The 226,150-nt window shown below is 69.0% G+C and carries 213 protein-coding genes, 6 tRNA genes and 1 pseudogene (2 of these 220 running past the window's edge); 125 read left to right on the top strand and 95 right to left on the bottom strand.

Translation table 11 applies throughout. The annotated features are described in order from the left end of the window. The 4 genes in view from ACIRG5_RS35740 to ACIRG5_RS35725 are tightly spaced (at most 13 nt apart) and all read right to left on the bottom strand, a layout consistent with a single transcriptional unit that may run on beyond the window. Positions 1-280, bottom strand: partial view of a hypothetical protein gene (locus tag ACIRG5_RS35740; RefSeq protein ID WP_402913208.1) — the beginning only. Its footprint begins 1,460 nt before the window's first position; only the first 280 of its 1,740 coding nucleotides appear in the window; it begins with the start codon at positions 278-280; its stop codon lies off the left edge, out of view. A gap of 13 nt (positions 281-293) precedes the next feature. Beyond that, entirely contained in the window at positions 294-578 is a 285-nt protein-coding gene (locus tag ACIRG5_RS35735; RefSeq protein ID WP_402913206.1) for a hypothetical protein, read from the bottom strand. Positions 579-582: 4 nt separating this feature from the next. Next, the gene (locus ACIRG5_RS35730) at positions 583-2,673 is read right to left on the bottom strand and encodes a hypothetical protein (protein WP_402913203.1); all 2,091 of its coding nucleotides are present in this window, start codon (positions 2,671-2,673) and stop codon (positions 583-585) included. Next, a complete protein-coding gene (locus ACIRG5_RS35725; RefSeq protein WP_402913201.1) occupies positions 2,670-6,059 on the bottom strand; it encodes a penicillin-binding transpeptidase domain-containing protein in 3,390 nt (1,129 codons plus the stop codon). The genes ACIRG5_RS35730 and ACIRG5_RS35725 overlap by 4 nt, the downstream gene beginning before the upstream one ends. An 810-nt stretch (positions 6,060-6,869) precedes the next feature. Here ACIRG5_RS35725 and ACIRG5_RS35720 point away from each other — a divergent pair. Continuing rightward, positions 6,870-8,717 (top strand): DUF1996 domain-containing protein, encoded by a 1,848-nt coding sequence (locus ACIRG5_RS35720; protein WP_402913199.1) that lies wholly within the window; start codon positions 6,870-6,872, stop codon positions 8,715-8,717. A gap of 194 nt (positions 8,718-8,911) precedes the next feature. Here the strand turns inward: ACIRG5_RS35720 and ACIRG5_RS35715 are convergent, their stop codons facing one another. Next, positions 8,912-10,324 (bottom strand): FG-GAP-like repeat-containing protein, encoded by a 1,413-nt coding sequence (locus tag ACIRG5_RS35715; RefSeq protein WP_402913197.1) that lies wholly within the window; start codon positions 10,322-10,324, stop codon positions 8,912-8,914. Between the two features lie 276 nt (positions 10,325-10,600). Here ACIRG5_RS35715 and ACIRG5_RS35710 point away from each other — a divergent pair, with 276 nt between their 5' ends. The 3 genes from ACIRG5_RS35710 (at position 10,601) to ACIRG5_RS35700 (ending at position 15,202) form a co-directional block, all read left to right on the top strand. Further along, on the top strand, positions 10,601-11,233 hold the full coding sequence (locus ACIRG5_RS35710; RefSeq protein WP_402913349.1) for a M15 family metallopeptidase: 633 nt from the start codon (positions 10,601-10,603) through the stop codon (positions 11,231-11,233). A 78-nt stretch (positions 11,234-11,311) separates the two neighbouring features. Further along, positions 11,312-14,314, top strand: coding sequence for a BTAD domain-containing putative transcriptional regulator (locus tag ACIRG5_RS35705; RefSeq protein ID WP_402913195.1), 3,003 nt, complete (start codon positions 11,312-11,314; stop codon positions 14,312-14,314). 225 nt (positions 14,315-14,539) lie between these two features. Continuing rightward, entirely contained in the window at positions 14,540-15,202 is a 663-nt protein-coding gene (locus ACIRG5_RS35700) for a response regulator (RefSeq protein ID WP_402913192.1), read from the top strand. Between the two features lie 136 nt (positions 15,203-15,338). Here the strand turns inward: ACIRG5_RS35700 and ACIRG5_RS35695 are convergent, their stop codons facing one another. Both ACIRG5_RS35695 and ACIRG5_RS35690 read right to left on the bottom strand, forming a co-directional pair. Then, the gene (locus ACIRG5_RS35695; RefSeq protein ID WP_402913189.1) at positions 15,339-16,292 is read right to left on the bottom strand and encodes a Rieske 2Fe-2S domain-containing protein; all 954 of its coding nucleotides are present in this window, start codon (positions 16,290-16,292) and stop codon (positions 15,339-15,341) included. Positions 16,293-16,311: 19 nt separating this feature from the next. After that, on the bottom strand, positions 16,312-17,517 hold the full coding sequence (locus tag ACIRG5_RS35690) for a hypothetical protein (RefSeq protein WP_402913186.1): 1,206 nt from the start codon (positions 17,515-17,517) through the stop codon (positions 16,312-16,314). 210 nt (positions 17,518-17,727) lie between these two features. Here ACIRG5_RS35690 and ACIRG5_RS35685 point away from each other — a divergent pair, with 210 nt between their 5' ends. Beyond that, positions 17,728-19,875: an MMPL family transporter gene (locus tag ACIRG5_RS35685; protein ID WP_402913184.1), complete on the top strand. Its 2,148-nt coding sequence runs from the start codon at positions 17,728-17,730 to the stop codon at positions 19,873-19,875. 50 nt (positions 19,876-19,925) lie between these two features. Here the strand turns inward: ACIRG5_RS35685 and ACIRG5_RS35680 are convergent, their stop codons facing one another. Both ACIRG5_RS35680 and ACIRG5_RS35675 read right to left on the bottom strand, forming a co-directional pair. Then, positions 19,926-21,362 (bottom strand): ATP-binding protein, encoded by a 1,437-nt coding sequence (locus tag ACIRG5_RS35680; protein ID WP_402913182.1) that lies wholly within the window; start codon positions 21,360-21,362, stop codon positions 19,926-19,928. Further along, entirely contained in the window at positions 21,359-22,042 is a 684-nt protein-coding gene (locus tag ACIRG5_RS35675; RefSeq protein WP_402913347.1) for a response regulator transcription factor, read from the bottom strand. Before ACIRG5_RS35675 ends, ACIRG5_RS35680 begins: the two co-directional genes overlap by 4 nt. 446 nt (positions 22,043-22,488) lie before the next feature. Between ACIRG5_RS35675 and ACIRG5_RS35670 the strand changes: the two genes are divergently transcribed. The 3 genes from ACIRG5_RS35670 (at position 22,489) to ACIRG5_RS35660 (ending at position 24,697) form a co-directional block, all read left to right on the top strand. Next, positions 22,489-23,094, top strand: coding sequence for a sigma-70 family RNA polymerase sigma factor (locus tag ACIRG5_RS35670; protein WP_402913180.1), 606 nt, complete (start codon positions 22,489-22,491; stop codon positions 23,092-23,094). Then, positions 23,091-23,828 carry an anti-sigma factor domain-containing protein gene (locus ACIRG5_RS35665; RefSeq protein ID WP_402913177.1) on the top strand — a complete coding sequence of 246 codons (738 nt, stop codon included), beginning with the start codon at positions 23,091-23,093 and terminating at the stop codon, positions 23,826-23,828. The genes ACIRG5_RS35670 and ACIRG5_RS35665 overlap by 4 nt, the downstream gene beginning before the upstream one ends. Positions 23,829-24,046: 218 nt before the next feature. Continuing rightward, positions 24,047-24,697, top strand: coding sequence for a fasciclin domain-containing protein (locus ACIRG5_RS35660; protein ID WP_402913175.1), 651 nt, complete (start codon positions 24,047-24,049; stop codon positions 24,695-24,697). A gap of 65 nt (positions 24,698-24,762) precedes the next feature. Here ACIRG5_RS35660 and ACIRG5_RS35655 read toward each other — a convergent pair whose 3' ends face one another. The 3 genes from ACIRG5_RS35655 to ACIRG5_RS35645 all read right to left on the bottom strand — a co-directional run bounded on the left by ACIRG5_RS35655 (position 24,763) and on the right by ACIRG5_RS35645 (position 26,873). Beyond that, a complete protein-coding gene (locus ACIRG5_RS35655) occupies positions 24,763-25,155 on the bottom strand; it encodes an NAD-binding protein (RefSeq protein WP_402913173.1) in 393 nt (130 codons plus the stop codon). Positions 25,156-25,199: 44 nt separating this feature from the next. Continuing rightward, on the bottom strand, positions 25,200-25,919 hold the full coding sequence (locus ACIRG5_RS35650; protein WP_402913171.1) for an anti-sigma factor domain-containing protein: 720 nt from the start codon (positions 25,917-25,919) through the stop codon (positions 25,200-25,202). A 180-nt stretch (positions 25,920-26,099) separates the two neighbouring features. Beyond that, complete coding sequence (locus ACIRG5_RS35645) at positions 26,100-26,873, bottom strand: IniB N-terminal domain-containing protein (RefSeq protein ID WP_402913169.1); 774 nt, start codon at positions 26,871-26,873, stop codon at positions 26,100-26,102. Between the two features lie 161 nt (positions 26,874-27,034). Between ACIRG5_RS35645 and ACIRG5_RS35640 the strand changes: the two genes are divergently transcribed. Both ACIRG5_RS35640 and ACIRG5_RS35635 read left to right on the top strand, forming a co-directional pair. Beyond that, a complete protein-coding gene (locus ACIRG5_RS35640; protein WP_402913167.1) occupies positions 27,035-29,395 on the top strand; it encodes a LuxR C-terminal-related transcriptional regulator in 2,361 nt (786 codons plus the stop codon). A 177-nt stretch (positions 29,396-29,572) separates the two neighbouring features. Continuing rightward, positions 29,573-31,030, top strand: coding sequence for a molybdopterin-dependent oxidoreductase (locus ACIRG5_RS35635; protein ID WP_402913164.1), 1,458 nt, complete (start codon positions 29,573-29,575; stop codon positions 31,028-31,030). Here ACIRG5_RS35635 and ACIRG5_RS35630 read toward each other — a convergent pair. From ACIRG5_RS35630 to ACIRG5_RS35620, 3 genes are read right to left on the bottom strand one after another with little or no spacing between them, the layout of a single operon-like run. Next, complete coding sequence (locus ACIRG5_RS35630) at positions 31,027-31,491, bottom strand: peroxiredoxin (RefSeq protein ID WP_402913162.1); 465 nt, start codon at positions 31,489-31,491, stop codon at positions 31,027-31,029. The genes ACIRG5_RS35635 and ACIRG5_RS35630 overlap by 4 nt on opposite strands. A gap of 58 nt (positions 31,492-31,549) precedes the next feature. Then, positions 31,550-32,182, bottom strand: coding sequence for an anti-sigma factor family protein (locus tag ACIRG5_RS35625; protein WP_402913160.1), 633 nt, complete (start codon positions 32,180-32,182; stop codon positions 31,550-31,552). Further along, positions 32,179-32,700, bottom strand: coding sequence for a sigma-70 family RNA polymerase sigma factor (locus ACIRG5_RS35620; RefSeq protein ID WP_402913157.1), 522 nt, complete (start codon positions 32,698-32,700; stop codon positions 32,179-32,181). The genes ACIRG5_RS35625 and ACIRG5_RS35620 overlap by 4 nt, the downstream gene beginning before the upstream one ends. Before the next feature lie 144 nt (positions 32,701-32,844). On the opposite strand from ACIRG5_RS35620, the gene ACIRG5_RS35615 reads away from it, so the two are divergent. Continuing rightward, positions 32,845-33,696 (top strand): DUF4394 domain-containing protein, encoded by an 852-nt coding sequence (locus ACIRG5_RS35615; RefSeq protein ID WP_402913155.1) that lies wholly within the window; start codon positions 32,845-32,847, stop codon positions 33,694-33,696. Positions 33,697-33,759: 63 nt separating this feature from the next. Here ACIRG5_RS35615 and ACIRG5_RS35610 read toward each other — a convergent pair whose 3' ends face one another. Further along, the gene (locus ACIRG5_RS35610; RefSeq protein WP_402913152.1) at positions 33,760-34,842 is read right to left on the bottom strand and encodes an alpha/beta hydrolase; all 1,083 of its coding nucleotides are present in this window, start codon (positions 34,840-34,842) and stop codon (positions 33,760-33,762) included. A 271-nt stretch (positions 34,843-35,113) separates the two neighbouring features. Here ACIRG5_RS35610 and ACIRG5_RS35605 point away from each other — a divergent pair, with 271 nt between their 5' ends. The 5 genes from ACIRG5_RS35605 (at position 35,114) to ACIRG5_RS35585 (ending at position 40,712) form a co-directional block, all read left to right on the top strand. Continuing rightward, positions 35,114-36,703 (top strand): DUF4331 domain-containing protein, encoded by a 1,590-nt coding sequence (locus tag ACIRG5_RS35605; RefSeq protein WP_402913150.1) that lies wholly within the window; start codon positions 35,114-35,116, stop codon positions 36,701-36,703. Positions 36,704-36,785: 82 nt separating this feature from the next. Beyond that, on the top strand, positions 36,786-38,081 hold the full coding sequence (locus ACIRG5_RS35600; RefSeq protein ID WP_402913147.1) for a tetratricopeptide repeat protein: 1,296 nt from the start codon (positions 36,786-36,788) through the stop codon (positions 38,079-38,081). Beyond that, positions 38,078-39,430, top strand: coding sequence for a nickel/cobalt transporter (locus tag ACIRG5_RS35595; protein WP_402913144.1), 1,353 nt, complete (start codon positions 38,078-38,080; stop codon positions 39,428-39,430). Before ACIRG5_RS35600 ends, ACIRG5_RS35595 begins: the two co-directional genes overlap by 4 nt. An 8-nt stretch (positions 39,431-39,438) precedes the next feature. Beyond that, positions 39,439-39,762 carry a hypothetical protein gene (locus tag ACIRG5_RS35590; RefSeq protein WP_402913142.1) on the top strand — a complete coding sequence of 108 codons (324 nt, stop codon included), beginning with the start codon at positions 39,439-39,441 and terminating at the stop codon, positions 39,760-39,762. Between the two features lie 80 nt (positions 39,763-39,842). Beyond that, entirely contained in the window at positions 39,843-40,712 is an 870-nt protein-coding gene (locus tag ACIRG5_RS35585; RefSeq protein ID WP_402913139.1) for an alpha/beta hydrolase, read from the top strand. Positions 40,713-41,006: 294 nt separating this feature from the next. On the opposite strand, the gene ACIRG5_RS35580 is transcribed toward ACIRG5_RS35585, so the two are convergent. Beyond that, positions 41,007-41,555 carry an HYR domain-containing protein gene (locus tag ACIRG5_RS35580; protein WP_402913345.1) on the bottom strand — a complete coding sequence of 183 codons (549 nt, stop codon included), beginning with the start codon at positions 41,553-41,555 and terminating at the stop codon, positions 41,007-41,009. A 58-nt stretch (positions 41,556-41,613) separates the two neighbouring features. Here ACIRG5_RS35580 and ACIRG5_RS35575 point away from each other — a divergent pair, with 58 nt between their 5' ends. The 4 genes from ACIRG5_RS35575 (at position 41,614) to ACIRG5_RS35560 (ending at position 44,066) form a co-directional block, all read left to right on the top strand. After that, complete coding sequence (locus ACIRG5_RS35575; protein WP_402913137.1) at positions 41,614-41,751, top strand: hypothetical protein; 138 nt, start codon at positions 41,614-41,616, stop codon at positions 41,749-41,751. Positions 41,752-42,267: 516 nt separating this feature from the next. Continuing rightward, positions 42,268-43,368, top strand: a complete 1,101-nt coding sequence (locus ACIRG5_RS35570) for a hypothetical protein (protein WP_402913135.1) — start codon at positions 42,268-42,270, stop codon at positions 43,366-43,368. Between the two features lie 32 nt (positions 43,369-43,400). After that, the gene (locus ACIRG5_RS35565; protein WP_402913133.1) at positions 43,401-43,754 is read left to right on the top strand and encodes a hypothetical protein; all 354 of its coding nucleotides are present in this window, start codon (positions 43,401-43,403) and stop codon (positions 43,752-43,754) included. Positions 43,755-43,856: 102 nt separating this feature from the next. Next, entirely contained in the window at positions 43,857-44,066 is a 210-nt protein-coding gene (locus ACIRG5_RS35560) for a hypothetical protein (protein ID WP_402913130.1), read from the top strand. A gap of 174 nt (positions 44,067-44,240) precedes the next feature. On the opposite strand, the gene ACIRG5_RS35555 is transcribed toward ACIRG5_RS35560, so the two are convergent. Continuing rightward, on the bottom strand, positions 44,241-45,635 hold the full coding sequence (locus ACIRG5_RS35555) for a hypothetical protein (RefSeq protein WP_402913128.1): 1,395 nt from the start codon (positions 45,633-45,635) through the stop codon (positions 44,241-44,243). 260 nt (positions 45,636-45,895) lie between these two features. Between ACIRG5_RS35555 and ACIRG5_RS35550 the strand changes: the two genes are divergently transcribed. Beyond that, on the top strand, positions 45,896-51,058 hold the full coding sequence (locus ACIRG5_RS35550; RefSeq protein ID WP_402913126.1) for an AAA domain-containing protein: 5,163 nt from the start codon (positions 45,896-45,898) through the stop codon (positions 51,056-51,058). A gap of 557 nt (positions 51,059-51,615) precedes the next feature. Here ACIRG5_RS35550 and ACIRG5_RS35545 read toward each other — a convergent pair. The 4 genes from ACIRG5_RS35545 to ACIRG5_RS35530 form a co-directional block, all read right to left on the bottom strand. Further along, positions 51,616-51,687 (bottom strand) — tRNA-Val (locus ACIRG5_RS35545). A 56-nt stretch (positions 51,688-51,743) separates the two neighbouring features. Continuing rightward, positions 51,744-52,166: a TIGR02611 family protein gene (locus tag ACIRG5_RS35540; RefSeq protein ID WP_402913124.1), complete on the bottom strand. Its 423-nt coding sequence runs from the start codon at positions 52,164-52,166 to the stop codon at positions 51,744-51,746. 22 nt (positions 52,167-52,188) lie between these two features. Then, a complete protein-coding gene (locus ACIRG5_RS35535; RefSeq protein WP_402913122.1) occupies positions 52,189-52,971 on the bottom strand; it encodes an anti-sigma factor domain-containing protein in 783 nt (260 codons plus the stop codon). Beyond that, positions 52,968-53,588 (bottom strand): RNA polymerase sigma factor, encoded by a 621-nt coding sequence (locus ACIRG5_RS35530; protein WP_402913120.1) that lies wholly within the window; start codon positions 53,586-53,588, stop codon positions 52,968-52,970. The genes ACIRG5_RS35535 and ACIRG5_RS35530 overlap by 4 nt, the downstream gene beginning before the upstream one ends. 256 nt (positions 53,589-53,844) lie before the next feature. Between ACIRG5_RS35530 and ACIRG5_RS35525 the strand changes: the two genes are divergently transcribed. From ACIRG5_RS35525 to ACIRG5_RS35480, 10 genes are all read left to right on the top strand, one after another. Then, positions 53,845-54,270, top strand: a complete 426-nt coding sequence (locus tag ACIRG5_RS35525; protein ID WP_030477975.1) for an SsgA family sporulation/cell division regulator — start codon at positions 53,845-53,847, stop codon at positions 54,268-54,270. Between the two features lie 107 nt (positions 54,271-54,377). Continuing rightward, a tRNA-Gly gene (locus tag ACIRG5_RS35520) sits at positions 54,378-54,450 on the top strand. Positions 54,451-54,490: 40 nt separating this feature from the next. Next, a tRNA-Cys gene (locus ACIRG5_RS35515) sits at positions 54,491-54,562 on the top strand. Between the two features lies 1 nt (position 54,563). Further along, positions 54,564-54,635: transfer RNA gene (locus ACIRG5_RS35510), tRNA-Val, on the top strand. A 172-nt stretch (positions 54,636-54,807) separates the two neighbouring features. Continuing rightward, positions 54,808-54,880: transfer RNA gene (locus tag ACIRG5_RS35505), tRNA-Gly, on the top strand. Position 54,881: 1 nt separating this feature from the next. Further along, positions 54,882-54,953: transfer RNA gene (locus tag ACIRG5_RS35500), tRNA-Val, on the top strand. Between the two features lie 163 nt (positions 54,954-55,116). Continuing rightward, positions 55,117-55,704, top strand: coding sequence for a TIR domain-containing protein (locus tag ACIRG5_RS35495; protein WP_319979051.1), 588 nt, complete (start codon positions 55,117-55,119; stop codon positions 55,702-55,704). A gap of 2 nt (positions 55,705-55,706) precedes the next feature. Then, positions 55,707-57,323, top strand: a complete 1,617-nt coding sequence (locus tag ACIRG5_RS35490) for a tyrosine-protein kinase family protein (RefSeq protein ID WP_402913117.1) — start codon at positions 55,707-55,709, stop codon at positions 57,321-57,323. An 11-nt stretch (positions 57,324-57,334) separates the two neighbouring features. Next, on the top strand, positions 57,335-57,934 hold the full coding sequence (locus ACIRG5_RS35485) for a hypothetical protein (RefSeq protein ID WP_319979053.1): 600 nt from the start codon (positions 57,335-57,337) through the stop codon (positions 57,932-57,934). Then, a complete protein-coding gene (locus tag ACIRG5_RS35480; protein ID WP_402913114.1) occupies positions 57,931-61,068 on the top strand; it encodes an ATP-binding protein in 3,138 nt (1,045 codons plus the stop codon). The genes ACIRG5_RS35485 and ACIRG5_RS35480 overlap by 4 nt, the downstream gene beginning before the upstream one ends. Before the next feature lie 43 nt (positions 61,069-61,111). On the opposite strand, the gene ACIRG5_RS35475 is transcribed toward ACIRG5_RS35480, so the two are convergent. Further along, entirely contained in the window at positions 61,112-61,738 is a 627-nt protein-coding gene (locus ACIRG5_RS35475) for a hypothetical protein (protein ID WP_402913111.1), read from the bottom strand. Between the two features lie 217 nt (positions 61,739-61,955). On the opposite strand from ACIRG5_RS35475, the gene ACIRG5_RS35470 reads away from it, so the two are divergent. Together ACIRG5_RS35470 and ACIRG5_RS35465 are read left to right on the top strand one after the other, a co-directional pair. Next, positions 61,956-62,132 carry a hypothetical protein gene (locus ACIRG5_RS35470; protein WP_402913108.1) on the top strand — a complete coding sequence of 59 codons (177 nt, stop codon included), beginning with the start codon at positions 61,956-61,958 and terminating at the stop codon, positions 62,130-62,132. 102 nt (positions 62,133-62,234) lie between these two features. Then, entirely contained in the window at positions 62,235-63,434 is a 1,200-nt protein-coding gene (locus tag ACIRG5_RS35465) for a helix-turn-helix domain-containing protein (protein WP_402913106.1), read from the top strand. Here the strand turns inward: ACIRG5_RS35465 and ACIRG5_RS35460 are convergent. Then, on the bottom strand, positions 63,425-66,316 hold the full coding sequence (locus ACIRG5_RS35460; RefSeq protein ID WP_402913103.1) for a tetratricopeptide repeat protein: 2,892 nt from the start codon (positions 66,314-66,316) through the stop codon (positions 63,425-63,427). The two genes, ACIRG5_RS35465 and ACIRG5_RS35460, sit on opposite strands and share 10 nt — an antisense overlap. Before the next feature lie 119 nt (positions 66,317-66,435). On the opposite strand from ACIRG5_RS35460, the gene ACIRG5_RS35455 reads away from it, so the two are divergent. Both ACIRG5_RS35455 and ACIRG5_RS35450 read left to right on the top strand, forming a co-directional pair. Next, positions 66,436-67,008 carry a hypothetical protein gene (locus tag ACIRG5_RS35455; protein WP_402913101.1) on the top strand — a complete coding sequence of 191 codons (573 nt, stop codon included), beginning with the start codon at positions 66,436-66,438 and terminating at the stop codon, positions 67,006-67,008. Positions 67,009-67,096: 88 nt separating this feature from the next. Then, complete coding sequence (locus ACIRG5_RS35450) at positions 67,097-68,032, top strand: hypothetical protein (RefSeq protein ID WP_402913099.1); 936 nt, start codon at positions 67,097-67,099, stop codon at positions 68,030-68,032. Here the strand turns inward: ACIRG5_RS35450 and ACIRG5_RS35445 are convergent. Beyond that, entirely contained in the window at positions 68,027-68,428 is a 402-nt protein-coding gene (locus ACIRG5_RS35445) for a PPOX class F420-dependent oxidoreductase (protein ID WP_402913097.1), read from the bottom strand. The genes ACIRG5_RS35450 and ACIRG5_RS35445 overlap by 6 nt on opposite strands. Before the next feature lie 68 nt (positions 68,429-68,496). On the opposite strand from ACIRG5_RS35445, the gene ACIRG5_RS35440 reads away from it, so the two are divergent. From ACIRG5_RS35440 to ACIRG5_RS35405, 8 genes are all read left to right on the top strand, one after another. Continuing rightward, positions 68,497-69,006 (top strand): HAD domain-containing protein, encoded by a 510-nt coding sequence (locus ACIRG5_RS35440; RefSeq protein WP_402913094.1) that lies wholly within the window; start codon positions 68,497-68,499, stop codon positions 69,004-69,006. A gap of 68 nt (positions 69,007-69,074) precedes the next feature. Then, positions 69,075-70,196, top strand: coding sequence for an extracellular solute-binding protein (locus tag ACIRG5_RS35435; RefSeq protein WP_330273955.1), 1,122 nt, complete (start codon positions 69,075-69,077; stop codon positions 70,194-70,196). Continuing rightward, on the top strand, positions 70,193-71,113 hold the full coding sequence (locus ACIRG5_RS35430; RefSeq protein ID WP_402913092.1) for an ABC transporter permease: 921 nt from the start codon (positions 70,193-70,195) through the stop codon (positions 71,111-71,113). Before ACIRG5_RS35435 ends, ACIRG5_RS35430 begins: the two co-directional genes overlap by 4 nt. Continuing rightward, complete coding sequence (locus ACIRG5_RS35425; RefSeq protein ID WP_402913090.1) at positions 71,101-71,883, top strand: ABC transporter permease; 783 nt, start codon at positions 71,101-71,103, stop codon at positions 71,881-71,883. Before ACIRG5_RS35430 ends, ACIRG5_RS35425 begins: the two co-directional genes overlap by 13 nt. A 4-nt stretch (positions 71,884-71,887) precedes the next feature. Further along, a complete protein-coding gene (locus tag ACIRG5_RS35420) occupies positions 71,888-72,919 on the top strand; it encodes an ABC transporter ATP-binding protein (RefSeq protein ID WP_402913088.1) in 1,032 nt (343 codons plus the stop codon). Continuing rightward, complete coding sequence (locus ACIRG5_RS35415; protein ID WP_402913086.1) at positions 72,916-74,046, top strand: low temperature requirement protein A; 1,131 nt, start codon at positions 72,916-72,918, stop codon at positions 74,044-74,046. The genes ACIRG5_RS35420 and ACIRG5_RS35415 overlap by 4 nt, the downstream gene beginning before the upstream one ends. A 54-nt stretch (positions 74,047-74,100) precedes the next feature. Further along, the gene (locus ACIRG5_RS35410; protein ID WP_402913084.1) at positions 74,101-74,496 is read left to right on the top strand and encodes a VOC family protein; all 396 of its coding nucleotides are present in this window, start codon (positions 74,101-74,103) and stop codon (positions 74,494-74,496) included. After that, positions 74,497-75,657, top strand: a complete 1,161-nt coding sequence (locus tag ACIRG5_RS35405; protein ID WP_402913082.1) for an MFS transporter — start codon at positions 74,497-74,499, stop codon at positions 75,655-75,657. Positions 75,658-75,673: 16 nt separating this feature from the next. Here the strand turns inward: ACIRG5_RS35405 and ACIRG5_RS35400 are convergent, their stop codons facing one another. Continuing rightward, the gene (locus ACIRG5_RS35400; protein WP_402913079.1) at positions 75,674-77,077 is read right to left on the bottom strand and encodes an LVIVD repeat-containing protein; all 1,404 of its coding nucleotides are present in this window, start codon (positions 77,075-77,077) and stop codon (positions 75,674-75,676) included. 170 nt (positions 77,078-77,247) lie between these two features. On the opposite strand from ACIRG5_RS35400, the gene ACIRG5_RS35395 reads away from it, so the two are divergent. Then, entirely contained in the window at positions 77,248-77,847 is a 600-nt protein-coding gene (locus ACIRG5_RS35395) for a DUF305 domain-containing protein (RefSeq protein ID WP_402913076.1), read from the top strand. An 18-nt stretch (positions 77,848-77,865) separates the two neighbouring features. Here the strand turns inward: ACIRG5_RS35395 and ACIRG5_RS35390 are convergent, their stop codons facing one another. Then, positions 77,866-78,192 (bottom strand): antibiotic biosynthesis monooxygenase family protein, encoded by a 327-nt coding sequence (locus ACIRG5_RS35390; RefSeq protein WP_402913074.1) that lies wholly within the window; start codon positions 78,190-78,192, stop codon positions 77,866-77,868. A gap of 80 nt (positions 78,193-78,272) precedes the next feature. Between ACIRG5_RS35390 and ACIRG5_RS35385 the strand changes: the two genes are divergently transcribed. Then, complete coding sequence (locus ACIRG5_RS35385; RefSeq protein WP_402913071.1) at positions 78,273-78,863, top strand: TetR/AcrR family transcriptional regulator; 591 nt, start codon at positions 78,273-78,275, stop codon at positions 78,861-78,863. On the opposite strand, the gene ACIRG5_RS35380 is transcribed toward ACIRG5_RS35385, so the two are convergent. Then, positions 78,856-79,680: an SDR family NAD(P)-dependent oxidoreductase gene (locus ACIRG5_RS35380; protein WP_402913069.1), complete on the bottom strand. Its 825-nt coding sequence runs from the start codon at positions 79,678-79,680 to the stop codon at positions 78,856-78,858. The genes ACIRG5_RS35385 and ACIRG5_RS35380 overlap by 8 nt on opposite strands. A 3-nt stretch (positions 79,681-79,683) precedes the next feature. After that, the gene (locus tag ACIRG5_RS35375; RefSeq protein WP_402913067.1) at positions 79,684-80,592 is read right to left on the bottom strand and encodes an SDR family NAD(P)-dependent oxidoreductase; all 909 of its coding nucleotides are present in this window, start codon (positions 80,590-80,592) and stop codon (positions 79,684-79,686) included. A 71-nt stretch (positions 80,593-80,663) separates the two neighbouring features. Here ACIRG5_RS35375 and ACIRG5_RS35370 point away from each other — a divergent pair, with 71 nt between their 5' ends. The 5 genes from ACIRG5_RS35370 to ACIRG5_RS35350 all read left to right on the top strand — a co-directional run bounded on the left by ACIRG5_RS35370 (position 80,664) and on the right by ACIRG5_RS35350 (position 85,040). Beyond that, complete coding sequence (locus ACIRG5_RS35370) at positions 80,664-81,572, top strand: LysR family transcriptional regulator (protein ID WP_402913065.1); 909 nt, start codon at positions 80,664-80,666, stop codon at positions 81,570-81,572. A 78-nt stretch (positions 81,573-81,650) separates the two neighbouring features. Further along, the gene (locus tag ACIRG5_RS35365) at positions 81,651-82,544 is read left to right on the top strand and encodes an ABC transporter ATP-binding protein (RefSeq protein WP_402913063.1); all 894 of its coding nucleotides are present in this window, start codon (positions 81,651-81,653) and stop codon (positions 82,542-82,544) included. Then, entirely contained in the window at positions 82,528-83,253 is a 726-nt protein-coding gene (locus tag ACIRG5_RS35360) for an ABC transporter permease (protein WP_402913061.1), read from the top strand. Before ACIRG5_RS35365 ends, ACIRG5_RS35360 begins: the two co-directional genes overlap by 17 nt. A gap of 9 nt (positions 83,254-83,262) precedes the next feature. Beyond that, complete coding sequence (locus ACIRG5_RS35355; protein WP_402913343.1) at positions 83,263-84,417, top strand: sensor histidine kinase; 1,155 nt, start codon at positions 83,263-83,265, stop codon at positions 84,415-84,417. After that, a complete protein-coding gene (locus tag ACIRG5_RS35350) occupies positions 84,414-85,040 on the top strand; it encodes a response regulator (protein ID WP_402913058.1) in 627 nt (208 codons plus the stop codon). The genes ACIRG5_RS35355 and ACIRG5_RS35350 overlap by 4 nt, the downstream gene beginning before the upstream one ends. A 90-nt stretch (positions 85,041-85,130) precedes the next feature. Here ACIRG5_RS35350 and ACIRG5_RS35345 read toward each other — a convergent pair whose 3' ends face one another. The 9 genes from ACIRG5_RS35345 to uraH all read right to left on the bottom strand — a co-directional run bounded on the left by ACIRG5_RS35345 (position 85,131) and on the right by uraH (position 93,642). Then, positions 85,131-85,460 (bottom strand): gamma-glutamylcyclotransferase, encoded by a 330-nt coding sequence (locus tag ACIRG5_RS35345; protein WP_402913341.1) that lies wholly within the window; start codon positions 85,458-85,460, stop codon positions 85,131-85,133. Beyond that, positions 85,345-86,427: an XdhC family protein gene (locus ACIRG5_RS35340; protein ID WP_402913056.1), complete on the bottom strand. Its 1,083-nt coding sequence runs from the start codon at positions 86,425-86,427 to the stop codon at positions 85,345-85,347. Before ACIRG5_RS35340 ends, ACIRG5_RS35345 begins: the two co-directional genes overlap by 116 nt. Before the next feature lie 59 nt (positions 86,428-86,486). Further along, entirely contained in the window at positions 86,487-87,893 is a 1,407-nt protein-coding gene (locus tag ACIRG5_RS35335) for an NCS2 family permease (protein WP_402913053.1), read from the bottom strand. Positions 87,894-87,999: 106 nt separating this feature from the next. Then, positions 88,000-88,461, bottom strand: a complete 462-nt coding sequence (locus ACIRG5_RS35330) for a nucleoside deaminase (protein ID WP_402913051.1) — start codon at positions 88,459-88,461, stop codon at positions 88,000-88,002. 19 nt (positions 88,462-88,480) lie between these two features. Then, complete coding sequence (locus ACIRG5_RS35325; RefSeq protein WP_402913049.1) at positions 88,481-90,667, bottom strand: molybdopterin cofactor-binding domain-containing protein; 2,187 nt, start codon at positions 90,665-90,667, stop codon at positions 88,481-88,483. Then, on the bottom strand, positions 90,664-92,016 hold the full coding sequence (locus ACIRG5_RS35320) for an 8-oxoguanine deaminase (protein WP_402913047.1): 1,353 nt from the start codon (positions 92,014-92,016) through the stop codon (positions 90,664-90,666). The genes ACIRG5_RS35325 and ACIRG5_RS35320 overlap by 4 nt, the downstream gene beginning before the upstream one ends. Further along, complete coding sequence (locus ACIRG5_RS35315; protein WP_093601091.1) at positions 92,013-92,474, bottom strand: (2Fe-2S)-binding protein; 462 nt, start codon at positions 92,472-92,474, stop codon at positions 92,013-92,015. Before ACIRG5_RS35315 ends, ACIRG5_RS35320 begins: the two co-directional genes overlap by 4 nt. After that, the gene (locus ACIRG5_RS35310; RefSeq protein WP_402913043.1) at positions 92,465-93,325 is read right to left on the bottom strand and encodes an FAD binding domain-containing protein; all 861 of its coding nucleotides are present in this window, start codon (positions 93,323-93,325) and stop codon (positions 92,465-92,467) included. Before ACIRG5_RS35310 ends, ACIRG5_RS35315 begins: the two co-directional genes overlap by 10 nt. 2 nt (positions 93,326-93,327) lie before the next feature. Next, a complete protein-coding gene (gene uraH, locus ACIRG5_RS35305) occupies positions 93,328-93,642 on the bottom strand; it encodes a hydroxyisourate hydrolase (protein ID WP_402913041.1) in 315 nt (104 codons plus the stop codon). 143 nt (positions 93,643-93,785) lie between these two features. Here uraH and ACIRG5_RS35300 point away from each other — a divergent pair, with 143 nt between their 5' ends. Next, complete coding sequence (locus ACIRG5_RS35300; RefSeq protein WP_319979087.1) at positions 93,786-95,225, top strand: PucR family transcriptional regulator; 1,440 nt, start codon at positions 93,786-93,788, stop codon at positions 95,223-95,225. Between the two features lie 9 nt (positions 95,226-95,234). Further along, on the top strand, positions 95,235-95,489 hold the full coding sequence (locus ACIRG5_RS35295) for a hypothetical protein (RefSeq protein WP_402913038.1): 255 nt from the start codon (positions 95,235-95,237) through the stop codon (positions 95,487-95,489). Between the two features lie 45 nt (positions 95,490-95,534). Here the strand turns inward: ACIRG5_RS35295 and ACIRG5_RS35290 are convergent, their stop codons facing one another. Continuing rightward, positions 95,535-96,074, bottom strand: a complete 540-nt coding sequence (locus ACIRG5_RS35290; RefSeq protein WP_402913036.1) for a hypothetical protein — start codon at positions 96,072-96,074, stop codon at positions 95,535-95,537. Positions 96,075-96,245: 171 nt separating this feature from the next. On the opposite strand from ACIRG5_RS35290, the gene ACIRG5_RS35285 reads away from it, so the two are divergent. The 8 genes from ACIRG5_RS35285 (at position 96,246) to ACIRG5_RS35250 (ending at position 103,269) form a co-directional block, all read left to right on the top strand. Next, on the top strand, positions 96,246-96,569 hold the full coding sequence (locus ACIRG5_RS35285; protein WP_402913033.1) for a hypothetical protein: 324 nt from the start codon (positions 96,246-96,248) through the stop codon (positions 96,567-96,569). Positions 96,570-96,620: 51 nt separating this feature from the next. Further along, positions 96,621-97,358: a hypothetical protein gene (locus tag ACIRG5_RS35280; protein ID WP_402913031.1), complete on the top strand. Its 738-nt coding sequence runs from the start codon at positions 96,621-96,623 to the stop codon at positions 97,356-97,358. A gap of 119 nt (positions 97,359-97,477) precedes the next feature. Next, complete coding sequence (locus ACIRG5_RS35275) at positions 97,478-98,320, top strand: helix-turn-helix domain-containing protein (RefSeq protein WP_402913028.1); 843 nt, start codon at positions 97,478-97,480, stop codon at positions 98,318-98,320. 99 nt (positions 98,321-98,419) lie between these two features. Continuing rightward, a complete protein-coding gene (locus ACIRG5_RS35270; protein WP_402913025.1) occupies positions 98,420-99,319 on the top strand; it encodes a superoxide dismutase in 900 nt (299 codons plus the stop codon). 222 nt (positions 99,320-99,541) lie between these two features. Beyond that, positions 99,542-101,911 carry a nitrate- and nitrite sensing domain-containing protein gene (locus tag ACIRG5_RS35265; protein WP_402913022.1) on the top strand — a complete coding sequence of 790 codons (2,370 nt, stop codon included), beginning with the start codon at positions 99,542-99,544 and terminating at the stop codon, positions 101,909-101,911. Continuing rightward, on the top strand, positions 101,908-102,342 hold the full coding sequence (locus ACIRG5_RS35260; RefSeq protein WP_093601109.1) for a roadblock/LC7 domain-containing protein: 435 nt from the start codon (positions 101,908-101,910) through the stop codon (positions 102,340-102,342). Before ACIRG5_RS35265 ends, ACIRG5_RS35260 begins: the two co-directional genes overlap by 4 nt. Further along, the gene (locus ACIRG5_RS35255; RefSeq protein ID WP_319979095.1) at positions 102,342-102,707 is read left to right on the top strand and encodes a DUF742 domain-containing protein; all 366 of its coding nucleotides are present in this window, start codon (positions 102,342-102,344) and stop codon (positions 102,705-102,707) included. Before ACIRG5_RS35260 ends, ACIRG5_RS35255 begins: the two co-directional genes overlap by 1 nt. Next, the gene (locus ACIRG5_RS35250) at positions 102,688-103,269 is read left to right on the top strand and encodes a GTP-binding protein (RefSeq protein ID WP_402913017.1); all 582 of its coding nucleotides are present in this window, start codon (positions 102,688-102,690) and stop codon (positions 103,267-103,269) included. The genes ACIRG5_RS35255 and ACIRG5_RS35250 overlap by 20 nt, the downstream gene beginning before the upstream one ends. A gap of 29 nt (positions 103,270-103,298) precedes the next feature. On the opposite strand, the gene ACIRG5_RS35245 is transcribed toward ACIRG5_RS35250, so the two are convergent. The 5 genes from ACIRG5_RS35245 to ACIRG5_RS35225 all read right to left on the bottom strand — a co-directional run bounded on the left by ACIRG5_RS35245 (position 103,299) and on the right by ACIRG5_RS35225 (position 107,976). Further along, the gene (locus ACIRG5_RS35245) at positions 103,299-103,634 is read right to left on the bottom strand and encodes a hypothetical protein (protein WP_402913014.1); all 336 of its coding nucleotides are present in this window, start codon (positions 103,632-103,634) and stop codon (positions 103,299-103,301) included. Next, positions 103,634-104,497, bottom strand: coding sequence for a 3-hydroxybutyryl-CoA dehydrogenase (locus tag ACIRG5_RS35240; RefSeq protein ID WP_319979098.1), 864 nt, complete (start codon positions 104,495-104,497; stop codon positions 103,634-103,636). The genes ACIRG5_RS35245 and ACIRG5_RS35240 overlap by 1 nt, the downstream gene beginning before the upstream one ends. Then, positions 104,490-105,383 (bottom strand): NAD-dependent epimerase/dehydratase family protein, encoded by an 894-nt coding sequence (locus ACIRG5_RS35235; protein ID WP_402913011.1) that lies wholly within the window; start codon positions 105,381-105,383, stop codon positions 104,490-104,492. The genes ACIRG5_RS35240 and ACIRG5_RS35235 overlap by 8 nt, the downstream gene beginning before the upstream one ends. A gap of 12 nt (positions 105,384-105,395) precedes the next feature. Beyond that, positions 105,396-106,205, bottom strand: coding sequence for an IniB N-terminal domain-containing protein (locus ACIRG5_RS35230; RefSeq protein ID WP_402913008.1), 810 nt, complete (start codon positions 106,203-106,205; stop codon positions 105,396-105,398). Between the two features lie 232 nt (positions 106,206-106,437). Then, on the bottom strand, positions 106,438-107,976 hold the full coding sequence (locus ACIRG5_RS35225) for an amino acid permease (RefSeq protein ID WP_402913005.1): 1,539 nt from the start codon (positions 107,974-107,976) through the stop codon (positions 106,438-106,440). A gap of 126 nt (positions 107,977-108,102) precedes the next feature. Here ACIRG5_RS35225 and ACIRG5_RS35220 point away from each other — a divergent pair, with 126 nt between their 5' ends. The 6 genes from ACIRG5_RS35220 (at position 108,103) to ACIRG5_RS35195 (ending at position 114,800) form a co-directional block, all read left to right on the top strand. After that, positions 108,103-109,443, top strand: a complete 1,341-nt coding sequence (locus tag ACIRG5_RS35220) for a glutamine synthetase family protein (RefSeq protein ID WP_402913002.1) — start codon at positions 108,103-108,105, stop codon at positions 109,441-109,443. Further along, complete coding sequence (locus ACIRG5_RS35215; RefSeq protein ID WP_402913000.1) at positions 109,430-110,125, top strand: gamma-glutamyl-gamma-aminobutyrate hydrolase family protein; 696 nt, start codon at positions 109,430-109,432, stop codon at positions 110,123-110,125. The genes ACIRG5_RS35220 and ACIRG5_RS35215 overlap by 14 nt, the downstream gene beginning before the upstream one ends. Beyond that, on the top strand, positions 110,122-111,474 hold the full coding sequence (locus ACIRG5_RS35210) for an aldehyde dehydrogenase family protein (protein WP_402912998.1): 1,353 nt from the start codon (positions 110,122-110,124) through the stop codon (positions 111,472-111,474). Before ACIRG5_RS35215 ends, ACIRG5_RS35210 begins: the two co-directional genes overlap by 4 nt. A gap of 28 nt (positions 111,475-111,502) precedes the next feature. Continuing rightward, on the top strand, positions 111,503-112,270 hold the full coding sequence (locus ACIRG5_RS35205; RefSeq protein WP_402912997.1) for a 3-oxoacyl-ACP reductase: 768 nt from the start codon (positions 111,503-111,505) through the stop codon (positions 112,268-112,270). A gap of 2 nt (positions 112,271-112,272) precedes the next feature. Continuing rightward, positions 112,273-112,971: a FadR/GntR family transcriptional regulator gene (locus ACIRG5_RS35200; RefSeq protein WP_402912995.1), complete on the top strand. Its 699-nt coding sequence runs from the start codon at positions 112,273-112,275 to the stop codon at positions 112,969-112,971. Between the two features lie 185 nt (positions 112,972-113,156). Beyond that, entirely contained in the window at positions 113,157-114,800 is a 1,644-nt protein-coding gene (locus ACIRG5_RS35195) for an AMP-binding protein (protein ID WP_402912992.1), read from the top strand. Positions 114,801-114,949: 149 nt separating this feature from the next. Here the strand turns inward: ACIRG5_RS35195 and ACIRG5_RS35190 are convergent, their stop codons facing one another. After that, positions 114,950-115,495, bottom strand: coding sequence for a hypothetical protein (locus tag ACIRG5_RS35190; RefSeq protein WP_402912990.1), 546 nt, complete (start codon positions 115,493-115,495; stop codon positions 114,950-114,952). Beyond that, positions 115,492-115,806, bottom strand: a complete 315-nt coding sequence (locus ACIRG5_RS35185; RefSeq protein WP_402912988.1) for a hypothetical protein — start codon at positions 115,804-115,806, stop codon at positions 115,492-115,494. Before ACIRG5_RS35185 ends, ACIRG5_RS35190 begins: the two co-directional genes overlap by 4 nt. A 140-nt stretch (positions 115,807-115,946) precedes the next feature. On the opposite strand from ACIRG5_RS35185, the gene ACIRG5_RS35180 reads away from it, so the two are divergent. The 9 genes from ACIRG5_RS35180 (at position 115,947) to ACIRG5_RS35140 (ending at position 124,420) form a co-directional block, all read left to right on the top strand. Continuing rightward, entirely contained in the window at positions 115,947-116,435 is a 489-nt protein-coding gene (locus tag ACIRG5_RS35180; protein ID WP_402912986.1) for a GNAT family N-acetyltransferase, read from the top strand. Between the two features lie 76 nt (positions 116,436-116,511). Then, positions 116,512-118,527 carry a threonine--tRNA ligase gene (thrS, locus tag ACIRG5_RS35175; RefSeq protein WP_402913338.1) on the top strand — a complete coding sequence of 672 codons (2,016 nt, stop codon included), beginning with the start codon at positions 116,512-116,514 and terminating at the stop codon, positions 118,525-118,527. After that, positions 118,524-119,072 (top strand): HIT family protein, encoded by a 549-nt coding sequence (locus ACIRG5_RS35170; protein WP_402912983.1) that lies wholly within the window; start codon positions 118,524-118,526, stop codon positions 119,070-119,072. Before thrS ends, ACIRG5_RS35170 begins: the two co-directional genes overlap by 4 nt. A 56-nt stretch (positions 119,073-119,128) precedes the next feature. Next, on the top strand, positions 119,129-119,308 hold the full coding sequence (locus tag ACIRG5_RS35165) for a hypothetical protein (RefSeq protein WP_402912981.1): 180 nt from the start codon (positions 119,129-119,131) through the stop codon (positions 119,306-119,308). A 277-nt stretch (positions 119,309-119,585) separates the two neighbouring features. Then, positions 119,586-120,425, top strand: a complete 840-nt coding sequence (locus tag ACIRG5_RS35160) for a helix-turn-helix domain-containing protein (RefSeq protein ID WP_402912979.1) — start codon at positions 119,586-119,588, stop codon at positions 120,423-120,425. Between the two features lie 348 nt (positions 120,426-120,773). Next, positions 120,774-121,376, top strand: coding sequence for a phosphatidylinositol phosphate synthase (gene pgsA / locus ACIRG5_RS35155; protein ID WP_402912978.1), 603 nt, complete (start codon positions 120,774-120,776; stop codon positions 121,374-121,376). After that, positions 121,373-122,275, top strand: coding sequence for a phosphatidylinositol mannoside acyltransferase (locus ACIRG5_RS35150; protein ID WP_402912975.1), 903 nt, complete (start codon positions 121,373-121,375; stop codon positions 122,273-122,275). Before pgsA ends, ACIRG5_RS35150 begins: the two co-directional genes overlap by 4 nt. Next, a complete protein-coding gene (locus ACIRG5_RS35145; RefSeq protein WP_319979115.1) occupies positions 122,272-123,384 on the top strand; it encodes a glycosyltransferase family 4 protein in 1,113 nt (370 codons plus the stop codon). The genes ACIRG5_RS35150 and ACIRG5_RS35145 overlap by 4 nt, the downstream gene beginning before the upstream one ends. An 88-nt stretch (positions 123,385-123,472) precedes the next feature. After that, a complete protein-coding gene (locus tag ACIRG5_RS35140) occupies positions 123,473-124,420 on the top strand; it encodes an NUDIX hydrolase (RefSeq protein WP_402912972.1) in 948 nt (315 codons plus the stop codon). Positions 124,421-124,609: 189 nt separating this feature from the next. Here ACIRG5_RS35140 and ACIRG5_RS35135 read toward each other — a convergent pair whose 3' ends face one another. From ACIRG5_RS35135 to ACIRG5_RS35110, 6 genes and pseudogenes are all read right to left on the bottom strand, one after another. Next, positions 124,610-125,011, bottom strand: coding sequence for a tetratricopeptide repeat protein (locus ACIRG5_RS35135; RefSeq protein WP_402912969.1), 402 nt, complete (start codon positions 125,009-125,011; stop codon positions 124,610-124,612). A 43-nt stretch (positions 125,012-125,054) separates the two neighbouring features. Then, positions 125,055-125,486 (bottom strand): annotated as a pseudogene (locus tag ACIRG5_RS35130) (NB-ARC domain-containing protein); the annotation flags it as partial. 240 nt (positions 125,487-125,726) lie between these two features. After that, on the bottom strand, positions 125,727-126,719 hold the full coding sequence (locus ACIRG5_RS35125) for a TIGR03842 family LLM class F420-dependent oxidoreductase (RefSeq protein WP_402912967.1): 993 nt from the start codon (positions 126,717-126,719) through the stop codon (positions 125,727-125,729). 15 nt (positions 126,720-126,734) lie between these two features. Further along, entirely contained in the window at positions 126,735-128,120 is a 1,386-nt protein-coding gene (hydA, locus tag ACIRG5_RS35120) for a dihydropyrimidinase (protein WP_402912965.1), read from the bottom strand. Then, positions 128,117-128,959 (bottom strand): nitrilase-related carbon-nitrogen hydrolase, encoded by an 843-nt coding sequence (locus tag ACIRG5_RS35115; RefSeq protein WP_402912963.1) that lies wholly within the window; start codon positions 128,957-128,959, stop codon positions 128,117-128,119. Before ACIRG5_RS35115 ends, hydA begins: the two co-directional genes overlap by 4 nt. Continuing rightward, on the bottom strand, positions 128,956-130,464 hold the full coding sequence (locus ACIRG5_RS35110) for an NCS1 family nucleobase:cation symporter-1 (protein ID WP_402912961.1): 1,509 nt from the start codon (positions 130,462-130,464) through the stop codon (positions 128,956-128,958). The genes ACIRG5_RS35115 and ACIRG5_RS35110 overlap by 4 nt, the downstream gene beginning before the upstream one ends. Before the next feature lie 144 nt (positions 130,465-130,608). On the opposite strand from ACIRG5_RS35110, the gene ACIRG5_RS35105 reads away from it, so the two are divergent. Then, entirely contained in the window at positions 130,609-131,310 is a 702-nt protein-coding gene (locus ACIRG5_RS35105; protein WP_402912958.1) for a hypothetical protein, read from the top strand. Here the strand turns inward: ACIRG5_RS35105 and ACIRG5_RS35100 are convergent. Genes ACIRG5_RS35100 through ACIRG5_RS35085 form a run of 4 tightly spaced genes read right to left on the bottom strand, consistent with a single transcriptional unit; the run spans position 131,291 to position 134,691 of the window. Continuing rightward, the gene (locus ACIRG5_RS35100) at positions 131,291-132,805 is read right to left on the bottom strand and encodes an AAA family ATPase (RefSeq protein ID WP_402912956.1); all 1,515 of its coding nucleotides are present in this window, start codon (positions 132,803-132,805) and stop codon (positions 131,291-131,293) included. The two genes, ACIRG5_RS35105 and ACIRG5_RS35100, sit on opposite strands and share 20 nt — an antisense overlap. Beyond that, a complete protein-coding gene (locus tag ACIRG5_RS35095; protein WP_319979124.1) occupies positions 132,802-133,311 on the bottom strand; it encodes a hypothetical protein in 510 nt (169 codons plus the stop codon). The genes ACIRG5_RS35100 and ACIRG5_RS35095 overlap by 4 nt, the downstream gene beginning before the upstream one ends. A 51-nt stretch (positions 133,312-133,362) precedes the next feature. After that, positions 133,363-133,965 carry a class I SAM-dependent methyltransferase gene (locus ACIRG5_RS35090; RefSeq protein ID WP_402912953.1) on the bottom strand — a complete coding sequence of 201 codons (603 nt, stop codon included), beginning with the start codon at positions 133,963-133,965 and terminating at the stop codon, positions 133,363-133,365. 18 nt (positions 133,966-133,983) lie between these two features. Next, entirely contained in the window at positions 133,984-134,691 is a 708-nt protein-coding gene (locus tag ACIRG5_RS35085) for a MerR family transcriptional regulator (protein WP_402912952.1), read from the bottom strand. A 127-nt stretch (positions 134,692-134,818) separates the two neighbouring features. On the opposite strand from ACIRG5_RS35085, the gene ACIRG5_RS35080 reads away from it, so the two are divergent. Next, positions 134,819-135,268 (top strand): hypothetical protein, encoded by a 450-nt coding sequence (locus ACIRG5_RS35080; protein ID WP_402912950.1) that lies wholly within the window; start codon positions 134,819-134,821, stop codon positions 135,266-135,268. A gap of 31 nt (positions 135,269-135,299) precedes the next feature. On the opposite strand, the gene ACIRG5_RS35075 is transcribed toward ACIRG5_RS35080, so the two are convergent. Continuing rightward, positions 135,300-136,892, bottom strand: coding sequence for a PucR family transcriptional regulator ligand-binding domain-containing protein (locus ACIRG5_RS35075; RefSeq protein ID WP_330274013.1), 1,593 nt, complete (start codon positions 136,890-136,892; stop codon positions 135,300-135,302). A 107-nt stretch (positions 136,893-136,999) separates the two neighbouring features. Here ACIRG5_RS35075 and ACIRG5_RS35070 point away from each other — a divergent pair, with 107 nt between their 5' ends. Together ACIRG5_RS35070 and ACIRG5_RS35065 are read left to right on the top strand one after the other, a co-directional pair. Next, on the top strand, positions 137,000-138,283 hold the full coding sequence (locus ACIRG5_RS35070) for an aspartate aminotransferase family protein (RefSeq protein WP_402912948.1): 1,284 nt from the start codon (positions 137,000-137,002) through the stop codon (positions 138,281-138,283). After that, entirely contained in the window at positions 138,280-139,761 is a 1,482-nt protein-coding gene (locus ACIRG5_RS35065; protein ID WP_402912946.1) for a CoA-acylating methylmalonate-semialdehyde dehydrogenase, read from the top strand. The genes ACIRG5_RS35070 and ACIRG5_RS35065 overlap by 4 nt, the downstream gene beginning before the upstream one ends. 99 nt (positions 139,762-139,860) lie before the next feature. Here ACIRG5_RS35065 and ACIRG5_RS35060 read toward each other — a convergent pair whose 3' ends face one another. Together ACIRG5_RS35060 and ACIRG5_RS35055 are read right to left on the bottom strand one after the other, a co-directional pair. After that, positions 139,861-140,136, bottom strand: a complete 276-nt coding sequence (locus ACIRG5_RS35060; protein ID WP_402912944.1) for a hypothetical protein — start codon at positions 140,134-140,136, stop codon at positions 139,861-139,863. 98 nt (positions 140,137-140,234) lie between these two features. Further along, positions 140,235-140,402 carry a hypothetical protein gene (locus tag ACIRG5_RS35055; RefSeq protein WP_402912942.1) on the bottom strand — a complete coding sequence of 56 codons (168 nt, stop codon included), beginning with the start codon at positions 140,400-140,402 and terminating at the stop codon, positions 140,235-140,237. Between the two features lie 96 nt (positions 140,403-140,498). Between ACIRG5_RS35055 and ACIRG5_RS35050 the strand changes: the two genes are divergently transcribed. Next, positions 140,499-141,203, top strand: coding sequence for a DUF6338 family protein (locus tag ACIRG5_RS35050; RefSeq protein WP_402912940.1), 705 nt, complete (start codon positions 140,499-140,501; stop codon positions 141,201-141,203). Beyond that, positions 141,203-144,190 carry a CHAT domain-containing protein gene (locus tag ACIRG5_RS35045; RefSeq protein WP_402912938.1) on the top strand — a complete coding sequence of 996 codons (2,988 nt, stop codon included), beginning with the start codon at positions 141,203-141,205 and terminating at the stop codon, positions 144,188-144,190. The genes ACIRG5_RS35050 and ACIRG5_RS35045 overlap by 1 nt, the downstream gene beginning before the upstream one ends. Here the strand turns inward: ACIRG5_RS35045 and ACIRG5_RS35040 are convergent. Both ACIRG5_RS35040 and ACIRG5_RS35035 read right to left on the bottom strand, forming a co-directional pair. Next, positions 144,175-144,561 carry a hypothetical protein gene (locus ACIRG5_RS35040; RefSeq protein WP_402912936.1) on the bottom strand — a complete coding sequence of 129 codons (387 nt, stop codon included), beginning with the start codon at positions 144,559-144,561 and terminating at the stop codon, positions 144,175-144,177. The genes ACIRG5_RS35045 and ACIRG5_RS35040 overlap by 16 nt on opposite strands. A gap of 139 nt (positions 144,562-144,700) precedes the next feature. Beyond that, positions 144,701-146,758, bottom strand: a complete 2,058-nt coding sequence (locus tag ACIRG5_RS35035) for an elongation factor G-like protein EF-G2 (protein ID WP_402912934.1) — start codon at positions 146,756-146,758, stop codon at positions 144,701-144,703. A 246-nt stretch (positions 146,759-147,004) separates the two neighbouring features. Here ACIRG5_RS35035 and pdxS point away from each other — a divergent pair, with 246 nt between their 5' ends. Beyond that, positions 147,005-147,898 (top strand): pyridoxal 5'-phosphate synthase lyase subunit PdxS, encoded by an 894-nt coding sequence (gene pdxS, locus ACIRG5_RS35030; RefSeq protein ID WP_090066984.1) that lies wholly within the window; start codon positions 147,005-147,007, stop codon positions 147,896-147,898. Between the two features lie 54 nt (positions 147,899-147,952). Here the strand turns inward: pdxS and ACIRG5_RS35025 are convergent, their stop codons facing one another. From ACIRG5_RS35025 to helR, 3 genes are all read right to left on the bottom strand, one after another. Continuing rightward, positions 147,953-148,591: a hypothetical protein gene (locus tag ACIRG5_RS35025; RefSeq protein ID WP_402912931.1), complete on the bottom strand. Its 639-nt coding sequence runs from the start codon at positions 148,589-148,591 to the stop codon at positions 147,953-147,955. Between the two features lie 127 nt (positions 148,592-148,718). Further along, the gene (locus ACIRG5_RS35020; protein WP_402912930.1) at positions 148,719-149,582 is read right to left on the bottom strand and encodes a hypothetical protein; all 864 of its coding nucleotides are present in this window, start codon (positions 149,580-149,582) and stop codon (positions 148,719-148,721) included. 42 nt (positions 149,583-149,624) lie between these two features. Then, positions 149,625-151,802, bottom strand: coding sequence for an RNA polymerase recycling motor ATPase HelR (helR, locus tag ACIRG5_RS35015; protein ID WP_402912928.1), 2,178 nt, complete (start codon positions 151,800-151,802; stop codon positions 149,625-149,627). Between the two features lie 186 nt (positions 151,803-151,988). Here helR and ACIRG5_RS35010 point away from each other — a divergent pair, with 186 nt between their 5' ends. Next, positions 151,989-152,816 carry a hypothetical protein gene (locus tag ACIRG5_RS35010; protein WP_402912926.1) on the top strand — a complete coding sequence of 276 codons (828 nt, stop codon included), beginning with the start codon at positions 151,989-151,991 and terminating at the stop codon, positions 152,814-152,816. Here the strand turns inward: ACIRG5_RS35010 and ACIRG5_RS35005 are convergent. Beyond that, positions 152,813-153,367: an XRE family transcriptional regulator gene (locus ACIRG5_RS35005; RefSeq protein ID WP_330274024.1), complete on the bottom strand. Its 555-nt coding sequence runs from the start codon at positions 153,365-153,367 to the stop codon at positions 152,813-152,815. The genes ACIRG5_RS35010 and ACIRG5_RS35005 overlap by 4 nt on opposite strands. A 55-nt stretch (positions 153,368-153,422) precedes the next feature. Here ACIRG5_RS35005 and ACIRG5_RS35000 point away from each other — a divergent pair, with 55 nt between their 5' ends. From ACIRG5_RS35000 to ACIRG5_RS34990, 3 genes are read left to right on the top strand one after another with little or no spacing between them, the layout of a single operon-like run. Then, the gene (locus ACIRG5_RS35000) at positions 153,423-154,127 is read left to right on the top strand and encodes an AzlC family ABC transporter permease (protein WP_402912922.1); all 705 of its coding nucleotides are present in this window, start codon (positions 153,423-153,425) and stop codon (positions 154,125-154,127) included. Continuing rightward, positions 154,106-154,414 carry an AzlD domain-containing protein gene (locus ACIRG5_RS34995; RefSeq protein ID WP_319979135.1) on the top strand — a complete coding sequence of 103 codons (309 nt, stop codon included), beginning with the start codon at positions 154,106-154,108 and terminating at the stop codon, positions 154,412-154,414. The genes ACIRG5_RS35000 and ACIRG5_RS34995 overlap by 22 nt, the downstream gene beginning before the upstream one ends. A gap of 53 nt (positions 154,415-154,467) precedes the next feature. After that, complete coding sequence (locus tag ACIRG5_RS34990; protein ID WP_402912920.1) at positions 154,468-156,864, top strand: BREX system ATP-binding domain-containing protein; 2,397 nt, start codon at positions 154,468-154,470, stop codon at positions 156,862-156,864. On the opposite strand, the gene ACIRG5_RS34985 is transcribed toward ACIRG5_RS34990, so the two are convergent. Further along, complete coding sequence (locus ACIRG5_RS34985; protein ID WP_030478062.1) at positions 156,861-157,301, bottom strand: Lrp/AsnC family transcriptional regulator; 441 nt, start codon at positions 157,299-157,301, stop codon at positions 156,861-156,863. The genes ACIRG5_RS34990 and ACIRG5_RS34985 overlap by 4 nt on opposite strands. Positions 157,302-157,375: 74 nt before the next feature. Here ACIRG5_RS34985 and ACIRG5_RS34980 point away from each other — a divergent pair, with 74 nt between their 5' ends. Next, positions 157,376-158,563 carry a trans-sulfuration enzyme family protein gene (locus ACIRG5_RS34980; protein ID WP_402912917.1) on the top strand — a complete coding sequence of 396 codons (1,188 nt, stop codon included), beginning with the start codon at positions 157,376-157,378 and terminating at the stop codon, positions 158,561-158,563. 138 nt (positions 158,564-158,701) lie between these two features. Next, positions 158,702-160,045, top strand: coding sequence for an amino acid permease (locus ACIRG5_RS34975; protein ID WP_402913336.1), 1,344 nt, complete (start codon positions 158,702-158,704; stop codon positions 160,043-160,045). A 13-nt stretch (positions 160,046-160,058) separates the two neighbouring features. Here the strand turns inward: ACIRG5_RS34975 and ACIRG5_RS34970 are convergent, their stop codons facing one another. After that, positions 160,059-160,961, bottom strand: a complete 903-nt coding sequence (locus tag ACIRG5_RS34970) for an aldo/keto reductase (RefSeq protein ID WP_402912915.1) — start codon at positions 160,959-160,961, stop codon at positions 160,059-160,061. Between the two features lie 87 nt (positions 160,962-161,048). Between ACIRG5_RS34970 and ACIRG5_RS34965 the strand changes: the two genes are divergently transcribed. The 4 genes from ACIRG5_RS34965 to ACIRG5_RS34950 all read left to right on the top strand — a co-directional run bounded on the left by ACIRG5_RS34965 (position 161,049) and on the right by ACIRG5_RS34950 (position 164,822). After that, positions 161,049-161,750: a TetR/AcrR family transcriptional regulator gene (locus ACIRG5_RS34965; RefSeq protein ID WP_402912913.1), complete on the top strand. Its 702-nt coding sequence runs from the start codon at positions 161,049-161,051 to the stop codon at positions 161,748-161,750. A 24-nt stretch (positions 161,751-161,774) separates the two neighbouring features. Further along, entirely contained in the window at positions 161,775-162,419 is a 645-nt protein-coding gene (pdxT, locus tag ACIRG5_RS34960; RefSeq protein ID WP_402912910.1) for a pyridoxal 5'-phosphate synthase glutaminase subunit PdxT, read from the top strand. After that, complete coding sequence (locus tag ACIRG5_RS34955; protein WP_402912908.1) at positions 162,416-163,165, top strand: YebC/PmpR family DNA-binding transcriptional regulator; 750 nt, start codon at positions 162,416-162,418, stop codon at positions 163,163-163,165. The genes pdxT and ACIRG5_RS34955 overlap by 4 nt, the downstream gene beginning before the upstream one ends. Before the next feature lie 157 nt (positions 163,166-163,322). Further along, positions 163,323-164,822, top strand: coding sequence for a carboxylesterase/lipase family protein (locus ACIRG5_RS34950; RefSeq protein ID WP_402912906.1), 1,500 nt, complete (start codon positions 163,323-163,325; stop codon positions 164,820-164,822). Here the strand turns inward: ACIRG5_RS34950 and ACIRG5_RS34945 are convergent. Further along, positions 164,810-164,977: a DUF397 domain-containing protein gene (locus ACIRG5_RS34945; protein WP_402912904.1), complete on the bottom strand. Its 168-nt coding sequence runs from the start codon at positions 164,975-164,977 to the stop codon at positions 164,810-164,812. The genes ACIRG5_RS34950 and ACIRG5_RS34945 overlap by 13 nt on opposite strands. Beyond that, on the bottom strand, positions 164,974-165,810 hold the full coding sequence (locus tag ACIRG5_RS34940; protein WP_402912902.1) for a helix-turn-helix domain-containing protein: 837 nt from the start codon (positions 165,808-165,810) through the stop codon (positions 164,974-164,976). Before ACIRG5_RS34940 ends, ACIRG5_RS34945 begins: the two co-directional genes overlap by 4 nt. Before the next feature lie 127 nt (positions 165,811-165,937). Here ACIRG5_RS34940 and ACIRG5_RS34935 point away from each other — a divergent pair, with 127 nt between their 5' ends. Next, positions 165,938-166,438 carry a DUF4262 domain-containing protein gene (locus ACIRG5_RS34935; RefSeq protein WP_402912899.1) on the top strand — a complete coding sequence of 167 codons (501 nt, stop codon included), beginning with the start codon at positions 165,938-165,940 and terminating at the stop codon, positions 166,436-166,438. Continuing rightward, positions 166,435-166,926 carry a GNAT family N-acetyltransferase gene (locus ACIRG5_RS34930; protein ID WP_402912897.1) on the top strand — a complete coding sequence of 164 codons (492 nt, stop codon included), beginning with the start codon at positions 166,435-166,437 and terminating at the stop codon, positions 166,924-166,926. Before ACIRG5_RS34935 ends, ACIRG5_RS34930 begins: the two co-directional genes overlap by 4 nt. A 158-nt stretch (positions 166,927-167,084) precedes the next feature. Here the strand turns inward: ACIRG5_RS34930 and ACIRG5_RS34925 are convergent, their stop codons facing one another. Then, the gene (locus tag ACIRG5_RS34925) at positions 167,085-167,747 is read right to left on the bottom strand and encodes a glycoside hydrolase family 75 protein (protein ID WP_402912895.1); all 663 of its coding nucleotides are present in this window, start codon (positions 167,745-167,747) and stop codon (positions 167,085-167,087) included. A gap of 85 nt (positions 167,748-167,832) precedes the next feature. Then, on the bottom strand, positions 167,833-168,396 hold the full coding sequence (locus ACIRG5_RS34920; RefSeq protein ID WP_402912893.1) for a TIGR03086 family metal-binding protein: 564 nt from the start codon (positions 168,394-168,396) through the stop codon (positions 167,833-167,835). 143 nt (positions 168,397-168,539) lie between these two features. Between ACIRG5_RS34920 and ACIRG5_RS34915 the strand changes: the two genes are divergently transcribed. After that, a complete protein-coding gene (locus ACIRG5_RS34915; protein WP_402912890.1) occupies positions 168,540-170,015 on the top strand; it encodes a peptide MFS transporter in 1,476 nt (491 codons plus the stop codon). A 158-nt stretch (positions 170,016-170,173) separates the two neighbouring features. Here the strand turns inward: ACIRG5_RS34915 and ACIRG5_RS34910 are convergent, their stop codons facing one another. Then, the gene (locus tag ACIRG5_RS34910) at positions 170,174-171,463 is read right to left on the bottom strand and encodes a cytochrome P450 (protein ID WP_402912888.1); all 1,290 of its coding nucleotides are present in this window, start codon (positions 171,461-171,463) and stop codon (positions 170,174-170,176) included. 31 nt (positions 171,464-171,494) lie between these two features. After that, the gene (locus ACIRG5_RS34905) at positions 171,495-172,088 is read right to left on the bottom strand and encodes a TetR/AcrR family transcriptional regulator (RefSeq protein WP_402912886.1); all 594 of its coding nucleotides are present in this window, start codon (positions 172,086-172,088) and stop codon (positions 171,495-171,497) included. 154 nt (positions 172,089-172,242) lie between these two features. Here ACIRG5_RS34905 and ACIRG5_RS34900 point away from each other — a divergent pair, with 154 nt between their 5' ends. From ACIRG5_RS34900 to ACIRG5_RS34865, 8 genes are all read left to right on the top strand, one after another. Continuing rightward, positions 172,243-172,395 (top strand): hypothetical protein, encoded by a 153-nt coding sequence (locus tag ACIRG5_RS34900; RefSeq protein ID WP_402912883.1) that lies wholly within the window; start codon positions 172,243-172,245, stop codon positions 172,393-172,395. Between the two features lie 204 nt (positions 172,396-172,599). Next, a complete protein-coding gene (locus tag ACIRG5_RS34895) occupies positions 172,600-175,509 on the top strand; it encodes a PQQ-dependent sugar dehydrogenase (RefSeq protein WP_402912881.1) in 2,910 nt (969 codons plus the stop codon). 146 nt (positions 175,510-175,655) lie between these two features. Next, positions 175,656-176,855 carry a glutamate-cysteine ligase family protein gene (locus tag ACIRG5_RS34890; RefSeq protein ID WP_402912879.1) on the top strand — a complete coding sequence of 400 codons (1,200 nt, stop codon included), beginning with the start codon at positions 175,656-175,658 and terminating at the stop codon, positions 176,853-176,855. Next, entirely contained in the window at positions 176,852-178,156 is a 1,305-nt protein-coding gene (egtB, locus tag ACIRG5_RS34885; RefSeq protein WP_402912877.1) for an ergothioneine biosynthesis protein EgtB, read from the top strand. The genes ACIRG5_RS34890 and egtB overlap by 4 nt, the downstream gene beginning before the upstream one ends. A gap of 4 nt (positions 178,157-178,160) precedes the next feature. Beyond that, complete coding sequence (egtC, locus tag ACIRG5_RS34880) at positions 178,161-178,886, top strand: ergothioneine biosynthesis protein EgtC (RefSeq protein ID WP_402912874.1); 726 nt, start codon at positions 178,161-178,163, stop codon at positions 178,884-178,886. Further along, the gene (gene egtD / locus ACIRG5_RS34875; RefSeq protein WP_402912872.1) at positions 178,883-179,854 is read left to right on the top strand and encodes an L-histidine N(alpha)-methyltransferase; all 972 of its coding nucleotides are present in this window, start codon (positions 178,883-178,885) and stop codon (positions 179,852-179,854) included. The genes egtC and egtD overlap by 4 nt, the downstream gene beginning before the upstream one ends. 63 nt (positions 179,855-179,917) lie before the next feature. Beyond that, on the top strand, positions 179,918-181,516 hold the full coding sequence (locus ACIRG5_RS34870; protein WP_402912869.1) for an alpha/beta hydrolase: 1,599 nt from the start codon (positions 179,918-179,920) through the stop codon (positions 181,514-181,516). A 114-nt stretch (positions 181,517-181,630) separates the two neighbouring features. After that, positions 181,631-183,214, top strand: a complete 1,584-nt coding sequence (locus ACIRG5_RS34865; RefSeq protein WP_402912866.1) for an alpha/beta hydrolase — start codon at positions 181,631-181,633, stop codon at positions 183,212-183,214. On the opposite strand, the gene ACIRG5_RS34860 is transcribed toward ACIRG5_RS34865, so the two are convergent. Both ACIRG5_RS34860 and ACIRG5_RS34855 read right to left on the bottom strand, forming a co-directional pair. After that, positions 183,199-183,606 (bottom strand): hypothetical protein, encoded by a 408-nt coding sequence (locus tag ACIRG5_RS34860; RefSeq protein ID WP_402912864.1) that lies wholly within the window; start codon positions 183,604-183,606, stop codon positions 183,199-183,201. The two genes, ACIRG5_RS34865 and ACIRG5_RS34860, sit on opposite strands and share 16 nt — an antisense overlap. Next, on the bottom strand, positions 183,603-184,322 hold the full coding sequence (locus ACIRG5_RS34855; RefSeq protein WP_402912861.1) for a TSUP family transporter: 720 nt from the start codon (positions 184,320-184,322) through the stop codon (positions 183,603-183,605). The genes ACIRG5_RS34860 and ACIRG5_RS34855 overlap by 4 nt, the downstream gene beginning before the upstream one ends. 63 nt (positions 184,323-184,385) lie before the next feature. Here ACIRG5_RS34855 and ACIRG5_RS34850 point away from each other — a divergent pair, with 63 nt between their 5' ends. After that, on the top strand, positions 184,386-186,152 hold the full coding sequence (locus tag ACIRG5_RS34850; protein ID WP_402912860.1) for a LamG-like jellyroll fold domain-containing protein: 1,767 nt from the start codon (positions 184,386-184,388) through the stop codon (positions 186,150-186,152). On the opposite strand, the gene ACIRG5_RS34845 is transcribed toward ACIRG5_RS34850, so the two are convergent. Next, positions 186,112-187,035: a sigma-70 family RNA polymerase sigma factor gene (locus ACIRG5_RS34845; protein WP_402912857.1), complete on the bottom strand. Its 924-nt coding sequence runs from the start codon at positions 187,033-187,035 to the stop codon at positions 186,112-186,114. The two genes, ACIRG5_RS34850 and ACIRG5_RS34845, sit on opposite strands and share 41 nt — an antisense overlap. Next, on the bottom strand, positions 187,032-187,994 hold the full coding sequence (locus ACIRG5_RS34840; RefSeq protein WP_402912854.1) for a helix-turn-helix transcriptional regulator: 963 nt from the start codon (positions 187,992-187,994) through the stop codon (positions 187,032-187,034). Before ACIRG5_RS34840 ends, ACIRG5_RS34845 begins: the two co-directional genes overlap by 4 nt. A 185-nt stretch (positions 187,995-188,179) precedes the next feature. On the opposite strand from ACIRG5_RS34840, the gene ACIRG5_RS34835 reads away from it, so the two are divergent. Beyond that, positions 188,180-188,371: a S1 RNA-binding domain-containing protein gene (locus ACIRG5_RS34835; RefSeq protein ID WP_402912852.1), complete on the top strand. Its 192-nt coding sequence runs from the start codon at positions 188,180-188,182 to the stop codon at positions 188,369-188,371. A 38-nt stretch (positions 188,372-188,409) separates the two neighbouring features. Here the strand turns inward: ACIRG5_RS34835 and ACIRG5_RS34830 are convergent, their stop codons facing one another. From ACIRG5_RS34830 to ACIRG5_RS34815, 4 genes are all read right to left on the bottom strand, one after another. Then, complete coding sequence (locus ACIRG5_RS34830; protein WP_402912849.1) at positions 188,410-189,267, bottom strand: hypothetical protein; 858 nt, start codon at positions 189,265-189,267, stop codon at positions 188,410-188,412. Next, complete coding sequence (locus ACIRG5_RS34825; RefSeq protein ID WP_402912846.1) at positions 189,264-189,725, bottom strand: hypothetical protein; 462 nt, start codon at positions 189,723-189,725, stop codon at positions 189,264-189,266. Before ACIRG5_RS34825 ends, ACIRG5_RS34830 begins: the two co-directional genes overlap by 4 nt. 104 nt (positions 189,726-189,829) lie before the next feature. Further along, positions 189,830-190,306 (bottom strand): hypothetical protein, encoded by a 477-nt coding sequence (locus ACIRG5_RS34820; protein WP_402912844.1) that lies wholly within the window; start codon positions 190,304-190,306, stop codon positions 189,830-189,832. After that, on the bottom strand, positions 190,306-191,739 hold the full coding sequence (locus ACIRG5_RS34815) for a helix-turn-helix domain-containing protein (protein ID WP_402912841.1): 1,434 nt from the start codon (positions 191,737-191,739) through the stop codon (positions 190,306-190,308). Before ACIRG5_RS34815 ends, ACIRG5_RS34820 begins: the two co-directional genes overlap by 1 nt. A 389-nt stretch (positions 191,740-192,128) precedes the next feature. Here ACIRG5_RS34815 and ACIRG5_RS34810 point away from each other — a divergent pair, with 389 nt between their 5' ends. The 4 genes from ACIRG5_RS34810 (at position 192,129) to uvrC (ending at position 195,549) form a co-directional block, all read left to right on the top strand. After that, positions 192,129-192,623, top strand: a complete 495-nt coding sequence (locus tag ACIRG5_RS34810; RefSeq protein ID WP_093601255.1) for a hypothetical protein — start codon at positions 192,129-192,131, stop codon at positions 192,621-192,623. 9 nt (positions 192,624-192,632) lie between these two features. After that, positions 192,633-193,031, top strand: coding sequence for a Rieske (2Fe-2S) protein (locus ACIRG5_RS34805; RefSeq protein ID WP_402912838.1), 399 nt, complete (start codon positions 192,633-192,635; stop codon positions 193,029-193,031). A gap of 106 nt (positions 193,032-193,137) precedes the next feature. Then, the gene (locus tag ACIRG5_RS34800; RefSeq protein WP_402912835.1) at positions 193,138-193,605 is read left to right on the top strand and encodes a Rieske (2Fe-2S) protein; all 468 of its coding nucleotides are present in this window, start codon (positions 193,138-193,140) and stop codon (positions 193,603-193,605) included. Between the two features lie 42 nt (positions 193,606-193,647). Further along, positions 193,648-195,549 (top strand): excinuclease ABC subunit UvrC, encoded by a 1,902-nt coding sequence (gene uvrC / locus ACIRG5_RS34795; RefSeq protein ID WP_402912832.1) that lies wholly within the window; start codon positions 193,648-193,650, stop codon positions 195,547-195,549. 76 nt (positions 195,550-195,625) lie between these two features. Here the strand turns inward: uvrC and ACIRG5_RS34790 are convergent, their stop codons facing one another. Then, the gene (locus ACIRG5_RS34790) at positions 195,626-195,979 is read right to left on the bottom strand and encodes a hypothetical protein (protein ID WP_402912829.1); all 354 of its coding nucleotides are present in this window, start codon (positions 195,977-195,979) and stop codon (positions 195,626-195,628) included. Between ACIRG5_RS34790 and ACIRG5_RS34785 the strand changes: the two genes are divergently transcribed. The 4 genes from ACIRG5_RS34785 to whiA all read left to right on the top strand — a co-directional run bounded on the left by ACIRG5_RS34785 (position 195,978) and on the right by whiA (position 199,612). Further along, positions 195,978-196,538 (top strand): HD domain-containing protein, encoded by a 561-nt coding sequence (locus ACIRG5_RS34785; RefSeq protein WP_402912826.1) that lies wholly within the window; start codon positions 195,978-195,980, stop codon positions 196,536-196,538. The two genes, ACIRG5_RS34790 and ACIRG5_RS34785, sit on opposite strands and share 2 nt — an antisense overlap. Positions 196,539-196,803: 265 nt before the next feature. Beyond that, on the top strand, positions 196,804-197,661 hold the full coding sequence (rapZ, locus tag ACIRG5_RS34780) for an RNase adapter RapZ (RefSeq protein ID WP_167971916.1): 858 nt from the start codon (positions 196,804-196,806) through the stop codon (positions 197,659-197,661). Positions 197,662-197,666: 5 nt separating this feature from the next. Further along, positions 197,667-198,635 carry a uridine diphosphate-N-acetylglucosamine-binding protein YvcK gene (gene yvcK / locus ACIRG5_RS34775; RefSeq protein WP_402913332.1) on the top strand — a complete coding sequence of 323 codons (969 nt, stop codon included), beginning with the start codon at positions 197,667-197,669 and terminating at the stop codon, positions 198,633-198,635. Continuing rightward, positions 198,626-199,612 (top strand): DNA-binding protein WhiA, encoded by a 987-nt coding sequence (gene whiA / locus ACIRG5_RS34770; RefSeq protein ID WP_402912825.1) that lies wholly within the window; start codon positions 198,626-198,628, stop codon positions 199,610-199,612. Before yvcK ends, whiA begins: the two co-directional genes overlap by 10 nt. Before the next feature lie 11 nt (positions 199,613-199,623). Here the strand turns inward: whiA and ACIRG5_RS34765 are convergent, their stop codons facing one another. Further along, the gene (locus tag ACIRG5_RS34765) at positions 199,624-201,972 is read right to left on the bottom strand and encodes an ATP-binding protein (RefSeq protein ID WP_402912823.1); all 2,349 of its coding nucleotides are present in this window, start codon (positions 201,970-201,972) and stop codon (positions 199,624-199,626) included. A 90-nt stretch (positions 201,973-202,062) separates the two neighbouring features. On the opposite strand from ACIRG5_RS34765, the gene ACIRG5_RS34760 reads away from it, so the two are divergent. From ACIRG5_RS34760 to ACIRG5_RS34735, 6 genes are all read left to right on the top strand, one after another. After that, positions 202,063-202,269 (top strand): hypothetical protein, encoded by a 207-nt coding sequence (locus tag ACIRG5_RS34760; RefSeq protein WP_402912821.1) that lies wholly within the window; start codon positions 202,063-202,065, stop codon positions 202,267-202,269. 115 nt (positions 202,270-202,384) lie between these two features. Further along, positions 202,385-203,389: a type I glyceraldehyde-3-phosphate dehydrogenase gene (gap, locus tag ACIRG5_RS34755; RefSeq protein WP_086667356.1), complete on the top strand. Its 1,005-nt coding sequence runs from the start codon at positions 202,385-202,387 to the stop codon at positions 203,387-203,389. A 17-nt stretch (positions 203,390-203,406) separates the two neighbouring features. Continuing rightward, the gene (locus ACIRG5_RS34750) at positions 203,407-204,600 is read left to right on the top strand and encodes a phosphoglycerate kinase (RefSeq protein WP_402912817.1); all 1,194 of its coding nucleotides are present in this window, start codon (positions 203,407-203,409) and stop codon (positions 204,598-204,600) included. Continuing rightward, positions 204,600-205,388 (top strand): triose-phosphate isomerase, encoded by a 789-nt coding sequence (gene tpiA, locus ACIRG5_RS34745; protein WP_319979185.1) that lies wholly within the window; start codon positions 204,600-204,602, stop codon positions 205,386-205,388. The genes ACIRG5_RS34750 and tpiA overlap by 1 nt, the downstream gene beginning before the upstream one ends. A gap of 94 nt (positions 205,389-205,482) precedes the next feature. Beyond that, positions 205,483-205,725, top strand: coding sequence for a preprotein translocase subunit SecG (gene secG, locus ACIRG5_RS34740; RefSeq protein ID WP_319979186.1), 243 nt, complete (start codon positions 205,483-205,485; stop codon positions 205,723-205,725). Between the two features lie 66 nt (positions 205,726-205,791). Then, entirely contained in the window at positions 205,792-206,136 is a 345-nt protein-coding gene (locus ACIRG5_RS34735) for an RNA polymerase-binding protein RbpA (protein WP_319979187.1), read from the top strand. A gap of 72 nt (positions 206,137-206,208) precedes the next feature. On the opposite strand, the gene ACIRG5_RS34730 is transcribed toward ACIRG5_RS34735, so the two are convergent. Beyond that, the gene (locus ACIRG5_RS34730) at positions 206,209-207,072 is read right to left on the bottom strand and encodes a hypothetical protein (protein WP_402912813.1); all 864 of its coding nucleotides are present in this window, start codon (positions 207,070-207,072) and stop codon (positions 206,209-206,211) included. 109 nt (positions 207,073-207,181) lie between these two features. On the opposite strand from ACIRG5_RS34730, the gene ACIRG5_RS34725 reads away from it, so the two are divergent. From ACIRG5_RS34725 to ACIRG5_RS34715, 3 genes are all read left to right on the top strand, one after another. Then, positions 207,182-207,898, top strand: a complete 717-nt coding sequence (locus ACIRG5_RS34725) for a hypothetical protein (RefSeq protein WP_402912810.1) — start codon at positions 207,182-207,184, stop codon at positions 207,896-207,898. Further along, entirely contained in the window at positions 207,895-209,505 is a 1,611-nt protein-coding gene (locus ACIRG5_RS34720) for a serine/threonine-protein kinase (RefSeq protein ID WP_402912808.1), read from the top strand. The genes ACIRG5_RS34725 and ACIRG5_RS34720 overlap by 4 nt, the downstream gene beginning before the upstream one ends. A 79-nt stretch (positions 209,506-209,584) precedes the next feature. Beyond that, the gene (locus tag ACIRG5_RS34715) at positions 209,585-210,682 is read left to right on the top strand and encodes a glycoside hydrolase family 113 (RefSeq protein WP_402912805.1); all 1,098 of its coding nucleotides are present in this window, start codon (positions 209,585-209,587) and stop codon (positions 210,680-210,682) included. Here the strand turns inward: ACIRG5_RS34715 and ACIRG5_RS34710 are convergent. The 3 genes from ACIRG5_RS34710 to ACIRG5_RS34700 all read right to left on the bottom strand — a co-directional run bounded on the left by ACIRG5_RS34710 (position 210,672) and on the right by ACIRG5_RS34700 (position 213,319). Continuing rightward, entirely contained in the window at positions 210,672-211,928 is a 1,257-nt protein-coding gene (locus tag ACIRG5_RS34710; RefSeq protein WP_402912803.1) for a sensor histidine kinase, read from the bottom strand. The two genes, ACIRG5_RS34715 and ACIRG5_RS34710, sit on opposite strands and share 11 nt — an antisense overlap. A gap of 143 nt (positions 211,929-212,071) precedes the next feature. Then, positions 212,072-212,701 (bottom strand): DUF4360 domain-containing protein, encoded by a 630-nt coding sequence (locus ACIRG5_RS34705; protein ID WP_402912800.1) that lies wholly within the window; start codon positions 212,699-212,701, stop codon positions 212,072-212,074. Positions 212,702-212,782: 81 nt separating this feature from the next. Continuing rightward, complete coding sequence (locus ACIRG5_RS34700) at positions 212,783-213,319, bottom strand: DUF4360 domain-containing protein (protein ID WP_402912798.1); 537 nt, start codon at positions 213,317-213,319, stop codon at positions 212,783-212,785. A 284-nt stretch (positions 213,320-213,603) separates the two neighbouring features. On the opposite strand from ACIRG5_RS34700, the gene ACIRG5_RS34695 reads away from it, so the two are divergent. Then, positions 213,604-213,993, top strand: coding sequence for a response regulator (locus tag ACIRG5_RS34695; protein ID WP_402912796.1), 390 nt, complete (start codon positions 213,604-213,606; stop codon positions 213,991-213,993). A 19-nt stretch (positions 213,994-214,012) separates the two neighbouring features. On the opposite strand, the gene ACIRG5_RS34690 is transcribed toward ACIRG5_RS34695, so the two are convergent. Beyond that, positions 214,013-216,841: a substrate-binding domain-containing protein gene (locus tag ACIRG5_RS34690; protein WP_402912793.1), complete on the bottom strand. Its 2,829-nt coding sequence runs from the start codon at positions 216,839-216,841 to the stop codon at positions 214,013-214,015. A gap of 117 nt (positions 216,842-216,958) precedes the next feature. Here ACIRG5_RS34690 and ACIRG5_RS34685 point away from each other — a divergent pair, with 117 nt between their 5' ends. Beyond that, positions 216,959-218,326, top strand: a complete 1,368-nt coding sequence (locus tag ACIRG5_RS34685; RefSeq protein WP_402912790.1) for a hypothetical protein — start codon at positions 216,959-216,961, stop codon at positions 218,324-218,326. 4 nt (positions 218,327-218,330) lie between these two features. Here ACIRG5_RS34685 and ACIRG5_RS34680 read toward each other — a convergent pair whose 3' ends face one another. Beyond that, positions 218,331-218,759: a GNAT family N-acetyltransferase gene (locus ACIRG5_RS34680; RefSeq protein WP_402912787.1), complete on the bottom strand. Its 429-nt coding sequence runs from the start codon at positions 218,757-218,759 to the stop codon at positions 218,331-218,333. A 107-nt stretch (positions 218,760-218,866) separates the two neighbouring features. Between ACIRG5_RS34680 and ACIRG5_RS34675 the strand changes: the two genes are divergently transcribed. Next, positions 218,867-219,766 carry a M48 family metalloprotease gene (locus ACIRG5_RS34675; protein WP_402912785.1) on the top strand — a complete coding sequence of 300 codons (900 nt, stop codon included), beginning with the start codon at positions 218,867-218,869 and terminating at the stop codon, positions 219,764-219,766. 4 nt (positions 219,767-219,770) lie between these two features. Here ACIRG5_RS34675 and pgl read toward each other — a convergent pair whose 3' ends face one another. The 6 genes in view from pgl to tkt are tightly spaced (at most 50 nt apart) and all read right to left on the bottom strand, a layout consistent with a single transcriptional unit that may run on beyond the window. Continuing rightward, positions 219,771-220,550 carry a 6-phosphogluconolactonase gene (gene pgl, locus ACIRG5_RS34670; protein ID WP_402912783.1) on the bottom strand — a complete coding sequence of 260 codons (780 nt, stop codon included), beginning with the start codon at positions 220,548-220,550 and terminating at the stop codon, positions 219,771-219,773. Continuing rightward, complete coding sequence (gene opcA / locus ACIRG5_RS34665) at positions 220,547-221,572, bottom strand: glucose-6-phosphate dehydrogenase assembly protein OpcA (RefSeq protein WP_402912780.1); 1,026 nt, start codon at positions 221,570-221,572, stop codon at positions 220,547-220,549. The genes pgl and opcA overlap by 4 nt, the downstream gene beginning before the upstream one ends. Beyond that, positions 221,569-223,056: a glucose-6-phosphate dehydrogenase gene (gene zwf, locus ACIRG5_RS34660; protein ID WP_402913329.1), complete on the bottom strand. Its 1,488-nt coding sequence runs from the start codon at positions 223,054-223,056 to the stop codon at positions 221,569-221,571. Before zwf ends, opcA begins: the two co-directional genes overlap by 4 nt. A 50-nt stretch (positions 223,057-223,106) precedes the next feature. Beyond that, complete coding sequence (locus ACIRG5_RS34655) at positions 223,107-224,693, bottom strand: glucose-6-phosphate isomerase (RefSeq protein WP_402912778.1); 1,587 nt, start codon at positions 224,691-224,693, stop codon at positions 223,107-223,109. A gap of 25 nt (positions 224,694-224,718) precedes the next feature. After that, a complete protein-coding gene (gene tal / locus ACIRG5_RS34650; RefSeq protein WP_402912776.1) occupies positions 224,719-225,831 on the bottom strand; it encodes a transaldolase in 1,113 nt (370 codons plus the stop codon). Positions 225,832-225,835: 4 nt separating this feature from the next. Continuing rightward, a protein-coding gene (gene tkt / locus ACIRG5_RS34645; RefSeq protein WP_402912773.1) for a transketolase crosses the window boundary here: on the bottom strand, positions 225,836-226,150 show its 3' end. It continues 1,770 nt past the right edge of the window; only the last 315 of its 2,085 coding nucleotides appear in the window; the start codon falls outside the window, past its right edge — the gene reads right to left on this strand; its stop codon occupies positions 225,836-225,838.

Raw genomic sequence — 226,150 nt, 5'->3', positions numbered from 1 at the left:
CGCCGGTCATCCTGATGTGGTCGAGGAAGACGTGGCCGTCACCGCACATCCGGTACACCCAGCCGGGCCGGGACCGGTGGTAGCCCTTCGACTGCGCCTCGACGGCCTTGTCGAACGAGCTGAGCCGCCACTCCATCGCGCCGCGCTCGGTGCCGCACACCTCCAGCAGGAGGCTCGGCCGTCGCCAGGAACCGTCCTCGGCGTGCGACGGCGGGACACCCAGGTCGTCGTCGCACGCGGGACATCGCCTGAGCTGGTTGAGGTTGTGGGACCACGTCATTCGCGTCTTCCGTTCACAGCAGGGCCAGCAGGACGAACAGCACCAGCAACAACGCCGTGACCGGCAGCAGGACGATCCGGGCGAACGCCCTGCCGCACGTCGCTCCCGCCGCGGCCGCCTGTTCGAGATAGCCGTGCACGTGCGGCTCGGCCTCCCGCCGCGCGACCGTCGCGGTCGGCTCCTCCCACAGCACCCAGTCGCCGATCACGTGCCGGATCGACTCGTCGAAGTCCGGCGGCGGGCACACCCGGCGCACCGCGTCGCGCAACGCACCGGGCAGCGTCTCCTCGTAGCGCACGACATCACCTCCCCATCCACAGGCCGAACAGCAGGATCAGCGGGACCGCCATCGGCAGCAGGCCGAGCACCGCGACCTCCCGCCAGTACGCGTGCCGCGCCACGGACAACTGGTGCCGCTGCACCGCCGCGACGACCGCGGGGACGCGGTTCTTGTGCCCCGGCGGTTGCGCCCGCACCTCCGCGCGGATCTCGTCCACGTGCCGCGCGTGCCTGCCGACCGGGGGCAGCGGCTCGTCCTCGCCTCGATCGTCCTGTGTGGACGGACGGGTCCGGATGAGCGACTGCAGCTCGTCGATCCACCTGGTCGCGCTCCACTCGTCGCCGCCCAGCGCGCTCGGCTGGAAGGGTGCCGCGAGCACCTTGGCGAACGGCCGCCAGTGCTCCGGCCAGTAGGCCGCGAGCGCGCCGGCCACGACGTCCGGCGAGTCGACCGTGCGCCGGCCGTCGTCGTCCTGCGTCAGCATCGGCGCGACCCGGTCCTCGCCGGCGACCGCGGTGAGCACGACCAGCGCGAAGCCGAACCGGTCGTGCTCGCGCAGGTCGATCTCCTGCCGTTCCCTTCCCGGCGCCCGCATGCGGTGCCGCTGGTAGAGCACCTCCGGTGAGGCGTAGGCGGCGCTGAACCTCAGCTCCGGCAACTGTGCGGTGGCACGCGCCACCGAGTCGCCGTCGATCAGCACGTACCCGCTGCGGTTGTTCGCGGTGAGGTAGCGGCAGACGTTCGCCGGCTTGATGTCGCAGTGCGCGATGTCCCGCTTGTGCATCGCGTCCAGGCCGATCGCGAGGGTGCGCAACTCCGGCAGCTGTTCCACGCCCGGCGCGACCGTGCGCATGTCCGCCCTGGGCCAGCCGACAGGCGTCAGCAGCGGCGACACGACGAGGACGAAGCAGGCGGGCTGAGGCCGGTCGGCGACGCCGAACCACGCCGACAGCCGGTTCTCCGGGTCGGACACCACCTCGTGTTCCGGCATCGAGAGATCCGTCGCCTGCGGTGGTCCGGTCAGACCGGTCCGGCCGGACAGCACGTGCACCGGCGTGATCACCCACGGCGGCGCCTGCGCGGTGCCTCCGACCGAGGCGTTGACCTGTTCGATGAGCACGGCCTGGGTGCGCAGGTACCGGCGCAGCTGGGCGGCGTGCTGCGGCGTCGCGCAGCGGTACATCTTGACGTGCCAGCGGTGTGCGGGCCGGTCCTGCTCGGCGGCCACGGAGTAGAGCACCTGCGTCACCAGGTGCCGCATCGGCCGGTCCGGGCTGCTCGACGGCACCGGGAAGAGCCTTTCCTCCGGCTTGTTCGCGGTGGACGGCGGTTCGATCAGAAGGATCCGGCCCGTCTCGTGCATGGTGGGGTGCGGCGAGCCGTCCAGGTGGTCGGGTTCGCCCGGCACGCTCGGCTGACCGACCAGCCAGTCCTGCAGCTCGTAGTCGAGCGTGCAGCCCAGACCGGTGTTCACGTCGGTGTAGGTGATGCGGCCCCGGCGGCCGACGACGTGCGGGCTCTGCTCGGCGATCAGCAGGTGGTCGTCGGCGGACACCGCGATGTGCGGGCCGTGCGGGAACCGGCGCAGCTCCAGCTGCCCGTTGTGGAAGCGGAAGTCCAGCAGCCTGCCGGACGGCACGGCGAGCATCGAGCGGGGGAGCACCACGCCCGGCCCGTAGTCGTCCCTGGCGTGCGGGCGGCCGAACGGCAACCACTTCGGGCTCGCCGACAGCACGAACTCGAACCGCAGGGCACCCCAGCTCAGCACCAGCAGCTCGGACTGGTCGTCGTCGAACTCCGGTGGCGGCTCGGAGACCTCCTCCCGGCCCGCCTCCGCCGCGTCGCAGCGCACCTCGCAGCCGCGCGGCACGGCCGGGTCGACGACGAACGTGACCCTGGTGCGGACGTCGCGGTGGCCGCCGCGCACGTCGAGGAGCGACTCGCGGATCTTCGCCCGTACCGGGTCGGACAGCGGGCGCGACGTCACGATCCGGATCTTGACCAGCCACACGCCGCTCGCCGGTGCCTTCTCGCGCACCAGGAACTCGTGGAACCTCGTGGTGGCCTCGATCCGCGCCGCCTCCTCGAAGCGGGGGTCGATGTCGGCGGTCATCCGCGCACCTCCGTGACCTTGTCGATCGCCTGCTGCGCCAGCAGGCGGACTCGCGCCGCGCCGGCCTGCTCGTCACTCGTCTCGACGGCGACCGCGAACGACACCGGTCCCTTCGGCGTCGGCACGGCGCCGACGAGCCACGCGATCTGCCGGACGAACTGTCCTGGCGGTGCCGCCGCGCCGTCCTCGACCAGCACGTGCGTGCCGGTCTTCACCCACAGCTCCCGTCCGTCCGCGGTGGACAGTCCGGTCGCGGTGCCCGCGGTGGTGGTGGCGGACAACGCCTGCCGCAACTGCTCGGCCTGCGCGGGTTCCAGCACCTTGCGCGTCTCACCGGCGACCGGGCGGCGCTGCCCGCCGTTCGGGTCGGTGACCGAGGTGACCAGCGACGGCTGGACCGTGGTGCCGTTGCCGGCGACCGCGGCCATCACCGCGGCCATCTGCAGCGGCGTGCCCTCGACCTCACCGCCGCCGAGCACCGGGTTGCCGATGTCGGACGCTGCGAGGCCGTGCGGCACAACGGAGTCCACTCCCGCGGTCACCCCGGCGAGCCACGCGGGCCCCGGCTCGGACCCGGCGAGCGAGAACCCGAACGCCTTCGCCGTCTCCTCGACGCTCTGCCAGCCGACCTTGCCCGCGAGCTGGACGAACGCGGTGTTGCAGGAGACCGCGAGCGCCTGGGTCAGCGAGATCTTCCCGTCGGGGGTCGTGCCGGGGCAGAGGACCTTGCCGTAGTTGTTGATCCGCTGGCCGCCGAGTTCCAGGAACAGCGGCGCGGGGATCAGGTCCTGGGCGGTCGTGCCCGGCTGGCGCAGGTACGCCGCCGCGACGACCACCTTGAACGTGGAGCCGAGCCCGTACCGCTTGCCGAGCGCCCGGTTGACCGTCGGACCCGGCAGCGTCACGCCCTCCAAGCCACCCACGTAGGCCCGCAGACCCGCCTGCACCTCGGCCGAACGAGGGCCGGGATCCGCGCGCAGACCCCAGCGAACGCAGCCTGCGCGTTCCTCGTCGGTCGGCTGGGCCGTGTTGCAGGGACGCGTCTCGTCCGGCGTGCCGTCCTGCTTGCGGTGGTAGTACTTCCGGTGCGCGGTGAGGAAGTTCTCCATCTCCGGCGTGACCGTGACGTCGGCGGTGGCGCGGGCGGTCTCGGTCGGCGCGCTGGCCGACGTGAGCACGTGCCCGGTGCGCGCGTCCAGCACGACCAGTCCGCCGGCGAGCGGGCCGGCGCTGGTCGAGGGCGTCCGCAGCGCCGTCGCCATGGCGGCCTGGAGCGTGGGGTCGACCGACAGCTCGACCGAACCCGGCGTCGTGGTCGCCGCCGGGCCGACGCGTTCCGCGAGCGACGTGCCGGATCCGCTCGACAGCGCGTCGTTCAACGCACTGCCGTCCACGATGCCGGCGAGATCGGCCAGCGCGACGGTGGGTTGCCCCACCGGCGTCCAGCTCGGGTCGGCGCCCTTGCGCACGTACTGCGCCTTGCCGCCGACGACGAGCTCGACCGACGTGCGGGCGTGCGCGATCCGGTCGGTCGAGCACCGCTCGGCGTCGACCACGGCCGACGTCGTGGCGCAGAAGGGCCGGTTCTCCGCGAGGCCGGTGTAGGGCCAGACCGTGACGCCCCACGCGAGCATCAGGCAGGTCAGGAAGGCCAGCAATGCGGGGGAGAAGCTCAGACTCAGCGCCTGCTTCGGTCTCGGTGACGGCTGGGGTCGCGGTTCCGCCCGGTAGTGCAGCGCGACCGCGATGATCACGCCGAGGCCGAGCGCGACCGTGGACTGCACGCCGTAGGACAGGAACGGCGCGGTGATGCCCGAGTGCGGCACGGCGTTGACCGTCGCGGCCAGCACGAAGAGGAACTGCACCAGCACCATGCCCGCGAACCCGCCGATGAACAGCCGTTCCGGCGACGCAGCCTGGCCCGTGGTGCGGGACAGCTTCGCGAGCGCCGCGGCGAGCAGCGCCAGCAACGCGCTGAGCAGCAGCACCACGAAGCCGCCGAGCTTGCTCCAGATCACCGCGAGAACGAGATCCGAGCTGCCGGCGGGCAATCCCCGGGAGGTCGTGTCGGCGAGTCCGCGGCCCCACACGCCGCCGTCGGCGATGGTGGCGAGCGACTGCGCGATCTGCGAGTTCGTGCTGGCGAAACCGCCGGCGAGAGTCTCCTGGCACGCCTCGGTTCCCGGGGGAGCCGCCGGTGGCGCCGCTGTCTCCGGAGCGTCCACACAGGACTGCGCCCAGTTGTAGACCCACGGGTTGCGCTGCGTCTCCCACCGCGTCGTGATGTACGAGGTGGTCACCATGACCAGAAGACCCAGTGCCGCCAGCGCGAGCAGCGGCACGACCGCAGGCTTGACGAACGTCCACGCGGTCCGCGTCGCGGCCATCGACCGCTTCGCGCCCCGCTGACCGCTCACGTACAGCGACTTCGACACCTCGGCGCGGACCACGAGCCACACCATGGTCACGGTCGCCGCGAACACCGGGATCAACGGCCCGATGTCGGACTTGAGCGTGCTGGCGACACCGACCACGCCGAACAACGCGAACGGGTACAGCAGGTGGCGCCGCGTCTTGATCGCGAGCTTCGGGTCGGTCCTCGCGTTCCGCAGCGGGTCGCGCTCGATCCGGAACCCGTACGCGTGGTCGGCCAGCATCATCGCGAGCACCGCGAGATAGATGATCTTCCCGTACTCCGGCGTCGCGATCCCGCCCAGCGTGAGCTGCCCGTCGCCCAGCAGCGGCGCCGCGAACAGCAGGAAGACCACGGCCAGCCCGCCGGCGTGCCACCGGTCGTGCCGCGGCCGCTCGAACCGGATCCGCCCAGGCCGCAGCTTCAGCGCCAGCAGCCCCAGCGCCCCTGCGAGCACCGCGGCGGGCAGGATCACCTTGGTCAGCGCCGCCGCCGGGGCATCCCCTTCGAGCGCACCGAGAAACCCGACACCTGGATCGCGCACGACCTCCAGCCGCACGGTGAGCAACAACCCGAAGAGAACGAGCACGCCCGTCGTCAGCAACACCGCCAACGCAGGCCCGGACACCACTTCTTCTCCGCGACGCGCGTGCGCCGCCCTCAGCAGATGCAGCCCGAACGCCACCGCGACCAGCACGAGCACCAGCACCGCGAGCGACCAGTGCGTGGTCCGGAACCCGGTGCCGAACCAGAATCCCAGCCACAGCAGCGCGAAGGGCCACCACAGACTCGGAATGCCACCTCGCACCAGCACGGCGGGCACGGTGAAGAACCGCCCCGGCTGCGGCGAGCCGAGCGCGCCGATCGCCACCGACGGCCTGCTGGTCAGGAACCGCAGCCCGTTGCCGACGGCCAGCGCCAGCCCGAGCAGAACGAACAGCCGGCTGAAACCTGCCGTCCCGCCGAAGAACATCGACAAGTATGCGGAGAGGCCGTTACTCATCGCCGCTGCAGCCCTCCGATTCCTGAACAGGGGTGAACGTCACTGATTGTTGAATGGGGAGACGCGGTGAGTCGCGCTCCGGTTGAACCACATTGCTGATCGGACCGTCATCGATCCGCGTTACGCGCGGCGGTGAACATTCTGGATATTCCCGGCGACGTAGACTCATCATTCTTCCGCGCGCCTGAAAAGGCCTTTGAGCGCCGTTGATTCGCGATTTCTATGGCACTGCGGTAGCGGCAGAGTCTGTTGTGCGGCAACGGATCGACGTCGTCACCGCAGAGTGTGCCCGTGCCGGCGAGCGACGGGGCGGGGTTTCGTTGCCAGAAAGTGGCCAATTACCTCCGGGGCGAAGTTCCTTGTGGGCGCGGCGCCGACTTCGGCTCCGCATGCTGCTGGAACGCACTATCGCCCCGTCTTGTTGCAGTCGAAGTTCAACTCATTCGGGCTGCGGAGCCGACGACGACAGAACGGCCGTTGCGGCGAGGAGCCGCCACGGCCGAATCGTGGTCGGGCTGGTGCCGCCCTGGCTCGTGACGGCGGAACGGCCGACGTAGTTGTCACCGGTGCCCGCCCGGTCGCTGACATCCGCCGAAGCGGCCTGCCGCTGACCACGATGCCGACGGTCTTGATCCGCGCCGCGGGTTGTCGTGCGACCTGCGGTCGAGCGGGTGCAGGGGTGGCCGCGTTCGGTCTTGTTTCGGCGGTAACAATTCGGTTGAGCCGATGAACTGTTCTGTACGTATTCCCGTTCATGCGCCGCACGAACGAGGAGTACGCATGACGCACCGCGTGACGGACAGACGGAAGTTTCGCCTGATCGCATCGTTGTCGGCGGTGGCCGTGGTCGCAGCGGGTACCGCCACCGTTGCGCTGGCCGCCAAAGACGGCGAGCCGGCACCGCTCGGCGCGTTCGTGCCCATCGAGAAGGTGAGCAAGAACGTCGTCGAACCGAAGGTCGGCAAGAACGGCGCCGGTGGCGTCTTCAGGGTCGACTGCGGCACGAACGAGACCGGCAAGTTCAGCGCCGACAACCCGGTCGCCCAGCCGGGTCTGAAGCACGGTGCGCAGCACGTTCACGACTTCGTGGGCAACCAGTCGATCAGCGCTGAGTCGACGGACGAGAGCCTGGTCGACGCGGAGACGACCTGCCGCAACGGCGACCGCTCGTCCTACTTCTGGCCGGTCGTGCGCATCAACACCAAGGCCAACCCGCAGGACGTCGGCTCCAACCCCGACAAGATCAAGGAGAACGGTCCGGGCGAGGTCGCGTGTCCGGGTGTCGCCCAGCGCCTGCCGGCCGTTCCGCAGCGGGTGCGCGACGAGATCATCCGGAACCTCCAGCAGCTCGCGCAGCAGCTCAGGGAGGCCAACGACCGGGTGGCGAGCGCCCAGAACCCCGGCGACCCGAACTTCGTCAACAACACCGTTCTCGGCCCGCTGCGCAGCAAGCGGGTCGCCACCCTCGAACGCATCGCGAACGCCCTGAGCCGGTCCGCGCGCAAGCCGAACCTGACGCCGCTCGCCGACTGCGACCTGCGGTGGGGCCACGGCGGCGGTCACGGCGGCGGCAACCACTCGTCGAAGCCGCACAAGTTCGCCGCGGACGGCGTTCTTCAGCAGGCTGGGCAGAACGGCGCCGAGCAGGACGCCGCCACGCCGACGATCAAGTGCCCGTCGGTGCGCGAGGCGCTGCCGGGTGTGCCGGACCAGGCTCTGGATGAGGTGGACAACAACCTCGACCAGTTGGACAAGCAGATCGCCGAGGCCAACCAGCGCCTGGTGAAGACCAAGGGCCAGGGCGGACCGAACTTCATCGACAACGCGATTCTCGGGCCGTTGAAGGACAAGCGGGTCGCGACCCTCGACCGGATCGCGATCGCGATCGGCCGCAACGCCGAGAAGCCGCAGGGGCTGGACCGCCTCGCGAAGTGCGGTCTCAACGAGGGCGACGAGGGCGGCAACGAGAACAACGGCGGCAACAACGGCAACAACAACAACGGCGGCAACAACAACGGTGGTGCGACGACCACCACCGCGCCGCCTCCGCCGCCCCTGGCCGCTCCCACCGGCAAGAACCTGGAACTCGTCGGCAACAACGGCAAGATCGTCCGGCCGGCCGAGGTGAAGATCGAGTACCGGGGCAACGCGACCAGCAAGGTCACGGCCATGCCGAAGTTCCTGAAGATGGTCGTCGGTGACGCCAAGCCGACCAGCCGCGGCCCCGCCAACGCCCGCGCCACGTGGACCTGCAGCGGGTCCGAGGACCGTCTGTCCGACAAGTACGTGATCTGCCCGAACGGCAGCAAGGTCATGCGGGTGCACGACTTCGCGGGCTGCTGGGACGGCAAGAACGCCGACAGCGCCAACCACCGCGACCACGTCCGGTTCGCCGACAAGCAGACCGGCGCGTGCCCGCAGGGGTTCAAGGCCATCCCGCAGCTGCGGATCAGCATCTCCTACGACATCTCCCGTGACATCCAGCAGAAGGGCCAGTACCAGCTCGACGCCTTCCCGGAGGAGAACCACAACCCGTTCTCCGACCACAACGACTTCGCCAACGTCAACTCCGACCAGACGATGGCGAAGATCGTGAAGTGCGTGAACGACGGGCGCAGGTGCTCCTGACCGTCACCTGAACCACCGCGGGGAGCCTGTCCAGGCCTGAGGCCCTGGCAGGCTCCCTTTGCGCTGCAGTCGACGTCGGCCGCTGTCGCTCTCACCACAGTGGACGCTCGTGTGGTGGCCGTCTCTTGTTCGTTCCGAGCACACGCCGAAGGCGCGCCCGGCAACCGCCGGGCGCGCCTTCCGAAGGAATCGCGTCACACGATGATGTTGAACATGTTCCAGCCGAAGCCGAGTTCCTCGCCCTGGCTGTAGGGCCGGCCGTTGTCGCGGCGGATGTTGTTGGAGTACATCCACAACGAGCCGTCGGGCTTGCGGGCGACGAGGTCGGAGAAGGCGTCACCGGTCACGTTCGCGCCGACGATCGTGTCGAACATGTTCCAGCCGCTGCCGATCTCCACGCCCTGGCTGTAGGGCCGGCCGTTGTCGCGCAGGATGTTGTTGGCGTACATCCACAACGTGCCGTCGGTCTTGCGTCCCAGCATCTCCGAGAAGCCGTCACCAGTGACGTCGGCCGCGACCAGCTTGTCGAACATGTTCCAGCCGAAGCCGAGTTCCTGGCCCTGGCTGTAGGGCTTGCCGTTGTCGCGGACGATGTTGTTGGAGTACATCCACAGCGAGCCGTCGGGCTTGCGGGCGAGGACCTCGGCGAAGCCGTCACCGGTCACGTCGGCCGCGACGATCGTGTCGAACATGTTCCAGCCGAGACCGATCTCGCGGCCGGAGGCGTAGGGCGTGCCGTCTTCCTTGCCGTCGTTGGCGTACAGCCACATCGAGCCGTCGGAGGGCTTGCGCGCCAACACGTCCGTGTAGCCGTCGCCGGTCACGTCGGCGGTCAGGACGATGTCGAAGCCGTTCCAGCCGTGGCCGATCTCCTGGCCGTCGTGGTACGGCTGGCCGTCGTCGCGGATGATGTTGTTGGCGTACATCCACAACGTGCCGTCGGGCTTGCGTCCCACCAGGTCGGTGAACGAGTCGCCGGTGATGCTGTGGTCGACGACCGGCTTCGGCGGAGTGGTGCCGCCACCGCCGTCGCCGATGCCCACGGGGGAGACGTAGCCGATGATGTCGCCGTTCGAGCGCTGGTAGCTCGACCGCCGGACCCGGCTCGGGTTGCCCTGGTTGCCGCCGATGGTGTTGACCCTGGTGCTGGAGGAGCTCGTCACGATGGCCACGTGGTCGATCGGGTGGTCGTCGCCCGAGCTGTGGTCCCAGTCGAACACGATGGCGTCACCTGGTTGTGGCGTGTACCCACTGGACCGCGAATGGTAGGTCCCGTTGTCCTGGCCGTAGGACTTGAACGACTGCGCCCAGCCGTCGAGGCCTTTGAGGTCCGAGACGCCGCCCTTCTTCCACACCCAGCGGGCGAACTCCGCGCACCACGCCATGCCGCAGCTGTTGTTGTAGCCGGGCGAACAGGCGGAGCCGCCGAGCTCGGCGGTGGCGGCGTCGACGATGCGGTCTCTCGACGGAGCCGCGTTGGCCGGCGTCGCCAGCATGACGGTGCCGGTCATCAAGGCCAGCGCGGCGGTCAGAACGGTGCGGGTGGCCTTGCGCAGGCCGGTGCCGGTGGGCTTGGGCTCGCTGTGGCGGATTGCGGATCGGAACACGTGGTTCTCCTCGGCTCTGGTGGGGGGATCCGGTCGGTGTGTCCGGCCGGTGATGGACCCAACATTCGCCAGGAGGGGTTTCAAGACGGTCCACGAAACCTTTAACCGCAGCACAGAACGTGTGCACATGGCGTTGTGCCACCCGAAGCGCGCCACCGGACGCGCCGGCCGCGTCCGGACGGACGTACGTGGCGTTAAAGAAAAATTCCAGTACGCGCGTGCACCGTCGTGCGACCGCGTGATCAGAACGGTGAACCAGGAGGAGAGTCGTTGGAGATGGTGTGGCTGTCGGATCCCGCTGTGGCGGCGGTTCCGGTGCGCGAGCGCGGCGAGCCCCTGGTCGACCTGCGCACCGTTGCCGCTCTTCGGCTCGACAGCCGGCTCGCCGACGAGGAGGGGCTGTACGCCCAGTTGCGGCTCGGCGTGGTGGACCGGCTGGTCACCGCGCAGACGTTGCTGCCACCGGAGCTGAAGTTGCTGATCGTCGAGGGGTACCGGCCGCAGGCGTTGCAGATCGCGTCGTTCGAGTCGGCCGTCGCGGAGTCCCGTGCGCGCTCACCCCAGGCCGGCGAGTCGGTGCTGCGACAGAGGGCGAGCATGCGCAGTTCCCCTCCGGAGGTGGCACCGCACGTCGCCGGGGCCGCGGTGGACCTGAGCCTGTGCACGGTGGACGAGATCGAGCTCGAGCTGGGCACCGCGGTCAACGACACCACGACGGAGCGGTCCCACACCGAGGATCCGGCGGTGGACGCCACCGCGCGCCGCCACCGCGCCGTTCTCGCGCAGGCGTTGCGCGGCGCCGGACTGGTCAACTACCCGAGTGCGTGGTGGCACTGGTCCTACGGCGATCGGTACTGGGCGTACCTGACGGGATCCGCCCAAGCCCTCTACGGTCCCATTCTTCCCTGATATATCCGCATTTTCCGGAACCACGACCCCCCGGCGGGTGTGATCTACTTGCACCGGTGACGCTGGGGAGGTCACGATTTGCTGGAGTTCCGACTACTCGGTCCGGTCGAAGCACTCGCGGGCGGCAGAGCCGTACCGCTCGGCGGTCTCAAGCCGCAGGTGCTGCTGGCCGCGCTGGTGCTGGAGCGCGGCCGGGTGGTGTCGGCGAGCCGTCTCGTCGAGCTGCTGTGGGGTGAGGAACCGCCCGTCAGCGCCCGATCACTCATCCAGACCTACGTTTCCAAGCTGCGCAAGGCTTTCGCCGACCTCGGTGCGCCCGACGTCATCGTGTCCAGGTCGCAGGGCTACCTGGTCCGGCTCGACGACGCCCGCGTCGACGCCGACGAGCTCGCCGTCCTGCTCGGCAAAGCCCGGCAGCAGGGACATGACCAGGCGGCGCGGCTGCTGGCGGAGGCTGTCGCGTTGTCGCGCGGTCCCTCGTTGTCCGGCCTGCAGGACACGCTCCTGAGCGGTCAGGCGCGACGGCTCGACGAACTGCTGGTGACCGTTGCGGAGGAACGCTTCGCGGCCGAGCTGAGCCTCGGCCGGTTCGGCCACCTCGCCGACCTGACCGCCGTGGTGGCTCGATACCCGGTGAACGAACGGCTGCGCGGGCAGCTGATGGTGACGCTGTACCGCCTGGGACGGCAGGCAGACGCCCTCGCGTGCTACCGGGAGGGCCGGGACGCGCTCGTCGGCGAGCTCGGCGTGGAACCCGGCTCCGAGCTCGGCGCGATCCACTCCGCGATCCTGCGCGGCACCCTGGAGCTGGTTGCGGTGGACGCGGCACCGGTCGCCAGGACCGCGCTGGCGACGGCACCCGCGCAGTTGCCCGCGACGCTCGCCGACTTCACCGGCCGGGCGCGGGAGCTCGGGGAACTGGCCGCCGCACTGTGCGAGGAGAGGTCCGCCGTGCAGATCGTGGCTGGACCGGGAGGGTGCGGGAAGTCCGCGCTGACCGTCCGCGCCGCGCACGTGGCGGCGGAGTCGTTCCCCGACGGCCAGCTCTACGCAGAACTCCGCGGCACGAGCGACCTGCCCGCGACCGCCGGCGAGGTCCTGGGCCGATTCCTGACCGCGCTCGGGATGGACCCCGGTCAACTGCCCGAGTCGGCGCAGGAACGCCAGGAGCTCTACCGGACGTTGCTCGCCGGCCGCCGGGTGCTCGTCGTGCTCGACGACGCCGCGTCCGAGGAACAGGTGCGGCCCCTGCTGCCGGGCGCCGCCTGCTGTGCCGTGCTCATCTCGTCGCGCGACCGCCTCGCCGGACTGGCCGGAGCGCTGTTCACCGAACTGGACCTCGTGACGCCCGGCGAGGCGTACGACATGCTCGCGCGGATCGTCGGCGAAGTGCGGCTGGCGGAGGACGTGGACTCGGCGCACCGGATCGTCGACGCGTGCGGACGCCTGCCGCTCGCGTTGCGGATCGCCGGCGCCCGCCTGGCCTCGCGGCGGCAGCTTCCGTTGCGCGTCCTCGCCGATCGTCTGACCGACGAACGCCGGCGTCTCAACGAACTCTCCGCGGGCGACCTGGCCGTGCGCGGCAGCATCGCGTTGAGCTGCCGGGCACTCGACGACCTGGCTCGCACGGCACTGGGCCGGATGGGACACCTCGGCCTGCCCGACTTCTCCACCTGGGTGGTGAGCTGGCTGCTCGAGACGTCCGAGGCGGACGCGGAGAAGGTCCTGGAGGTGCTCGTCGACGCGCAGCTGGCCACGTTGTCCGGTGCCGACGCGGCGGGAGTCCTGCGCTACCGGCTGCACGACCTGGTCCGGCTCTACGCCCGCGAACGAGCAGAGGCCGACGAGCCCGCCGAGCTGACCGCGTCGATCGCCCGCGTCCTGGACGGCTGGATCGCCCTGCTGAGCCGCACGGCCGCGAACAGCTCCTCGGCCGAGTCCACCTGGCGCCCGGCCACCGGGCACCGCGAACCCGACGGCGTCACCGCCATGGCCGAACGCCTGTCCGACGACCTCGACGCCTGGCTGCTGGGCGAGGAACCGGCGTTCGCGGTGGCGGTCGAACGCGCCGCCGCCACCGGCCTGCACCGGCACGTGTGCGACTTCGTCTCGGCCCACACCGCGATCGAGCAGGTGACCAACTGCTACGACCTCCGCGACCGGATCATCGGCGTCGCGATGACGTCGGCCCAGCACGTCGGCGACCCCGGCCTCGCCACGGACGTGCTGGCAGAACTCGCGCGCCTGCGGTTCTTCCAGGACCGTTTCGCCGAGGCCCGCCAGCTCTTCGGCGAGGCGCTGGGCTGCTACCGCGAGCTGCACGACGTGCGCGGCCAGGCCGCCTCGCTCACCGGGATGGGCCTCGCGTGCCGCGAACCAGGACACCTGACCGAGGCGGTGCACTTCCTGAGCCAGGCCGCCACCCTGTCCCAGGCGCTCGACGACCAGGTCGGCATCGGGCACGTGCTGCGGATCAGGGGTTCGGTCCACCTGGAACTGGGCGAGTACGACGAGGCGTGGGCGGACCTGGAGCAGTCACTGGCGGCGTACCGGCGGGCCGGCAGCAGACGAGGGGTCGCACTGTCGTTGCGCAGCACGGGTCTCTACCACCGGGCACGCGGGGACTACGAGACGTCCATGGCCGTGTGCGCCGACGCCGCCACGATCTTCGCCGAACTCGGCGACGACCTCATGCACTCCTACGCCGTGCGGGCACACGCCAAGGCGCAGATGCGGATGGGCCACTGCGCGGAGGCGTTGCCCCGGCTCGAAGCGGCGCTCGCCACCGTCCGCGCCAAGGACGACCGCTGGGGCCAGGCCATCACCCTGCGCGTCCTCGGCCAGCTGCACCTGGCGGAGGGACGGCTGGACCTCGCGCAGAACTACCTCGACGCGGCGATGTCGATCTGGGACGCCATGGAGACACCGCTGTGGCGGGCCCGCACCGAGCACGACCTCGCGCTGCTGCACCGGAGCCGGGGTGACGCGGAGGCGGCGGACGCGGCGTTCACGCACGCCCGTTCGGTGTTCCGCGCGCGAGGGGCACGGGAGTACACGGAGTACGTCGAGCTACCGGTGTAGCCGCCGGCACCTCGTCCAGGCACGCCTGCGTCTGCAACCGTGACGCCGCGGAGGCAGTGATTGGTCTTTCTTCCTCAGATTTCGCCTGTGTGCATTTGTTTTAACGGTCGTCTCAGGTCCGCTCGGTATGAACTAGGCATCGCCGGGCGACGCGGTGTCGGCCTCGGCGGCATGGCCGAACCCGCCGCGCTACGGCGTCCACGCGACCCTGAGAGGCAGCCGTTCATGATCTCCGTGCTCGTGGTGGACGCCCAGCCGTTGCAGCGCTTCGGGTTTCGCATGCTGCTGGAGAGCACCCCCGACACCGAGATCGTCGGCGAGGCCGAGAACGGCGCCGAAGCCGTTCGGCGGACCACCGAGCTGCATCCCGACGTGGTGCTGATGGACATCCGCATGCCGGGCGTCGACGGGATCGAGGCCACCCGGCGCATCGCCGCCGGTGGGCGTTCGCGAATCCTCGTGCTGACGACGTTCGACGTGGACCGGTACGCGTTCGCCGTGCTGCGGGCCGGGGCAAGCGGTTTCCTGCTCAAGGACACCCGCCCGGAGGAGCTGCTCGCCGGCATCCGGGCCGTCGCCGCCGGGGACGCGGTGATCGCGCCCGTGCTGACTCGGCGGCTGCTCGACACGGTCGCCGACCAGCTCGACGACGACCTCTGCGGGTCCGTGCGGAAGGATCCCCGGCTGGACTCCCTGACCGGCCGCGAGCGCGAGATCCTCGTCGCCATCGGCCACGGACTCACCAACGGCGAGATCGCGCAACGGTTCACGCTGTCGGAGTCGACGGTGAAGACCCACGTCGGGCGGGTCCTCGCCAAGATCGGCGCACGGAACCGGGTCCAGGCCGTCATCCTCGCCTACGACCTGAGACTCACCCGGCCGATCTAGCCCTTCGTCTCGCGCGTCCGTCGAGGCGTGACCGCGGTTCCCAGCCGCACCGCTCCGGGCCGAGCCGCTCCGCGTGGGAGACCGTCATGATGCCCGTGCACATCTCGTCGTCAGGGATCCGCAGGGACTCCGAAGATCAGGCGAGCACGACCTGGCCCTCAACGACCTTGATCGGGATCTTGGTCAGCGGTGCGGGTGCCGGCCCTCCGGTCACCTCTCCGTTCTCGTCGTAGGTGGCGCCGTGGCAGGGGCACCGGAATCCCGGGCCGGCGTAGGAGACCGGGCAGCCCTGATGACTGCAGGTGGCGTTGAACGCCAGGAAGGTGTCCTGCGCCGGGCGCAGGAGATGGGCGGGCGTCCCGTCCGGCATCGTGAAGCTCTTCGACGAGCCGACGACGACGTCGTCGACCGCGGCGATCACCGCGCCGTGGCTCACCGAGTCCGCAGGCGGGCCGGCAGGGTGCCGGGCGAGCGCCAGCACGCTGCCCGCGGTGACTCCGGCAGCGGTCGCCGCCCCTGCGATCAGACCGCCCCGCAGCACGGTGCGCCGCTCGACGTCGTCCCGCACCGTCCCGTCTTCGGCCGGCGTGGGGTGCACCGGCAGGCCGAGCCCGTGCCGCACCTTCGCACGCAGCCGGGCACTCAGTGACAACACCCCGGCGTCGCCCGCGATCAGCAACGGGGTCCAGGCGAAGGCGAACACGATGTCGGCCCCGAGGTAGTACGGCCGAGTCGTCCAGCTCACCGTCAGGAAGAAGCTGAGCGAGAGGAGGACACCGCCGAGTGCGGCGAGCCGGGTGAACAGCCCGAGCAGGGTGCCGAGCCCGACCGCGATCTCCCCGAAAGCGATCGCCAGCCCGGCGACGGTCGCGTGGTCGGCGGCCAGCGAGACCAGCGGGCCGATCGGGGAGGTCGCGGCGGCGTTCACCATCTGCGCGTGGACACCGAGTGGCGAGGTGCCGTCCAAGTAGTGCGTGTCGAGGAGCTTGGAGAAACCGGCGTAAAAGAAGGTGCCACCGAGAAAAGCACGCAACGGCAGCAGAACCCAGACCGGCGACCGCCTCGGGGAATCCCAACGCAACCGGATCATGTTGTGGCCGACCCTCCCTTCAGGACTTGCGGGGAGAGACCGTCATGATGCCCGTGCACATCTCGTCGCTGGTGCCGTCGCCCCACACCACGTAGCGCGGCGGCAGCTTGCTCAGCTGCGGCAGCTGTTTGCGCAACCCCGCGTCGTGCGTGCACGTCACCCGCAGCGTGTCCCCCGGACCGATCTCCACCGGCTCCGGCAGCTTCATCAGCCGCTGGTTGTCGAAGTCGAACTGCGGCACGTCCAGCACGACCTTGGCGTTCGGCTTGCCGGGGTTGAGTTCGACCTTGATGGCCCGCCCGAGCAGGTGCATGTGGCCGAACCCGGCGAACAGCGTCATGGGCGCCTCCACCTCGTGGTCGCAGGTCTGGGTGTTGCCGGGCTTCGGCGCGCTCTGGCCGCACTCCTCCACCTGTCGGTCCGCGGATTCGCCGACCTCCTGCCCGAACCGCTTCGTCACGTCCGCGATCGAGGCGGCCCGGTCGCAGAGCGGACCCGATTCGCCTGCGGCGCAGGGCAGGTCGGTCGGCGCGTCGAGCGGCAACGTGTCGAGTTCCCGGGTCTGCGGCGTGCCGTCCGTCAGCCGCAGCCGCACCGCCGAGCGGTCGGACCCGGCCGGCCTGCCGTCGGAGGCGAGCAGGTTGTAGTGCATCTGGAGGACGATCAGGCTGCCCGGCACCAGCTTGAAGCCGACGTCCTGGGTGAACAGGGTCTCCGAGGCACCCGGCGCCCAGGTGTCCACCCACGCCGCCTCGCCCTGCTCCACTTCGGCGCCCTCCACGCCGGTCCCGCCGAAACACTGCCAGCCGGCGCCGGGGGTCTTCGCGTCCCGCTCGCGCACCGCGGCAGCGCCGCCCGGCGGCACCGCGTACACGATCGCGTGGTGCGCGAGGGCGACGTTCTCCGGCGTGACCTGGGTCCCGGTCAGGAACTCCGCCTTGGTCAGGCCCGGATCGATCACCTGGCACCGGTACTCGTCCGTGCCACCACCCTCCGGCGGCTGGGGCGTGTAGGACTCGGCCATCTTCAGGTCGACGAACCGCTCGCCGGCGCGCAACGGCAGTTGTGCCGCCGGCGGCTGGCCCGAGTGCGCGTTGTGCGAGCCCGCGGAAGGAGGCGCCACGCCGTTGCCGGTGTTCGACCCGCAGGCGACGACGGTGAACGCCGTCGCCAGCGCCACGGCGGCCGCCCCTAGCCTCCACAGTGGACTGTCAGGTTTCGTCATAGTCCAGACGCTAGGCCGAAATCCGTCCCGTTTCGTCGTACCGCGGTCGTCATTTCGGCAGGGAGGCGGTACGACGGTACTACCCGTGAAGTCCTCTTAGCACTTTCGACGGGCCTGACCACCGCATTAACGGTCCTCTCACCTTCGCTCGGTAGGAAGTCGGCGTCAGACAGGCGATGTACACGTAGGCACGTAGGTAGGAGGCTGGAGATGGCAGTCGACACAGCACCGTCCGGGAAAGCACCGGCCGGTCGGTTGGCAGGCCGGTGGGTGCCGTGGTCGGTGATCGGCCTGTGGTTGGTGCTGACGGTGATCATGGGGCCGTTGAGCGGAAAGCTGAGCTCGGTCACCACCGACAAGGCCGCGGACACCCTGCCGGCCGGCGCAGAGTCCACCAAGGTCGCGGTGCTGGAGGACAGTCTCCCCGGCGGGAACGACAACACGTTCGTCTTCGTGTACCACCGCGACAGCGGCATCACCGACGCCGACCGCGCGACGGTCGAGCGCCACTACGACACCCTCGCCAAGCGGTACCCGCCCAAGGTGGTGACCCCGGAGGGCGAGGAGGACGAGGGCCCGCAGACGAGACCTTCCGCTGACGGCAAGGCGATGATGTTCACCCTCGACGTGAGCACGACCTACGGCGCACCGGAGGCCATCGTCGGCCCGTTGCGCGACGCCGCGAAGGACCGCCCCGCCGGCCTGGAACTCGACGTGACCGGCCCGGCCGCGATCGAGGGCGACATGGACGCCGTCTTCGACGGCATCGACCTGCAGGTCCTCCTCACGACCCTCGTCGTCGTCACGCTCCTGCTCATCATCACCTACCGCAGCCCGGTGTTGTGGATCATCCCGCTGGTGGCCGTGGGCGCGGCCGCACTGACCTCGATGGCGACCGTCTACCTGCTCGTCAAGGGCTTCGGCATCGTGATCAACGACCAGAACTCGGCGCTGCTGACGATCCTGGTGTTCGGCGTCGGCACGGACTACGCGCTGTTGCTCATCGCCCGATATCGGGAAGCGTTGCACCACCACGAGAACGTCCGGGTCGCGATGATCCACGCGCTGCGCGGCGCGGCACCGGCCATCGTCGCGTCCGCGGCCACCGTGATCGCCGGCCTGCTCTGCCTGCTCGTCGCGGATCTGAACAGCACCAGCGGGTTGGGCCCGATCGGTGCGGCCGGCATCCTGTGCGCGCTGGTGGCCATGCTGACGCTGTTCCCGGCGCTGCTGGTGGTGCTCGGCAGGCGGATCTTCTGGCCGGCCATCCCGCGGTTCAGCACGGCCGTGGAGGAGAAGCCGGGGCTGTGGGTGCGGCTCGGCGCCGCCATCAGCCGCCGCCGGTGGGTGGCGACGCTCGGCTCGCTCGGAGTCCTGGGCGTGCTCGCCCTCGGACTGACGGGCAACACCGGCGCCCTGCGGGAGCAGGACCAGTTCGTGTCCGCGCCGGAGTCGGTCACCGGCTTCACCGTTCTGCGCCAGCACTTCCCGGAGCTCGGCGGCCAGCCGATGACGATCTTCACGCGGCCGGCGCACCAGGAGCGGGTGCTCGACGTCGTCAAGGCCGTTCGCGGTGTGGCAGTGGCCGTCCCGGGCCAGACCAGCGGCGGCTGGGCCGACATCTCGGTGTTCCCGACGGACGCGCCGGACACCGCCGCGGAGTACGACACGATCAAGCGGGTGCGCACCGCCGTGCACGCGGTGAGCGGGGCGGAGGCGATCGTCGGCGGGCCGAGTGCGGAGCACCTCGACACCGAGCTGACCACCAGCCGCGACGAGAAGCTGGTGATCCCGTTGGTGCTCCTCGTCGTCCTGATCGTCCTCGGGCTGCTGCTGCGAGCGATCGTGGCCCCGCTGGTCCTGATGGCCACCGTGGTCGTCTCGTTCGCGGCGGCCTTCGGCGGCAGCGTGTTCGTCTTCGACACGATCCTCGGGTTCAAGGGCATCGACTACTCGGTGCCGTTGCTGGCGTTCCTGTTCCTGGTGGCGCTCGGCGTCGACTACAACATCTTCCTGGCCAGCCGGGCCCGGGAGGAGACCGCGCGTCTGGGCACCAGAGAGGGCATGCTCAAAGCCCTCTCCGCCACCGGCGGCGTCATCACCTCGGCAGGCCTGGTGCTGGCGGCCACGTTCGCGGTCCTCACCACGCTTCCGCTGGTGATGCTGATCGAGGTCGGGTTCCTGGTCGCGTTCGGCGTGCTGCTCGACGCCCTGCTGGTGCGGTCGGTCCTCGTGCCCGCCCTCACCCTGCTGATCGGCCGGCGGATGTGGTGGCCGAGCCGGCTGTCCCGGCCGGTGGAGCTGCCGGACGGTCGACGGTCGCTGGCCGACGATGCGGAGCCCGCGCTGCAGCGGTGAGTGCGGCACGGACGAGAGCCGGAACGGGCCCAGTCCCGTCCCGGCTCTTTTCACGGGCCCCGGCGGTCGCCGCCCTTCGGCCCCGCGATCGGGGCAGCCGGAAGGTCGACCCGGAGCAACGCGCCACCGCGTGGGGAGCGGCCCACGGTGGCCCGGCCGCCGTGGGCGTCGACGACCCGCTGCACGATCGACAGCCCCAGACCGGATCCTGGCAACGCCCGAGCGCTGTCGGCACGGTAGAACCGGTCGAACACCCGCGGTACGTCGGCGGCGTCGATGCCCGGCCCGGCGTCGTCGACCTCGAGCACCGCCGACGCGCCCCTGGCACGGAGCCGAACCTGGACCGGCTGGTCCGCGGGGGACCACTTGCCGGCGTTGTCGATGAGGTTGAGCACCGCCCGTTGGAGCGCGGCGGGACGCCCGCTCACCCACACGGAGGTCACGTCGAGCGCGACCTCGATGTCGGGCGTGCGGGAACACGCCTGCGCCGAGGCGGCCACCACCACGTCGGCGAGGTCGAGCAGTTCGGTGTTCTCGTCGGTGACGTCACCGCGCGCCAGGTCGGTCAGCTCGGCGGCAAGGGTGCTCAGCTCGGCCACCTGGGCGCCGAGGTCGTTGAGCAGCCGGGTGCGGCTCTCCGAGGGCAGTGCGCTGTCCAGGGTGCCGCGCCGATCGAGCCGGACCAGCAGTTCGATGTTGAGGCGCAGGCTGGTGAGCGGGGTCTTGAGCTCGTGGGCGGCGTCCTCGGCGAGCAGTCGCTGGGCCTGCCGGGAGTCCCGGAGCGCGGCGAGCATGTCGTTGATCGACTGGATCAGCCGCCGGATCTCCCCACCGCCCTCGTCCGGGATGTCGGCGTCGAGATCCCGGGTGTGCGCGACACGGACGGCGGCGGCGGTCAGCCGGTCGATCGGTGCCAGCCCGGTCCGCGCCACGGCCCGCCCGACCAGGGCGCCGCAGACCACGCAGAGCAGCCCGATCAGCAGCATGCCCAACCCGAACTGGTTGATCGGGGTGTCGTCGGCGGCGCGGGCCACCTGGACCGCGCCGCCGCCTGCCCGCAGCGTGTGGACGAGGTAGCCGTCGTCGTCGCTGTCGCCCGACTCCATCAGGTCGGTCGACGCGCCCCGCGCCACGCGCCCGGCGTCCTCGCTGACCGGGGGCAGCGCGGGTTGGCCGTCCGGCGTCCGGATCGAGCCGTCGGGCAGGATGACCCGCACCAGCCGGCCGGATCCGGGATACGGCGGTAGCTGGAGCTGCGCCAGACCGGCGTGCTCCGCGTTCGCCGCCAGGACGCGGGAGTCGGCGCGCAGCTGGTCCTCCGCGGTGTTCCGCAGCTCCCAGTCGAGCAGCTCGCTGGCCACCTGGAAGGCCAGGAACACGCTGGCCGCGATGGCCGTCGCCGCGATCACCGTCAGCCTGGTCCGCAGGGACCGCCGACGCCACCAGCGGGTCAGCCGCCGCGGGCCCCGGCCGGCGGGCCTGTTCACGGAGGAGTCTCCCGCAACGTGTATCCCAGGCCGCGCCGCGTGTAGATCAGTCGCGGCTCACCCTCGGCCTCCATCTTGCGGCGCAGGTAGCTCACGTACACCTGGAGGTTGTTGGAGGTGACGCTCATGTCGAAGCCCCAGATCGCCCCGAACAGCTCGCCCCGGGTCAACACCCTGGTCGCGTTGCGCACGAGGACCTCCAGCAGGAAGAACTCGGTCCGGGTCAGGCGGAGCGGCCGCCCGCCCCGCCACGCCTCGAACCTGTCCGGATCGACCCGCACGTCGGCGAACGTCAGGATCTGCGACTCGTCGTCGCCCGGCGCGCGGCGGCGCAGCAGGGCCCGGACCCTGGCCAGCAACTCCTCGGTGGCGAACGGCTTGGGCAGGTAGTCGTCGGCACCCGCGTCCAGCCCCGCGACCCGGTCGGAGACCTGATCCCGGGCGGTCAGCATCAGCACCGGCAGATCCCGGCCCGCTGTCCGCAACCGCCGGCAGGTCTCCACCCCGCCGAGGCGGGGCATCATCACGTCGAGGATCAGCAGATCCGGCTCGTCGTCGTCGATCCCGTCGAGCACGGCGAGACCGTTGGCGACGGTGCTGGTGTCGTAACCCTCGACCTGGAGCACCCGCTCCAGCGACTCACGGATGGCCGCCTCGTCATCCGCGATCATGATCCGCACGCCGGACCGCCCCCTCCAGTCGATGCTTTTGCCGCTCATGGTCCCCGATCAACCTGAGGCCAGGGTTAGAGCGTCACCGCTGTGGCCACGGCTGTGGTGGGCTGGACCAGCCAGGCTTGCCGCAGCCGTCGATCTTGGCGGGTGACACCGCAGCAGGCGACGCGCACACCGGGACAGCGCTACCGGGCTGGCCCCGGTGAGACACGACGCCAGCGTGTACAAACCGGATCTGGAGCGGTGTCGAGACCACGAATTCACTCGATGGTGTGGCCCTTCCACGGTTGGAGCCCGCGTGCGAAACCTCGTACAGTCACGATTTCCCACTGCTCTTCGACGCGCGATGCGGGCACCTCTCGGTAGTCCTCATCGGTGTGGCGTGCGCCCTGTCCATCCGGCTGGGCGGCGGCCCCGGAACGAAGTCGGACGGGCCGAGACTGAGGAGTTCTGTGCCGGAACGTGATCAGCCGCGATCGGTTGTCTCCCTCGAACGCGGAGATCCCGGGGCGGCGGCGAGTGCGGACGAACTCCTGTTGCGGGTGGCGCGTGGTGACGAGGCCGCGTTCGGGCAGTTGTACGACGCGGTGTCGGGTGCGGTTTTCGGGCTGGTGCGGCGGGTGTTGCGGGACCAGGCTCAGTCGGAGGAGGTGTTCCAGGAGGTCATGCTCGAGGTGTGGCGGACCGCGAGCCGGTTCGATCCTGAGCGGGGCAAGGCGATGACCTGGATCCTCACGATGACGCATCGGCGTGCGGTGGACCGGGTGCGGTCGGCGCAGGCTGCGGCCGACCGGGACGAGCGGGTCGCGGTGCTGGGCGCCATGACGCCGTTCGACGAGGTGGTCGAGCAGGTCACCGAACGTCTCGAGCAGCGCAAGGTCCGGCGGTGCCTGGGCTTCCTGACCGAGTTGCAGCGCGAGTCGGTGCAGCTGGCCTATTACCAGGGGTACAGCTATCCGGAGGTGGCGAGCCTGCTCGATGTTCCCCTGGGCACGGTGAAGACTCGGATGCGCGATGGTCTGATCAGGTTGCGCGACTGTCTGGGGGTGGCGGTGTGAGCGCGACTGTGGATCTGCACACGCTTGTGGGCGTCTACGCGGTGAACGCGCTGAGCGACACCGAACGCGCCGAGTTCGAGGCGCACCTGCACGGTTGCCCGTCGTGCGCCGAGGAGATCGCCGAACTGCAGGCCACCGCGGCCGTGCTGGGGACGGTGGCCGAGATCGCACCGCCCGCGCACCTGCGCACGCGGGTGCTGACCGATGTCACTGCCACACGCCAGTTGTCTCCGCAGGCGTCTGTGCCCGTGGAGCCGATGGCCGCGTTGCCGGCGCGCAATCGATGGTTGGTCCGTACCAGCGTGCTCGCGGCGGCGGCCAGTGTGCTGGTGGCCGTGGTCGTCGGTGCCCAGGGCGTGCGGGACCGTCGTGAGCTCGACACCCTGAGGCAGTCCGCGGCCGGCCACAGCCAGGTGTCGGACCTGCTGAGTGCTCCTGACGCGAAGGTTCTGAGCGAGCCCGGGGCTGACGGGGGCAAGGCGACGGTGGTGATCTCGCCCAGCCGCGGCAAGGCTGTTTTCCTCGCGAGCGGCTTGCCGTCCCTGTCCGCGGACCGCGACTACCAGTTGTGGGTGGTGGGAACCGGTGACCCGCGTCCCGCCGGGTTGCTGCGGGGCGAACCCGTGGTCGCCGACGGGCTTGCCGACGCGCGGGCGTTCGCGTTGACCGTCGAACCGAGTGGGGGCTCCCCGGCTCCCACGACGGTCCCTGTTCTCGCGATCGCGGTGGCCTGACCGCGGAGGCCGGTGCTCGGAAGTGATGAGAGCGAAGCGAAGTCGGCGCTGTTGATCGTCGACTGTGGACAGAGTCCCGGCTTTTCCGGCCTTGTGCTGGTCATGAGCGTTCTGCGGGAAGTCGGGTAACGGATCGGTAACCGCACCCATCCGTTCTCGTGGGGGTGGCGAATCACGAGCAGCAAGTCTCCCGTTCACTTCCTTGGAGATGTCCCGTCATGAACAAGACCGTCCGCAACACCGTCCTCGCCATCGGAGCCGCCTCGCTCGCCCTGTTCGGCGCGGCCTGCGGCTCGGGCGACATGGCCAGCAGCAGCTCCAGCACCGCACCCACCTCGGCGACCTCGACGGCGCCGTCGTCGGCGATGGCGGACCCGGCCGCGAACCTCGTCGGCCCGGGCTGTGCCGACTACGCGAAGCAGGTTCCGTCCGGCGCCGGTTCCGTGTCCGGTATGGCTGCCGACCCGGTTGCCGTGGCCGCGAGCAACAACCCGTTGCTCACGACGCTGGTCAGTGCCGTGTCGGGCAAGCTGAACCCGAAGGTCAACCTGGTCTCGACGCTGAACGGTGCGGAGTTCACCGTGTTCGCGCCGGTCGACTCGGCGTTCGCGAAGATCGACGCCGCGACGATCGAGAAGCTCAAGACCGACGACGCGCTGCTGACCAAGATCCTGACCTACCACGTCGTCCCCGGCCAGATCTCGCCCGACAAGATCGCCGGCGACCAGAAGACCGTGCAGACCGGCACCGTGAAGGTCACCGGTTCCAAGGACGCGCTGAAGGTCAATGACGCCAACGTGATCTGCGGTGGCGTGAAGACCGCGAACGCGACCGTCTACCTCATCGACTCGGTGCTGCTGCCTGCCTGACATCTCCAGGGGTAGCAGTACCGCGAACTCCGGGAACCGCGCTGTGTACGCGGTTCCCGGAGTTTTCACGTACGCGGATCTTGACCTGAACATCGCAAGTGGACGGTCACCGCGCCTTCGGAGACGAACAGCGCGTGGTTCTCCGGTTCGCGGATGAGTGCCACGATCACGGTGTCGGGGTTCAGGGGCCGGATCGCTCTGGCGATCAGGAAGGCGTTGAGGTCGTCCGGCACCGCGATGACGATCCGGTCGGCGAGGTCGGCGGCGGCTTTGTCGAGCGCGCATCCGTCCCTGCCGTCACCCTGGATCGCGGTGACACCGTTGGCGGTGGCCTCGGCGGCGGCGACGAAGTCGATGTCCAGCACCGTCAGCCGCGCGTCCGGTTGCGAGGCCAGGACCGAGTTGACGGCGTCGCGACCTGTGTCGCCGTACCCGATGACGAGGATGTGGTCTGTCACACCTCAGGATTCGGCGCGTCGCCCGAACCGGATTGGCCGTGTGCTCAGCGCAGGGTGATGGTGATGGTCGGAGCGCCTGTCGGGCTCGGTGAGCCTCCAGCGGGCTCGATGGTGAGGACTGCCTCGCCGACCCCGTCGATTCCGCGCACCAGCATCGAGGTCACGCCACCGGCGGGATGCGTGGTCCCTGCTGAACGCGGGCCGTGGTCGTCCACCAGCCACAGTTGGTAGGTGCGACCGGCGGGCAGGGCACGCAGACCGTCGGCGAGGAAGAGCATCTCGCTGCGGCTGTCCGACAGCGCCGCGCTTCCCGCTGGATCTCCCGCGCTGACCAGCCGCAGGTCCGGTGCCGCGAGCAGGTCGCCGATCGGGGTGTGTGCGGTGGCCGTCACCGGCGAGGTGGAGGCCGAGGTCAGTGCGCTGTGCACGCCGGCCACCGCACCGGCCACCAGGCAGGCGGCGGCGACGAGTGCGGCGGCGCGCTGGAGGCCTTGACGCCGCGAGGAGACGTTGACGTGCTCCGAACGCGGCGGCACCTGCCGTACGAACGTGACCGCGTTCAACACCTGCGGGCGAAGGGATCTCGGATGGAGGCGGTCCACCGCACCTCCGAGCAGGGCGGCGGTCTCCCGCAAGCCTGTCGTCTCGTCCGCACAGGCCTGACACCTGTCCAGGTGTGTCTCGAACTCCGCGCACTCGAAGTCCGGCAGCGCGTCGAGTGCGTGTGCACCGGTCGGCAGGTGCGGGTTGATCGCACGCGTCATTCCCGGTTTCACTTCGGTACTTCGGCGCGGTCCGGCGACCGGATTGCCGCGTTCCGCGGATCTTGTTCCCCGGATCTGCGAGAACACCGCCGCTGTCAGTCCGAAGTGGACTGTTCGTGCGGCGCTGACGCCGGAAGGCCGCCCCGGAGCGCGGTCGGGGCGGCCTTCAGCAGAGGTGTGTCAGAGGCTCAGGTCGAGGTCGTTGAGCACGCCGCCGACGTTGACGTCGCCGAGCTCGCCGGAGATGTCGCCGATCTTTCCGATGTCGCCGACGTGGCCGACGCCGGTCACGTCGCCGAGGTTGCCCACGTTGGACACGACGTCGGTGACGTTGCCGACGTGGTCGAGCGAGAGGTCGTTGTCGGTGACGTTGCCGATGGTGGAGGTGAGGTCGCCGCTCAGCACGTCCTGGACGCCCAGGTCGCCCGTGTGGAGGTTACTGGTGACGTCGCCGGCCACGTCGGTGATGTGGGCGGTGTCGAGGACGTCGGTGCCGTTGCTGATGTTGCCGACGGTGTCGGTGACGTCGAGGTCGGTGACGGTCCTGGTGACGTCGGTGATCTGGGTGTCGCCGACGGCGTCCAGCGCGCTGGAGGGGTCGCTGAGCACGTCGAAGCCGTTGGTGACGCCGTGCACGGCGGCGGTCAGGCCGGAGACCGAGCCCAGGACGGAGTTGTCGTCGACCTGCTGGCCGACGGTGTTCTGCAGCGTGCTCATCAGGTCGAGCTGCTGGTCGAGGTCGAGGCCGGAGATCGTCGAGCCGAAGTCGCCGACGGCGGTGGTCGGGGCGAAGTCCAGCACGAGGGGCAGCAGCTCCTGGATGTCCGCCGGGTGCACGTCACCGAGACCGGCCGCGTCGAGCGAGCCCTGCGGGTCGAGCTGGAAGGCCGACCGGGCGTCGGGGTCGCCGAGCAGGTTGAGGGTGAAGTCGTGCAGCGTCTGGGGCAGGTCCACGTCGAACTCCAGGTGCGTCGTTGTGCTTGTGCCACTGAAAGCTACGAAGAACGGCGCTCTCACCGCATCGGGTGACATGCCTGGTCTCATCGAGCGGCAACGGATCGGGGATTTGCTCGACTCCGAGTAGGGGGATAGGGGTATGTCCCGATCTTGGGGCGATGACCAAACCTGAACGGGTGACGCACCGAAGCACAGAGGTGGAGTCCGACCCGTTGGAGGTGCACGCGCCCATGTCCCCGTTGTCGGACACGCCCTTGTTGATCGACGACGGGTCCAGGCGAACGCTCGAACGCGCACGCGGTGCGGACCACGTCGTGCTGACCGGACCGGCCGGGTGCGGCAAGACCGCGCTGTTGTCCACCTTCGGCCAGCCGATCGTGGTCGACGACGGCCACTTTCTCGGTGATGACGAGGTCGATCGGCTGCTGGAGGAGGTCGACGCCGGAGGCCGGCTCGCCGTGGCCCACCGCACGTGGCCGGACAACCGGGCGCTCGCCCGTCTCGTCGGCAAGCTGCCCGGTTCGGTGGTCCGGGTGCAACTGCGACCTCTGTCGCGCGGACATGTGCGGTCTCTCGCCGCGCGCGTCCAGGGCACCGAGGTGAGCGAGGAGTTCGCGGAGTTGCTGCACGAGCGGACCGGTGGAACCCCGGGGTTCGTGCTCGACGAGCTCTCGCGGGATCCGCGTACGGCGTTCGCCCGCCACTTCGACGGGTTGTCCGTCGCCGCGCACGACGTCCTGCTCGCTCTGTCCGCCGGCGCTCCCTTCGACGTCGGCCTGCTCGCGGCGGTGCTCGCGCTGGACCTCGGCGTGGTGTCGGAGTCCGTCGAGGCCCTCAGGTCGGCGGGTCTGCTGCGGATCGACGGAACTCCGCTCGCCGTCGCGGCGGACGCGATCGAGGCGTACGCGCCGGCGGAACAACGAGCGGACATGCTGCGCAAACTCGCCCTCAACCAGGCTGACCGCGCCGAGCCGGTGGCCGGCTACGCGCGGTCCCTGCTGGACCTCGGTGTGGCGGATCCCGGGCTCGCTGACGTGTTCGTGGCCGCCGGCCAGGAGGTGATCGACGACGATCCGACGTTCGCGGCGCGCTTGTTCACCCTCGCCGGCACCGGATCCTCGGCACTTCTGGCGAGGGCCCGCGCTCTCAGCGGTGATCTCGACGGCGCGGTGAGCGTCCTGGACCTGGAACACGCCGACGCGGACGCGTTGCTGGTGGCTGCGACCGCGCTGACCCTGCGAGGGCAGGTCGGCCGCGGAGGCGAACTGCTCCAGCGCTCGGACAACGGTCTTGCGCTGGGCTTCGCGGTGACGGGCCTTCTCGGCGCGGGGCGGCTGGAGGACGCCCGGACCGTCCAGTCCGGCGCCCGGTCGCATCTCGCCAGGTCGTTGACCGACACGCTCGGGCACCGGCTGGCCGACGTGGTCCTCGGGACCGTCACCGGGTCGCCGATGGCCGCGGTCGCCGCCGCGGTGGCCACGGCCGGGGTGAACCAGGCCGGAGCCCGCGCGGTGGTGCAACCGGACAGTCCCACCGCGCTCGCCGCGTTGATCTGCGTCCACGCGGGGGAGCTGACAGTGGCGAGGTCGCTGCTCGCCAAGGCCGTCCAGGACGACGGCGGCAGGGGACTGCACGCGGACCGGCACCAGCTGTTGCTCGCCTGCGTGGAACTCCTCGGCGGTGACATCGAGGCGGCACGACGACTCTCGCGTCCGGGCCTCGCCAGGGAGCCACGCGAGGCCCTGCTCGCCGCTGCGCTGGAACTCGGCATCACCCGCCGCGGCGGAGACCTCCGCGCGCTGTCGGCGGCGTGGGAGCCCGCCCAGCAAGCCCTGGTCGTCCACCCGGTCGACCTCTACACCTTGATCCCGTTGACCGAGATCGCCGTCGCCGCGGCCAGAATCGGCCAGTACCACCGGGTCGAGACGCACCTGAACGAGGCGTGGACGCTGCTGGCCGATCTCGGCGACCCTCCACTGTGGTCGGTTCTCCCGCGCTGGAACGCCTTCCACACCGCGCTCCTGCTGGGCGACCACGGATCGGCGAAGGAACACCTCGCGATCCTGGACGATGCGGCGAACGCGTTGCCGTTCGCCCGTGCGCTCTCGCTCGCCGCGCACTGCTGGAGCCGGGCAGGCCTGGGGGACGTGGACCACGCACGCGTCGAGGCGGCGGCACAGGAACTGCACGCCCACGGCATGCGCGCGGACGCGGCGAGGCTCGCCGGGCACGCGGCCATGCACACCACCGACCGCAAGGCGATGACCCGGCTGCTCGACATCGCCCGTCAGTTCCACGGCAGCGGGGGACAGAGCAGCGGTGGCGCCGAAGTCCTGAGCGAACGCGAGCAGGAGGTGGCCGCGCTGGTCCGGGACGGGCTCACCTACCGAGAGGTCGGCGACGCGTTGTTCATCTCGGCCAAGACCGTCGAGCACCACGTCACCCGCATCCGCAACAAACTCGGTGCCAAGAACCGGCGCGAGCTCGAACGCGCCCTGGAGGACGTCGATCTGTCCTAGGGAAGTGCTGATTCGATCAGGCGGACTGGACCTCGGTGTCGATCGTCCTGCGCAGCCGGCACAGTCTCGGGCATCACTCCGCGGTGGTGAGTTCCGTCGCCGCCCAATCTGCCGGAGGGTTCGTCCCGAACCACTGGTGTGAAGGCAACGCGATCCATCCTCATCGGCCTCGTCTCCGTGACCGCGGCACTGGCGGCGGGCCATCTGGTCGCGGGACTGGTGAGTCCGTTGGCCTCTCCGTTCCTGGCGGTCGGCAACACCGCGATCGACCTGACCCCGCACCCTGTCAAGGACTTCGCGATCCGCACGTTCGGTGAGAACGACAAGCTGGTGCTGCTCGGCGGCATGGCGGTCGTGCTCGCCGGACTCGGCGTCGTGGCGGGCCTGCTGTCGCGGCGCAGCCCGTGGCCAGGCACAGCGCTCGCCGGCCTGCTCGGTCTGCTCGGGATCGCCGCGGTGCTGACCCGGCCGACGACGACCGGGTGGGCGGTGGTCGCGCCGCTCGCGAGCCTCGTGGTCGGAGTCGTCGCGTTCCGCTGGTTGTGGTCCCAGGCTCCCGCGGTGGCGCCGGGAAGGCGGAAGTTCCTGCTGTCGACGGCGGCGGTCGCGGCGGGAGCCGCGGTCGCGGGAGTGGGTGGGCAGTTGCTCGCGGGCCGGGTGGACGTGGAGGCGTCGCGGCGCGGGATCACGTTGCGGCCGGGGAGGAAGGCGCCGGAAATCCCGTTCGACGCGGACTTCTCCCGTGAAGGCACGCCGTCGTTCCTGACGCCGAACGAGAAGTTCTACCGCGTCGACACCGCGCTCTCCATCCCTCGCCTTCGGGCGGAGGACTGGCGGATGCGCGTGCACGGCATGGTGGACAACGAGATGGTGCTCACCTACGACGACCTGCTGCGCCGCCCGCTGGTGGAGAAGACGATCACGCTCGTGTGCGTGTCGAACGAGGTCGGCGGCCCGTACATCTCGACGTCGAACTTCATCGGCGTGGACCTGGCCGACCTGCTGCGCGACGCGGGTGTGCAGTCGGGTGCCGACCAGCTCGCGACCCGCAGCGTGGACGGCTGGACGTGCGGCACGCCGGTCTCCTCGATCATGGCGCCGGGCTCGAACGCCATGCTGGCCGTGGGCATGAACGGCGAGCCGTTGCCGCTGGAACGCGGTTTCCCGGTCCGCTTGGTCGTACCCGGTCTCTACGGGTACGTGTCGGCGACGAAGTGGTTGGTGGACATGGAACTCACCACCTTCGACGCGTTCGACCCGTACTGGGCGCAGCGCGGCTGGGCGAAGAAGGCCCCGGTGAAGGTGATGTCGCGGATCGACCGGCCGAAGTCGTTCGAACGGGCGCCCGCGGGCCGGTTCGTCGCGGCGGGCATCGCGTGGGCCCAGCACCTCGGCATCGACAAGGTCGAGGTCCGCGTCGACGGCGGGTCGTGGCAGCAGGCGAGCTTGAGCAAGGAGGTCAACGTCGACACCTGGCGGATGTGGCGGATCGAGCTCGACGTGGCGCCCGGCAACCACACGGTCGAGTGCCGCGCGACCGACCGGAAGGGCTACACGCAGACCAACGAGCGCGCGGCCCCCATCCCGGACGGCGCCACCGGCTGGCACTCGATGGTCTTCACCGCCGTCTCCTAGTGCCGCCCGGCCGCCTGTTCCTGCAGAACCGCGAGAGCCTGGTCGGCGTGGGCGTCGAACTTCAGCTCACTCTTGATCACTTCGAGAATCCGGCGGTCGGTGTCGATGACGAAGGTGCGCCTGCGGGTGTGCAGGGGCAGGAAGCGCCGCCAGGCACCGAACTGCTTCGCGACCGCACCGTCCACATCAGACAGAAGTGGGTAGTCGAAGCCGTGGGCGGTGGAGAACTCGCTCTGCTTGCTCACGGCGTCCGGGCTGATCCCGATCCGGTGTGCCCCGAACTCGCGGAACTCCCCGGCGAGATCGCGGAAGTGACAGCTCTCCTGGGTGCAGCCACCGGACAGCGCCGCGGGGTAGAAGAACAGCACGACCGGGCCGGTGGCCAGGAACTCCGACAGGGTGCGAGGCGTACCCGTGTCGTCGGGCAAGGTGAAGTCGGGGCAGGTGTCTCCGCGTTTCATGCTGGTGGTTCGGGCCAGTGGCCGACGCGGATTGGTGTCCGCGGGTGCCTTTGCCTGATCAGGACCGGGGAAACGTGGAGGACAGCGCGACCGCGCCCGTCTCGTCGCGCACGACGAAGCCCGCCGCGCTCGCGCGCAGGACCGAGCTGTTCAGGTTGCACCGCAGGAGGTTCTCGCCCGTCCCGATGAACGACCCTGCGGACACCTCGCCGCCGTCGGTGCTGGTGACGGCGACCCGGTAGGTCTGCCCGGACACGAATCCGCGGCCGTCGAGTTTGATCTCGACTCCCCAGGTGTGCGGGACGATCGCGGCCTCCGCGGTCACCCCGGGGGCCTGCCTCGCCAGTGCGACCGGTTCGAGCGGTGCGGAAGGGCGCAGCAACCACCAGCTCGTGCCGGCGACCACCAGTGCGGAGGCGGCGGTGAGCAGGATCCGCGTGCGGATCCTCTGCCGGCGCCGGCCGTCGAGCCGTCGCAGCACCGACTCTTCCAGGTGCGCGGGCGCGGTGACGTTGTCGGCGTTCACGCCGGCGAGCGCGCGTGCCACGGGGGTGAGTTCGGTGACGGTGTCCTGGCAGTCGCCACAACTGTCCAGGTGGTCGCGGACGGCCCGCAGTTCGGGTCCGGTGAGGTGACCGAGGACGTAGGCGCCGAGCAGTTCGGTCCGTCGTTCGTGCACGGAGTCGTTCACGGCCGCACCCCCATCTCCCGCATGGCCAGCCGCAGCGCCTTCAGGCCGAAGAAGACGCGGCTGCGCAGCGTCACCTGAGAGACACCCAGCTCGGCTGAGACGTCCTGGTAGGACCGGCCGCGCAGGTAAGTCTCCACCAGGGCCGTGCGGTGGTCGTCGCTGATCCTCAGCAGAGCCTGTTCCACGAGACGCTGGTCGAGCACCGCGTCCGCATGATCGGAAACGTTCCCGGTGGGCTCTGCCGCCACGGCGTCGAGCCGCCGGTGGTGCCGGGCACGTGCCCGTGCCTCGTCGATGACGACGTTGCGTGCGATCGCGAACAGCCACACACGCAGGCTCGCCAGCGCCGGGTCGAAGCGGTCCGCGGACCGCCACGCTCTGAGGAACACCTCCTGCACGGCCTCCTCCGCGGCTTGACCGTCTCCGAGTTGGCGGAGCGCGAAGCGGTACAGCTCGGGTCCGTGCGCGGCGTAGACGTCCCGGAGGTCCAGATCCGCCCGCTTGCCGATGATCGCCATGAGCTCCCCATCGCCGCACCTGAAAGCCAGTTCGTGGCGGAGCCCGGTGCGGATGGGTCTGATTTGTTCGGTTCGTCCTTCAACGCCGGGCGAGGACGCGTCGTAGACACCCGTGTTCCGCGTTCACGGCCTTTGGGAGAGACCATGCGCATCGTTCGCACGACCGTCATCGCCGCAGCCGCGGCACTGCTCGCCGGTGTGCTCGGCGCGGCGCCCGCCTCGGCGTCCGGCGACCAGCTCCGCGTGCACCTGCTCACCGACGACGGTGTGCTCAGCACCCGCACGTGGTCGTCCCCGCTGTTCGCCCAGCACCGCGTCCGCGTCACCGGCCTGAAGGCCCACGACCGGCTCGCCGGCATCGACGTGCGACCCGCCACCGGCGTCCTGTACGCGATCGGACGTTCGGGCCAGCTCTACACCCTCGACACCCGCACCGGCCGGGCCACCGCGGTCGGAGCGCCGATCACGCTCGACGGCACGGCGGTCGGGTTCGACTTCAACCCGACCGTGGACCGCATCCGACTGGTCACCTCGGCCGGTCAGAACCTCCGCCTCGTCCCCGACACGGGCGCGCTCGCCGCCACCGACGGCACGCTCGCCTACGCGCCGGGTGATCGCGCGGCGGGCTCCACGCCGAGGGTGTCGGCGGCCGGCTACACCAACAGCGTCGCCGGAGCGACCTCCACCACGCTCTACGACCTCGACAGCACCAAGGACACGCTGGTCACCCAGGGCACCGCGGCCGGTGTCACGCCGGTCGTCTCCCCGAACACCGGCCAGCTCTTCACCGTCGGCAAGCTCGGCATCGACGTCGACAAGGCCAACGGCTTCGACATCGCCACCGTCGACGGCCGTCACCACGCCCTTGCCGCCGTGCGGCCGGGGCTGTCGTTGCTGGGTGGCTCACTGCTGGTGAAGGTCGACCTGGGGACCGGCCGCGCCTCGGTCGTCGGACTCGCGGCCGGCGAGGTCGTCGGCGTGGCGTTCGCGAAGTAGTACGCAGTGGCCGTGACGCCGGTGCCGGAACGTCGCACCGGCGTCACGACCTCGGGCCGGTGGTCAGCGAGTCGCGAGCGCGTGGTTCAGGAACCGCAAGATGGCGAAACGTGCCGTCTGGGCGGGGATCGAGCCCCAGACCAGGTCGAAGCAGTGGTCCGCCTGCCTGAGCGCCACGAGCGTCGGCAGTTCGACCGCCATCACGTACGGCGTGATCGTGTCGAGCGGTACCCACTGGTCGCGTGCCCCGGTGATCACGCAGACGTGCGTGGGCGCGGTCTCGGCGTGGGCGATCGGCGAGCTCCACTCCCAGCGCTCCGCCACGTCGTGCGGCGTGCCGCCCAGGAAGTCCACCAGCGGTGACACCTCACGGTCGACCGGCGTGATCCGCTTGCCGCGCAACGAGTCGTACAGGGTCAGCAGGTCCACCGGCCCGTACACCGACACGACGGCACGGGGACGTGGGTGTTCGTTGAAACTCGCCGCGAGCAGCGCCAGGTGACCGCCCGCCGACGAGCCGAGCAACGCGATTCGGCCGGGATCGACGCCGAGTTCGTCCGAGTGGGTCTCGACCCAGCGCAGCGCGTCGACCACGTCGAACGGTGCGACGTCCCACCGGGCAGGTGGAGCCAGCCGGTAGCTGACGCAGATCGCGCGGTAGCCGTTGTCCGCCAACCAGTTCGCATAGGCGCGCAACTGCCGCCAGTTCCCGCCGGCCCACCCTCCACCGTGGACCAGCACGACCGCTGGGCCTGAGACCGCGCGATCGGCCGGGTGCCAGACCCCCAGCGGAAGCCGGGCACCGTCACGCGAGAGGAGTTCGTGTCGCTCCGGCGCGCGTGCGCGGAGAAAGCCCGTCAGGTCGAAGAAGACGGCGAGCGGGGATGGACGGGCACCCAGCGCGAGGGCCTGTCCCCACTGTGCTCCGGCCACGCAGATCTGCGCCCCCGCGGTGACCGCCGCCGCCACCGCGAAGACCAGGTTCCCGTTGGACACCGCCACCGCTGCCAGCGCGATCGCCGCCACGGCGAGCGGAGGCGCGAGGCTCAGCGTCAGCGCCCGGACCACCCACAGCGCCGGCGTGGGAGAGGGGAGCAACGACACCGCCGTGAGCACCGCGACCAGCACGATGACGGTCTGCAACAAGCCGATCAGCCTCTCCGGGTGCGTCCGACTGCCGAGCCGCGCTGTTCCGCGGCCCGCACGGTCGTGGTTCGTCGGCGCGAGCCCCGCGGATTGGGTCGTCGCGCCGAGAGCGTTCCGGGGGCTGACCGGGACCCGCATTTGATGCCAGCCGTTGGCAAGAGCGCGATCGGGTGAACCGGGCAAACCCGCACTTCATCGGTGGCGAATGAACGTCGTCCTGTCCGCGTGGCGGGTGTCGCTCCGGGCAGGCACGTATCCGAAGGGATGGAGCATGTCAGCACCCCCTCCCACGCGTCGTCGACGACGCGTGGCGGTAAGTCTGATAGCGGTCGGGAGCACGTTGCTCGCGGCTGGTTTGATCGGTGGGTCGGGTTCCGCCGGGGCGTCGAGCCACCGTGAAGCGCCGTTGATCGCAGGTGACCCGGCGGTGGACAACACCGACGTGTACGCGTTCGTGAGCCCGGACAAGCCGGACACGGTCACGCTGGTGGCGAGTTGGTCGCCGTTCCAGGAGCCGAACGGCGGGCCGAACTTCTACCCGTGGGCCACCGACGCCCGCTACGACATCAACATCGACAACGACGGTGACGCCAAGGCGGACCTGACGTATCGGTGGACGTTCCGCACCGAGGACCGTCGTGGCAAGTCGACGTTCCTGTACAACAACGGGCCGGTGACGTCGCTGGACGACGAGAACCTGTTGTTCCGGCAGACCTACGCGCTGGAGCTGATCGACCGCGACGGCCGTGAGCGCAAGCTGATCCGTTCGGGCAAGGTCGCGCCGTCCAACACCGGCCCGGCGTCCATGCCGGACTACGGCGCGCTGAGCGCTCAGGCGGTCACCGACGTTCCCGGTGGCGGCAAGAGCTTCGTCGGCCAGTCCGACGACGCGTTCTTCCTCGACCTGCGGGTGTTCGACCTGCTCTACGGCGGCAACCTGTCCGAGGTCGGTCAGGACACGCTGCGCGGCTACAACGTCAACACCATCGCCTTGCAGGTGCCCAAGTCGCAGTTGGCGCTCAAGGGTGACGCGACCCGCAACCCGGTCATCGGGGTGTGGAGCGACACCGAACGGCAGTCGATGGTGCTCACCCCTGGCGAGTCCCGGGCGGTGGGTCCGTTCGTACAGGTCTCACGTCTGGGCAACCCGCTGGTCAACGAGGTCGTCGTTCCGGCGGGGCTGAAGGACAAGTTCAACGCCCTCACGCCCGACCGCGACGGCAAGACGCCCGAGCTGGTCAACCGGGTCACCGACCCGGAGGTGCCGAAGCTGATCCAGGCGATCTACGGCCTGCCCGCACCGGCCACTCCGCGCAACGACCTGGTGGAGATCTTCCTGACCGGCATCACCACCAAGGCCGGCGGGCCGATCAAGGCCGACCTGAACTCGCAGCTCAACAACGCGGACGTGAACCCGAAGAAGTTCACGCCGTCGGAACAGCTGCGGCTCAACACGTCCATCCCGCCGGCGGCGTCGCCGAACCGGCTGGGCGTGCTCGCCGGTGACCTGCAGGGCTTCCCCAACGGACGCCGGCTCACAGACGACGTGCTCGACATCGGCGTGCAGGCACTGGAAGGCGCCGCGGTGAGCGGCATCGTGCCCGCGCTCGCGGCCGGGGACAAGGTCAACGCCAACGACAAGGCGTTCGGCACCGCGTTCCCGTACGTGGCGCTGCCCCACAACACCGCGGTCAACTCCGGTGCCGCCGGTGCCGTGGCACCCACGGGTGGTGGCAGCGGTGGTGGCGGTCTGCCGGACGGGCTGATCCTCAACGCCGTCCTCGCGGCGCTGCTGATCGGCTCCGGCGTGTGGCTGCTGGGCCGCCGTCCACTTCGGACCGCGGTTCCCGCAGTCGCATGACACCTGTTCCGGGGGACGGATCCGTTCGTCCCCCGGCACGGTCCCGCGTGACCTGACCCGGCAGCAACCCACGGAGCGCGCCATGAACCGCCGCAAGATCATCGCAGTGCTGGCGATCACCGCCGGCGCCGCGCTGCTCGCCACCACCGCGACCGCGCTGAGCCGCGGCGACGACCCCGCCCCCGCCGCATCGGGCGCCGCTGTCGTGCGCAGCGACGTGCAGCGCACCATCTCCGCGGCCCAGGACCGGCTCAAGCGCGTGCCCGGCGACGCCGCCACGTGGGCGCAGCTCGGCTCCGCCTACGTCGAACAGGCCAGGATCACCGGCGACCCCACCTACTACGCCAAGGCCCAAGGCGCGCTCGACACCTCCCTGCAACACAAACCCGAAAGCAACGGCCCCGCCCACCTCGGCCTAGGCGCCCTGGCCAACGCCCGGCACGACTTCGCCGCCGCCCGCGACCAAGCCGAACTCGCCCGCGACGCCCTTCCCGACACCGCCGAGGTCTACGGCGTGCTCGCCGACGCCCTCACCCAGCTCGGCGAGGCCGACGAAGCGCGGGCCGCCGTGCAGCGGATGCTCGACCTCGAACCCGGCGTGCCCGCGTTCACCCGCGCCGCCTACGACTTCGAGCAGCGCGGTGACGTCGACGCCGCCCGCCAGGCCCTCACCCGTGCCCTCGACGCCTCCCCCTCGCCCGCCGACTCGCTGTTCTGCCGCTACCACCTCGGCGAGCTGGCGTTCGACAACGGCGACCTCGACGAAGCCGCCGCCCAGTACGAGCAGGGCCTGCAGATCGATCCTCTCGACCCCGCACTGCTGCAGGGACGCGCCAAGATCGCCGCCGCCCGCGGCGACCTCGCGGACGCGCTCACCATCTACGCCGACCTCGTCACCCGCGTGCCCTCACCGCAGTACCTGCACGAAAACGCCGTCCTACTGGGTGTCGCAGGCCGCACCGAGGATGCCGCGCGCCAGTTCGACCTGCTCGCGCAACAGGAACGGCTGCTCGCCGCCGCGGGGAGCACCGACGAGCTGGCCACCTCGATCGTCGCCGCTGACCGAGGTGACCCCACCACCGCCCTGGCCGCGGCCGAGCGCGAGTGGAACCGCCGGCAGCACCCGCTGGTCGCGGACGCGCTCGCGTGGGCCCTGCACCTGGCCGGACGTGACGCCGAAGCCATCGGCCACGCCGACCGCGCCGCCGCCACCGGCTGGCGCAACGCGACGTTCGCCTTCCACCGCGGCATGATCCTGCGCGCCCTCGGCCGCACCGCGGAAGCCGCTGACGCACTCGGTTCGGCATTGAAGACCAACCCGCACTTCTCGCCCGTGGACGCTCCGGCCGCCCGCAGCGCACTGGACGGCCTGCGGTGAAAACGCTGGCAGTCCTCGTCCTCACCGTGCTGGCCGTGCTGGCGATCCCGACCAGTGCCGGAGCCCATCCGCTGGGCAACTTCACGATCAACCACCACCACGCCATCACCGTGCACCCCGACCGAGTCGACCTCGTCTCCGTCATCGACCTCGCCGAGATCCCGACCCTGCAGGAACAACCCGCCCGCCAGGCCGACTACGCCGCACGCGAGTGCGACACGGTGCGAGGCAGCCTGGAGGTGAACGTCGACAGCACGCGGACGGCCGTGGCGCTGCGCTCTGCCTCGGTCGAGTTCCCGTCAGGCGAGGCCGGACTGGCCACCACCCGCCTCACCTGCCTGCTCACCGCTCCCACCGACCTCAGCGCCGCCGGCACCGTCGAGGTGCGCGACAACTACCGGCCGGGCCGCGTCGGCTGGCACGAGATCACCGCCACCGGCGACGGCATCGCGCTGATCGATCCCCCCGTGCCGGCCACGAGCTCCAGTGACGAGCTCCGCGCCTACCCCGACGACCTGCTGGCCAACCCGCTCGACGTCCGCGCGGTGAGCCTGCGCGTGGAGCCGGGAACCAGCGCGACCTCAGGCGTCGCCGCGGCCCAAGGCGGCAGCACGGTGATCGGCATGGCCACCCGCGCCTTCACCGACCTCGTCGGCCACCAGGACCTCACCCCGCTGATCGGCGTCCTCGCCGTGCTGCTGTCACTGCTGCTCGGCGCCTCCCACGCCGCACTGCCAGGACACGGCAAGACCGTCATCGCGGCCTACCTCGCGGGCCGCGACGGCACCGCGCGTGACGCTGTGGTGGTCGGTGCCACGGTCACCCTCACCCACACCGTCGGCGTGCTGGTGATCGGCCTGGTGATCAGCGCCTCCAGTGCGCTGGCCGGCGAGTCCCTGCTGCGGCTGCTCGGCGTCGCCAGCGGTGTGCTCGTCATCGCCATCGGGGTGTTCCTGCTCCGTTCGGCGCTGCAGCGGCAACCCGTCGCCGTCGGACACGGCCACGGCCATGGGCACGGCCACGGCCATAGGCATGGGCACCGTGTGGGTCGTGGGGGTCTGATCGGCATGGGTGTGGCGGGCGGTCTGGTGCCCAGCCCGTCAGCACTGGTCGTGCTGCTCGGCGCGATCGCCCTGGGCCGCACCTGGTTCGGCGTGCTGCTCGTCCTGGGCTACGGCCTGGGCATGGCCACCACCCTCACCGCCGTCGGTCTCCTCCTGGTCCGCCTGCGCGACCGGCTCGCCGCCGTCGAACGCTTCCGAGACCGCTTCACCGCCCTGCCCGTCATCACCGCCGGGCTCGTCCTCGTCGTCGGCCTGGGGCTGACCGCCCGAGCCCTGTTCGAATAGGAGGCGCGATGCGCGCTCTCGTCACACTCCTGTGCGGCGCCACCGTTCTGACCGCCTGCAGCTCCCCACCCGAGCCCGGACCGGTCTTCGACAACGAGAACGGCACGGAGCTCACCTGCCTGACCCATCAACCCCAGCCACCGGGCCCCCGCTACACCGACGAATCGATGCGCAGCACCGGTGAAACCCTGGCGCTGCTGCGCTACTACACCGCACATGGCCGCAAACCCTTCTGCGACGGCAAAACCCCCACCGACGCCGACAAGCAGTGGGCCCAGGTCTACGTGACCCTCGGCGCCGACCGCGCCAACGTCACCGCACTGCTCGACTGAAGTCGCCACTCACTCGGGCCGGCAGAACGCGTCACCGAGAGGCTCGATCCGCTGAACCCCCAAGCGACGAAAGAACCAGTGTGAGACTCAGTGACTGGATGGCCGCGGCGACGACGCACGCCACCGCCCGCTGGACCGTGCGCTACGGCGAGGCGCTCCGTTTCGCGGGCTCTGACCTGCCACGGCCTCGGATGATCCGGGTGCCCACCCGGCACGGCCGCGTCCGTGTGCACGTCTACCAACCGCACGCCGAGCCGGTGCCCGGCGCCGCGCACGTCCACTTCCACGGCGGAGCGTTCCTGATGCGCTACCCGTTCATGGACGACTGGTGGTGCCGCTACCTCGCCGCGACGACCAACGTCCCCGTGCTCAACGTCGACTTCCGCGCAGCCCCCTACGTCGCCTATCCCGTCGCTCACCACCAGTGCCACGACGTCGCGGCGTGGGCAGCGGCGGGCGGCGGCGAACTGCGGCTCGACGGCGCGAAGATCTCGGTCGGCGGGTTCTCCTCCGGCGGCAACCTGGCGGCATCGGTCAGCCTGCAGGCCCGCGACGGCGGACACTGGCTTCCCGCCTTGCAGGTACTAGGGATTCCCGTGCTGGACTTCCACAACGAACCCGGGCACGAGCCCGGCATGATCACACCGCAGCTCCGCCGGCTAGTACGCCGGGTGTACTTCCCCGACCCCGCCGGCCAGCTGGACCCGTGGGCATCTCCTTTGCTGGCAACGAACCTGTCAGGCCTGCCGCCCGCCGTGGTGCTGACCGCCGAACGCGACGTGCTCCGCCACGACGGGCGACGTTACGCCGCACGTCTACGCGAGGCCGGCGTGCCGGTGCACCACGACGAAACGCCAGGCACCGACCACTACTTCCTCACCGAGGACCCCGTTCGCGCCCGCACCACGATGGCCATGGTCGCCGAGTCCATCGGCACGGCGGTGTCCTGACCATGGCCTAGGTGAGATCGTGCGCGGCATGCTCGTCGGCAACACGCCGGCGAAAGAACGCAAGAACGGTCCGGTAGGCCTCGCGCACGATCACCAGCGAGGCGGAAGGTGGGGACTCCCCGTCCGGACGCGTGGGCAACTCGTCCAGACCGGATGTCACGGTCGCGGCGCAACCGCAGCGCCCACTCTGCGCCGTCCGAGTCGCGGGCCGTGACGGTGGCATCGCGATCCCGATCTGCCAGCGTGGGCGCCAGGTCGGACACGCTGGCGCCGGGCTCGGCTGTGAGCGCGACCTCACGCCGGAAAACCACCACTGTCGCGGCCGAACTGCCGAGCCCGCGCGGGTAGCAGAGGCCCCGACCAGCTGTAGGTGACTACAACCTGGAACGAGGTGTCGCCGACGTTGCCAGCCGCGTCGGTGGCGGTGCACGTGACTTCGGTGGTTCCGAGGCCGAACTTCGTCGCGGGTGCAGGAGCGCAGCCGACCGACAGCCCGCCGCTCGCCAGGTCTGTTGCAGTAGGGGGCGGGTAGGAGATGACGTTGATGGTGAACGCGCCGTGAGCAACGTTGCCCGCATGATCGGACGCGGTGCAGGAGATCGTGGTCGTTCTGAGTGGATAGACGGTTCCGGATTGGTGGTCGCAGGCAACAGAGACCGGTCCGTCGACGGTGTCGACCGCTGTGGGGCGGGGAAGGCGACAGTGGCTCCGGACGGGTCTGTTGTGTTCGCAGTCTGATTGGCGGGCAGTGTCAGCCTGGGTGAGGTGCTGTCCAGGACGGTGACAGCGAAAGATCTGCTGCTCATGTTGGACGCTGCGAAAGTGAAGTTGATCCGACTGCACGACGTCTGACACAGCTACGCCACGATCTCGCTGAGGTCCGGCGTCCAGCCGAAGATCGATGAGCAGTCGGCTCGGTCGCGCCACCGTCGCGTTCACTCTCGACACCTACACCGAGGACATCCCTGATCTCGATGCTGATGCCGCAGAGAGCATCGGCGGTCTATTCCTGCCGACGCAGGACGGGGAGGACGACTGACCCTCTAGAACGCCGTTTGGCTACCGTTTCGGCTACCGCAGGGTGGGTTCCGGCCTAGTTGGCGTACGCGAAAAACCAGAAAGCCCCTGACCTATGCAGGTCAGGGGCTTTCTAATCGATATGGGCGATACTGGGATCGAACCAGTGACCTCTTCGGTGTGAACTATAGCGCCGATACTGCGCTGACCTGCGGAAACAAGACTCCCACAGGTCGGCGCGGTTCCGTTCAGGTCCATTGAGGATCGTTCCGGTGCGTTGAGGGCATGGAGTTGCTCCCAATCTGCTCCCAAACCGTGCTCCCAGTGCTTCGCCGCCGCACACCTCCAAGTCGAGGTGGAGGAGCCGGCAGAAGACCGATCGAACGGGCCGGACGAGCCCGGTGATGAGGTTGTGGATCACCTGATCGAGTTGTATGCCACTGCTGTGAGGTGTCGTGGTGATCGATATGGCTGCGACTCCCTATTGTCCGGATGGGTTGACTTGAGTTGTTGTCTGACGCTGGACGGAGGGGGTTCAATGAGCTTTGCGGTGAACACATTTCAGCTGAACTCCTATGCGGGTCTCGTGCGAAATCATCACGAGGACGCTATTCCGGCTGCCGGATACGCTGAGCGCAACCTCACCGCCGGCCCGTCCGCGGGCGAGGGCGTGATCAACCTCCTGACGTCGTCGCATGAGCAGGTGCGGTCGGATGTCGTTGCCGCGATGCAGCGACTGGCCGAGGTCTTGGGTTCCTGTGCGAGTGCCCTGGACGCGTCGGTGAAGATGTACGACTCGACCGATCGGGGTTCGGCCGAGCAGCTGGACTCGACCTACCCGAACCCAGGGGATCCGCCGAAACTTCCGCCACTGCCAGGTGGAATCGACCAAGGCGGCACCATAAGCGTCGTGTGGCAGGCACGGTTCCCCGCGGGGCGGCTGACCGAACCCGGAAAGCCGGTGGACTTCCAGAACCCCATTCAGATCATCAACGATCTCACGAACCTGCTCAGCCCCGGCTGGTGGATCGCCCAGATCCTGAAAGAGACGATCGGCGTCAACCCGGTGGAGGAGTTGGCGAAAGTCATCACCGGAGATTGGGAGGCGATCGCCAAGTGTGCGAGCACCTTCAACTCTCTTAGTTTCTTCTGCGAGGACGTTGCCTACGACCTTCGGATCAATCTGGGTGCCCTGCTGGAGACCTGGCACGGCAACGCCGCAAATGGAGCGTTCCAGTACTTCGGCGCTTTCGGCGCCACGATCGAAAGTCACCAGCAAGCACTGGGCGGCCTCCGGGACAAGTACCTGGAAGCCGCCAGAGGCGTGTGGGAGATGGCCGAGACGGCCGGCGACCTCATCCAGGGCATCTTTGACTGGGCATTCTGGGCCGCCGTGGAGGTGGCAGCTGGAGGTGTGCTGGTGGAGACCGGCGTTGGACCAGCGGTCCTGTGGTCACTGGCCGCCCTTCAGTGCGCGGCGATCGTACGCGACTGGAAGGCTGTCACCGACCTGATCATGAAGGTGCAGAACCTGGTCCGGGGCATTCACGGCGAGATCCTCAACCTGATCGGATCGAACGGTGCGTTCAAAGCCCACCCGTTCCCCGCTGACGGCTACCACAACCCCGGGGTGAGGTAGCAGTGGCCGACCCTCGACAACCACGGTTCTCCGTGGACCCGACCAACGACGCGGTTCGGCGAAAGCTGCTGCAGAAGCTCTCCATCAACAGCAAGAATCCAGCGTTGGCGGAAATGGCCAGAGAGCTGCTGGCCGGGCGAATCAGCCCGCGTGAGGTGATGACCTCCAGTAGCTACGCCTCCGCACTGGAACCGGGAGTGGCCCAGTTCCAGCACTGGTACGGAAGTCTTTCGGATGAGCAACGTGCCGAACAGGAAGAGCTCGGACGTGCCGCCCTTGATCGACTGGCGAACGAGCCCGAGACGCCTCCGGTGAGGGCTTGGCGGCAGAATCCGCCCGAAGGCCACGAGGACGAGGACTTCTCCGACCGCAGCTGGCTCACCTGAGAGGCGATCACCGTGACGTCGACCCCCCGGCCCCCGTTCGAATACGACCACAACATTCGCCGGTACCACTGGGCCGGATACGTCATCCCTGCCGTTCTGGTCGTGTCGTCGATCGCCGGAGCCGTGAAATATCCCAGCTGGCTTTGGCTGCCGCCCATCGCCTGTTCGCTGGGCACGGCGCTCGCGACGTTCCGCATTCGCAGCCGCACCAGCTACGCGCAAGTTTTCGTCTACGCGGCCACGGCCGTGGTGCTGATCATCATCGCCATCGTGGCGGTGAACCTGGCCATGAAGTCTGCTGTACCCCGGTAGCTCTGGTCGACAAAGGAGCTCGGCCGAGAGATGGCCGGGCGATTGGAGTTGGTCAGCTGGTAGCCAGGCCGAGCGCCATTCCCGCAGCCGTTCGTGGCGGAACTGGCACACCGGCCCTTCTTGACGATGTGTGTCCTCCAGGTCCCCAACGGGCTGGGGCCTTTGGCCGTGCTGTCAATGAGGACCGGTGTACTCCAGTTCTTGGCCCACGCCCATGGGTCGTAACCCGAGCACCGCACCGTCGGTATCCATTGCGATGACTCCGCCCCATTCCGCCTCCGCCTCTTGGCGCCGGTCCGCCCATACAGCCAGCACGCTGGGAAGCGCCGACTGGTAGCCCTGAAGATCCTTCTCCGCGAGCAGCTGACGTAGCCCGACCAGCACTCCCGAGAAAGCTTCCATCCGCTGCGAGCCGAACCGGAAGACGTGGTCAGTGCCGATGAACCGCATGCCGCCGAGCACGACGCCGGTGTCGAAGACCGTGTCGGTGCCGGGAAGCGCGTACTCGGATCCGACGCGGGCCTGCTGACGGGGAGTCAACAACTCTCGCGCGCCTTTTCTGTCTCCCACGAACGTGAGCAAGCTGGCGGCGGACGTCCGAGCGAGCACGCGAGAGAACCACTCCGAACGTTCCGGCGGAAGATAGAACCCCGGCCGTGTGTCGTCCGAGCCATCCGACGCCTTGACGGGAATGCCTGCGAAATCGTGGAGCTCCTCGATCGGCCCGTTCAGCGACAGGGCGCGTTCTCCTGGCACTGCGAGCACGCCGTCGCCGTCTGGATCGAGGATCAGCATCTCGATGCCGCCGCTGCCGGCCAGCGCAGTCGCCATCATCAGACTCGGTGGCGGCGCGGCGCTCCCGTCACCACCTCCCACCACCACCGCGTGGACCTGCGAGGACGCTTTGGCCAGCTGTTCGTGTTGCGCCACCGCCTTGCCGTGCGATCCCTTGCACTCCACGGTGACGAGGCGCGCCGGTTGATCTTCCTTGAGGCCGACGAGGAAGTAGTCGGGCCGCAGCAGGGTGTTCTCACGCGACCGGACCTCGGTGCCTCTGAGCGCCCACCCGGCTTCAAGCGCGACGTCGGCGTCGACGATCTGAAACTGGTAGTCAGGATGTCTCCGCTGGACGATGCGGAGTGAGGCGGCCAGGGCGAACGCAATCCCCAGGTCCTCGGCCTGAACCGACTTCCTGTGATAGCGAGGATCACGGCCGTCCTGCGACAACTCCATCCGTCCCTGGTAGTTGGCCTGCAACGTGGTGATGTATTTGAGGCAGCTCCAGTGTTGCGCTAACGCGCGCGACGACCCCTGACCGGACAGCACGGTCGCGCGGCCGAGGGTGTGGAGCAACTCCCACGGCATGATCGACATTCCGCCGTTGTGCTCGTTTTTGGCGACTGGAGTCAGCTGCGCCTTCCGCGCAGGAATGTCCTGCTGCTTCTCCTTGCGATCGAGGTCGATCTTGGCTGCCTTCTGGAGAACTTTCCCGACAAGTTGCGAATCCGACTGAAAGGGCACCCACGACGATTCGAACAGCCGCCGTAGGGCCTCGACCACATCCGCCAAGACTGCCCCCTCGTCTCCGACCCAGCCATCAAGTCATACCGCGCCAGCAGTTCAGGCGCCTGCCCGCAAATGAGTGAACGAGTGGAACGATCGAATGGCATAACCAGCCGTTCGAATTTGGTTGAGCGGCAAGGGCGCGGTGATCAAGTCCGCTACAGCATGGGAACCGCAGTTCGTAACGGTGTGGTTTCGGCTGTATCAACGCGCACTGGAGTGGCGATGAGCAGTTCGTCTGTCCGGTGGCGAGTAAGGAGAACGGCGTGGCTAACGGTGGGGCCGCTCGTGGTCAGCACGACAAGACGGTTGATCGAGCGGTGCGGCTGTTCCAGTTCCTCGCCCGCAGCCAGCAGCTCAAGTCCAATCCGGCACGGACGACCGACAGCTACGAGTCGGTGCTGTGGTTCGGGCGGTTGCCCGAGCACCCCGCGGTGCGCTCGGCGCACCACGACACGGTGTTCGAGGCCGGGGGTTCCTTGCTCACCGTGGAACGCGTCGCCCACCAGGACCCGCCGGAGCCGGACGCCGCGCTGAGGCCCTGGTTGGACGGTGACTGGGACGATCCCGGCACGCCACCTCGCCTGCGCGACGCGATCGGCGAGGAACCGCAGCGGGTCGCGATCGAGGACGCGCCTGAGGTCCAGGAGCTGCACGCCGACTGGGAAGCCCTCTGGACCGCCTGGGCCGAGCAGGAGAAGAACGACCGGCCGGCGCGCGAGGTCTACAACGAACTGTTCGCCGCCTATGTCACCGCCGCGGGCCACGCGGAGGAACTGGAGCTGGTGATCGGTGTCGGGTGCCTGTCGTGGTCGCCTCTCGGCCACTACGCGGTGCGCCGGCACCTTGCCACCGTGCCCGCGGTAATCCGCTTCGACGACGAGACCGGCCGGTTGACCGTCCACCACGCGGAGACCGCCGAGGGGTTGACCGTCGAGCTCGACATGGTCGATCCCGGTCGCGTCGCCAACCCACAGCACGTCGTGCAGATCAGGAACGAGGCCGGTGAGGTCACTGCGGCCGTGTTGTGCCGCGAAGAAGTGGGTGGCGTGCTGCGCAGGCTGGTGCATGCCCTCGACGCCGAAGCCATCTACCTCGACGAGGACCAACCGCAGAAGGCCGGAGCGCACGCGGTGGCGGCGTTCGCCCCCGCGGTGATCCTGCGCCGGCGGTCCCGGCAGGGGATCGTGGACATCCTCGACTCGGTGGCGGGCCAGATCGGCGAGTCCGGTGTCGTGCCGGACGGGCTGCTCCCGCTGGTGGACCCCGACCACCGGCCGGCCGCCGTGAGCTCACCCGAGGCGGGTGCGCTGGTCGACCTCGGCGACGAACCGTTCCTCCCATTGCCGGTCAACGACCGCCAGCTGCGTGTGCTGACCCAGGTGGACACGAAGGCGCAGGTCCTCGTCCAGGGTCCGCCGGGAACAGGCAAGACCCACACCGTCGCCGCCCTGCTCTCGCACCTGCTCGCACAGGGAAAGCGCGTGCTCGTGACCGCGCACACCGATCGCGCGCTGAAGGAGGTCCGGGCGAAGCTTCCCGAGGCCATCGCACCGCTCGCGGTCTCCGTCGTCGGTTCCTCGCGCTCCGACCTGGCAGACCTGAAGGTCGCGGTCGAGCGGATCAGCCACGTGGCCAGCGAGTACGACGCCGAAGCGGCTCGCCGCGCCGTCGACGAGCACACGGCGGCGATTGAGGAACTGCGCCTGCGTCGTGCTGGTCTGTACCGGTGTCTCCTCGACGCCCGCATGAAGGAGGTCACCGAGTTCGACGTGGCCGGATACCGCGGCACGCTCGCCGCGATCGCGCAGAGGCTCGAAGCCGAGCGGGAGCGGTTCGGCTGGCTGGCCGATCTCGTCGAGGTCGGAGAAGCTGCTCCGTCACCGTTGCTGTCGAAGGACGTCGTCGCGTGGCACCGAAGCGTCGTGGACGACGCACTGAACGCGGACGAGCCGGAGTCGCGGCTCAAACTGCTGGACCTCGCCCTGGTGCCCGGCCCGGAGGAGTTCTTCGGCCTGGTGACCGCCGAGCAGCGGGCCATCGTCGCCGAGGAGGGACACGGCAGCCTGACCCGGCACGACGCGTTCGACGGTGTGCGGCGCCTGGACCAGGCCACCCGGACCCTGCTCCGCCAGCGCCTCAACGGGTTCGCGCGGGAAGCCGAGGACCTCTCCCGGCGGCGCGAGGCGTGGATGAACGACGCGCTGGCGGAGGTGCTGTCGGGGCGCGCGAACCTGTGGAGGTCGCGCGGACACCAGGTCGCTCAGCTGATCGAGCGCATCCGTCCCCTGGTGGATCGGCTGGGGCCGCTCACCGACGTGCGGGTCGGCCCGGCCGACACGGGCGTCCTGGTCTCCCTCGCGGGTTCGCTCCGCGCGCACATCGGCGACGGCGGCACGCTCAAGGTGAATCCCGACGGGTCGCCCAAGACCGGCGCTTTCGCGCCCAAGGCCGTGAAGCAGGCACAGCCGTTGTTCCAGGCGGTGCGGGTCAACGGTGTTCCGCCCACCAGCGCGGACCAGTTAGACCTCTTCCTGATGTGGGCTGACGCCAGCCGCGTGCTGGAGGCGCTCGACCGGGCCTGGCCGGACTCGGTGCACGTTCCAGCGGAGGACACGCTGAGCGAGCGCCTCCAGTGGCACGTGACGGAACTGGAGCAGCTGCGTCGCGTTCTGGCTTTGGGAGAAGCGCTCGAGGCGGAGGAGCGCGGTCTCGCCGGACTCGGGCTCCCGCGGCCGAACTGGACCGACCTCGGTGCTGTGCAGATTTACGCGCGACTTGTAGACGCGGCTGCCGCTTCGGACGCGCGCACCGCCGCGACGTTGCCGTTGCTGGAGGTCGCGCGGACCATTTCGGACGTGGCGCAGTGGGCCGATGCCGCGCCGTGCGTCAAACACCTCGCGCAGGCGGCGGAGCAGCGGGACCACGAGTCGTACGCGGTCGCGCATCACCGGCTGGTGCGGCTGACCGAGGTCGCCGAGCTGACCCGGCGCCGTGACGACGTCGCGGCCGTTTTCGCGCAGTCGTTGCCGCAGGTCCACCACGCCATCTCCGACGATCCGCGCGCCCCGGCCTGGATCGGGAAGCTCGCCGACTGGGACGCTGCCTGGTCCTGGGCCGTCGCCAGGGCGTGGGTGATGAACCGCGGCGACGAGGACGTGAACGCACTGCAGACTGAGGTGCTGCACGTCGAGGAACAGGTGCGCCGCCGTGTCGAGCAGCTGGCGGCCGAACGCGCGTGGAGCCACGCCGTGTCGCCACAACGGTTGTCCGGCAAGGCCCGTGCCGACCTGCTCCAGTACGCCCAGCTGGTCAAACTGCTGGGCAAGGGCACCGGCGTCTACGCGAACCAGCGCCGCGCTGACATCAGGGCGGCCATGGGACGCTGCCGGCCGGCAGTGCCGGTGTGGATCATGCCGGTCTACCGGATCGCCGAACAGTTCCGCGTTCAGCCGGACATGTTCGACGTCGTCGTGGTGGACGAGGCGTCGCAGGCCGGTCTCGAAGCCACGTTCCTGCAGTACCTCGCACCGAAGATCGTGGTCATCGGCGACGACAAGCAGGTCTCGCCGTCGGCCGTCGGCACCGACCAGCAACAGCTGCGCGACCTCGCCCAGCAGTACCTCTGGGACGACCCGCACCGTGCCTCGTGGCAGGAGCCCAAGCGCAGTCTCTTCGACGAGGCGAAGATGAGGTTCGAGGGCATGATCACCCTCGTCGAGCACCGCCGGTGCGTGCCCGAGATAATCGGCTTCTCGAACCGGATCGCGTACGAGCCCGACGGCATCCGGCTGGTGCCTGTGCGCCAGTACGGAGCGGATCGGTTGGAGCCGATCAAGCCGGTGTTCGTGGACAACGGCCACGAGCGAGGGGTGACCGACAAGGTCAACCCCGCCGAGGCCGACGCGATCGTGGACCAGATCGAGAAGTGCATCGCGGATCCCCGCTACGACGGCCTGACGTTCGGGGTCGTGTCGCTGCTTGGTCGCGCGCAGGCCAAGCGGATCGAGAAGCGGTTGCTGGAGCGCATCCCACCGGAGGAGTGGAAGGCCCGCGACCTCAGGTGCGGTGACTCGGCCGACTTTCAGGGGTCCGAGCGCAACGTGATGTTCCTGTCGATGGTGAAGGCACCGGAACCCGGCGTCCGGATTTCCTCGCTGACGCAGGACATGTACGTCCAGCGCTTCAACGTGGCCGCGTCGCGCGCCAAGGACCAGATGTGGGTGTTCCACTCGCTGCGTCTGTCGGACCTCGGAAACCCGGAGGACATGCGGTTCCAGCTGCTGGACTACTGCTACGCCCTGTCCGGGCGCGCGGGTGACGCCGGTGAGGAGAGACGTTCGGTCGTGCCCGACGACCGACGGGTGGAGCCCTTCGACTCGCTGTTCGAGCAGCGGGTGTTCAACCGCCTCGTCGACCGCGGGTACAGCGTCGTGCCGCAGTTCCCGGCTGAGGGCTACCGCATCGACCTCGTGGTGGTAGGAGCGAAGGCACGGCTGGCGGTCGAGTGCGATGGCGACGCGTGGCACGGACCCGACGCTTATGAACGCGATCTCGCCCGGCAACGCGACCTGGAACGTTGCGGCTGGACGTTCTTCCGCATCCGTGAGTCCGAGTTCTACGTGGACCGGCCGGCCGTGCTGGCGCGGCTGTGGGACGCGCTGCACCAGCTGGACGTCCACCCGTCCGGTTGGACTCCGCACGCCGACCTCCCGACCGTCGTGGTGCCGGTGCCTCCGGCTGTCGCCGAGCCGGCGCCGCCCGCTGAGGTCCCGCAGACCGCGGAGGTCGTGGCCGTCGCCGAGCCGGTGCCGCAGGAGCTGGACCGGCCCGAGGTGTGGGAGGACCAGCCGACCGCTGTGGAACAGGTCGTGCACGAGCCGGTGACCGCGGTGCGGGAGGCGGTACCGGCAGCAGCAGGCGACCTCGTCCTGGCCGACTACCGGCAGTTCGACGGAACGGTCGTCCAGGTTGGTGACGCGTCCCGGAAGGAGATGGTCAGCGGCCTGATCCGGCTCGTCGAGGCCGAGGGACCGGTGCGCGGCAGCCGCCTGCACACCGCCTACGTCCGTGCCTCCGGCGCCGTCCGCGTCACGAAGACGGTCGCGGTCGAGTTGAACAAGGCGATCTCGCAGGCGGTGCGCAACGGACAGCTGATCGAGGACGATCCCCTCGGAGAGAGCGGCGTCAAGCCGCGCACCTACCGGGTGCCGGGGCAGCCGGAGGTGTGCCCGCGACGGCTCGGACCGCGTTCGCTCGACGAGGTGCCCCCGGCCGAGCTGGCGGCCTTGTTCGACCACGTCGTCGCGCGCGACGACGACCTCGGTGAGGAGGCGCTCCAGCGGGCGGTGCTGGAGCTGCTCGGGTTGAAGCGCCTCACCGACAACGTCAAGAGCCGGCTGACCGCCGTGCGCGCCCTGCAGTCCTGAACCCGAGTGGACCGCGGTGGTTCCGTCCGCTATTTGCTGGTCGTGACCACCGCCAGAGCCGACTCGCGCACGTCCGGGAGGGTCACAGGCGCAAGTGCTCAGCGGCTCCGAGAAAGGAGTGGATCTTCAGGACGGTGACCAACTGCGGTCAGCGTGCTGGAACTAGCCAACTGCGCTTAGTGGTGCAGAACGTCGTATTTCTACAGGTCAGGTGACCGTGAACTCATATCTGGGGGCAAGGGCTCGGTCAAGCATGTGTTGTGTGGGACGGGCATCGTCGAGACCGCTCGTGGGCGACTTGGTGCAATGCCTAAGACGGCGATGCAAAGTGAGGCGAGCTTGACGCCTGGTGACCTCTTAGGTGGCGGCGAAGAGGTCACCAGCAGTCCGATGAGCCTCAATTCGCTGACCTGCGGATTTGCAAATCTCGGTGACAAGACTTCGCGTAGATCTGGCGAGTTGGGGGAGGACTTCTGCTCCCAATCTGCTCCCACGCAACGCAAACGGGGTATCGATGAATATCATCGATACCCCGTTTGACCTGGTAAAACACACTGTGGGCGATACTGGGATCGAACCAGTGACCTCTTCGGTGTGAACGAAGCGCTCTCCCGCTGAGCTAAACGCCCGTGTTCTGTTGTGGTGCTGTCCCGCTCTCGCGGTGTGGCCATAGCCTACAACATCATCAACGAGAACCAAAAATCGGGCTCTGCAACCAGGTCCACTCCACGCCGAACCAGCCTCCCACCAGTGCGAACACGTTGAGGAGGTAGCAGGTGACGAGGACGATGGCGCAGACGCCCGCCATCACCAGGCCGCGGACCCAGCCCGGCTGGCGCTTGAGCCAGGCGACCCAACGGTCGTAGTAGCGCTTCGCGAACTTCAGGACTCGGCCTGCCCACTCGAATTCCGTGGCGAGGATGGCGAGGCCCGCGAAGACCACGAGCCAGCCCGGGCCGGGGTACGGGATCATGATGATGCCCGCGATCAGGACCAGGCCGCCGATCACGCCCACGCCGATTCGGTACGCCAGGTTCAGCGCCGGGTTCCGGTGGAACCAGTGGCGCCAGCCCTTGTGCTCGTCGGGCTTCACTTCGGGCTTCGTCATGTGTCGATCATCCTGTTGGGATTCAGGCGGGTGCAACCTGACCGCCTGCCAGCACCTCCGAGGGTTTCGGAGGGGCCTGGCGGCCTGGTTCGAGCGACACCGCGAAGGTCGTGTGCTTGTGCGCGTCGGCGGACCAGGCCAGCAGTTGCGGGTCTGTGGAGCCTGCGCGCACGTCGAACACCGCCAACGGTACCGGCGCTTTCGTGCTTGCACCCCAAACTACGTAAACGTGACCCGTGTCGTTCGGTTTGAGGTTCATCGGCATCACGGCGCCCGAGGTCGGGTTCGAGAGAACCACGGCCACTTCGTCGCCTGAGGTCGTGCGCAGGACCGCCCTGTTCGTGGACGGGTCCGCGGCCAGGGAGAGGGCCTTGTTCAGCTCGTCGGTGCGTGTCTGTGCGGCCGTGACCTCGCTCGAGAGTTGGTTCACGCGCACGCCCAGGTAGCCGCCGCCTACCAGCACGACCAACGCTGCCGCGGCGGCCAGCAGTACGCGGCCGGTGCGGCGGCGGTGTTGCGGGCGCAGCGGAATCGGGGCCGCGTGGCGCGGGGCGTGTTGTGCGGGCACTTCCTGGGGGATGTGCTCGATCTGTTCCATCAGCCTCGCGCGGAGGCGGGGTGGTGGTTGTTCCTGGCGGACCGCGCCGCCGATGCCCGCCAGGACCTCCTGCGTCGCCTGCACGGTGTGTTGGCACGTGGTGCAGGTCGGCAGGTGGTCGCGGACCACTGCTTCCTCGTCTGGCTCCAGGGAGTGCATCGCCCAGCCGACGGCGAGCTCCTCTTGAGCGCACAGGTCGCCGTTCACCGGTGAACTCCTGTCGTCTCGCCGGTCTCTCCGGCCCACAAGTTCCCCAACGTGCCTCTCAGGCGTCTGATCGCCGCGAACGTGCGCGATTTCACAGTGCCCAGGGGTACGCCTGTCAGCTTTGCCACTTCGCACTGCGTGTAGCCGCCCAGATAGGCGAGCGCTATTACCTGGCGCTGTTCTTCCGGCAACGTGTGCAGGGCCGCTCTGACCTCGGCGCTCACCACGCTGACCAACGCTGCGTGGTCGGAGCCTTCGGCAGGAGGGGAGACATCGTCGGTGAGGGGAACAGTCCGACGACGCTGAGTGTTCTCCTTACGTACGGCGTCCACCGCGCGGTGGTGAACCAAAGTCATCAACCAGGTGCCGAAACTTCCGCGGGCGGGGTCGAACCTGGCGGGGTGCCGCCAGAGCGCGAGGAAGGCTTCCTGGACGACGTCCTCGGCCAGATCCGGGTCCACGCAGATGCGCCTGGCCAGCGAATACGCTGGCGTGCCGTACCTGTCGTACAGCTCACCGAACGCCGGCCGATCGCCCTGTGCGAGTCTTTGCACGAGCTCGAAATCGGTCGGCCGGCCGTCGCTCGACGCAACGGTTGGGCCGGGTGAGTCAGCCACCAGAGATGTCCTCACGTCCAACATTCGCGCAACAGCCGGTACCGGGTTCAGGTTAGACCCAGCAAGATGGGAGTCGCTGAACTTCGGCTAACGAGCGAGGAGGACACGGAGCGCGTGCATACGGTCGCGTTGCGGAGTCAAGCTGACCCGATGGGGTGATCTGGGCCCGATTCGCGAGCGTTCCTCGCCACATGCACGTCACAACTAAGGTGCTCGGTCGTTTCATTGACCGGGAAGGGAGAAGAGGGTAACGACGATGCGCAACGATCACGTGACGCTCCGCTCGACAGCGGTCTTCGACCTGCTGGCACCGAGGACCCCTGCGGTCCCGGTTCAAGTGGAGCTGCGATACGACACAAAGGACCCGTACGCGGTCGTCGCCGCGTTCCGCACCGGCCGCGCCGGTTGGGTCGAGTGGGTTTACGCCCGCGACTTGCTCGCCGACGGTCTCATCGCCGACGCCGGTGACGGTGACGTCCGGATCCGCCCCGCCGCCGACGACCCCGAGGTCGTCGTGATCGAGCTGAGCTCACCTTCCGGGCACGCCATGTTCGAGGCGTCCGCCCAGGAACTCGCCGATTTCCTCGACCGGACCTACGACGTCGTCGTGCCGGGCAACGAGCACCTCTGGGTCAACGTCGACGAGGCGCTCACGCACCTCATCTCGAACGACCTCAGCTGAGTAATCCGAGGTAGGGGGCCCGCGATGGCGATGCGGGACCCCCCGGTGAAACCCGCTTGAACCCCTCGTATAAGCTTTGTTTCAACATCATGAAGTCAGTGATGAACGCGGATGTAGCGCAGTTGGTAGCGCATCACCTTGCCAAGGTGAGGGTCGCGAGTTCGAGTCTCGTCATCCGCTCTGTGGTTCCCCGGTGTCTTCACCGTGGATCCATGCTCCTGGCGGAGTGGCCGAGTGGCTTAGGCAAGGGCCTGCAAAGCCCTGTACACGGGTTCGATTCCCGTCTCCGCCTCGGACGATTAGCTCAGCGGGAGAGCACTACCTTGACACGGTAGGGGTCACAGGTTCAATCCCTGTATCGTCCACTTTGGATCATCAGCGGGGCCAGGTGCACAGCGCACCTGGCCCCGCTGTCGTTCACGCACCTTTCCCGCGGCCGGCTCGGCGCATCCCGGCAGGCTCAAGATCAGCCGATTTGGAACTTCGGGGGAGCGTCGGATAAAGTTCCTCTCGCACCACGGGAAACCGGCGGGGCACGCGGATGTAGCGCAGTTGGTAGCGCATCACCTTGCCAAGGTGAGGGTCGCGAGTTCGAGTCTCGTCATCCGCTCGGACGATTAGCTCAGCGGGAGAGCACTACCTTGACACGGTAGGGGTCACAGGTTCAATCCCTGTATCGTCCACTCATCACAGGAAGCCCTCGATCATCATGATCGGGGGCTTCCTGCTGTTCTGGGCTGGAGTGCGTCAGGTATCCAGTTTTTGTCCAATTGTGGGTGGAACAGCTGAAAATGCCCACTTTTTTGTCTTTTATCGACGTGGGTTGCGCACCTACCGTTGTGCGCTGTGTCCTACAAGTACGATTTCTTCATCAGCTACTGCCGATACGGCACTGTGCAGAAGTGGCTGATCAACCACTTCCTGGGCAAGCTCAAGGAATGTCTTGCTGATCAGTACGCGCCAACTCCGTCGGTGTACGTCGACCGCACGATGGAGCGCGGCGTGCACTGGCCGTCGAACCTGCAGGACGCGCTACGTCACAGCAAGATCATGGTCCAGCTCCTCACGCCGCAGTACTACGAGTCCCGCTGGTGCATGGCCGAGCAGAAGAGCATGCGGGCCAGGGAGGACATGCTAGGTGTCGCAAGCCTCGAGGTCTCCCAGGGGTTGATCTACCCGATCCTCTACTCCGACTCAGAGAACTTTCCCGTGGAGGAAAAGGAGAGGTCGTGGGTGGATTTCAAGGATGTCGCACACCCGGATCCCGTTTATCAGCAGAGTCGGAAATATCTTCGATTCCACACGCGGGTGAACGATCTCGCGGCTGATCTCGTCCGGCTCGCCAAGCAGGCACCGCCCTGGCAGTCGGACTGGCCTGACGTTGATCCGCCGGAACCCCCTCTCATTCAGCCGCCCCAGATACCGAGGTTCTGACCATGGCCGGGACCGTCATCACCTTCTACTCGTACAAGGGCGGTGTCGGGCGCAGTTTCACCATGGCCAACATCGCGGTGTTGCTCGCGCGCTGGGGTTATCGGGTTCTCACGATCGACTGGGACCTGGAAGCTCCTGGCCTGCACCACTACTTCGCGCCGGTATTGCGGGGAGCATCGAAAGGCGGCGTGATCGATCTCGCGCACGATTTCCTCGCGGGTGCGAACGAACCCGCTGCTCACGCGCTGAAGGTCGCCGTGGAAGGCAGCGGCTCGCTCGAGTTGCTGGCCGCAGGGAAGATGGACCGCTCCTACATGCGGCGGATGCAGGCGATCGACTGGGCGCAGCTGTACGAGAAGGGGTTCGCGCGCTTTCTCGAGGTGTGCCGTGACCGTTGGACCGCCAATCACGACTTCGTGCTGATCGACAGCAGGACCGGCATCTCCGACATCGCGGGCATCTGCACAGCTCATCTGCCGGACCGACTGGTCGTCGTCTTCACCGCCAACGACCAGAACCTCGACGAGGTCGTGGACATCACCCGGCGCGCCGACGACGCGAGAGACCGGATGCCCTACGACCGGCCTCGGCACACCGTGCTCCCCGTGCTGTCCCGACTGGACAACCGGGTCGAGTACGAACGTGCGGACAAGTGGCAGCGAAAGTGCGCCGCGGTGGTCGCCCCGCTGTTCGAGAACTGGCTCGTCAAGAGCGTGCCTGAAGATCTGATGCTGCGGCATCTCACGGTCCCGTACGTCTCCTACTGGAGTTTCGGCGAGCAGCTCCCGGTGCTGGATGAACCCATCCCCTCCCCCGACCAGATCTCGTACGCGCTGGAGACCATCGCCGCGGTGATCGCGCAGGGGTTCGACCGCACCGACGTGCTGGAGGACAACCGAGACGCCTACGTCGCGGCCGCGCGCAACCATCACCGGGACTTCGACCTCGACCTGCTGGTGTCCAGTCCCCGGACGTTGTTGAAGGCCACCGAGGACCTCATCGCAGAATTGAACGCACTCGGGCTGCGTGCCGAGCGTTCGGTGTCCGGCGACCCGGAGATCCTCGAGAAGACCGGTGAGCCGGCGGAGCACCTGTGCCTCCTGGTGGATGGAGAGGCGAGCCGGTGGCAGATCACCGAGGCGGAGCGCTTCCTGCGGCACACCATCGGCCCCGAAGGCGATCAGCGGCAGTTGTTCTGCGTGCTGACGAAGAACACGGATCGAGACGAGCTACCGGGCTTCCTGCGCAACCTGCGGCACCTGGAACTCGGCCCGCGCCCTGAACTGGTCGCGCGGCAGCTCCACGCCCTCATCCAGGGGACTCCCGACCACGAACCGAACCACGAGGCGCTGATGGCGGCCGCGACCGCGTTGCGCGGTCTTCCCGACGAGATGCCGTACGCCGGCCGGTTCGTGCTCGTCCAGGAAACCGTCCACGGCATGACGGCGGCGCTTGACAGCGATGACATGGAGCTGCTGCTCGACCTCTCGGCTGCGCTCGTGCTCACCAGTAAGACGCGTGGCAACGGCGCCGAGGCCCCGATGCCACCCGAACTGCGAACCGCGGTGGAGCAACTGCTCGCCCGGATCGATCGACGACTCAACGCGTTCACCGACTGAGAGGCGGCATGATGCCGGAGAAGTTTGGCGCCCCCGAACGTGCGGCGCTGACGGTGCTGATGCTGGAGAACCGGCCGGTGCTCAACACGGAGCTGGGCGACCAGGTCAAGCTCACGAAGCCCGGTCGCGAGAAGTTGAACAAGGCTGGTTTCATCCGGACGGACGAAACCGTGAAGCCGATGGTTCACGAGGTTACGAACGAAGGCATCGCCTGGTGCCTGCAGGACCTCGTCAAGGGAGAGTTGCCTCCGAGATCGACTTCGCACGCACGCGTCACGTTCGGGCTGCTGAAAAAGTTCATCCTCCACCACGAGGCGCACGGGACGCTCATCGAGGTGATCCGGTCCCGGGACCTGGAGTCGTTGATCCGGTCCGTCTACGAGGAACTGGCCGTCGAACCCCAGGACTGGATCCGGCTCGCCCGCATCCGGCCCCGGCTCAACGGCGCGGACAAGGGCGAGGTCGACGAGACGCTGGTGAAGATGATGAAGACCGGGACCGTCCATCTGGCGCCCGAGTCCAACACCAAGGTGCTCACCGCCGACGACCACGCCGCCGCACTGCGGGTCGGTAGCGAGGATCTGCACCTCGTGGCGATGGAGGAGTCGTGACCGCACAGCTGCGGGAAGCGTTGGCCGCGTTGCGGTTCAACTCCGCCGAGACTCCGGACGACGTCTGGCGCACTTCGCCGTCCCACGTCGACGGTCTGCACACGAGAGCGGAGCACCGCATCCGGACGGCGATCGCGGATGCGAGGGACAGTGCCGGTTCCAACCCCATCGGCCTGATCCTGCAGGGGCGCAAGGGGGTCGGGAAGACCCATCTGCTCGGCACGGTGCGCAGCATGGTGCAGGAGACCGGTGGTTACTTCTTCCTGATCGAGGTCAGCTCGGCGGCGATGTTCTGGGACGACGTCGCCGAAGCCATGCGCAGCGAACTGCTCAGGACCGATGACACCGGACAGCTTCAGCTCATCGTGCTGTTGCGGGAGTTGTGCCGTGGCGCTGATGTGCCCGAGGAGGTCACCAAGGCGATCGTGAACGAGGCACCGCTGAAGCCCGAGCACCTGGACGCCCTCGTCAACGGCCTGCGCAAGGTGGACGCCCGGATCGCGACCGACTGCAGCGCCGTGATCCGCGCACTCGTGTTGTACGCGTCTCCGCATTCGCTGACCGGCCAAAGCTATCTCGAAGGCCTGGACGACGATGCGGGCGAGTACCGCCGATGGGGCTTGGTGACCAAGGCGAAGGCAGCGCGGTACGTGGTGCGGGACATCTCGCGCGTCCTCGCCATGACGGGGCCCTGTGTGATCGCGATCGACCAGCTGGACACCGTGATCAACAAGGCCCAGGATCTCATCGAGGACGACCTCAGCCCTGAGGAAGCGAGCGAGCTCGCGCTCATTTCGGACGGATTGATGCAACTGCGCGAGATCACCCGGCGAACGCTGACGATCGTCGCGTGCCTGCCCACGACGTGGATCAAGCTGCGCCAGGCCGCCAGCGACACGGTCGGCGACCGGTTCACGCTGACGCCGATCCTGGGATCTGTCACTGATCCCTCGATCGCCAGAACGCTCGTGGAGAAGTGGCTCGCCGTGATCTATCAGAGCCAGGGGATCACGCCTCCTCACTCGACCTGGCCGGTGGCAGCGGAGGCGTTCGGTGACGACTGGAAGGAGGAGACTCCGCGCACGCTGCTCAAGCGGCTGCATTCCCATGCGGAGGCCTGCCTGCACGGTGAGATCCGGGAACTCCGCTCGTTCCAGGAGCCGGAACAGCAGGAGGCGCCCGTGCCGGCGGTCCCGTTCACGCCGAAGGCAGGGCCTGTACCGGACTACCTCGCCGAGCTCGACGCCAAGTTCGCGCGGTTGCGGGAGAAGGCCGCGCTCGCCGCCGCCGACGTCAGGTCGCAGAACGAGGACGACGTGATGCCGGCGTTGCTGCTGGCAGGGCTGAGGTCGTGGGTCACCGAGATCGGCAACGACGATCTGGCGTGGCACCCCGAGCCCCAGGCCGAGGACAAGAGCCTGCACGCGAGCCTGCGGCACACGGTGGACGAGGAACGGGACGTCGAGGAGCGCTGGGTGTTCCGGCTCATCGCCAGCAGTCACGGGAACAAGGTGCTGCGCAAGTTCCGCAACGCGCGTGCGGCGGCCGAGGACGGGCGCGGCAGGCACCTCGTCCTGATCCGCAAGGGTTCCACCGGTTGGACCGGGGCGAAGACGAAGGGCGAGGTCGCGGAGTTCGTGCAGCGCGGCGGGAAGAGCGTCGACGTGTCCGACGACGACCTGCGCACCTTCATCGCGCTCAAGGAGATGTGGTCGTCGCAGTCGCACCAGTTGCTCGCGTGGCTGGTGGCGCGGAAACCGGCCAGCAGCAACACGTTCCTGCGGAAGATCCTGCCGGATCCGGCGCGGAGCGGGACGAGGAGTGGACACCAGGAGACCCGCCCTCCGCCGCAGCCCGAGCAGACGACGCCCCGACCGAGGCCCCGGCAGACGCCCCAGCCGCGGTCCAGGCCGCAGTCCTCCGGCGAGATCGTGCTCGGGATGGACGGGGAGATCCGGATCGAGCTGGAGTCGCTGCGCAAGCACGCCATCGTGTTCGCCGGGTCCGGTAGCGGGAAGACGGTGCTACTGCGCCGGATCGTCGAAGAGTGTGCGCTGCAAGGGGTTTCGGCGATCGTGCTTGATCCCAACAACGACCTGGCCCGGCTCGGGGACGCCTGGCCCGAGGTTCCGGGGGAGTGGCGGGCGGGCGATGAGGCTCTGGCCGCCGAGTACTTCGCCGGCACCGAGGTCGTGGTGTGGACGCCTGGACGGGCTGCTGGGCGGCCGCTGAGTTTTCATCCCCTGCCGGATTTTGCTTTGGTGCGTGGGGATGAGGACGAGTTCGGGGCTGCTGTCGAGGCTGCTGTGGCTCGGTTGGTGCCTCATGCGCGGATTGCCAACGAGACGAAGTTCGCTGTTCGTGGGCGGGCGGTGTTCAAGGAGGCGTTGAAGCACTACGCGCGCAATGACAGGCGGGACCTGAACGGGCTCGTGGACCTGTTGGCGGAGTTGCCGGACGGGGTCAGCAAGTTGTACTCGGCCACGGCGACCGCTGCTGATCTGGCGGAGACGCTCAGGGCCGCGATGGTCAACGATCCGCTGCTCGCGGGGACCGGAGAGGCCACGGATCCCGGGGCGTTGTTCGAGCCCTCGCAGGGGAAGAAGGCGCGGATCTCGGTGATCAGTTTCGTCGGGCTGCCGTCCGACGAGCAGCGGCAGGGGTTCATCAGCCAGTTGCAGCTGGAGGTGTTCGCCTGGATCAAGCGGAACCCGGCTGTGGATCGGCCGCTCGGCGGGCTGATGGTCATGGACGAGGCGCAGACGATCGCGCCTTCCGGGCAGGCGACGGCCAGCACGCAGACCACGATTCTGCTGGCGTCGCAGGCACGTAAGTACGGGCTCGGGTTGTTGCTGGCGACGCAGGCGCCCAAGGGCGTGCACAACCAGGTCACCGGCAATGCGACCACCCAGTTCTTCGGGCGGTTGAACAGTCCCGCGCAGATCGCCGCGGCCACGGAGATGGCGCGGGCCAAGGGAAGTTCTATCGCGGACATCTCGCGGTTGGAACGCGGGCAGTTCTACGTCACCGGGGACACGTTCGGGTTCCGGCGGATGCTGGCTCCGCTGTGCCTGAGTCACCACCCGCCCAGTCCGTTGCGGCTGGAGGAAGTGATCGAACGAGCCAGGCAATGAGAAAGGGCGGTGTCCCCGTGACGGGGGCACCGCCCTTTTCGCGTCACGCGGTCGCGGTCAGCATGTCCTCGATTCGTTGCCACAGCGTGGAGAACAGCTCCGGGGACTCGCCCAGCACGACGAAGTTCACGATGTCGTCGCCGCGCACTTCGAGTGCGTACACGGCGTCGTTCGCCCGTTCCACGCGCACCGCGACCGTCGTGTCGCCCAGGTGCAACGTGCCGGCGAGACCGCGCTTGGCGAGTGCGGGTGGCGCGGCGGCGAACTGTTCGGCGAGGGTGCGCAGGGCGCTGTTCTGCGCGGGGGCCTCCGGCTGTTTGAGCGCCGCCACCAGGTCGGCGACGGGGACGAGGTCGTGGCCCGCGGTCTCGGCGGCCTCGATGCGGGCGACGAGGGTGTTGACGAGGTGCTCGTCCGCCCGCAGGTACGTCACGTTCGACGACGTGGGCGGCTCGCCGGTCAGCACCGGCAGCACGTGCTCGCGGTCGCTCACGATCTCGTCCACAGTGGACACGAACGGCACGAGGAAGCGCACCTCTGCCTGCGGCAGGTCGTTGCTCTCCAGCACGGTCAGGCCGCGCTGACGGCACGCCTCGACCACTTCGTCGACCACGGCGCGCTGTTCCTCGGCGAACGACACGGCGATGTCGTAGGTCGCGGATTCGGTCACTCGAACCTCCCTGATGACGACCGGCCGGCGGCCGGGTGCGCGCAGCATCCACGGCGGGTGTTGACCAGAAGTGGATGAGGAGTGGACGTGTTGACCACCTCGGTGGGCAACGGGAAACACCTGTTTCAGGCCTTTTCGAAGACGAATGCTCGAAGGGAGCCCGCAGAGAGCGGGCGAAATCCGGAAATCAATTCCGACTCCCTTCGGAGGATTCGCCATGTCCAAAATCGTGTCCACTTTCGGCGTGGGTGTCGCCACCCTCGTGACCGCGCTCGCCGTCGCCGCTTCCGTTTCCGGTGGTGTCGCGGCCAACGCGGACGACAACCCGCCGCCGCCTCCCACCACGACCACCACGGAGACCCAGGACGGCCACGGCAACCCGTGGCACGGATGATCTGACGCGAATGCGCCCCGGCCATTTCTCGAAACGGCCGGGGCGATTGCGGCACAACGGTCGGGATGATGTACTCGGAAGACGCCGGAGCGGGAGGCAATCGTGTCCGAAACTTTTGGTGAGTTGCTGCGCGCGCACCGCGTCGCGGCGGGACTGTCGATGGGGCAGCTGGCCAAGCTGATCCATTACAGCAAGGGTTATCTCAGCAAGATCGAGAACGACCTCAAACCGCCGACCCCGACGTTGGCGCGGCTGTGCGACGGCGTGCTGGACGTCGGCGGCCGGCTGGTCGAGGCCGCCGTCCACGGGCCGTCTCCGCGTGACGTCAGGGGTCTCGGCCGGCGTCAGGTGCTGGTGGCCGGAACGATGCTCGGCGTCGGCGCGCTCACGGGCGGCGGGCGGCGGCCGGTGCTGGACGAGCAGGTGATCGCCGGGATGCGCACCTCGTTCGAACAGATGCGGGGTCTCGGGCTGCGCACCAGTCCGCAGGTGCTGCTCGAACCGTTGCAGGCCCTGCAGCACACGGTGCACGGCCTGGCGCGCGAGAACGCCGGACCGGTGGGCACCCGGCTCCTCCTGCTCGTCGCGCGCATCGCCGAGTACACCGGCTGGATGTGCCAGGAGGCGGGGGACGACGAGGGCGCGCTGTGGTGGACCAGGCACGCGTCCGAACTCTCCCGTGCGGCGGGAGATCCGGACATCGCGAGCTACGCGTTCGTGCGGGAGGCAGGTCTCGCGCTCTACCGCCAGGACGCGTCCGCCACGATCAACCTCGCCCAGCAGGCGCAGTGGATCGGCAGGGCCGGCTCACGCGTCCTCGCCCTGGCCGCCCGGCGCGAGGCGCAGGGCCATGCGCTCGCGGGCGACCGGAGCGCCGCGGAACGCGCGTTCGACCGTGCCGCGAGCAGGATGGAGGCCGCGTCTCCGGACAGCCCGTACCCCGTGCTCGGGTCGACCGCCCCCGACCCGCTCGAGCTGGCCAGGGGCTGGGCGTTGTCCGATCTCGGGCTGAACGCCGAGGCCGCGGTCGTGCTGGACCGGCAGCTGGCGCTGGTGCCGGCCACCTCCCGCCGCAGCCTGGCGCGGTTCGGCGCCCGGCGTTCGCTCGCTCTCGCGTTGTCGGGCGAGGTCGACGAGAGCTGCCGCACGCTCGCCCTCGTCCTGGACGACGCGGCGCACGTGGACTCCGCGACGGTGCGGACGGACCTGAGGCAGCTGGCCAGAACCCTTGGCCGGTGGCACAACCACGGTGCCGTGCGCGAGGTCTACCCCGATCTGAAACGACTGTTCGTTCACCGCTGACCACACGCGCACGTCAGCTCGGCCCGTTCCCGCCGCACCTCCTCTGCCTCCGGCTGGCCGAGTTCGCGGTACACGGCCTCGGCCGCGTCCCAGTGCGCCACGGCTTCCGCGTGCCGGCTCATGGCGTGCAACGTTCTTGCGGCGCCGATCTGGCCGTATGACTCCTGCGTGCGGTTGCCGGTACCCGTGGCCACGTCCAGCAACTCCTGGTAGAGCCGCAGCGCCGCGCCCGGCCGGCCGCGATCCTTCTCCGTGGCGGCCCGGTCGCGCAGGAGGCTTCCCTGCAGTTCCGCGTCGGCCAGCCCGGCGGCGGCTTTGGCCGCGAGGTCGTGGTGGTGCAACGCTTCGGGGAACCTGCCCGCGAGGCGGTGGGCGTCCGCGATGTTGGTCAACGCGTAGGCCGCCACGCAGAGGTCGCCGAGCTCGTCCGCGATCTCGTGCGCCTCCAGGTGATGGAGGATCGCCTCGTCGAGCATCCCCAGGTGCTGCTGGTTCGCGCCCAGGTTGTTCAGCACGTGGGCGAGTCCCTGCTGGTGGCCGCTCTCCCGCAGGAACCGCACGGCGGCTTCCTGCTGTGCAATCGCTACTTCGTACCTGCCGTGCTGCTCGTTGAGGTAGCCGAGCGAGCTCAACGCGTGCCCTTGGCCGCGCACGTCGCCGCACTGCTCGTACTTCGCCAGCCCGGCCTCGAAATGCCTCGCCGCCTCGTCGTGCCGGCCGAGTTGCATCTGCGAGACGGCGATCGCGCACAACGCCGCGGCCTCACCGGGCACGTCGCCCAGCCGGGTCCAGCACGCCAGCGCCTGCTCGGCCAGCTCGACCGCCTCGGCGTGCCGGCCGCGCCGGTCGTTGGCGATGGACAGGCGGTACAGAACGTGTGCCCGGCCGTAGCCGTCGTCCGGCCGCACGGAACTGACGGCGTCGATCCAGTCGTCGATCCGGTTCGCGGTGTTGAAGTGCCGCCAGATCAACGAGGCGAGCAGCCACGCGCGGTCCGAGTCCGCCTGCTTGATCGCGGCCATCAGGTTGTCGCGTTCGGCGATGATCCACGCCATCGCCTCGTCCTCGTGCGTGAACCGCAGACTCCGCGGGCTTTCCCGTTCGACGGACGGCAGGGCGGCGCGGTCGAACGGGTACGCGACGTTCACGGCGTCCGCGAGCGTCACGAGGTAGAAGTCGAGCAGGCGCTCCAACGCGTCCGCGGACGGAGGTTCGAGAGCGGCGAACTCCTTGATGGAGTCCAGCATCTGGTAGCGCTGCGGCGCGACCTCTTCCAGCAGGCAGACCTCGTGCAGGTCGTGGAGCAGCTTGCGGGTGGCGGCGATGTCACCGCCGATGAGCGCCGCCGCGCCGATGATGTCCACGTCGGGCCCTGGCAGGTGGCCGAAGAGACGGAAGACCTGCTGCTGGTCGGCGTCGAGCTGCCGGTAGGAGGCGTGGATCGCGGCGCCGTCCTCCCGCCACGCGCCGGTGTCGTCCAGCTGGCCGATCAGGTAGTCGAGCGACCACCTGTCGTGCTTGCGCAGCAACGCGGCCGCGATGGTGATCGACACGGGCATGTAGCCGCAGCGCTTCACGAGCCCAGCGACGTCCGCGGACCTGCCGCGCACGCGCGACGAGCCGTTCGTCAGCCTCTGGAACAGCGCGGACGCGTCGCCGGCCGGCATCGGAGCCAGCCGCACGTGCTCGCTGATGTCCGGCTCGCCCATCTTCCTGCTCGTGACGACGGCGAAGCACTCGCGTGTCTCGGGCAGCAACGGCCGGATCTGCTCGGGTGATGCCGCGTTGTCCAGCACCACCAGCGTTTTCGTCCCGTAGAGCCGCGACTGGTAGACCGTCGCCTTGCGCCCCACCGTGTCGGGGATCTGCTCCGCCGGCACGCCCAGATCGGTGAGCAGCTGGGTCAGCGCGTCCGAGACGGACATCGGCGCCACGTTCGGCGTGAAACCGTTGAGGCGCACCAGGAGCTGACCGTCCGGGAACCGGTCGCGCAGGAGGTGCGCGGCCTCGACCGCCAGGCCGGACTTGCCGACGCCGGGCGGGCCACTGATCCACACGGCTCGCCGTTCGTCCGAACCCGCCGCGGCCGCGGCGATCTTGTCCAGCTCGCCGGACCGGCCGGTGAACGCGCCGGGACGGGACGGCAGCGAACTGGCCGGTTCACCGCGCCGGGCACGTTCCACGAGGTTGCGCAGGACGGTTCCCGGCTCCATGCCGAACTCGGCGAGAGCGCTGGACGCTGTGTCGAAGACCCGGATCGCGCCCACGCCGTCGCCGCCCGCGATCAACGCCCGCATGAGCAGTTCGGCGTACTTCTGGTGGTCGGGGGAGGTGCGGACCGCGCGACGCATCCGGTCTCGCGCCGACCGGTAGTCGCCCGTGACGAGCTCCAGTTCGGCCAGGTCGCCGAGCGCGTCGTGGTAGCTCTCGGTCGGCGGGAACACCTCGGCGCCGCCGACCCTGTCGACGTCGATGTCCTCGAGGAACCGGCCGCGCCACAGCGTCACCGCCTCGCGCAGCAGGTCGATGGCCCGGCGCTGGTCGTTGTCCTGCTGGGCGAGCGCCGCCTCCTCGCGCAGCCGGTCGAAGCGGACCGTGTCGATCCGGTCCTCGTCGACGCGCAGCACGTACCCGGTGGCCGTCCGCTCGATCTCCGCGTCGGTTCCGTCGAACGTCTTGCGCAGCTTGTTGATGTAGCCGCGCACGAGCGTCCGGCGTTCCGGGTTGTCCGGCCACACGATCTCGGTGATCCGTTCGGGTGACAGCGGCTTGTTCGCGTGCAACAGGAGTACGACGAGGATGAAGCGTTGTTGCTGGTCCCCCAACGGTATGGCGGTGTGGTCGTGCCACGCCTCCAGCGGACCCAGCATCCGAAATTCCACGCCGCCTCCCGATCTGTTGCTTCCGTCTGGGTGGAATGTCGCGCAGAGTCCCGTCTGCGTGTCACCGAATCAGCTTTTTGTCCACGTTTGATCAACGCGATCCGGTAACGGTGCACGGCATGGACCGTGAGGTGTTGCCTTGTTACGTGGCGTGCGATGTGTCCTTCTCGATGGCCGCCCACATCGACGAGGTGAACGCCGGCATGCGGGAGTTCCGCGGTGTGGTGCACGCGGATCGCCGCCGTGGTGCCCAGATTCGGCTCTGCGTGGTCGTTTTCGCGGAACGACCGCTGGTCGTGCACCCGCTGGCCCCCGCGCTCGACCCGGTCGAGGTTATTCGACCGCGCCAGGAATCGGGTTCTGACTTCGGATCCGCGTTCACCCTCGTGCGCACCGTCATCGAGCGCGACGTGGAGAGCTTGAAGGCGCAGCGGATGCGGGTGCGCCGCCCGATGTTGTTCTTCGTCTCGGACGGCAGGGCCACGGATCCCGCCTGGCCCGCCGCGCTGGAACGACTCAGCGCCACGACGTCGTGCCCGGAGATGATCGCGTTCGGGCTCGGAGCCGTCGACCAGCGCGCGCTCGGCCGCATCGGCCGCTCGCGGGTCTTCCTCGGCGGCGACGGTGTGCGGCTGGGCATCGCGCTGGCGTCGTCGGTGGCGCGGACGGTGCTGCGACCGGACCACGTCTGACCGATCCACGGCGTGTCCACTTCTCGTCCACATGGTCGACGCAACCTGCCTCCGCCGCACGTGAGCACGCAAGGGGAGGAGAACCGGGATGACGACGACGAGCCTGGTGCAGGAGCTGAAGACCCTCCGCAAGGGACGAGGGGTGCACGCGGGACGGATCGTGGACAAGATCGGTCCGGCGCTGGCCGCGGCGTGCGGGATCACCGGGGCCGACGGGGCGGTCGCCGCCAAGCAGAAGCTGGTCACCCGGCTCACCGAGCTGGTCGAGCAGCTCCCGGAGGACCTGCACCTCGCGGCGCGGGTGGCGTTCGGCCTCATCTCGGACGTCCGGCACCCGCTCTACCAGGAGCGCGTCAGCTGGCTGGCGGCCACGATCGACCGCGACGCCCGCACCGTGCGCCGGCGCGTCGACGAGGCCGTGGAGCAGCTGGCGGAGCTCGCCGCGACGACCATGCGTCGTGACGTGGGCGGCTGGCACACCGCGGAACTGGCCGTGGCGGTGATGCTGGACCAGGAACGGCCGGAGGTGCTGGAGCGCTACCAGGTCGTGGTGAACCAGGACGGGGTGACCTCGTTCGACTTCGCCGCCGCGTTCCCCGTGCACCGGCGGGACGTGGAGGCGCAGCTCCTGTACGGCGGCACGTTGCAGGACCGGGGCAACCTGGAACGGCCCGGCTTCCGGCTCGTTCCGGCCGAACCGCTGGTGCGCGGCGAGACCCACGACTTCGCGATCCGCTACCGGCTGTCCCACCGCGACGCCATGCGTCCGTGCGTGCTGCACGTGCCCGAACGCCCGTGCGACGTGTTCGACCTGCGCGTGCGGTTCGAGCACGACCGCAAGAGGCTGGTACGGGCGTTCGACGGGGTGCTGGTGCAGCGGTCCGAGGCCGAGCCGGCCGGGACGGCGCAGTCCGTGGACCGCGCGGGGGAGGTCCACCTGCGGTTCCGGCGGCTGCTGCCCGGGCTGCTCTACGGCGTCCGGTGGGGCAGCGCGGCGGTGTGCCCTGCGCGCCGGGCCTCATGACCGGCGGGGCTCGTACCAGGTCTCGCCCGCCGGTTCGCCCGCCATGTTCCACGCCCAGACCCTGGTCGGCGTGATCCGGCAGTAGACGCCGGGGCCGACGAGGCCGGTGCGGGCCTCCGGGTCGTCGGCGGTGCCGTAGACGCGGATCGCCCGCGCCACGAACGGGCTGAACGAGACCAAATCGTCGACCACGAGCGACACCTTGCGGCGGCCCGCGGTGATGTTGCGGAACTTGCGGGTGTTCCTGACCTGGTCACCCGCACCGCCGACCCAGAGGTGCGTGCCGTCGTACTCGAACGCCAGCGGCACCACGTCGGGCCAGCCGTCCTCGTTGATCGTGGCGAGGCGGGCCAGGGGCTGTTCGCGCAGGTAGGCGATCTCTTCGTCGGTGAACATGCTCCTTGTACGAACGGCAGGCCACGTTTTCGACTACTGGTGCGGGTAGACCAGGCATGCTGGACGTGGTGAGACCGCTGATCCTGCTCGACGTCGACGGCCCGCTCCACCCGTGGGCCGCCAACCCCAAGCCGGACAACTACCGGCTGTTCGAGATCAAGGCGGGCTGGCGCCGCAGGCTTCGCGTCTGGCTCGACCCGGACCACGGTCACCAGCTGAGACGGCTGGCGGAGGACACCGGCGCCGAACTCGCGTGGGCCACGACGTGGCTGCATCGGGCGAACACCGAGATCGGACCGCGTCTGGGGCTTCCGCCGCTCAAGGTGATCGAGTTCCACGACGCGACCGGCTGGAAGTACCCGGCGGTGGCGCGCTACGCGTGGGAACGGCCCCTCGTCTGGTTCGACGACGACTTCGGGCTCCACTCCGCGCGCCGGGAGGAGTTCGTCCACAAGCGACGGCACCTGACCACCGCGCTCATCCACGTCGATCCCGGTACCGGGATCTCGGCACAACACCTGAGTGAAGCCCGCGCAGCATTCGGCGGCAACCCCGGGGACGCCGAGAATTCACGGTAGGAGTCGAGAAGGTCTCAACCGGCGCGGCTGGCTTGACAACGAAAGCATCCCGAGCCAATCCTCCGCTGGTGCTGAAGCGAGGGAACGTCACGACGAAGTTGATTGGCGTCGGCGCGTTGGTGCTGGCGGTGGCCGCCTGTGGCGCCCCGCCCGCCAAGGAGACGCCGGCTGGTGCCGCCGGAACCGCGAAGTCGGCGAGTGAGCTCGGCGGCATGGACAAGCTGGTCGAGGCAGCCAAGAAGGAGGGCAAGCTCAACGTCATCGCGCTGCCCCCGGACTGGGCGAACTACGGCGAGATCATCAAGGCCTTCGAGGCCAAGTACGGCGTCAAGGTCGACTCGGCGCAGCCGGACGCGTCCAGCCAGGAGGAGATCAACGCCGCCAAGCAGCTCAAGGGCAACGACCGCGCGCCGGACGTGTTCGACCTCGGGCTCAACGTGGCGCTGGCCAACAAGGACCTGTTCGCCCCCTACAAGGTCAGCACGTGGGACGACATCGCCGCGGAGCTCAAGGACGCGGACGGCGCGTACTACGGCGACTACGGCGGCTTCATGTCGATCGGCTACGACGCCGCGAAGGTGCCGGCGCCGACGAGCGTGAAGGACCTGCTCAAGCCCGAGTACAAGGGCAAGGTCGCGCTGAACGGTGACCCGACGCAGGCCGGTGCCGCGTTCTCCGGCGTCATGATGGCGGCGCTGGGCAACGGCGGTTCCGCCGACGACATCGCCCCCGGTGTCGAGTTCTTCAAGCAGCTCAAGGCCGCCGGCAACTTCCAGCCGGTCGACCCGTCGCCCGCGACCATCGAGTCCGGTCAGACGCCCGTCGTCATCGACTGGGACTACACCAACGCCGCCCAGACCGAGAAGCTCAAGGGCAAGCTCGACTGGAAGGTCGTCGTCCCGGCCGACGCGCAGATCGGCGCCTACTACAACCAGGCCGTCAGCAAGGACGCGCCGCACCCCGCGGCCGCGCGCCTGTGGCAGGAGTTCCTGTACTCCGACGAGGGCCAGAACCTGTACCTGAAGGGCATGTCCCGCCCGGTGCGCCTGGACAAGATGGGCGACAAGGCGGACAAGGCGGCGAAGGACAAGCTGCCGAAGACCGAGGGCAAGCAGGTGTTCCAGACGCAGGCGCAGGCCGACAAGGCCAAGGCCGTTCTCACCGCGACTTGGGCGCAGGCCATCGGATGACCTCAGTCGCTCCCGTAGCGGCGGCAAAGCCCGGCGGTCCCACCCCGAAGAAGGGTGGGGCCGCCGGTCGGCCATCTGTGGCCGCCTGGCTCGTCGCGGTGCCGTTCCTGGCGTTCGTCGGCACCTTCCTCGTCTATCCCACGGTGCTCGTGCTGTTCGGTGCCTTCCAGGACTCCAACGGCGCGTTCACGTTCGACAACCTCACGACCCTGTTCACGGGTGTCGTCTTCGACGCCTTCGTGCGCAGCATCGAGCTGTCCGCGCTCACCGCGGTCATCGGTGCGATCTTCGGCGCGCTGCTCACGTGGGCGATCGCGGTCGGCAACCCCGACGGGATGCTGCGCCGGATCGTCGTCGCGGGCAGCGGTGTGCTCGCCCAGTTCGGTGGCGTGCCACTGGCGTTCGCGTTCCTCGCGACGGTCGGCTTCGAAGGTCTCGTCACGAAGTTCCTGCGTGACAACGTTGGCATCGACCTGTTCGCCGGCAGCGCCTGGCTGTTCGACCTGCCCGGCCTGACGCTCGTCTACACGTTCTTCCAGATCCCGTTGATGGTCATCGTGTTCCTGCCCGCGCTCGACGGCCTGCGTCCGCAGTGGCGTGAGGCGAACGCGAGCCTCGGCGGCACGAGCTGGACCTACTGGCGGCACGTCGGCGGCCCGATCCTGACGCCGCCGTTCCTCGGCGCGCTGCTCCTGTTGTTCGCCAACGCCTTCAGCGCCTACGCCACGGCCGCCGCGCTCGTCTCGCAGGGCAGTCCGATCGTGCCGTTGCAGATCCGCGGGTTCCTCACCGGTGAGGTCGTGCTCGGCCAGGAGAACCTGGGCAAGGCGCTGGGCCTCGGCATGGTGATCGTGGTCAGCATCGCGATGGGCGTGAACGTGCTGCTGCAGAAGAGGGTGGCCAAGTGGGTTCGCTAGTGAAGCAGCGCGTCCTGCGCACGATCATCCTGCTGATCCTCGGCGTCTACTTCGTCCTGCCGCTGATCGCGATGGCGGAGTTCTCCACGCGGGGCAAGGGCGGCAGCCGCAGCCTGGAGTCGTGGACGTCCATCGTCGACGACGAGGGCCTGATGGAGGCTCTCGTCAACTCGCTGCTGCTGTCGGTGACTTCTGCGGTGCTGATGCTGGTGCTGCTCGTGCCGACGATGGCGTGGATCCGGCTCAGGCTTCCCCAGCTGCAACGGCTCGTCGAGTTCCTGTGCCTGCTGCCGCTGGCGATTCCCGCGATCGTGCTGGTGGTCGGCATGGCGCCGCTCTACGCGTGGGTGAACTTCTTCCTCGGCGACTCACCGCTGACGCTGACGTTCGCGTACACGATCCTGGTGCTGCCGTTCGCCTACCGCGCGGTCGACGCCGGTCTCGCCGCGATCGACCTGAAGACGCTGGCCGAAGCCGCGCGCAGCCTCGGCGCGTCGTGGTTCACGGTGTTGTGGAAGATCGTCGTGCCGAACATCCGCGTGGCGCTGATCGGTGCTTCGCTGCTGTCGGTGGCCTTGGTGCTCGGCGAGTTCACCATCGCGTCGCTGCTCAACTTCGACACGTTGCAGGTGCAGGTGAACCTCCTGGGCAAGCGCAACGCGGGTGTGTCCATCGCGGTGTCGCTGCTGTGTCTGATCTTCGCGTTCGTCCTCCTGTTCGCACTTTCCTACGTCGGCCAGCGGCGCCGTCAGACCGTGGTCGAGGAGTAAGCACATGGGTCACTTGGAACTCAAAGGGCTGCGCAAGTCCTTCGGTGGGAACGCGGCTTTGGACGGTCTCGACCTCGAACTGGCCGAGGGCGAGCTCGTCTCGTTGCTCGGTCCGTCGGGCTGCGGCAAGACGACGGCGCTGCGCATCGTCGCGGGCTTCGAGACGTCCGACTCCGGCACGGTCACCGTGGGCGGCAAGGACATCACGAAGGTCCCGGCCAACAAGCGGGACATGGGCATGGTCTTCCAGGCGTACAGCCTCTTCCCGAACATGACCGCGGCGCAGAACGTCGCGTTCGGTCTGAAGATGCGCAAGGCGGACGCCAAGAAGGCCGGCGAACTGCTCGAACTGGTCGGCCTCTCGCACCTCGGCGGCCGCTACCCGCACCAGATGTCGGGCGGTCAGCAGCAGCGCGTCGCACTGGCGCGCGCGTTGGCGATCCAGCCGCGCGTGCTGCTGCTGGACGAGCCGCTGTCCGCGTTGGACGCCAAGGTCCGCGTGAACCTGCGGGACGAGATCCGTCGCATCCAGACGGAGCTCGGCATGACGACGCTGTTCGTCACGCACGACCAGGAGGAGGCGCTCGCCGTCTCCGACCGCGTGGGCGTCATGTCGCACGGCAGGCTGGAGCAGCTCGACACCCCGTCGGTCGTCTACCGGGAGCCGGCGACGGCGTTCGTGGCGCAGTTCGTCGGCGTGACGAACAGCGTCGAGGCCAAGGCGGAGGGCCAGACCGTCGTGGTGAACGGTGTCACGGTGGCCGCGTCGCACGACCAGCCGTCCGGAAGCGACGTGCGAGTGATCGTGCGTCCCGAGGACATCGGCGTCTCCGCGCACGACGGCGACTCCAATGGCAAGATCGTGGGCGACGTGCTGACCCAGTCGTTCCTCGGGCCGGTCACGCGGATCTCGGTCAGGGTGGGGGAGCAGGTGCTGCGCATCGACCAGCCCTCCAACACCGCCTCCGCCTACCAGCCCGGCACGCGGGTCGCGCTCGACCTCAGCGAATCACGAATCATGGTGGTGCCGGGATGATCAAGAAGCTCCTCGCGCGCGACACGGCGGAGACCCACCGGGTCGCGACGCCGTTGGAGCTGCTGTTCGACCTCAGCTTCGTGGTGGCGGTCGCCCAGGCCGCCGCCTCGTTGCACCACGCGGTGTCGGAGAACCACGTGGGCGCGGGCCTGCTGGCGTTCTGCATGGCGTTCTTCGCGCTGTGGCTGCCGTGGCTGAACTTCACCTGGTTCGCCAGCGCGTTCGACAACGACGACACGCTCTACCGGATCATCACGATGGTCCAGATCGCCGGCGTGCTCGTGGTCGCGGCGGGCATCCCCGCCGTCTTCGAGCACCAGGACTACCGGATCGTCGTCGGCGGCTACATCGTCATCCGGCTCGCGATGGTCGCGCACTGGATGCGTGCCGCGCGGGACAACCCGGCGCACAGGGCGTGCGCGCACCGGTACGCGGGCGGCATCGCGGTCATGCAGGTGCTGTGGGTGCTGTGGCTCTTCGTTCCGCCGAGCCTCGCGGTCGGGCTCTGGGTGCTCGGCATGCTCGCCGAGCTGCTGATCCCGGCCTGGGCCGAGCGGACGACCGCCACGACCTGGCACCCGCACCACATCGCGGAACGGCACGGCCTCTTCACACTGATCGTGCTCGGTGAGTCGATCCTGGCCGCCACGCTCGCGTTCCAGAAGGGCTTCGACAGCGGCGTCAACCTCATCTCGCTCGCCGTGGCCTCGCTGACCATCGTGTTCTCGGTGTGGTGGATCTACTTCGAGGCGCCGTCCCACCTGCACAACCTGAAGAAGGCGTTCCTGTGGGGCTACGCGCACTTCTTCATCCTCGGCTCCATCGCCGCCCTCGGTGCCGGTCTCGCCGCCAGCGTCGACTACGACCTGCACCTCTCGCACGCGCCGGGCACGACGGTCGCCGCGTTCACGACGGTGCCGCTGGCCGTGTTCTTCCTGTGCGTCTGGTACGTGCAGGACTGTCACGACCAGACGGGGATCCGCAAGTACCTGCTGCCGCTGGGCTCGCTCGCGGTGCTGGCAGCGACGTTCGGACCGGCGCCGATCCACGTCACGGCGGGGATCGCGCTGGTCCTCTGCGTCGCGACGCGGCTGGTGCAGCCGGCCGATCAGCACGTGGCGGTGTGAGGCACTTTCGCGTCTTCTCGTCCTTCTGACACCGGTGGTGCGATGATCGTCGCCATGACCGGTGTCCGTGAACTCCGCCTGGTCGTCACCGCTGACGACTACGAAGAGGCCCTGCGTTTCTACCGCGACGTGCTCGGCCTCGAGCAACGGGCGGCGTTCACGTCCGACGGCGGGCGGGTCACGATCCTGGAGGCCGGCAGGGCCACGCTGGAGATCACCGATCCGCCGCACGCCGAGTACATCGACGAGGTCGAGGTCGGCAAGCGCGTCGCCGGGCACGTCCGGGTGGCCTTCGAGGTCGACGACTCCGCCGCGGCCACCCGTGCGCTGGAAGCCGCCGGTGCCGAGGTGATCGCGGAACCGACGCGCACGCCGTGGAACTCGCTCAACGCCCGGCTGGCCGCGCCCGCCGGGCTGCAGCTGACGTTGTTCCAGGAGCTGGGCGACTAGATGACGATCTCCGCTGCCGGGTACCGCGACCTCGCGAACCGGGACGTGCTGGCATGCGCCGTCGTGACGGTCGCCGCGAAGCTGCCGATGTCCATGACGCCGCTGATGATGGTGTTCCTGACCAGGGGACTGCCCGGCGGGTACGTGCTGGCCGCGTCACTGGTCGCCGTCTACGTGCTCGGCGAGATCCTCGGCGCCGCGCTGCTCGGGCTCTTCCTCGACCCGTCGCGGATGCGCGGGCAGCTGTCGATCGGGCTGGTCGTCGGCGCGGGCGCGTTCACGACGCTGGCGCTGACGCAGAACGTGACGGTGCTGGCGATCGCGGCGTTCGTCGCGGGCGCCGGGCCGTCGACGACGCCGGGCGGACTGCGGGCGATGCTGCTCGGGCTGGTGCCGGACTCGTTGGTGCCCAAGGCGATGGGCTTCGACGCCATGATCACGCAGGTGGTGTGGGCGGTGGCGCCCGCGCTGGTCACCGTGCTGGCGCTGAGCGTCGACCACCGCGCGCCCGTGGTGGTGTCGGTGTCGCTGGTCGTCGTGGCGGCCTGGCTGGTGTTCATCCTGCCGCGCGGGCACGTGACGTCCCGTTCCGGCACGGCGAAACCTCGTGTCGTGGCGTCGGCCTGGCCGATCTACCTCGTGAGTGCGGCGGCGCTGGCACAGCTGGCGGTCGCGGAACTCGTGCTGCCCGCGTTGCTGGAGCACCGGGGGATCGGGATCGGCTGGATCGGACCGCTGCTCATGGGTTTCGCGGCGTGCAGCGCGCTCGGTGCGGTGCTGTACGGGTTGCGGCCGTGGCCGGGAACGTTCCGCACCCAGGGTTTGGTGCTGCTCGTCCTCACCGCGACGTGCGTCGGCGCGCTGGCGTTGTTCCCGAACCTGCCGGGCATCACGGGCGCGTTGCTCGCGGCCGGGCTGTTCCAGTCCGGTGTGCTGGTGACGCGCAGTCTCGCGTTGCGCGAACGGCTTCCGGTCGGCGCGCACGCCGCGGGGTTCTCGATGATGTACGCGGTGACCGGCGCGGGCTACGGGCTCACCGCCGTCGTCGCCGCGTGGGCGATGGACGTCGGCTCACCGGTCTGGGCCGTTTTCGGTGGTGTGGCGGTGACCTTGGTCCTGACAGCAGTCAGCGCGGCTGCCGAACGCCGGCAGCCGCGCTGATCTGAGAGGGAAGCGTCTACCCGCGGTAGAAGTTCCCCTGGGTCTGCACGTTCAGCTCGTCCGTGCGGAACAGCTTCGCCACGAACGTGCGCGGGTCGCGCATGTCGATGACGTCGAAGCCGCGGCCCATCTCGGAGGAGTAGATGTAGCCGTTGTACCAGTAGGTCGACCAGGTGCCGCCGCCCTGGAGGTTCGGCATCGGGCCGCGCTCGAAGAAGCCGATCTCACGCGGCTTGGCCGAGTTCGTGAAGTCCCACACCGAGACGCCGCCCTGGTACCAGGACTGCACCATGATGTCCTTGCCGGGCACCGGGATCAGCGAACCGTTGTGCGCGACGCAGTTCTCCGAGTCGCCCTGCATGCGCGGGATCTTGTAGTAGGACTTGAAGACCAGCTTGCGGTCCTTGCCCTTGCCCACGATGTCGTAGATGCCGTTGGCGCCGCGGTTCGGGCCGATCTTCTCGTTGCACGTCGCCGCGCCGCCGCCGCCGAGCTCGTCGGTGAAGACGACCTTGGTGCCGCTGTTGTTGAAGGTCGCCGAGTGCCAGAACGCGAAGTGCTTGTCGTCCTGGACGCGGTTGATCTCCACCAGGTTCTCCCTGTTGGAGATGTCCCAGAGGACGCCGTCACCCATGCACGCGCCGGCCGCGAGGTCGAGCTGCGGGTAGACGGTGATGTCGTGGCAGCCGGTGGTGGCCGAGGTGTAGCCGGTCTCGATGGTGCCGGGGGTACCGGCGTTGCCGCCGTCCGGGAAGAGCACCGGTGCCTTCAGCAGCGAGGCCGAAGCCGGGTTCTTCACGGGAACCTTGACGATCGAGATCTTGTCGTGCGGCGGCTGGCAGTCCGGGAACGTGGCGTTGGGCGAGTAGGAAGAGACGTAGAGGTACACGTCCTTCTTGTTCTTGCCCGGCACCAGCGTGTGGGTGTGCGAACCGCAGTCGGTCTCGACGGCCGCGACGTACTTCGGGGCCTTCTTGTCGCTGATGTCGAAGACCTTGATGCCCTCCCACGACTCCTTGATCGTCGCAGGCTGCGCCACGCTGTTGCACGAGTTGTCACTGCGCGACGAGTCGGTCGACAGGAACAGCAGGTTCCCGTACACCGAGATGTCGTTCTGCGAACCGGGGCAGAGGACCGAGCTCGTGATCTTCGGCGCCCGCGGGTTGCGGACGTCGTAGATGGTGAAGCCGTTGTAGTTGCCGACGAACGCGTAGTTGTCCTGGAACGCGATGTCGGTCTGGGTCGAGTCGAGCGGAGCCTGCTTGTCCAGGTGGGAGACCAGGACCATGTTGCGGCTACGACTGATCTCGTCGACGCCGGGAAGGCCGGTGGCACCGTCGGCCCGCGACTCGAGCTGGGCCTCGCTCAGCCCCTTGCCGTCGGCGGGAAGATCGGGCTCGGCGAACGCGGGCGCCGTCAACGTTGACAGCGTCAGCGTGAGAGCCCCCAGAATCGCGAAAGGCGTTCTACGCCGCCGGGCCGTTTCGCGTGAACTCACAGCTGTACCCCCTCGGTACGGGTTGGTGAGGGGGAGTATGACCCTTTCGCCTTGCTAAGGGCCAGCATCTTTCGGAGGGTATTGTCCCGTTCATGTGTTCTGGGGTCGCGGTGATCGCGCTGGTACTGGCCTTGGCAGGGTGCACGTCCGAGCCCGAGGCGGCGCCGGTCATCGCACCGGACACGCCCGGCGGCTCGGCGTCGACTGTGGCGCCTTCGGACGTGAGCGGCGTGATCCAGGCGCCGCCGAACGACGCCGACCGTGAGTACGTGTCGATGATGATCGCCCACCACGAGCAGGCGCTCGCCATGACCAGGTTCGCCCCCGAGCGCGCGCAGAACGAGACGGTGAAGGGCCTGGCAGACCGCATCCGGTACAGCCAGGAGCCCGAGATCGGCGCCATGAAGCAGTGGCAGCGCACGTTCAACGCCATCGGCACGCACGGTGACCACGGCCTGATGCCGGGCATGGCCACGCAGGACCAGCTGAACGCGCTGGGGGCTGCGCGCGGCAAGGACTTCGACCGGATGTTCCTGGAGCTGATGATCAAGCACCACGAGGGTGCGATCAAGATGGCGACGGACGTGCGCGGGGCCGGCGCCAACGTCCAGGTCGAGGAGATGGCGGACGACGTGGTGGCCACGCAGTCCGACGAGATCAACCGGATGAAGAAGCTGCTGACAGAGCTGTGAGCTTGGCGCGCGCCGTTCCTACTCGGTGCGCTGTCGGGGCAGAACCATGTCCTCCGCGTGCGTGAACCGCTCCGGCTCGTTGCCCGTGACGAGGCGTGCGATCGTGCGGTGGCCCTTGTGCGCCTTGCGGAATGCTTCGGAGGCGACCCACGCGCGGAAGGCGTCCTCCGACTCGAACTCGTTGACCGAGACGTACGGCTGGTCGTCCTGCGTCGGCTTGAGCAGCGTGCTGCGCAGCAGGCCGGGGACTCCGGGCAGGTGGGTGCGCATGTTGCCGCGGAAGTACCGCTCGAACTCCTCGGACATGTCCGGGTTGACGAACATCCGGTTGGTCGCGATGAACATGCTGGCCTCCGTGATCCCGACGCTCTGTCGGGAACTATTCCAACTCCCCGTCGGGAAATCAAGCGCGATACGATCCCGATGTGCCGAGGATCAGCGCAGACACCGTCGCGGAGCATCGCGCCAACCGGTTGCGCGCCCTGCTGGACGCCGGGCGGGACATCGTGGCGACCGAGGGAGCGGAGGCGCTGACGCTCGCGTCGCTCGCCAGACGCGTCGGGCTGTCGCGGCCGAGTCTCTACGAGTACTTCCGCTCGCGTGAGGAACTGGTCGCCGCGATCGTGACGGACGCGCTGCCGGAGTGGGCGGACAAGCTGGAGGACGCGGTCAACAACGCCTCGTCCGTGCCGGAGAAGATCGAGGCGTACCTGCGCACCGAGCTCGCGATCATCACCGACGGCAGCCACGGGGCGGTGGTGGCCCTGTCCGCGCACACGTTGCCGGACTCGTCGCGCGAGCAGATCAGGGCCGAGCACGAACGGTTGCTGGCGCCGCTGGTCGGGGTCTTCAGGGCGGCAGGGGTGGAGCGCGCGGCGCTGCGGGCGATGCTCGTGCACGCGATGGTCGAGGCGACGTCCCGGATGATCACGCCGGGTCGCAACGAGCACAACGAGTCCGTCATCCGGACGCTGCTCGACCAGGTGGTGCACGGGCTGGACAAGCCCATCAGCTGAACGGCACGACCTCGCCGTGGCGGACGAGTTCGCCGTAGTGCTCCGGCTTGAGCGGGTTGAGAGCGAGGTCCAGCAACGCCGTCGCGGCCTCGGCCGGCGTGGGCGCGGTGCTGACGTCCCACCACAGCGCCGATGTCGGCGTGTTGATCATTCCTGGGCACACCGCGGCGATCAGGACGCCTCGGGCGAGGTCGGTTTCGCGGCGTTCGCGCGCGAGGACGCGGACGGCGGCGACCTGGCCGATCTTCGACGGGATGTTCACGAACCCCGGCCAGGCGCCTGCTTTTGTGCGGCCGTCTCTCACCGCGTCGCGCCAGCGGGCGACCTGCGCGTCCAGCTCGTCCAAAGAGGACGGTCTGGTGAAGTGCCCGTGCAGCACCGGTGCGAGGTGGTGCAGGGTGCCGAGCGAGCTGGCGACCACGATCAGGCTGCCGTTGTCGTCGAGCAACGGCGCGAACGCCTTCAGGAGCCTGGTCGTGCCGAAGTTGTTGACCTCCGTGTAGGCGTCGATGATCTCGCGCGGGTCGTCGTCGGGGCCGACGCGCATGACGGCGTTGCCGAAGACGACGTCGATCCCGCCGTGCCTGTCGTGGATCTGGGCGGCGAGTTTCGCGGCGGAACCGGGGTCCGCGACGTCCAGGAGTTCGCCACGGACCTTCGCGCCACCACCAGGTGTGGACTGCACCGCGGAGGTGATCTTCTCGACGTCCCTGCCGGTGAGGTAGACGGTGTCGGTGGGCTCCAGACGGTGGGCGAGCCCCTCGGCCAGCGCCAGGCCGAGGCCCTGGGTGGCGCCGGTGATCAGTGCGATCGTCATGCCTCAGGCCTTCGCGAGGAGGGTTTCGGAGTACGTCCACAGCCGGGCGGCGTTGTCCGGGTCGAGGGCGTAGCGGGCGACGCCGTGCAGGGGCGGGGCCTCGCCGCGGCCGTCGACGGTCTGAGCCTCGTCGCAGTCGTCGAAGTAGCGGCCGCCGATGCCCTTCAGCAGCGGTGAGGTGGCCAGCAGGACCGATGTCGCCGCGCCCTGCTGCGGCGTCTTGATCGTGCTGAGGTCGACGTCGCTCTCCCTGATACCGAGGTGGGCCGACAGGTTCGTGAAGATGGCGCCGGGCATGAGGGCGTTCGCGGTGATGCCGTCCCCGGCCCAGCGCCGGGTCGCCTCGACCGCGAACAGGACGTTGGCGGTCTTGCTCTGGCCGTAGGCGGTCCACGGGTCGTAGGTGCGGAACGCGTAGTTGACGTCGTCGAAGACGACCGGCGAGAGCATGTGGCCGGTGGAGCTGACGACGACGATGCGCGCCTCGCCGGCCGCTTTGAGCGCCGGGTGCAGGCCGGTGGCCAGCGCGAAGTGGCCCAGGTGGTTGGTGGCGAACTGCCATTCCCAGCCCTGGCCGGTGTACTGCTCGGGGACGGCCATCACACCGGCGTTGGCCACCAGGACGTGCACCGGGCCGTCCCAGCCGCGGACGAACGCGTCGACGGAGGCGAGATCGGTCAGGTCCAGCTTCGCGACGCGGATGTCGCCGCCGATGTCCCGAGCGGTCTTCTCACCCGCGTCGGTGTTGCGGACGGCGAGGGTGACCTCGGCACCTCTGCCGGCCAGCGCTCGCGCGGTCTCGACGCCGATGCCGGAGGACGCGCCGGTCACGATCACGCGCTTCCCTGTCAGGTCGACGCCCTCGGCGACCTCGGCGGCGGTGCTGCTGAACCCGAATCCTGTTGTGATCACGTCTTCGACGCTAGGCTCGATTCAGCCATGCGGGTAGCGAGATTATGTCAAGAGGGGTATGCGTAAACGTCATGTCTCTGGCTGATGCCTCACTGGTGGCGCTGCGGGTGTTCCGCGAGGTGGCCGAGCGTGGCTCGCTGACCGCGGCGGCCACGGCCCTGGGGTACACGCAGTCCGCCGTGTCCCGGCAGATCGCCGCTTTGGAACGGTCGGCCGGTGTCCCGTTGCTGGAGCGGCGGCATGACGGCGTGCGGCTCACCGCGGCTGGACGGCTCGTGTTGCGGCGCGCGGCCGTGGTGGTCGATCAGGTCGATGCGGGTGCGCGAGAGCTCGCGGGACTGCCTGAGGACGTGAGCACCGTCAGGCTTGGCTGGTTCGCGACGGCCGGGGCGTGGCTGCTCCCTCAGGCGCTGACGGCGTTGGGGCGCACGCATCCGTCGATCACGGTCGTCACGCGTGAGGGGAGCACACCGGCGTTGGTGCGCGCGCTGCGTGCGGGCACGGTGGACATCGCCCTGATCTCGTCGGCGCCGCCGTTCCGCGCTCCGGACGACGAGATTCCCGCGCTGGAGACCGACACCCTCGTCGAACGCAGCCTGCGCGTGGCCGTTCCGTCCATGCATCCCTTGGCGCGCAACGACTTCATCGACGTCGAAGACCTGCGAGGCCAGCGCTGGATCGCCGGGCCCGGCGATCCGTGGGTGATGGGGGTGTGGCCAGGGCTGGACGAACGGCCGGTCGTCGCGCACACCGCGCGGGACTGGCTGGCCAAGCTGCAACTGGTCGCGGCGGGGCTCGGCATCACGACGATTCCCACGTCGCTGAGCGAGGTCGTCCCCGCCGGGGTGCGCATTCTGCCGGTGAGGGGCGGGCCTGCCGAACAACGCCGGGTCCTGCTCGCACGGCTGCCCGGACCGTTGCCGGAGCCGGTGGCGCGCCTGGCCGCTGCTCTGCGTGCCGCCGTTCTCGAGACTGACTGACGGCATCAACCGATCGGTTGATCCAGGTCGCGCTCGTCGTTCGATGATCTTCGAGCGCCGTTCTCCGACGCTGGTGGCATGGCGATCATCGAAGTGAGCGACCTCGGGAAGAGGTACGGGCCCCGCGTGGCGGTGGACTCCGTGTCGTTCGAGGTGGCCGAGGGGGAGATCTTCGGCGTGCTGGGCCCGAACGGGGCGGGCAAGACGACGACGGTCGAGTGCGTGGCCGGGCTGCGGACGCCGGACCGGGGGACTGTGGCGGTGCTGGGGCAGCGGCCCGCGGACGTTCGCGCGTCGATCGGGGTGCAGCTGCAGGACTCGGAGCTGCCGGAGCGGATGCGGGTCAGCGAGGCGTTGTCGCTGTTCTCGTCGTTCTACCCGGCGCCGGCGGACTGGTCCGAGCGGCTGGGGCTGACCGGGCACCTGGGGGTGGAGTTCGGGCGGCTGTCGGGCGGGTTGAAGCAGCGGCTGTCGATCGCGCTGGCGTTGATCGGCTCGCCTCGGGTGGCGATCCTCGACGAGCTGACGACGGGGCTCGATCCGCAGGCGCGGCGGGACACCTGGTCGGTGATCGAGGAGGTGCGGGCAGCGGGCGTGACGATCCTGCTGGTCACGCACTTCATGGAGGAGGCCGAACGGCTCTGCGACCGGGTCGCGGTGTTTCGCGACGGGCGGATCGTGGCCCTGGACACGCCCTCCGCGCTGGTGTCGCGTGTGGACGGTGCCACCCGCGTGCGGTTCGTGCCGTCCGCCGCCCTGGACGTGGCGTTGCTGGAGGAGCTGCCGGAGGTCACCGCCGTGTCGTCGGCAGGGGAGCAACTCGTGGTCAGCGGGTCGGAGAACCTGCTGCACGCGGTGACCTCCCTGCTGGCGCGGCGGCAGATCGTGGCGCGCCAGCTCCGCGTCGACCAGGTCTCGCTGGACGACGCCTACGTCGAACTCACCGGGGGTCGTGATGTTGAAGATCATTGAGATCGAGTCGCGGTTGTTCCTGCGCGATCGGCTGAACTCGCTGTTCGCGATCCTGTTCCCCAGCCTGTTGTTGCTCGTGCTGGGCGCCATACCGGCGTTGCGCACACCGGACGCGAATTTCGGCGGCCAGCGGTTCATCGACAGCTACATGTCCGCGCTCGTCGTGTTCACGTTGGTGTTCATCGGCCTGCAACGGTTGCCCGCGGTCGTGGCCACGTATCGCGAGAAGGGTGTGCTGCGCCGGCTGTCCACCACGCCCATGCACCCGGCGCGGCTGCTGGCAGGCCAGATGGTGGTCAACTTCGTCGCGGTGATCTTGTCGGTGCTTCTGCTTATGCTTGTGGGGTACGTCGTTTTCGGCGTCGACCTGCCTCACCATCCACTCGGCCTGGCGTGTGCCGTGGTGCTGGGAGGCGCGGGCACGTTCGCGCTGGGCCTGGTGATCGCCGCCTTGGCCCCGAACGCGCGATCGGCCGGTGGCTGGGCGACGGTGGTGTTCATGCTGCTGATGTTCTTCGGCGGCGTGTACCTGCCGCGGTTCATGCTGCCCTCGGTGATCCAGGCGATCGGGTCGTACGCGCCTCCCGGTGTGGAGGCGTTGCAGCAGGCGTGGCTGGGTACCGCGCCGGACTGGAGGCATCTCGCGATCATGGGGCTGGTGAGCCTCGTGGCAGGTACGGTCGCGGCCAGGACGTTCCGCTGGGAGTAGTTCGTGGACATGGCCGCGTTGGACACGTGGGAGCGCAGACTCGCCGGGATCGCCCGAGTGATCCCGTACTTCGTGCTGACCATCACGACGATTCTGTACGCGATCTTCACCACGCAGCCGGCGCAGGAGCGCTGGTTCACCTACGGCGTCGTGGCGTCCTGCTTCGTGTGGATGGCGTGGTGGTTCACGCTGCATCCCGGGTGGCGCAACCGTTCAGGGCTCATGGCCGTGTTCGTCGGTGGCATGGTCGTGTTCTACGCGGTGCTGGGAATGCAGGAGCACTGGTTCGGTGCGGTGTCGTACGCGGTGTACGTCTACGCGAGCGAGGTTCTTCGCGGTCGCTGGATGTTCGTCGTGGTGGCGCTGACAGCGGTCCTGGCGGCGTTGTCGTTGTTCGGTGGCTACCCGTCGGCGGGTGAAGAGGCCGCCTTCTGGTTGCTGCTGCTCGTCTTCGTGGTGCTGGCGTGCACCTTCACGTACGTCGGCCACGTGACGACCGAACAGTCCCGGCTGCGCAAGGAACTCCTGGAGGAGAACGAGGGCCTGCACGCCCAGTTGCTGGTGCAGGCGCACGAGGCAGGCGTGCAGGACGAACGCCACCGCATGGCCGGCGAGATCCACGACACCCTGGCCCAGGGCCTGGCCGGCATCATCACGCAGCTGTCCGCGGCGACCGAGTCCGACTGGGAACGCCGCGTGGCGGTGGCCGCCGAACTCGCGCGCTCGAACCTGGCCGAGGCCCGCCGCTCGGTGCACGCCCTGCAACCGCCCGCCCTGGACTCGGCGGCGCTGCACGAGGCGCTGGACGACGTGGCGTCGGGCTGGTCGAAGCACAACGGCGTACCGGTCTCGGTGACGCTGACCGGAGCCGTGCGCGAAATGCACCCGGAGGTGGAGGTCGCCTTGCTGCGCACCGCCCAGGAAGCCCTGGCGAACGTGGCGAAGCACGCCTCGGCGTCCCGCGTGGGCCTGACCCTGTCGTACATGGAGGACGTGGTGACCCTGGACGTGCGTGACGACGGCGTGGGCTTCGACCTCGCGCGCCCCTCGGACGGCTTCGGCCTGCCCGCGATGCGTCACCGCGTGCACCGCCTGTCCGGCGCGCTGTTCGTGGAGTCCGAACCGGGCGCGGGAACGGCGATCTCGGCACGGGTGCCGGCGTGATCCGCCTGGTCATCGTGGACGACCATCCGGTCGTCCGCGACGGGCTGCGCGGAATGCTGTCCGCCGCACCGGACTTCGAGGTGGTCGGCGAGGCGGCCTCTGGCGACGAGGCGGTCGCCGTGGTGACGGCGATGTCGCCGGACGTCGTCCTGATGGACCTGCGCATGCCGGGCTCGGACGGCCTGTCCGCGATCGAACGCCTGCGCACCCACCCGTGCCGAGTCCTGGTCCTCACCACCTACGACACGGACCGCGACGTCCTGCCGGCCATCAAGGCGGGTGCCACCGGCTACCTGCTGAAGGACACCCCGCGCGACGAACTGCAACGCGCGATCCGTGCCGCGCACGCGGGCGAGGCCGTGCTGTCCCCCGCGGTGGCGACGAGGCTGCTCGGGCAGGTGCGGGAGCCCGCGCTGGAACCGCTGTCCACGCGGGAGATCGACGTGCTGGCGTTGGTGGCCAAGGGATCCACGAACCGGGCGGTGGCGGCGGCGCTGTTCATCAGCGAGGCGACGGTGAAGACCCACCTGCTGCACGTCTACGCGAAGCTCGGGGTTTCGGACCGGGCGGCGGCTGTGGCGGTGGCGTACGAACGCGGACTGCTGAAGGGGAGCGGGCGTTGAGGAGAGATCCCCCGCGGCGGGACCACTTCGGTTGGTCCCGCCGCGTGCGGCAACTCCCCCTTGCCCAGTGGCACCCCCCGTGCCACTCCCTCACCCCTCGCGATGAAGGAACTCCCGCCAGTCGCCGAGATACGAGATGTCCTGGATGTCACCCGTTCGGAGCAGTGAATCGACCATCTCGTCGCGCAGCACGGTCGCCAGGGCCGCGCTGCCGTCCTCCAGTTCGATGACGCCGATCTCCAGTTCGGCGGGTTCGGCCGGGACCAGGTGGTCGCGCAGGATCTTCAGCGGCAGGTCGTAGAGCTCACCCACGACCGAGGCCGAGCCCGACTCGTGCATCGCGGGGAACTTCCCCCGCACCGAGAAGTAGCGGTACTTGGCCGCACTGCGCGCCTGGCACACCATCGGCGTGCCCTGCAGTTGCGAGTGCAGAGGGCCGCCCCGCATGCCGCCGCCGTTGAGGAAGATCAGTGCCATGACTCTCCAGGTTTCGGTGGATGGGGGTGGACAGCGCCGTCAACGGGAGCCCGGTGCCGCCGTGCCGCACGGCGACGAGTTCGGCCGCGATCGACACCGCGGTCTCCGCCGGGCTGCGGCCGCCGAGGTCGAGGCCGACGGGGGAACGGAGCCGCGCCAGCGACGCCTCGCCGACTCCCGCTTCCCGCAACTTCTCCAGCCGTTCCGCGTGCGTGCGGCGGGAGCCCAGCGCGCCGACGAACGCCAGCGGTCTGGCCAGCGCCTCCACGAGCACCGGGATGTCGAACTTCGGGTCGTGGGTCAGCACCACGACGGCGGTGGAGTCGTCGGTGTGGGTGGACGCGAGGTAGCGGTGCGGCCAGTCGACGACGACCGAGTGTGCTGCGGGGAAACGTGCGGGAGTGGCGAACACGGGTCGTGCGTCGCACACCGTCACGTGATAGCCGAGGAAACGCCCTATCTCGGCCACGGCGGCGGCGTGGTCGATGGCGCCGAACACCAGCAGGCGCGGTGGTGGCATCCACGACTCGGTGAACGTCCGCCCCTCGGCCTCGAACCGCACCGACACGGGGTGTCCGTCGACAGAGGCCTGAAGTGCCGCGCGCAACGAAGGGTTGTCGCGCTGCACCAGCACGTCCAGCGATCCGCCGCAGGTGAGGCCGGCCGCGAACGCCGTGTCATCGGAGTAGCCGAACGTGGCGAAAGCCGGTTCGGAGGTCTCCAGCACCTGGCACGCCAGGTCGTGGACCTCCGCCTCCACGCAGCCGCCGGACACGCTGCCGATCACCTCGCCGGCAGGGCCGACGGCCATCGCGGCGCCGACCGGGCGGGGCGCACTGCCGCGCACGGCCACCACCGAGGCGACCGCGAACCGGTCCCACGACAGCAAAGTCGGCGCCAGATCACGCATCGAGCCCTCCAGGTCAGGAGAAGGGCTCGGCCGGGTGGCCGCCCGGCCGAGCCTTCGAGTTACCTGCCGCTGATCAGATCCACGCCGAAGTACACGGCGAACATCAGCGCCAGACCGGTCATCAGCCAGCCGGGCCAGCGGCCCTTGCAGACGCGCAGCACGACGTAGGACACGAGGCCCGCGCCGATGCCGTTGGTGATGGAGTAGGTGAACGGGATGACGGCGATGGTCAGGAAGACCGGAATCGTGTAGTCCGTTTCCTGCCAGGGGATTCGACGGATCTGGGTCATCATCAGGCCGCCGATCACCACCAGTGCCGGAGCTGCCGCCTGCGCGGGCACGACCGTCGCCAGCGGCGTGAAGAGCAGTGCCACCAGGAACAGTCCGCCGGTCACCACCGAGGCCAGGCCGGTTCGGGCGCCTTCGCCAACGCCCGCGGCCGACTCCAGGAACACGGTGTTCGGGGCGGACCCCGTGACGCCACCGGCGATCGCGCCGGCGCCGTCGACCATCAGGATCCTGCCCATGCCCTCGACCTTGCCGTCCTTGGTGAGACCAGCCTCGTCGGAGACCGAGGTGATCGTGCCCATGGCGTCGAAGAAGCCGGACAGCACCAGCGTGAACAGGAAGATCGTCGCCGCGATCACGCCTGCGGACACGAAGCCGCCGAACAGGTCCACCCGCCCGAACAACCCGAAGTCCGGCGAGCTGACCACCGAGTCCGGCAGCGTGGGCGACACGAGGCCCCAGCCCTGCACGTGGAACACGGAGTTCACGACGATGGCGACGACCGTGGCCACCACGATGCTGATCAGCACGGCACCGGGCACGCCCCGCGCCAGCAGCACGATCATCAGCAGCAGACCCAGGCAGAAGATCACGATCGGCCAGCCGCTCAGGTGGCCGTCGACGCCCATCCGCACCGGCACCGTCGAGTGCGCGGCGTCGGGCGTGCGGGTCACGAAACCGGCGGAGACCAGTCCCACCAGGGCGATGTAGAGACCGATGCCCACGGTGATCGCGATCTTCAACGGCTCCGGGATCGCGTTGATGATCCGCTCCCGGACGCCGGAGGCGGCCATGATCACGATGCAGATGCCTTCCAGCACCACCAGACCGAAGGCCTGCGCCCAGGTCATCGTCGGCGCCATCTGGAAGGCGACCACGCCGTTCACGCCGAGACCGGCGGCTATCGCCAGCGGCGCGTTGCCGACGAGTCCCATGAGGACGGTCATCACTCCGGCCGCCAGCGCGGTCGCGGTGGTGATCTCGGCGATGGTGAGCTTGGCACCGGTGATGTCCGCGGACGCCCCGAGGATCAACGGGTTCAGCAGCACGATGTACGACATCGCGACGAAAGTCGTGATACCGCCGCGCACTTCACGTCCGAACGTGCTGCCGCGTTCGGTGATGCGGAAGAACTGGTCGAGCGACGAAGTCGTCGGTCGGCTCCGTAACTGGGTCATTGGTGGACGGCCTTTCCCATGCCGGTGGGCGCGTTCCAACGCTGGAACGCGTTTGTGCGATGCAAGCTCCGGTCAGCTGGACAGGCTTGTGGCCCTGGAGAGGTGACTAGTAATCGATTCGAGTTGCGAGAGACGTCCACGCGGTAAACGGGGCGTTGTCCTCGCCAGTGGAGATCTGGTGCACCGGCAAATCCCACTCAGAACGGGACTTGCTGAAGAGTTCGTAGAACTCCCGGTCGTCGAATCCCGCCGCCGCCGCGTCATCGCGGTCGGCGGCGTAGATCACCTTGTCCACGCGCGCCCAGAGCGCGGCGGACAGGCAAAGGGGACACGGCTCGCACGAGGAGATCAGCGTGCAGCCGGTCAGACGGAAGTCGCCGAGCGCCTGACAGGCCGCGCGGATCGCGACCACCTCGGCGTGCGCGGTCGGGTCGAGGGTCGGCGTCACCTGGTTCACGCCGGTGGCGATCACCTCGCCGTCACGGACGATCATCGCGCCGAACGGGCCGCCGCCGGAGGCCACGTTGCGGGTGGCCAGGTCGATGGTGGCGAGCAGATGTGCGTTCACAGCAGGAAACTCCAGAAGGTCATGTACCGGTGAGGTGTTCCGGGCGGACCGGGACGCGGGTGAGCGCCAGGCCGGTCGCCGCGCGGATCGCCGCCACGATCGCCGGGGTCGACGAGATGGTGGGCGGTTCGCCGACGCCACGAATTCCGTAGGGGGCGTGGGGATCGGCGAGCTCGAGCACGTCGATGCTCATCGGCGGCATGTCGAGCACGGTGGGGATGAGGTAGTCGGTGAAGGACGGGTTGCGCACCTTGCCGCCGGAGGTCTGGATCTCCTCCATCACCGCGAGGCCGAGGCCCTGGGCGGAGCCGCCCTGGATCTGGCCGACCACGGCCTGCGGGTTCAGCGCCTTGCCGACGTCCTGCGCGCAGTCCAGCGAGACGACGCGCACCAGGCCGAGATCGACGTCCACGTCGACCACGGCGCGGTGGGCGGCGAAGCCGTACTGGACGTGCGCGTTGCCTTGTCCGGTAACGGGATCGAGAGCCTCGGTGGCGCGGTGGCGCCACTCGGTGGTCTCGTCGATCACCTCGTCGCCGATGTCCGTGCGACCGTCCAAACGCGACCGGACCAGAGCGCAGGCGGCCTTCACCGCGCCGCCGGTGACGTACGTCTGGCGCGAGGCCGAGGTCGAGCCGCCGTTGCCGATCGTGGTGTCCATCGGCAGCACGGTGACGAGCTCGATGCCGAGCTCGGTCCGCACGATCTGCTGCATGATCGTCACCAGGCCCTGGCCGACCTCGCAGGCGGCGGTGTGCACGGCGGCGGCCAATGAGCCGTTGACCATCGACACCCGGACGCGCGCCGTGGAGTAGTCGTCGTAGCCCTCGGAGAAGCAGATGTTCTTGATGCCGACCGCGTAGCCGACACCGCGGATGACGCCCTCGCCGTGCGTGGTGTTCGAGACGCCACCGGGCAGTTCACGGATGTCCGTCAAACTCCCCGCGGGCAGCGGCTTGTCCTGCACGAGCTTCAGCAACTGGGCGACGGGCGCGGCCGAGTCGACCACCTGGCCCGTCGGCATCACGGAACCCTCGGTCATCGCGTTGCGGATCCGGATGTCGACCGGGGACATGCCCAGCGCCTCTGCCAGCTTGTCCATTTGGGACTCGTAGGCGAAACCTGCCTGCACAGCACCGAATCCGCGCATCGCTCCGCACGGCGGGTTGTTCGTGTAGAGGCCGTAGGCGTCGATCGTGACGTTGTCGACCTCGTACGGCCCAACACCCAGCGTGGCCGCGTTGGCCACGACAGCGGGCGTCGAAGACGCGTACGCGCCGCCGTCCAGGTACATGCGAGTGCGGACGTAGACGAGCTTGCCGGTGTGGTCGGCGCCGTGCTCGTAGTACAGCACGGCCGGGTGCCGGTGCACGTGCCCGTAGAACGACTCTTCGCGGTTGTAGACCATCTTCACGGGCTTGCCGGTGTGCAGGGCCAGCAGGCACGCGTGCACCTGCATCGACAGGTCCTCACGGCCACCGAAAGCACCGCCGACACCGGACAGCGTCAGCCGCACCTGTTCCTGCGGCAGGCCCAGAGCGGCCGCGATCTGGTCGCGGTCGACGTGCAGCCACTGCGTCGCGATGTACAGGTCGACCGAACCGTCCGTCGCCGGCACCGCGAGCCCGGACTCCGGCCCGAGGAACGCCTGGTCCTGCATCCCGACCTCGTACCGCCCGGTCACCACGACATCGGCCTCGACGTCCTGCGAGCCGCGCCGGATCGGCACGTGCCGCACCAGGTTCCCGCCGGGGTGCAACGGGGTGTCCTGCGCCGCGGTCTCCATGTCCACCACGGGTTCCAGCACGTCGTAGGTCACGACGATCTTCTTCATCGCCCGCAGCGCGGTCTCGGGGTGGTCAGCGCCGACGAGCGAGATCGGCTCGCCCTGGTAGCGCACGACGTCCACGGCCAGCACCGGCTGGTCCTTGTGCTCCAACCCGTACAGGTTGCGACCGGGTACGTCCGAGTGCGTCAGCACCGCGTACACGCCCGGCACCTTCAACGCCTCGGTGATGTCGACCGACGTGATGCGGGCGTACGGGTGCGGCGAACGCAGCGTCGCGCCCCAGATCATGTCCTCGTGCCACAGGTCGGACGCGTAGGCGAACTCGCCGCGCACCTTCAGGTTGCCGTCCGGGCGCTGCGGCGACGTCCCGATGCCACCCGAGACCGCGGAGGTGAGTTCGGCCGGAGTGAGGGTCATCGCGCTGCCTCCTGGAGCTTGGCGCTGGCCGCGGTGAGGTCACGCGCCAGTTCGTCGGTCGACGCCGTGAGCAGGACACCGTCCCGCACCACGACCTCACCGCCGACGATCAACAGTTTCAACGGCGGGGGAGTGCCGAGCACGAGTGCCGCCACCGGGTCCGCGATCCCCGCGTAGTTCATTCCGGACAGGTCCCACACGGCGAGGTCCGCGACCTTGCCCGGCTCGATCGAGCCCAGCGAGTCCGCGCGGCCCAGCACCTGCGCGCCGCCCATCGTGCCCATCCACAACGCCCTGCGGGCGTCCATCGCGCCCGGACCGCCGCGCTGCCGGGCCTGGTAGAGCGCCGACCGCAGCTCGACGACCAGGCCACCGTCCTCGTTGGACGCGGCGCCGTCGACACCGAGACCGACCGGCGCGCCAGCGTCCAGCAGGTCGCGCACCGGCGCGATCCCCGTGCCCAGCCGCCCGTTGGACGTCGGGCAGTGCGCGGAACCGGTCCGGGTCGCTCCCAGCCGCTTCACCGCGTCGGCGTTCAGGTGCACGGTGTGCGCGAGCCACACGTCCGGACCCAGCCAGCCGAGCTGCTCGGCGTACTCGGTCGGCGTGCACCCGTTCTCCGCCAGGCACTGCTCTTCCTCGTCCAGGGTCTCGGCGAGGTGCGTGTGCAGCCGGACGTCGTGGCGGCGGGCCAGAGCCGCGGCCCCGGTCATGAGGTCGCGCGACACGGAGAACGGCGAGCACGGCCCCACGGCCACTCGCACCAGCGCGTCATCGGCGGTGGAGTGGTAGTCGCCGATCGCTCGCTCGGTCGCGATCAGCGCGGCCTCGGTCTCCTCGACCAGGTTGTCCGGTGGCAACCCGCCGTGCGACTGGCCGCGGTCCATCGAGCCGCGGATCGCCTCCAGGCGGATTCCGACGCGCCGCCCCGCCGACACCAGCGCGTCGAAGACGTCGCCGCCACCGGACGGGAAGACGTAGTGGTGGTCGGCGGCCAGCGTGCAGCCCGTCAACGCCAGCCGCGCCAGACCGGCGGACGCCGCCGCGTGCGTCACGGTGTCGTCGAGGCCGCGCCACACCGGGTACAGCGTGGTCAGCCACTCGAACAGCGTGGCGTCGGTGGCGAGCCCGCGCGTCGCCCACTGGTAGAGGTGGTGGTGCGTGTTGATCAGCCCAGGCGTCACCAGGCACGACGACGCGTCGACGTAGGTGTGCGACTCGGAGGGCCGGGAGGCCGCACCCGAACCGACGGACTTGACGCGTCCGCCGTCGATCACGACGTGCCCGGACAGGTGCTCGGTCCCGGCCTCATCCACAGTGGACACCGCGCAGCGGTCGAGGACGATCATCGGCGCGACGCCGCCAATCGCACGGCGTCCAGGATCTTCTCGTACCCCGTGCAGCGGCACAGGTTTCCGGCCAGCGCCTCGCGGATCTCCGGGTCCGACGGGTTCGGCACGCGGTCCAGCAGATCGTGCGCCTGAACCACGAGGCCCGGCGTGCAGAACCCGCACTGCACCGCGCCCGCCTCGACGAACGCCTCCTGCACGGGGTCCAGCACGTCCCCGTCCGCGAGCCCCTCGACCGTCGTCACCTCGCGGTCCTGCGCCTGGCCTGCCGCGACCAGGCACGCACACACCGGCACCTTGTCCAGGTACACCGTGCACGAACCGCATTCGCCCTGCTCGCAGGCGTTCTTCGAACCGGGCAGTCCGAGCCGCTCGCGCAACATGAACAGCAGCGACTCGCCTTCCCACACGTCGTCGGCCTGGCGCTGCTCGCCGTTGACCGTCACGTTCACGCGCATGATCGCTCCCCATCGAGAAGTTCCTGCCAGGCCCAGCCAAGAGTCCTGCGGGCCATCACGGCCAGGGCGTGCTTGCGGTAGGCCGCCGAGCCGCGCACGTCGTCGATCGGCGACGCGGCCTGCGAGACCAGCTCCCCGAACTCGCGCTTCACCGTGTCCAGCAACGGCTTGGGGTTGCGGAAGTCCAGCGCCGAAGCCAGGAACTGCTCGGCCTCGCCGGCCCGCCGCGGTGTCGGGGCGGCGGACCCGACCGCCGCGCCCACCCGGTTCTCGTCGGGGAACAACGAGATCCCGAACGAGCACACCGCGATCACCATGGCGTTGCGCGTGCCGACCTTCGAGAACTGTTGTGGCCCCTTGGCAGGCGTCAGGTGAACCGCCACGATCAGTTCGTCCTGCTCCAGCGCGTTCCGCTTGACCCCCAGGTAGAACTCGGCGGCCGGGATCATCCGCGTGCCGCGCACGGAGGCCACCTCGATGACCGCGTCGGACGCCAGCAGCACCGGGTGCGTGTCCCCGGCGGGGGAGGCCGCGCCGAGGTTGCCGCCGACCGTGCCGCGGTTGCGGATCTGCGGCGACCCGACCGTTCGTGCGGCCATGGCCAGGCCCGGCAGTTGCGCGCCCAGTTCGTCGATGATCCGCACGTACGGCACGCCCGCGCCGACCCGCAGCCCGTCGGACCACTGCTGGAGCTCGGGAATCCGGGTCAGGTCCAGGAGTGCGGAGGGCCTGCGGTGGTCGTAGTTCATCTCCACCATGACGTCCGTGCCACCGGCGATCGGCACGGCGTCAGGGCGTTCCGCCTTGAGCTCCAACGCCTCCGCAAGCGTTTCCGGTCGAAGGAAGTCCATCGTCAGCTACCTCGGTAGGTGGAGTAGGCGAACGGCGACAGCAGCAACGGCACGTGGTAGTGCTGCGCCGGATCGGAGTAGTCGAAGGTGAGCACGACCTCGGGGAAGAACGGCGCCGCCTGCGCGGTGTCGAACACCAGCCGGTAGACCCCGGCCTCCAGACCATCACCCCATCCGGTGATCCGGCCATCGGTGTTCGTCTCGGCGCTGGCCACCTCGGTCCCGTCGCGGCGCTGCAGCGACACGGCGATTCCGGCGAACGGCCTGCCTCGCGCCGCGTCCAGCACATGCGTGGAGATCGTCACTCGCCCTCCCATCTGGTTGTGAGCCAGTACACAGACCTAGAGGTACACACCTCTACGGCGAGACACATGAATCAGGAGGTTCCTACACGTAACGAATTTGTGCTTTCCTACAAATGTCACTCCTTCTGGCTACGAATGGACGAAAGTGACCTCTCATGTTGCTCCTGCGGACGTTGCTGCAGATGCCGGAACTGCGCCTGAGCCTGCACACCGGTGAAGACCAGCTCGACCGCACCGTCACCCGCGTGTACGGAACGGAGCTGCCCGACCCCAGCCGGTACCTGTCCGGCGGGGAACTCGTGCTGTCCGGCCTGCTCTGGCACCACGGCCCGCAGGACTCCGAGACGTTCGTCCGCTCCCTCGCCTCGGCCCGCGTCGCCGGCCTGGCCGCGTCCGAGACCGAGAACCGCGCCCTGCCCGACGACCTCGTCGACGCCTGCCTCCGCCACCACGTGCCGCTGCTGGAGGTGCCGGTCGACCTCTCGTTCGCGACCATCACCGAACGCGTCTCGATGGAACTCGTCGGCCTCTCCCGCCACCGCCGCCTGCTGAACGTCGTCGCGGAGGGCTCCGGCCTGCCCGCGCTCCTGCTGGCGGGCAGCCACGAGCTCGGAGCGTCCTGCTGGGTCCTGTCCACGACCGGTCGCGTCGTCGCGGGCGGCGAACTGCGCGAGCGGGTCGCGCTGGTGAAGGAGTTCCTGCAGGCCGACCGCCTCCCGAAGACGGTCAGGGGCGTCACCCTGGTCCCCGTCTCCGAACGCGGCGGCAACCGGCTCACGAGCTGGATCCTCGTCGTGGGCGGCTCGGTGCAACCCGAGGCCGCCGCCGAACTCGCCTCGCTCGTGGGGCTGGAACGACTGCGCGAGGCCCAGGGCCGCCAGATCGAGAACCGCACGGCCGCGCCCCTGGTGTCCGCGGTGCTGAGCGGATCGGCCGACCTGGAGTCACGGCTGGCGGCCGCCGGGCTGGAGAGCGCCCAGCTGCGGGTGATCAGCGCGGTCACCTCCGACCAGCGAACGGAACTCGCGGCGGCGGTGCTGGAGGAAGCACTGCCCCAGGCACTCGTGACACCGGTCGGCGACACGGTCTACGCGGTGGCGAAGGCCGGCGACTCGGTGCCCGACGACGTCCGCGAGGCGATGCGCGTGATGGAACCGGGCCTCGGCTCGTCCCGCGTGCTCGTCGGCATCAGCTCACCGGTCACCTCTCGCGGTCTGCGCGGCGCCGCAGAGGAAGCCACGCACGCGCGTCGGCTGGGAGAACGCCGTGGCGGCCGCACGTGCGTGGTGGCGGGCGAGGAGATCGCACTGCACCAACTGCTGCTCGCGGGCGTGCCGGAGGAGTTGCGCGCGTCGTTGCGCCGACGACTTCTCGGCCCCGTGCTGGACTACGACGCCGAGCACGGGTCGGATCTCGTGGGCACGTTGAAGGTGTTCCTCGACTGCTCTGGTTCGTGGACCGCGGCGGCAGGAAAGTTGCACGTTCACGTGAACACGTTGCGGTATCGGGTGGGACGCGTGGAGGACCTGCTCGGCGCCGACCTGGCGGAGTTCGAGGCGCGCGTGGACCTCTTCCTGGCGTTGCAGTCGGGGTAGCTTGGGCGGGTGCCCGAACATCGGCCGATAGAACGAATCGCGGCCGACCTTCGTCGCGTGCGCCGGGTGCGGGCCTCCTTCGAGCCCGGGGCGTCCGCGATCAAGAAGATCGGCGCCCGGCAGGCCTATGACGCGCTGCTCGTCCAGGCCTGCACCGCGTTGGGCGTCGAGCACCGGTTGCATTTGCTGCCAGAAGGAATGGACCGCGAGATCGAGCGGTTGCGGGTCGAGGAATGCCTGAAGCATCAGGGGTTGTCGCTGTGACGTGCCGTGGGACGGCGTCCGGGCAGACGCCGTCCCACGGTCCGATCAGGAGATCTTGAAGGAGCCTGCGCGGTTGTCCCACGCTCCCAAGGTCCCGGCGTTGTCCAGCCACGCGGAGGCGGTGCCGGTCCCGCCGGTCCCGTCGAACAGCTTGACGTCGCACGAGTTGTACGTGCGCACCGAGCTGATCAGGTTGTTGCCCGCGCCGCCGAGCGGTGCTCCGCCCTCGTTGTCGGTCGTGCTCGAAGAGCAGCCGACCTGGTAGGCCGGGTTGAAGACCACCACTTCCGAGCCACCGAAGTTCGGGTCGTGGTAGAGCCTGGCGACCACGAGTCCGTCGCCCGGCGAGCCCGACTGACAGCCGAAGGTGTTGTCCCGGACCGCGCAGTAGTAGACGGCGGAGGCGTCGATGTCGGTCAGGTCCGACACCATGACCGGCGTGTCGCTGCTGACCGCCTCGATCTGGATCCCCGTCGTGTCGGCGGCGGGCGCCGCGCCGGCCGGACCGGCCGCCCCCAGCAGTGCTACCACGCCGAGCGCGGCAGCGGCGAGACCGGCCGCGCGGCGCTTCCGATGAACGTTCATTTCCGATTCCTCCCTCGATTGCCGGCGATCCCACGGCTTCCGGGATCTTGGCCGCACGAGCGTCTCGACCGGCTCTACATTTCTCCTACACGGTTGTCACTCTGATGGCTGATGCTTCTCGAGCCTTCAGGCTGATGCCGGAGCACCCGTGGGCTTCCTACCGTTCGGGACATGAAGACCGCTGCCTTACTCGTGGGCCTGCTGCTGGCCGGAAGCGCCGGCTGTGCGGCAGCGCCCAACATCCGCGTGGTGGTCGAGGGGACGGGCACGACCGACCGGCTCACCTACACGTTTCCCGGTGAGGAGGAACGGACCCTGCGCAACCCCGACCTGCCGTTCGAGCGCATGGGCAAGCGCAAGGGGAGGGTCGTCATCCGTCTGGAGGGCGTGCACGGCGAGCTCACGTGCAAGATCATCGTCAACGGGCGGCAGGTTCGTTCTTCGACGTCGAAGAACGGGGCCGCGCTCACGTGCGATCACTCTATGGCCGTCTGATGTAAGACGAGGAAAGCCCGTAACTTCAACGTGTCGGGGAGGTACGGGTTGATGAGTGACGTACTGGCTGTCAGAGCCACAGGGGTCATCAGGGGCAGGAACGACGTACCGCCGCGGTTCAGGCCGCCCGCGCCGCCGCGGCACTTCGTCGGCAGGGACGCGGAGCTGGCGGGCATCAGGGCCGGGGTGACGGTGCTGCACGGCGCGAGCGGGGTGGGGAAGACCGCGCTGGCGCTGAAGTGGTTGCGGGAGCGGGGATCCGGTGACCAGCTCTACGTCGACCTGGCCGCGCACGACCTGAGTCAGGTGCTGCGGGCGTTCGGGCTGGACGTCGAACCGGGTGACGAGCCGTCGGTCTTCCGCAGTCTCGTCACGCTGCGGCAGTTCACCCTGTTGCTGGACAACGCGGACTCCGCCGAGCAGGTGACGCCGCTGCTGCCCGCCTCGGGCACGGTGCTCGTCACGAGTCGTGCGAAGCTGAACCTGCCGCAGGCGCAGGAGATCGGTGTCGAGCCGCTGGCCGACGACGGACGGCTCGGGCCGTTGCTCGATCGGTCCTATGTGGAGCTTCCGGAACGGCAGGCGCGGCTCTACCGGCTGTGCGCGTGGGAGCCGGACGCGTTCGGCGTGCCGGTGGCGGCGGCGATCGCGGGCGAGGCCGACTGCGACGTCGAGGACGCGCTGGACGACCTGGTGGAGAAGTCGTTGCTGACGGAGGTCGGGGACTACGCGTTCCGCTTCCATGACCTCGTGCGTGCTCATGCGCGCGCAAAGCGCTATCAATCGTAAATAGGGCGCACGGCCGTTTAACGCAAAGCATTCCGTCTAACGAAGATCGTTGGCAGTAAAGGGTTGTCCACACCGACCCGTCCCTTTCGGGAATCCGAATTGGTCATATCCTTCGCGTCATGCCGAAGGATTTCCGGGCCACGACGCTCGAACGCGCCATCGGGCGGCAGCTGGCCGGGTGGCGCGACGAGCGCGAGCTGAGCCTCACGGAGGCCGGCCAGCGCGTGGGTTTCAGCAGTGCCAAGCTGTCCATGATGGAGAACGCGGTGCAGCCGTCGGCGCCCGTGGACGTCATGGCGCTCGGTTACGTCTACAAAGTGCCGACTCCGGAATGGCAGGCCGTGGTGTTGCGGGCGCAGTACGCGGAACGGGCCCGTGCGCGCGCCGGTGGCGACGGCCTGCACTTCGATCCGGGCGCGGACTTCGCGAATCTGGTGTTCGAGGCGACGTTGTTGCGCGTGTTCACGACGGATCTCGTTCCGGCGGTGTTCCAGCTCCCCGGTTACACGAACGCCGTTCTGCAGGACGACGATCCGGTGCGGACGGCGCGGCTCGCGATGGTGCGGGAGGCGTGGGCGACGCGGCTGACCGACAAGGATCCGCTGGCCGTGCGGGCGGTGTTCCCGGAGGCCGTGCTGCGGCAGGTGATCGGCGGGCCGCGGGTGATGAAGGCGCAGCTGCTGCACCTGATGGAGGTCAGCGAGCACGAGGCGGTGACGGTGCAGGTCGTGCCGCGCGGGGCCGGGGCGTATCCGGCGATGGGGTCGCCGTTCACGTTGCTGGGTTTCCCGCACCGGCAGCACAACGACGTGGCGTACCTGGAGACGTTCATCAAGGGCGAGTACGTCGAGGAGCCGGGGCTGACCGAGCAGTGCGCGCTGCGGTTCGAGAGCCTGCGAGACGTCGCCCTGGGGACGGGGGAGTCGCTGGAGCTCATCGCCGAGGCCGCCGCTGACCTGTAGAGATGTCGGATTCCTGAGAAAACTCCTGTTCGGCCGCCAGCAGGAGAAGGATCAGGGACGCACCCCAATCCGAGATATCTCCTCTGGCAAGGAGGCGGCATGTACCGCAGATTCGGTGTCCTGCTCGCGGCGGTCCTGGGCGTCACGCTCACCGCCGCGGCGCCGGCCACCGCGGACGGTTCCACGCACTTCCCCACCGAGTTCTCCCTGCCCAACGGGTGGCAACCCGAAGGCATCGCGATCAGCGGCACCACGGCCTACTTCGGGTCGCGGGCCGACGGGTCGATCTACGCGGCGGACCTGCGCACCGGCACGGGCAAGGTGCTCGCGAAGGGGCCCGGCACGCCGTCGCTCGGTCTGAAGGTCGACAACCGCAAACGGCTGTGGGTCTCGGGTGGCACGGGCGGCGACGCACGGGTCTACGACACGCGCACGGGTGCGTTGCTGGCGAAGTTCCAGTTCGCCACCGCGGACACGTTCGTCAACGACGTCGTGCTGACCGACAGGTCGGCGTGGTTCACGGACTCGCGCAAGGCCGTGCTCTACGAGGTGCCGCTGAGCCTGAAACCGCACCGGACGCTCGCGCTGACCGGCGACCTCGTCGTCACCCCCGGCGCGACGAACCTCAACGGCATCGTCACGGGGCTCGACGGCGGCTTGATCGTCGTGCAGAGCAACACCGGAAAGCTCTTCCGGATCGATCCCCGGAGCGGCGAATCGACCGAGATCAATTTGAGCGGTCAAACACTCACCAATGGTGACGGTCTGTTGCGTGAGGGACGGCAGTTGTACGTGGTGCAAAACAGGTTGAACAAAGTCGCGCGCTACACGCTCAGTCGTGATGGCGCGACGCTCGCGGCGGAACGCACGGACGCCAGGTTCGACGTTCCCACGACGGTCGCCGCGTTCGGCAAGCGCCTCTACCTGCCGAATGCCCGGTTCAGCACGCCTCCGACGCCCGAGACGACTTACAACGTCGTCGCGGTGGAGCGCCCGTAGAACGAGCGACAGAACTAGCCCGTACGGGGGTTCTCACAAGGCAAGAACCCCCGTACTGGGTGTTGCTCCAGTCACTCGACTGGGTAGCCTGCGACCGCGTACTGCGTGTGATCGCTGTCATTGGGTAACGATGATCTCTCCCCGTAACCTAAATGCAGCCGAAGGAGTTAGTTGGGTTACCCGCAGCGCTAGCCGTGGGACACAGGAGACCGTGAGAGCGCTGTGAACGAGAAGAGCGGTTACACACCGACCAACTACCGGACCATTCGGTCCCGGCTGGCCGGTGTCGTGGTCGTTCCCAGCGTGGTCCTGCTGGTCATGTGGGCCGTTTTCTCCTCGTACACCCTTTTTGACGGTTTCTACATGCGGTCGGTCGCCGCCGGGGTCAAGGGCGCGACGATCCCGTCCGTCGAGGCGCTCGCCGGACTGCAGAAGGAACGCCAGCTGACCCTGGAGGTCCTCAGCGGCGTCGGGGGTGTCGACAAGGCCGGGCTGAAACGTCAGCAGGGCGTCACCGACGAAGCCGTGCGCAAGATGAAGGACGCGTTCGCGGAACTCTCCGACAGCGCGCCCCAGGACACCGTCGACCGGATCAACGCCCTCGACTCCGTGCTGAACGAGCTGCCTCAGCAGCGCACGCGCATCGACTCGGGGTCGGCGAACCCCCAGGCCGTCTACGACTACTACAACAGCCTGCTCGACTCGGGCGTCGCGCTGCTCGCCCGGCAGGCGCGTCTGGTGCCCGACTCGGAGGCGAGCCAGGCGAACGTCCAGGCCGTCACGATCTTCCAGGCCGCGGACTGGCTGTCACGCGGTGCCACGATCGGTTCGCGCGGGTTGCTCAACGGCAGGTTCACCCCGGCCGAACGGGTCGAGTTCGCCCGGCTGGTCGGCGCGTACCACTCGAGTCTCGACGCCACGATCCCGTTCGCGCTGGAGCAGCCGCGCTCGCTGTACGACGCGCTGCGTGGCAGCACCGAATACCGGTCGCTGCTCGATCTCGAAGGCCGGATCATCAACTCCGACGCGACGGTGACCGACGCGCAGTGGCGCGGGGTGGCCGCGCCGGTGCACGACAACCTCGTCGGGCTCGCCGTCACGCAGGCCCGCGACGCCGCCGACCTCGGTCTCGACAAGGCCAACAGCCGGGTCGCCGCGGTGCTCATCGGCAGCCTGATCGCGTTGCTCGCAGTCGTCGTCGGCATCGTGCTGGCGTTGCGCATCTCGAACCGGCTCGTCTCGCGCGCCCTGGTCACCCGGCTGGCGTCGCTGCGGGAGGACACGCTGCGGCTCGCGCAGGAACGGCTGCCGCACATCGTGGCGCGGCTGCGCGGCGGCGAGCAGGTGGACGTCCACCGCGACATGCCGCCGCTCGACTACGGCAACGACGAGATCGGCCAGGTCGCGGACGCGTTCAACGCCGCCCAGTACACGGCGGTCGCGGCGGCGGTGAAGGAGACGCAGGCACGCGAGGGCGTGAACCGGGTCTTCCTCGACATCGCGCACCGCAACCAGGGCCTGGTGCACCGGCAGATCAAGATCCTCGACAAGCTGGAGCGCGAGGAGGAGCACCCCGAGCGGCTCGACTCGCTGTTCCAGCTCGACCACCTGGCCACCCGCGCCCGCCGCAACGCGGAGAACCTGATCATCCTCGCCGGGGAGCAGCCGGGCAGGCAGTGGCGCAAGCCGGTGCGCCTGAGCGACGTCCTGCGGTCCGCGGTCGCCGAGACCGAGCAGTACGTCCGGGTCAGGGTCAACCCGGTGCCGGACCGCGCGCTGGTGGGCGTGGCCGTCGCCGACACCATCCACCTGCTCGCGGAACTCGTCGACAACGCGACGGCGTTCTCCTCGCCGCGCTCCGAGGTGATCGTCCACTCCAACGCCGTGCCGCACGGGATCGTGATCGAGATCGAGGATCACGGCCTCGGCATGACGCAGGAGGAACGCCTGCAGGCCAACGCGAAGCTCTCCAACCCGCCCGACTTCGAGACGATGGCGTTCCGCGGCGAGTCCCGGCTGGGACTGTTCGTCGTCGCCAGACTCGCCGCCCGGCGCGGCATCAAGGTGGAGTTGCGCGACTCGCCCTACGGCGGCACGGTCGCGTTGTGCGTCCTGCCGCCGAACATCGTCGCCCCGCACAACGCCGCCGGCGACATCACCGAGACCACGCAGATGCCGGTGCAGTCGTTCCACGACACGTACCACGGCCACGGCGCGGACCACCCGAGCTTTCCCGTGAAGGTGAATCCCGAAGTGCAGGAGGCACTGAACGCGGGGCTGAGGGCGCTCGTAGAACCTGATATGAGCCCAGTTGCCCCCGCGGCCGTGTCCGCAGCAGAAGCATCGGTGGAGGAACCGACCCCCGCGGCACCTCCGGCCCAGGACGGGAAGGCACCCCTTCCCCGCAGGAAGAAGCGGCAGAACCTCGCGCCGCAGCTCATGCAGTCCTCGGAGGAGCCGCCACCCGCCGAGCCGGTGACCGGCGAAAGGCTGGCCGAGCGATCCCGTGACGGACTGGCCGCGTTCCAGCGCGGCACCCGTGACGCCCGGCTGACCGACGACTGGAGATCAGAAGGAGCCCCCTCGTCATGAAGGACAACGCAAGCCAGCACGGCGAACTGAACTGGTTGCTGGAGGACCTGATCCAGCGAGTGGTCGGCGCCCGCCACGCGGTCGTGCTGTCGGCGGACGGACTCCTGCTCGGCCGCTCGGCCGGGCTGTCCCGCGACGACTCGGAGCACCTGTCCGCGATGGCGTCGGCGTTCCAGTCGCTCGCCCGCGGCACCGGCCGGCACTTCGGAGGTGGCGCCGTCCGGCAGACGATCGTGGAGATGGAACACGCGTATCTTTTCGTGACGGCCGCCGGTCACGGTGCCTGCCTGGCCGTGCTGGGCGAGGAGGACGCGGACATGGGCATGATCGCCTACGAGATGAACATGCTGGTCAAGAGGGTGGGCACGTACCTGTCGTCGGCTCCGCGCCAGGAGACGGCGACTGTGCCCTCGGCGCGTGAGTCGCGCTGATGACCGGGCGCGACGACTGGTGGTACGACGAGGCCGCGGGACCGTTGGTGCGGCCCTACGCGATGGTGCGCGGCCGCACCCGGCCGAACGCGCCTGACCTTCATCTGGTCACGCAGGTCCGTGCCTCCGCGTTTGCGTCCGACCAGACGTCGCTGATGGTCGAACATCGCGAGATCATGGCACTGTGCGCACGCCCGCTCTCGGTCGCCGAGGTCGCCGCCTACCTCGACGTGCCGCTCGTCGTGGTGAAGGTCCTGCTGTCGGACCTCATCGAGCGTGGCGACGTGCTCGTGCAGAACTCCACCCCCAAGATTCCCGACCGGGATCTCCTGCAGGCCGTACTGGATGGTGTTCGTGGGATCTGATGGCCAGCTGAACGTGCCGACCGCGGTCAAGATCGTCATCGCGGGCGGGTTCGGCACCGGCAAGACCACCATGGTCGCGTCGGTGTCCGAGATCCCGCCGCTTCGGACCGAGGAACTGCTCACCGAGGCCGGTGTGCACGTCGACGACCTCGCGGGCATCGAGGGCAAGGACACCACCACCGTCGCCCTCGACTTCGGCCGCATCACCATCAACACCAAGGTGGTGCTCTACCTGTTCGGCACGCCGGGCCAGAACAGGTTCTGGTTCATGTGGGACGAGCTGGCGACCGGTGCCATCGGCGCCGTGGTCCTGGTGGACACGCGGCGCCTCGACTCGTCGTTCCCCTCGATCGACTTCTTCGAGCACCGCGGGATCCCGTTCATCGTCGCCGTGAACTGCTTCGACGGGTCTCAGCAGTACACGGTGGACGAGGTCCGGCACGCCCTGGACCTGGACGAGGCGATCCCGGTGCTGCTGTGCGACGCGCGGAACCGGGAGTCCTCGAAGGCCGTGCTCGTCGGGCTGATCCAGCACTCGATGAACCGGCTGGCCGCGGTCTAGCGATCGCTCACGTGGCGCGCGTCCGCGGGTCAGGAACCCTCGCGGACGACGTGCTCGACGAGCCTGAGCGCCTCGTCGATCGGCACGGTGTCCGTGTCCGGGTACTCGTCGTTCTGGCCGTTGGAGAGCACGAAACCGCCGCTGGAGCCTGTGGCTTCCGGGTCTGTTGCGTGTTCACCGGGGTCGCCTTCCCCGTCGAGCAGCATCACCATGGCGCGCTCGGCGTTGGTCACGAAGGCGAGCATGCGGCCGGACTCGCTGGTCAGCCAGGTTTCGAGGTGCCCGGCACTGATCCTCGCGCGCAAAGCGGCGACCACCTCGCCGGGTGCGAGGTGGTCGCCGTCAACGGTCCAGCTCTCCGGCACTACTTGGCGTAGTTGTGGAAACCCCGGCCCGACTTCTTGCCCAGCAGGCCCGCGTCCACCATGCGCAGCAGCAGCGGCGGCGGCGAGTACAGCGGCTCCTTGAACTCGTCGTACATCGACTCGGCGATGGCCTTCGTGGTGTCGAGGCCGATCAGGTCGGTGAGGCGCAGCGGACCCATCGGGTGCGCGCAGCCGAGCACCATGCCGTTGTCGATGTCGTCGGCCGAGGCGAAGCCGGACTCCAGCATGCGGATCGAGGAGAGCAGGTAGGGGATCAGCAGCGCGTTGACCACGAAGCCGGCGCGGTCCTGCGAGCGGATGACCTCCTTGCCCAGCGTGGCGCGCACGAACGCCTCGGCGCGGACCTGGGTGGTGGCGCCGGTCAGCAGCGACGGCACGATCTCCACGAGCTTGAGCACCGGCACCGGGTTGAAGAAGTGCACGCCGATGACCTGCTCGGGGCGGCCGGTGGCCATGCCCAGCTTCATGATCGGGATGGACGACGTGTTGGACGCGAAGATGGCGTCCTCGTCCTTCACGACCTTGTCGAGCGTGGTGAAGACGTCCGTCTTGATCTGCTCGTTCTCGGCGACCGCCTCGACCACGAACTGCCGGTCGGCGAACTCGCCCATGTCCGTGGTGAACCGGATGCGCCCCAGGGCGGCGTCGCGGTCCTCCTCGCTGAGCTTGCCCGACTTGACGCCCCTGGCCAGCGAGGTGGCGATCCGCCCCTGCGCTGCCTCGGCCGCGCCCGCGTTGACCTCGGCGACGATGACGTCGAGGCCGGCACGGGCACTCACCTCGGCGATTCCGGAGCCCATGAGCCCGGAACCGACGACTCCCACACGTTGAATGTCACTCACGCGACCGATCCTGCCACGACCTGCTCGAAACGAGGTCGCGGAGCGTCTCCTGGACGGTGGCCGCGTAGTCGCCGACCGGCCGGTAGCCGAGTGCGAGAGCGGCGGACGTGTCCAGGACGAAGCCGCGGTGCCACGGGTGGCGGCCGGCCTGGTCGTGGTCCAGCAGGATCTCGTGCCACTCGTGGCCGAGCGAGCCCGCGATGATCCGGGAGATCTCCAGGCCGTTCGGGGCGTCCGGGTCGGCGGCGTTCAGCACGCGCGCGCCGGGGCGCAGGGCGGCGGTCTCGATCAGCGCGGCGAGGTTCGCGGTGGAGGTCGGGTGGTCGACGCCCTTGCCGCGTGACGCCAGCACGACGACCTTGTTCCCGGCGAGGATCCGTTCGACGAAGTACTGCTCCAACGGCCGTTTGTTGCCCGGACCGTGCACTTTGGACGGTCGCAGCACGGTGACCGGCAGGCCGCTGTCGAGAAGCGTTCGCTCCGCCGCGACCTTGTTCGGCCCGTATCCCTCGCGGGTGAACGGGTCCGAGTCGAGTGGTGCGAGCGTCGGCTGGTCCTCGGTCACCGGGGCGTCGAAGCGCGGCGGCTCGGAGGAGTTCGCGTGGCGTCCGTGAGAGTCCACGTACACGGCCTTGGCGGAGATCATCACTGTCGAGATGGCCTTGCGCGCCAATGGCATCAGCGTGCGCGCGTCGGCGACGGAGTAGCAGAGGGTGTCGACGAGGAGGTCGGCGCCGTCGCCCATCGCGGCGGCCAGGGCTTCGGGATCGCCGCGATCGACCTCACGGCCGGGGGCGTCGACGGTCCAACCGGCCTCCCGCAGACGCCGAGCGGCGGCACGGCCGATGAGGCCCGTGCCGCCGAGGATCAACGCTCGTCTGCTCATTCGAGCATCAGATCAGAGGCCCAGGTGGAGGCCTTCGGTCAGGCCGCCGACGCCGTCGAGCAGGTCGAGATCGGTGACGCCGCCGAGCACGTCGCCGCCGAGCGCGTTGCCGACGGTGTCGTGGACGGTGTCGTGCACGCCGGCGACCGGCGCGACGTCCGGGACGACCTCGTGGACCACGTCGGTGACGGTCGTGACGTCGGTGGTGACGGCGCCGAGCACACCGGGCACGCCGTCGACGGACACGACGTCGGTCACACCGGTGACGGTGCCGAGAACGCCGTTGACGTCCGTCACGCCGGTCACCGTGCCGAGCACGTCGCCGGTGCCGGCAAGACTCGTGACACCGGACAGGTCGGTGACGTTGCCGAGGTCCGTCACGTTGCCGAGGTCCGTGACGCCACCCAGGTCGCTGAAGCCGGGGACGAGACCGGTGACGCCGTCGAGCGTGCCCGACACGTCGCCGTGGCCGGACAGGTCGCCGACGAGACCGTTGGCGGCGTCGAGGTCCGCGAGGCCCGTGAGGGCGCTGTAGGACGAGAGGCCGTCGACGTCCGCGATCGAGACGGCGTCGAGCACCAGCGGGAGGATCTCCTGGACGTCACCGGGGGTGATGTCGTTCAGGCCGCAGGATCCCAGGACGCCTTCGGGGTCGAGGTTGAACGCAGACAGGGCCGCCGGGTCGTTCAGGAGGTTCAGGGCGAACTCCTGCAGCGTGGCCGGCTGGGCCTCCTGAGGCACGGCCGCCGGGGTGGCCGGTGCGGGCGCGGCGGGCTGAACGGGCTGCTGCGGGGTGGCCGGCTGGATGTCCTGCTGCATCATGGAAGTGAAGCTCCTACGGCGGTTCGGGGGATGTCGCCAGGAACCGTATTGAGATCAACGTCCCCCTGACATCGGGCGTGATCCCTAGATTTCGGGCGGCCGAGCTCCTTAGGGGCCGACCATCACCCGTTAGGGGGATGCTGCACCTCGTTAGGGGCACCGCGTCCACCCGGACGCAAAGCGGCGGCACGGCCGACGAGGTCCGTGCCGCCGAGGATCGACGTTCGCCTGCTCAGACCGAGTCGAGATCCCGTTCGATCGCGGCCAGTTCCTCCGGCGTGCCCTGGACCTTGGGGCCGGTGAACCACTTCCGCGCGGACACGAGCCACCAGATGCCCGCGAACCCGAGCACGACCAGCACGGCGATCGGCGTGTAGTTGAACGTCTTCGCCGTCACCGGACTGGCCTGGGGCAGCATGAACAGCACGGTGATGAACAGGACCCACGCCACCGCGATGACGCCGATCGGCCTGCTCCACCTGCCGAGGTGCCACGGCCCGCGCTGGAACCGGTCGCCCTGCAGCAGCCGCAGCAGGGTCGGCAGCACGTACGCGATGTAGAGGCCGATCACCGCGATCGACGTGACGGCGGCGTACGCGGTCGCGTTCCACAGGTACGGCAGGCCGAGCACGAACGCGCCGCCGGCGGCCAGCCAGATCGCGTTGGTGGGCGTCCGGGTGCGCTTGTTGATCTTGTGCCACACCCGCGACGCCGGCAGCGCGCCGTCACGGGAGAACGCGTAGATCATCCGCGAGTTCGCGGTGACCGACGACATGCCGCAGAACAGCTGCGCGCCGATCGCGATCAGCAGCAGGAGCTTGCCGCCGGTCACGCCGAGCGCGTCGATGAAGATCTGCGCCGGGGGCACGCCCGTCGAGCTCGCGATGGCACCGTCGTAGTCGCGGATCGCGAACGTGATGCCCACCAGCAGCACCCAGCCCGCGATGAGCGACACCACGATCGACATCACGATGCCGCGCGGTCCGCTGCGGGCCGCGTCGTGCGTCTCCTCGGTCATGTGCGCCGAGGCGTCGTACCCGGTGAAGGTGTACTGCGCCAGCAGAAGCCCGAGCATGCCGACGTAGAACGCCGACGACCAGCCGGTGTTGTTGACGAACGTCGTGAAGACCCATGACGCGGACTGGTGCTCCGACGGCAGGATCACCAGAGCACCGACGATGACGAGCACGCCGACGATGTGCCACCACACGCTGATGTCGTTCAACAGCGAGACGAGCTTGACGCCGAACGTGTTGAGCAACCCGTGCAGCACGAGGACGATGCCGAAGATCAGGATCGTGTGCGGGGGCGTGGCCGCGAAGCCGAACTGCAGGTCGAGGAACGCGTTGATGAAGAACGCCGCGCCGAAGTCGATGCCCGCGGTCACCGCGACCTGGCCGAGGAAGTTGAACCAGCCGGTGAACCACGACCAGGCGGCGCCGTTGCTCGGCGCGAGCTTCGCCGCCCAGTAGTACAGCCCGCCCGCCGTCGGGTAGCTCGAGCAGACCTCCGCCATCGCCAGGCCGACGATCAGCGTCATCAGGCCGACGAACGGCCAGCCCCACACGATCAGCGCGGGACCACCTGTGTTCATGCCGAAGCCGTACAGGGTGAGGCAGCCGGAGAGGATCGAGATGATCGTGAACGACACCGCGAAGTTGGAGAAGCCGGACATGGTCCGGGAGAGCTCCTGCGCATAGCCGAGCTCGTGCAGCCGCTGTTCGTCGGCCGACCGTGAGGGGGTTGGGGGACTGTCTGCATCGTGACTCATCGGCGTCCTCCTCAATTGGACTCCGTCCAGTCCTTTAGACGGTGGTCGAGGGTGGCGCTCGCCACCCAGTGGTGTCAAGATGGTGCGGCCAATGGCTCGCAGACATACCTTTGGAGGACCGTCGGGATGCTGACCGTCGAGGAGTTGCGCGAGGCCGTGGACGCCGGTGAGATCGACACCGTCCTGGTCGCGATCGTGGACATGCAGGGCCGCCTGCAGGGCAAGCGTTGCGCCGCTCAGTACTTCCTCGACGAGGTCCTCGGGCACTCCGCGGAGGGCTGCAACTACCTGCTCGCCGTCGACGTCGAGATGAACCCGGTCAGCGGCTTCGAGATGTCGAGCTGGGAGCGCGGGTACGGCGACTTCGTGATGAAGCCGGACGTGGAGACGCTCCGGCGCGTGCCGTGGCAGGAGGGCACCGCGCTCGTCATGTGCGACGTCGTCTGGGAGAACGGCGACCCGGTGGTCGCCTCGCCGCGCCAGGTCCTGCGCAAGCAGCTCGACCGGCTCGCCGAGCTCGGACTGGACTGCTACGTCGGCACCGAACTGGAGTTCATCCTCTTCGACGACTCCTACGAGCAGGCGTGGAACGCCGGCTACCGCAACCTCACGCCGTCGAACCAGTACAACGTCGACTACTCGCTGCTCGGCACCGCGCGCGTGGAACCGTTGCTGCGGGCCATTCGCAACGGCATGACGGGCGCGGGCATGGTCGTCGAGTCGGCCAAGGGCGAGTGCAACCCCGGACAGCACGAGATCGCGTTCAAGTACACGACGGCGCTGCGCACGTGCGACCAGCACGCCATCTACAAGAACGGCTCCAAGGAGATCGCGGCACAGCAGGGCAAAGCGCTCACGTTCATGGCGAAGTACAACGAACGCGAGGGCAACTCCTGCCACATTCACCTTTCCCTGCGCTCCAAGGAAGGCGAGCCGGTCTTCGCCGAGGGCCACGGCATGTCGCAGCTGATGAAGCACTTCCTGGCGGGTCAGCTGGCCGGGCTGCGGGAGCTCACCTACTTCCTCGCGCCGAACATCAACTCCTACAAGCGTTTCGTGAAGGGCTCGTTCGCGCCGACCGCGGTGGCGTGGGGTCGTGACAACCGCACGTGCGCGCTGCGGGTCGTCGGCCACGGTCACGGGCTGCGGTTCGAGAACCGGGTTCCCGGCGGTGACGTGAACCCGTACCTCGCGGTGGCGGCGCTGATCGCGGCGGGCCTGCACGGCGTCGAGCAGAAGCTGGAACTGGAGGACGAGTTCGTCGGCAACGCCTACGCGTCCGACCGGCCGACCGTGCCGACGACTTTGAAGGAGTCCGCGGAACTGCTGGCGGGCAGCACGATCGCGCGCGACGCGTTCGGCAAGGACGTCGTCGACCACTACCTGAACGCGGCCAAGGTCGAGCTGACCGCGTTCGAGGCGGCGGTCACGGACTGGGAGAAGGTGCGCGGGTTTGAGCGTCTCTGAGCCGCTCATCGGCATCAGCACGTACCTGGAGCGCACGCGCTTCGGGCTCTGGGACGTGGAAGCGGCGGTGCTCTACCGCGGCTACCTCGACTGCGTCGTCGAGGCGGGCGGCAACCCCGTCATGCTGCCGCCGGTCGGCACCTGGAACGCCGAGACCATCGGGTTCCTCGACGGCCTGGTGATCGCGGGCGGCGCCGACGTCGACCCCGCCGCCTACGGAGCCGAGAAGCACGAACGGACCGGCGAACCGAGCCGCGCCCGCGACGACGCCGAGTTCGCGCTCGTCGAGGCCGCGCTGAAGCTCGACCTGCCGGTGCTCGGCGTGTGCCGCGGCATGCAGGTGCTCAACGTGGCGCTCGGAGGCACGCTGCACCAGCACATCGAGGGCCACAACGAGGCACCCGGCGTGTTCGGGAGCACCGACATCACGGTCGCCGCCGATACCCAGCTGTACGCGATCCTGGGCGATCGAACGACCGTTCAGTGCCATCACCACCAGTCGCTGGACCGCGTGGCGGACGGGCTGCGCGTCACCGCGAAGGCACCCGACGGGACCGTGGAAGCCGTTGAGCTGGACGGAGCGCGGTTCGTCGTCGGCGTGCAGTCGCACCCGGAACAGGACATCGAGGACCTGAGGCTTTTCGAAGCTCTCGTAGCCGCCGCAAGGAGTAAAGCGTCGTGACCTTTGACGTCATCAACCCCGCCACCGAGAAGGTCGTGCGGTCCGTGCCGCACGCCACTCTCGGCGACACGGACGCGGCGATCGGCCGGGCGCAGAAGGCGTTCGAGAGCTGGCGGAACGTCGCCCCCGGCGATCGCGCCCGGCTGCTGCGGAAGTTCGCGGAGATCGTCGACTCGCACGTCGAGGAACTGGCGCGGCTGGAGGTCGAGAACTCCGGGCACACCATCGGCAACGCGCGGTGGGAGGCGGGCAACGTCCGCGACGTGCTCCAGTACTACTCGGCCGCCCCGGAACGCCTGTTCGGCAAGCAGATCCCGGTCGCGGGCGGGCTCGACGTCACGTTCCACGAACCGCTCGGCGTCGTCGGCGTGATCGTGCCGTGGAACTTCCCGATGCCCATCGCGGGCTGGGGGTTCGCGCCCGCACTCGCGGCCGGCAACACGGTGGTTCTGAAACCCGCCGAGGTGACGCCGCTGACCGCGATCCGGCTCGGCGAGCTGGCGCTGGAGGCGGGCATCCCGGAGGGCGTGTTCCAGGTCCTGCCGGGCAAGGGCAGCGTCGTCGGCAATCGGTTCGTCACGCATCCGTTGGTGCGCAAGGTCGTCTTCACCGGCTCGACCGAGGTCGGCAAGCAGATCATGGCGGGCTGCGCGAACCAGGTGAAGCGGGTGACCCTGGAACTGGGCGGCAAGTCGGCGAACATCGTCTTCGCGGACTCCGACCTGGAGAAGGCCGCCGCCACGGCGCCGTACGGCGTGTTCGACAACGCCGGGCAGGACTGCTGCGCCCGGTCGCGCATCCTCGTTCAGGCCAGCGTCTACGACAGGTTCATGGAACTGCTGGAACCCGCGGTCAAGGGCGTCAAGGTCGGCGAGCCCGGCGACGAGGCGACCGAGATGGGGCCGCTCATCACCGCGGCGCACCTGGACAAGGTCGCGTCTTACGTCCCAGACGACACCCACGTCGCGTTCCGCGGATCGTCGCCGGACGGACCTGGTTTCTGGTTCCCGCCCACGGTTCTGACGCCTCCAGCCAGCCACGTGACGGTCACCGAGGAGATCTTCGGACCGGTCGTCGTCGTGCTGCCGTTCACCGACGAGGCCGACGCGATCCGGATCGCGAACGACTCCGAGTACGGGCTGTCCGGGTCGATCTGGACGAACGACGTCGGCCGCGCGATCCGCGTCTCGCGCGCGGTCGAGGCCGGGAACCTGTCGGTGAACTCGCACTCGTCCGTCCGCTACTGGACGCCGTTCGGCGGGGTGAAGCAGTCGGGCCTCGGCCGTGAGCTCGGCCCGGACGCGCTCGACTCGTTCACCGAAGTCAAGAACGTCTTCATCGCTACCTGATTCCAGGCGAACCCGAGGAGAACAACAGATGGTGCAGCGACTCGAAGGCCGCGTGGCCGTCGTGACGGGTGGCGGCAGTGGGATCGGCCTCGCGACCGTGCGCAGGTTCGCGAGCGAGGGCGCGAAGGTCGTCGTCGCCGATCTCGACCTCGCGTCGGGCAAAGCGGCCGCGGACGAGGTGAGCGGACTGTTCGTCCAGGTCGACGTGACCGACGAGGAACAGGTCAAAGCGCTTTTCCAGACCACTGTGGACACTTACGGCAAGCTGGACATCGCGTTCAACAACGCCGGCATCTCGCCGCCCGACGACGACTCGATCCTCACCACGGGCATCGAGGCGTGGGAGCGCGTGCAGAAGGTGAACCTCACATCGGTTTATTTGTGTTGCAAGTACGCGCTTCCGCACATGCAGGCCAACGGCAAGGGCTCGATCATCAACACCGCGTCGTTCGTCGCGACGATGGGCGCGGCGACGTCGCAGATCTCCTACACGGCGTCGAAGGGCGGCGTGCTCGCGATGTCGCGTGAGCTCGGTGTGCAGTTCGCCCGCGAGGGCATTCGCGTCAACGCCCTGTCGCCCGGCCCGGTCAACACGCCGCTGTTGCGGGAACTGTTCGCGAAGGACCCGGAGCGGGCCGCACGGCGCCTGATCCACGTACCGCTCGGTCGGTTCGCCGAACCTGAGGAAATCGCCGCGGCGGTCGCGTTTCTGGCGTCCGACGACTCGTCGTTCATGACGGCGTCGAACTTCCTCGTGGACGGCGGCATCGCCGGCGCGTACGTGACACCGCTCTAGCGATGATGGAGCACGCGCAGGAGGCGTTGTTCCGCCCGGTGCGGGCGGGCAACGCCTTCGAGGAGACCGTCGAACGGCTCATGCAGTCCATCCGGCTCGGCGTCGTCGCGCCGGGTGAGCGGCTGCCGTCCGAACGGGAACTGGCCACCCGGCTCGGCGTGAGCCGGGTGACCGTGCGCGAGGCCATCAGGTCGTTGCAGGAGAACCATTACGTAGAGTCCCGAAGGGGACGGTACGGCGGCACGTTCGTCAACGAGGTGCTGCCGAAGTCCGCTCCCGGCAAGGAGTTCGGCGACCTCCACGACGTGCTGACGTTGCGGAAGGTGCTGGAGACGGGCGCCGCGGAGACGGCGGCGGGACGGTCGCTGGGGCCCGCCGAACGACGCGGACTGCGCGCCCGGCTGGAAGAAGCCTCCACCTCATCGCTCGTGGAATATCGGCGCAAGGACTCGCGGCTGCACCTGGCGATCGCCGAGGCCACCGGGTCCGCGGCCCTCACCGCCGCCGTCGCCGAGTCGCGGATGCGCGCCAACGAGCTGCTGGACCACATCCCGCTGCTCGAACCGAACCTCGCGCACTCCAACGCCCAGCACGAGCGCATCATCGCCTCCATTTTGGACGGAGACCCGGCCACGGCCCGTCAGGCCATGGCCGAACACCTCGACGGAACGGCGTCGTTGTTGCGCGGTTTCTTGGTCTGACCGGTCAGACTCCCGCGAACGCAGCAGTGTGGAAAGGTCCCGAACACGAACCAGACGACCTGAAAACGTTTTCAAGTCCAAATGTCCCGTTGTCATGCACATTCCGCATCGAACAACACTTGGCGTAGGGCTTTCGGGCGGTTACCGTCCGAAACCTCGGGGACTTGCAGCGCAAGGAGCTGTTGATGCCAGGGTTGCGCAAGGTGTTTCGCGACGCCATGGGCAAGGTGCACTCACTCCGTGTCTTGTCCGAAGCGGGCATGGTGAGTCTCACGAACGTCAAGATGTCCGTGCAGGCTTTGAGAGAGGTCCAGGTCTGGGGGCCGAACGTGACGGCGCTGCGCCGTTCCGTCCGGCTGAATCCGGACGGCGTCGCCATCGTCGACGACCGCGGTTCGGTGACGTACAGACAACTCGACCGGCGTTCCAACGCGATCGCACAGGGATTGCGCGCGCTGGGGGTCCAGCACACGCACGTCGTCGCGCTGATGTGCCGCAACCACCGCGGCACGGTCGAGTCGCTGCTGGCGTGCGCGAAACTCGGTGTGCGCGTGCTGCTGGTGAACACGGGATTCGGCGCACCGGTCGTCATGGATCTGCTGCAACGTGAACGCGCGTCGCTCGTCATTCACGACGAGGAGTTCACGCCGCTGTTCCACCAGTTGCCGCCATCGATCCCGCGCTGGCTCGCGTGGTCGCGCGACGGACTGGACCGCCGCACGCCGACACTGGACCAGTTGGTCGCCAAGGCACCGCGCGGAGAGCTCGAACCGCCGCGCGAACCGGGCGTCGTGATCCAGTTGACGTCCGGCACCACCGGCACCCCCAAGGGCACCGCCCGTGAGATCAAGTCGGTGCTGACCGCGTCCGACTTCCTCGACCGCATCCCGATGCACTCCGGCGAGTCGACGTTCATCGCCGCGCCGATCTTCCACTCCGTCGGCTACTCGCACCTGACGCTCGCGATGTCGCTGGGTTCGCGCGCCGTGCTGCACCGCCGCTTCGACCCGCGCAAGACGCTGTGGTCGGTGCAGGGCCAGCGCTGCACGACGCTCGTCCTGGTGCCGACGATGCTGCAACGCATCATGGAACTCGAACGCCACGTGATCGACTCGTTCGACCTCTCGCACCTGGCCGTCGTGTTCTCCTCCGGCGCGCCGATCCCGCCGGGCCTCGTCGAACGCACCCAGGCCGTCCTCGGACCGGTGCTCTACAACCTCTACGGCTCAACGGAAGTAGCCGTCGCCACCGTCGCCACACCGGAGGACCTCGCCGCCGCGCCGTCCAGCGTCGGCCTGCCACCGCACAACTGCGTCGTGCGCATCTACGACGCCGAGGGCAACCGCATCACGCGGTCGTTCGTGACGGGCAAGATCTACGTGCGCGGCTCACTGACCGTTGACCTCTACACCGACGGCACGCAGAAGGAGTCCATCGACGGACTCGTCGCGACCGGCGACCTCGGCCACTTCGACCCCAGCGGCCGGCTGTACTTCGACGGCCGCGAGGACGACATGATCGTGTCCGGCGGCGAGAACGTGTACCCGGTAGAGGTCGAGAACCTGCTCATGACGCACTACCGCGTGCGCGACGCGGCGGTGCTCGGCGTACCGGATCCCGAGTACGGGCAACGGTTGCGCGCGTTCGTCGTGCCGGTCGCGGGCGCACGGATCGACGTGCGGGAGCTGCGCGAGTTCGTGCGCACCCGGCTGGCGCGGCACAAGGTTCCGCGCGAGGTCGTGGTCGTGCCGCAGCTGCCGCGCAACGCGACCGGGAAGGTCCTGCGGCGTCAACTGCTGGCGATCAGGCTGGGACCGCAGCCGCACTAGCGACGCGCCACTGGAACCGAGGCATGGACGGAACGCGCGCCGCCGCAGAACGAGGGGGACTAATTCCGGCGGGGCGCGCGTTCCGGGTTTTGGGGAGCGCGCGACTCACGTCGTCGGGGATCGGGTCGTGAGTCGCGCGCTCGGTCGGGTCACCGCTCGAAGCGGTCGCCGGGACGGCCCTCGCCGAACGGGCCGCGCTGGTCGCCGCGGTCGCCACCGCGGGCGGGGCCGCGATCGGGTCCGCGCTCGCCGCGTTCGTACATCCGCACGTGGCCGGGGCCGCCGCGGTCGTCGAATCGGTTAGCGGCGACGGCTCCCACGATGCCGCCGCCGAGGACGAGACCCAGCAGGCCCACGGCGACCAGCTGGGTGGCGCGGTGCCCCGCGAAACGCCTCGCTCGGCCACGGGGTGCCGGTGCCACAGCCGAAGGGGTCGCAGTCGCGGTCGGAGGGGGCGGCGGGCCCGCCGGTGCGTGTGCTGCCGGGGCCTCCGCGGCCGTCGTGGCCTGGGTGGCCGCCGGTGCTGCCGGGGTCTCGGCCGCCGGGGTGGCCGGCAGTTCGGTGGTCGGCTGCTGGCCAGACCGGGCCGCGTCGGCCGGCAGCGGGGTGGTGGCCTGGTCCGGTGCGGGCTGCGCAGCCCGCGGATCGTTCTTGGACGGCTCCTGCGGTGGAGGCGTCTGTCCCTGCTCGCTCATGTTCTCAACGATGCGCCGTCCTGCTGAGCTGTGGCTGACAGCCACCTGTTCGTTTCCTGAAGTCCTTCAGGTTGCCTCAGCGAGTTCATGACAGGCCTGGAACCAGCGAAAACGTGCCGCTGGTCGGCGTAGGTCGCGCCGAAGAGCTCGTCGTCCATGACGCCCGTCCACAGGAAGTGCAACGTCGTGCGCGTGCCGTTGCGGGCGTCTCGCCGTGCGTAGTGGTCGCGCAGGTCGGCGTAGAGCAGGCGCAGTTCGTCCCGGTTGGACTCGGTGAGGCGGACCGGGCATTCGACGACCAGGTCGGACATGATCGATGCTCCATTCGGCGGGCCGGGAGACAACAGAGTGCTCGCCCAGGGCGCTCGGACGCATCCGAAAAACCACTCAGAAGCGTGTACGTAGCTGTCACGGACGGAATCCGCTTGCGCCCACCGGCTTCAATCGGAGCATGGAACTCGTACCTCTGCGCGCGGAGTTCGCGGCCGAGATGGCCGCTTGCGGGGCGAACGACGAGGTCAATCGGCTCACCGGTACTCACGGGACGTTCACGCTGGAGGATTACGAGGCTTACATCGAGCGGACCCTGAACGATCCGAACCGCTACACCCGTGCGATGACGGAGGACGGGAAGTTCCTCGGCGAGGTCGTGCTCACCATCAATCCGCACAACAGGTCGGCGGGCATGCGGATCGCGTTGTGGGGCGGTTTCGGCAGGGGCTACGGATCGATCGCGATCAGGCACGTGCTGGACCACGCGTTCGACGAGCGCGACCTCCACCGGGTGGACCTGGAGGTGTACGACTTCAACGACCGGGCCATCCACGTCTACAAGAAGCTCGGCTTCCGCGAGGAGGGCCGGCTGAGGGACGCCCTGCTCTGGGACGGCGTCTTCCACGACGCGATCGTCATGTCCATCTTGAGCACCGATAACATCTGATCTGCAATCCGCATCTTCGAACGTAGGAGTCACCGTGTCCGAGTCGCGCCCAGCAGTCGCCCAGAATCCGCCGCGCGTGGTGGTTCCGGCTGGGACGACGGCGGGCACGGCCGTGCGCGAAGCCGGTCTCCAGGGCAAGGGTGCCAAAGACCCTGCCGCGATCGTCGTCGTGAAGGACGCCGAGGGCCACCTGCGCGACCTGTCGTGGACCCCGCAGGTCGACGTCGAGGTCGAGGCCGTCGCCGCGGACACCGAGGACGGCCGCAGCGTCATCCGCCACTCCGCCGCGCACGTGCTGGCTCAGGCCGTGCAGCAGCAGTTCCCCGATGCCAAGCTCGGCATCGGCCCGCCGGTGAAGGACGGCTTCTACTACGACTTCCAGGTCGAGAAGCCCTTCACGCCGGAGGACCTGCAGGCGCTCGAGAAGCGCATGAAGCAGATCATCAAGTCCTCGCAGCGGTTCTCGCGCCGCGTGGTCGAGTCGATCGACTCCGCGAAGGCCGAGCTGGCGTCCGAGCCGTTCAAGCTGGAGCTCGTCGACATCAAGAGCGACGTCGACACCAGCGAGATCATGGAGGTCGGCGGCGGCGAGCTGACGATCTACGACAACCTCGACCCGCGCTCCGGTGAGCAGGTCTGGGGCGACCTGTGCCGCGGCCCGCACGTGCCGACCACCAAGCACATCCCGGCGTTCAAGCTGACCCGCGTGGCGGCGGCGTACTGGCGCGGCAACGAGAACAACCCGCAGCTGCAGCGCATCTACGGCACCGCGTGGGAGTCGCAGGAGGCCCAGGACCTCTACCTGGAGCGCCTGGCGGAGGCCGAGCGCCGCGACCACCGCAAGCTGGGTGTCGAGCTTGACCTGTTCTCGTTCCCGGACGAGATCGGCTCCGGTCTCGTGGTGTTCCACCCCAAGGGCGGCATCATCCGCAAGGCCATGGAGGACTACTCCCGGCAGCGGCACACCGAGGCGGGCTACGAGTTCGTCTACTCGCCGCACATCACCAAGGGCAAGCTGTTCGAGGTCTCCGGTCACCTGGACTGGTACAAGGACGGCATGTACCCGGCGATGCACCTCGACGCCGAGTTCAACGAGGACGGCACGGTCCGCAAGCCCGGCCAGGACTACTACCTCAAGCCGATGAACTGCCCGTTCCACGACCTGATCTTCAAGGCGCGTGGCCGGTCCTACCGCGAGCTGCCGCTGCGCATGTTCGAGTTCGGCGGCGTCTACCGGTACGAGAAGTCCGGCGTGGTGCACGGCCTGACCCGCGTGCGCGGAATGACGCAGGACGACGCGCACATCTTCTGCACCCGCGACCAGGTTCGTGACGAGCTGAAGTCGTTGCTGACGTTCGTGCTGGACCTGTTGCGCGACTACGGTCTCGACGACTTCTACCTGGAGCTCTCCACCAAGAACCCGCAGAAGTTCGTCGGCCCCGACGAGATCTGGGAGGAGGCCACCGCGACGCTCGCCTCGGTGGCCGAGGAGTCCGGCCTGGAGCTCGTGCCCGACCCCGGTGGCGCCGCGTTCTACGGCCCGAAGATCTCCGTGCAGTGCCGTGACGCGCTCGGCCGCACCTGGCAGATGTCGACCATCCAGCTCGACTTCAACCTGCCGGAGAAGTTCGAACTGGAGTACACCGGCCCGGACGGCTCCCGCCAGCGCCCGGTCATGATCCACCGCGCGCTGTTCGGCTCGGTGGAGCGCTTCTTCGGCGTGCTGACCGAGCACTACGCGGGCGCGTTCCCGGCGTGGCTCGCGCCGGTGCAGGTCATGGGCATCCCGGTGACGTCCGAGAACGCCGACCACCTGTTCGCGGTGCGCGACGTGCTGCGCAAGGCCGGCATCCGGGTCGACGTCGACGCGTCCGACGACCGCATGCAGAAGAAGATCCGCAACCACACCATGCAGAAGGTGCCGTTCATGCTCCTGGCCGGTGCCAAGGACGTGGAGGCGAACGCGGTGTCGTTCCGGTTCCGCGACGGCACGCAGATCAACGGCGTGCCGGTGGAGCGGGCCGTCGAGCAGATCGTCGACTGGGTCGGTCGCCGTGAGAACGCCTCGCCCACGGCGGAACTGCTCTCGTGACGCCTGAGTTCTCCGAGCAGGACGGTGTGGGGGTCCACGACGCGTTGCAGCGTCTGTGGACCCCGCACCGCCTGTCGTACGTCCAGGGCGCGGGAAAGGCCCACGGCGACGAGCCGGAGGGCTGCCCGTTCTGCCGGGTCGTGTCCCTGGACGACGAGGCTGGGCTGATCATCGCGCGCGGGGCCGAGGTCTTCGCGTTGCTGAACCTGTACCCGTACAACCCGGGCCACCTGATGGTGCTGCCGTACCGGCACGTGGCGGACTACACCGAGCTCACCGTCTCCGAGACCGCGGAGCTCGCCGTGTTCACGCAGAGGGCCATGAAGGTCGCGCGGCACGTGGCGGCGCCGCACGGGTTCAACATCGGCATGAACCAGGGCGTCGTCGCCGGCGCCGGGATCGCCGCCCACCTGCACCAGCACGTGGTGCCGCGGTGGGGCGGGGACGCGAACTTCATGCCGGTCATCGGGCACACCAAGGTGCTGCCGCAGCTGCTGGGGGAGACCCGGCAGCTGCTGGCGGACGGCTGGAAGGCCGTCGACTGATCGTTTCGCGGCACCTATCGGTTGACTTTCGATAGATCGCGAGTGATAGTCGATCTATGCCTAGACTGCTGCAGTCCCTGGTGGGCTGTGTGCTCCTCGTCGCGCTCGGAGTCGGCGCGATCATGTACGCCGACCACGACGACGCCCCCGGTCTGGGGCTCATCGGCTTTGTGCTCATTCTCGACGCCATCGCGCTGGGTGTTCGGGCGGTATTGCGGGCTAAACGCGACGTTTAGCGAGGGCGTTGTGATTGAAAGCCGTACCAATTGTTGGACAAAAGAGTGACAAAAACCACTCAGCTTGTCCGCACTCGACAATCAAGGCTGTTTCCACGTCGAGCGGAATGGCTTTCGGTTACATCTTTCGGGTACATTTCTCCAGTCGATCGAGACGTAACACCAGCACAAAGCGATTCCAGGTAGGTGAGATCACCCACCTGGAGGTGTCAACTGCGAGTCAAGTCCCCGCCTATGGCCGATCGTCTCACCGTGTGCGAATGGTTACGGTGCGAACATGACCGCACCTGAGCGTTCGCGATTAGCGAGAGAGCGGCTTTCGCGTGAACTACGCCGGTTGCGCACCGAGGCGAAGATGACCGGCACGGCCACCGCCCGTGCCACCGGGATGAGCCAGTCAAAGCTGTCGAAGATCGAGAACGGCATGCTGCTTCCGTCCGTCACGGACGTGGAGCGTCTCGTGGCGGAACTGGCCGCCGCGAGAGAGACGCGCATCGAACTGGTCGAACTCGCCAGGTCGCTGCACGCGGAGGCGGAAACCCGCCGCGTCGTGCTGCACCGAGGAGCGCACCGCCACCAGCAGACGATCAGCCGCGTGGAGGCGCGGGCAGCGACATCGAGGTTCTTCCAGGTAAATCTGGTGCCCGCGTTGTTGCAGTCCGAGCCCTACCTGCGGACCGTGCTGGGGACGATGCCGCATTCGGAGCAGGAGGCCGCGGTGGCCGCCCTGCGCACCCGGCGTGCCCGGATGGACGACCTGGCGAAGCAGTTCGTGTTCGTGCTCTCCGAAAGCGCGCTGCGCTGGCGGATGGGCCCGGCCGAGTTGATGGCGGAACAGATCGAGCACCTGGCCGCGATCCAGCGCCGCCCGAACGTCCGTCTCGGCGTGGTCCCGTGGTCGGCGGACGCGAACGTGGTCGCCCTGCACGGTTTCCACATCTACGACGAACGCGTCGTCACGGTCAGCGTGCTGACCGGCAACGCCACCATCACCGACCCGCTGGACGTGCGCGAGTACCTCGCGCTGTTCGGCCGGCTGGAGCGGCTGGCGGTGCGAGGGGAGGAGTTGCAGGCGCTGCTGAAGCGCATTGCCGAAGACCACCGCCGGCTCGGTTAGACGGGCCAGGGGCTTCAGCGAGGGGGGTTTGGACGGGCTGCACGCGCGTGCTGTCGCCGGTGTGGAACGGCACTCGCACGGCCCGCCCTCGCCCGCTCTCGGCCTGTGCGCACGCGATCCCCGGACGTCCTCGCCTGCTCTCGGGCCTGAGTGCACACGATCTCCGGACGTCCTCGCCCGCCTTCGGGTCTGTGCGCACGCGACCCCGGACGTCCTGGTCCGCTGAAGGCGCTTCTGCGTCCGCTTGCACCCGCGAGTCGCCGACACGTTTCCGCCGCGGGGTGTCCCGCGTCCCGCGCTTACCCGCGGGACACCTGTTTCGGCAGCCCAGCTAGGCTGCGACCTGCCATGCTGAACATCTTCGCTCGCGCGTCCGTCTCGCGCGTCACCGATCCGATCGGGGCGTGGCTGCTGGCGCGTGGCCTCACGCCCAACGCCGTGACCGTGGTCGGCACGATCGGTGCCGTGGCGAGCGCGCTGTGGTTCATTCCCCGCGGGCAGCTGTTCCTGGGCTGCGCGCTGGTGACCTTCTTCGTGTTGCTCGACCTGATCGACGGCGCCATGGCCCGTGCGCAGGGACCCACGAGGTTCGGGGCCGTGCTCGACGCCACCTGCGACCGCATCGCGGACGGGGCGCTGTTCGCGGCGCTCACCTGGTACGCGTTCGACACCGGCGACCGGTGGACGGCCGCGGCCGGGTTCATCTGCCTGGTCGCCTCGCAGGTCATCTCGTACGTCAAGGCACGCGCCGACGCATCCGGGCTCGCGGCTGACGGCGGGCTGGCCGAACGGGCCGAGCGGTTCATCGTCGCGCTGATCGGCGCCGGTGTGCAGGGTCTGGGAGTGCCGTACCTGATGGCCATCTCGCTGTGGCTGCTCGCGGTCATGACGGTCGTGACGGTGCTGCAGCGGATCTTCGCCGTCGCGAAGTCGGCGCGGGAGGCCGCGTGAACCTCGCGACCCTCGGGTACAGCGCCGGGTGGCGGCTGATCCGTCTGCTGCCGGAGTCGTGGGCGCGCGGGCTGTTCCAGGCCGGTGCCGACTACGCGGCCAAGCGCGGTGGCGAGAGCGTCGACCAGTTGCGCACGAACCTGCGCCGGGTCGTGCCGCGGGCCGGCGAGGAAGAGCTCGACGAACTCGTGCAGGACTCGCTGCGGTCGTACGCGCGGTACTGGTGCGAGGCGTTCCGGCTGCCGTCGATGGACCTGCGCGCCGCCTACGAGAAGTGCGACTCGCAGGTGTCCGGCGTGGAGAACCTCGATGCCGCGCTGCAGGCCGGCACCGGTGCCGTCGTCGCCCTGCCGCACAGCGGCAACTGGGACATGGCGGGCGTCTGGCTCGTCGGCCACTCCGGCACGTTCACGACGGTGGCCGAGCGGCTGAAGCCCGAGTCGCTGTACCGCAAGTTCGTGGAGTTCCGCGAGACCCTCGGTTTCGAGGTGCTGCCGCTCAACGGCGGCGACCGTCCACCTGCGACAGTGCTCGCCGAACGCCTGCGCGCCAACAAGGTCGTCTGCCTGCTCAGCGACCGGGACCTGACGTCGTCCGGCGTGCCCGTGACGTTCTTCGGCGAGCAGACCCTGATGCCCGCGGGCCCCGCCCACCTGGCCGCGACGACGGGCGCCGCGCTGCTGCCGGTCGGCTGCTGGTTCACCGCGGACGGCTGGCACTTCCGCATCCACCCGCCGATCAAGGTCGGCACCGTCCAGGCCGCCACGCAGGCCGTCGCGGACGTGTTCGCCGCCGACATCGCCGCGCACCCGGCCGACTGGCACATGCTGCAGAAGCTCTGGCTCGCCGACCTGCCGGAGAAGCGCCGCGCCGCACTGGCCAGGAGGCTCGCGCGGTGAAGGTGGGGATCGTCTGCCCGTATTCCCTCGACGTGCCAGGAGGAGTGCAGGCCCACGTCGTCGATCTCGCCCGCGCCCTGATCGGCCTCGGGCACGACGTGAACGTCTTCGCGCCCGCCGACGACGAGCAGGAACTGCCCTCGTTCGTCACGTCCGCGGGCCGCGCGGTCGCCATCCCGTACAACGGGTCCGTGGCGCGGCTGTCGTTCGGTCCGGTCTCGTACGCGCGGGTTCGCCGCTGGATCGACGAGCACTCGTTCGACGTCCTGCACCTGCACGAGCCCACCGCGCCCTCCTTGTCGTTCCTGGCTTTGGTGGTCGCCGACGGCCCGATCGTCGCCACCTTCCACACCTCGACGCCGCGTTCCAAGATGCTGTCGGCGTTCCAGCCCGTGCTGCAGCCGTTCCTGGAGAAGGTCACCGCCCGCATCGCCGTCTCCGCGCTGGCCAGGCGCGTGCAGGTCGAGCACCTCGGCGGCGACGCGGTGGAGATCCCGAACGGCGTCGACGTCGACTTCTTCGCCTCGGCGTCCACTTTGGACGGCTACCCGCGCGCGGGCGGCACGATCGGCTTCGTCGGCCGCTACGACGAACCGCGCAAGGGCATGCCGATCCTCTGGGAGGCGTTCGGCCTGATCGCCGACGAGTTCCCCGACCTGCGCCTGCTCGTCGTGGGCCGCGGCGAGGACCCGTTCGAGGGCCGCTTCGCGGACCGCGTCGACCTGCTGGGCCAGGTCAGCGACGAGGACAAGGCCAGGATGCTGCGGTCCGTGGACGCCTACGTCGCCCCGAACACCGGCGGCGAGTCGTTCGGCATCATCCTCACCGAGGCCATGTCCGCCGGCACCGCCGTGGTGGCTTCGGACCTGGACGCGTTCCGCCGTGTGCTGGACGACGGCAAGGCGGGCGCGCTGTTCCCGGTCGGAGACGCCCACGCCCTGGCCGACGCGCTGCGCTCGGTGCTGAGGGATTCCGCGTTGCGCGCCGAGTACGTCGACCTGGCGTCGGCTCGGGTGCAGGCCTTCGACTGGTCCGTGGTCGCGTCACAGGTGCTGCGCGTCTACGAGACCGCCATCGCCGCCGACCCCCGCAGGGTGAGCGAGGCATGACAGCGTTTTTTCCTCCAGACGAGAGCAAAGGTGGTCACGGCCGGCTCACCCAGTGGTTCAACGCTGACCCGTGCGGGGTGAGTCGACCGTGACCACCGCGCTCGTCGTGGTTTTCGTCGCTCTGCTGCTCGCCGCCTGGATCCTGAAGATCGCGAACCGCCTGGACCGCCTGCACGTCCGCACCGACGCCGCCTGGGCAGCCGTGGACGCCGCTCTGGGCCGCCGCGCCGTCCTGGTGCGCACGCTGCTGGTACCGGAACTCTCCGCCGCGGCCTCCCGCGCCGAGTCCGCGTCGCGCGCCGACCGCGAACAGGCCGAGAACGAACTCTCCGGCCTCCTGGGCGCCCTGGACCGCTCGACTTTGGCCCCAGCGCTGGCCTTCGAACTCGCCGACGCCGAAGAACGAGTGATGCTGGCCCGCCGCGTCCACAACGACGCCGTCCGCGACACCCTGTTGCTGCGCCGCCGCCGAGTGGTCCGCTGGCTGCGCCTGGCAGGCACCGCCCCGCAACCGTCGTACTTCGAGATCGCCGAACCCGTCAGCCCGTCCGACGCCGCGATGCTCAAACCCCGCCCGTCCGCCCGCGTGGTCCTCACCGACCCGGCCGGCCGAGTGCTGCTCTTCCAGGGCTTCGACCCCGCACGCCCCCAGGAGTTCTTCTGGTTCACGGTCGGCGGCGGCGTGGAGAACGGCGAGGACCTGCGCGCCGCGGCCGTCCGCGAGGCCTTCGAGGAGACCGGTCTGAAGCTCGCACCGGAGTCGCTGGTGGGTCCGATCTGGCGTCGACGCACGGTTTTCAGCTTCGACGGCGAGACTTTCGACGCGGAGGAGTGGTTCTTCCACGCCTCTGTCGACGGCCTCGACGTGGACACCTCGGGGTTCAACGACGTCGAGGAGACCTCCATCATCGGGTTCCGGTGGTGGAGCGCGCAGGAGCTGGAAGCCGCCGAGGACACCGTCTATCCGGTGCAGCTGGCCGAACTCATGCCGACGCTCGGTGCGGAGTGGGACGGCGAGATCCGCACGGTCCGCTAGTGCGGTGGCCACTAACCTTTACCCGGTATTTCGCCGGTCAGACGGGTGCATCGCGGTGCCGTCCCCGCGTCCCGAGTACTGGACGTACGGGGGCGCGGGGACGGCGCCGCGAGGCGCCCTGCTGAGCGCCGGAAGACCCGGTGAAGGTTCGTGGTCACCGCACTAGGGCGTTCCCGTAAGTCTGTTCGACTATCGCGGACGAGGCTTACGGGACACGCCCTGGCCCTCAGCCTCCTGCCGCCAGTGCTCGAGCCCGTCCTGGACGCGCTGCGTGTCGGGGTGGTCCGGGCCGAGCACGTGGAGACACTCGGCCATGAGCTGTTCGAGCTCCCGCACCGCACCGGCAGGATCGCCGAGCAGACCTCGGTACTCGACGAGGTCGGTGCGCGCGGTCAGCGAGTTCGTGTGGTGGGGGCCGAACACCCGCAGCAGGTCGGGGATGACCTGGTTGTACCCGGCGAGCGCCCCGGCCACGTCCCCGGACCTGGCCCGCCACTGCGCGAGGTCGAGCAGGGCGACCAGCGTCTGAGGATGTTCCGGGCCGTACCCGCGGCACAGACACGTGCATGTCCAGCACGTACGCACCTGCATGGGCCAACGCCAGCGGCAGGCAACCGAGCTCGCGCACGACCTCGGTGGCGCCGTCGAGCAGGGCCGGTTGGCGGGCCAGCACCGACCGCAAGTAGTTCAGACCTTCGCTCTCGCTGAAGGTCTCGATCTCGACCACGGTCCGTTCGTGCCCGCGCAGAGCCGCGTCCCTCCGGCGGGTCGTGACCAGCGTGCGGCCGTTGCCCGGCGGCCACAGGTCAGCCAGGTCGGCGGGATCCCGCAGATCGTCCAGCACGACGAGCCACGGCTCTGGCGTGCGCGCCAGCCATTCCAGCAGCTTGCGCGCGCCCCGCCCGGCCTCGTCGCGGCCGGTGAGTTCCGCCGCCGCCTCGCCGTAGGCCGACATGACGGCGTCCCGCGAACCGGCCGTCACCCACACCAGCAGCCGTACCTCGCCCGAGGCCCACGCCGACGCGGCGTGGTGGGCGGCGAGCTGGGTCTTGCCGACTCCGCCCATCCCGGAGAGCACGACGGTGGGGGAGTCCGGCATCGGCTGCCTTTCCTGGAACGACGCGGCCCGTTGCGGGACCACGCCGACCAGGAGAGGAAGCTCCGCAGGCGGCCTGACCGTCGAATGGTGGTGCAGAGTGAGATCGCCCCGGACACCACCGATCTGCAGGTTCATGCCGTGGACGTCACCGTGCACGGAGTTGTGCACGGACCGCGGCGGTTCGTCGGACACGCAAACAGTATGGACCTAAACGGCCTGAATGATCGCCGATCCGTAGGCGTCGCGCGTCTTGTCCTTCTCGTCGTGCATCAGGTACAGCGCGAAGTTGTCGACGCCGATCTCCTTCAGTTCCTGCAGCCGTTCGACGTGCGCGGATTCCGGGCCGACGAGGCAGAAGCGGTCCACGATCGCGTCCGGCACGAAGTCGGTGGAACGGTTGCCCGCCTTGCCGTGGTGGGCGTAGTCGTAGCCCTCGCGGTCCTTGATGTAGTCGGTCAGGGCCTTGGGCACCACGCCCGAGTCCCCGTACCGCGCGACGAGGTCCGCGACGTGGTTGCCGACCATGCCGCCGAACCAGCGGAGCTGGTCGCGCTGGTGTGGCAGGTCCGTGCCCACGTAGGCCGGTGCCGCCACGCACATCGTGATGGCCGACGGGTCACGTCCGGCGGCCACCGCCGCTTCCCGGACGGAGCCGATGGTCCAGCGGGCGATGTCCGGGTCCGCGGTCTGCAGGATGAAGCCGTCGGCCTGTTCGCCGACCATCTTCAGTGCGCGCGGGCCGTAGGCGGCCATCCACATTTCGAGCTTTCCGTTGCGCACCCACGGGATCTGCACCGCTGTGCCGTGGTGCTCGACCTCGCGACCCTCCGCCAGTTCCTTGATCACGTGCATCGCGTCGCCCAGCGTGGCCAGGGACGCGGGCTTCTGGCCGATCACGCGGCGGGCCGAGTCGCCTCGGCCGATGCCGCAGACCGTGCGGTTGCCGAACATGTCGTTCAGCGTCGCGAACAGCGATGCCGTCACCGACCAGTCGCGTGTGGACGGATTGGTGACCATCGGGCCGATGATCAGATCGCGGGTGGCCGACAGGACCTGAGAGTAGATGACGAACGGTTCCTGCCACAGCACGCAGGAGTCGAACGTCCAGCCGTAGCGGAAGCCGCAGTCCTCGGCCGCGCGGAGGCCTTCCACCACGTCCCGCGCCGGCGGGTCGGTCTGCAGCACTACACCGAAGTCCACGGGTTACCGCCTTTCTCAGACGAGGTACTGGTTGAGGTCGCGGGACACGAAACGGCCGTGGCCGGTCGAGCCGTGGTACGCGCCGTCCGCGATCACCTTGCGGCCGCGGGAGAACACGGTGTCCACCCGACCGGTGACCTCGAAGCCCTCGTAGGCGGAGTAGTCCACGGCCATGTGGTGCGTTTCGGCGGAGATCGTCTGGGTCGAGGAAGGGTCGTAGATCACCACGTCCGCGTCGGCTCCCGGTGCGATCACGCCCTTGCGCGGGTACATGCCGAACATGCGCGCGGGGGTCGTGGAGACGATCTCTACCCAGCGTTCGCGGGTGATCTCGCCCTTCACGACGCCCTGGTGCAGCAGGTCGACGCGGTGCTCGACGCCGGGCATGCCGTTGGGGATCTTGGAGAAGTCGCCGACACCCAGCTGCTTCTGGTCCTTGAAGCAGAACGGGCAGTGGTCGGTGCTCACCACCGAGAGGTCGTTGGTCCGCAGGCCGCGCCACAACGACGACTGGTGTTCCTTGGGCCGCAACGGAGGCGAGGCCACGAACTTCGCGCCCTCGAAGCCAGGACGTGCCAGGTCCTCCAGCGACAGGTACAGGTACTGCGGGCACGTCTCGGCGAACACGTTCTGACCCGTGTCACGAGCGGCCGTCACGGCGTCAAGCGCTTGCGACGCCGACAAGTGCACGATGTACAGCGGCGAGCCGGTCACCTTCGCGAGCTGGATCGCGCGCGACGTGGCCTCGCCCTCCAGCTCCGGCGGCCGGGTCAGGCCGTGCTGAACGGGGTCGCCCAGCCCCGAGGCCAGCGCCTGCGCGACGAGCTGGTCGATCGCGATGCCGTTCTCGGCGTGCATCATGATCGTGGCGCCGGTCTCGCGCGCCTTCTGCATGGCGCGCAGGATCTCGCCGTCGGTGGCGTAGAAGACGCCGGGGTAGGCCATGAACATCTTGAAGCTGTTCACGCCGGCCGCGATGCACGAGTCCATCTCCTTGAGCGACTCGTCGTTCACGTCGGAGATGATCATGTGGAAGCCGTAGTCGACGGCGCAGTTGCCGTCCGCCTTGCTGTGCCACTTGTCCAGAGTGGACAGCAGCGACGAACCCTTGGGCTGCACGGCGAAGTCGACGATCGTGGTCGTGCCGCCCCACGCCGCCGCGGTCGTGCCGGTCTCGAAGGTGTCGGCGGACTGGGTGCCGCCGAACGGCATCTCCATGTGCGTGTGGGCGTCGATGCCACCGGGGATGACGTACTTCCCGGCCGCGTCGATCACCTCGTCGGCCTGCACCTCGAACCCCGGCGTGACCAGGGCGGCGATGTGCTCGCCGCTGATCAGCACGTCGGCGGCGTGCGAACCGGTCGCGTTGATGACCAGGCCGTTGCGGATGAGAGTGCTCACGGGTTCACCAGGCCCTCGTAGGTGTCGGGGCGGCGGTCGCGGTAGAACGCCCACGTGTCGCGGACCTCGGTCAGCAGGTCCAGGTCGAGGTCGCGTACGACGAGCTCTTCCTCGGTGTCGGACGCGGCCTCGCCGACGAGCTGGCCGCGCGGTGACACGAAGTACGTCTGGCCGTAGAACTCGTTGTCACCCAAAGGTTCCACGCCCACGCGGTTGATCGCGCCGACGAAGTACTCGTTCGCGACGGCCGCGGCGGGCTGCTCCAGCTTCCACAGGTACTCGCTCAGCGAACGCGAGGTCGCGGACGGGTTGAACACGATCTTCGCACCCGCCAGACCGAGAGCACGCCAGCCCTCGGGGAAGTGGCGTTCGTAGCAGATGTAGACGCCGATCCGGCCGACCGCGGTGTCGAACACCGGGTACCCGAGGTTGCCGGGCTTGAAGTAGAACTTCTCCCAGAACCCCTTCACCTGCGGGATGTGGTTCTTGCGGTACTTGCCGAGGTACGTGCCGTCCGCGTCGATCACGGCGGCGGTGTTGTAGTAGACGCCCGGCTGCTCGACCTCGTACATCGGCACGATCAGCACGATGTTGTTCTGTGCGGCGACCTCCTGCATGAGCTGGGTCGTCGGTCCGTCCGGGATGGACTCGGTGTAGGAGTAGAAGTCCGCGTCCTGCACCTGGCAGAAGTACGGGCCGTAGAAGAGCTCCTGGAGACACAACACCTGTGCGCCTTGGGATGCGGCCGCGCGGATGTGCTCGACCGCGTTCGCGATCATCGACTCCTTGTCGCCCGTCCACTTCTGCTGGACGAGCGCCGCCCGGATGATGTTGCTCACCTGGTCGTCTCCTTTGCCGTGTTGTCCTTCAGAGCGAGGAAGACCAGGAAGCCGGCCGCGAAGCCGACGACCCAGTTGTAGTCGTAGAGCGGCTTGAGGAACGGGATCAGCCCGTCCACCGGGAACGGCCCGCCGTGGGCGCCGCCGACCGCGAGCACGGAGCCCACGAGCGTCGCCAGCACGGCCCGCCAGTTCCAGCCGCCGTTGAACCAGTACGCGCCCCTGCCGTCGAGGTAGAGGTCGGTGAGCTCCAGGTGCGTCTTCTTGATCACCCAGTACCCGGCGACGAACACACCGGCGACGGACGCCAGCAGGCCGCCGTAGAACCCGAGCCACGCGAAGATGTAGATGTTCGGGTCGGAGATCAGCCGCCACGGCTGGATCACGATGCCGATGACGCCGGTGATCAGGCCGCCCACGGCGAACGTGATCTTGCGCGGGAAGGCGTTCGAGAAGTCGTAGGACGGGCTGACGACGTTGGCCGCGAGGTTCGCCGAGATCGTGGCCAGCACCAGCGAGACCAGCGCGATGACCACCAGGAACGTGTTGTCGAAGCGGGACGCGAGATCCGCAGGGTCCCAGATCGCCTCGCCGTACAACGCCTGCGCGCCGGACGTGGTCAGGATCGCGACGATCGCGATGAACGACATGGTGGTCGGCAGGCCGAGGATCTGCCCGGTGGCCTGCTTCTTCTGCGACCCGCCGAACCGGGTGAAGTCCGGCATGTTCAGCGACAGGGTCGACCAGAACGCGATCATGCCCATCAGCGCGGGGAAGAAGAGCTTCCAGAAGTCCGGTCCCCAGCCGAGCTTGCTGGGCGTGTCGAGGATCGGCCCGAAGCCGCCCGCCTTCACCAGCACGTAGCCCAGCAGGATCAGGAACCCGACGCTGACCAGCGGCGCCGTCCAGTTCTCGAACCGCCGGATCGCGTCCATGCCGCGCCAGATCACCAGCATCTGCACGACCCAGAACCCGAAGAAGCACAGCCACAACGTCCACGGCTGGCCGCCGATCTGCGCCGCCTTGGTCCACCCGTCGCCGGTCAGGCGCCCGATGATCACGTGCAGCGCCTTGCCGCCGACCCACGTCTGGATGCCGAACCAGGCGCAGGCGATGAACGCGCGCAGCAACGCCACCAGGTTCGCGCCGCGGATGCCGTAGAAGGCGCGGGCGAACACGGGGAACGGGATGCCGTACTTCGTGCCTGCGTGGCTGTTGAGCAGCATGGGAACGAGCACGATCAGGTTGCCCAGGGTGATCGTGAGGAACGCCTGCACCCAGTCCATGCCGATCGCGATCAACGACGCCGCGAGCGTGTAACTGGGGATGTTGTGCGCCATGCCCATCCACAGCGCGAAGAAGTTGTACGTCGTCCATGTCCGCTGCTCGACGGGCACGGGTGCGAGCTCGGGGTTGAAGAACCTGCTGTCCTTGATGGGACCTGCGTCGCTCAGCTCGACGCGGCCGTCAGGTGTGACCTGGGGCGGTGAGGACTCGACTGCCATCGTTCAACCCCCTGTTACGCTGCTGAAACAACCTCAATCCTGGCGGATTCCATCCCGGAATCCTGGGTCCGGCGCCGCAGGTGTGGCAGTGTCAGAGTGTCCACGCTTGTCATGATCGGCGCACATTGTGTTCCACTGGAGCGCATGGGGATGTCGCGGCGAGCTGTCCTTCTCGGTGGTGCGGGCCTGGTCGGAGCGGCCGGGACGTGCGGAGCGCTGACCCCGCTCGGCCGCCGTCTCCTCGGCTGGACAGGCCCGGACGGCGCGGTCCCCGACGTCGCACCCGTACCCGTTCAGCCCACGCCGTGGGGCGCGTGGATGGGCGCGTCCGGCCCGGTGGTGCTCGTGCTGCACGGCCGCGGCGGCAGCGTCGGGTGGTGGCAGGACCTGGGACTGCCGAAGTTCCTCAACGGGTGCGCGTTCCGGTGCGCGGTGGTCAACGGCGGCGAGGACTACTGGGTGAACCTCACGCCGCCGGTGCCGTTCGACGCGGCGCTGGGCGTGTCGATGGGCGGGTTCGGGGTGCTCGACATCGCGTCCCGGCAGCCGCTGAAGGCCGTGGCGGCCATCAGTCCGGCCCTCTTCCCGTCGTGGGAGGACGCCCAGCGGATCGACGGGTTCGCGTCGCGCCAGGTGTGGGAGGCGCATGAACCGTTGCGGCACAGGGAGAGGATCAAGTCACCGGTCGGCGTGTGGTGCGGGCGGGAAGATCCGTTCCACGATCCCGCGCGGGAGCTCGCGGAGGCGGTCGGTGCACAGGGATCGTTCGAGCACGGCGAGCACGACGCCGGCTATTGGCGCCGAGTGCTGCCGGAGGCGTTGCGGTTCATCGGGGATCGGCTGTGAGCATCCGTGCCAACGCGTCCCTGTCCACCGCCGCCAGCCGCGCGTCCTCGTGCCTGCCGTTGCGCTCGAAGGCGAGCACCAGGCCGTCCAACGCGTCGTGCATCAGCGGCAAGTCGTTGCTGTGCCGCACGACCTGCCAGGCCTCGTAGAGGTTGCCCAACGCCCGCTCGTCGTTCCCCGTCCGCAGACAGGAGTGCCCGAGCCGCACCTGCAGGACCGCGACGAACCACGTGTTGTCCAGGTTGATCGCCGCGTCCACGGCCCGCTGGTCGGTCGTCAGCAGGTCGTCCAGGTGGCCGCGCAGACCGAGGTAGTCGTGCAGCGCCTGGGCGATCGCGCCCGCGTGGGGGATGTGCCGGAACAGGAGCGCGGACAGCACGGACGCGACGAGCGTCGGCCGGTGGCGGTCGAACCAGTGCAGCGCTTCGGACTGCTTCGGGGTGCGGAGCGCTTCGTCCATCCGCGCGGCTCGCTCGGCGAAGTAGGTGAAGAACCGCGTCATCGCCTTCTCGCGGGTGTCCTTCTCCTCGTCGACGCGCACGCAGTCCGCCGCGAACTGGCGCACCAGGTCGTGGAAGCGGTCGCCGGGTTCGATCAGGTGCGCGGTCCGCAGTTCCCGCAACGCCTTGCGCGCTTTGGCTTCGGTGCATCCGGCGAGTTGCGCGGCGCCTTCGACCGTCACCTCGTGCGACGGGTGCAGCGCGGACAGGCGGAACACCCGGCGCTGCTCCTCGGTGAGCGCCCGGTAGGAAAGTTCGAACGCCGCGCGCATGGACCGTTCGTCGCCGTCGTCGAGCAGGTCCAGCTCGACCTCGCGCAGTTCCGCGACCCAGTCATGACCGGGGTCGGTGCGCCGCAGCGCCGCCATGATCCGCAACGCGAGCGGCAGCCGTCCGCACAACTCGGCGAGTTCGAGATCGCCCACCAGCGCGGTCGCCTCGTCCAGTGCGAGCAGTCCCAGCTCCAGGTGGTGGGCGTCGTCGAGGCCGACGAGCCGGTGCCTGCTGGTGACGATCGTGCGGTGCCGGTTGGGCAGCAACGGCCGCACGTGCTGCGCGGACCTCGCGTTGTCGATCACGATCAGCATCGGTTCGCGGTCAGCGACAAGGGTGCGGAACAACGCGGCACGCGCGTCCTCCGAGCGAGGGATCTCCCGCACCCCCAACGCGGTCAGGAACTCCTCCAACGCCTGCGCCGGCGTCATCCGGCGCTCGTCGTCGTAGTCCTGGAGGTCGACGAAGAGCTTGCCGCCGGGGAACTTCTCGGCGTGGCGCAGCACGAGTTCGGTCTTGCCGACCCCCGCGAGGCCCGACACCACGGTCAGGCCGGGCACGTCCAGTTCGGCGAGTTCCCGCTCCCGGCCGACGAACGACTCGCTCGCGTGCCGGAGACCGTCGAGCGCGGTGGGCGCCGGTGCGGGGGAGGTGAGGTGAATGGAACCCACGGTGTTCGCCTGCACCACGTTCCCGTGGTTCTGCCCGACCTCGTTGGTCACCGCTGGGATTGTGCCACCTTGAGGCGCACCACGGCCGTGCCCGCCTTGCGGTCGTGCCAGGTCCGCGTGCCACGGAGGTCAAGCGCCTCCACGGCGGACAGCACGAGCAGCACGAACCCGCCGACCAGCAGCAACGACGCGAGCCAGCCCGGCGACCTCACGGCGACGTGCTCGCCGATGACGACCCACGGTTGCTGCCAGCCGAGGCCCGCCATCAGCGCCGGCTCCCGCCAGCCCAGACCGGTCAGCACGAGCACCGCGCCCGCGCCGGGCAGCGCGGTCGTGATGAGCGTGCGCGTCAGTGCGCGTCGGAGGTTCAGGCCGGACGCGGGGCCCACGACCCGCAGCCCCGTGAGGACTTTGCCGAGGGTGTTCAGGCGGAGCAGCAGAGCGTCGTACAGCGCCGCGCAGAGCACCACCAGCACGGGTTCGTGGACCAACGGCCACACCACGACCAGCACCAGGAGCCAGTCGAGCAGACGGGCGATCAGCCGACGAACGAGCATGATTCACGCTAAGCGGCAGAAGTCCGTCATAAGTGGTCAGTTCATGGCCACTTAGCGCACGAACTCCGCGGTCCAGCGGGCCTCGTCGCGACCCACGTTCAGCGCGGTGAGACCGTCCGTCTGGAACGCCATGATCTCGGACGGCGTCAACGGCCACGGCGGACCGTCGGGAACCGGTCCTTCCTCGCGGGCCACGGCCAGGACCAGCAGTGTCGAACCGGTGAGCCACGCGACCCGTTCGATGGCCTGGGCATGCGTGTCGACGGGCAGTGCCTGCACCGTCATGTTCTCCACGACGAGGTCGAACGCGTGGTGCCACTCTGCGGGCGGGTTCAGCAGGTCGGCGACCACGTACGAGACGGCGGACTCCGGGTGGCGCGCCTGCACGGCCGCCACGGCGGTGGGGGAGATGTCGAAGGCGGTCACCTCGAACCCCAGCGAGGCCAGGAACTCCGAGTCGCGGCCGTAACCGCAGCCCACGACCAGCGCGCGCTGGCCCGTGCCGTCGACGCCGTCGGCCCACCTGACGAGGTGCGGCTGCGGGTGGGGGACGTCCCACGGGACGGAGGCCGTGCCGGCTTCGGCCTCCGCGTAGAGATCCTCGAACCACCCGGTCGGGTTGGCGGCCTGCAGACGTCGGTCATCGGGAAGCATGACCAACTTCTACCGAACTCACCGTGCGGCGCGCGCCCGAGTCACGTAATCCACCAGACCGTCGTCGGCGGGCCAGCCGATCTGCGTGCTGATCGACGCCTTGTTCTCGGTCCACGACTTCTGCGCCGCGGCCTGGACCGCCGGGTCGCCGCCGGTGAACCGGGCGCCGAGCTCGTCCCACCGCCGCGCCAGTTCGACGACGCGTGGGTCGTCGGCGGGAGTGCCGTCGGCCATGTGCTGCCGCAGCTGTTGCACCAGCTCCAGCCAGGACGCCTTCAGCGCCTCGACGGCCTCCGGGCCCATCGCCGCCGCGCGCGACCTCATGTCGCCCAGCTGGTCGGCGGTGAAGTAGCTCTCGTACACGGACATCATCTCCAAAGTGGACAGAAGGGACTCGGTGGTGTGCCCGTCGAGCAGCGCGGTGAGTCGCGACCGCAGTGCCTCCACCTGCCGCGCCTGGGCGTTCAGCGCGGCGAGCTGGGCCTCGAAAAGCGGCCGCAGCGAGTCCGAACGGGACAGTGCCGATCGGACTTCTTCCAGCGAAAGACCGAGCTGGCGCAGAGATCTCACCTGATAGAGGCGGCGGACGTCGTCCGGCGTGTACCGACGGTGACCGGAGGTCGTGCGCTCGGAAGCGACGACCAGTCCGATCTCGTCGTAGTGGTGCAGCGCGCGGACTGTCAGTCCGCTCGCTCTGGCCAGGTCACCGACGCTCCAACGGGTCACACCACGACCGTAGGACCTCCCGCCGCGTGAGGTTCAAACCCTCACCACCCGATCGAGCGGGTTAATTCTCGAACCGAACGCGCCGATGAAATCGAAGATCGGTCCCCAAACCAGATTGAGGAAAACTGTGTCTCGTTCCGGACTGTTCCGTGCCGCCGCCCTGCTCGCCGCCAGCGCCGCCCCGCTCCTCGCGGGTTCGGCCAGCGCCGCCGAGCTGCCCCAGCTGGGCGCCGGTGTCCCCGAGGTCGGCGCGGACAAGCTGATCTCCGACGCCCAGCAGCACGCGAACCCGCTCGAGTCGGCCTCCGCTGTCCAGCTCCCGCACCTCGGCGCCCCCGTCGCCAACGATCTGCCGGTGCCCGCGCTGCCCGCCGTCCCGGCCGCTCAGGAGCGCACGGTGCCGAACCCGGTCGCCGCCGAGCTGGGCACCCTGCCGTCGCTGCCGAACACCGACGCCCTCGCGGGCAACGCGCACGTCGGTGACATGAAGGCGCCGGCGCTGTCGGACCTGCCGACCAACAACGTCGTGCCGAACCCGACCGTTCTCTCGGGCACCTTCCCGACGATCAACGGCTGAGTTCACACGTCGAAAATGGGCCCGTGCGCGCTCACGGGCCCATTTCGTGCACCAACAGGGCGACGTAGAGCGAGAGCACGGACTCCGGGTCCTCCAGCGAGACGCCGAGAACCTGCTCGATCCGCGCCAGCTGCTGGTAGTAGGCGGTGCGGGACAGGTGCGCCGCCGCGGCCGCCGCCGACTTGTTGCCGCCGTTCTCGCACAGGCACCGCAGCAGCTCGACCAGCCGGGAGCCCTGCGCCGAGTCCCGCGCCAGCAACGGCCCGAGCTCGCGGTCCGCGAACGCCCGCACCCGTTCGTCCTCGCGCAGCAGGTGCAGCAGGCCGCGCAGCCGGACGTCGTCAAGCCGGTGGTACAGCTGGGAACCCGGTGCCCGCAGCGCCGCCCCTGCCACGTGCACGGCCTCGCCGAGCGACCTGCGAACGTCCGTTGTGGACGTCACCGTCGTGCCCACCGCGATCACCACGGCCGACGCCGCCGTCCGGTGGATCTCGCGCGCGACCTTGCGCAGAACCCCTTCCACGCCAACGGTCACGGGCACCGACAGCAGCGCGCGCACCGACGTGTCGTCCACGACGCCGACCAGTGCCGCGACCGTCACCCGCCGGGCCGCCAGCGCCGTCGCCTCGGCGAGATCACGCAGAACCTCCTGCGTGGCAAGCGTTTGCCCCTGCAGAACGGACACCGGACGGACCGCCACGCCGATCAGCTGGCGTCGTTCCAGCGGCACCCCCAGCGCCGCCGCCCGCGCGCCCAGATCCGGCGACTGCGGCGACTGGCCGAGCAACTGAGCCAGCAACGTCCGGTGCGTCTGCCGTTCCAGCGACTCCCGATCGCGCGCCACGAGCCGATGCACGGCCAACGCCGACGCGGCACGTTCAGCGACCACGACGTGCCGGTGCGGTGGTGGCTCCGGCGAGACCATCACGAGCCGGCCCCAGTCGGCGCCGCGCGCCCCGACGATGGTGATCAACCAGCCGGACGCGGTGTCGTAGGCGGTCCGTTCGGTGACCGTGACGGCCCGCGAGCGTGCCGCCCAGTCGTCCAGCAGCGTCACGGGATCGTGCCCGGCCGCGTCGTAGGCGAGCACGTCGTGGCCGAGCGTCTCCAGCACGACCGCCAGCCCGGACGTCCTGGCCACCTCGCGCAGCACCTCGGAGGGTTCGGCGCCCGCGACCGTCAGCGCCGTGAACGTCTCGTGCACCTGTTCCGCGGCCCGCAGTTCGGCCAGCTGGGCGTCCACGATCAACCCGACGACGGCCTCGGTCACGGCCACGTACTTGGTCTCCTCGGTGAGCGTGACCAGCGGTAACCCGTGCCGTTCCGCCGCTGTGACCAGTGCACCGGGCACGTCGTCGCGCCACCGCCTGCCCAGCTCGACGATCAGGCCCGCGCAGCCGACGGCGGCCAGTTCCTCGATGTAGCGGGCGAGACCGGACTCGGGCAGCATCACGCCGGTCGTGAGCACCAGTTCGCCGCCTCGCAGCAGCGGCGCGATGTCTGCGATCTCCGCCACATGGACCCATCGGACGCGTCTGCCGAGTCCGGCCGATCCGGCCACCAAACGGGGCTTTCCCTGCCGGATCACCGGCAGAGCGACGACTTCGGAGACCGTCGGGTACATGGACACAACGTAATGCCAACCAGCCGATCCGGGTACAGGTTGTGCATGGCGGCGCACCCGGCGCGCCAGCAGACTCCGAGGCAGGCGTCGGACCCCTGGAGGACGAGATGGCTCACAAGGAGCTGCTGGCACGACACCGCGCGGTGATGCCGAAGTGGCTGGCCCTCTACTACGACGAGCCCATCGAGATCGCGAGCGCCTCCGGGCGCCGGGTGACCGACCGCGAGGGCACGACCTACCTGGACTTCTTCGCGGGCATCCTGACCAACGCCATCGGCTACGACGTCGCCGAGATCAGCGACGCGATCCGCTCCCAGCTCGACACGGGCGTGCTGCACAGCTCGACGCTGTACCTGATTCGCTCGCAGGTCGAGTTGGCCGAGAAGATCGCCGAACTCTCCGGCATCCCGGACGCCAAGGTGTTCTTCACGAACTCCGGCACCGAGGCCAACGAGACCGCGCTGATGCTCGCCACCCAGGCACGCCGCAGCGAGCAGGTGCTGGCGCTGCGCAACAGCTACCACGGTCGTGCGTTCGCCACGATCGCCATCACGGGCAACCGCGGCTGGTCCGCGTCCGCGCTGTCGCCGATCAAGGTCAGCTGGGTGCACGGCGGCTACCGCTACCGTTCGCCGTTCAAGTCCTTCTCCGACGCCGACTACGTCAAGGCGTGCGTCGACGACCTGCGCGAGATCATCGAGACCACGACGTCCGGCGACGTCGCGTGCATGATCGCCGAGCCGATCCAGGGCGTCGGCGGCTTCACGTCCCCGCCCGACGGCCTGTTCCGCGCGTTCAAGGACGTGCTCGACGAGTACGGGATCCTGTTCATCTCGGACGAGGTGCAGACCGGCTGGGGCCGCACCGGCGAGCACTTCTGGGGCATCCAGGCGCACGACGTGGTGCCGGACGCGATGACGTTCGCCAAGGGCCTCGGCAACGGCCTCGCGATCGGCGGCGTCGTCGCGCGCGGAGACCTGATGGACACCATCAACGCCAACTCGATCTCGACGTTCGGCGGCAACCCGGTCTCCACGGCCGGTGCTCTCGCCACGCTCAACTACTTGCTGGACCACGACCTCCAGGCCAACGCGGCCAAGCTCGGTTCGCGGCTGCTGAGCGGACTTCGCGAGCTGGCCGAGAAGCACCCGGTGATCGGTGACGTGCGCGGCAAGGGCCTGATGGTCGGCGTCGAGTTCGTCGGTCCCGAGGGCGAACCGAACGGCGCCGCCGCCGGTGTGGTGCTGGCGGAGGCGAAGGCGCGCGGGCTGCTCGTCGGCAAGGGCGGCCTGTACGGCAACGTGATCCGGCTCGCGCCGCCGATGACGCTGACCGAGGACGAACTGGAAGAGGCTTTGGGCATTCTGGCGCAGGCGGTGGAGCAGGCGTGATCAAGCACTGGATCAACGGCAAGCCCTTTGACGGCGCGCCTGAGCGGCTCGGCGACGTCTACGACCCGACGACCGGCAAGGTGGCCGCCCAGGTCGCGTTCGCGTCGGTGTCCGAAGTGGACGCGGCGGTCTCGGCTGCCGCGGAAGCGTTTGCGTCGTGGCGAAACGCGTCCCTGGCGCAGCGCTCGACGGTGATGTTCAAGTTCCGCGAACTGCTCAACGACCGCAAGGGCGACCTCGCGAAGATCGTGTCCGCCGAGCACGGCAAGGTCGTGTCCGACGCGGGCGGCGAGATCCAGCGCGCGCTGGAGTCGGTCGAGTACGCGTGCGGAATCCCGCAGCTCCTGAAGGGCGGCTTCAGCGAGAACGCGTCGACCCGCGTCGACGTCTACTCGATCCAGCAGCCAGTCGGCGTGGTTGGCGTGATCTCGCCGTTCAACTTCCCCGCCATGGTCCCGCTGTGGTTCGTGCCGACCGCCATCGCGTGCGGCAACACCGTGGTCCTGAAACCGTCCGAAAAGGACCCTTCGTCGTCGAACTTCCTCGCCGAGTTGTTCGCCGAGGCCGGTCTGCCGGACGGCGTTCTGAACGTCGTGCACGGCGACAAGGTGGCCGTTGATCGGCTCCTCGAACACCCGACCGTGAAGGCGATCTCGTTCGTCGGCTCCACCCCGATCGCCCGCTACGTCTACGAGACCGGCACCTCGCACGGCAAGCGCGTGCAGGCGTTGGGCGGCGCCAAGAACCACATGGTCGTGCTGCCGGACGCCGACCTCGACCTGGCCGCGGACGCCGCCGTGTCCGCGGGCTTCGGCTCGGCGGGCGAGCGGTGCATGGCGATCTCGGTCGTGGTCGCCGTGGGCGAGGTCGGCGACGCGCTGGTCGCCAAGATCCAGTCGCGGATCGCCGACGTGAAGGTCGGCGCCGGCTCGTCCTGCGAGATGGGCCCGCTGGTCACCGGCGTGCACCGCGACAAGGTCACGTCCTACCTGGACGCGGGCGTCGCTGCCGGCGCCTCGCTGGTAGTCGACGGCCGCGACCACCCGATCGACGGCGAAGCGGGCGGCTTCTGGCTCGGCCCGACGCTGTTCGACCACGTCGGTACGGACATGACGATCTACACCGACGAGATCTTCGGCCCGGTGCTCTCGGTCGTCCGCTGCGACACCTATGAAGAAGCCGTCGAGATGGTGAACAGCAACCGCTACGGCAACGGCACCGCCATCTTCACCAACGACGGCGGCGCGGCCCGCCGGTTCCAGAACGAGATCGAGGTGGGCATGGTCGGCGTGAACGTGCCGATCCCCGTGCCGGTCGCCTACTACTCGTTCGGTGGCTGGAAGGAATCGCTGTTCGGCGACTCCCACGCGTACGGCCCGCACGGCGTGCACTTCTTCACCCGCTCGAAGGTCGTCACTTCGCGCTGGCTCGACCCGTCGCACGGTGGCGTGAACCTGGGCTTCCCCCAGAACACCTAGCGGCGCCAAAAAACACCACTGCGGTGGTGGACGGACATTGTGCCGGCCACCACCGCAGTCGTATTTCTACCTGGCAAAGAATTCTTATAACCGCTGCTCTCACGTGTTGCGGATCTCCCGGCGGCGAATGATCACGGTGCCGTCTCCGGTGTTCATCGCACGCCAGGGCGACTTCGGCTTGCCGCGGGCCAGCCAGACGCCGAGCACGATCGGCCACACGAACATCGTGGCCATCTGGAGCAGAAACCACGGCAGGCTCATCAGGACCGTGAGCAGCGACAACCGGCCCCGTTGACTGATGCCGGCGCGTGATCGGCCGACGCCTGCCGAGACGAGCATGCCGATGAAGTAGGTGATCCCGAATGCCGCTCCCATGCCGTCCTGGCCTTTCCTGACAACTCTCGTGTCCGTGTGTGAGAGTCCATCGGGAACACCGGTGCGGCGTTACCTTCCGGCGCGCGACCCTGCCGGATTCACTCGTTCGGCTCACTTGGCCGGAAGCCGCCAAGTCTCGGCGGATTCGCGGGCGTCGACGCCTCCGGAATCCCTTCGGAGAGCGGAATCTGCTGGTCGACGACCTTCTTCTGGCTGCGCAGCTCGTCGGCGAATTCGAAATCGTCGCCCGCGGTTTGCTCATTCATGGGCTACTCTCCTCTGCGGTCGGGGGCCCAGGTTCGCAACTTCGTGCCGGAAATTGCAACCGGCAATCCGGTCGTGCACTCGCAGAGGGAGCCGTGATGCCGTCCACGCTCACCGGGCTGATCATCTTCGTCCTGCTGCTCGTGCCGGGTTTCGTCTTCCAGCGCCGCCGGGCGCGCGACCGGCCCGCGGCCGAAGAGACCGCGTTGCAGGAAGCGCTGACGATCCTGTTCACCGGCCTGCTCCTGGACGGCCTCGGCCTGGCCGTGGTGGGCGGGCTGTGGGAGGTGATCCCGGGTAGCGGCGTCGACGTGGGCAAGCTCGTGCTGACGCCGTCCGCCTACCTGGCCGCGCATCCGGTCAGAGTGCTGGGGTGGGCGGCGGCCGTGCTGCTGATCGCCCTCGTCGCCGGATACCTCGCGGCCGGACGCCGGGTCCAAGCGTTCGTGCGGCGGTCGGCGCGCAAGAGGGCGTCGACGGAACCCCACGCCTCGGCATGGTGGCTGTTGTTCGAGGAACACCCGGCGGCGGTGCCGGTCCACGTCGGGTGCTACCTGAACGACGGGGGCTACCTGAGCGGCCGCCTGCACAGCTACAGCCGCGTCGGCAAGGAGTCCGGGGATCGCGAGCTGACGCTGCGCGACGAGATCACCTACCGCGAACCGGGCGACGACTCGGCCGCGCGGGTGCTGGCCAATGTCGGCGCGGTGAGCATCAGCGCGCGCAGCATCCAGTTCCTGACGGTCACCTATCTCGCCCCGCCGGAGCCACCGGCGGCCGACCCGGAGAAAGCGGACTCCTGATGGCTCGAAGACCGTCGGCGACGATGTTCGGCTACACCGCGCCTCGCCGGGCGGAGGTGGTGGGCTGGCGATGCCACCAGGACGGATGCCACCGCGCCGAGGACGAGGTTCCCCGCACGTGGCCGCACCTCTGCGACAACTGCTGTCATCCCGTGGATCCCGTGTTCGCCGAACCCTGGGCGCACGACGCCAAGGGGTACGAGTTGCGGTCCCTCGTCACGTCCGCGGACGAGGCCGTCCGCGAGTACGCCGCCGCGGACCTCTGCGTGTGGCGGTTCGAAGAAGCGTTGCGTCACGACGATCGCCAAGCGGCGGCTGAGGCGCGAGCGGACCTGGCGCGGCTGGAGACCCATCGGGGGCGTGGCCGGTGGAGGGTCATCTCCTCCGCCCTGCGGCACGACGGGCTGGACCACGCGGCGGAGGAGATCCTGGCCTTCTATGAAGACGTGCGGGAGATCAGCGAAAACGACCTGGAGAACAACTCCCCCAGGGCCGAGGTGCGGTCGTTCGTCGGTGCCTGCCTGCTGTTCCTCTGCGACGAACGGTCGCTCAGGCATCCGCGGGAGAACGACGTCACCGCCGTCATGACGGACAGGCACGACTTCCTGCGAAAGCACCAGTTCTCGGTCGGCTCGCTGGACGACGACCGGGATCAGGCGATGCGGATGCGCGCCATGGCACGGGGATCGACACGGCCCCGGGTGACCGAGTGGCTGCCTCCCGCAGACATGCCCCCGCCCGTGAACGACCGCGACCTGCCAGGCCCCGTCCGCGACCGGCTGGAGGCGGCCGCGGCGGTCGTCGCCGCAGCGAAGTGCGGGCAGCGTCTGGAGGAACTGGCAGGCGTGGTCGACGGCATGGCCCGCATGGCGTCGGCGTGCAACGGGACCTCGATCGTGGTCAGCGCGGCGGGAGTCCTGGCCGGTGCAGCGCTCGCCATCGCCGAGATCCACGACGACCCGGCGCCGCTGGTCGCCGCGGCGGACCGGCTCGACCCGTCCTCGGCGCTGACCCTCCTGCTCAGAGCTCGTGCCCACGTCGTCACGGGCGAGTTCTCCCTGGCGGCGAAGGAGATCGGGGAAGCCCTGTGCCGTCACGACGGATCGCGGCTCGGGTTGCTTCCATACCTGCACGCTCTGAACGGCTGGCTCGCCGTGCGGCTCGACCCGCGCGGGCTCGACGCGGGGATCGCCGCCTGCCGGGCGGGTCGTGAGCTGGGGACGGGCCGTAGCACCGCGGCCGACCCGGTGCTCGCGGGCCTGCTCGTGGAGAAGGCACTGCACCGGCGCACCCCGGCGGACGAAGCGGTGCCGTTGCTGGAGGAGGCTTTCCGCCTGGCCAAACGGGTCGGCGCGCAGGTGGTCGCGCAGGAGGCGAAGTCGGCCCTTGCGGCGTTGACCGGCCGGGGCGACGCGCAGAAGCGGTTGCGCGCCTGGCGTTCTGCGGTGAGGCGTGCGGAGAGCGCTCCGGTCGCCGCGCAGATGCGGCTGGCGACGGCGTGGGTGCGGTGGGCGCTCGGCACCGGCGACACGGACCTGGCCGCGGAGGCCTACCATCACGTCGTCTCGCTGCTGCCCGCGCTCGTCAGGGTCCGGTACCGCGCGGACGCCCAGGCGCGGGTGCTGGCCACGGTGCGCGAGCACACTGAGGAGGCCGGATACTGGCTCGCGAAGGCGCGGCGGTTCCGGGACGCCGCCGTGGCTCTGGAGACGGGTCGCGCGGTCGCACTGAGCACCCTCGTCGAGCGGGACGATCCCGTTGTGGCGCAGGCGTTGCTGGACGTCGGCCGCGGTGACCTGCTGGCCCACTACCAGGAATCACTGGCCGCGGTGGGAAACGGTGACAGCCATCAGGAGTGGGCGCGTTTCCGGGCGGTTGCGCGCGAGGTCGCCGACGTCATCGGGGCGGACCCGGTGGAACCCGTGGTCGAGTATGCGGACATCACCTGCGCGACCGGGGAGGGGGCGCTGGTCTACGTCGCGTCCGCAGAGGCGGGCGGGTACGCGTTGATCGTGGCCGCGGCCCACGACCCGCAGTGCGTGTGGCTGCCGGACCTGGGCAGGTTCCCCGTCGAGGAGTGGCTTCGGGGTCAGGGGGTGGCCCCGAAGACCCGGGAGGTCCAGCTCCCCGAGTACCTCGACTGGTTGTGGCTCAAGGGGATGCGCGACCTGCTGGCGTTCTTCGCGCACGGCTCGATCGTCACGCTGATCCCGGTCGGCGCGCTGACGTTGCTGCCGCTGCACGCGACCGCTGGTCGTGCGCTGCACTTTCCGGCGGTCAGGTACGCCCCGAACGCGCGCACACTGCACTGGTGCCGGGCCCGCGCCGCGACGATGGCCGATCGCCCGGCCCGCCTGCTCGTCGCCGACGTGCCGAACGCGCCGGGACAGGCCGTGCTGAGGCTGGCCCCGGCCGAGACCGCCGCCGTGGCGGAGATCTGGTCCGGTCAGTGCACTCGGCTGACCAAGGCGACCTGGACGGAGTTCGAACCCGCCGCACACCAGCACGACATCTGGCACGTCGTGTGCCACGGCGGTGTGAACTCGCAGGAGATCTTCCTGAGTTCGCTCAGTTTCACCGACCGCGACGTGACGATCGGGGATCTGCGCGAGCGGTTCCGCTTCGCGCCCCGCCGGCTCGCGATCATCTCCGCTTGCGACATGCAGAACGTCGGAGCCGACGCGCCGAACGAGGTCGCCGGGTTGCCGTCGGCGTTGCTGCAGCTGGGTTTCGCCGGGGTGATCGCCGCGTCGTGGCCGGTGTACGACAGGGCGACGGCGTTCCTCATGGCACGGTTGCACCAGGTGCTGCGGGACGGCGCGCACCCGGCTGTCGCGCTGGCCGTGGCGCAGGACTGGCTCAGGAACGCGGGAGCCGACGAACTGGCCGCCGTCGCGCCGTCGCTTCCGCTGCCCCCGCGCGACAAAGGGCCGTGTCCGTTCGAGCACCCGTGGAACTGGGCGGCTTTCGCTTACACAGGAGGGTGACCGTGCGGCCACGTGTCCGGGCCGTGGACGTTCAGCCACCGGCCCCACTCGTGGCCGGTGAGCATGGCGCTGGGCAGGTTGCGCATCCGCTTGAACTCGATCGCGCCGTCGAGCAGCGCCAAGGCGTCCGCAGAGTCCAGGACCCCCTTGTCGGTGACCAGTTCGCGGACGAGTCGGCTCGCTCCGTACGTGACGAAGCCCGATTCGTCGTTCTCGACGAACGCGCGCAGGTCGGCGACGAACCCCGCAGGATCGTTCTGCACGTCCGGCCAGAACGGTTCCAGGCAGTTCGGATAAATGTCGGCGGAGTCCACGCCGGAGTTGTGGACGTCGAACTCGAAGCGGCCGAGCATCTCGAGTCGTTGTGCCATGTCGGAGGGAAATCTGGAGCGAGGTTTGCGGCTGAACCAGGACATGCCGCCGATATCGCGCCCTCCGAAACGGGTGTTACCACCGTGCTCGAACGGCCCGTCGACCATCCACAATGGATGATCGACGGGCCGTTCGTCGCTACTTGGCCGCGCGTGCCGCCAACGCCTCCGGCAGCGGGTCGTAGCGGGAGAAGCGGCGCGTGAACGTGCCGGTCCCCGACGTCAGCGACCGCAGCTCCACCGCGTACCGCAGCAGCTCCGACGACGGCACCTCGGCGCGGATCAGCGTGCGCCCGCCCTCGTCCGACTCGGTGCCGAGCACCCGCCCGCGCCGTCCGGACAGGTCGCCCAGCACGGTGCCCAGGTGTTCGTCGGGCAGGCGGATCGCGACCTCGTCCATCGGCTCCAGCAGTTGCGTGCGCGCGGCGGCCGCGGCCTCCTTCAGAGCCAACGCTCCCGCGGTCTGGAACGCGGCGTCCGACGAGTCGACCGAATGTGCTTTGCCGTCGACGAGAGTCACCCGTACGTCGACGACAGGGGTGCCGTCGTGCAGGCCTCGTTCCAGCTGTGCGCGCACGCCCTTCTCGACGGACGGGATGAACTGGTGGGGGACCGAGCCGCCGACGACCTTGTCCACGAACTCGAAACCGGCACCGCGGGGAAGTGGCTCCACGAGGATGTCGCACACCGCGTACTGGCCGTGGCCTCCGGACTGCTTGACGTGCCGGCCGTGGCCTTTTCCTGAGCCCGCAAAGGTTTCGCGGAACGGCACGCGCACCGGTTCGGTGTCGATCTCCGCTCCGCCGGCGCGCAGGCGGGCCAGCACGACGTCGGCGTGGGCCTCGCCCATGCACCACAGGACCATCTGGTGCGTCTCGGCGTTGCGGTCCAGGCGCAGGGTCGGGTCGCTCGCGACCAGGCGGCCGAGGTTGCGGGCCAGGTTGTCCTCGTCGCTGCGTGTGCGGGGCACGACGGCGATGGGCAGCAACGGTTCTGGCATGTCCCACGGCGCCATCAGCAGTGGTTGTTCGGGGGCGGAGACGGTGTCGCCGGTTTCGGCGGTGGTCAGCTTCGTGAGCGCGCACAGGTCGCCGGCGACGCAGTAGGGGACCTCGCGCAGCGTCGAGCCCAGCGGCGAGTAGATGTGGGCGACGCGTTCGTCGGCGTCGTGGTCCTCGTGGCCGCGGTCTGCCATGCCGTGGCCGGAGACGTGCACGGGGCGTTCGGGGCGCAAGGTGCCGGAGAAGACACGGACCAACGACACGCGGCCGACGTAGGAGTCCACTGCTGTGCGGACCACCTCGGCGACGAGTGGCCCGTCCGGGTCGGCGGCCATGCGAGGTTGCGGGATGCCGTCCACCGACGTCACGTCAGGAACGTCGTGCTCCAGCGGTGACGGGAACGCGCGCGCGATGCCGTCCAGCAGCTCCACAAGACCCATGCCAGTTGCGGCGCACACGGGCATCACGGGGTGGAACGAGCCGCGCGAGACGGCGGTCTCCAGGTCGGCGATGAGCGTGTCCTGGTCGATCTCCTCGCCTTCGAGGTAGCGCTCCATGAGGGTCTCGTCCTCGCTCTCGGCGATGATTCCCTCGATCAACGCCGCGCGCTCGGCCGGGTAGCTCGCCCCGGACGTCAGCAGCCCGACCAGTGCGTCGCTCTCCGGCATGTACAGCGGCACGACGCCCGCGCCGAACGCCGCCTGGCACGCGATGACCTCGGTGCCGAAGTCCGCACGGTGGTGGTCGGTGCGTGTGATGACGACGGCGCGTGGCATGCCGACGAGAGCGCACTCCTCCCACAACGAGATGGTGGCCGCGTCGACGCCCTCGAAAGCGTTGACAACAAAAAGGGCCGCGTCCGCGGCCCGTAGTCCTGCCCTGAGCTCACCCACGAAGTCGACGTATCCGGGGGTGTCGATCAGATTGATCTTGATGTCCCCGTGCTGGATCGGGGCTACCGCGAGGCCCACCGACCGTTGTTGCCGGACGGCGGCCGGGTCGTGGTCGCAGACCGTGGTGCCCTCGGTGACCGATCCCGCGCGGGGCAGGACACCGGTGGCGGCGAGCAGGGCCTCGGTGAGCGTCGTCTTGCCGGCGCCGGACGGGCCCACGAGCACGACGTTGCGGACTTTGGCCGGGTCGTCTACAGCGACCGCGCCTGCCGATGTGCCGTTGTCGGAGTTCTTGCTTCCCATGGCGACCTCCGTCAAGTCGTAGTGTTCGATCTCACACCCGTTCCCCTCCCGGGACAACCCCGCAGACCCGACTGGACGCCCACCGGCACGCGAACACAATTCACAGCCAGCCCAGTGACAGGGCTCACCACCTGCGGTTGATCGGAAAGTGGCCTTCTGGTTCGGGGCTCCAGTGGCTTGGGCGAGAGGGCCACGTCAGACGTAGGGTGAGTTCACCAAGACTTCCCCTCGTGAAAGGTTGCCCCGGTGAGCACTGATCAGGTCACGGGTACCGCCCGCGTCAAGCGCGGCATGGCCGAGATGCTCAAGGGCGGCGTGATCATGGACGTGGTCGACGCCACCCAGGCGAAGATCGCGGAGGACGCGGGCGCCGTCGCCGTCATGGCTCTCGAGCGCGTCCCGGCCGACATCCGCTCCCAGGGAGGCGTCGCGCGCATGAGCGACCCCGACCTGATCGACGGGATCATCAACGCCGTCTCGATCCCGGTCATGGCGAAGGCCCGCATCGGCCACTTCGTCGAGGCCCAGGTCCTCGCGTCGCTCGGCGTCGACTACATCGACGAGTCCGAGGTGCTCACCCCGGCCGACTACGCCAACCACATCGACAAGTGGGCGTTCACCGTTCCGTTCGTGTGCGGTGCGACGAACCTGGGCGAGGCCCTGCGCCGCATCACCGAGGGCGCGGCCATGATCCGCTCCAAGGGCGAGGCCGGCACCGGTGACGTCTCCAACGCCACCACGCACATGCGCAAGATCCGCCAGGAGATCCGCCGCCTGCAGAACCTCCCCGAGGACGAGCTCTACGTGGCCGCCAAGGAGCTCCAGGCGCCGTACGAGCTGGTCAAGGAGATCGCGCAGAACGGCAAGCTCCCCGTCGTGCTGTTCACCGCGGGTGGCATCGCGACCCCGGCCGACGCCGCGATGATGATGCAGCTCGGCGCCGAGGGCGTGTTCGTCGGTTCCGGCATCTTCAAGTCCGGCAACCCGGCCCAGCGCGCCGAGGCCATCGTGAAGGCCACCACCTTCCACGACGACCCCGACGTCATCGCCAAGGTCTCGCGCGGCCTGGGTGAGGCCATGGTCGGCATCAACGTCGACGAGATCCCGGAGCCGCACCGCCTGGCCGAGCGCGGCTGGTAAGTCTCGGAAAACACAGAAGGGCGCGTCCCCACGAGGGCGCGCCCTTCTGTCGTCCTACGACGGCAGCACGAAGCAGTAGGTGGTCTTCGTTTCCTGGTAAGCCATCTTCTTCAACGAGTCCGGGCCGCACGCCGCCTCGTCCGCGGTGTTCGTGAGCACCTGAACCTTGATCGCTCCGGTCGCGCCGCAGTCCACCACAGGGTTCTCGGCGGTGAGCGAGGCGAGCATGAAGTCGTAGCACTCGCCGTCGAGGAACACCGGGATCAGGCACAGGTGCTCACCGTTGAAGCCTTCGTAGGTCGTGTACGCGTCGGGATCGTCGCCGCACTCGTCGGTTCGGAAGGTTCGCGCCTTGCTCACGGTGTAATTGTGCTGCTTGCCGTCGCGGGAGACCTTTTTGTACGTCATATTGGACTCCACGCCCGTCAGCTTCACGCAGTCGCCGACCGCCGCCCCGGGGGTGCCGGATCTCGGGAGCACGTAGAAGACCGTGGCCATCATCGCCAGCAGCAGGACGCCGAGACCGATCCCGACCACCAGGCCGGCGCGGGAGGTCCTTTGTGGAGGGCCTGCGGGTGCCGGCGCGAGGTAGATGCCGACCGGGTACGCGGGGAGCGGGGTGGCCTGGGGGCGTGGCGCCCACAGGTTCGCCGGCTCTTCCGGTGGAACAGGCGGGATGGGCGGAGTCGTCATGCAGTGCCCCCAATGCGGCTCGGACGCGGATGTGATCGTCTGGCCGACGCGAGCAGTCCCCCCAGACTTCCGCCCATCCTAGAGGCGGTCAGGTCTCTGCCCGACCGCCTGTCGGGTGGCACCCGCCTCAGATCGAGAACGTATGGCTCAGGCAGTAGGTCGTCTTGATCTCCGGGTAGGCCAGCGCCAGCGCGAGCCGCTCGTCCTGGCCGCACGCCGCCTTGTCCGCGGTTCCGGTGATCACCTTGGCCTTGACGACCATGTAACCACCGCACGCCTTCTTCGGGAACTCCGACTGCAGCGACGCGAGGGTGAAGTCGTAGCACTCGCCGTCGACGAACACCGGGATCAGGCACACGTTCACGCTGGAACCCTTGGTGTACTTGACGTAGCCGTCCGGCGGCGTGCCGCACTCCTCGGTGGACGTCGCCGGCACCTTGGACACCGTGTAGTTGTGCTTGTTCTCGGCGCACGCGGTCTTCTCGAACTTCGGGTTGAACGACCCGCCCGCGAGCAGCACGCAGTCACCGATCTCCGCGAACGCCTTCGGCTTCGTGGTGGTGGTGGTCGTCGTCGTGGTCGTGGTGACCGCCGTGGACGAGGCCGCGGCCGGTGTCTTGTCGCCCCGGTTCACCAGGAACACGGCGGCACTGAGCCCCAGCGCGATCACCACCAGCCCGGCGATGATCAGGAACGCCTTGCCCGACGACTTCCGCGGCGGTTCCGGAGCCGGATAGGACGGGTAGGGCTGGCCCGGATACGGCTGGCTGGCCTGGGGCTGACCCGGATACTGCTGACCCGGATACGCCTGGCCGGGGTACGCCTGGCCTGGGAAGGGCTGGCCGGGGTACGCCTGGCCGGGATAGGCCTGACCCGGATACGGCTGGGCCGGGTACGCCTGGCCCGGTTGCGGGCCCGGTGCGGCCGGACCCGCGGGCGGAGTCGCCCAGGGGTCGGCCGGGTCGTGGGGCTGGTTGGGCGGAGTGCTCACCAGCCGGACTTTAGAGCTGGTCAGAACCCCGCACCCACCGAATTACCCGCTTGTGCCCACGGTCTCAGCGAGATCGGACAAAGCGGCCGGCAACGCCCCGTGGTGCAGCACGCCGAGCCGTTGCGTGGCACGGGTGAGCGCCACGTACAGCTCCGCCGCACCGCGCGGCCCGTCCGCCATGATCCGTTCCGGCTCGACGACCAGCACCGAGTCGTACTCCAGGCCCTTGGTCTCCGAGGCGGGCACGGTGCCGGGCACGCCGGACGGACCGATCACCACGCTCGTTCCCTCGAGAACCGCCTCCTGCTTGACGAACTCCTCGATGGCGCCGGGCAGTTCGTCCGGGGTCACCTGCCGCGACCACGGCTGAACACCGTTGGCGCGCACCGACTCCGGTGCGCGAACGTCCGGCGCGAACTCGGCGAGGACCCGTGCCGCGACGGCCATGATCTCCGCCGGCGTGCGGTAGTTGACCGTCAGCGACCGGTACTCCCAGCGCCCCGGCACGTACGCGTCGAGCATCTGGCCCCACGACGTGGCACCCGCCGCCGCACGACGCTGCGCCAGGTCGCCCACCACCGTGAAGGAACGGCCGGGGCAGCGGCGCATCAGCACCCGCCAGTCCATTTCGGACAGTTCCTGGGCCTCGTCCACCACCACGTGGCGGTAGGTCCAGCCGCGGTCGGCCAGCGCGCGTTCGGCGAGCGTGCGCTGGTCGTGGTCCTCGAAGCGCTCGGCCAGGTCCTCGGCGAACAGCATGTCCGAGGCGAAGAGGTGGTCCTCGTCGTCCATGTGGTCGAAGCGGCCGACCATGCTGTCGAGCACCTCGGCCGCGTACCGGGCCTCGGCCGCGCGGTCGGCGGAGGCGGCCTGGTCGTCGGCCTGCTCGCTGCCGTCCTTGCCCAGCAGGTCGTGCAGCTCGTCGAGCAACGGCACGTCGGACACCGTCCACGCGGAACCGTCCACGCGGTGCAGCGACGGGTCGGCGCCCGCCTCCGCCAGCAGCTCCGGCGACGAGTACAGCGCGCTCAGCAGCTCGAACGGCGTCATGATCGGCCACAGGGAGTCGAGGATGGCGAGGAACGAGTCGTCGTCGGCGAGGTCCTTGACCAGCCCGGCTCGCATCTCCTCCCACGCCTGCTTGTCGGACCGGGACATCCAGCCCTTCCCGATCCGGCCGATCGCCCGCTCGGTCAGCACGTACGTGACGATCTCGCGGAACACCGCGCGGGCCTCGTTGTGCGGCAGGCCGCTGTCGCGCGCCTCCTGCCGGGCCCACTCGGCGACGTCCGCGCCGATGTGGACGACCACGTCCTTCATGCCCATCGGGATCGGCTCCGCCGGAACGCGCTGCAGGGCCGCGACGGCCGCCTTCAGCACGTCCACCATCTTGCGCGAACCCTTGAGCCGCGCGACGTCCGGAGTGTCCTCGGCGGTCGCGAGCAGACCGGGCAGCAGGCTGCCGGTCGTCGAGAACACGACGTCCGACTCGCCCAGCGACGGCAGCACCCGGCTGATGTGGTTGAGGAACGCCGGGTTGGGACCGACGACGAGCACGCCGTGCCGTTCCATGCGCTCTCGTTGCGTGTACATCAGGTATGCGACGCGGTGCAGCGCCACGACCGTCTTACCGGTGCCGGGGCCGCCCTCGATCACCAGCACGCCGGGGTGGTCGAGCCGGATGATCGCGTCCTGTTCGGCCTGGATGGTCGCCACGATGTCGCGCATGCCGTCGCCGCGCGGCGCGTTCAACGCCTCCAGCAGGGCCACGTCGCCCTGCTCCTCGCCGAGCTTGCCGAACACCTCGTCGGTGAACCCGGCCACGGACCGGCGGCGGGTGAGGAACTGACGGCGCCGGAGCATGCCCTCGGGGGTGGCCCCGGTGGCGGTGTAGAACGGCCGCGCCGCCGGTGCCCGCCAGTCGAGCAGCGCCGGTTCGAACTCGTTCTCCTCGTCGAACAGGCCGATCCTGCCGATGTAGGAACGGTCGCCGTCGACGCTGTCCAGCCGGCCGAAGCACAGGCCGTAGTCGGCCACGTTCAGGCGCTTCATCTCGCGGTGCCGGGCGCGCACCTCGTTGTCACGATCCATTGCGGTCTCGCCGGTGCCACCCAGCGCTGACAGGTAGGCGGCCTTCACGCGCGCGCGTTCGCCATCGAGCCGTGCGTAGAGACCGGACACGTATTCACGCTCGGACTGCAGTTCTTCTTCGTAACCCACGTGCTCCCCACAGCGCCCTTGTTCTGCCTGAGGCGATGAGTGTGAACGATCCATGGGGCCTTGTGGCAAGGCCCCCTGTCTGCTATACGGTTAAGTGGGAAGAATCGCACCCCGAACGTGTGGAGCGCGTGTAGGTCGCGGGTGGTTCTCGTCCCCGCGCCGCTTTCCGCTTGTCATCATGTCGGCATGAACGTGCCGTTCCGCTGGGACCTCGTGACGCCCGACCAGCTCGGATCGCTGCTCGACGACGTGGTCGCACCCGAGGTGTGGTACCTCGACGAGCTCGCGGAGTGCGCGGGCAAGGTCCTGGCTCGCAGCGGCAACGGCGACCTGGTGTTCGTCGGGCGATCGCTCGACTCGATGTTCGACCTGCTCAGCGGGGCGCTGCCGGACTCGGGACGGGCGCTGAGCCGGTTGCCGATCTCGCTGTACGGCTCTGGTGAGCTCATCCCCGGCGACGTCCGCCGTGCCAGGGAGATGGCCGCGGCGATCGGCATCACGCCCGCTGCGCTGGCCAGGCGCGATCGCCCGGTGACCTTCGTGGACGTCGTGCACGTCGGCTCCACGTTCACCAAGCTCTTCGCGCTCCTGGACGACTGGATCACCGAGGAGCGCGAGACCTGGCCCGCGATCCGGCGCAAGCTGCGGTTCGTCGGCGTCACGATGCGCACGAAGACCAGCCCCAACACCTGGCGCTGGCAGCAGGAGCACCCCGAGTGGACCCACCGCCTGCCGGCCTCCGCGGTGGTGAACGTCTCGCTGGAGAGGGCGGTCTGGACCTACTTCGGCGACCACCAGACCAAGCTGACGCGGGGTTACCGGCTGGTGAAGTGGCGTGAGTACTCCGGCGAGATCAAGAGGGATGAACGCACGCGCATGGCCCTGGCGGAGGCCGTGCACCTGGTCGAGCTCGGGCGCACCAAGGACGTCCGGCGCATGATCGCGCGCGCCATGGACGGCGAGCCCGCCCTCTCCGAGCCGTGGCTGCGCACGTTGCGAAGCCGGCTGAGCTAGACGGTGTGCTCCATGACCATCATCGCGGTCGTGCCCGGCTCCAGCGCCTTGCAGATGTGCGGCAGGTCGCCGGGATAGACGATGTAGTCGCCCGGCCCGAGTTCGATCGGGTCGTCGGCGAGGCCCGCCAGGCAGCGGCCGGACGCCACGATCATGTGCTCGACGCTGCCCGGCACGTGCGGCAGCGACTCGCGGGCGCCACCGGGTTCGAGGGCCAGCCAGTAGATGTCGTGCTTGGTGCCCGGACGGCACGCGGCCAGCAGTGTCGCGGAGTAGTGCGCCTGTTCGGAGTGGATGACCGGTCCCTCGCCGGCGCGGATCACCTGCACGCGCGGCACGGCGGGTTCGACGAGGCGGCTGAACGGGACGCCGAGCGCGACGCCGAGTGCCCACAGGGTCTCCACGCTGGGGTTTCCCGCGCCGGACTCCAGCTGGGAGAGCGTCGACTTCGCTACGCCGGCCTTCTTCGCGACCTCGGTCAGCGACATGCCGGTGCGGTCGCGCTCGCGCCGGAGGTTGGCCGCGATGAGGTCGAGTGGTGCGTTCGACACAGAAGTCCATCCGTTCGTCTTGACGAACACCGATCCCAGGTGTTCATCTTAATGGGTGGTACGTTCGATCTGGCGAACTCTTGATGCTGTACTTCTGCGTGACGTGGCTGCGGTCGCGTTGGGTGCCGCGGTGACCGGCGCGAGTTTCGGCGCGATCTCGGTCGGCTCCGGCCTGCCGTGGTGGATGCCGGTGCTGATGTCGCTGGTGATCTTCGCGGGCGGCTCGCAGTTCATGGCCGTGGGTGTCGTCGCCGCAGGTGGCAGCCCTGCCGCCGCGGTGCTGGCCGGGCTCGTGCTCAACGCGCGGCACCTGCCGTTCGGCCTCGCGGTCGGGGACGTGCTGGGCAGGAGCCCGCTCGCGCGGATCGTCGGCAGCCACCTGCTGATCGACGAGTCGACGGCGTTCGCGATGGCGCAGAAGGATCCCGCGAGAGCGCGTGCGGCCTACTGGGCGTGTGGCGTGTCGCTGTTCTTCAGCTGGAACACGGGCGTGCTCATCGGTGCGCTCGTGGGGCAGGCGATCGGCGACCCGATGACGTTCGGGCTGGACGCGGCGTTCCCGGCGGCCCTGCTGGCGCTCACGTTGCCGGCGCTCAAGGACGCGGCGACGCGCAACGCGGCGCTGGTCGGCGCCGCGATAGCGCTCGCGACCACGCCGTTCCTGCCCGCCGGTGTGCCCGTGCTGCTCGCGCTGGCCGGGCTGTTCGCGTTCCGCACGACGAAGAAGAAGGAGGAGCCGTGCCCGTCACCGCAGTCCTGATCCTGGCCGCCGGCACCTTCGCGATCCGTCTCGCCGGACCGTTGCTGCGCGACCGCGTCACGTTGCCGGAGAAGGTCCGCGAACTGATGTCCGCTTCGGCGACGGTGCTGCTGTTGGCGCTGGTAGCGGTCTCGGCGTTGACGAACGGCAGGCAGTTCGGCGGCTGGGCGCTCGCGGCGGGCGTCGCCGTCGGCGGGCTCGCCGCGTGGCGCAAGCTGCCGTTCGTGGCGGTCATCGTGCTCGCCGCGGCGACCACGGCGGGTCTGCGGCTCATCGGGGTGGCATAGCGCCAATGCTTCCGCGATAGGCGGCCAATGGCGGGCAGGCCTCAGATGGACCCATGGGCGCGAAACCTGGACTGGTCGGGCGGGACCGGGAGACGACGCGGCTGGCGGAGGCACTCACCGCGGCTTCTGGCGGTGACGGGCACCTCGTGGTGGCCACCGGGGGACTCGGGGCCGGCAAGACGGCACTGCTCACGACCGCGCGGGAGCTGGCCGCGCGGCACGGGTTCACGGTGCTGGCGGCGCGCGGCAGCTACCTGGAGCGCGACCTGCCGTTCGGGCTGGTCAGCCGCCTTTTCGTCTGCGTGCAGCCGGGGGACGACGTCCAGCACCAGCCGCGCATCGCGGCCGCGCTCGGGCAGTCCGACTCGCTGGCCGAACCGGGCCCGGTGACGTTGCCCGAACTGCACGTCCTGCATCGCGCGCTCGCTCGGATGGCCGCCGAACGCCCCGTCGCCCTCGTCGTGGACGACGCGCAGTGGGCCGACCAGCCGTCGCTGCAGTGGCTGAGCACCCTGCCGCACCGCATCGAGCACCTGCCGATCTTCGCGCTGGCCGGCATCGGTGCGGGCGAGGTGTGCGCCGGGCCGCAGACCCTCGAGGAACTGCTCGCCGCGTCGACCAGCGAGATCAGGCTGGACGAGCTGTCGTTCGCCGACTCGCGGGCGTTGGTCGAGAACGAGCTGGGGCCGCAGGACGACGACTTCATCGCGCTCTGCCGCGCTGAGGCGGGCGGCAACCCGTTGCTGCTGCTCAACCTCGTGCGCGCGTACACCGACCACGTCGTCGGACTCACCGCACCGGCGTTGCTGCCGACCGTCAACGTCCGCCTGCGCCGCCTCGCCCCGCACGCTCCGGACGCGTTGCACGCTTTGGCCGTGCTGGGCGGCGAAGTGACTTTGCCGCGCGTCGCCGAGTTGATCGGCATCGAGCCGTGCGAACTGGCCGGGACGATCGCCGCGCTGCACCGGATGGGGTTGCTGTCGGCCGATGGTTCCTTGGTGCATCCGTTGGTGCGCAACACTTTGCGCGAAGAGCTGACCATCACCGAACGCCAGGACCTGCACGCCGCCGCAGCCCGGTTGCTCACCGAGACGGGCGCGTCGGCCGAGGCGGTGGCCGAGCACCTGGTCGAGACCCGGCCGCAGGGCGAGGAGTGGGCGACCGAGGTGCTCGTGTCCGCCGCTCAGCGGTCCCGGACGCGCAACCGGGTCGTGGACGCCGTCCGGTACCTCAGGCGGGCGATGGACGAGCCGGAGGCCGCCGGGTTGCTGGCGGAACTCGGCGAGGTCGAGTCCTATGTGGACGTCCCGGCGGCGGTGGACCACCTGGGAGAGGCCGATCCCGCGCACCCCGCGTTGCCGTGCCTGCTGGCGTTGCTGGGGGAGGAGCCGCAGGTCGAGCCGGACGTCATCGGCGATCCCGACGTCCTGCCGTCGACGCCCTCGGAGTTCGAGCCCTACCTGCGGGCCGTTGGGTTCGTGAGGATGCGCGGCGAACTGACGGCCGCCTATGCGCGTGTGGACCGTGCGTTGACCGTGGCGCGTCGCTGGCAGCACCGGCCGTGCGTCGCGGCTGCACTCACGGCGCGTTCGGCGTGCCTGCGGGATCTGGGACGGCTGGCGGGTGCCGAGTCCGATGCCCGCGAGGCGTTGGCGGTTCTGGAGAGCTGCGGCGCGGCGCGCGTGTCGACGCCGGTGTTCGCGGCCCTGACCGAGCTTTCGTTGGCGCTGCTGGAGATGGGCGACGTCGAGATGGCGTCGGCCGTGTTCGAGGTGGTGCCCGGCGAGGTGCCGGACCTGTTCGGCGCGCCCGCGTTGCTGGCCGCGCGGGGACGGGTGCGGATCGCGGCCGAGCGGCGCAAGGACGGTGTGCGCGACCTGCTGGACTGCGGCGAACGGCTGCACGTGCGCCGTTGCGACAGCACGTCGTGGCGGCTGCCCCTCGGAGGAGACCACCTTCTCGCTGAGGAACGCCTTGCACGCTCGATCGGCGCGGTGCTGCCGTTGGCGGCGTCGTTGCGCGCGCAGGGCGTGCTTCTCGGCGCGGAAGGCATTGGGCTACTTCAGGAATCGGTCGACCTGCTGGCTTCGTCCGGCGCCCTCCTGGAACGGGCGCGGAGCCACTTCGCGCTGGGCCGCGCGCTGCACCTGGCCGGACGGGTGAAGCCGGCCCGCGCCGAGCTGCGCGTGGCCGTGGACCTGGCCGACGACTGCGGCGTCGAGGAACTGGCCGAGGAGATCCGGCAGGAGCTCGCCGCCGGGCCCGCGGGCCTCACCGAGTCCGAGCGGCGCGTGGCCGCATTGGCCGCCGAGGGCAAGATGAACCGCGAGATCGCGGCCGTGCTGTTCGTGCAACTGCGGACCGTCGAGATCCACCTGACGAAGGTTTATCGCAAGCTCGGCATTGACGGCCGCGACCAGCTCGCGCCCGCATTGCGGCTCGCCGGTTAATGCTTTCTGACGTGTGAGAAGAGGAGGTTTGTATGAACCTCTGTCACCTCTCGCCGGCTGGTGAACTTGTCGAGCACGAGTCGTTGCAGATGGCCGACGTCCGATACCGCGACGTGCACCAGGAAATCCTCCGGACCGGTCACGTGGGAGAGCGCGAGCGTTTCCGGAAGGCTCAGCACATAAGCCATGAACGGGTCGACGATCTCCTTGGTGTGCGGGCGGATCTTCACCGCGAGCATCGCCTGGACGTGCTGACCGACGGCGCCCGGATCGATCTCGGCGTGGTAGCCGGTGATCACGCCGCGTTCTCTGAGAGCCCGGTGCCGGACCACCGCCGTGGACTGCGCGACGTTGACGCGTTCGGCCAGGTCCTTGTTCTGCAGCCGCGCGTCCTTCCGCAACTCCCGCACGATGGCCTCGTCGATCGAATCCAGCACGGCCGTTCTCCGTTCCGCCGAATCGCCTGCGGTCTTCTGACCATCCTTCCGAGGAAGTCTCCACCATTCGGGCTATGACGCGCATCGAGACCATCGCAGTGCACGGCGGCCGCGACGACCTCGCGGAGCTCGGCGTGCACGCGCCTCCCATCGACCTGTCCACCACCTACCCCGTGCCTGACCAGGCGCTCGGCGGGGAAGCGCTGGGTGAGTGGGCCACCGGCGCCGCACAGGCGGCCTCGCCCGTCTACGCGCGGCTGCACAACCCGACGGTGGCCCGTTTCGAGCAGGCGCTCGCGGCTCTCGAGCACACCGAGACGTCCGTGGCGTTCGGCAGCGGCATGGCAGCGGTGACCGCCGTCGTCCAGGCCGCCTGCGTGATGGCGGGAAAACCGCACGTCGTAGCCGTGCGGCCGTTGTACGGCGGCACCGACCACCTGCTGTCGTCCGGTCTCCTGGGCGTCACGACCACGTACGTCGAAGCGGGCCTGGTGTCCTCCGCGATCCGGCCGGACACCGGGCTGATCGTGGTCGAGACCCCGGCCAACCCCAACCTCGACCTGGTCGACATCGAGCACGTCGTGCGCCAGTCGGGCGGTGTGCCGGTGATGGTGGACAACACCTTCGCGACGCCGATCCTGCAGAACCCCTACCTGCACGGAGCCTCGTACGTGCTGCACTCCGGCACCAAGTACCTGGGCGGGCACGGGGACGTGCTCGGCGGTGTCGTGGCCTGCTCTGAGTCGCTCGCGGCGGCGTTGCGGCAGGTCAGGATCATCACGGGCGCGGTTCTGCACCCGTTGGGCGGCTACCTGCTGCATCGCGGGCTGGCCACGCTGCCGTTGCGCGTCAAGGCCGCGTCGCAGTCGGCGGCCGTCCTGGCGGCGCGACTGGCTGAGCACGACGCGGTGGAGTTCGTGCGCTACCCGTCCACGTCACGGCAGATGCGCGGGACCGGCGCCATGATCGCGTTCGGCGTGCATGGCGATCCCGTCGAGGTCGTGCGCCGGTTGAAGCTCATCACGCCGGCCGTGTCACTGGGTTCGGTGGACACCCTTATCGAGCATCCCTCGGCTTTGACCCATCGCCTGGTACCCGGAGAAGAACTGCGTGCTTCTGGCGTTCCGGACAATTTGCTGCGCATTTCCGTCGGACTCGAGCACGTCGAGGACATTTGGGAGGACCTAAACGCAGCGCTGTGTGATGTCGCTTACGTTAAGTCTTCCCCAGGTGATTACTTGGTGATGACCGCCACTCGCTAGGGTTCCCCGAATCAGCGCGTCGGGGCGCGGGAGGTTCCGACGCGAGCATTTTTCCGTTTCGGAAGGAACCTCCTCGTGAGTTCTGTGGAAACTGATGCGGACGGCTACACCAAGGCGCTGACCAAGCGTCAGGTGCAGATGATCGCAATCGGTGGTGCTATCGGCGTCGGCCTTTTCCTGGGTGCGGGTGGACGCCTCGCCACAGCGGGGCCGTCGCTGATCCTCGCGTACGCGGTGTGCGGCCTCGCGGCGTTCTTCGTCATGCGCGCGCTGGGTGAACTCGTCCTCCATCGCCCCGTGTCCGGCAGCTTCGTCGAGTACGCCCGCGAGTTCATCGGTCCGTGGGCCGGGTTCACATCGGGCTGGCTCTACTGGCTGAACTGGGCGATGACAGGCATCGCCGAGATCACCGCCGTCGCGATCTACATGCACAAGTGGTTCCCGGACATGCCGCAGTGGATCACCGCGCTGGTGGCCCTGGTGGTGTTGATCGCGATCAACATGTTGTCCGTCAAGCTCTTCGGCGAGCTGGAGTTCTGGTTCAGCGTCATCAAGGTGACCGCGATCGTGGTCTTCCTGGTCGTCGGCGTGGGCCTGGTCATCGGCAACGCGGACATCGGCGGCACCACCGCGTCGGTCTCGAACACCCTGGGCCACGGCGGCCTGTTCCCGGCAGGCTTCGGCATCGCCCTGATGACGTTGCAGGCAGTCGTTTTCGCGTACTCGGCCATCGAACTCGTCGGCATCGCCGCGGGCGAGACCAAGGACCCCGAGAAGATCATGCCGCGCGCCATCAACGGCGTCGTCTACCGCATCGCGATCTTCTACGTCGGCTCCGTGCTGCTGCTGACGATGTTGTTGCCGTGGGACCACTTCACCGGCACCGAATCCCCGTTCGTGACCGTGTTCTCGGCCCTGGGCATCCCGGCGGTCGGCGACATCATGAACGCCGTGGTGCTGACGGCCGCGTTGTCCTCCTGCAACTCGGGGCTCTACTCGACCGGGCGGATTCTCAGGTCGCTGGCGCAGAAGGGTGAGGCTCCGGCCATCACCGGCCGGATGAACTCCCGGCACGTGCCGTACGGCGGCATTCTGTTCACCGGTGTCGCCTACCTGTTCGGTGTCGTTCTCAACTACATCGTGCCCAAGGAGGCGTTCGACATCGCGATCGCGGTGGCCTCGCTGGGTGTGGTGTCCACCTGGGCCACTCTGATCATCTGCCAGCTCCGGCTGCGCAAGAAGGCTTTGGCCGGCGAGATCCAGCGGCCGTCCTATCGAATGCCCGGCGCGCCCTACACCTCGTACGGGACGTTGGCGTTCCTGGCGTTGGTGATCGGGCAGATGGCGTTCGCCGGGACCGCCGAGAAGATCGCGTTCTGGTCGATCCCGGTGCTCGCCCTGGTGCTCTTCCTCGGGTGGCGCTTCGTCAAGTCGCGTCAGCCTGCCGAACCGGCGCGGGAGCAGCTCGTCCGCGCCGACTGACGGGACAGCCGCGTCAGCGGTGGCTCGCCATCGCTGACGTGAGCGCGTCGATGGTGGACTGGTGCGGCTGGTCGATCACCGCCTGGGACTCGTCGACGAGGCCGGTCAGCCGGCTGACCTCCTCGTCGGTCAGGTCCGCGGCGACGTCGGCCGCGGTCACGTTGGCGCGGAGGTGGTCCGGGTTCTTCGTGCCCGGGATGACGACCATCGCGGGGGACCGGCGCAGCAACCAGGCCAGCGCGACCAGGGCCGGTGTCGTGCCGAGCCGCTGCGCGGGACCGGTCAGCTCGTCGTAGGAGGCGAGCTGACCGGAGGCCAGCGGGAAGTACGGGACGAACATGATCCCCTGCGCCTCGCAGTCGGCGAGGACCTGCACGCCGCTGCGGTCGAGCAGGTTGAAGCGGTTCTGCACAGCCGCGATCGGCGTCAGCTCCCGTGCGCGGGCCAGCGCCTCCGGTGACGCGCCGGACAGCCCGATCCGGCGGACGAGCCCCTGGTCGCGGAGCTCGACGAGCACGCCGAGCGAGTCCTCCAGCGGCACGTCGCTCTGCTGCGACAGGCCGTCCCGGTCGAGCCGCAGGTAGGTCAACTCGCTGACCTCGGTGCCGAAGTCGGCCAGCGCCTCGTGCACCTGCGCCCGGACGGTGTCCGGGTGGTCCGTGATGATCCACGAGCCGTCCTGGCCGCGACCCGCGCCGACCTTGTTGCCGATGATCAACTCATCTCCGAACGGCCGCAGCGCCTCGCCGACCAGCCGGTTGACCGTGCGCGGCCCGTAGGCGTTCGCGGTGTCGAAGAACGTCACGCCCAGCTCGACCGCCAGGCGCAGCACCCGCCGCGCCGACTCGGGGTCGTCCGGAAGACCCCACACGTTCGGCCCGGCGAGCTGCATGGCGCCATATCCCACTCGGTTCACTGCGTCTCCCTGTGTGTATCACTGCGACGCAGAAGTGCGTATCAGTGCTCCGTAACAGTGATACGCCTGATGCCGTAGCATTGCAACATGGACGACGTGAAGGCCAGGACGCGGCAGCAGATCCTCGAGGTGGCCGCCGAGATCCTGGAACGCGAGGGCGCCCAGGCGGTGTCCACGCGCTCGGTCGCCGCGGCGGCCGGCATCCGCGCGGCGTCCCTCTACCAGCTCTTCGGGGACAAGGACGGCCTGCTCGCCGCCCTGGCGATCCACGCGTTCGACCTCTACCTCGCCCAGAAGCAGACCGTCGCGCACACCGACGACCCGGTGGCCGACATGCGCCGGGGCTGGGACTTCCACGTCGACTTCGGCGTGGCCCACCCGGCCTTCTACGTGCTGATGTTCGGCACCGCCCTGCCCGGCCGCCGCCCGCCCGCCGCCGAGCAGGCCCGCGAGCTCCTGCTGGGGTTCCTCGACCGCGTGGCCGCCGCCGGCCGGCTGCGCGTCCCGCCCGCTCTCGCCGCCGACCTGCTGACGGCCGGGATCACCGGCGTCACCCTCTCGCTCATCGGCACCCCGGCCGGGGACCGCGATCCGGAGGTCTCGACCAGGATGCGCGACGTCGTCGTCGACTCGCTCGTCACGGACGCCGCTCCCGCCGCCGGCCCCGGCCTCGCGCCGCACGCCCTCGCCCTCGACACCGCCCTCGTCACCGCCGGCGAGGACGGCCTTCCGCTGCGCCCGGCCGAGACGGCCCTGCTGCGCGACTGGCTCGGCCTGCTGGCCCGCTGACGGCCGGGCCGATCGCGCTCGAATATGCTGGTGAGCATGGTTGTCGCTGCCCCTCCCGTCATTGGCGTGCTCGCTCTACAGGGCGATGTCCAGGAACACCTCGTGTCCCTCGCGAAGTGTGATGTCACCGCACGGCCCATTCGCAGGCCCGAGGAACTGGACGAGCTGGACGGCATCGTCATCCCCGGCGGCGAGTCGACGACCATCAGCAAGCTCCTGGTCAACTTCGAGCTGCTCGAACCGCTCAAGGCCAAGATCAAGGCCGGATTCCCCGCCTACGGGTCGTGCGCGGGCATGATCCTGCTGGCCGAGACGGTGCTGGACGGCCGTGAGGACCAGGAACAGCTCGGTGGCCTGGCGGTCACGGTGCGCAGGAACGCGTTCGGACGGCAGATCGACTCGTTCGAGACCGATCTCGACCTGGCCGGCGAGAACGTGCACGCCGTGTTCATCCGTGCGCCGTGGGTGGAGGCGGTTGGCGAGGGGGTCGAGGTTCTCGCTACGGTGCCCGTTACGGCTGAAGCGGGTGATGCCGCCGGTAGGATCGTCGCGGTCAGGCAGGGCAACGTGCTGGCCACGGCGTTTCATCCGGAGCTCACGGGGGATGAGCGCGTCCATCGCCTGTTCGTGGACATGGTTCGTGGTTTGACTGGTTCGGAGGAGAAATGAGCGGCCACTCCAAGTGGGCGACCACCAAGCACAAGAAGGCCGCCATTGACGCCAAGCGCGGCAAGCTGTTCGCGCGGCTGATCAAGAACATCGAGGTCGCGGCCCGCACGGGTGGTGGGGACCCGGATGGCAACCCGACGCTGTTCGACGCGATCCAGAAGGCCCGCAAGAACTCGGTGCCGCTGGACAACATCGAACGCGCCCGCAAGCGCGGTGGTGGTGAAGAGGCCGGCGGTGCCGACTGGCAGACCATCATGTACGAGGGCTACGGGCCCAACGGTGTCGCGGTGCTCATCGAGTGCCTCACGGACAACCGCAACCGTGCCGCCACCGAGGTTCGCACGGCGATGACGCGCAACGGCGGTTCGATGGCCGACCCCGGTTCGGTGTCGTACATGTTCAGCCGCAAGGGTGTCGTGATCGTGCCGAAGGCGGAGACGTCCGAGGACGACGTGATGCTCGCGGTGCTGGAGGCGGGTGCCGAGGAGGTCAACGACCTGGGCGAGGCCTTCGAGGTCGTGTCCGAGGCCGGTGACCTGATCCCGGTCCGCAAGGCGCTGCAGGACGCGGGCATCGACTACGAGTCGGCCGAGTCGAGCTTCATGCCTTCGGTGTCGGTGCAGCTGGAGGTCGAGGGCGCGAAGAAGATCTTCAAGCTCATCGACGCGCTGGAGGACTGCGACGACGTGCAGAACGTCTTCGCGAACTTCGACGTGTCCGACGAGGTCATGGCCGAGGTCGGCTGAGCACGTCCCACTTTCGACGGAACGCCGGTCACGCGAATCGCGTGGCCGGCGTTCTGCATGTCCGACGAATGGCGGACGTGGCGCTAGACCTTGGAGGGTCGTGAGACGGCTCCTGTGGCGGTGGACTGGTCCCCTGACACCGAACTGGGGAGATGTCATGCGATTGCGTTGGGTGGTGCCGCTCGTCGCGGCCGGGCTGCTGGCGAGCACGGCGGTGGCGTCGGCGGACGACCTGGTCGTGCGGACCGGATACGGCGCCGTGCGTGGGGAAAGCGGCGGAAGCACGCGGGTGTTCGAGGGGATTCCGTACGCCGCTCCGCCGGTCCACGACCTGAGGTGGCGCGACCCGCGACCGCCTGCGAAGTGGGACGGCGTGCGGGACGCGGTCGAGCCGGGACCGGCGTGCGCTCAGCTGCCGGGCGAGTTGCCGAAGGGCAGCGACAGCGAGGACTGCCTCTACCTCAACGTCACGGCGCCCGCGGGCAAGCACAAGCCCGTGGTCGTGTGGCTGCACGGCGGCGGGTACTACATGGGGGGCGGGTCCAATTACGACGCGCGGCGGTTCGCGGAACGCGGCGACGTCGTCGTGGTGACGATCAACTACCGGCTCGGGATCTTCGGGTTCCTGGGCATGCCGGGGCTGCCGGGATCCGGGACGTTCGGCCTGCGCGACCAGCAGGCCGCGCTCAAGTGGGTGCGGGCCAACATCGGCGCGTTCGGCGGGGACCCGCGCAACGTGACACTGGCCGGGCAGTCGGCCGGGGCGATGAGCGTGTGCGCGCAGCTCACGTCGCCGGGCGCGGCCGGGTTGTTCGACAAGGCGGTCATGCAGAGCGGATCGTGCGCGACCGGGTGGCTCGACAACTTCGAGTACCGCGGCGAGCAGGAAGCGACGATCTTCCAGCCGTTGGACGCGGTCGCGGCGCACGGGGCCGACGTGGCACGCGAGTTGAAGTGCGCGGACGTGGAGTGTTTGCGCGGCAAGGAGATCGAGAAGCTGATGCCGTACCAGCGCGCCTTCATCCAACCCGCGTACGGAACGGCCGCGCTGCCCACCTATCCGGGCGATGCCGTGCGGGACGGGCGATTCCACCGTGTGCCGGTGCTCAGCGGCACGACGCGGGACGAGGCACGGCCGTGGATCGCCGCCTACGAGGACAACGGGACCGCCGCGATGCGTCCCGACACCTTCGAGACGGTGCTCGCTGAGACTTTCGGCGACCAGGCGGCGGCGGTCAGGGCCGTGTACTCGCCCGAGAAGTACGGGTCGGCGGCACTCGCATGGGCTGCGCTGGTGACGGACAAGATGTGGTCCTGCACCCAGCTCAAGACCGATCGTGGGCTTGCGGCCAAGACGCGCGTGTACGCCTACGAGTTCGCCGACCCCACTCCGCCGAAGCTGTCACCGCTTCCGCCGACCATGCCGCTGGGTGCCCAGCACGCGTCGGACCTGTGGGACTTCTTCGACCTGGGCGGGCGAACCCCGAAGTTCACGCCCGCCCAGGAGAAGTTGTCCGAGCGCATGATCGACCACTGGGCCGCCTTCGCCGCCCACGGCGAACCGGGCTGGCCGAGGTTCAGGGGCAGTGACGCCCTGTCGTTCGCGCCGGACGCGATCGGCCAAGTCGACCTAACCGCCACGCATCACTGCGACTGAGTGGCCTTCACGTTGTTCAAGAACGCCGACCACGCATCAGAAGAGAAGGGGAGGTGCGTGGTCGGCGCCTTGCTGTCACGGATGCCGACGCCACGGCCGACCTCGACGCAGTTGTTGCCGTCGCCGGTGTAGGTGCTCTTGCGCCACACGGTCATTGGAGGCCCTCCAAGATGCTGTTGATCACCGCCCTCGATTCTTCCTCATCCAGGGCGACGGCAGCGAGGTCCTTCAGGATGTTCTCGTAGACCTCGACGGTGCCCTTGTCATCGAAGAACAGCCCACACTTCACGCTCTCGATGTAGACGACCGGTGGGTACTTCGGGAACTTCATCAGCCGGAAGTCGCCCGCAGCACCGGCGTGCATGCCGACCGACCTCGGGATGATCCGGATGGTGATGTAGTTCCGCACCGACATCCGCAGCAGGTGAGCGAGCTGCTCCCGCCACACCTCCTCGCCGCCGACCGGAAGCCACAGCGCCTGCTCGTGCAGGTAGAAGGTGAAGGTCCGGCTGTATTCGAGGATCTCCGCTCGGGCGACCCTCGCCTCCACCGTCGCCGGGATGTTCTCCGGCGGGACCGTCCGTGCCTTGGCGGTGACAGCCTCGATGTACTCCCGAATCTGGAGCAGGCCGGGCACCACGATCATCGACCAGTCGATGATCTCGTTGGCTTCCTTCTCCTGGTTGATCAGAGTGCGGGCCTGGTCGGGCAGGCCGTCCTCGGGAATCTGCACGTAGAAGCTGCCGGACTCGCGGAACAGGTCGAGCAGGCGTTCGCGTTCGGCGAGCGGGACGCGGCAGTAGGCGAGCAGCGTGGCGACTTCCAACTCGTTCACGCCGCCCTTGCCGGCGAGCATGTCGGACAGTTTGGCCTCCTGCCAGCCGAGCACCTCGGCGAGCTGGCGCTGGGTCAGTCCGGTGCTCTCGATGGCGGCTCGGACGCCGTTGCCGAACTCGCGGCCCACCACGCTGGACGATCTCTTGGGCATGGACGGACGGTAGGGGCAGAGACCGCGAAACCTCTATCGTTTCGCGCCAAATCTGCCTGAAGGTGGGAGCGTTGGAACAGCTCCAAGCAGGCATAAGGTGCCGGAGGGGTGCCGTAGGCTGGGTGTCGTGCTTTCCGACGAAGACATCGAGCTGAGGGCCCGTCTGCTCTCCGCGGCCGACCGGTACGGCCACACCAACATCGTCGTGAACCCGGATGCCGAGGGGCCGGGTTACGTGTTCTCGGTGGGAGCCTGGCGCCGGTTCGGGGTGGCCGAGGCGGTGGTGATCGGGCTGCCGCAGGGCATGGGCGAGAACCTGGTCAACATGTACGTGAAGCGGGCCAGCGACGGCGAGCGGTTCCAGCCGGGCAAGCTCTACGACGACTTCTTCGAGGGCGTGCCGATCACGTTCGAGCGGGTGTACAAGGGGTTCTACCCGGAGTTCTTCGGGAGCGCGTACCTGCTCTACGACGGGTCGGAGTTCGCGGCCGTGCAGATGATCGTGCCGACTCCGCAGGGGCAGTGGCCGTGGCAGCCCGATGCGCCGCAAGGGTTCCACGACCACCAGATCATCCTCACGGAGAGCGGCCTGCCGGAGAGCTGGACGCCGGGGGTCACCGGGCCGTGAACGTCCACATCGGACAGCTGAAGCCCGAGCACGCCGGTGAGGTCATGACGATCCAGCGTGCCGCGTACCTCCAGGAAGCCAGACGGTACGGCGCGTGGGACCTGCCGCCGCTGGTCGAGACCCTCGACGAGATCCGGAAGCATCTCGAGGACGGCACGCCCGCGCTCGGCGCGTTCAGCGGCTCCAGGCTCGTCGGGTCGGTGCGCAGCCGCGTCGACGGTGAGCGGATGGAGGTCGCCCGGCTGTCCGTCGCGCCGGACGTCCAGGGCGCCGGGGCCGGGCGGAAGCTCCTCCAGGCGATCACCGAGCACGCGCCGGACGAGGTGGAGGTCGTCTGGCTGTTCACCGGGGCCGAGAGCGCCGGGAACATCGCGTTCTACGAGAGCGCCGGGTTCGTCCGGGTCAGCGAGCACCTCGACGCCGTGGGCATCAGGTGCGTCACTTTGGAGCAGAGACCAAAACGTTGTCCGGAGGTCGTTGTCCGCTGAAAGCGCTCCGACACCGGACAACGATCTACCTGTAGAAATGCGGTGCGACCAACGGTCCGGGGGGAATCCGGGGTTCGCGGCCGGGGGAGGAACGCCCCGCCCCGCAGGAGGCACAGGGGGATGCGGAGCGGGGCGTTTCGGAAAAAGAACCGGGAAATCTAGTTCTGGCTCAGGAACTGCTGTGCGAGTGACTCACCGAGTGAGGTGGCCTTCGCGTGGTCCTCGATCGGGGAGACCTTCGAGTTCTTGAAGTAGAGGTAGTGCACCGGGCCGTCGGTGCCGCCGTTCTCCGGGTTCGGGTTGATGCCCAGGTTCACCGCGGACGCGTACGAGGCCTCACCGATGATCGCGGTCGGGCCCGTGTCGCCGACCACCGCGTAGTCGACCCGGCCGTTGTAGATGACGGCGACGACGCCACCGCCCTGGATGCCGAACTTGCGGTAGTCCCAGGTGCCGCTCGGCGAGGGCACCACCACGTACGGCAGCTTGTCCGCGACCAGCGGCTTTCCCTTCGAGTCGTGGAACGCGGTGTCGGGCTGGAACCACGGGTCGGTGCTCTCGCTGCACTTCGCGGTGCGCTGGCCGTCGCAGTCGACGTCCAGGTCGGCCTTGTACCAAACGGCGCCGTTCTTGCCGCAGACCGGGATGTTCGCGGACGTCTCGGAATCCGACCGGTACTTGCCGCTGGAGATCTGCGAGCACGACGTGAGCTTGGCCAGCAGTTGCGACGCGCTCGGGCCGGCGGCCTGGGCTGCGGGGGACGCGAAGAGGGAAGCGACGAGAGCGGACACGGCGAAAAGCCCTGGGGCGAGCTTGCGCATTGTTGCCTCTTTCGACAGGGAACTTTCCTGACTGAAAGCGGCGGCAGGCTTACTGTGCGCAATTCGCGATCTGCCCGTCAAGGGGCTAAGGCTTACGTCCCAGAAGTCCAATCAGTCGTGTTTGGTCGTCGGCGTCCGCGCCAACCGGAACGGGCGAATCGAACATGGACGAACCACTCCACTCGTCGATGTTTCGTTCGACGTACTTCAACACGGTCGACGCGAGATCGGGATCAATTCGTTCGTCCGCGCCGATCGAGCGCGCCAGATCCCAGGCGTGGACCGCGAGATCCGTGGTCATCTGCCAGCAGTACTCCTCGGCGTCCAGCGTTCCCGACGAGACGTGCACGGGTTTCGCCAGCGCGTACTTGCCCAGCCACGCCTCGCGCGCCGCCGCGGCCGCCACGACCCAGGACACGAGCGGGTCGTCGCCCAGGTTGTCGTGGTCGAAGCGGTCGCCGACCTGCTCCGCCGTGCAGCCGGCGAGCAGTTCCGGGGCCCAGAGCTGCTCGTAGACCAGGTGGCCGACGAGGTCTCTGACCGACCACTCCCGGCAGGGGGTGCCGAGCGACCACTGGTCAGGAGCGATCTCCCGGACCCGTCGGTCGAACTCCGTCATCGCCACGCCGTGCGCCTGGATCAAGTCCATCCCAGCAGTGCATCAAATCTCGCCCAGGAGCGCACCCCGAGGTGAGAGTTGGGCCACTCGGACGCAACCCTGATTTCTAACCGTACGAGCGTTCGGCGTAATCTCGACCAGATCCGCCGTGACATCGTTGACACGAGAGGACGATGACTGTGAGCGCTCCTAGCGCCAGCATCTCCGCGCAGGACAAGGGATTCTTCGGGCACCCCCGAGGCCTGTCCACGCTGTTCTTCACCGAACTCTGGGAACGGTTCTCGTTCTACGGGATGAAGGCCATCCTCGGCCTCTACCTGTGGACAGCCGTGTCCGAGGGAGGTCTCGGCGTCGACAAGGCGCTCGCCCTGTCGGTCGTGGCCATCTACGGCACCGCGGTCTACATGTCCGGTGTCGCGGGCGGCTGGCTCGCCGACCGCGTCTGGGGTGGGCAGCGCTCGACGTTCTACGGCGGCGTGCTGATCATGTGCGGTCACATCGCACTGGCACTGCCCATCGGGATCACGGGCGTGTACCTCGGCCTGATCTTCATCGTCTTCGGCACAGGCCTGCTCAAGCCGAACATCTCGACCGTCGTCGGCGGCCTCTACGCCAAGGACGACACGCGCCGCGACGCTGGTTTCACGGTCTTCTACATGGCGATCAACATCGGTGGCTTCGTCTCGCCGCTGATCACCGGCGCGCTCGCGGACGGCGTCGGCTTCCACGCCGGGTTCGCTGTCGCGGCGGTCGGCATGGCGGCCGGTCTGATCCAGTACCGGCTCGGCCGCAAGAACCTGCGCGGTTCGGCCGCCGTGGCGCCGAACCCGTTGCACCCGAACGAGAAGGGCCGCGTCTACGGCATCATCGGCCTCATCGCGGTCGTGATCGGTGCGCTCGGCGTCCTCTCGTACGTGCTGGGCGACGTCGAGGGCGTCATCCTGATGATCAGCATCATGTCGATCGTCCTGCCCATCACGTACTTCACCGTGATGTACCGCAGCAAGAAGACGCTGCCGGAGGAGAAGCCGCGCGTCCTCGCGTACATCCCGCTGTTCGTCGCGGCGGCGATGTTCTGGCTGATCTTCGAGCAGAGCGCCTCGGTGATCGCGGAGTTCGCCGACTCGCACGTCGACAACCACGTGTTCGGCTGGGAGTTCCCGGTCGCCTGGTTCCAGTCGATCAACCCGATCATGATCATCGCGCTGGCGCCGGTGTTCGCGTGGCTGTGGCTCAAGCTCAAGGACCGCGCGCCCTCGACCCCGCGCAAGTTCGCCGGCGCGCTGGTGCTCGTGGGCCTGTCGTTCGTGCTCATGTACTTCGCCAGCAACTCGGCGGCCGACGGCAAGGTGACGCCGCTCTGGCTCGTGCTGATGTTCCTGATCATGACGTGCGGTGAGCTCATGCTGTCGCCGGTCGGCCTGTCGGTCACGACGAAGCTGGCGCCCAAGGCGTTCGCGTCGCAGACGATGAGCCTGTGGTTCCTCGCGGTCTCCGCCGGTACCGGCGTGGCCGCGCAGCTCGTGAAGTTCTACACGACGAGCCCCTCGGCGTACTTCTTCACGCTCGGTGGCGCGGCCGTGGTCCTAGGTGTCGCGCTCGCAGTGGCGGCTCCGGCGATCCGCAAGCTCATGTCGGGCGTCGAGTAGGTCGCTCTGGAAAGGCGAAAGGGAGGCCCGTCGCGGCGGCGGTGCGGCGGGTCTCCCTCTCGTCTACAAGGATGCACTACGCACATGTGTCATTGGGGCACGAACATTGCTCCAGCCGGGTGAAGTCGAGCACGTGCCGCAACAAATTTCGCCCGCGGTCAGCTCGACTTCACTGCCAGTGACCGTTTGGTTTCGTTGGCGCGCACCGGAAGTCGCAACGCGCCGCGGATGAGCTTGGACCGCCGGCGGGTCACCGGACCGTCCGCGCCGAGGTTCGGGAAGCGCTTGAAGAGCTCGTGCAACGCGAGCGAGCCCTCGATGCGGCTCAGTCCCGCGCCGATGCAGTAGTGGATGCCCGCGCTGAACGCGAGGTGCTCGCGCGCGTTGGACCGTGTCGGGTCGAACTTCAGCGGGTCGGTGAACACCCGTGGGTCGCGGTTCGCGGCCGCCAGCATCAGCATCACCGGCATGCCCTTCGGCAGGGACACCCCGGCCAGCTCCAGGCGTTCCTTCGGCCAGCGGATCGTGTACTGCACGGGCGGGTCGAGGCGCAGGACCTCCTCGACGAACCCCTCGGCGTACTCCGGGCTCTGAGCCAGCGGCGCGATCGTGTGCGGGTTCTCGAACGCCTTCAGCACGCCGTTGCTGATCAGGTTCACCGTCGTCTCGAACCCGGCGAAGAGCAGCAACCCCGTGGTGGCAACGAGATCCTCGCGGCTGAGGTCCTCGTGCTGCGTGACGAGGTGGCTGACGATGTCGTCCTTCGGGTTGCGGCGGCGCTCGTCCATCAGGCCGTCGATGAAGTCGTTGTACTCGATGATCGTGGCGTGCAGGTTCTTGAGCTGCTTGTGCGACCACACGCCGTCGAGCGTCTCCGCCAGCGAGCTTCCCCAGCGCGCGAAGACGTCCTTGTGGTCGTCGGGCACGCCCAGCAGGTCCGCGATGACCTGGATCGGCACCTGCGAGGCGAACTCGGAGACCACGTCGAACCGGTCGTCGAGGCGGTCGAGGTACTGGGTGACGATCTTCTGGATGGACTCGGTGCGGTCCTTCAGCGCACGCGGCGTGAAGAACGGCTGGACGAGCTTGCGCAACCGGGTGTGCGTCGGCGGGTTCATCATCAGGAACGAGTCCTGCACCGGGTTGACGATCTTCTCGCCGTCCTTGACCAGCGTGATCGGCACCATCGACGCCTCGTCGAAGGTCGCGGTGATGAACCTGTTGTCGCGCAGCACGGAGTCGCAGATCTCGCGGCTCGGCGTGACGTAGGCGCCCATGCGGCTGCGCACCATGTCGCCCTTGGCGCGCACCTTCTCGTACATCGGGTACGGGTCGCGGTCCGGCGGCGAGGCCATGACACCGGCGTACGGGTCACCGAGCAGCGCGTAGCCGCGGACGAGCGTGCGCAGCGCGAAGAACTGAGTGGCTGTCTTCAGCGTGGACGGCATACGTCCACATTGAGTGGTACGCGAAGAACTCTCAAGAGCTGCGGCGGTGTCGCCGCACGGTTTCTTCCACTAGATCGAGTACGGGTTCCATGTCGTCCGCGGGCAGGCCCATCGCGAGGTGGGAGACGAGGCCTTCGAGGACGAGCTCCAGGAAGCTGGTCAGCACCGTGACGTCGACGTCGTCGCGCAGGTTGCCGGCTTCGCGCTGCCGGATCAGGCGCTGACGGGTCGCGGCGGTGAGCTGTTCGCTGCGCTCGGCCCAGCGCGCCCGGAAATCCGGGTCGGTGCGGAGCCTGCGGGAGACTTCGAGGCGCGTGCCGAGCCAGTCGGCGGCGTGCTCCTCGGTCCGCTTCTCCGGCTCGTCGAGGAGGTCGCGCATGACCTGGACGAGGCCCTGTTCGGCCACCACGTCGGCCATGCGGAGCGCGTCGTCCTCGGCGAGTGCGAGGAAGAGCGACTCCTTGTCGCGGAAGTGGTGGAAGATCGCGCCGCGAGAGAGTCCCGTTGCCTCTTCCAGACGGCGTACGGTGGCACCTTCGTAGCCGTGTCGCGCGAAACAGGAACGCGCGCCGTCGAGGATCTGACGGCGGCGGGCGTCGAGGTGGTCCTGACTGACCCTGGGCACCGGTAGATGGTCGCAGGGGGAGGGTGGGAAATCCAATCCGTACGTACGGATTGGACAGGTCCATCAGTGTGATCTTCCCGGCGGATCCCTTTCGTGTGGATCATCGGGCGGGCCTGCGCGAACGGGCAGGCTTCCGGCCATATCCTTCCGCGCCATGGACACGCACGAGATCATCAAGCTGTCGGCGCTCGCTGAGCGCCTCGGGTGGCAGCGGCGTGAGTCCACAGGCGTCCACGTGATCGATCTGCTGCTCAGCCGCTCGGTCACGGATCTCATCTCCGCGCTGGCCGAGAACCGGGACGGGTAACGGGATTCTGGTAAGCGCTTTCCCGCAGTTCTCGGAGGGGGTTGACTCCAGATGCCACGGGTGGTGTGATCTGCGCGACAGTCAGGAAAGTTTCCTGTCTAAAACTGAATCCGCCGCCGCTCCGTCGTGATCCCCCTACCCGTCTTTGTGGGAGGCACAACAGTGGCACCGAGTAGAAGCCGGGCGTTTCGCACGTTCGGCGCGATGGGTGTTGCCTGCACAACAGCCATCGCGGTGATGTCGGTACCGGAGTCGGCCCTCGCGGCGCCGGTGCGGTACGAAGCGGAGAGCGCGACGATCTCGCAGGGCGTGGTGGAGTCGAACCACGCCGGGTTCTCCGGAACCGGGTTCGTCAACGTCGACAACGTGGCCGGGAGCTCGGTCGAGTTCACCGTGAACGCCTCGAAGGCGGGCCAGGCGAAGCTGGTCTTCCGCTACGCCAACGGAACCGCGGACAACCGGCCGGTCGACGTGAGCGTCAACGGCGGTCTCGCCGTCGACGAGCGCGCCTTCGCGGGCACGGGCGCGTGGACGACGTGGGTGTCGGCCGAGAACACCGTGAACCTGAACGCGGGCGAGAACAAGATCAAGCTCACGTCCACCGGCGCCACCGGCGGCCCGAACCTCGACTACCTGGAGGTCGAGGAGATCGGAGGAGTTCCCGCCCTGGAGCAGGAGGCGGAGAACGCGACGATCTCGCAGGGCGTCGTGGAGTCCAACCACGCCGGCTTCTCCGGCACGGGCTTCGTCAACTACGACAACGTGATCGGCTCGTCCGTCGAGTACACGATCAACGCCGACTCCGGCGGCGAGCACGACCTCACGTTCCGCTACGCCAACGGCACGACGGTCGACCGCCCGGTCTCGGTGACCGTGGACGGCGCCGGTGCGCAGACCGTGTCGTTCCCCGGCACGGGCGCCTGGACGACGTGGCAGACGCGGACCCTGAAGGTCACGCTGCATGCCGGTTCGAACAAGATCAAGGCGACCGCGACGACCGCGAACGGCGGCCCGAACGCGGACAAGCTCACCGCGGTGCTGACCGGTCCCGCGGACAACGAGGCGCCGACGCCGCCGCGCAACCTGCAGTTCGTGAGCTCCACGCACAACTCGGTGTCGCTGAAGTGGGAGGCGGCCACCGACAACGTGGGCGTCACCGGCTACGACATCTACCAGCACGGACAGCTCGTCACGAGCGTCGGCAACGTGCTGGAGGGCACCGCGACCGGCCTGCGCGCCGACACGGACTACGACTGGACCGTGTTCGCGAAGGACCGCGCGGGCAACGTCTCGCAGGCGTCGAACAACGTCGCCGGCCGCACCAAGCCCGCGCCGCCGGACGGCCAGGCGCCCACCACTCCCGGGACGCTGCGGTCGACCGGCACCACGTCGACCAGCGTGTCCATCGCCTGGGGTGCTTCGACGGACAACGTGGCCGTGACCGGCTACGAGATCCACTTTGACGGCGCTCTCAAGCAGACCGCCGACGGTTCGGCCACCTCCGCGACCGTCGCGGGCCTGGTCAACGGCCAGACGTACCTGGTGAAGGTGCGGGCGAAGGACGCGGCGGGCAACTTCTCGGCGTTCTCGAACGAGATCTCCGTCAAGCCCGGCGCGGGCGGCGGCACCGGCGTGCCGAACCCCGGCGCCGTCACGCAGATCGCCGGCGGCGTCGACGTGGCGTGGGGCCTCGGGTTCCTGCCCGACGGCTCGGCGCTGGTGACCGAGCGCGAGACGTTCAACGTCCTGCGCATCACCGAGGGCGGCAGCAAGACCGTCGTCGGCAAGGTGCCCGGCGCGGTCGGCACGAACGGTGAGGGCGGCGCGCTCGGCATCGAGGTCTCGCCGAACTTCGCCTCCGACCGGTTCATCTACATCTACCACACCTATGCCGACGGAAACCGCCTGGTCAGGGCGCAGTTCGACGGCGCGCAGCTCTCCGGCTGGACCACACTTCTGAGTGGCGTGCCGAAGAACCGCTACCACAACGGCGGACGCCTGCGGTTCAGCCCGGACGGCCGCTACCTGTTCGTCTCGACCGGTGACGCGCAGAACGGCAACAACGCGCAGAACCTCAACACCAACGCCGGCAAGATCCTGCGGCTCAACCCGGACGGCTCCATCCCGTCCGACAACCCGTTCTCGGGCAAGGCGATCTGGAGCTACGGCCACCGCAACGTGCAGGGCCTCGACTTCGACTCGCAGGGCCGCCTGTGGGCCTCGGAGTTCGGCAACTCGTCGCAGGACGAGGTCAACCTGATCACCAAGGGCGGCAACTACGGCTGGGACGCCTGTGAAGGGACGTCGGGCAACTGCACCGGCACCATCCCGCCGAAGAAGACCTGGTCGACCTCGCAGGCCTCACCCAGCGGCCTGACGATCATCAACGACTACGTCTTCGTCGCCACCACCGTCGGCCAGCGGATCTACCGGATGCGCATCGACGCCAACGGCAACCTCGTCGACCAGCAGATCTACTTCCAGGGCACCTACAACCGCCTGCGCACGGTCGAGGTGGACCGCGACGGCGACATCTGGCTGACGACGACGACGGACAAGGACGGCTCGGCCGGCAACGACCGCGTCCTGCACATCGACATCGTCTACGAAGGCGGTGGCGGCGGCGGTTTCAAGCTGACGTCCCCGGCGTTCGCGGACGACGCGATGATCCCGGCCAAGCACACCTGCGCCGGTGACGGTGTCGCCGGTCAGGACCCCTCGCCGCCGCTGGCGTGGGGCGAGTCGACCGGGGCGCAGGCCTACGCGATCGTGTTCGCGGACCGGGTGAACTCCGGCAACAAGCTGCACTGGGCGATCTGGGACATTCCGGGCTCCACCCGGTCGTTGCCGGAGAACCTCGGGTCCGGGTTCGCCGTGCCCGGTCAGGGATCGGCCAAGCAGAAGGCGATGGGGTCCGGGGGCAACGCCCTGAAGTACTTCGGGCCCTGTCCCGGCGGATCGACCAACCCGTACACGTTCACGTTGTACGCGTTGAACACCGCGACCGTGCCCGGGATCACTTCCGGTTCGACGATGGCCCAGATCGAGACGGCCATCAAGAACGCGTCAACCGCCAACACGGTGCTGCGCGGCCGTTCGAACGCCAAGACGTAAGACACATCTCCACCAGGTGAGACGAGTGCCCGTACGCACGCGTGCGTACGGGCACTTCACTTGTTTCGTAAGGATTTGAGAGCTGCAACTGTCAGACCCCGCGTGTAGCGTCGGACGGGCCAGACGATCACGGGGAGTGTGGCAGCGTGACTGCGTTGCGTAACAAACGGGCGCCGGCGAGGTTCGCCGACCGCGCCGAAGCCGAGGCATATGTGGCCTCGGTCTGTTTCAAGCACGGGCCTCCGAGGCTGTTCGGCGTGGAGCTCGAATGGACGGTGCACCACGCCGAAGATCCGGCTCAGAAGCTCGACAGGCACAGGCTGGCGGCGGCTCTCGGGGAGCACGCACCGCCGACACTCGTTCCGGACAGCCCTCAGCGGCCGCTTCCCAGCGGCACTCCTTTGACCGTCGAACCGGGCGGGCAGGTCGAGATCTCCACACCTCCCTGCACCAGCCTCCCGGACCTCTTCCGGACGGTCTCCCAGGACATCTCCCACCTCACCGCCATGCTGGCCGACCACGGTCTCGTGCTCGGCGAGCGAGGCTCTGACCTGCATCGCAGACCCACGCGCGTGCTTCAGGTGCCTCGGTACGCCGCGATGGAGCACGCGTTCGGCGCGCTCGGTCAAGACGGCATCTCGATGATGTGCAACACCGCGGGCCTGCAGGTGTGCCTCGACTTCGGCGAGCAGAAGTACCTGCAGGACCGGTGGGCCGCCGTGCACCAGCTCGGGCCGGTGATGATCGCGTTGTTCGCGAACTCACCGAGCATCGGCGGGATGCACGAAGGCTGGGCTTCGGCGCGCATGCGGACGCTCTACGGCTGCGATCCCGTGCGCACCAGACCCAGCGCCGTGTGCGCCGATCCGGCCCTGGCTTATGCGCGAAGAGTCGTGGACACGCCCGTCATCGTGGTGCGCGGGCCCGGTCCCAGTTGGATTCCGCCGCGGCCCATGACGTTTGTGGACTGGATGAACGGGGCACACGATCGGGTCCCCACCAGCGACGACCTCGACTACCACATGTCATTGATGTTCCCGCCGGTCCGGCCGCGCGGGTACATGGAGATCAGATACCTCGACACACCCGCGCCTGGCGGGTGGATCGCGCCGAGTGCGCTGCTCGTCGCGCTGTTCAGCGACCCGTCCGTTGTGGACGGTGTGCTGGCGGCGACGGAACGGGCCGCCGGGCGGTGGCTCACCGCCGCACGGCACGGAATGACGGACGCACGCGTCGCCACGGCCGCGAAGGAAGTCGTCGCGCTGGGGATCGAGGCGTTGCCCCGCACCGGACTCTCCGACGACCAGATCAGCACCATCAGCCGGGAGCTTGAGGGGAAGCTGTGACCCGCCAAATCAATGAAGACGGCCTCCGCGAGCAGGTGGCGGAGGAACTGTTGCGCTCGCGCGCGCGTTCCACCGCCCTGACCGACGCCGTCGACGAGCACGATCTCGTCCGGCAGCACTCGAAACTGATGTCGCCGCTGGTCTGGGACCTGGCGCACATCGGCAACCAGGAAGAGCTGTGGCTCGTTCGCGACGTCGGCGGACGCGAACCGGTGCGTAGCGACATCGACGAGTACTACGACGCGTTCAAGTTCTCCCGCAGCGTGCGGCCCGAGTTGCCGCTGCTCAACCCGCGCGAGGCCCGTCAGTACGTCGGGGACGTGCGCGGCAAGGTGTTCGACGTGCTGGAGAAGGTGCCGCTGCAGGGGCGCCGGCTCGTCGAAAACGGCTTCGCGTTCGGCATGATCGTGCAGCACGAGCAGCAGCACGACGAGACGATGCTGGCCACGCACCAGTTGCGCACCGGCGAACCGGTGTTGCACGCACCGCTGCCGCCCGGTGGAACCCTTGTTCCCGTAACGGAAGTGTTCATTCCGGGCGGACCGTTCGAAATGGGCACTTCGGACGAACCGTGGGCGCTCGACAACGAACGCCCCGCGCACGCCGTTCACGTCGACTCGTTCTTCATCGACACCACACCGGTCACGAACGGCGAGTACGCGCAGTTCATCCTGGCCGGCGGGTACGACGACCGTCGTCTGTGGACGGAAGAGGGCTGGGAGCACCGGACAAACGCCAAGCTGGTCGCGCCGAGGTTCTGGCAGCGCGAGGAGAACTCGTTCGTGCGCACCGCGTTCGGCGTGACCGAGCCGATCGTGCCGGACGAACCCGTTGTGCACGTGTGCTTCCACGAGGCCCAGGCCTACGCGACGTGGGCGCACAAGCGCCTGCCCACGGAAGCCGAGTGGGAGAAGGCGGCCCGCTTCGACACGGCGACCGGCAAGACCCGCCGTTACCCGTGGGGCGACGAGGAACCGACGGAAGCCCACGCGAACCTCAACCAGCGGCACCTGCGCCCGGCCCCGGTCGGCGCGTACCCGGCGGGGGCGTCGCCCAGTGGCGTGCACCAGCTGATCGGTGACGTGTGGGAGTGGACCTCCAGCGACTTCGGGCCGTATCCGGGCTTCGAGGTGTTCCCGTACAAGGAGTACTCCGAGGTCTTCTTCGGACCGGACTACAAGGTGCTGCGCGGCGGCTCGTTCGGCACCGACAAGTCGGCGGTCCGTTCCACGTTCCGCAACTGGGACTACCCGATCAGAAGGCAGATCTTCTCCGGCTTCCGCTGCGCCAGGGACGCCTGACCCGATGTGCCGCCATCTGGCTTACCTGGGCACCGCCATGCCCATCGGCAGCCTGCTCTTCGACGCACCGCACTCGTTGGAGCACCAGTCGTACGCACCGGCCGACATGCGGGCAGGGGGAACCGTCAACGTCGACGGCTACGGCGTCGGCTGGTTCCCCGGCCCGGTGCGGTACCGGCGCGCCGGAACGCTGTGGAGCGACGCGAACCTGCGTCAACTGGCGGGTGCTGAGTCAACGGCCTTCCTGGCCGCGGTCCGGTCAGCGACAACGGGTATGCCGGTCACCGACGCGGCCTGCGCGCCGTTCACCGACGGCACGTGGTTGTTCAGCCACAACGGACGCGTCGACGGCTGGCCGCACACCGTGGCGGGGCTGGCGAAGACGCTCGACGTGACCGACGTGCTCACGATGGACGCGCCGACCGACTCCGCGCTGCTGTGGACGGTCCTCAGGCGTCGTCTGGAGACCGGGAAGAACCCGGCCGAAACGCTCGTTGAACTTGTGCGAGAAGTTGCGGACGCGGCACCGAAGTCGCGCCTGAACTTCCTGCTGACCAACGGAGAAGTGCTCGTGGGGACGACGTGGACACACGCCCTGTGGGTGCTGCAGAAAGGCGAGGGCGTGACACTCGCGTCCGAGCCGCTCGACGACGACCCGGGCTGGCGGGAGATCCCCGATCAGCACGTGGTCACCGCCGTTCCATCCACTGTGGAGGTTCGACCGATATGACCGAGCCGGTGCTGGACGTTCATCTCAAGCCGGAGGACGCCGCACACGCGCTACGTGCCGATGTGCGGGCCGGACTGACCGCGGACCCGAAGTGGGTCTCGCCGAAGTGGTTCTACGACGCCGTCGGCAGCGCGTTGTTCGAGGACATCACCCGACTGCCCGAGTACTACCCGACCCGTGCCGAACGGGAGGTGCTCGCGGAGCGCGCCGGCGAGATCGCGGCCACGACGGGCGCGCATTCGCTGGTGGAGCTGGGTTCCGGCTCGTCGGAGAAGACGCGGCTGCTGCTCAGCGCACTGACGGAGCACGGAACGCTCAAGGAGTTCGTGCCGCAGGACGTGTCGGTGTCGGCGCTGACCGAGGCCGCGCACGCGATCATCGCGGACTACCCGGGGCTGCGGGTGCACGGCGTGGTCGGTGACTTCACGCAGCACTTGAGTCTGCTCCCAGGGGAGTCGCCGCGCGTGGTGGCGTTCCTGGGCGGCACGATCGGGAACCTGATCCCGGAGGAACGGGAGAAGTTCCTCCGCACGGTCCGCGACGTGCTGGAGCCGGGGGAGTGGCTGCTGCTCGGCACGGACCTCGTCAAGGATCCGGGCACGCTGGTGCGCGCGTACGACGACGCGCAGGGCGTCACGGCGGAGTTCAACCGCAACGTGCTGAACGTGCTCAACCGCGAGGTCGGCGGAGACTTCGACGTCGAGGCGTTCGAGCACGTGGCGTTGTGGAACGCCGAGCAGGAATGGATCGAGATGCGCCTGCGCGCCAAGCGGGCCATGCGCGTGACGATCGCCGAGCTCGGCCTGACCGTCGAGTTCCGCGAGGGCGAGGAGCTGCGGACCGAGGTGTCGGCCAAGTTCCGCGAGGACGGCGTGAAGCAGGAACTGGCGGACGGCGGCTTCTCGCTGCACCGGTGGTGGACCGATTCGGAGGGCAGGTTCGCGGTCTCGCTGGCCCAAGCGGTGTAACCCAGGCCACAACCCGACGATAGGCGGGTTCACGCGGTGCGCGCTCAGTGATGGGCTGCATCGATGACTCCTGCATCAACGCGTGCCGTGCGCGTGGCGCTCGCCAGTGCGCTCGCGCTCGGTACCGTCATCACCGGCCTGGGCAGCGCGTCAGCCCAGCCCGAAGCCGCCTCCGCAGTCAGACCCGCCGCGTGGGGGCCGTGCGCGGCGGACGTGCTCGCCGAAATTCCTGCCGCCGAACGCACGAAGGTCAGTTGTGCGATCCAGGCGGTGCCCGTCGACCACTCGCGGCCGCGCGGGGACTCGACCGGCGTCATCATGATGAAGCGCCCCGCCGGCGACCCGGCGAAGAAGATCGGCTCGCTGTTCATCAACCCCGGCGGTCCCGGTGGCGCCGGCCTGATCTACAGCGCCTACGGCTCCAGCTTCTTCACGCCGGAGATCCTGGAGAAGTTCGACCTCATCGGCTTCGACCCGCGCGGCGTCGGCCGCAGCGCGCCGCTGCGCTGCTTCCGCACCCAGGAGGAGGCCGACGCGGTGAACGTCGGCTGGTACGCGTTGCCGATCACCAAGGACGAGATCGCCAGCTCGATCCGGCAGTCCAAGGCCTACACGGACTACTGCAAGATCAACGCCGGTCCGCTGCTCAACCACATGTCGACCGAGGCCGTCGCCCGCGACCTCGACGTGATGCGCGAAGCCGTGGGGGACAGGCAGCTCACGTACGTCGGCTTCTCGTACGGCACGCTGCTCGGCGCGACCTACGCGAACATCTTCCCGCAGAAGTCGCGTGCTCTGGTCCTGGACGGCAACGTCGACCCGCAGCTGCGTCTGACCAATGGCGCGCAGTACGACCGTGAGCGTGCTCGTGGCTTCGAGATCGCGCTCGACGCGATGCTGAAGCGTTGCGACTCCGTCGGTGTGGAGAAGTGCGCGTTCGCCGGCGGTACCCGCAAGAAGTTCGACGACATCCGCGAGTCGCTGCGCAAGGCGCCCACGACGTTGCCGAACGGCACGCAGGTGACGCTGACCGACGTCGTCGGCCGCACGTCGAGCAACCTGTACAGCCCGACGACGTTCAAGGCGCTGACCGCGTGGCTGCAGTCGATCCACGTGGCCCAGAACCCGTCGGCGGCGCTGGGTGTTCAGTCCGTTGTGGACGTTCCCGCGATGCTGAACAACCTGGGCGGCAAGGCGGACGTGCGGGTGCTGCCGGAGACGCCGTACACGAGCGACGACTCGTACTACGCCGTCAACTGCACCGACAAGCCGTTCTCCCGCACGAACCGCAACTGGGCCACCACCGCGGCGAAGTGGGAGAAGGAGTCGCCCACGTTCGGCCGCTACCAGGCCGCGTCCGACCTGCTCACGTGCCCGACGTGGCCGACGCGCAACCCGGACCGGTGGATCGGGCCGTGGAACCGCCACACCAAGAACCCGATCGTCGTGGTGGGCAACTACTACGACCCGGCGACGCAGTACCTGTTCGCGCAGCGCATGGCCAAGGAACTCGGCAACGCGCGGCTGATCAGCGTCGACGCGTTCGGGCACTGCATCCTCGGTGACTCGGCCGGTGCCGACGCGGCGGTGACGAGGTACCTCGTCGACCTCACCGCGCCCGCGAACGGCCAGGTCTTCCAGCCGAACGCCCAGCCGTTCTGATTTGTCGTGAACGCCCGCCTGTTGTCGGTACAACCCGACGATAGGCGGGTACAAACGGTGCACGCTGGGTGATGGGGTGCATCCGTGACGTCATCTTCCAGTTCTTTGCGTGTTGTGCGCGCGGCGCTTGCGAGCGCCCTCGTGCTCGGCACCGTCGTTTCCGGCCTGGGCGCGGCGAGCGCCCAGGCCGATCCGTCCGTCAAGCCCGCTGCCTGGGGGCAGTGCGCGGCCGACGTGCTCGCGACCCTTCCCGCCACGGTGACGCCCGAGGAGCGCGCGAAACTCACGTGCGCGGTCCAGGAGGTGCCCGTCGACCACTCGCGCCCGCGCGGTGAGAAGACCGGCATCGCCATGATGAAGCGCCCCGCGAACGACCCGTCGCGCAAGATCGGTTCGATCTTCCTCAACCCCGGTGGCCCCGGCGGCTCCGGCCTGATCCGCGGCGCCGTGTCGAAGAACTACTTCCAGCCGTCGGTGCTCGACCGGTTCGACGTCATCGGCTTCGACCCGCGCGGCGTGGCCCGCAGCGCGCCGATGCGCTGCTTCCGCACCCAGGAGGAGGCGGACTCGGTCAACGAGGGCTGGTTCTCGTTGCCCATCACGAAGGACGAGATCGCCAGCTCCATCAGGCAGTCCAAGGCCTACACGGACTACTGCAAGATCAACGCCGGCCCGTTGCTCAACCACATGTCGACCGAGGCCGTCGCACGTGACCTCGACATCATGCGGGAGTCCGTGGGCGACAAGCAGCTCAACTTCGTCGGCTTCTCGTACGGCACGCTGATCGGCTCGACGTACGCGAACATCTTCCCGCAGCGCACGCGGGCGATGGTGATCGACGGCAACGTCGACCCGCGGCTGCGTCTGACGAACGGCGCCGAGTACGACCGCCAGCGCGCCGACGGCTTCGAGATCGCGCTCGACGCGATGCTGAAGCGCTGCGACTCCGCCGGTGTCGCGAAGTGCGCGTTCGCCGGTGACGCCCGCGGCAAGTTCGAGGCCCTCAAGGTCGCACTCGGCAAGGCTCCGGCGACGTTGCCGGACGGCACGAAGGTCACGCTGTCCGACGTCGTGGGCCGGGTCGCGGGCGACCTGTACTCGATCGCCAGGATCGCGCCGCTGGCCGCCTGGCTGCAGAGCATCCACAACGCCTTGAACCCGTCGCTCGCCTTCAGCGTTCAGTCCACTGTGGAGCTGGCCGCGCCGCTGAACAACGCCGGTGGCCGCATGGACGTCGACCCGCTGCCGGACACTCCGTACACCGCGGACGACTCGTACTACGGCGTCAACTGCACCGACAAGCCGTTCTCCCGCACCAACCGCAACTGGGCCCAGACCGCGGCCAAGTGGGAGAAGGAGTCGCCCACCTTCGGCCGCTACCAGGCCGCGTCGGACCTGCTGACCTGCGCGACGTGGCCGACGCGCAACCCGGACCGCTGGATCGGCCCGTGGAACCGCAAGACGAAGAACCCGATCGTCGTGGTGGGCAACTACTACGACCCGGCCACGCAGTACCTGTTCGCGCAGCGCATGGCCAAGCAGCTCGGCAACGCGCGGCTGATCAGCGTCGACGCGTTCGGCCACTGCATCCTGGGCCGCTCGGCGGGCACGGACGCGGCCGTCGCGAAGTACCTGGTGGACCTCATTGCGCCGGCTGAGGGCTCGACGTTCCAGCCGAACGTTCAGCCGTTCGCCTGATCCCTTCGCGGCCAGCGGTGGCGGTGCTCGTACAGCACCGCCACCGCGGCGGCGACGATCAGCAGGTACGCGGAGTACGAGGGCCGCAGCCACACGGTGAGGCCGAACAACGCCGCCGTGGCGAACACGGCCCAGGACCGCCGCACGACCGCCCACACCATCACCGCCGCGGCGACCACCCAGAGCAGGCTGTAGTCGTAGAGGAAGTCGAAGTTCGAGCTCATCTCGACGCCGCGCAGGGTGGTGACGCTTTCCTCGCCCGTGTACCAGTCCGGCTGGGTGCCGCAGCGTGCGCCGGGTTGCGCGCACACGTCGATCATCGGCGCGGTCGCGATCAGGGTCAGCGCCGCGAGTGCGCAGATCCCGAGCACGGCCCACGTGGGGATCTTCATGACAGCAGGCTCCTGACGATCAGCACCGCGGCACTTGTTCCCGCCACGACCAGCATCGGCGTCCGGATGCCCTTGGCGTCGAACTTCTTGCGCAACGGCCCCGAGAGCAGGAATCCGGCGACCAGGAACGGGACCAGCGCGAGCCCGGTCCACAGCTGGTGCGCGCTGACCTGATCCGCGACGAGCAGGCCGATGATCGACGCGCCGGAGCCCAGCACGAAGAACGCCGCCAGCGTCGCCCTGACCTGCGGCCCCGCCTGGTTCTGGTAGAGCAGCGCGACCATCGGGCCGCCCACCGCCGTGGCCGTGCCGAACGACCCGCTCGCGAACCCCGCTGTCACCAGGGACTTCGGCTGGGGTTCCGGGCGCCAGGTCGTGATCGACAGCAGCACGCACGCCAGCACCGAGCCGCCGACGACGAGCCCGAAGCCCTTCGGGTCGAGCGCGTCGACGATCCAGATGCCGACGAGGGTGCCGGGCAGGCGGCCGAGCATCGCCCAGCCGACGCCGCGCCAGTCGACGTGGCTGAACTCCCTCGCCAGCGCCATCGACGCGTGCGTGGCGGCGATCATCAGCACCGGCACCGGCAGCAGCGCCGGATCGAGCAGCGCGAGCAACGGCACGGCGACCAGCGCCAGGCCGAAGCCGATCAGGCCCTGCAGCAGGCCCCCGGCCGCGACGACCACACCTGCTGCGAGCAGCAACCCCCAGGACATAGTTCGCGATGCTATCGACCGTTGTTCGCCTGCTGTTGGCCCAGCGCACCTACGCTCCGCGCCATGACCGCGTCCCGCCGTTCCTTCCTGCTCGGCACCGGTGCGACCGCCGCCGCTGCCGCCCTGGTCACGCCTGGTTCCGCCAGTGCTGACAACGTTGTCGGGTACGGCCGTCCCGACCCCGAGGCACGGCGGTTCACGCTCGCCGTGATCCCGGACACGCAGTACATGTTCGACCTCGACCGCGGTGACTCCGCGCCGTTGAAGGCCACGCTCCAGTACCTGATCGACCACCAGAAGTCCGAGAACATCGTCTTCGTCAGCCACCTCGGCGACCTCGTCGAGAACGCCCGGAAGAGCGAGATCGACGACATCAGCGAGCGGTTCGAGGTGCTGGACCGCCGCCGGATCGGGTACAGCGTGCTCGCGGGCAACCACGACGTGCCGGACTCGCGGCTGGACGACCAGCGCGGCCGCACGCCGTACCTCGACAGGTTCGGGCCGCAGCGGTTCCGCACCTCGCCGACGTTCCGCGGAGCGAGCACCGACGGCTACAACTCGTTCCACGTGTTCCGTGCGGGTGGCAAGGAATGGCTGGTGCTCGCGTTGGACTGGCGCATGTCCGCCAAGGGTTTCGAGTGGGCGCGCTCGGTGCTTTCCCAGCACGCCAAGCTTCCCGTCATCCTCACCACGCACGAACTGGTCCACGACGGCGGTGACGGCGCCGCGGTGATGTCCGACTACGGCCGCAGGCTGTGGGACGAGCTGATCAAGGACAACGACCAGATCTTCCTGACGCTGAACGGGCACTTCTGGCCGCCGGCACGGGCGACGCTGCGCAACACCGCCGGCAACGACGTGCACGTGCACATCACGAACTACCAGGACCGCTACTACGGCGGTGGCGCGATGATCCGGCTCTACCACTTCGACCTGGACCGCCGGGTGGTCGACGTCCGCACGCTGTCGCCGTGGCTGCTCGGCAAGAGGTCGCTCAACCCGTTGGAACGCGGGGAGACCGAGCTGACGGGCCCCGCCGACCGGTTCAGCGTGCCGATCGACTTCGAGCAGCGGTTCGCCCGCTTCGACCCGCCGGTGCTGCCTCCCGCGCAGCCGGTCAAGGACGTGCTCGTCCGCGGCACCGTCGCGTACTGGCGGCTCGGCGAAGGGCTGAAGGACCTGTCGGGCAACGGGAACGACCTCCGGCAGACCGGCCAGCTGACGGCCTCGGACGAGCACCACCGGTTCGCGCCGTCACACCGTTCGCTGTACTTCGGGAAGACCGGCTACCTGTCCACTGTGGATTCCGCGCCGGTCAACCGCGAGACGTTCGAACGCGGCTACACGATCGAGCTGTTCCTCAAGCTTCCCGCGGGCTTCGACCACCCGTGGTGCGGCCTGTTCACCAAGCTCGCCCCCGGTTCCGCGGCCGGTAAGACCGGAGACGACCCCGGCGAGCCGATCGCCACGCTGAACGTCGCCGGAGGCGGCCAGTTGCAGTGGGCGGTGTTCCCGCGCAACCTTCCGGGCATCTCCACGAACTGGGGCCACGAGATGAGCTACGAGACGTGGTGGCACGTCGCCGTGGTCAACGACGGCGTGCGCACCACGATGTACGTCGACGGATCTCCCTTGCTGCGCAACCCGTCCACGCCGGCCCGTGGCATCTCGACCGCCGGTGACCTGTGGCTCGTCGGCGCCTACGCGTACGACAAGGTCGTCGAGAAGTCGTTGCACGGCTGGATCGGCGACATGCGGATCGCGAACCGGCCCCTCGACCGTTCCGAGTTCATGCGGTCGAAGGCAGCCCGAACTTCGGGAACAGACTGAGGTCGAAGAACGACGAGACGCGCGTGATCCGGTCGGACGCCTCCAGCACCTGGAGGTTGAACGGCCGGAACACGCCGTCCTCGGCGCGCAGGTAGAGACCGAAAGCAGGCTGGCCGTTGGCTTCGGTGGCGATCATCCTGGAGCCGTGCGGGACCGCCGGGCACTGGTTCGTGAGGTGCCACGCGACCATGTCCGGGCCTCGGTAGAACTGCGGGTACGGCGGCATCTCCCAGATGACGTCCTCGGCGAACATGCCGATGATCGCCGGGATGTCCTTGGCCTCGAAGGCTTTCACCCACCGGTCGAGCAGTTGCTTCGCGTCCGCGGGCTCGACCACCTCGTCCTCGGTGAGGTCCTTGAGCTGCGCGTGCGCCCGTTGCAGAGCGCTGTTCACGGCCGCCACGGTCATGTCCAGCTCGTCGGCGGTCTCGGCGGCGCTGAGCTTCAGCACGTCGCGCAGGATCAGCACCGCGCGTTGTCTCGGCGGCAGGTGTTGCAGGGCCGCGACGAACGCCAGCCTGGTGGACTCGCGTTCGGTGACGATCGCGGCCGGATCGGTCGGGAACGGCTCCAGCCACGGGATCTCGTGGTCCTGGGTGAGCGGGTCGGTCTCCGTGGCGCCCTGGGTGCCGAGCCCGAACGGCAGCGGGCGTCTCGTCCGGCCGTCGAGCGCGGTGAGGCAGACGTTCGTCGCGATGCGGTACAGCCAGGTGCGCATCGACGAGCGGCCCTCGAACTTGCCGTACGCCTTCCACGCGCGCAGGTACGTCTCCTGCACCAGGTCCTCGGCGTCGTGCAGCGAGCCGAGCATCCGGTAGCAGTGCGCGAGAAGCTCCCGTCTGAACGGGTCCGCGGCGGTCGCGAAGTCCACTGTCGCTGTCACCCCTGCACCCTAACCGCGTTCTGCATCCGGCCGATGAGGATCTCGATGTAGTTCCTGAGTTCCACCGGTTCGTGCACGTCGAACTCGAAGCCGAGGAACAGCAGGTGGAACACGATCCGTTCGAGCGCGTCGGCGCCCGTGCGCATCAGGCACGAGTTCTCGTCGATCGGTTCCAGCGCCGCGGACATCGGCGTGGTGCGTTCCGCGACGGTCCGCAGTGGCGCGTGGATCGTGAGCACCGCCTGGTAGGTGTAGACGCTGGAGGCGACCTGCCGGGACACGAAGTCGCCCAGGGACTCGGCCGGTGGCGTGCGGGGCGAGAAGCGCGCGGCGAGCGCGGGTTGCTCGGTGATCCGGTCCACCCGGAACGTTCGCCAGTCCTCTTTGGACACGTCCCACGCGACCAGGTACCACCGGCGGCCGGTGTGCACGAGCCCCTGCGGTTCGATCAACCGCTTCGAGGGCTCGCCTTGCGTTGAGGCGTAGGTGAACCGCAGCTGCTGGTGGTCGCGGCAGGCGGCGGCGATGATCGTGAGCGTCTCCGCGTCGACGGTCGGGCCCGCCGCGGTCAGGGGAGTGGTGTGGGCCTGAAGCGCCTGCACCCGCCTGCGCAGCCTCGTGGGCAGCACCTGTTCCAGCTTCGTGAGAGCGCGGACCGACGTCTCCTCGATGCCCGCGACCGAGCCGTTCGCCGCCGTCCTGAGGCCGACCGCGACGGCGACCGCCTCGTCGTCGTCGAGCAGCAGGGGAGGGAGTTCCGCCCCCGCCCCGAGTTGGTAGCCGCCGGCCGCGCCGGGCAGGGAGGTGACGGGATAGCCGAGGCTGCGCAACTTGTCCACGTCCCGGCGAATCGTGCGCACGTCGACGTTGAGCCGCCCGGCGAGTTCGGGGCCCGTCCAGTCACGCCGCACCTGCAACAGGGACAGGAGCTTCAGCAGTCGTGCGGACGTCTCCAGCATGTGACGGAGTCTAGATTCCATTGCGGACAACGGCCTGTGCTGGTTAGGGTTGCCGGTATGACTGCCGGGTCGGCCCTGTGCCGTGAGCGGAACGGTTGCCCGGCCCTGACTTGATCAGGGCCCCTCCACCCCCGCGCCTATCCGTAGTACGGGATACGCGCGCTTGGGAGAGGAGGTGATGCGCAATGCTTCCCAACGTTGGTGATGTCTTTTCGGGGAAGGTCGTCTCGACCGTTCCCTTCGGTTCGTTCATCGAGCACCCCGCCGGTGCACACGGGCTCCTGCACGGCCAGCAGGCCGAGGTCGGTGCTTCGGTGCAGGTGAAAGTGCTCGCGGTGGACGCCGAGCAGCAGCGGTTCAGCCTGGAGCCGGCGTGAGTTGAGCACCCGGGCAGAGGCGCCCTGCCCGGGCTTTCTCACGGTTTCCGGTAGTCCGCGCACTCGCCGGTCAGGCGGTCGTGCAGGGTTTTGCGGTGCCCTTCCTCGGAGGGCGCCGGACCCAGCGCGTCCGCAGGACTCGTGACGCCGTGCAGCAGCCGGTACAACACGACATCCGTTGCGGTGTAAAGCCAATCGTCCGCCCTGCCGGGGGGCGCGGCGGGTCCGAGCACGTTCTCGAACCACGCCGGGAACAGCAGATCACGCGCGACCGCGTCCTCGATGCGGGCGCGGATGAGCCGTCTCGTCCGCGCGATGGCCTCGTTGCCGGCCGACTTGGCAACGGTGTCCTTGGCGTACGTGTCGTCGTCCGGTGCCTCGGGCCGTTCCTGGGTCGTGACGGCGCGCCACTGCTTGTAGTTCTTGCGCCACAACGCTTCCGCTGTCGGCGGGAGATGCGTCAGAGCTTCGGCCGCGTCGATCGCCTCCAGCGCTTTGCGGTCGTACTCGGCGATGGCCTTGCGGGTGTCCTTGGCTTCCTGGGGCGTGAAAGTCCTGCGCGCGTAGGCTTCCTGGCCGGCCAGGATCTGGGTGATGAGCGACTCGGACACTTCCGGCCAGTCGTCGAAGTCGGCCTTCTGGGTCTCGCCCGCCCGGACTTTCCTGTTGAGCGCCACCAGGAGGCGTTCGAGCCGATGCACGCTCTCCGCCAGTTCGGTGACGCGGTCGTTGGTCTTCGTGAGCTTGCGGGTGTTGTCCTTGAGCTGGTTCGTCTGGCTCAGCTGGGTGTGCGCCGCCTCGGTCTGGGCGTGGTCGATGCGGGTCTCGAGGGACTTCAGCTCCTTCTTGAGGCGCTCGATCTTGTCGTCCAGTGCCTTGACCGGGTCGATGTTCACTTGAGCGTCCTCCAGGCCCACCATGCGATGCCCGCTGCCGTGATGAGTGCCGCCCAGCCGCTGGTCACCGGGGTCAGGAGAGCAGCCGCCAGCGCCGCGCTGATAGCCGCGGTCCGCGCTCTCGGCTCCCAGATGCCGCGGCCGACGGGATCCACCAGTACCGCCGCGGCCGTGGCCACCGCCAGCAGGAGCGACAGCAGCGACCAGGCGTCGAACCAGCCCACGGCGACGATCAGGGCCGCCGCCGTGGTGCCGGCGGCGATCGCCCGGTTCGGGACGGTCAGCCTGGCCGCCTCCACGTCCCTGCGGGCCGCCATCACGGCGTCGACCTCGGCGTTCGTGGTGGTCAGGAGGGTGTGGAAGTCGGGGCTGCCGGGGCCTGCGGCTTTCAGGGCTCGTAAGGCTGTTCGCAGGGACTGCTGGCGGTCGGCCAGGCGGGCGAACGGATCGGCTGCCATGCCCCGAAATCGTGATCAAGCCGGGTGGGCGCGGCTAGGCCTGTGGGGGGAGTTGGTCCGGTTGCCGACGAACTTCCCTCACTCGGCCTAGCCGTCTCGGCTCGTCAGGACTTCCTGCGCGCCTCGTCCGGCCACACGACCTCGATCGGCACCCCGGACGCCCGCGCCTGCTCCACCACGTCCGCCGTCCCGCCCTTCCCCTGGGCCGGCACGCCGTCCCACACCGCCACGAGCACCTCCACCGACGCGAGCATGCGCTCGTTGGCCGCCACGTAGGCCAGGCGCCCGCTCGACATGTGCGGCAGGACGCTGACCACCGTGGCGGCGGCGCGCAGTTCGTCGTAGTCGGCCACCTGGTGCGGCTTGAGGCGGTCGCGGTAGTCCAGGGCCGGGAGGACGACCTCCACCTGGCCGCCGAGTGCCAGGACGGCGCGGGCGAACACCTGGTCGGCGCCCGGCGCCAGGCAGGTCACGCCCACCAGGTCCGTGTCCAGCCGGGTCAGTGCCTCCGTGATGGCGGCCTGGACGGCGGGGACGCACTCGGGGACCAGGTTGCTGTGGCCGGTGATGCCTACGCGCATCAAGCGGTCCGGATCGCTCTGATCGCGTCCCTGGTGTCCTGCACGGCGGGGATGTGGCGGTGCCGTGCCGCTTCCTTGGCGAAGTCCTCCAGCTTGCGCAGGACTCTGCCCGAGGAGAGCTTCGCCGCCGTCGGCAGGACCTCGTTGATCAACCCGCACGCTGCCTCCGGGTCTCCCGCGACCATTTTGGTGCGCGCCAGTCCGATCACGTCGAATGCGCGGTTGCGCACCTTCGACGGGTCTCGCAGTTCCAGGGCGCGCCGGATGTGTTGTTCGGCGAACACGGCCTGGGTCGGATCGTGCATGGCGAGGTCGCGGCAGCGGGCGCCGATGACGCCCTCCAGCTCGGCCTCGTCGAAGCTGTGCAGGTAGCGGGGCTCGCCGTCGGCGTCGCGCTGGGCGAAGCTGTCCTGGGCCATCCCCACGGCCTGGTGGAACTCCCGCGTCCTGCCCATCTGGGCGTAGGCCCAGGCCTCGCGGGTGAGCAGTAGGGCCTTGAGGGTCGGCGTGCCTGTTCGGCGGGTGCCGTACTGGCCCAGTTGGACCAGCTCCAAGCCGTCCTCAGGGCGGCCCAGGTCGAACATCTGCCTCGCCATGGCGGCCAGGCACAGGGCCGCGAAGCCGTCGTTGTGGCCGGCCTTGGCCATGCGGACGGCCAGCACGTAGTAGCGCTGGGCCGCGTTGTGCAGACCCGCGTCGAACGACATGCTCGCGGCCACCTTCGACAGTTCGGCGCCGATGAAGAACGCGCGTTCCGTCGTCGGGCCGGACGGTGCCCTGCCCAGGCGTTCGGCCAGCTCGTCGAGCTGCCCCAGCACCGCCTTGCGGGCCAGTCCGTAGCCACCGCGGCCTCCCCAGCCGCGCAGGCCGTCGGCCACGCGTTGCAACGCGAAGAGCTCCTCCTCGCTGATCGCCGAGTGCGACGACCACTTCGACAGGTTCTGCAGGGGGTGCAACCACCGCTGCAGCGGTTCGACCAGTGCTGACCCCACCGTCACCGCGGCGGCTCCGGTGAGCGCCGCTCGTCTGCTGATCGCCAAGTCGCTCCTCGCCGTCTCCTCGACCGAACGGGCAATGCTCGTCGCCTCCCACGGGGCGGCGAGCACGTCTGGCGGGCCCGTGATGGGGGTGCCCACCTGAGCTGGGATGACGACTCGGTCGAACCACAGTCGTTCGCCCGGAACACCGAGCACCACCGCGAAATGGCGCAGCCGGTCGAGGCGGTCGATCTGGTTCTCGCCCGACTCGTAACGCGAGAGCTGCGCCTGGCTTATGCCGAGCCACGCCGCCATGCGGTCCTGCGTGACCCTGCTCAGGTGCTGGGGGTGATGCCGGTACGCGGAGATCAGCGCGCCCATGTCGCGGTCGATGCACGCCGCCGCGATCGCGGGATGGTCCCAGAAGTCGTTGGGGACCTCAGGTGGTCCGTGCACGTCCGCACGAGCGTTGCGGCGGCACCGGTGACACAGCCGATCGGAGTTGTCGGCGGCGATGAACGCCCCACACGGGCAAGCGCGTCTGGATTTGGGTCTCGATCTCGCTGCATCCATCGGCCTCGCCCCCGTCACTGAGCGTTTTCCCAGTGTACGGACGTGTGATCGTCAGTCCATCCATCTCATGCATAAGACGTAATGGATTCGCGTGTCGCAGTCCTGGTGCCCCCGTGCGGCGGATGAGCTTCATACGTCCGCTGCATGAGGCTCATGCACCAGGCGAGTGGTGTTGGCGGGAAGTGAGAAGCACCCTGCACAACGTCAGGCCGCGGGTCGATCCCCGTGGCGTGGCCAGTGCCTGACCCACCCAACGGGGAGGACAACCGCCGATGAGCCTCACGACCGCGGAAACCGGTACGGGTAGTGCCGGTATCCCACAGAACAGGGGACACGCACGCGCGATCGGGGAAGCCGTCGCCGGCTACCGGTTGCTCGGCTGGCAGGTGACCGTCACCGAGCAGGGTGTGTTCCTCCCACTAGGCCCCGCCACGACCGCACTGGCGATGCCGGCGCGGATCGGGTCACGGGTGCTGGCCGACCTGAAGTCGCGCATGCTCGCCGGACCGGTCACGGTCATCCCCGGCCCCCGCGAGCACTGGATCTTCCTCGCGGAGCTGGTGGCGTTGCTGCCCACGCACCTCAAGGCGCCGCCGGAAGTGCAGTTCGTGCGCTCGCCGCACCGGATCGCGCTCCCGCCCACGATGACCAGGTACGGATCGCTGCGCTGGGCGAACCCGCCGTCGCACTCGCGGCACTGGTTCCCGCCGTTCACCGCCGTGCTGGCACTGGCCCGGCAGGCCACCGCGGAGGACCACCGCCGATAATCGGTGCTCGTGGATCGTCGATCAGTGTTGTTGTGTGGGCTCGCCGCCGCTCTGAGCGCCTGTGGCGAGCCCGCTCCTCGCAAGACGGGTGGTGCCGGGACCGCCCGGCCGGGGGATCGGGTCGTCGCGGTCTCCTCGGTGCCCGAGGGCGGTGGCTTGCTGGTGGACATGCCCGGCAACGCCCAGCTGTTGGTCGTGCAACCCCGACCGGGTGAATTCCGCGCGTTCAATCCCGCGTGTCCCCATGTCGGTTCCCTGGTGAATCCTCCCGCGGGCGGAGTCATCACCTGCCCGTTGCACGGGAGCGCTTTCGACCCATTGAGCGGCGCCGTCCGCAAAGGACCTGCGACTTCGGGACTGACCGAGGTCGCCATCGCTCGTTCCGGCGATGAATTGGTGCTCTCCTGAGACCTGTGCATTTGCTGTGCATTGGGCGTCTGAATGAACTCTCACTGACCGTTCCGCGTAATGCTGTGGTGTGACCCCGAACACCCACCACCACGGAGGATCGGTCGTGAACACCGAAAGCCTGGTCAGCAGGCGGGCGGCGCTCTGCGGAATCGCGGTTGCCCTCGCGGTGCCCAGCGGACTCGTGACCGCCTGCAGTTCAACGGGTTCTTCCACGGGCTCGTCTCCCACCTCTGCCGGAGGGTCGGAACCCACGTCGGGAGCCGCCGGTTCGGCTGGGACGGCCCTGGTCGCGCTGGCCGACGTGCCCGAGGGCGGCGGCGCCGTCGTCGACGCCCCCGGCGGTCGCAAGATCGTCATCGCGCGCATCTCCGCCACCGAGGTCAAGGCGTACGACGCCTCGTGCCCGCATCAGGGTTCCGTGGTCGCGGAACCCGCCGGCGGCACCATCACGTGCCCTTCACACGGCAGCCAGTTCGGTGCTTCCGACGGCTCGGTGAAGAAGGGGCCGGCGACGTCCGGTCTCCGCGCGGTCGCGGTGAAGGTCGACGGCGACCAGGTGGTCCTGACCTGACCCTTTCTGTTTTTGTCGGACCACGTCGATAGTCTTGACGGCGTGGCAGATCCCTCGACGTACCGCCCCGCGGTGGGCACGATTCCTGAGGCTCCCGGCGTCTACAAGTTCCGCGACGCCGGTGGCCGGGTCGTGTACGTCGGCAAGGCGAAGAGCTTGCGCAGCAGGCTGAACTCCTACTTCGCGGATCTGGCCGGGCTGCACCCGCGCACCCGCCAGATGGTGACGACGGCGGCCTCCGTCGAGTGGACGGTCGTCACCACCGAGGTCGAGGCGCTGCAGCTCGAGTACAACTGGATCAAGGAGTTCGATCCGCGCTTCAACGTCCGGTACCGCGACGACAAGTCGTATCCGGTGCTGGCCGTCACGTTGCACGAGGACTACCCGCGGCTGCACGTGTACCGCGGCCCGCGCAAGAAGGGCGTGCGCTACTTCGGCCCGTTCGCGCACGCCTGGGCCATCCGCGAGACGCTCGACCTGCTGCTGCGCGTGTTCCCGGCGCGTACGTGCTCGGCAGGCGTTTTCAAGCGGCACAACCAGATGGGCCGCCCGTGCCTGCTCGGGTACATCGACAAGTGCTCGGCGCCGTGCGTGGGCAAGGTGTCGGCGGACGAGCACCGCGACATCGTTCTCGACTTCTGCGACTTCCTGGCGGGCAAGACGGACAACATGGTCCGCCGCCTCGAACGCGAGATGCTGCAGGCGTCGGAAGAGCTGGAGTTCGAACGCGCCGCACGCCTGCGTGACGACCTGGGAGCGTTGCGCCGCGCGATGGAGAAGCAGGCCGTCGTGCTCGGCGACGGCACGGACGCCGACGTGATGGCGTTCGCGCAGGACGAGCTCGAGGTCTCGGTCCAGGTCTTCCACGTGCGTGGCGGCCGGGTGCGCGGCCAGCGGGGCTGGGTGCTGGACAAGGTCGAGGCCGTCGACGACGGCGCGTTGGTCGACCAGTTCATCATGCAGTTCTACGGCGACAACACGGAGAACACCCCGCGCGAGGTCCTCGTGCCGGTGCTCCCGGACGACGCCCCCGCCCTCGAAGACCTGCTCTCCGAACAACGTGGTTCGCGCGTGGCCCTGCGCGTCCCGCAACGGGGCGACAAGCGCGCCTTGATGGAAACGGTGGCCCGCAACGCCTCCGAAGCCTTCGCGCAGCACAAACTCCGCCGGGCGGGCGACCTGACCGCCCGCTCCGCGGCGTTGCAGGAGATCCAGGACGCGTTGGCTTTGGACACCGCGCCGCTGCGCATCGAGTGCATCGACATCAGCCACGTCCAGGGCACCGACGTGGTGGCCTCCCTGGTCGTCTTCGAGGACGGTCTGGCCCGCAAGGCCGAGTACCGCCGCTTCGCCCTCCGCGAAGCGGCGACGGAAGGCGACGTCGCCTCCATCGCCGAGGTGGTCCGCCGCCGCTTCCAGGCGATGCTGCGCGAAACGGCGTCCGGCGGCCCGAACCCGGGCATCGACCCGGACACCGGCAAGCCCCGCAAGTTCGCCTACCCGCCCAACCTCCTGGTGGTCGACGGCGCGGGCCCCCAGGCCGCCGCGGCCTCCGACGTCCTCACCGAACTGGGCATCACCGACGTGGCCGTCGTCGGCCTCGCCAAGCGCCTCGAAGAGGTCTGGGTCCCCGGCGAACCAGACCCGGTGATCCTCCCGCGCAGCAGCGACGGCCTGTACCTGCTGCAACGAGTCCGCGACGAGGCCCACCGCTTCGCCATCGCCTACCACCGCCAGAAGCGCTCGAAGCGCATGACCACCTCCGAACTCGACGAGGTGCCCGGCCTCGGCGAGACGCGCAAAGCCGCGCTGCTCAAGCACTTCGGCTCGGTGCGAAAGCTGCGACAGGCCACAGTGGACGAGATCAGCGACGTTCCCGGGGTGGGGCGCCGCACCGCTGAGGCCGTGGTGGCCACGTTGGCCTCGGCGGGCGGCAAGTCCTGATGGCTTGGGAACCGGGCCGGCGAGTGGAGGCCGAGGCCGCCGGAGTCGCGAGCACCGCGTCGGCGTTGGACGGCGGTCACGGGTCGCCCGGCTCGGACCTGCCCGCGAGCACGCCGCTGCTGACTGACGGCTCGCCGACTGCGGAGGAGGGCTCGCCGGGCACTGCTGGCTCGCCGAGCGCTGTCGGTTTGCCGGGCACTTCTGGTTCGTCGCGGGCTGCCGGTTCGCCGAGCGCTGTCGGTTTGCCGGGCACTTCTGGTTCGTCGCGCATTGCCGGTTCGCCGAGCACTACCGGCTCGTCGCGAACTGGGCGCGTGGTGTCTGAAGAAGGCTCGCCGTCGACGAGCGCGGAGTCGCCGCCCGCGAGAAGCAAGACCGCTGCGGAGAGCGCGGTGTCGGCGAAAGCCGAGTCGCGGGCGCGGCGCGCCATGACCGAGGCCGTGGCGCTGCGCCCGCTCCCGTCCGCCGCGGAGACGCTGCTGTCCGACCTGCAGGCCCCGCCTCGCCTGGTGGCGCACCTGCGGGCCGTGCACGACGTGGCCTGCGAACTCGTCGCGTGGGTCGGGCGGCACCACCCGTCGGTGGCCGTCGACCAGGCCGCGGTGCTGTTCGGCGCGGCCACGCACGACATCGGAAAGGTGTTGCACCCCACCGAGTTGTCGGGTCCGGGCTCGGCTCACGAGTCGGCGGGGTACGAGCTGCTGCGTGCTCGCGGGGTCGAGGAACGGCTGGCCCGCTTCGCGCGGACGCACGGGTCGTGGACCGCGGACGGCGTGGGGCTGGAAGACCTGCTGGTCAGCCTCGCGGACAAGGTGTGGAAGGCCAAGCGCGTCCCGGACCTGGAGCAGCTGGTGACCGAGCGCCTCGCGGAGGCCGCGGGCCTGCAGGCGTGGGAGGTGTTCATGGCGCTGGACGACGAGCTGGACCGGATCGCGTCAGGCGCCGACGCGCGGCTGGCGTTCCAGTCGAGCTACCCGGTCGCGGGGTGACGCCTCTCATCCTTCTCACCAGCCGCAGCGGTCACTTTCGTCCTGCGGGTGCCCCGCGAACCGGGCGAGGATCGTGACCGCGGCCACTGCGCGGCCGTGTCGACCGTCGAACCTGCCGCGCGCGAAGGCCGTTCCAGTGGAGACTGCACGCCGGGCGTGTCGCGACAGGAGCGCAGCCCAGCACACAGCTTGCCCAAACGAGAGCGCCCAGCAGCGCTCATGAACAGGTAACGGAGTCGTAGTCGTGAACGCGGAGAAGTCCGGCATCGAAGTCGCCGTGGTGACCGGGCTGTCCGGTGCGGGCCGCAGCACCGCGGCCAAGTGCCTGGAGGATCTCGGCTGGTTCGTCGTGGACAACCTGCCGCCGGAACTCATCGCCACCATGGTCGAGCTCGGCGCTCAGGCGCGCGGGGCGATCACCAGGGTCGCGGTCGTCATGGACGTGCGGAGCCGCGCGTTCACCGAGGACCTGGCCGCCATCATCAAGGACCTGGACGCGCGTGGGTACAAGCCGCGCGTGCTCTTCCTCGAAGCCACCGACGACGTGCTGATCCGCCGCTTCGAGGCGGTGCGCCGCGGTCACCCGATGCAGGGGGACGGGCGGCTGCAGGACGGCATCGAGGCCGAGCGGATCCTGCTGACGCCGCTCAAGCAGGAAGCCGACCTGGTGCTGGACACGTCCGCGCTGAGCATCCACCAGCTGCGGGCCAAGATCGAGGACACGTTCGGCACAGAGGCAGCGACCCGCACGCGGGTCACGGTGCTGAGCTTCGGGTACAAGTACGGGCTGCCGATGGACGCCGATCTCGTCATGGACGTGCGCTTCCTGCCCAACCCGTTCTGGATCCCGGAACTGCGCGAGCAGACGGGTCTGGATGGTGAGGTGCGCAACTACGTGCTGTCCCAGGAGGGCGCTGACGAGTTCCTTGATCGGTACCACGAGCTGCTGAGGCTCATCGGTGCCGGTTATCGGCGTGAGGGCAAGCGCTACCTGACGCTCGCGATCGGCTGCACCGGCGGTAAGCACCGCAGTGTGGCCCTGAGCGAAGAGCTGGCCGCGCGGCTGGCTAGCGAGGACGGCATGGCCGTGAAGGTCGTGCACAGGGATCTGGGACGTGAGTGACGAAGTTGAAAGCTGTTGCTTTGGGTGGCGGACACGGGTTGCACGCGACGCTGACCGCGCTCAGACGGGTCACCGACGACGTGACGGCCGTGGTGACCGTCGCGGACGACGGGGGCTCGTCGGGGCGGCTGCGGCGGGAGCTTGAAGACCTGCTGCCGCCGGGTGACCTGCGCAAGGCCATGGCGGCGCTGGCGGGACAGGACGAGGCCAGCCAGCGCTGGACGTCCCTGTTCAAGCACCGCTTCGGCGGCACGGGGGCACTCGCCGGCCACGCGGTCGGGAACCTGGTGATCGCCGGGCTGCTCGAGCAGCTCGGCGACCCCGTGGCGGTGCTCGACCTCACGAGCCGGCTGCTCGGCGTCCAGGGCAGGGTGCTGCCGATGTCGAACGATCCGCTCGACATCGAGGCGGACGTCATGGGCCTCGACGAGGACCCGACCGACGTGCGGCGCATCCGGGGGCAGGTCGCCATCGCGACCACACCCGGCCTGGTGCAGCGCATCCGGCTGACAGCCCCGAACGGGCGACCTGTCGGCTGTCCGGAAGCAGTACAGGCTGTACTTGACGCCGATGTCGTGGTACTCGGCCCCGGATCGTGGTTCACCAGCGTGTTGCCGCATCTGCTGGTGCCCGATCTGCTTGACGCGCTCGTGCACACGCGGGCCAAGAAGGTCCTCGTGCTCAATCTCGTCCCCCAACCGGGTGAAACCGCTGGTTTCTCTCCGGAGCGGCATTTGGACGTAGTCTGCGAACACGCACCCGAGCTGAAGGTGGACGCGGTGATCGCGGACGTCGACTCGGTCCCCACCCCGGACCGGCTGACGCGCGCCGCCTCGGCACTGGGTGCGCGTACGCATCTGGCCAAGATCGCCGCACCGGACGCCGCTGAGCGGCATGATCCGGAGGCACTGGCCGGTTGCCTGAGGCAAGTGGTCGAGGAGACCGGAGTGGGAGGGACAGGCCCGTGGCGATGACGTCGGCGGTCAAGGACGAGCTGAGCAGGCTCGCGGTATCCAAGACCTGTTGCCGCCGCGCGGAGGTGTCCTCCCTGCTCAGGTTCGCCGGGGGCTTGCACATCGTGTCCGGCCGGGTCGTCGTCGAGGCCGAGCTCGACCTGGGTTCCGCGGCCCGCAGGCTGCTCAAGGAGATCCAGGCGCTCTACGGCCACCACGCCGAGGTCTTCACGATCCAGTCCAACGGCCTGCGCAAGGGCACCCGGTACGTCGTCCGCGTGGTCAAGGACGGCGAGGGGCTGGCCCGCCAGACCGGTCTGCTCGACCCGCGGGGCCGCCCGGTGCGCGGCCTGCCCGCGCCGGTCGTGTCCGGTGGCGTGTGCGACGCCGAAGCCGCGTGGCGTGGTGCGTTCCTGGCGCACGGCTCGCTGACCGAACCCGGTCGCAGCTCGTCGCTGGAGATCACCTGCCCCGGTCCCGAGGCGGCGCTGGCCCTGGTCGGCGCGGCCCGCAGGCTGGGCATCTCGTCCAAGTCGCGCGAGGTCCGCGGGGCCGAGCGCGTGGTGATAAGGGATGGCGACGCCATCGGGGCGATGCTGACCAAGCTGGGCGCGCACGACAGCGTCATGGCGTGGGAAGAGCGCCGGATGCGGCGTGAGGTCCGTGCCACCGCGAACAGGCTGGCGAACTTCGACGACGCGAACCTGCGCCGTTCGGCCCGCGCGGCCGTCGCGGCGGCGGCACGAGTCGCACGGGCGCTTGAGATCCTCGGCCCGGAGGCGCCGGACCACCTGGCCGCCGCAGGGCAGCTGCGGCTCGCGCACCGTCAGGCGTCGCTGGAGGAACTGGGCCAGCTGTCCGACCCGCAGATGACCAAGGACGCGGTGGCAGGCCGTATAAGGCGTCTTCTGGCCATGGCGGACAAGCGGGCCAAGGACCTGGGACTGCCGGACACCGAGTCCGCGGTCACGGCGGACATGCTCGAAGCCGAAGTCTGAGCAGCAGCGGTCTAGGAGGTGTGCCGGCCCGCCCACACGGCGAGCTGAGCCCGCGAGCGCAGTCCGAGTTTCGACCGAGCGTGCGTGACGTGTCGGGCAACGGTGTGCGGTGAGATTCCGAGCCGTTGCCCGATCTGCCGGTTCGTCAGCCCCTCCGCCACCAACGTCGCCACGTGCCGTTCGCGCGCGGAGATCACCTCGTCGGACTCGGCGAGCGGCTGCGCGGTCAGGGCGTAGGAAATGGCCTGTGCCAACGACATCCGCTCGCCCGTCGACTCGGCTGCCCGCAGCCGTGCGGCGGTGATCCGGTCGCGGCAGACGGCCCGCGCGTCGTCCAGCAGGCCCTGCCAGTACGGCTCGGCGCGGAACGCGTAGCGGGTGCGGACGACGGACGCCGACGTCAGCAGCGAGAGCGCGCGTTCGTCGTCGGAACCCACGCCGACCAGCCCGAGCGCCAGCCCCTCCAGGTCGTAGAACTGGTCCATCGGGTGCTCGGACCCCACCTCCAGGCTTTCCCGGAACAGGTCGACGGCCTCCGGAAAGCTCTTGCGCGCCAACGCGATCGCACCCGCGCTGTGCAGGATCGGGTTCAGCATGTGCGGCAGGCCGATCAACCGCGTCAGCGTCAACGCCTCGCGCACCAGCGGCGCCGCCCGGTCCGCGAAGCCGTGCTGCAGCAACGTCCAGCCGTAGGAGTTCAGCAGGATGGCGCGCGCGAGCCGGTCGTCCGAGTCGCGCAGCAGCACGGCGGCCTCGTCGAACAGCTGCCAGGCCACCGCGGGATCGCCGGTGTGGGCCTCGGCGGAGGCGAGCACCTCCAGCGCGCGGGCCGTCGTGCCGGGACGGCAGGCGTCGGCACGTTCGATGGCCAGGGACTCCTCGGCGAACCGGCGGGTCACGTGCCAGCCGCCGCGCACCCGGTGGTGCATCGCGGCCAGCACGGTGAGAGCGCTGCGGTACGCCTGCGGCATCGGCCGGGTCAGCGCCTGGTGCAGCAGCTCGGTGGGGGCGCCCCGCGGTCCGCGCGGGGTCGAGGTCCAGGCCGTGGCGACGATCGTGAGGGCGTGCCGCGGCCAGTCGCCGGTGTCCGCGGTCCTGGCCACGGCCAGTTCGAGCAGGCCCACGTTGCGGTCCAGACGCAGCACGACCGGCGGCGACGGGAAGAACGACGAGATCTCCGGCTCCACGAGCGAACACACCCACTCGACCACGCGGTCGGCCACAAGAGAGACATCTCCGTGCGCGATAGCGCGCTCATGGCAGTAGAAGCGCACTGATTCGAGCTGACGGAACGTCGTGTGGCCACCGACCCGATCGACGACCAGCAGCGACTTCTGTTCGAGGCCGGTCAGCAGCTCCAGGGCGTCGGGAACACCGCAGACCGCGCTCGCCACCCCGAGGTCGAACGGCACGCCCAGCACCGCGAGCCGGCGCGAGGCGGCCTGCTCCTCCTCGGACAGCAGGTCGTAGCTCCAGCCGATCGCGGCCCGCAGCGTGCGGTGCCGGTCGTCGGCGGCGCGCGGCCCACCCGTCAGCAACGCGAGCCGGTCGCCCAAACGGGCAAGGACGTCGGCGGGAGACAGCACGGTGATGCGCCGCGCGGCCAGTTCGATGGCCAGCGGCATGCCGTCCAACGACCGGCACACGGCGACGACGTCGGCGACGTTCGACGCGTCCACCTCGAACGAGCGGTCCACCGAGACGGCACGGTCGCGGAAGAGCACCACGGCGTCGTGACGCAGAGCTTCGGCGAGGTCGGCGTCCGCGGGCGGCAGCTCCAGCTCGCCGACCGCGAAGACCTGTTCCCCGGCCAGGCGAAGGGGCTCGCGCGAGGTCACCAGCACGCGCAGCCGGGGGCAGGAGGCCAGGAGCTCCGTCACGACGTCGCCGACGTCGAGCAGCAGGTGCTCGCAGTTGTCGAGCACGAGCAACGGCCGCCGGTGCTGCTCGATCTCGGCGATGACGGCGTCGAGCACCGACCGGTTCGGCAACGGGTGCGCGCCGACCGCGTGGTAGATCGCCTGGGTGGCGTCGGACGCGGGCGCCAGCGCCGTCCACCACGTCTGATCGGCGCGTCTGCTCACGTGCTGGACGGCCAGCCTGGTCTTGCCCGCGCCCGCCGGGCCGACCAGCGAGACGAGCCGGTCCGTGGCGAGGCGCGCCAGCGCGGCCAGTTCCTCGCGGCGGCCGACGAAGGTGTCGAGCGGCGCCGGCAGCGCCGTGTCATGCGGGGAGTCGTCGCGTGCCGAGCTGCGTTCGCGGTACGCGCGTTGACGGCAGGCGTTGGAGCAGTAGCGTCGGCCCGCGACCGCTTCGGTGAGCGGGTTTCCACATGTCACGCAGGCGGCATTGGCCGTCATGAACGATGACCGTACCGGCGCGTAACGGTCCGTAACACCCGCTGTTTCGGGGTATTGAAGGGTCCTTCCGAAGGTCGACAGGATCCCTGCATGACAGCGCAGGCCAGACCGTCGAACCCGCTCGTGCCGCCCCAGGACCGCCTCGTCGTGGACGAGTGGCTCGACCGCATCACCGCCGTGGTCGGAAGAGACGCGAAGGAGACCGGTCCGGAGGCTTGCCGCACCGCCGCGGAGGCGGCAGAGGAACTGAGCGCGTACCTCTGGATGCTCCGCGCCCTGCGCCGCCGAACGGCCTAATCAGGACAGGTTTTTCTGGCTCGATCAAGAGATACTCACTATCCCTGTGACCAGGGACGCAGTTCGGCAGATAGGGTGGGCTTGTTCCTACCAAGCTGAACGCAAGGAGTCAGTCGTGACGGTTCGTGTAGGTGTCAACGGTTTCGGTCGCATCGGGCGCAACTTCTTCCGCGCCGTGAGGGCCGGCGGCCACGACATCGAGATCGTCGCGTTCAACGACCTCGGTGACGTCGCCACGATGGCGCACCTGCTGAAGTACGACAGCATCCTCGGTCGTCTGGACGCCGACGTGCAGGTCACCGACGAGGGCATCTCCGTCGACGGCAAGGTCATCAAGGCCCTCGCCGAGCGCAACCCGGGCGCTCTGCCCTGGAAGGACCTCGGCGTCGACGTCGTGGTCGAGTCGACCGGCTTCTTCACCGACGCCACCAAGGCCCGCGCGCACGTGGACGAGGGCGGCGCCAAGAAGGTCATCATCTCCGCGCCGGCCAAGAACGAGGACCTCACCGTCGTCATCGGCGCGAACGAGGACAAGTTCGACGGTTCGCAGACGATCATCTCGAACGCGTCCTGCACCACCAACTGCCTCGCGCCCCTGGCCAAGGTCCTCAACGACAGCTTCGGCGTCGAGCAGGGCCTCATGACCACGATCCACGCGTACACGCAGGACCAGAACCTGCAGGACGCGCCGCACAGCGACCTCCGCCGTGCCCGCGCCGCCGCGCTGAACATCGTCCCGACCTCCACGGGTGCCGCGAAGGCCATCGGCCTGGTGCTGCCGGAGCTCAAGGGCAAGCTCGACGGCTACGCGCTGCGCGTGCCGATCCCCACGGGCTCGGCCACCGACCTGACCGTCACGCTCAAGCGCGAGGTCACCGTCGAAGAGGTCAACGCCGCGTACAAGGCCGCCGCCGAGGGCCCCCTGGCCGGCATCCTCAAGTACTCGACGGACCCGATCGTGTCGGCCGACATCGTCACCGACCCGCACTCGTGCATCTACGACGCGCCGCTGACCAAGGTCATCGGCAACCAGGTCAAGGTCGTCGGCTGGTACGACAACGAGTGGGGCTACTCCAACCGCCTCGCGGACCTGGTCAAGCTCGTCGCCTCGAAGATCTGAGCAGGAGCGAACAGTCAGTGAAGACTCTCAGCGACCTGCTCGCCGAGGGTGTCGCGGGTCGGCGCGTCCTGGTGCGCGCCGACCTGAACGTCCCCCTCGATGGCGACAAGATCACCGACGACGGCCGCGTGCGCGCGTCGGTCCCGACGATCAAGGCACTCGCCGACGCGGGTGCCCGCGTGATCGTCACCGCTCACCTCGGCCGTCCCAAGGGCGAGCCGGACCCCAAGTTCTCCCTGGCTCCGGCCGCCGCTCGCCTCGGTGAGCTGCTCGGCACCGAGGTCGCGCTCGCGAGCGACCTGGTCGGCCCGTCCGCCACCTCCGTGGTCGGCGCGCTCACCGACGGTGGCGTCGTGATGCTGGAGAACGTCCGCTTCGACGCCCGTGAGACCTCGAAGGACGACGCGGAGCGCGAGGCACTGGCCGACGAGCTCGCGGCGTTCGCGGACGCGTTCGTGTCCGACGGTTTCGGTGTCGTGCACCGCAAGCAGGCCTCGGTCTACGACGTGGCGAAGAAGCTCCCCGCGTACGTCGGCGGTCTCGTCGAGGCCGAGCTCAAGGTCCTCAAGAAGCTCACCGACGACCTGGAGCGCCCGTACGTCGTGGTGCTCGGCGGCGCGAAGGTGTCCGACAAGCTCGGCGTCATCGCGAACCTGCTGGCCAAGGTCGACCGGCTGCTCATCGGCGGCGGCATGGCGTACACGTTCCTCAAGGCCCAGGGCCACGAGGTCGGCACGTCGCTGCTGCAGGAAGACCAGCTCGACCAGGTCAAGGGCTTCCTCACCGAGGCCGAGAAGCGCGGCGTCGAGCTCGTGCTGCCGGTCGACGTGCTGGTCACGGCCGAGTTCGGCAACGTCGAGCACGACGTCGTCGGCACCGACTCGATCCCCGCCGACAAGATGGGCCTCGACATCGGCCCGAAGTCGCGCGAGCTGTTCGCGTCGAAGCTCGCCGACGCCAGGACCGTGTTCTGGAACGGCCCCATGGGCGTCTTCGAGATCGAGACCTACGCCGGTGGCACCCGTGCCGTCGCGGAGGCCCTGGTCAAGTCCGAGGCGTTCACCGTCGTCGGCGGTGGCGACTCGGCCGCCGCGGTGCGTGCGCTGGGGCTGCCCGAGGACGGCTTCTCGCACATCTCCACCGGTGGTGGCGCGTCCCTGGAGTTCCTCGAGGGCAAGGAACTCCCCGGCATCAGCGTTTTGGAGTCCTGATGGCAGCCCGGCTCCCGCTCATCGCGGGCAACTGGAAGATGAACCTCAACCACCTCGAGGCGATCGGTCTCGTGCAGAAGATCGCCTTCTCCCTCCCGGAGAAGTACTTCGCCAAGGTCGAGGTGGCCGTTCTTCCCCCGTTCGTCGACATCCGCAGCATCCAGACGCTGGTCGACGGCGACAAGCTGCTGATCAAGTACGGCGCGCAGGACATCTCGCAGCACGACTCCGGTGCCTACACCGGTGAGATCTCCGGCCCGATGATCAAGAAGCTCGGCTGCCACTACGTGGTCGTCGGGCACTCCGAGCGGCGCGAGTACCACGGCGAGACGGACGCCATCGTCAACGCCAAGGTCAAGGCCGCGCTGAAGGTCGAGGTCACCCCGATCTTCTGCTTCGGCGAGAAGCTCGACGTCCGCGAGGCCAAGGGTCACCTGGAGCTGGTGCGCCAGCAGCTGGAGGACGGTCTCAAGGGCTTCACGGCCGAGCAGGTCGCCAAGATCGTGTTCGCCTACGAGCCCGTCTGGGCCATCGGCACCGGTCGCACCGCCTCCTCCGCCGACGCGCAGGAGGTGTGCTCGCTGGTCCGCTCGTTCGTCGCGGAGAAGTACGGCGAGGAGACCGCGGCCGTCGTCCGGGTGCTCTACGGAGGTTCGGTCAAGTCGTCGAACATCGGCGATCTGATCGGGCAGAAGGACATCGACGGCGCTCTCGTCGGCGGTGCCAGCCTTCAGGCCGACGAATTCACCAAGCTGTGCGCATTGGCTGCCGGCGGGCCTCTACCCTAAGTTGATCTGGATAAACCCTTAACCCCACTGGTTGCACACGTTCGGCAGTCGAACAGGTACTCTATGGCGTCGGCTGCCTGACAGCGAGGAAGAAATGATCCTGTTCCTGCAGATCCTGTTGATCGTCTCCAGCGTGCTCCTGGTGCTGCTCGTGCTCTTGCACCGCGGCCGTGGTGGCGGCCTTTCTTCGCTGTTCGGCGGCGGTATGCAGTCGAGTCTGTCCGGTTCCTCCGTTGTCGAGAAGAACCTCGATCGCCTGACTCTGTTCGTCGGTGCGATCTGGATCATCGCCATCGTGGGCATCGGACTCCTGATCAAGCTGCCTCCGTCAGCCTGATCAACCGTTCAGCGGCAGAAGCCCTCCGGGGCTTGGAGTAACCACTTGGTGGGGGTGTAACGGTCGATGTCCGGTGGTAACGCGATTCGCGGTACCCGCGTCGGCGCAGGCCCGATGGGCGAATCGGAACGCGGCGAGTCCGCGCCCCGTCGTCGGGTGTCGTACTGGTGCGCGAACGGTCACGAGTCCCGGCCTTCCTTCGCGGTCGAAGCGGACGTGCCGGAGAACTGGGACTGCCCGCGCTGCGGCCTGCCGGCAGGTCGTGACGAGCAGACGCCACCCGCGCCTCCGCGCAACGAGCCCTACAAGACGCACCTTGCGTACGTGAAGGAGCGGCGCTCCGACGCGGACGGCGAGGCGATCCTCGAAGAGGCTCTCGCCAAGCTGCGCCGTCAGCGTGAAGTGCCGTAAGTTCGGCTCGGATCCTCCCAAACGCGAAAGGCCCCCTCATCCTGCGGAGAGGGGGCCTTTCGCGTTTCTCTTTTATCGCCGCAGTCCCGAGAACTGACGGCGCAGCATCGCGGCACCGACGAGCAGGAAGAACAACAGCACCACGAGCGTGCTGGTCGTGCCGCCGGACGAACTCGACAGCGTCACGTCCACGTTGCCCACGAGCACGATGCCGCACTCCGCGCGCACCTTGTGGCGGCCGGGCTCGATGCTCGCGAACTTCACCGGCGACCGGAAGGTGCCGTTCTCGTCCGCGGTCGTCTTGCCGACGTCCTGGCCCAGCGACTTCAGCGTCACGTTCGCGCCCTTGGGGCAGCCCGTGCCGGTGGCGGTCAGGTCGTCACCGGGCTGGATGTTCTCCTTGTCCAGGATCAGCACGCCGTCGTCGGGGTTGGTCAGCGCGTCGGTGGACGAGGACGGGGTCTCCGAGGACGACGACGGGGTGGTCGTGGTGGTCGTCGTCCCGGGAGTCGTGGTGGTGACGACCGGTGGACGCGTCGTCACGGGCGGATTGGTGACCGGCGGGTTCGTCACCGGCGGAACGGTGACGGGCGGCTTGGTCGTCGTGGTGACCGGTGGCGGCGGCACGACGACGCGCAACGCGGTGCCCGCGCTGCCGCACTTCGTGTTCGTCGACCGGGCTTCGAGCTTGTGACTACCGGCGGTGGTGCCCGCGGGCACGGTGGCCCCGACCGAGCCGCTGGAGGCCGAACCCGCGGTCGCGATCTGGGCGCCGTCGAGCGTGAAGATGATGCTGACGGCGCGACACGTGACGAATCCGCCCCAGGAAATGGTCACGGGGCCGCCTGCTGTGGCAGGCTGCGGCGCCGCGGTCACACTGGGCGGCTGCTGGGCCGAAGCCGGTGTGGCGACCAGCACCGTAACACCGGCCATCATGGCCACGAGTAAGCCTAAAGACCGCATTCCCTCTCCCCGGATCAGAACCTAAGGTGCGCTAGTGAGACGTCGCATGGCCGGTGCAGGTTTACTGCTGTGGTGCGGAATTATGCTGCTTCCCTCGGCGGCCCTCGCGCAGGACGGGTCTGTGATCCTCGAGGCCGATGTGGACGGTAGGCCGGTTGGAGTAGGGAATCTCGTTCTGGACCCGTCGCAGACCGCCAAGGTCTCCGTCACGGTCCGCAACAACACGACCACCGTGCAGCGCGTGAAGACCGTGCGAATCAGCGGCACCGCGCTGGCGTTGACCTTCTTCTCTTACGACACAACGGTTCCGTTCGACGTGCCGGCGAAGTCCTCGGAGACCCGGTCGTTCCCGCTGGAGCCCACCGACCTCGGCTCGCAGGCGATTGGTCTCCTTCCGGTCACAGTTGAGGTCATCGACGTCCAGAGGGAGAGCATCGCCTCCGTCGAGACGACCGGAGACGTCAAGGGCTCGCTCTGGTCGGTCTACGGCGCGTTCGGTCTGGGCGTGCTCGTGCTGACCGGGCTGTCGTGGGCGGGGGCGTTGATCGCGCTGGCCCGCCGCCGGCTGCCCCCGAACCGGTGGCAGCGCGCCATGCGGTTCCTGCCCGCCGGGATCGGGACCGGGCTGGTCGCGGTGATCTCGTTGTCGGTGCTGCGGCTGGTGGCGCCGTCGCCCACGGCCGAGATCCCGTTCGTCGTCGGCGCCGCCGCGGCCGCGTTCGTGCTCGGCTACCTGACGCCGCACCCCGGTGAGCGGCGTGATCCGTCCGATGTGGATACCGTGAGGATTCAACGGTGATTCAGTCCAGTGTGGTCGCCGCGCTGCCGCAGTACGCCGTCGGTGAGCAGATCGGCGAGGGCGGCATGGGTGTCGTCTACGGCGGTGTGCACCGTCAGCTGGGGCGTCCCGTGGCGATCAAACGGCTGCCGCACGCCGTGGCCGAAGATCCGCGGATGAGCGAGCGCTTCGAGCACGAGGCGAGGCTGCTGGCCCGTCTCGACCACCCGCACATCGTGCCCGTCTACGACTACGTACGGCAGCAGGGCGAGCACCTGCTGGTGATGGAACGGCTCGACGGCGGCACGGTCTGGTCGAGGTTCTCCGGCGACGGCCTGACCGCACAGCAGTCGTGCGGGATCGTCCTGGCGGCGCTGTCCGGTCTGCACGCGGCGCACGAGGCCGGCGTGCTGCACCTCGACGTGAAGCCCAAGAACCTGCTCTTCACCTCCAACGGCGTGGTGAAGGTGGCGGACTTCGGCATCTCCCAGGTGGTGTCGGAGGGCGCGACGCTCGTGACGCACGGTGGCGCGGTGCTCGGCACGCCCGCCTACATCGCGCCGGAGCAGGCGATGGGCAACGCGCTGTCGCCCGCGGCCGACGTCTACGCGACCGGCACGATGCTCTACGAACTGCTGTGCGGCGACCTGCCGTTCGAACGCGGCGGCGGCCCGATCGCGATGATCCAGAAGCGGGTGTTCCAGGAGCCGCGGCCGGTGCCGAAGGTGCCGGAACCCCTTGCGGGCGTGGTGATGCGCAGCATCGCGCGGGAGCCGGAGGCGCGCTACCGCAACGCCGAGACGTTCGCGATCGACCTGGCCGCTGCGGCGGGCCACCTGTTCGGTCCGGACTGGCTCGTGCGCCTGGGCATGCCCGTGCACCTCGCACCGCAGGTGTCAGCGTCCTCCACGCGTCCGTCGCTGCGGCCCGTGCCCGAACGCGAGACCGTCACGCTCACGGGGCAGCGGATCCGGGCCACGCTGGTCGACCCGATCCCCGCCGCACGGCTGAGCGGCAGCAGCACGCTGGTGCCTGCCTCGGAGGTGATCAGGCCGCCGTCGAAGCCGTGGGCGTTGTGGCTGGTGGCCGTTCTCGCGTTGATCGCGATGGCCGTGGTGCCGTTCGTGGCGACCGGCACCCCGCCTGCCACGACCATCGAGCTGGACCTTGCCGATCCCGTGAAGGTCGAGGGCACGCATCTCGTCGTGACGGCGGCCGGGATTCCGCTCGCGGACGTGCCCGAGCGCGCGCCGGAGGGCTTCGTGCTGCCGGGTGCGGCGCGGTGGATCATCGGCGGCGTCGTGACGGCCCGGGTGGACGACGGGGCGCCGTTCCTGCTCAAGTCCAGCCAGACGCCGTGGCTGAGCCTGATGGGCACGGGCTCGGCGTTGCTGCTGCTCTTCACGTTCGCGTACCTGGAGTCGAACCTGCGGGCGTTGCGGCGGCGGCAGACCGGCATGGCGGCGGTGATCGCGTCGGTGCCGCTGGGGCTCGGCCTCGGCCTGTCCGTGTGGCTGCTCGTGTCGGTGCTGCTGGAGCACGAGCCAGCGATGCCGATCGCGCTCACGTGCGGTGTGCTCGGCGCGGCGGCGGCACTGAGTGCGTCGCTCGCTTCCAAGCCCGCCTGATCGAACGCGACAGTTCGCCCCTGGCGGGCGTTCTCTGAGAAGCAGTGCTTCTGAGAGAACGCCCAGTCAGGGGGGCACGATGATCAGTCGAAAGGTGTTCCTGAAGTCCGTCGCCGGTGCAGCGGCGCTGGCGAGCATCGGGGGCGGCACGGCGGCCGCGGCGCCGAAGAAGCGCGGCGGCGTCTGTTATGACACCGGCGTGCTGCACGCGGCGGGGGAGCCGTTGAGCCGCGTGCGCTGGAGCCGTCAGCAACTGGAACGGGAGATCCGCCTCCTCGCCGGCGAGTTGCGCTGTCCGTCGATCACGGCGTTCGGCACCGACCTCGGCCGCCTCGCGGAGACGACGGACGCGGCGTTGCGCCACGGCATGCGGGTCTTCGTGCAGCCGAGGCTCTACGACCACCCGCAAGAGCAGATTCTGGAACACATGGCCGAGGCCGCGCGCACGGTCGAACGGAAGCGACGCGGCGACAACGTCACGTTCGTCACCGGCTGCGAGCACTTCCTGTTCACGCCGGGGATCATCCCCGGCGACACGTTCCTGGACCGGCTCGCGACCATCCCGGCGATCACGGACTGGCCGGCGGTCATCCAGCGCTTCCGCGAGTTCGTGATGAAGGCCGTCGAGGTGGCGCGCCGGGAGTTCCATGGCCGGATCACCTACGGCGCCGCCGCGGGGGCGGACGCCGACTGGAACGACTGGTCGTTGTTCGACCTCGTCGGCCTCGACTACTACACGCACTTCGAGACCGACGCCGAGTATGCGGCTGACCTGGACAAATATCGCCGCTGGGGCAAGCCGCTGATGATCATGGAGTACGGCTGCTGCACGTTCACGGGCGCCGCGAAGGCCGGTGGGATGGGCTGGGACATCGTGGACTACGAGGCCACCCCGCCCGTGATCAAGCCCGGCTACGAGCGCAACGAACGCGAGCAGGCCGACCACATCGCCCGCATGCTGCGCGTGTTCGCCGCACAGCCCGATGTCGAGGGCTCACACCTGTACTCGGTCATCACTCCGGACTCGCCGCACAACCCGACGTGCCGCGATCGCGACTACGACATGGCCTCGTACAGCTTGCTGCGCACGATGCGTGAGCGGTTCGACGACGACAACTCGCCCTATCGCCTGGAGCCCAAGAAGTCGTTCCACGCGTTCCAGAGCTTCAATCGGTGATGACGCGTTCCCTCGGGAACGACGCCGTCACCAGGAAGCCGCCGTCCTCGGTCGGGCCCGCCGAGAACTCGCCGCCGAGCAACGTGGCACGTTCACGCAGGCCGACCAGGCCGTGACCTCCGCTGGGCAGCGACGACGACGGGCTGGACGCGGCGGTGTTGCGCACCTCGACCAGCACGTTGTCGTCGTACTGGGCGTCGATGAACACCGTGGCGCTCGCGCCCACGGCGTGCTTGCGGATGTTGGTCAGGGCCTCCTGCACCGTCCGGTAGACGGCGCCGGACACCGGTGCGGGGAGGTCCTCGACCGGGCCCTTGAGCTGGACGGTCACCTCGAAGCCCGCGTCGGCGGCCAGGCCGGACAGCTCGTCGAGGCCCGGTTGCGTGTCGTCCGTGGTGCGTAGGACGGACACGAGCGTGCGGAGCTCATCGAGCGTGCGCGTCGACAGCGTGCGAATGGTGCCGGCGACCTGTTTGTGCTCGGCATCGACCACGGCCATGCGCAACGCACCGGCCTGCATGGCGATGAGGCTGACCTGGTGCGACACCACGTCGTGCATCTCGCGGGCGAGCTTTGCCCGTTCGTCGGCACGGATGGCATGCGCGTGCAGCACCCGTTCTCTCTCGCGTGACTCGGCCAGTTCGCGGATGCGGTCGGACAGCTCCTGGCGCGCGTGCACCAGCAGGCCGATCGCGATCGGCAGGCCCGACACGAGAAAGCCGTAGATCGCCGAGTGGAAGTGCCCGGAGGCGGGCCGGTCGATCAGCTCCTGGAACGGCCAGGCGACGAACCGGCAGAGCCACACCAGCGCGGCCGCGAGGCCCGTCTGCCAGCCGCCGAGATAGCGGCGGGCGACCGTGTACAGGGCGATCATCGCGGCGAGCTGCGACCAGCCGACGAAGAAGCCGGGAATGGTCAGCACGAGCGTGAGGAACGGGAACCGCCGCCGCAGGACCAGCGCGCCGACCGCGAGCCAGTTGAGCCACAGCTGGTAGTTCTCGACCGGCGGGAGGTCCGTGATCGGGTCGGCTTCGAGCCACAGCCCGTACAGCCAGACGTCGAGCACGGCGAAGAAGATCAACGCCAGGTCCGCGAGCACCTGCCGGTAGTCACCACTGAGCGGCCAGCGCGAGCTGGCCGCGGTCTCCTCCGACCGTCTGGCCGGGAGCAGCGTCGTGGTCAGGATCCGACCTCCCCTGTGAGCCTTGCGATCCTCACCGTACTGCGCGTATGCGGCGGATGGCATTGGCTGCCCCTTTACCCCGACCTGCCCCGTCATGGGGGTAAGACGCCCGCACACGCGAATCTGTACGCCGCTCCGCTCACATATGTGCTACCGCACACGTCCGTGCGGACGCGTGCGGTAGTCACAGCACTACTGAGGGGCTGTCAGGGGCAGGTTTTCCAGCTGAACTGGTAGGTCGTGTCGATCGCACCGTCCGTGGAGTCCATCGACACGAAGCTCGTCGTCGTGGCCGTGTTGGACGAGCCGGGGTAGACGCGGAGCTCGGTGTTGATGTTGAAGTTCCGCTTCTCGCCACACGGCGAGTAGACGATCGCGGCGACCTCGGTCTCGTCGGTCGCCTGCCAGTCGTCGCTGTGCGGGCCGTTGTACCGGTGCTGTGCTGAGTCGTTCTGCGACATGCCCTGGAAGTAGTAGTTGGCCTTCTGGATGGCGTACGCGCCTCTTTCCAGGTGCGCGAAACCTCTGTAGTCGGCCTGGGCGATGCCGTAGGTGAAGCCCTGCGGGACGTTGACCCGCAGGTTGAGCTGGCAGTTCTTGCGGAAGTCGGTCGGTCGCGCGCCGACGCCGACCTGGGCCAGGTAGTCGCTGTAGGTGACCGTGAAGGCCTTGTTGTCCTCGGACACCGCGACGGCCGCGGTGCCCGCCGGGCAGCCGGAGCCGTTGACCGTGACGACGTCGATGGTGATGTGGTCGGGCGGCGGCGTCTCGTTGGGCGAGCCGGGCGGGATGATGATGGTCGAGGCCAGCAGGGCAGCGGCAACCGCGTTGAGCATGAGGGGCACCTTTCCAAACGCGTCTCGCAGGGAGGGGTGGCGGCGGTTGGAACTCCGGTGGCGGCGGCCTTTGTCAGAAAATCAGCAGCGCTTCCACGAGAAGTGGTGCAGAGTGCGCACTTCTCCGCGCTGGTAGTCCATCGTCATGAAACTGTTTGTATTGGCGTCCGAGCTACCTTTGTCGACGCGCAGGGCGCTGTTGACGTTGAGATTCTTCTGCTCGCCGCACGGCGACCAGACGATCTCCGAGAACTCGGTCTTGTGGGTGATCGACCAGTTGTCGTCGAACGGCCCCGTGAACGAGTGCTTCCACGTGGTGGTGGCCGATTGACCCTGGAAGTAGTAATTCACCGACTGGTACCCGGTCGCGCCGGGTTTGAGGTACCCGTAGCCGCCGTAGGTCGCTTCCGCGATGCCGTACGTGAAGCCCTGCGGAATGTTGATCTGCAGCGTGAGCTGGCAGTTCTTGCGGAAGTCGGTCGCACCGGCACCCTTGCCCGCCTGGGCCAGGTAGTCGCTGTAGATCACCCAGAACGAGGTGTTGTCCGGTGAGACGATCACTTCGGCGCTGCCCTGCTTGCACCCGGAACCGTTCACCGTCATCACGTCGATCGTCACGCGCTCCGAAGGAATCGTCGCGGCGTGTGCGGGTGCTGACGACAATGTGAACAGCACGGCCAGAGCGGCTGCTGCCGTCGCTTTACGCATGAAGTTGGCCTTTCCTGGTGCCTCTTTCTCAGCGTGGAGCGGCAGCGGTGTCGCGAAGGTTAGCGCAGACCCTCAACCAATGGTGTGATCCAAATGGCCCAGGTCACACTGATGGAGCAGTTCGTGAAGAATTACCAAAAATAGTCGGACACCTGGTGCTGAAGGCACGAATAGTTTCCGGCATACTTGCCCGCATGTCGCTGGCTGGACTGGTGCTCGTGGTCGAGGACGAGGACCCCGTGCGTAGGTACACCGTGAGCCTGCTCGAGGAGCTGGGCTTCACAGTTCTGCAGGCCAGCGACGGCATCGAGGCGATCGCGATCCTGCGCGAACGGTCCGCCGAGATCAGCGCGATGCTGCTCGACCACAGCATGCCGGGCCTGTCCGGCGAGGAGGTGCTGGCGCAGGTCGAGCGCGAGGGCCTCGCCGTGCCGGTGGTGCTGACCAGCGGCTACGACCGCGCGTCGCTGGAGCGGCGGTTCGCGGGGCACGACGTCGCCGGGTACCTGCAGAAGCCGTTCCGGATCGAGGCGCTGGACGAGACGGTCCGTCTCGCCGTGGCCCGCCGCGCTCAGGCGTCCTGACCGAGCGGGCTGCTGGCCATCAGCCCGCTAGCACCTGCCGCACGCGTTCGAGCAGGTCCGACTCCACGTACGGCTTGGTGATCAGCACCTCGTCGTCGAGGACCTCGTCGGTCGTGTACCCGGACATGTAGATCACGGCCGGTGCCGCGCCGGTCGAGCGCAGCAGCCGGACGAGCTCGGGGCCGCCCATCTTCGGCATCACGACGTCGGTGAGCACGAGTTCGATCGTGCTGCGGTGCGCCGTGGCCAGTTGCAGCGCCTCCTGGCCGTCGCCCGCCTCGATCACCGCGTAGCCCGCGGTCTCCAGCGAGCGCCGGGTCATGACCCGCACCTGCGCGTCGTCCTCCACGAGCAGCACAGTGCCGATGCCCCGGTGCGTGGTGGTGCGACGCGCGCACGGCGCTTCGGGCGTGCCGTCGCGTTCGTGCGGCACGGGCAGATAGACCTCCACGGTCGTGCCCTCGCCCAGTGCGCTGATCAGTTCGATCTGCCCGCCGGACTGCTGCACGATGCCGAACACCGTGGACAGGCCGAGGCCGGTGCCCTTGCCGACCGGTTTGGTGGTGAAGTACGGCTCGAACACCTGCGCCTGCACGTCCGGCGCCATGCCCGCGCCGGTGTCCTGGACGCGCATCACGACGTACTCGCCCGGCCGCACGCCGACGATCCGGCCGCTCTCGCCGCTGCCGAGGGTCCTGTCCGCGATCGAGATCCGGAGCGTGCCGCCGTCGGGCATCGCGTCGCGGGAGTTGACCGCGAGGTTGAACAGGATCTGCTCGACCTGGCCGGCGTCCGCCCACACCTGCGCGACGCCTTCCGGCAGGTGCATCTCCAGTTCGATGTGGTCACCGACGAGCGTGCGCAGCATCGAGTGGACCTTGGTGAGGTTGACCTTGAGGTCCAGCGACTCCGGGTGCAGGACCTGCTGGCGGGTGAACGCGAGCAGCTGCCTGGTCAGGTTCGCGGCCCGTTCGCCCGCGTGCCTGATGTCCTCGATCGCCGTGCGCCTCGGATCGTCCGGAAGGGTGCGTCGCAGCAGCATCTCGCTGTTGCCGTTCACGACCGTGAGGATGTTGTTGAAGTCGTGCGCGATGCCACCGGTCAACCGTCCGATGGCCTCCATCTTCTGCGCGTGCCGCAGTTGCGCTTCGGTCTCGCCGACGCGTTCCTCCAGCCGAGCGCGCGCGTCCTTGAGTTCCTGCATCAGCCTGATGCTCCGCAACGCGCTGCTGAGCTGCTGCTGCACGGCCTCGTAGATCCAGCCGGGCTCCGGGCCCTCCTCGAAGATCACGTACCCGAGGTGGTCCTCGTCGGTGTAGAGCGGGGCGACCAGGGCGCTGAACGGCACGTTGCGCTTGAACGGGTACGGCGTGAGGTTGATGGTGGGGAACGGGGTGTCCGGCGGGGTCTTGAGTTCGGCGTTCTCGTACCGGACGAGCGCGCGCGCCGTGCCTGGCGTGTCGTACGCCATGACGTGGCAGCCGGGGATGGCGAGTCGGGGGAGTTCCTCGGCGAGTGCGGTCGTCAGCTCGTCCACGTCCCGTGACGCGATAAGCCGTTGTCCCGCCTCACGCACCGTCTGGTCGTGACGCTCGTGCGACAGGTACTTGAAGCGTGCGTCCGTGGCGAACGCATCGCCGAGAAGCAGCTGCACGCGCAACCACAGGTCGTTGATGATCGTCGCGTCGCTGATCCGCGCCGTCACGAACCGATGCAGGTCGAACAGCGGTGGCCACCACTTCGCCGGTTCGCACCCGGCGCGCGCACTCCAGCGGATGTACTCGGCCAGCAGCTTGAGGAACTCCGCACCCTCGACCTCACCGCGGCCCGCCGCCATCAGCTCGACGACCAGCTGCTCGGCCCACCCGTCCGGCAGGTTCGCGGAGGGCTTTCCGAGCGAGTCGCGCAGGTGGTCGGCCACCGTGGAGGCGGTCGCGGACTCGTTGATGCTGAGCCGGTCGTGCGCGGGGGCGTGGTCGCCGAGCCCGGACGGCAGGCAGCCGCACGACCGGCGCACGATCAGCTCGGTCGGCAGCGTCTGGTGCTCGCGCGTCGGCCGGCCCTGCACCAGCGCCACCGCGAGTTCGGCCGCCCGGAAGCCCATTTCGAGGAACGGCGCCCTGACGGTGGTGAACGTGGGCGCCGCGGCGTGCGTGCGAACGTTCGTGTGGTTGCCGTACCCGACGACGGCGACGTCCTCCGGCGTGCGGTACCCCAGTTCCTCCAGCGCGGACACGACCCCGATCGCGTAGTCGTCGTTCGCGGCGGCGATGGCGTCCGGCGGTTCCTTGATGCGCGCGAGCATCCTGCGCACGGCCTGCGTCGCGCCGTTCGGTTCCCAGATGAACGAGCCCGGCATCGTGACGAGCGCGGGATCGAACGGGATCCCGTGGTTGCGCAACGAATCCGCATAGCCGAGGAACCGCTCCCGGGCGCCCGCATGCGTTTGCGGCCCCCGGACGAACGCGATCCTGCGCTTGCCGTGCACCTCGATGAGGTGGTCGACGGCCTGCTTCATGCCGTCGCGGTTGTTCATCAGAATCGTTGGCCACTGGGCAAGGCTTGTTTCGACGCTCACTATGGGCATGGGCGCGTAACGCTTCACGTACTCCTGCATGCCCTCGGACCCGATGAGCTGCCCCACACGCGTAGTCCACACCACGAGCGCATCGATGCGGTTCGGCGAGATGAGGTCGTAGACCGTGTTCGCGCGACGCTTGAGCGGGTCCGGATGGTCCAGTTCACTGCCCACGAAACACACGAGGTCGCACCCGAGGCGCTGAGCTCCGTCGCTGACACCACGCCACTGCTCGCCCGCGAGCTCGATGAGCGGGCCAGCGGTGATCATCCCGATGGTGGGACGTCGCTTCGCACTGCCGTTTGCCACAAAACCCCCGCTACTCAACGCGATTGGGGATGATACGCGTTGTCGGGGGGAATGCCTGCCGTGTTACCAGGGAGATTGGTGAACGCTGTACTGGAGGGCCTGGCGTCGAACCCCGCGCTGCCGGCCACGTTGCTCGACCGCCTGGTCACCCACCCCGAGTTGGCGGCTGACCTGGCCGAACGCGCTGATCTCTCTCCTGCGCACGTGCGCGCGCTTCTTGCACATGGCGACTCCACAACCGTGTACACGCTGCTGGACAAGGGGTTGGTTCACCCGGCAGACATACCCATCACCAACGAATCGGTCGCCTTGGTGGTGACCGGAAGCCCTGACGCCGATCCCGCACTGGCCCGCGCACTGGCGTTCCACCCGGACCCCGCCGTCCGCGCGCGGCTCCCCGAGTGGGCCTGCTCCCTGCCCGCCGACGTGGTCGACCTGCTGGCCCGCGACCCCGATCCCTCGGTGGTCGCCGAGTTGGTTCTCTTCCAACCGTTACCTCCCGCTTTGGCCGTGTCATTGAGTGGCCACCCGAGCCTCGACGTGCGCCGGGCTCTGGCTTCCAGCCCGCACACACCTCCGTCGGTGCTGGCCTCGCTGAGTTCCGAGGACGCCCTGGCCCGTGAACTGGCCGCCAACCCGGCGACGCCCGGTGCCCTGGCCGCGGACCTGCTGCGCCGCCACGCATCCCGCTACTTCCTGGCCGAACGCACCGACCTGCCGTCCGACGTCTATGAACGGCTCGCCTCGGAACTGGAACCCGGCATCCTGTCGCAGCTGGCCGCGAACCCCGCCGTCCCCGTTCCGGTCCTGCGCCAGCTCACCGCGACCCGTGCCCTCCGCCTCCTGCTCCTGCGCAACCCGGCGATCCCGCTGGACCTCCTGGTGGAACTGGCTCCCGTCGCGCGGATCGGCCCCGATCCGGTGCCGCGCATCGCTTCCGCTTCTGGCTCTGAGCTCCGGGAACTGGCCGCGTCGCCGGTGGCGCAGGTGCGGATGATGGTGGCCGCGCGCCCTGATCTGCCTCCGAATCTGTTCGCCGGTCTGGTACTCGATCCCGACGCCGGAGTCGCCGGCGCGGTCGTGACTCATCCGCTGGTGACGGTTCCGCAGCTCTGGGAGCTGGTCTCGCGGCACGGGCCTGCGCTGCACCCGAGGGTGGCGCGGAATCCGCTGTGCCCGCCGGAGTTGTTGCACCACATGGCTTTGCGGGCCGGTTCGGCGGAGACGTGCCGGGCCGTGGCCTGTCATCCCGCTGCGCGGGGCGAGACTTTGGTGCTGTGCTTGGAGGATGCGCAGGCCCGGCACCTGGCCGCCGCGCATCCGCACCTGCCGGTGCCGACGATCGTGGAGTTGCTGGGGAGTGAGTTCACGGCGGGGGCCGTGGCGGCGAACCCGTCGTTGCCGGTGCACGTGATGGAGGAGCTGGTGGACGGGAGCGCGGTATGAGCGACTACCACCACTTGATGAGGTTGGTCTGCTCCTTGCGCACCACGTATCCGTTGGCCGCGTAGAACTCCCGCGCGTGCACCCGGTTCGCCCCGGTCACCAGCCGGACGCCGGCAGCGCCATCCGCCCGCGCCCATTCCTCTCCGGCGGCCAGCAACGCCCTCCCCACACCGCGGCGCTGGTGTCGCGGCGAGATGGCCAGCGTGATCAGGTTCTTCAGCGGCCGGTGGTAGGTGTTCTCGTAGTCGCTCAGCTGGACGTACCCGAGCACCTCGGTGCCGTCGTCGGCCACGAACAGCACCACGTTGGGCGCCTTGATGATCCGGGAGATCTGGGCCGCCGTGTCCTCCAGCGGGAAGTCGTAGTCCAGCGCTTCTCGGTTGATCTGGCGGATCGCCGGCGCGTCTTCGGCCAGCACGTCCCGGATCTGCAACTCGACCCCCTCGGTTGGCTCCTCCAGCTAACCACGCTGGGCGAGACGGGCGACTCGGCTGGACACAAACGGGATCGCGCTGGAACGCTCGAACCCGAGGTGATGACGTGCGCGCTCCCCGACGACGCTTCGACATGTCCGCCGTGATCGAGTTGCTGCTCGGGGTGCCGACGGTGCTGAGCAGCCTGCTGGTCATCACGCTCGTCGGCAGGGCCGTGACACCGGAGAGGCCTTGGCTGTTTCCGGTGGTGTGGCTGGTTTCCGGCGTGATCGTGTTCCTGCCGGCCACGGGCACGTTGCTGGCGGCGCTGGTGCACGGGATGCGTGGGCCGACCGGGACGGAGCGGGCCGTGCTGGAGCCGTTGCTGGGGGCGGCGTGTGGGGCGGCCGGGGTGGATCCGGGGAGGTACCGGCTGCGGATCCAGAACTCCAGGGAGATCAACGCGATGGCCGTGGGCGGGCATGTCGTGGGGGTGTCGACGGCGGCGTTGCAGTTGCCGCGCGAGCAGCTCGAAGCGGTGCTGGCGCACGAGATCGGGCATCACCTGGCCGGGCACACGAAGATCTCGTTGCTGCGCTGGTGGTTCGAGTTGCCGGCGCGCGCGACGGTGTGGCTGGTCATCATCATCGGACTGGGCATCTACCTGGCGGGCGACAAGATCGGCACGACGGGGGCCAAGGTCATCAGCTTCGTGCTGATCGTGGCACTCGGCATCGCGGCTGTGCTGGTCAGCCCGTGGGTGTTGCTGGTGCCGGTGATCGCGCCGCTGCTGGCGCTGGCGAGCAGGAAGGCCGAGTTGCACGCGGACCGGGTCGCGGCCGAGCTCGGGTACCGGCTGGTGCTGCTGGAAGTGTTGCAGCGCTGGGTGAAGGAAGGGCACGACGAGCAACGGGCCCGGGCCGGGTTCAAGGCGCGGATGCTGGCCTCGCACCCGTCGTGCGCGCTGCGCATCAGCAAGTTGCGCGGAGAAAAGCGAAGGCCCCCAAGCCGGAGCCTGGGGGCCTGAACCGTCACGCCGGTGGCGGTGCGAACAACGGCGGTACCGCTGATGCGGCCGCGGTGTCCAGCAGCCACAACGTCCTGCGGCGGCCAGTGGCACCGGCGGCGGGGATCTGCACCTCGCCCGCGCCGTCCAGCGCCATGGCCACGGCGGCGGCCTTGGCCTCGCCGGTGGTCATCAGCCAGACCTCCTGCGCGCATCGCACCGACGCCAGCGTCAGCGACACGCGCGTCGGCGGTGGCTTCGGGCAGTTGCGCACGGCCACGACCGTCCGCTCCTTCTCGTGCACGGCAGGAGAATCGGGGAACACCGACGCCACGTGACCCTCCTCGCCGACGCCCAGAAGGCAGACGTCGAACGTGGGCACGTCGCCGTGGTCCTCCGGCCGCGCGAGGGAAGCCAGCACGGCGGCGTAAGCCTCAGCGGCCGCCTCGGGGTCGTCGCCGAACCTGCCGTCCGAAGGCTCCATCACGTGCACCCGCGACGGGTCCAGCGGAACGTGGTCCAGCAGCGCGGCACGGGCCTGCGTCTCGTTGCGGTCCGGGTGACCGGACGGCAGGAAGCGCTCGTCGCCCCAGAACAGGTCCACCCGCGACCAGTCCACCGCGTCACGCGCGGCGCTCCGGTTCAGGTGCTCCAGCACCGCGGTGCCGGTGCGGCCGCCGGTCAGCACGACCGACGCGTAGCCGCGCGCGGCCTGGGCGTCGACCATGTGGGTCACCAGGCGGGCCGCCGCGGCGGCGGCCAGAAGGTCGCCGTCGCGGTGGACCACCACTTGCGAATTGCTCACGAACCAGCCTTCGCCTTCGACTTCTTGGGTGCGGCGGAACCGTTGGCGGACTCCGCAGCGGCAGGAGCCTCCTCAGGCGCCTCCGGTTTCACGGACGGCGTGCGGCCCCGCGAGATCTTCGACAGCGACTTCAACGCCGCCGCGTAGACCTCGTCCGGGTCGAGCCTGCGCAGTTCCTCGGCGAGGCAGTCACGCACCGAACGGCGCTGCAGCGCGACCCGCCGCGACGGCTGGCCGGGCTGGGTCAGCGTGCCGACCTTGCCGTCCGGGCGCAGCAGGTCGACGGCGCCGGAGGGACGGCCGAGCCGCACCTCCACGATGCCTTCACCCGACGTCGCCTTGAAGCGCTTGGCCGACACCTTCAGCCGGTCCGTCAGCCACGCGGCGAGCAGATCGGTGGACGGTGAGTCGGCCTCGCCGGTCACCTCGGCGTCCACGACCTTCTCGTACGGCGGCAGGTCCAGCGACGAGGCGAGCATGGCCCGCCACAACGTCAGCCGCGTCCAGGCCAGGTCCGTGTCGCCCGGCGCGTAGTGCGCGCGCCGCGACTCCAGGGCCTTGATCGGGTTCTTCTCGGCCGCGGCGTCGGTGATGCGACGCTGCGCGAGCTGACCGATCGGGTCCTTGGACGGCGACACCGGCGCGTCGAACGGCCACCACGCCACGACCGGGGTGTCCGGCAGCAGCAGCGGCATGACGCACGAGGCGCCTTCCTTGGCCAGTTCGCCGTACAGACGGAGAACGACGACTTCCGAGGCTCCGGCGTCGCCACCGACGCGGATCTGCGCGTCCAGTCGAGGTGCCGCCTGACGAGCACCGCGGGCCACGACGATCACGCGACAGGGGTGCTCACGCGAAGCGTCGTTGGCCGCGTCGATCGCGGCGTCGGTGCGCTGGCCGTCCTCGGTCACGATCACGAGGGTCAGCACGCGACCGAGGGTCGTCGCACCGCCTTCGTCGCGCAGCCGGACCAGTCGCGAGTTGATCTGGGAGGTGGTGGTCGAGGGCAGGTCGATGATCACGGACGCCTCCAGTGCCTTCCGGTGCGAGCCGTCATCGCGTCCGCCGACGGCGGGCCCCACGTACCGGCCTTGTACTTCTCGAGGGCGGGTTCGTCCTTGCGCGCCCAGAAGTCGAGGATCGGGTCGAGGATCTCCCAGGAGAGCTCGACCTCGTCGTTCTTCGGGAACAGCGACGGCTCACCGAGCAGCACGTCGAGCAGCAGCCGCTCGTAGGCCTCCGGTGACGACTCGGTGAACGAGTGGCCGTAACCGAAGTCCATCGTGACGTCGCGGACCTCCATCGTGTTGCCCGGCACCTTCGACCCGAAGCGGATCGTCACGCCCTCGTCCGGCTGAACCCGGACCACCAGGGCGTTCTGGCCGAGCTCCTCGGTCGCCGTGTCGTCGAACGGCAGGTGCGGCGCCCGCTTGAACACGACGGCCACCTCGGTGACGCGACGGCCCAGGCGCTTGCCGGTGCGCAGGTAGAACGGCACCCCGGCCCAGCGGCGGGTGTTGACCTCGCAGGTGATGGCGCCGAACGTCTCGGTCTTCGACTCGGGCGAGAAACCGCCCTCCTCCAAGAGCCCGGGGACCTTCTGGCCGCCCTGCCAGCCACCGGTGTACTGGCCGCGTGCGGTGGTCTCCTCGAACGGCTCCGCGGGGCGCGTCGCCGAGAGGATCTTCACCTTCTCCGCCCGCAGGTCCGACGGCTTGAAGGAGACGGGCTCCTCCATCGCGATCAGCGCGAGCAGCTGCAGCAGGTGGTTCTGGATGACGTCACGAGTGGCGCCGATGCCGTCGTAGTAGCCCGCGCGACCACCGAGACCGATGTCCTCGGCCATGGTGATCTGCACGTGGTCGACGTAGTTCGAGTTCCAGATGGGTTCGTACAGCTGGTTCGCGAACCGCAGCGCCAGGATGTTCTGCACGGTCTCCTTGCCGAGGTAGTGGTCGATGCGGAACACCGACTCCTCGGGGAAGACCTCGTTGACCGTGCGGTTGAGTTCCTTGGCGGACTTCAGGTCGTGGCCGAACGGCTTCTCGATGACGACGCGACGCCACTGGTCGGGGGCCGTCTGGGCGAGACCCGCGCGCTTGAGCTGGTTGACCACCGTCGGGAACGCGCCCGGCGGGATCGACAGGTAGAACGCGTGGTTGCCGCCCGTGCCGCGCTCGGCGTCGAGCTGGGCCAGGCACGAGGCCAGGTTGTCGAACGACTGGTCGTCGTCGAACGTGCCCTGCACGAACCGGATGCCCTCGGCGAGCTGCTGCCACACGGCCTCGTTGAACGGCGTGCGCGCGTGCTCCTTCACCGCGTCGTGGACGACCTTCATGAAGTCCTGGTCGGCCCAGTCGCGGCGGGCGAAGCCCACCAGACCGAAGCCCGGCGGCAGCAGACCCCGGTTCGCGAGGTCGTAGATCGCGGGCATCAGCTTCTTGCGCGACAGGTCACCGGTGACACCGAAGATGACCAGCGCGCTCGGGCCCGCGATGCGGGGCATGCGCTTGTCGCGCGCGTCCCGCAGCGGGTTGTGCCACTTGGCGGATGGGGTCACGAGCCGTCCTCCTGGACTGCCTCGACGAGCTGGGCCAAGCCGGCGATGCGGTCCTCGAGGTGAAGACGCAGCACCGGGCGACCGTGTTCGGCCAGCACCTGACCGTCGCCGAGCGCCTGCGCGAGCTGCAGCTGCGCCAGCGTGTAGGGACGGCCGGGCACCTCCAGGTCGTCACCGGACTCGCCGGTGATCTGGATGAACACGCCGTTCTGGTGACCGCCCTTGTGGTACTGGCCGGTCGAGTGCAGGAAGCGCGGACCCCAGCCGAACGTGGTCTGCAGGTGCGTCCTCTTCGCGATCTCCGGACGGAGCAGCTCGAACGACGCGTCGTCGATCCTGTCCAAGTACGCCTGAACCGAGATGTAGCCGTGGTCGGGCGCCACTTCGACGATCGCCGCAAGCGCTTCCGCGACGGTGCTGACCTTGCGCGGTGCCCAGTCCGTGCCGTGTCCCTCGACCGGGCCGTCCACGAAGGACGGGACGGTCGCGGCGACGGCCGGCGCGTCGAGCAGCGCGCGGGAGGCCTTCTTCGCGGCCTCGACGTCGGGCTGGTCGAACGGGTTGATGCCGAGCACCCGGCCGACGAGCGCGGTCGCGTACTCCCACAGCAGGAACTGCGCGCCCAGCGGACCCTCGACCGCGATGTTCGCCGACCCGGTGGCCGGTCCGATCGCGACGGTGGTGGCGTCGGAACGTGCGTCCACGAAGCCGGGAGCGCCGGGGCCCTCGACGACGACCGGCAGCAGGCCGGTGCCGTTCTTGCCCGTCGACTCGGCGATGAGCTGCTCGGCCCAGTCGCCGAAGCCCTTGATGCCGGACCCGGTGTCCGCGAAGACGATCTTCTCGGCACCGTGCGCGTGCGCGGCGCCGAAGACACCGGCCAGCACGACGGCCGGGTTCTCCACGGAGTCCTGCGACACGACCTTCGCGACCTCGGCCGCGTCGTCGAGCAGCGTTTCGACGTCCGCACCGGCCAGGTAGGACGGCACCAGGCCGAACGCCGTCAGCGCCGAGTAACGTCCACCGACGTTCGGGTCGGCCAGGAACACCTTGCGGTAGCCCGCTTCCTCGGACGCCTTCTGCAGGGGCGAGCCGGGGTCGGTGACCACCACGATGCGGGACGCGGCGTCGATGCCCGCGTCGGTGAAAGCCTTCTCGAAGATGCGCCGGTGGCTGTCGGTCTCGACGGTTCCACCGGACTTGGACGACACCACGATCACCGTGCGCTCGAGATCACCGGCAAGGGCGTCGGCGACCTGGGCGGGATCGGTGGTGTCCAGCACGACCAGCGGAACCCCTGCGGTCCGCGTGATCACCTCGGGGGCCAGCGACGAGCCACCCATTCCGGCGAGAACGACGCGGTCGACGCCCTCGGCGTGCAGTTCCTCGCGCAGCGCCACGAGATCGGGGAGCAGCGCACGGGACGTCTCGTGCAACGTCGTCCAGGAGAGGCGAATGCTCGCCTCGGACTCGGCTTCCGGCCCCCACAGGGTCGGGTCCTGCGCGGTCAGCTTGCTCGGCACCGAATCCGCGACCAGGTCAGCAGCGATGATGCTGACCTGGTCGGCGTTCGGTGACCTCACGATTTCGACGGAGGTCACTTCGTGATCAGCCCTTCAGTTGAGCCAGTTGGTTCTTCACCGTCTCGAGCAACTCTTCCCAGGACTTCTCGAACTTCTCGACACCCTCGGTCTCCAGCGTGACGAACACGTCCTGGAGGTCGATTCCCACGGCGGCGAGCCGATCGAACACTTCCTGGCCCTCGGCAGCGCGCCCGGTGACCGTGTCACCGGTGATCTTGCCCCCGTCGGCGACGGCGTGCAGCGTCTTCTCCGGCATCGTGTTGACGACGCCGGCGACGACGAGCTGGTCGACGTAGAGGGTGGGGGAGTAGCTCGGGTCCTTCACGCCGGTCGACGCCCACAGTGGACGCTGCGCGTGTGCGCCGTCCGCCTTGAGAGCCTCCCAGCGCTCGCCCTGGAACGTCTTCTCGAACGCTCCGTAGGCGATGTACGCGTTGGCGAGTGCGGCCTTGCCCTTGAGCGCGGTCGCCTCGTCCGTGCCGATCTTGTCGAGCCGCTTGTCGATCTCGGTGTCCACCCTGGACACGAAGAAGGACGCGACCGAGTGGATCGAGCGCAGGTCGTGGCCGTTGGCCTTGGCCTGCTCCAGGCCCGCGATGTACGCGCCCATGACCTTCTCGTACCGCTCGACGGAGAAGATCAGCGTCACGTTGACGGAGATGCCCTCGGCGATCACCTTGGTGATGGCCGGGATGCCCGCCTCGGTGGCCGGGATCTTCACCAGCAGGTTCGGCCGGTCCACGGTCTTCCACAGGTCCTGCGCCTCGGCCACGGTCTTGTCCGTGTCGAACGCGAGGCGCGGGTCGACCTCGATGGAGACGCGGCCGTCCACACCGCCGGTCGAGTTGTAGATGTCGCGGAACTTGTCGCACGCGTTGCGCACGTCCGTCGTCGTGACCTCGCGGATGGTCGCCTCGACGTCGGCGCCGCGCGACGACAGCTCACGCATCTGCTCGTCGTAGGACTCGCCCTTCGAGAGCGCCCCCGCGAAGATCGTCGGGTTCGTCGTGACACCGACGACGTTCCAGTCGCGGATCAGCTCGTCGAGGTTGCCGCTGGTGAGACGCTCGCGGGACAGGTCGTCCAGCCAGATGGAGACACCCGCGGACGACAGCGCGTCGAGATTCGGCTTGCTCACTGGATTAACCCCTCACTCGGTCAAGGGAACGGCGGGCGGCGGCCACGACGTTCTCCGTCGTGAAGCCGAACTCCTTGAACAGGACCTGGTAGTCGGCCGAGGCACCGAAGTGCTCGATCGAGACGATCTCGCCGTTGTCACCGACGTAGCGGTACCACGGCTGCGCGATACCGGCTTCCACCGCGACGCGCGCCTTGACCGACGACGGGATGACCGACTCGCGGTACTCGGCGTCCTGCTTCTCGAACCACTCGACCGACGGCATGGACACCACCTGCACTGCAACGCCGTCGGCCTGCAGGGCCTTCCCGGCCTCGGC

It is taken from the genome of Lentzea sp. NPDC102401, assembly GCF_044765805.1.
GTDB classification, from domain to species: Bacteria; Actinomycetota; Actinomycetes; order Mycobacteriales; family Pseudonocardiaceae; genus Lentzea; species Lentzea sokolovensis.
This window is presented reverse-complemented; position numbering and strand designations above follow the sequence as displayed.

What these genes read in the sequence shown, in the direction of transcription:
- ACIRG5_RS35095 (WP_319979124.1), bottom strand. Translation starts at nt 133,311, where the DNA reads ATGCTCGTTCGTCGGCTGATCGCCCGTCTGCTCGACTGGCTCCTGGTG.
- ACIRG5_RS34820 (WP_402912844.1), bottom strand. Translation starts at nt 190,306, where the DNA reads ATGCGCGTAGGCATCACCGGCCACAGCAACCTGGTCCCCGAGTGCGTC.
- ACIRG5_RS34690 (WP_402912793.1), bottom strand. Translation starts at nt 216,841, where the DNA reads ATGATCACCGCTGGCCCGCTCATCGAGCTCGCGGGCGAGCAGTGGCGT.
- ACIRG5_RS35025 (WP_402912931.1), bottom strand. Translation starts at nt 148,591, where the DNA reads ATGACGACTCCGCCCATCCCGCCTGTTCCACCGGAAGAGCCGGCGAAC.
- ACIRG5_RS35275 (WP_402913028.1), top strand. Translation starts at nt 97,478, where the DNA reads ATGCCGAAGGATTTCCGGGCCACGACGCTCGAACGCGCCATCGGGCGG.
- ACIRG5_RS35270 (WP_402913025.1), top strand. Translation starts at nt 98,420, where the DNA reads ATGTACCGCAGATTCGGTGTCCTGCTCGCGGCGGTCCTGGGCGTCACG.
- ACIRG5_RS35690 (WP_402913186.1), bottom strand. Translation starts at nt 17,517, where the DNA reads ATGACGAAACCTGACAGTCCACTGTGGAGGCTAGGGGCGGCCGCCGTG.
- ACIRG5_RS35390 (WP_402913074.1), bottom strand. Translation starts at nt 78,192, where the DNA reads ATGTTCATCGCGACCAACCGGATGTTCGTCAACCCGGACATGTCCGAG.
- ACIRG5_RS35325 (WP_402913049.1), bottom strand. Translation starts at nt 90,667, where the DNA reads ATGACCCTCACTCCGGCCGAACTCACCTCCGCGGTCTCGGGTGGCATC.
- ACIRG5_RS35525 (WP_030477975.1), top strand. Translation starts at nt 53,845, where the DNA reads ATGCGCAACGATCACGTGACGCTCCGCTCGACAGCGGTCTTCGACCTG.
- ACIRG5_RS35695 (WP_402913189.1), bottom strand. Translation starts at nt 16,292, where the DNA reads ATGATCCGGTTGCGTTGGGATTCCCCGAGGCGGTCGCCGGTCTGGGTT.
- ACIRG5_RS34765 (WP_402912823.1), bottom strand. Translation starts at nt 201,972, where the DNA reads ATGACGGCCAATGCCGCCTGCGTGACATGTGGAAACCCGCTCACCGAA.
- ACIRG5_RS35230 (WP_402913008.1), bottom strand. Translation starts at nt 106,205, where the DNA reads ATGATGCAGCAGGACATCCAGCCGGCCACCCCGCAGCAGCCCGTTCAG.
- ACIRG5_RS35660 (WP_402913175.1), top strand. Translation starts at nt 24,047, where the DNA reads ATGAACAAGACCGTCCGCAACACCGTCCTCGCCATCGGAGCCGCCTCG.
- ACIRG5_RS35190 (WP_402912990.1), bottom strand. Translation starts at nt 115,495, where the DNA reads ATGAGCGAGCAGGGACAGACGCCTCCACCGCAGGAGCCGTCCAAGAAC.
- ACIRG5_RS34705 (WP_402912800.1), bottom strand. Translation starts at nt 212,701, where the DNA reads ATGCTCAACGCGGTTGCCGCTGCCCTGCTGGCCTCGACCATCATCATC.
- ACIRG5_RS35105 (WP_402912958.1), top strand. Translation starts at nt 130,609, where the DNA reads ATGGGGATGTCGCGGCGAGCTGTCCTTCTCGGTGGTGCGGGCCTGGTC.
- ACIRG5_RS34945 (WP_402912904.1), bottom strand. Translation starts at nt 164,977, where the DNA reads ATGACCGTGTGGCGCAAGAGCACCTACACCGGCGACGGCAACAACTGC.
- ACIRG5_RS35315 (WP_093601091.1), bottom strand. Translation starts at nt 92,474, where the DNA reads ATGCGCGTGAACGTGACGGTCAACGGCGAGCAGCGCCAGGCCGACGAC.
- ACIRG5_RS35450 (WP_402913099.1), top strand. Translation starts at nt 67,097, where the DNA reads ATGACGACGACGAGCCTGGTGCAGGAGCTGAAGACCCTCCGCAAGGGA.
- ACIRG5_RS35395 (WP_402913076.1), top strand. Translation starts at nt 77,248, where the DNA reads ATGTGTTCTGGGGTCGCGGTGATCGCGCTGGTACTGGCCTTGGCAGGG.
- ACIRG5_RS35205 (WP_402912997.1), top strand. Translation starts at nt 111,503, where the DNA reads ATGGTGCAGCGACTCGAAGGCCGCGTGGCCGTCGTGACGGGTGGCGGC.
- ACIRG5_RS35365 (WP_402913063.1), top strand. Translation starts at nt 81,651, where the DNA reads ATGGCGATCATCGAAGTGAGCGACCTCGGGAAGAGGTACGGGCCCCGC.
- ACIRG5_RS35650 (WP_402913171.1), bottom strand. Translation starts at nt 25,919, where the DNA reads ATGACGCGTGCGATCAACCCGCACCTGCCGACCGGTGCACACGCACTC.
- ACIRG5_RS34710 (WP_402912803.1), bottom strand. Translation starts at nt 211,928, where the DNA reads ATGCCATCCGCCGCATACGCGCAGTACGGTGAGGATCGCAAGGCTCAC.
- ACIRG5_RS35600 (WP_402913147.1), top strand. Translation starts at nt 36,786, where the DNA reads ATGAACCGCCGCAAGATCATCGCAGTGCTGGCGATCACCGCCGGCGCC.
- ACIRG5_RS35320 (WP_402913047.1), bottom strand. Translation starts at nt 92,016, where the DNA reads ATGATCGTCCTCGACCGCTGCGCGGTGTCCACTGTGGATGAGGCCGGG.
- ACIRG5_RS35035 (WP_402912934.1), bottom strand. Translation starts at nt 146,758, where the DNA reads ATGGGAAGCAAGAACTCCGACAACGGCACATCGGCAGGCGCGGTCGCT.
- ACIRG5_RS35180 (WP_402912986.1), top strand. Translation starts at nt 115,947, where the DNA reads ATGGAACTCGTACCTCTGCGCGCGGAGTTCGCGGCCGAGATGGCCGCT.
- ACIRG5_RS35355 (WP_402913343.1), top strand. Translation starts at nt 83,263, where the DNA reads ATGGCCGCGTTGGACACGTGGGAGCGCAGACTCGCCGGGATCGCCCGA.
- ACIRG5_RS34695 (WP_402912796.1), top strand. Translation starts at nt 213,604, where the DNA reads ATGTCGCTGGCTGGACTGGTGCTCGTGGTCGAGGACGAGGACCCCGTG.
- ACIRG5_RS35445 (WP_402913097.1), bottom strand. Translation starts at nt 68,428, where the DNA reads ATGTTCACCGACGAAGAGATCGCCTACCTGCGCGAACAGCCCCTGGCC.
- ACIRG5_RS34955 (WP_402912908.1), top strand. Translation starts at nt 162,416, where the DNA reads ATGAGCGGCCACTCCAAGTGGGCGACCACCAAGCACAAGAAGGCCGCC.
- ACIRG5_RS35710 (WP_402913349.1), top strand. Translation starts at nt 10,601, where the DNA reads ATGGTGTGGCTGTCGGATCCCGCTGTGGCGGCGGTTCCGGTGCGCGAG.
- pdxT (WP_402912910.1), top strand. Translation starts at nt 161,775, where the DNA reads ATGCTGGTGAGCATGGTTGTCGCTGCCCCTCCCGTCATTGGCGTGCTC.
- ACIRG5_RS35420 (WP_402913088.1), top strand. Translation starts at nt 71,888, where the DNA reads ATGGGTCACTTGGAACTCAAAGGGCTGCGCAAGTCCTTCGGTGGGAAC.
- ACIRG5_RS35195 (WP_402912992.1), top strand. Translation starts at nt 113,157, where the DNA reads ATGCCAGGGTTGCGCAAGGTGTTTCGCGACGCCATGGGCAAGGTGCAC.
- ACIRG5_RS34785 (WP_402912826.1), top strand. Translation starts at nt 195,978, where the DNA reads ATGACCGAGGCCGTGGCGCTGCGCCCGCTCCCGTCCGCCGCGGAGACG.
- ACIRG5_RS35640 (WP_402913167.1), top strand. Translation starts at nt 27,035, where the DNA reads ATGACCAAACCTGAACGGGTGACGCACCGAAGCACAGAGGTGGAGTCC.
- pgsA (WP_402912978.1), top strand. Translation starts at nt 120,774, where the DNA reads ATGCTGAACATCTTCGCTCGCGCGTCCGTCTCGCGCGTCACCGATCCG.
- ACIRG5_RS34735 (WP_319979187.1), top strand. Translation starts at nt 205,792, where the DNA reads ATGTCCGGTGGTAACGCGATTCGCGGTACCCGCGTCGGCGCAGGCCCG.
- ACIRG5_RS34900 (WP_402912883.1), top strand. Translation starts at nt 172,243, where the DNA reads ATGGACACGCACGAGATCATCAAGCTGTCGGCGCTCGCTGAGCGCCTC.
- ACIRG5_RS34855 (WP_402912861.1), bottom strand. Translation starts at nt 184,322, where the DNA reads ATGTCCTGGGGGTTGCTGCTCGCAGCAGGTGTGGTCGTCGCGGCCGGG.
- uraH (WP_402913041.1), bottom strand. Translation starts at nt 93,642, where the DNA reads ATGGGAGGGCGAGTGACGATCTCCACGCATGTGCTGGACGCGGCGCGA.
- ACIRG5_RS35310 (WP_402913043.1), bottom strand. Translation starts at nt 93,325, where the DNA reads ATGGACTTCCTTCGACCGGAAACGCTTGCGGAGGCGTTGGAGCTCAAG.
- ACIRG5_RS34850 (WP_402912860.1), top strand. Translation starts at nt 184,386, where the DNA reads ATGACCGCGTCCCGCCGTTCCTTCCTGCTCGGCACCGGTGCGACCGCC.
- ACIRG5_RS35455 (WP_402913101.1), top strand. Translation starts at nt 66,436, where the DNA reads ATGGACCGTGAGGTGTTGCCTTGTTACGTGGCGTGCGATGTGTCCTTC.
- ACIRG5_RS35235 (WP_402913011.1), bottom strand. Translation starts at nt 105,383, where the DNA reads ATGAGCAGACGAGCGTTGATCCTCGGCGGCACGGGCCTCATCGGCCGT.
- ACIRG5_RS35570 (WP_402913135.1), top strand. Translation starts at nt 42,268, where the DNA reads ATGAGCTTTGCGGTGAACACATTTCAGCTGAACTCCTATGCGGGTCTC.
- ACIRG5_RS35575 (WP_402913137.1), top strand. Translation starts at nt 41,614, where the DNA reads ATGAGCAGTCGGCTCGGTCGCGCCACCGTCGCGTTCACTCTCGACACC.
- ACIRG5_RS35485 (WP_319979053.1), top strand. Translation starts at nt 57,335, where the DNA reads ATGCCGGAGAAGTTTGGCGCCCCCGAACGTGCGGCGCTGACGGTGCTG.
- ACIRG5_RS34860 (WP_402912864.1), bottom strand. Translation starts at nt 183,606, where the DNA reads ATGAAGATCCCCACGTGGGCCGTGCTCGGGATCTGCGCACTCGCGGCG.
- secG (WP_319979186.1), top strand. Translation starts at nt 205,483, where the DNA reads ATGATCCTGTTCCTGCAGATCCTGTTGATCGTCTCCAGCGTGCTCCTG.
- egtC (WP_402912874.1), top strand. Translation starts at nt 178,161, where the DNA reads ATGTGCCGCCATCTGGCTTACCTGGGCACCGCCATGCCCATCGGCAGC.
- ACIRG5_RS35620 (WP_402913157.1), bottom strand. Translation starts at nt 32,700, where the DNA reads ATGGCGATCATCGGCAAGCGGGCGGATCTGGACCTCCGGGACGTCTAC.
- ACIRG5_RS34870 (WP_402912869.1), top strand. Translation starts at nt 179,918, where the DNA reads ATGACTCCTGCATCAACGCGTGCCGTGCGCGTGGCGCTCGCCAGTGCG.
- ACIRG5_RS34950 (WP_402912906.1), top strand. Translation starts at nt 163,323, where the DNA reads ATGCGATTGCGTTGGGTGGTGCCGCTCGTCGCGGCCGGGCTGCTGGCG.
- egtD (WP_402912872.1), top strand. Translation starts at nt 178,883, where the DNA reads ATGACCGAGCCGGTGCTGGACGTTCATCTCAAGCCGGAGGACGCCGCA.
- ACIRG5_RS35700 (WP_402913192.1), top strand. Translation starts at nt 14,540, where the DNA reads ATGATCTCCGTGCTCGTGGTGGACGCCCAGCCGTTGCAGCGCTTCGGG.
- ACIRG5_RS35630 (WP_402913162.1), bottom strand. Translation starts at nt 31,491, where the DNA reads ATGAAACGCGGAGACACCTGCCCCGACTTCACCTTGCCCGACGACACG.
- ACIRG5_RS35160 (WP_402912979.1), top strand. Translation starts at nt 119,586, where the DNA reads ATGACCGCACCTGAGCGTTCGCGATTAGCGAGAGAGCGGCTTTCGCGT.
- ACIRG5_RS34760 (WP_402912821.1), top strand. Translation starts at nt 202,063, where the DNA reads ATGACAGCGCAGGCCAGACCGTCGAACCCGCTCGTGCCGCCCCAGGAC.
- ACIRG5_RS35405 (WP_402913082.1), top strand. Translation starts at nt 74,497, where the DNA reads ATGACGATCTCCGCTGCCGGGTACCGCGACCTCGCGAACCGGGACGTG.
- ACIRG5_RS35090 (WP_402912953.1), bottom strand. Translation starts at nt 133,965, where the DNA reads ATGCTTCCCGATGACCGACGTCTGCAGGCCGCCAACCCGACCGGGTGG.
- ACIRG5_RS35250 (WP_402913017.1), top strand. Translation starts at nt 102,688, where the DNA reads ATGGTGTTCGTGGGATCTGATGGCCAGCTGAACGTGCCGACCGCGGTC.
- ACIRG5_RS35380 (WP_402913069.1), bottom strand. Translation starts at nt 79,680, where the DNA reads ATGACGATCGCACTGATCACCGGCGCCACCCAGGGCCTCGGCCTGGCG.
- ACIRG5_RS35075 (WP_330274013.1), bottom strand. Translation starts at nt 136,892, where the DNA reads ATGTACCCGACGGTCTCCGAAGTCGTCGCTCTGCCGGTGATCCGGCAG.
- ACIRG5_RS35055 (WP_402912942.1), bottom strand. Translation starts at nt 140,402, where the DNA reads ATGAATGAGCAAACCGCGGGCGACGATTTCGAATTCGCCGACGAGCTG.
- ACIRG5_RS35490 (WP_402913117.1), top strand. Translation starts at nt 55,707, where the DNA reads ATGGCCGGGACCGTCATCACCTTCTACTCGTACAAGGGCGGTGTCGGG.
- ACIRG5_RS35220 (WP_402913002.1), top strand. Translation starts at nt 108,103, where the DNA reads ATGCTGACCGTCGAGGAGTTGCGCGAGGCCGTGGACGCCGGTGAGATC.
- ACIRG5_RS35040 (WP_402912936.1), bottom strand. Translation starts at nt 144,561, where the DNA reads ATGGCACAACGACTCGAGATGCTCGGCCGCTTCGAGTTCGACGTCCAC.
- ACIRG5_RS35045 (WP_402912938.1), top strand. Translation starts at nt 141,203, where the DNA reads ATGGCTCGAAGACCGTCGGCGACGATGTTCGGCTACACCGCGCCTCGC.
- ACIRG5_RS35340 (WP_402913056.1), bottom strand. Translation starts at nt 86,427, where the DNA reads ATGCGTGATCTGGCGCCGACTTTGCTGTCGTGGGACCGGTTCGCGGTC.
- ACIRG5_RS35685 (WP_402913184.1), top strand. Translation starts at nt 17,728, where the DNA reads ATGGCAGTCGACACAGCACCGTCCGGGAAAGCACCGGCCGGTCGGTTG.
- ACIRG5_RS35590 (WP_402913142.1), top strand. Translation starts at nt 39,439, where the DNA reads ATGCGCGCTCTCGTCACACTCCTGTGCGGCGCCACCGTTCTGACCGCC.
- ACIRG5_RS34790 (WP_402912829.1), bottom strand. Translation starts at nt 195,979, where the DNA reads ATGGCGCGCCGCGCCCGCGACTCGGCTTTCGCCGACACCGCGCTCTCC.
- ACIRG5_RS34990 (WP_402912920.1), top strand. Translation starts at nt 154,468, where the DNA reads ATGGGCGCGAAACCTGGACTGGTCGGGCGGGACCGGGAGACGACGCGG.
- ACIRG5_RS35360 (WP_402913061.1), top strand. Translation starts at nt 82,528, where the DNA reads ATGTTGAAGATCATTGAGATCGAGTCGCGGTTGTTCCTGCGCGATCGG.
- ACIRG5_RS35470 (WP_402913108.1), top strand. Translation starts at nt 61,956, where the DNA reads ATGTCCAAAATCGTGTCCACTTTCGGCGTGGGTGTCGCCACCCTCGTG.
- ACIRG5_RS34920 (WP_402912893.1), bottom strand. Translation starts at nt 168,396, where the DNA reads ATGGACTTGATCCAGGCGCACGGCGTGGCGATGACGGAGTTCGACCGA.
- ACIRG5_RS35225 (WP_402913005.1), bottom strand. Translation starts at nt 107,976, where the DNA reads ATGAGTCACGATGCAGACAGTCCCCCAACCCCCTCACGGTCGGCCGAC.
- ACIRG5_RS34840 (WP_402912854.1), bottom strand. Translation starts at nt 187,994, where the DNA reads ATGCTGGAGACGTCCGCACGACTGCTGAAGCTCCTGTCCCTGTTGCAG.
- ACIRG5_RS34825 (WP_402912846.1), bottom strand. Translation starts at nt 189,725, where the DNA reads ATGGCAGCCGATCCGTTCGCCCGCCTGGCCGACCGCCAGCAGTCCCTG.
- ACIRG5_RS35200 (WP_402912995.1), top strand. Translation starts at nt 112,273, where the DNA reads ATGATGGAGCACGCGCAGGAGGCGTTGTTCCGCCCGGTGCGGGCGGGC.
- ACIRG5_RS35255 (WP_319979095.1), top strand. Translation starts at nt 102,342, where the DNA reads ATGACCGGGCGCGACGACTGGTGGTACGACGAGGCCGCGGGACCGTTG.
- ACIRG5_RS34965 (WP_402912913.1), top strand. Translation starts at nt 161,049, where the DNA reads ATGGACGACGTGAAGGCCAGGACGCGGCAGCAGATCCTCGAGGTGGCC.
- ACIRG5_RS35335 (WP_402913053.1), bottom strand. Translation starts at nt 87,893, where the DNA reads ATGACCCAGTTACGGAGCCGACCGACGACTTCGTCGCTCGACCAGTTC.
- ACIRG5_RS35605 (WP_402913150.1), top strand. Translation starts at nt 35,114, where the DNA reads ATGTCAGCACCCCCTCCCACGCGTCGTCGACGACGCGTGGCGGTAAGT.
- ACIRG5_RS35540 (WP_402913124.1), bottom strand. Translation starts at nt 52,166, where the DNA reads ATGACGAAGCCCGAAGTGAAGCCCGACGAGCACAAGGGCTGGCGCCAC.
- ACIRG5_RS35615 (WP_402913155.1), top strand. Translation starts at nt 32,845, where the DNA reads ATGCGCATCGTTCGCACGACCGTCATCGCCGCAGCCGCGGCACTGCTC.
- ACIRG5_RS34835 (WP_402912852.1), top strand. Translation starts at nt 188,180, where the DNA reads ATGCTTCCCAACGTTGGTGATGTCTTTTCGGGGAAGGTCGTCTCGACC.
- ACIRG5_RS35260 (WP_093601109.1), top strand. Translation starts at nt 101,908, where the DNA reads ATGAAGGACAACGCAAGCCAGCACGGCGAACTGAACTGGTTGCTGGAG.
- ACIRG5_RS34810 (WP_093601255.1), top strand. Translation starts at nt 192,129, where the DNA reads ATGAGCCTCACGACCGCGGAAACCGGTACGGGTAGTGCCGGTATCCCA.
- zwf (WP_402913329.1), bottom strand. Translation starts at nt 223,056, where the DNA reads ATGCCCCGCATCGCGGGCCCGAGCGCGCTGGTCATCTTCGGTGTCACC.
- ACIRG5_RS35280 (WP_402913031.1), top strand. Translation starts at nt 96,621, where the DNA reads ATGAGTGACGTACTGGCTGTCAGAGCCACAGGGGTCATCAGGGGCAGG.
- ACIRG5_RS34715 (WP_402912805.1), top strand. Translation starts at nt 209,585, where the DNA reads ATGATCAGTCGAAAGGTGTTCCTGAAGTCCGTCGCCGGTGCAGCGGCG.
- ACIRG5_RS34895 (WP_402912881.1), top strand. Translation starts at nt 172,600, where the DNA reads ATGGGTGTTGCCTGCACAACAGCCATCGCGGTGATGTCGGTACCGGAG.
- ACIRG5_RS35370 (WP_402913065.1), top strand. Translation starts at nt 80,664, where the DNA reads ATGTCTCTGGCTGATGCCTCACTGGTGGCGCTGCGGGTGTTCCGCGAG.
- ACIRG5_RS34730 (WP_402912813.1), bottom strand. Translation starts at nt 207,072, where the DNA reads ATGATGGCCGGTGTTACGGTGCTGGTCGCCACACCGGCTTCGGCCCAG.
- ACIRG5_RS34980 (WP_402912917.1), top strand. Translation starts at nt 157,376, where the DNA reads ATGACGCGCATCGAGACCATCGCAGTGCACGGCGGCCGCGACGACCTC.
- ACIRG5_RS34975 (WP_402913336.1), top strand. Translation starts at nt 158,702, where the DNA reads ATGATCGCAATCGGTGGTGCTATCGGCGTCGGCCTTTTCCTGGGTGCG.
- ACIRG5_RS35060 (WP_402912944.1), bottom strand. Translation starts at nt 140,136, where the DNA reads ATGGGAGCGGCATTCGGGATCACCTACTTCATCGGCATGCTCGTCTCG.
- ACIRG5_RS34910 (WP_402912888.1), bottom strand. Translation starts at nt 171,463, where the DNA reads ATGCCGTCCACGCTGAAGACAGCCACTCAGTTCTTCGCGCTGCGCACG.
- ACIRG5_RS34725 (WP_402912810.1), top strand. Translation starts at nt 207,182, where the DNA reads ATGCTGCTTCCCTCGGCGGCCCTCGCGCAGGACGGGTCTGTGATCCTC.
- ACIRG5_RS35050 (WP_402912940.1), top strand. Translation starts at nt 140,499, where the DNA reads ATGCCGTCCACGCTCACCGGGCTGATCATCTTCGTCCTGCTGCTCGTG.
- ACIRG5_RS35300 (WP_319979087.1), top strand. Translation starts at nt 93,786, where the DNA reads ATGTTGCTCCTGCGGACGTTGCTGCAGATGCCGGAACTGCGCCTGAGC.
- ACIRG5_RS35430 (WP_402913092.1), top strand. Translation starts at nt 70,193, where the DNA reads ATGACCTCAGTCGCTCCCGTAGCGGCGGCAAAGCCCGGCGGTCCCACC.
- ACIRG5_RS35010 (WP_402912926.1), top strand. Translation starts at nt 151,989, where the DNA reads ATGAACGTGCCGTTCCGCTGGGACCTCGTGACGCCCGACCAGCTCGGA.
- ACIRG5_RS35185 (WP_402912988.1), bottom strand. Translation starts at nt 115,806, where the DNA reads ATGTCCGACCTGGTCGTCGAATGCCCGGTCCGCCTCACCGAGTCCAAC.
- ACIRG5_RS35135 (WP_402912969.1), bottom strand. Translation starts at nt 125,011, where the DNA reads ATGCAGGTGCGTACGTGCTGGACATGCACGTGTCTGTGCCGCGGGTAC.
- ACIRG5_RS35415 (WP_402913086.1), top strand. Translation starts at nt 72,916, where the DNA reads ATGATCAAGAAGCTCCTCGCGCGCGACACGGCGGAGACCCACCGGGTC.
- ACIRG5_RS34915 (WP_402912890.1), top strand. Translation starts at nt 168,540, where the DNA reads ATGACTGTGAGCGCTCCTAGCGCCAGCATCTCCGCGCAGGACAAGGGA.
- ACIRG5_RS35110 (WP_402912961.1), bottom strand. Translation starts at nt 130,464, where the DNA reads ATGGCAGTCGAGTCCTCACCGCCCCAGGTCACACCTGACGGCCGCGTC.
- ACIRG5_RS35070 (WP_402912948.1), top strand. Translation starts at nt 137,000, where the DNA reads ATGGCTCACAAGGAGCTGCTGGCACGACACCGCGCGGTGATGCCGAAG.
- ACIRG5_RS34925 (WP_402912895.1), bottom strand. Translation starts at nt 167,747, where the DNA reads ATGCGCAAGCTCGCCCCAGGGCTTTTCGCCGTGTCCGCTCTCGTCGCT.
- ACIRG5_RS35410 (WP_402913084.1), top strand. Translation starts at nt 74,101, where the DNA reads ATGACCGGTGTCCGTGAACTCCGCCTGGTCGTCACCGCTGACGACTAC.
- ACIRG5_RS34940 (WP_402912902.1), bottom strand. Translation starts at nt 165,810, where the DNA reads ATGCCCAAGAGATCGTCCAGCGTGGTGGGCCGCGAGTTCGGCAACGGC.
- ACIRG5_RS35720 (WP_402913199.1), top strand. Translation starts at nt 6,870, where the DNA reads ATGACGCACCGCGTGACGGACAGACGGAAGTTTCGCCTGATCGCATCG.
- ACIRG5_RS35285 (WP_402913033.1), top strand. Translation starts at nt 96,246, where the DNA reads ATGAAGACCGCTGCCTTACTCGTGGGCCTGCTGCTGGCCGGAAGCGCC.
- ACIRG5_RS35165 (WP_402912981.1), top strand. Translation starts at nt 119,129, where the DNA reads ATGCCTAGACTGCTGCAGTCCCTGGTGGGCTGTGTGCTCCTCGTCGCG.
- tpiA (WP_319979185.1), top strand. Translation starts at nt 204,600, where the DNA reads ATGGCAGCCCGGCTCCCGCTCATCGCGGGCAACTGGAAGATGAACCTC.
- ACIRG5_RS35725 (WP_402913201.1), bottom strand. Translation starts at nt 6,059, where the DNA reads ATGTTCTTCGGCGGGACGGCAGGTTTCAGCCGGCTGTTCGTTCTGCTC.
- ACIRG5_RS35290 (WP_402913036.1), bottom strand. Translation starts at nt 96,074, where the DNA reads ATGAACGTTCATCGGAAGCGCCGCGCGGCCGGTCTCGCCGCTGCCGCG.
- ACIRG5_RS35730 (WP_402913203.1), bottom strand. Translation starts at nt 2,673, where the DNA reads ATGACCGCCGACATCGACCCCCGCTTCGAGGAGGCGGCGCGGATCGAG.